This window comes from Pseudonocardia sp. MH-G8 (genome assembly GCF_002262885.1).
In the GTDB taxonomy this organism is placed as follows: Bacteria; Actinomycetota; Actinomycetes; order Mycobacteriales; family Pseudonocardiaceae; genus Pseudonocardia.
In genome coordinates, this window is record NZ_NKYF01000015.1 from 1 (window position 1) to 206576 (window position 206576).

The following is a 206576-nucleotide window of genomic DNA, read 5'->3' on the forward strand; positions in this document are numbered from 1 at the left end:
TGATCGGACCGATCACCCGGCCGTGATCGCTCCGACGAGTACGCCACTGTCGCCGCCTCCGCACCCAGGTACTGATCGGATCGATCACCGCGCACCGCGTCCCGACCAGCAGCGTCGATCACGGGCGGACGGTCGTGGTCGGCGATCGACCGACCGCCGTGTGCCGTGATCGACGCAGTGCCCGCGGTGCAGACCTGAGCGTTTCGGATCAGGCTCTATCTGGACGTCTGGTCCCGATCCTGGCGATCTGATGGTTCCCGCCGGTCACCGTCGTCACGGGGACAGGTCCAGGTCCTCGACCGTGAGCAGCGTCAGGTCGGCCGCCGACCCGGACGGCGCGGTGCTGAGCCGGGAGGCCTGGCGGTCGGCCATCCGTTCGAAGACGCGACGCGCCGTGCGCCCGTTGCCGAATGTGCCGTCCTTGGGGATCTCGTCGAAGTAGGTCAGCAGGGCCGCTGCCGCCTCCTCCTCGATGCGGTAGTCGTGCGCACGGCACTGCAGGCGCACGATCGTCACCAGTTCCTCGGGCGAGTAGTTGGCGAACTCCAGGGTCCGCGAGAAGCGCGACTCCATGCCGGGGTTGGCGGCGAGGAACTGCTTCATCTCCTTCGAGTAGCCGGCGGCGATCACCACGACGTCGTCGCGGTGGTCCTCCATCAGCTTGACGAGGGTGTCGATGGCCTCCCGGCCGAAGTCCGGGCCGGTGCCGCCGCGGCCACTGGACAGCGTGTAGGCCTCGTCGACGAACAGCACACCGCCGAGCGCCCGCTCGAACGCCTCGCTCGTCTTGATCGCGGTGCCACCGATGATCTGCGCGACGAGGTCGGCGCGGGCGACCTCGACGAGGTGCCCGGAACGCAGGACCCCGAGCTGGGCGAGCACCTCCCCGTAGAGCCGGGCGACGGTCGTCTTCCCGGTTCCCGGGGCGCCGGCGAACACGAGGTGGCGCGCCATCGGCGGGGCCGAGAGCCCGGCGTCCATGCGGCGCTTCGCCATCTTGTTGAGGTTGATCATCGAGGTGACGTCCGCCTTGACGCCGTCCAGCCCGACCAGACCCTGCAGCTTGCTCAGCGGGTCGCCCGCCGTGCGCGCGGGCGCGGGCGGCTCGGGCGTGGCGGGGCCGGCCAGGGTCGCGACCGCGCCCGGCGGGCGCCCGCCGTTGCCGGTGTCGGTCAGGTCCCGGACCTCCAGGTCCGCCCCCGCCTCCTCGACCACCCCGGGGCCGCCGTTGTCGCGGACCGCGCAGTCCGACACCCGCACGGGTTCGGTCGTGGCGACGACGATGCCGCCCTCGGTGCTGCCGGTGAACTCCGAGGTGCTCACCGCTCCGGTGGAGCGGCCCTCGAGCCGCAGACCCGCGCCGGCGGCGGAGCGGACCCGGCAGTGCTCCACGGTCAGCTCGGCGTCGGCGTCGGCGCGGATGCCGTCCCCGCCGCAGGAGGCGAGGTCGGCGTCGGTGACGGCGAGCGTGCCGCCGTCGACGTGCACGCCGTGGCCCGCCGTCGACCGGAAGCTCGCGCCCACGAGCTCGGCACGGGCCCCGCCCCGCAGGACGGCACCGGCCTCCCCGGCCTGCTCGACCTCGACGGTCTCGAACCGCCCCCTGCCCCCGTCCAGGACGATCCCGGGCCCGGCCGGGGCGAGCACGCGCAGCCGGCGCACGAACGGCTCCGCGCCGGCGTCGACGAGCACACCGGCGGCACCGGCGTCGACGACGGTGAGCCGGTCGATCTCGGGCGTGCTGCGGCGGCTGATCCCGACCCCGGCGCCGGTGGTACCGGTCACCTCGCAGTCGGACACCGTGCCGGCCGAGCGCTCGGTGATGTGCAGGCCCTGCCCGCCGCTGGCGGTGATCCGGCAGCCGCGCAGCGCGGGGGCGCAGCCTGCATCGACGTAGACGCCCTCGGCGGCGCTGCCCTCGACGGTGCAGTCGTCGACGGTGACCGGGCCGGAGGTCGCGAGGTAGATCCCGACGCCCGCGGAGTCGCGCACCACGGTGCCGGTGGCGGTCAGCGCGGCGCCCCCCTCGACGGCCACGGGCGGTTTGCTGGTGGCCTCCACGGTGGACGTGGCGATCGTGGCGGTGGCCGCGCCGGTGACGAACAGGCCGTTCCCGCCGCAGGGGCCGATCGCGCAGTCACGGACCGCGAGCGTGCCGTCGCCGGTGGCGACCAGCGCCGAGGTGCCGATGTCGCGCAGCCGCGTGGAGTCGACGGACGCACCGTCCGGGGAGGCGGAGACGATGCCGGCCCCGGAACCGTTGCTCACCTCGCAGTCCCGCAGGGCGAGCGCGCCGGCACCGACGTGCAGCGCGGTCCACGCCGTGGCCTCGACGGCGCACTCGACCAGTTCGAGCCGCCCGCCCGACACGACGACCGCGGGATCGTCACCGGTGGCGCGCACCGTCAACCCGGCCACCGCCACCGCACCGTCGGTGACCACCAGGGCGGGGCCGGACGCGACCTGCAGCCGGACCGACCCCGGTCCGTCCTCGGCCGCCAGCGTGACGGCCCGGTCCAGGACGACGGGCCCGCTGTACGTGCCGGCCGCGAGCAGCAGCGTCGCACCCGCCGGGGCGGCCGCGACGGTCTCGGCCAGGCCGGTCCGCCGACCGGCCGACACCGACAGCATGGAACCGCTCACGAGTCCTCCTCGCTGGCGCTCGTCGGCCGCGTTCGCGGCGCTGCTGCGTTGGATGGTGAGCTCGCGAGCTCGCTCACGGTTGTGCCTCCTCGCATCCGGCGCCTGCGCTCATGCCCCCGCCTCCAGGCCGTCGCGCCGCGCCGCGAGCCGCGCCGCGGCGAGACCGTGCCGGGTGCGGCAGCCGAACCGCACGAACAGCCGCGTCAGGTGGTTCTCGACGGTCTTCTCGCTCATCCGGACCTCACGGGCGATCTGGCGGTTGGTCATCCCCCGCTCGACCAGCTCGACGATGTGCAGCTGGACATCGGTGAGGTCCGAGACCGGGTTCCGCCGCGACGGCGGGCGCACCCCCTGCTCGTCCATCAGGCGCCGCAGCCGCCCCCGGAGCACGGGCGCGCCGATGTCCTTGGCGATCGCGTGCGCCTCCGACCAGCCCGTGCCCGACGCTGCCGCCCCCGCCGCAAGCAGCACCCACACCAGTTCCGCGCGGTGGCCCCTGCTCCGCACCGGTTCCACGCCCCGCGCCAGGAACGCCCGGGCCGCGGCGTCGTCCTTCCCGAGCACGCCACGCACCAGGTCCCAGGTCTCCGCGGCGTCCGCGGCCTGGTTCCCCGGTTCCGTCCGGCACCACTCGACGGCCGCGCCCAGCAGCCGCGGGTACCACTCCCGTCGACGCTCGGCCCCGGCGATCCCGCAGAGCCTGGTCAGCAGGGACCGGCGACCGACGGCGAGCCTCCCGGGCCCGACGAGGTTCCACGCCCGCCAGCCCTCCTCGAGCGCCGCCTCGCCGTCGCCGGAGACCCACAGCCGGGCGACGCGCGTCCCGGCGTGGAGGGCCGGGTGCCGGCACGCCGCCGAGTCGTCCGGGACGTACTGCTGCCAGGCCGCCACCATGCGCTCGTCGTCCTGCAGGGCCGCGATGTCCAGGGCGATCAGCGCCGCCGCCTCGCGCAGGTCCGCGGCTCGCTCGTCCGAGCCGTGGTCGGCGAACAGCGCCCGCGCGCCCGCCGACGCCGCGCCCCACCGACCGCTCCGGTACGCCTCGCTCGCGCGGTGCAGCAGGACGGGCGGCCCCCCGGCCGGGCATGCGTACCCGGGGCCGAGCAGCGCGGCCAGCGCGCCGACGACGTCCCGGACCGAGATCGCCGAGTACGCCGCGAGCAGTGCCGTGGAGTGCCGGTAGCCGGGGGCCTGCACGGGGGTGGTGAGCGCGGTCAGGGCCCGCAGCAGCTCGTCGGCATCGACGCTCCCGCCGTCCGACCACCGCTGCGCGACGCCCAGCGGGCACGTGAGGCGCGAGTCGTCGGCAAGCGCTGCCCGCACCGCAGCCGGGACGGGCCGGGCGAGGGTGAGCGCGGCGACCGCGGCCGCGGCGGCCAGCAGCCCGCGGTCGGCGTCGCCCGGGATGGCGGGCTCGTGGCCGTCGGCACCGACGACACGCTCGACGAGACGCGCGACGCCGTCGTGGTCGCCGGCGCGCAGCAGCAGCCGCAGCGTCCACCCGGTCGTGCGGGCGCCGTCGCCGTCCGCGGTGTCGTGCCGGCGCACCGCGAGCAGGAACCGGGCGGCGCGCTCGGGCGCGCGGTGCTCCTCGGCCACGGCCTGCTCACGCAGCAGCGCCCCCCATCGCGGGTCGGGGGCCAGCGCCGCACCCGCGGCCACCACGTGATCGGCGAGCACGTCGGGGTCCATCGGGGCGAGGGTGGCGCGCGCGGGGTCGGTGGCCGCGAGCGCGACCGCGGCGTGCAGCGCGGGGACGCGGTGCGCGTCCGCCCGCGCGCGTAGGGTGGCACCGACCGCGGGACAGCGCACGGCCAGTTCACCGTCGTGCTCGGCGAGGATCGACTCCCCCACGAGGTGGTCGACGGCCACCCCGGTCTGCCCCACCGTCCTGCCCAGCGCCGCCGCAAGCAGCGGGACGTCGTCGACCCGGACCCGGCCCGGGCCGTCGACCAGCAGCACGAGGTCCTCGGCGAGCCCACCCCGCTCGCCGATGGCCGCCACCACCGGCGCGTTGTCGGGCAAGGTCGGCGTCCGGCCCGGTTCGCGCAGGCAGACGCGGCGGGCCACCGTGACCAGCCGATCGGCGCGGTGCAGCTCCTCGATCATCGAGAGCACGTACGCCGGGTTGCCCGCCAACGGGCCGAGCGCCCGCTTCAGCGCCGTGAGCAACCCCCTGTCGGGCCGACCGCGCAGCGAACGCTTCAGCAGCCGCCGGACCTCCTTGCCGTCGATCGGCTCGGCGCGGACCACCGCGTCGGCCACCGCGGTCAGGGTCGCGCTGCCCGTGGCGGTGGCGACGACACGGTGCCCGACCTGCCGCGCCGCGACGGCGAGGTGCTCGGAACCCGGCACGAGGTCGGCGTCGTCGAACAGCACCAGGGCGACGTCCGGCCCGAGGCAGGCCAGCAACCGCCTGATCTCCGCGTGGACGGCGGCGCGCCCGGTGGCGGTGCGGTAGGAGTCCGACGTGCACCGACGGCGCAGGGCCGCGGTGCTCCCCACCAGGTCGGTGCCGGCGCCCAGTTCCTCGAACTGCGCGTTGACCGCGTCGAGGAGCAGCCCCACGCCGTACTCGTCCCAGTCGGGGCGTCCCCCGCCGAGGTCGACGTGCAGCACCACGCGCCCGGCCGACCGGGCGATCGCGGCCGCGCGCCCGAGCAACGTGGTGCGTCCGCTGCCGCGGTCCCCGGTGAGGACGACGAGAACACCGCCTGGGCCGTCGGCCCCGAGCGCCGCGAGCTCGTCGTCGCGACCCACGGGAGCGGGCGCTGCCTTCGCCGCCGCCGATCCCGACCAGATGCCGTCCACACTTGCCTTCCACGGTGATCGATCGGTCCCGGGCCGCAGCCCACCCGCGGGCCCAGCATGGAGCACCGGGCGCGGGAGGGGGTGCGGGCGGCGACGATCCGGCCGTTCCGGGCAGCGACGGTGCCCCCGAGGGCCGATTCGGGCCACTACGTCATCATGATCCATGTGAGTGTCGCCCGATCGAGCATCGACCAGGTGATCGATCTCGTGAACGCGGACGGCGGTCCACCACTCGTGGTGGTCACCGGACGGACGGGCACCGGCCGGAGCACCGTGTTGGCCGAGATCGGACGGTTCCTGCAGGCCAGAGGGCGGGTGGTGATCGACACCCGCATCGCGCGCGACGGGGTACCGGTGGACCGGCGCGACGGCGGGACGACGCCGGGGCCCGCGGGGTGGTCCGCGCCACTGACCCCGGTCGACGGTGCCTTCGACGACCGGTCCACCGCCCGTCGCGCGGCCACCGCCATGGCCGCGTCCGTGGTGCCCCGCGAGGCCGTCGTGCTCGTCGACGACGCGCAGTGGATGGACCGCGACACCGCCGCCGTCCTCGAAGCGCTCGCCCACCGGGTGGCCGGGACGGCCGTGCGCTACGTGTGCGCCGTCGCCCTGCCCTGCCCCGAGCCCCTGCGCTCGGCGGGCGTCGCGGCGCTGCGGCGCCTGCGCGCCGAGCGGCTGGTGGCGACGGTCCGGGTTCCCGCGCTCGACCTGGACGCGACGGCCCTTGCGGTGCGGGCCCACGTGGGCGCGCTCCCGTCCCCGGAGCTGGTGGCGCACGTCCGGGCCCGCAGCCGCGGGATCGCCGCCGCCGTGGTGGACGTGGTGTCGTCGGTGCGCGACTCCGGCGGCGTGCGGTTGGTGTCGGGGCACGCCTACCTGGTCCCCGACGCGCCCGACGACCTCGCCGACGGCTCCGCCCCGCCGCTGCGGGGCGTGTCCCTGATCAGCCCCGCGGCGTGGCGGACGGCCTGCACCGCCGCCGCGCTGGAGCCGGCCGGTCCGGTGCTGCCCGCACTCCTGGCCACGACCCTGGAGACCACGGTCGACGAGGCACTCGCACGCCTGCGCGACCTCGAGGCCGCAGGGCTGCTGCATCGCGCCCGCGACGGCAGCCGACGGTTCCTCGTACCGTTCCTCGCCTCCCGCCTCCGTGCCGAGCTGCGTCCCTACGAGCGGCGCAGGCTCGCCGCGCTCGTGGTGCGGGCCGCCTGGCAGGGCGAGGTGGCGCTGTCGCGCCCCGCGCTCGCCGACCTCATCGCCGTCGCCGGGCGGTTGCTGCCGGCCGCCAGGGCCCATGCCGACCTGGTCGCCGCCGCGCAGGAGACCCGCCGAGAGGCGACGCCGTGCCGGGACGCGCGGTGGTGGCGCGCCGCAGCGGAGCTGGCAGGCAGCGAGGACGACCGGGTCCGGGCATGGTTGGAGCACTGCAAGGCCGGCAAACGCGCGGGCGACGCCCCGGCCACGATCGCGAGCGCGCGCAAGCTCCTCGACTCCGGGAGCGCGCTGCCGGAGGTCGTCCGCCACGAGCTGTACATGGTGCTCGTCCTGGCCCTGCACGCGAACGGCGACACCGAGGAGCTCGACGCGGTCGCGAACGGGACGGCGTTCTGGGAGGCCGACGAGGCCGTGCGGGCGATCTGCCGGGTGCTCGCGCTCATCCTGCGCGGCAGCTGGGGTGCCGCCTACTCCCTGCTGCTGCGGGCCCGCCCGATCTGGGCGGCGCGGCCCGCCACCCGCGAGCGGGGCGAGCTGATCCAGTGGGTCGGCGAGCTGGTCGCCGGGCGGATGGACGAGTTCGAGGCCGGCCTGGTCGTCAGCCCGGTGACCGACGGCGAGGGGATGCGCCGGCGCTACCCCACCGACTGGGCGATCGCCTGCATGGTCGCCCTCGGCGACGTCCAGCGGGGGCGGGAGATCGCGCGCACGGCCGGGCTGGCGGAATCCGATCTGCTCCCGACGCACCGTGCGGTGTTCGCACTGGCCGAAGGTCGGCCGGAGGCCCAGGAGATGGCCCGACGCTCCCTCGCCGACCGCGGTAGACACCACTTCGAACTCGGGGATCCGAACTTCTACCAGCAGTTCGGAAGCCTCGCGCTCGCGAAGGGCGAGCTCGGCGCCACACGCCAGCTGATCGCGACGGCGCGCGCCGAGATGCACGCCCTCGACCACGTGCTCGACGTCCTGGACGCCACCATCGAGGCGACCCTGGGAGAGGTCGACACCGGCAGGGCCCGGCTCGAGGGGGCGCTGGATCGCGCGCGCGACAACGGCGTGGTGGTCGGGACCGAGCTGCTGCTGAGCATGCTCGTCCGGCTGCACCTGCTCGCCGGTGACGTCCCGGGCGCGAAGGCCCGGGTGCAGGACCTCGACGCGGTCGCCGACGTCCTGCGCAGTCCCCGAGCGTGGATCCACGCCACGTCCGGGCGGGCCCTCGCCCACGGCGACACCGCCGCGGCCGCGGAGTGCCTGCGGCTGGCGCGGGAGACCGGCCAGGCGTTCGACGAGGCCAGCCTGGGGCTCCAGCTCGCGTGGGCAGGCCTGGCCGAGCCCGAGGTGCTCGTCGACGTCTACGCCTTCTACGGCCGGCTGGACGCTCCGCTCGCGCGCGCGTGGACCCGGTCGGCGATGGCGGCGCGCGGTGTACCGGTACCGGGACGCGCCGTGACGAAGGCCGAGAACGAGCGGCTGCTCGGCCAGCTGCTCACCGAGGGCCTGACGAACCGGCAGATCGCGAGCCTGCTGGGCAGCAGCGAGAAGAGCGTGGAGGGCCGGCTGGGACGGTTGTTCTCCCGCACCGGGTACCGGTCCCGCATCGAGTTGGCAGCTGCCCTGCTCGACGGGTCCTACCGCCACTGACCGTCCGCCGGCCGCCGACCGGCCGCATCCCGCACCGCCGCGGCCGCGACCCGCATCGGCGCCGGCCCGTGGGGGTTGAGCAGCACGTCCACCCCCTGCTCGGGCAGCGCCGCGGCGACCTCGGTGAGGCTCACCGCGCGCCAGCCCGCCACGGGCGCGTACTCGGCGTCGACCACCGCGGCGCGGTGCCGGGGCGCGGTCGTCGCGAGGACGCACAGCTGCCCGTCCGGCGCCGGGACGACCAGGACGACCGCGTCGGGGTCGAGCGCGACGTCGAGATCGATCTCGCCGAGCACGGCCAGCAGGTCCTCGGTGCCCGCCTCGCCGCCGGCCAGCAACCGCAGCACCGCGTCGACCGGGTCGGACGGCACGTCCGGGCTGGACGGCACGTGGACGGGGTTGGGCCGGAACCGGCCGGTGGAACCGTCGGGCCCGACCGCCCAGCCACCGATGACGCTCTCCGGTGGCGGGTCCGGGGTCTCGGCGCTCTCCTCGAACGCCGGATCCACGAGGAGCAGCAGGTCCGGCTCGCTGACATCGGGCCCCTCGGCCACGGCGGTCACCTTCCTCCCTCGTCCGCTGCGTCGCCGGGCAGCAGCACCACCAGCTCCACGACCCGGGTCCCGACGTCGAACCGCACCCCGTCGACCAGCAGCCTGGTTCCCGCCGGCAACAGCAGGCGCAGCCCGTCGGCGCCGGAACGCCGGACCACCGGCACACCCGACGGCACGAAGACGGTCACCGCCGTGCCGCCCGGCAGCGGGCGGTCCCGCTCGAACTCCTCGTCCAGCAGGACCGTCGCGCCGCTCGGCGGCAACTCCCCCGGCAGGAAGCCCGGCCACTCGTCCGAGTACGACGACACTTCCCGTACCTCGTCGCCGGATCCGGGCGTGTGCTGTTCCCCAGGCTCACGAACACCGGCAAGGACGGCATCGATCCCCGCGAACCGCGAACCCGCGGCCTCGGGCCCGGGCTCCAGCAGCCCCCGCAACGCTGCGATCGCCGCCTCCGTGGAAGGCGAATTCGCCGCGGGCGGGGGATCGAGAACCACCCGGAACGCGTCCCGGCCCTCGGTTCCGAGTGCGGGACGCAGGCGGGTGCCGGCCGGCAGCACCATGCGGACCGCCGGACCGTCCGACCTGCGCACCATCGACGCGCCCGCAGGCACGCGGATCTCGACCACCTGGTCCGGGTCGAAAGGTCGAGACCCCGCATCCTCCACGCCGACCGGATCGAGCGCGTGGGCCAGCACCAGATCCTCACCGAACTGCGGGACCCCCTCCCGAAGCTCCCCCAGCACCGTGTACTCCGAAGACGCCCGCCCCTCCACGTCGGACCTGGCCCGCGACCAGTCCGAGATCGTCCGGAGCGCGGCCTCCAGCGCGGCGAACAGCCCCGCCACGACACCCCACCCGGCCCGGTCCTGCTCCGGCACCTCGTCGACCGCGGCGAGGATGCCCCCCGCGCCCGCAACCACTCGCCCACCAGCCACATCCCCCGCAGGCAGGAGACCCTCCAACGCGGCGTCGATCGACGCGGCCAGCTCCACCGCGGCACCGTGGCCCGCCCGGCGATTCAGCACCATCCCGATCGCGTGATCGGTCGAGGCGAGCGCGGCGCGAGCAACACCCATCGGGTCATCGGCCCCGAGAACGGCCGCGACCATCTCGTCGAGCCGGTCGACCAACGACGCTGCGGCCCTCGACCGGCCGCCGGCCTCGAAGAGGTCCCCGATCGCCGCGTCGACGGCCCCGGCCACCACCGTCCGCGCAGGCGCGACCTCCGGAGCCGAGAACTCCGACCCCACGGAACTGAGATCGTCATCCATGTCCGAAGAACCCGAGAAATCCGAAGAAACCGAGGAATCGTCACCATCGAACGACCCCACGCCCGGCCCGTTCTCCGGAGCCGCACCCACCGCAGCCCGCCCCACCCCCGCATCCATCTCTGGACCCGGCGAATCGGAATCTGCCCCGGAGCCGGTCTCAGGTCCCGGTGACTCGGAAGCCGAATCGGATACGGATTCGGATTCGGCTCCCGACTCCCAGTGCCGATCCGCGTCCTCGGACAACGGGACCGACACGCCGTCGAACTCCCAGACCGATTCCGTCTCGATCCCGCCCGACAGGTCGGCCTCGCCCAGGATGTCGGCCATCCGGTAATGCGGTGGCACGTACTCGGCGATCTCCAACCCGTCATCCGGCAGGCGAGTGGCCGGAGCCACGCGTACGCCGAGAAGGTCGGCCAACCGCTGCGCCACCGCCTCCGTCCACCCCCGAACCCGCGGCGACGGAACGGAGAGAGCGCGAACTGCGTCCTCCTCTCGCACGACGTTGTTCACAATCAGATCATCCGGGTCCGAATCCCCCTCGGCGCTCCGGACCACCCCCACCCAACGACGCCCGTCGGCGGCAGCCACCGGAGCGCCATCGACGTCGAACGACACCCCGGAGGCCGGATACCCCACGTCCACCAGAGCATCTCGGAACTCCACCACAGCGGCCGCAGCCAATGCGCCCTGCGGGAACGACGACCGGTATGCGGCATGCATGCCACGCCAGATCAGGCTCGGCAGTTCATCGGCCGACCGGGCGATGTGCAGATCCCCGTCGGAGGCCACGACGACCGACCGGCCCGTCACGTGCGGGAACGGGGCCGACCCAGGACCACGTACCCGCCCGAGCGGGACCGTCTGCGCCGCGAACGACATGCCCGAACGCACATCAGCCGAAACAGGGCCGAACATCTCATCCAGCAAGGCCTCGCCCTGCACACCGCTGTCCGGCCCCGGCCGGCGGAACTCACCGACGTCGCCCGCCGAGGACCCGCCCACCCGCGGTACGACCGGGTTGGCCACCTGCTCGGCTGCCTGTCCAGCAGCCCGGTTCAGCCTCTCGATCACCGCCCCCCACGGCAGCTCATCCACCGAACCCGACAATCGCGGGTCCACGGCAAGCCGCAGCTCCCACTCCCGCCGCTCCTGGCCGGCGAACACCAGCACTCCGGACAGGAGGGGCCCGGACCCCTCCGCGACGACCGGGCGCTCCGCCTCGACGGCACCCCCCACGTCGCGGGCACGTGACCTGGCCAGCAATGCCGTCGGGCCCGACCACCCCACACCGGCATGACCGACCAGGAACTCCCCCGAGGCGTCGACCATCCACCACAACCCGCGCGGCAACGACCCCGCGACGTCCAGAGGCAACTGCCCGATCCGCTGCCACTGCTGCGCCTGGAAACCCTCGCCGTCCGCCCAGCGCCGCAACCGGTCCGAGACCGTCTCGAGCGCTACGTCGAGCGCGGCGAACAAGCCCAGCGCCACGCCCCACAGATCACGGTCCTCCCCCAGCACCTCGTCGAGCGCGGCCGGTATCCGCCCCGTGCCACCGCCCGCACCGCCGTCCGCGAAGAAGAACTCCGTCAACACGGTGGTGATCGACGTGGTCAACTCCTCCGCGGCGCGCGTACCCGCCGCCCCGTTCACAACGTTCCTGATCGAGGGATGGACCGACGCCAACACCTCCGTCGCGGCGTCCAACGGGTCATTCGAAACGCGCCACTCGTCCACAGATCCGCGGATGTCCTCGACAGCACGGCGGATTCCACCCAGCAGGTCCGCGGCAGCGTCGATCCGACCCGCAACCTCGAGAACACCCCCGATCGCCGCATCGACGAGCGCGGCCGCGGCGCTCCCAGGAGCATCCGCCGGCGCGACCGGCGACCCGGCCGCCGACTCGCGATCCGACGTCTCGCCGTCGGCCGACCCCCACTCCGAGAACGCATCGTCGGACTCCCGGATCGACGCCGGATCGACCGGAGAGACAGGAACACCGAGCCGGGCCGAAAGCCGCCGAGCTACCGCACCCGTCCACTCCTGACGGCCCCGAGCATCGTCGAGCAGCTCCAGGCCACCCTGCCCCGACCGCTGGAGACGTCCCGCCCAGCGATGCCCATCGGTGGCAGCCAGCGGACTACCCCCGACGTCGAACCCCACCCCCACAACCGGATATCCCACACCCGACAGGGCCTCCTGGAAGTCCTCCACCTCCACGTCGACCAACGCACCATCCGGGAACGACGACCGATAAGCAGCGTGCATGCCCTCCCAGAACAGCTCCGGAAGTCCGTCCCGGACCACGCGCGCATCGCCGTCCCGGTCCACCACCACCGACCAGGACTCCCTCGCCCGGGGAGTCATGGCCTGACGTGCTCGACGGCTCCAGCCCACAGGAAGACCGTCAACGATCAATTCACGTACCTGATCGAGCGGTGCCGTCCGCGGCACATGCCACATGACGTCGCGCATGTCGGCCGACGCGGGTCCGAACTCCTCATCCAGCCGCGCACTCTCCTGGAGTCCGGTCACCGGGTGTTCCGGTGAGTCGGGCTCGGGCCGGAACTCCGGCCCCGCCGCCGCGCCACCGCGCAGGCGGGGCTCGTCCAGCGGCAGCAGCCCGAGCCCCTTCACGAACTCGCGCGCCAGCGCCCGCCCGAGCTTCTCCGCCGGCAACCCCCCGGTCCCCGCACGCAGATCCCACTCCCCGCCCGACCGGACCCGCTCGGCCTCCACCAGCCGGTCCAGCTCCCGGTCCTCCGGCCCGTCCCCCACCCGCGGATCGGCCCGGCGCATCGCCATCCGCAGCTCGGTGCGGATGTTGTGCGACAACTCCGGCGCGGGCTCCGACCGCCCCTCCGACGGCTCGGGCGCCGCCGTGATCGCGTCCGCATCCGGTGCCGGCGCGAGCTGCGCGCCGGACCGCGACGACTCGCCCCGGGCCACGCCGGACCGGCCCGGATCGCCGACCGCAGAACCGGCTGACGCACCACCACGCGGCCCCGCCGCCCGCCCGTGCAGGCCGAGCTCCACGATCGCCCGCGCGTGGTCGCGCTGGTTCGGGTGCGCCCGGTGGTGCCCCGGCAGCCAGCGCCGCCGGTACGCCGCGTACACGGCGTCCACGAGGGGCGGGGGCGGAGCCATCCCGTTCCCCGACAGCTCCCGCGTCACCGCCGCGCGCAGCAGCACGCCCATCTGCTCGCCCGGGCGCCAGTCGCTGCGGGTCCTGATCGCCGGCGGGGGCACCGCCCGGTCGGTGGCGAGGATGACCTCGGCCACCCGCCGCGCGAGGTCCATCGCGGTTCCCGTCGCCCGCCCCTGGCGGCCCAGGCCGTGCAGCACCCGCATCACCTCGCCCCGGTGCGCCGGGGGTCCCTCCCGGAGACCGGCCGCGACCCGTCCCTGCGCCACGCGTCGTGCCACGAACGGCAGCATGGCGTCCACCCGCGTCTCCTCGAGTGCCCGCTGCGCGGCCGCCGGGTCGGGCCGGAAGTGGTGCCAGCGCGCGTTCTCGGGCAGGGCGAGCACCGCGAACCCGTCGGAATCGGCGACGGAGACCGGGCCGTCCGCGGCGAACGTGTCTCGCTGGTAGGGGTACATGGCGTGCGTCCACCGCGTGGCATCGCGATGCGACACCCCCGACGCCCCGGTGACGAGCACGAACGGCCGCCCGTGCTGCACGGCCTCCGCGTCCAGGAACGCCGGCGACCGCTGCACCAGCCGGGCGAACGACTCGCCGTCGAGCAGGACGACGGTGCCGGGCGGGAGCGGATGGCCGTCCCACGTCGTGGCCGCGGAGCCGGGGTCGACCCGGAACCCCTGGTCCCAGTCGGCCTCGATGGGCAGCGGCCCCGGATTGCGGACCTGGGCGCCGGCCCACGGTGTGACGTCGGGCCCCGTGGCCGGGCGGACGAGCACGCCCGGCTGTCCCGGGACGGTGTGCCGCAATGCGCTCAGCGGGTCGTCGCCCAGCTGCCGGCCGGCGAGCGCGGACCCCCCGGGCCGGAACGACACGGCCACCGTGGCCTCCTGGCCGTGCCGGGGCGCGGTCACCCGCTGCGCGGGCACCGCGGTCGCATCCAGCAACACCGGGGTCCCGTCCTCGGTGAAGGCGTCGACGACCGCGGGGTCGCCGGCGGCCCGGCGCCCGCGCAGGTCCGCGCCGTCGAGCCCGGGAACCCCGGCCGTCCCCGGGGGCAGCGGGTGGTCCTGGACGACCACCTCCGACCGGAGGACGTCAACGATGCGCTCGAGGTCGGCCTCACGCAGGAGGACCTGGCCCCGGACGGGCCCGTCCCCCATGACCCCGTTCTGGTCGTGGACCCCACCGAGCGCGAACCGGCCTCGGTACCTGTCCACGAGCCCCAGGGCGTGCAGGATCTCGTGCACGAGGACCGAGCCGGCCATGTCCGCCGACCAGAAGTGCTGCGTGCCGTGCCCTCCGCCGTCGGGAGGCAGGACGCCCACGACGAGCCGTTCGTCGTGGGCCCGCGGCAGCTCGACCTCCCCGTCCGGATTCGGATGGACTCCGTCCAGTCTGGGAACGGTGACGATGTCGAGTCGCAGGTGGAGCTGGTCGCCGCCGGGCAGGCGGTAGCGGCCGCCCAGCGCGGAGTCGAGGGCGGCCTCCGCCCGCCGGGCGAGCATCTCCGTCGGTCCCGTGGGGCCGACGAGCACCAGCGGCACCGTCACCTCGCGGACCCAGCGGCCGGGCACGGCCTCGATCCGACGCACCACGACGTGGACATCCCCGATGAAGGGCTTCTTGTCCAGCGACGCGGTCACCCGATGCCACAGCGCCCTCGGGTCCGCCCCGGGTGCAGCCGGCGCCACCGGCACCTCCGCCTTCACCCGGAAGTACTCCGTCGTCGCCCGACCGAACGGCGCGCCCGACCGCCGCTCCTCCCACTGGTGCGGACGCAGCGGGTCGGTGATCGTCGGCGCCATCGGACCCGGCGTACGCCACAGCGGTCCGAACCGGTCCCGCAGCGCCACTGGTCGCCTCGACGAGAGCCGCACCATCCGCGGCCCCTCCCCGGGATTGCCGGCAACCGACGTCATGACCAGCCCCCGGACGTCGGGGCGCTCCGGTTCCTGCCCCCTGCGCGGGTCGGACCCGGGGAGTCGACTCCACCTCTCCCGTTCCTCGTCCTGCCACCGCCGAAGCCGTTCCTCCGCGCGGTCGAGCACGACGTCGCGGACCGCCTGGAGGTGCGGGGTCGTCTCCCCGGGCCGCTCGGGACCGACCGACATCCCCGAGCCCGGGGCGGGGGCGTCCTGCAGCGCCATCCGCGGCAGCGCGCGCTGCCGCGGATGGTGGACCAGGACCGAGTCCACCCAGCGGTCGGCGTACCGGTGCAGCCGCTCGACCTCACCGGGGCGCAGGAGCGGCCCGGTGGTCCCGGCACCCTGAGCCGCGGCCGGCGCACCGGGTCCGTCGTCGAACCGGACGTCCAGACGCTGCCGGACGACTCGCGGGGGTCCGAGCACCTGCGGCAACGCCGGCGCAGCGGTGGGTTCCCCCGGCATCTCCATGTCCTGCGCGCCGGGCCCGCCGGACCAGGAACCCGGATCCGGCGCGTCATCCGGCTCGCCACCGTCGCCACCCGGCGCGACGACCGTGAGCTCGGCAGGACGCAGCAACGAGCCACCCGAGGTAGCGGTCTGCAGGACGGTGCCCGCCGGCAACACCACACGCGGCCCCATCTCGTCGATGCGCAAGGCGACCGGGGTGCCCGCCGGAACGGTGATCTCCACCTGCACGTCGCCCCACTGGTCGGCCGGGTCGAACTCCTCGTCGAGCACCAGCCGACCACCCTCGGGCGGCACGTCGTCCGGGAGGGACCCCGGCAGCTCCAGCGGGTGCCGCGCAGGCGTCGGCGAGCCGTCCAGCACCGCCTCGAGCGCGCCGAACAGGGCCGCCGCGGTGCGCCATGCGTTCCCGAAGTCGAGCTCGTCGTCGAGCAGGGCGAACTGGGCAGCGCTCCGCGTGTCCGCCGCATCGTCCCCGTCCGGGACGGCCACGACACCCGGCACCGCATCGCGGCCCAGCCAGCGCGCCAACCCGGCGCCGACGACAGCCGCGAACTGCCGCATGAGGCGGCCCCTCGCGTCATCCCCCGGGCCGTCCGCGAGATCGCTCCGATCGTCGTCCCAGGGATCGTCCGCCACGTCGTTGCGGGAGAGGTCCGTACCGGCGTCACCGCCGCCGAGGCGATCGCCCCAGCCGGCGTCCGAGAGATCGTCCACCATGTCGTCCAGTGCGAGGTTCACCTGGCCGCTGACGAAGTCGTCGATCCCGTCGTCGACCGACGCGAGGATGTCGACCGCGGCCCCCGTCGGGTCCTCGGCGCCGTGCATGTCCTCGATCGACTCGTCGAGGACGGCGAGCAGCCGCGCAGCGGGGCCCGACCGGTCCACGGCCTCGAGGAGGTGCCCGATCCGCTCGTCGAGGCGCTCCAGAACGGGGTTTCCGAACACCTCGCTGTCGGATTCGCTGCCGCCGGACTCGCTGCCGCCGGACTCGCTGCCGTCGGATTCGCTGCCGCCGAAGTCGCTACTGCCGGCGTCACTGCCCGAGCGCACGGATCTCGACGGGCTCGGCACGTCATCGCCCGAGGGGCGACCCTCCACCGACGGGTCGTCCGCGCCGGCGTCGGGTTCGAGGGCGGCCCAGCCGGCCGCGTCCGACACCGATCCTGCGTCCGAGCCTCCGTCCGGGTCGCCGTCCGGGTCGCCCTCCGAGTCGCGATCCGGGTCCCACAGCTGGGACGGTCCGTCTTCCTCGAGAGGAAGCGCCAACGCCTCACGGGTCCAGTCGGTCGCGACACCGCCCGGGCCGGTGCGGGCCGTCCGGACCAACCCGTCGTCCGGAACCCGGGCGATCGGGGTCACCGGCACGCCGAGCTCGTCGGCCAACTCCTGCGCGACCGCCCCCGTCCACTGCACCACCTGCGACCGCGGCGCGTCCGTCGCACGCGCCGCGCCCCCACCCCGCAGGTCGTTGACCAGCTCCAGGCGGTCACCGCGCCTGGTCAGCTCGCCGACCCATCGATGGTCGTCCCGGGTTGCCCGGGGGCGGCCGTCGGCGTCGAACACCAACGGGAGCGCCGGGTAGCCCAGCGCTTCGAGCTGCCGCAGGAACGCCTCGGGCTCCAGCATGTCCAGCGGGCCGTCGGGGAACGTCTGGCGGTAGGCCTCCTGCAGCGCGTCCACGAACAGGCCCGGCCAGTCCGGCAGGCGCCAGGCGATCCGGAGGGCACCGCTGCGGTCCACGACCACCGACCACGACAGCGGCGGCTCCTCGGGGGACGCGCGCTCCCACGACTCCAGGATCGACGGCCCGAGCCCGGGCAACGACCGGGTCCGCGAGGCGAACACCGGACGGTCCGGCGCAGCCGGGGACGGTCCGAGCACATCCTCCAGCGTCGGCTCGTCCCGGTGGCCTTCCGGCCGCGGCTGGCGGGTCTGGCCGATGTCGGTCGTCACGCCGTCGAGCGGGGCGACCTCCCGGGTCACATGCGTCGTGAGTTGCCGGGCGGCGGCGCCCACCGATTCGATCGCCGCACCCCACGGCAGCTCCTCCTCCACGTCCGCGTGGCCCGGGACGACCTGCAGGCGCCACGCGCCGTCGGAGTACTCCACCGTGCCGCTCACCCGGGCGCCGATGACGTCCACGACGACCGGAGCCGCGTGACGGGCCTCGAGCTCGCCACGACGCGACTCGTCCAGCAGCGTCCACGGGCTCCGCTGCCCCAGCTCCCGGTGACCGACCAGCAGCTCCCCCGATGCATCCAGGACCCACGCCCACGGCGCGGAGGTCGCCAGCAACACCTCCTCCGGCACCTGCCGGAGCGGGTACCAACGTGGCGCCGGCGACCGCTCCGGCTCCGGTTGGGTCCGCTCGTCGTCATCGTGGTGCGGGCGGCTTCCCCGAGTGGTCTCCGAAGAGCTGCTCGCGCGCGGCGGCTCCTGCTGCGGACCGGGCACGGGGGCGGGCGGCGGGGAGGCCCCGAGCAGGGCATCGATCGACCCGAAACGGTCGGCAGGCGCGGGCTCCATGACATCCGCGCGCGCGATGGCCTCCGCGGAAGACGCCGACGAGCCGTGATCCGAGTCCTGATCGGAGTCGGAGTCGGGCTCGAAGTCGGCGCCAGGGCCAGGGCCGCGGCCGAACTCGCGGCCGCCGCCGTCACGCTCGCGATCGGAGTCGCCGTCGTGCTCACGACCCGACGGCTCCCGCGGCACAACGGGAGCCGGCGGCGGGAACGCCCCGAGCAGGGCATCGATCGACCCGAAACGGTCGGCAGGCGCGGGCTCCATGACATCCGCGCGCGCGATGGCCTCCGCGGAAGACGCCGACGAGCCGTGATCCGAGTCCTGATCGGAGTCGGAGTCGGAGTCGGAGTCGGGCTCGGAGCCGGGGTCAGGGTCAGCACCGGTGCCACCGCGGCCGAACCCGTCACCGCCGTCGAACTCGCCGCCGTCGTCAGGCTCGCGCTCGGAGTCGCCGTCGTGCTCACGACCCGATGGATCCCGCTGCACAACGGCGGCCGGCGGCGAGAACGCCCCGAACAGCGCATCCATCGACCCGAAACGGTCCGCGGGCCTGGTCTCCGTGAGGTCCGCGCGCGCGATGGCCTCCGGCGAAGGCTCCGGAGGCGGGTCCCGATCGGGCCAGGTCAGGACTGTTCCATCGGCAGAATCTACGGCGCTCCAGGCGTCGTCGTCTGCCTCCGACGAGTCCGACTCCGATCCGGCGCCCTCCTCGTCCCCACGGCCCGAACCGTCCGACCCGGCTGAGGAGTCGCGGTCGGCCTCGGCGTAGGGGTCGCCGTCGAACTCACGGGCACCGTCGAACTCGCGACCTGAGTCCCCGCCCTCGCGACCCGAGTCCCCGCCCTCGCCGTCGGAGTCCTCCCCCTCGCGACCGGAGTCCTCCCCCTCGCCATCGGAGTCCTCGCCCTCGCCATCGGAGTCCTCGCCCTCACCGGCGGAGTCGTCGTCGGACCGTTCCCGCTGCTGCTCGAACGCCAGCAACGACTCCTCGAAGCGGCTCCTTGCCGCGTGTGCCTCCACCGCGAGCGGGCCCCGGGCTTCGAGCACTTCCGCGAGCACCTGCATCCGCTCCGCGGCCTCGACGTGACGCTCGGCCGCAATGTGGTGTGCTGCCGCCAGGTCCGAGACCTCGTCGGCCCGGGCCAAGGCGGTGTCGACCTCGGTGGGCAGCTCGAACTCCCGCCGCCAAGCCTCGTCGAGGCCCTCGACGAGGCCGTCGCGCCGCTCGTGCGCCTCGGTGAGACGCTCCTCGGCCGACGCCGCCACGTCCCGGCTGTCCTCGACGCGAGCGGCCTCCCGCTCCAGTAGCGCATCGGACGCCTCGTGCAGGACCTCGGAGAGGGCGTTCAGCCGCCCAGCGATCTCGAGATGACCCAGGCCCACATCGCGGTGCGTCGCCACCCGGGCCCAGGCCTCGTCGACGTCGTCGATCCGGTCGAGCTCCCGACGCTCGTCGGCGGCGAAACCGTCGGCGTCGGCGTCGAAGCCGTCGGTGAGCTCCGCGCGACGCCGCTCCCTCTCGGCAAGACGCGCCTCGGCCGTGAGCATCCGCTCCTGGTCGCGCAGGAGGTCGTCGAGCCGCTCCAGCGCACCCCGCGCGTCGCCGTCATCGTCGCGCACGACGGCCGGGGCCAGCCGCTCGAGCAGAGCGAGGCGCCGGTCCAGGAACTCGGCCGCATCACGGAGTGCGAGCTCGCGATCCCGGGCGTCCGTGGAATCGCCGATCCCGTCGAGCTCCCGTCGGGCTGCGCCGTCGAGGTTCACGAGGAAGCGATCGCGCCGCCCCAGCAGCTCATCGAGCTCCGCGTGGGCCGCGACCTCCCCGTCCCGGTCGTCCCGGAGGGACGCGAGACGTTCCCTGCCGTCCGCGATCTCGATCTCATCGAGGATCCCGGCGAGCCCTGCCGCCCGCTCAGCCGCCTCACGCAGCTCTGATGCCCCGCTCCGCGCGGCATCCACCCGGGCGGCCGTGGCCTCCGCCGCTCCCGGTCGCTCGGTCTCCGAACCGCGTCCGGGAGCGGGGTCCGTCGTCGCCTCCGACCGGCCCCGCGCGTCGTCTCCGCCGGACGTCGCCCGGTTCTGGACCGACCGGTGGAGCGGGCCGGGATCGCGGGCCGTCATCCCGTTCTCGCCGGGGCGACCGCGGGGCTTCGCGGATCCGCCCCCGGCCGTGTCCGGCTCGAAGGGTTCGAGATCGGGATCGCTGCCCAAGGAGCTGACGGAGCCGGCGTCGCTGCGCGAGCCGTCCGACGAGTCCGACGAGTCCGACGAGTCCGTGGTGTCCGCAGAGTCCTTGGTCCCCGCAGAGTCCTTGGTCCCCGTGGTGCCCGCCCCTGCGGCCTCCTCCACGTCCTCCGACACGGCGGGCAGCCTCGGCGCCCACTCGCGCCTGCGCGGATCCCGACCACCGCGGGGCGCGCCGGAACCGGTGGAACCGTCCGAGCCGGGGCGTTCGGACGTCGGGTCGCGCTCGGGGCCCGGATCCGTCGACTCCGATCGCTCGTTCTCGTCGGCGCCGCCTGAACGACCGCCGCCCCGACGATCACCACCCGTACGATCCCCGGCCTGCTCGCCCTCGTCGTCGGGCAGCTCCTCGATCCGAGGGAGGTGCTGCTCGCGGAGCGCCCGCTCCATCCCGCGCTGCGCGTCCTCCCACGCGACCCGCGCCCTGCCCGCGTCTGCGGCGACCCGCGTCCGCTCGTCGAGGATGTCGGCGAGCTCCTGCATGCGACGGGCCTCCACGGACCGCCCCGCGACGTTGTGCCGGTTGGCGCGGTTGCGGGCATCGTCGACCGTGGTGACGGCGTCGAGCTCGTCCCGCGCGGCGCGGTCGAGGTCCTGCGCGAGACGGTCACGCTGCCTCTCCACCGCCGTGAGGCGCTTCTCGGCCTCCTTCCAAGCGTCAGCAGCGGCCCGGCGCACGCCTTCGGCCCGCGACACGGCCTCGCTGACAGGCCCCAGCGTGGTCGTTGTGGCGGTGGCATCGGCGAGGTAGAAGGTGACCCCCTGCCCCACGTGTGTGCGCCGGAGCTCGAACTGCTGCACCTGCCGGGCCGGCGGGACGACGTCGGGGGAACGGACGTTGCCCGCGACCGTCGCGGGCATGCCCCGGTGGACGGTCAGCGTCACGACGTACTCGGCGTCGCCGCCCACGTGTCGGGTCGGGCCCTTGCGGGCGTCGGAGTCGGGTCGCAGGTCGCTCAGCGCGGGGCTCGGCGCCATGCCGCCGTCGCGATCGCGCTCGAGATCGGTGTGGCCGACGCCGCGGCCGGTGTCGTCGCGGCGCCCCTCCGGCGTGAACGCCGGTCCCCACTCGACGGAGTGGTACTCGGTGAGGAGCGACGCGTCCGCGTCCACGTGTCGCGTGCCGGACTCGGTCCTGGTCGCTGCATCCAGGTCGAGCGTCCTGGGGTTCCGGATCACCGGATGCAGGTCGACCGACACCCACTCGGCCGCGTTGTCCGGGTTGCGGACGGTCGCGAGACGCGAGGCTCCGCCGAGCACGTTCTGCATGTGGGGGTTGAGCAGCTCCGGGCTGAACAGCAGGTCCAGCGCCTGCGTCACCCGTCCGCCGCCGCGCAGCGCCGCGGGAACCCGGTCGTCCTGCGCCAGCATGTCGCGGACCATCCGACGCAGGTCCGCCGCGTCGGCGCCGAGGAAGACCGTGACCTCGCGCCACGGCAGGTTCACCGGTGCGGCGCCCCGGGACCGGGGGAGGATCGGTCTGGAGGGCCCGCGCAGACCGGTCGCCGGGATCCGGTAGGTCAGCGGCAGGGGTTCGCTGCGTGGCCCCGTCAGCTGCCGGGCGCCCCGCTCGACGACCACCTCGAGCCGCACGTCGCCGCGGATGACGGCCGTCGGACCGCTGTAGTGCACGATCCGCATGGACCGTTCACCGGAACGGGTGCCACGGCCGTCGGACACGGCGCTGGACGCCTGCGCGTCGACCCCGCCCATCGCCATCGTCGTGCCCTCGTGCGGACCGGCCGTCCTGCCACCGACCATGGCCTGCACCTCGGTCTGCCGACCCGCCGAGACGACTTCGACGGTCTGTTCGTTCACGAAGCCCAGCAGCTGGTTGCGGATGGCCCAGGAGTCGTGGACGACCCGGTCGACCCGGAAGACGCCCTCGGGCACCATGCGCACGCGGACGGTGAGATCGGTGAACCCGAGGAACCCCCGCTCGGCGGCGCCCAGTGGCACCCCCTCCCCGAGCAGCCCGGCGAGCGCCCCGTGCACCGTGCCGACGGGCAGCCCCTCGCCGAGGCGGTCGGCGACCTCCTCGACCTGCTGGGTGGTCAACCCGTCCATGCCGTGGGTCCGCAGCTGCGTCACGAGGTCGGTGATCGCGGGTCGGAAGCTGTCGGCGTCCTCGGGGTAGTGGAAGCTGGGCACGGGCCGGTCCGGCGCCACGTTCACCGGCAGCCACCACCGCTGGGCGTTCGTGTGGTGGGTGGCCTCCATGATCGGGGGCAGCAGGCCCCACTGGCGTGCCTGGTCCTCGGTGGCCCGCACCGGCATCGCCGGGAGCCGGACCCGCTCCGTGGCGGTCCCGGTGCCCCGTTGCCGGTCGGGCGGGGCCACGGTGGTGCCTGCCGGGACCTCGTCGGCGGCCCGCGCCAGGCCCAGGGCGGCGAGCATGGCGCCGGCGCGTTCGGGGAAGTGCCGCCCGAAGGTGACGACCGCGTCGACCAGGAAGTTCGCCTCGCGGCTCGTCGCCGTGATCGTCACCATGCCGGTGACGAACGTCTGGTAGGTCGGCACGACGGCGTGGGTGCTCGCCTCGAGCGCCCCGGCGGCGTTCGAGACCGTGCCCCGTCGCCACGAGACCCCGTACCGACCGCTGACGCCACCCCGGCCGGCGGGGCGGTCCCGGTCGCTCGGCTGCATGGTCGGGAGGTGGGACGTATCGGCGACGCGCAGTCCCAGCGAGGCCAGCAGCCCGTGCTGGGTCCCCCGGGAATTGGTGACCGTCATGTCGGTGCGGCCGAAGATCGCCAGGTCTCGGGTGGAGGTCACCGGGTTGCCTGCGGCGTCCCGGTCGAACCGCGGCTCGTACATGGCGAACTGGATCGTCGCGTGCCCGGTGCGGTCGAAGAACCAGCGGGCGAACGTGATCTCGGGGCCCCGGACGCCGTCGCCGAGCAGCGCACGCATGTTGCCGAGGAGCCACTGGCTGCTCGCCAACGTGTGGGTGGCCTGCAGGGCGGGGATCCCGGGCAGCGTCATGACCATGTCGCCACCGCCGGCCCTCTGCAGGGCGAGGTTGATGCCCCGGTGGATGTGTGTGATCCCGGGGACGTAGCTGACCATCGATCCGGGGATCAGCGTCACCGCATTGCCGTTCGGGAGAGCGGCCTGATGCCCCATCCGCTGACCGTCCGGGAGGTCGGTCGGGGCGTGGTCGAGCAGCTCGTCGCCCTGCAGCGTGATCATCCAGTCCGACTCGAGGGAGCGGTCGGTGGGCTCTTCGACGGTGACCCGTGGGCTGGCCCGCCCGGGCAGCCCCGGGAAGAGCCGGCGCCAGGGCGCCTCCACGTCCCAGCGCCGCACCGTCAGGCTCCACCGCGAGCGTCCGGTCACCAGACGCGCGTCCGAGGTCGCGGTGCTCTGCTCCCGGCGCGCACCGATGAGATCGGCCGTGACATCGAGTGACCGGCTGTAGCTGTAGCCGGACCGGGCGATGGGGCCGAGCGCAGCCTCGCCCGCCGCCGGCAGCACGGCTCCCCGCCAGCCGACGTAGCCCTGCCAGCGGTGACCGGCCGAGCCGGAGAGGCCCTGCCGTCCCCCGATGCTCTCGTTGATCGACGCGCCGGTCGCCGGGCCGCGGTCGTGGGCCTCGAGGATCTGTTGGTGCACCTCGACGGTGAGGTAGGTCCACGTCCACCCGCCGCGCCGGACGAATGTCCTCGAGAGGTGGTGCTGCACGCTCTCGTCGAGCTGAGTGGCCAGATGGGTCTCGCTGAGGAACTCCTCGATCTGCCGGCCGTGCTCGTGGGCGCGCAGCACGTCGGACCCGTGCGCGACCTGGGACGGCCCCGACGCCGGACGCGGGACGAGGTCCTCGAACCCTTCGGTGCTCCCGACGATCTCGGTGACCCGGTCACGCAGGTGGCGCGGGGCGGCACCGAGGCTGACCGGGACCGACTTCCCGAATCCGCGGCGGTACGTGAGGTGAGCCGGCAGGTGCTTGGTCCCCTGCCCCGGCCTCGTCAGCGCCGTCGCCAGCACGGTGCGCTGGGTCACCGGGGCGGTGATCACGAGCGGGTGGCTCCTGCGCGGTCCCAGTCGCTTTTTGCGCAGCCGCGCGCCGCCGTCCCCGGTCCGCCCGCCGTGGACGACGCGGACCTCCAGGCGCAGGTCGACGTCATGAGCGCGCAACTGCTCGGACAGGACGAGGATCTGCCGGATCAGGGTGCCGCGGTCGAGCCGGTCGACGCGGTGGCGTTCCTTGCTCAGCGCGACCTCGACGGAGTTGGAGTGGCCGCCGATCGCCGACGTCGAGCCGCGGTAGCCGCCGTAGACGATGAGCTGGTCGTAGAGCGATCGGAGGCGCGCGTCCGAGATGAGGGGTTCGTAGCGCTGGGAGAACCATGTCGTGGCGTCCACCGGGCCGTGGTCGGTGTATCGCACGGGAACGAGGCGCATCTGCACCGAGGACGTCCGGAAGGGCAACAGGACGGCAGACGCCGACGGCGACCCGTCCCCGGCCGGCAGGGGATCCGAGGTGTGCCATCCCCCGAGCAACTCGGGGAGCAGGTTCTGGATCGAGGCGTCGGAGAGGAAGTCGGCCAGTATCTGACGGCCGCGCGCTCCGGGGGCCACGGTCGCGGGGTGCAGCTGCGCGGCGACACGGTCGAACAACGTGCTGTCGTGCGTGTACGTCTCGAGGGGCAGCCCGGCGCGCAGCGCCCGGTCGAGCCCGTCGTCGGGTGCACGGCTCAAGGAGGGCGCGTCGTGCCGCGGCAGGCCGAGCTGCCAGCCCTCGACCTCGCCGCGCACGGCCCGCGACGCCGGTCGGGTCACGACCGTCGCCTCGAACTCCAGCTCGACGCGGGCGGGGGCCGGGCCCGTCGTGCGGTGCCTGGCGATGATGCTGCGCTCGTTGTAGGTGTTCTCGTTGGTGATGACGTCGGTTCCGTCGGTGACCGCTCGCGATACGCCGGCGCCGCCGTAGCCGCCGAACATGCCGCCGTCGACGCGGGCCGGGAGGCGGGCCCCCCTGCGGTCCTGGCTACCGCCGGGGTCGGCGGTGGTGTGGCGCTGGTAGTACTGCGACGAGATCTCCTGCCCCGCCGGTGGGCTGTCCCCTCCCTGCCCGTCCCGTTCCGGCACGAGCCGGACGGTCACCGGACGCACCTGCGAGCGCCCGCGGGAGCCGCCGACCTCCAGCTCGGCACGGCGCCCGCTGCCACGGAAGCTCTCGGGGTCCTCGCGCAGGCTGTTCAGCAGCGTGTCCAGCCCGCCGAGGCGACCGTCCCCGAGCTCGGCCCGCACCGCGGCCTCCACGTCGCGCACCAGGGCGTCGGTCGCCCGATCGACGAACCGGAACGCATCCGGACCGGCGGTGGGAGCGGGCCCTCCGCGCCACGGCGCGAGAGCGGCGGCGTCGGGCCGCCACCGCTGCGTGCGCAGCTCCCGCCGCACCCACGAGGTCGACGGATCGACGAACCGACCCCACCGCTCCAGGAGGCTCCCGGGACGGGCGAGGGAGTCGGGATCCGACCCGCTCTCCCCCAGCAGTTCACCGAGGAACGCCGTGTCCGCGGGACTGACCATCAGATCGGTCGCCGCGGGCGGGTGCTCGGACGGGCGACGCTCGGTGTGCAGCAGCGGCAGGAACGGAACCCCGTGCCGGGCACCGGCAGGCAGGGAGGGCAGCGCGGTGAGGTCGAGTCCCTCCGGCGGATCCACCGACGGGTTCGCCCACACCCCGCCGTACCGCTGCAGCACCGAGACCGCCACCACCGCCTGCCGCCCCGCCGGGGTGGCCGCCTGGTAGTCGCCGAGCTCGGTGTGCCGGAAGAAGGGACGATCGGACTCCGGGTTGCGGACCCGCACCCCGAGCGCTCGCAGCCCGTTGCGCACCGTCGCCGGCAGCGCCTCCGGGTCCGCCCACACCGTCACCCGACGGCGGGGCCCCGCGCGGCCGAGGGTCCGGCCGGGGGTCCGGCCGGGGCGGGTCCGTTCGGCCCCGTGCACGGCACGGACCCACCGCTCGACGACGGCGAGGTCGAGGTCACCGTCGATGCCGCCCAGATGCACGTGGCTCGGCACCGGCTGCTGGTGCGGAGCGCTGCGCGAGCCGAGGACGAACTGCGCCGGCTCGTGCACCGACACCCGCACCTCACGACGCGGAGCCGGCTCGACCGGGTTCGACGGGTCGGCGAGCACCGAGCGGGCGTGCTCGATCACGACCCCTGGATCGAGCAGGCGACGCAACACGTCCTGGGCCTCGACCGCGCGGATGCGGCCGCGCCGCTCCCGGTTCGGCTCTCCCGGCAGCGTGTGGGCTCCACCATCGCCCTCGATCCGCAGCCGCGGTAGCGGCATCCCGGCGAGGCGGGCGGTGCGGGCCTGCTCGTTGACGTGCGCAGCCAGGGCGACCAGAACGGCCCGGTTGCGGCCCACGACACCACGTTCGCCCCGGCCGTAGGTCAACGTCTCGCGCCACGGCTCGTACCGGGTGCGCACCGGATCTCCCGCCGTCAGGCCGTGCTCCACGTCCACCCGGAACCGCGCACCGTCCGCCCCGGGGGTCCGGTCCGGCACCAGGCGCGTCCCCGGCGGCAGCACGAACTGCGCTAACCCCGACCCCGGCACCCGCGCCAGCAGCGGCGTCCCGGGCTGGACCAGCACTCGAACCGTCGCCCGCGACGGCGCCGCCGCCCCCTGCCCCACCGGCGCGACCGGCAGACCATCACGCACGACACCACTTGCCGGATCACGCGCACCAGCCGGGAGCGGCGCGGTGAACACCACCGCCTGCCGCAGCCGGCTGCGCCCCGCCGCCGCGATCAGCTGCGCGCGCTGCCGCCGCGACGGCGCCGGGCGGGACGGATCCTGCGCGTGCGCCACCACCGCGTCGAACGCAGCCTGCTCCTCCTCGCTCAGCTCGGGCTGCTTCTGGGCCCACACCGCGAGCGGCCCCCGGGCGTGCGGCGCGACCGACCCGGTCTCGTCGTCGCCCCGGGCGGAGTCGTCCCCCTCCGGCCCGGTGTCGGCGCCGCGGTCGCGGCCGTCCCCGCGATCACGGTCCTCCCCCCGGTCCCCCTCGCGGCCCCGCTCCTCCTGGCCCCGCCCCTCCTGGCCCCGCTCCTCCCCGCCCCACACCGCCTCGAACGAGGCGAACGACGGGCCTCCGAGATCGGAGTCCAGCGACGCCCACTCCGACTCAGGACGCACCCGCGCGGCAGACGATGGAGCGGGCCCGTCGAACGGCGCGGCTCGGAACCTGCCGCGCGGTCCCTCCGGGGCCCGCTCGCCGAACGGCGGCTCGGACACCTCCACCGGGCGCGCGGACGGATCGGTGGACGGCGCCGCCTGCCGGGTGTCCTCGCGCCCATCCGGAGCGGCGGAGACGTCGTGCTCGGCGAGCAGGACTTCGACCTCGAGGTCCGCTCCGCTGCCCGAGGTCCGGATCGTCGTGCCCGGCAGGAGGAGGTAGCGCTGGTGCAGAGGGTCGGGAACCGTGGACACGTATGCGGGGTGTGCCGGGAGCAGCCGCGTCCCCGCCGGCGCCGTGAGCCGCACGGTGCCCTCACCATCGCTCATCGACGGTGCGCCGGCCTCGATCGGGGCGAGCAGGAGGCCGTCGTCGAGCGTCGTGACGCCGGCGCCCGCGAGGTGCCGATCCGACATCACCTGGAACACCACGGGTCGGTCGAGTGCCCGGGCGCCGGCCGCGGCGGTGAGCAGCGCGCGGTCCGACTCACGCTGCGCGTTGCTGTGGTCCCTGAAGCGGGACCGCAGTTCGGGGCCCAGGTACAGCTGCCGGATCCGGCGCTCGGTCCTGCCGAGGGCGCGGCGCTCGGCTTCGGAGTAGTCCGCCCGCGACCCGATGCGCTGCATCAGCGCCGTCGCGTCGTGCGGCAGGGGGGCGCGCTGCGTCCCCGCCCGCACGGCCGGGACATCCGCCCCCGCATCCGCCGGGAGATCCGGAACGTCGGTCGCAGCAGGAACGTCGGCCGGAGTCGCAGCGGCCGCCTGCTCGGCGTTCTCCTCATCGAGACCCCCGTCGACGGGGGGCAGCTCCACCAGCTCGATGTCATCCGTCGACGCCGCCCACTCGTCCGCCCCGCCACCGCCGTCCTGCGGTGCCTGACCCTCGTCCTGGCCACCGCCGCGCAGCCCTGCTGGGGCTATCGGTTCCCCGATCGCAGGCGCCCCGAACCTCACCACCTGGACGGCGAACGCGCGCTCCCCGTACGGGACCTGCGCGCCGTTGCGCTCCAGCCGGGTCAGGTACCGGTCATAGACCTCCCGCACCCGGTCCCAGCTCGGCAGGTCACCGTCCCCGTGCAGTTCGCGCCGGATCTCCGCCCACTCGCCCGGCGACGGCTCCGCCGGCGGCGCCTCCCGGTATCGGGGCGGCGGAGCCTCCGGGGCGCCGGCCGTACGTGCCGGCCCGCCCGCGTCCCGGGGGGCAACGCCACCCCCACTCGATCCGGCCGGATCCGTGACGGCCACATCGATCGGATCGTCGGCGGGGACTTCGGACGCCCGCGGATCCTCGTGCGCAACGGTGGCCGCCTCGTCGTCCTGGCCCACCCCACCCCACACCGCTTCGAACGACGGGAGCGACGGGCGCCCGGCAGCGGGGTCCAGGAACTCCCACTGCGACCCGGCACCCACCGGCGCCGCAGGTGGAACCGTCCGCGACTCCACCGGAACATCGACATCGCCGCTACCGGCCGGACCGCGGTCCGGACCGCGGCCACCACCACGAGCACCCTCCCGGAGTTCGGCTTCGAGGGCCCGCTCCCCGGAGGGCTCCGGATTCGACCCCTCGAGCTCCGCGAGGAACGGCTGGACCCCGTGCCCCCGCACGTCCGGCTCGACGACGGGCGGATCGGAACGCTCGGAGACGTCGTCCTGCGCACCTGGATCCGGCGTCGGCGGCTGTACGTCGAGACGGCCCGGGTCCTCAGGGACGAGCTGCGGGTGGAGCCGACGCGCGAGCTCCTCCGCCAACGCCACCCGATCGGTCGGACGGCCACCGGAACGGTCGAGCTCCTGCAGCTCCCGCAGCACATCACCGACATCCGGCAACGCCTCGACCGGCCCGTCGACGAGCCCGAGGTCCGTCGACGCCGCCGCCACGAACGGAGCCAGCGTCGCCGCATCCAGCTGCTCGTCGCTCAGGACGTGACCGGATACGACCACCGGCTCGTCGACCCAGACACGCACGTGACGACGCTCGTCCGGCCCCGACGGCGACCACCCCGGCGACTCGCTCTCCCCTGCTCCCCGAGACGACCGCACCACCTCCACCGGCACCGGCGGCGGGAAGCCGTCGCCTCGCTCGTCCCGCAGCGTCGTCAGTTCCGCGACGAGCAGATCACCGACCGCGTCCGCATCCGCCTGCCCGCCCTCCGGCGCCCCCTCACCGGCCGTGCCGCCGTCGTCGCCCCCCTCCACGTGCACGACCCACCGCTCGGCCCCGAACCACCCGAGTTCCACCGCCCCGTCGTGCAGCCGCCGGGCAAGCTCCCGGATCGCCCCCCGGCGCTGCTCCTCGGCCCCCTCCACATCGGCCGACCCGGCGGCCACCGTGAGCGGATCGACCCGCGCGGCGTCCCCCGGACCGGGCAGCGCAGGCGGCACCTCGTCCATCACCCCGGCGAGACCCGACCTCGCAGCCCGCGACGACGACGCCGCCCGCCAGGCGTCGTCATCGATCCGGCGGCTGTTCGCCATCCAGTGCAGGAAGAGGGTGAACGCCTGGGCGAACGCATCCGGACCGGTTCTTCTCGGGAATGCCCGTACTTCGATCACGACGAGCGGCAAGCCGACCCGCCGACCGAACGTATCGAGATCCTGCAGTTCCGTCTTCAACTGGCCGACGACGTGCGACTGCGGAATGGGCTGCTCACCCGGGCGCAGCGGCCGCCACGCCTGACGCAGATAATCCTGCACGGTGTGCATGTTCATCTCGCCGTTCAGCGGAACGCCGAGAGGGTAACGAGATTCCTCGTTGATGCTCCGATACGTATTATCGAACTGCGCGGTGAGGTCCTCGGCGTTGGCGTCCAGGAACTCCTGGACCCGTTCCGGCAAGGCGGCCCGCACCGAAGCGAGCGGCACTCGGGACAGGGCGAGCAGGTTGTTCTTGACCAGGCCCTCACCCCAGCCCCGCGCAGCGACGCCTGCGTGGGTGTAGACGAGCGTCGCGTAGCCCTGCAGTGCGGCGATGTCGGCTTGCAGCGCTTCGTCCCACGCCCGGCGCGACCCGGCGCCCGTGTCTCTCGCGTAATCGCGGAACCGGTCGGCGGTCTCCGCACCGAACGTCAACCCGTCGTCGAGCAATCGGACCGACGGCTCGTCCTTGAAACTGTCGTCGGTCAGCGGATACTCACTGGCGATCTTCCGCTGCAGATCGCGCAGCCCGAACACCGAGACCCCCAGGGTGATCTGGGGGGCGATCGCCGGTGGCCCCTCGGACCGGAGCCCGAACTGGGTGTGGGTCGCCGAAGCCCGGAACCCGTCCCGCCACCGGAACACGTTGCCGAGCCGTTCGCCCGCACGAACCTCGTACAGCCGACTCCAGAAGCGGCTGAGCTCGCCCCACACGTCGGCGACGCTCGGGCGCCCCTGCTCTCCTCGTAGCCATGCCGACGGTTCGCCGACGAGCTCGGGAATCGGCGTGAGATCGCTGAGGCTGTCGGTGACCAGACGTGCATATCTGGTCTTGACCTTCGCGCGGGCATCGTCCATGACGTGGCCGCGGGACTCCAGCTCGGGACCTCCCGCGCCTCCGCGCGTCCGGAGGATCCGGTGGTCCGGGCTCACCCCCGCCCCTGCCACCTCGACGACGAGATCCCTCGAGTTCCGCGGCCACCACGGCCCCCGTGACCCGGGCGAGAGCGAGAGCCCGTTCTCCGCCGAACTCTTCTCCCAGTACCCGAAAGCCGCGATCACCTCCTCGCGGTCCGCCGGCGCCTTCCCCAGCCGCGTCATCTCCGACCGGACCGATCCCACGAGGTCGGGCGGGTCGCCGTACCGCCGCAGCGCCTCGTCGAGCACCTCGTGACCCCGCCACGGCCCGAGGTCCGACGACGCGCCCGCCCCGTCCGAGGCCCGTGTCGCCGCCCCCTCGCCGGTGCGCTCCTCGGCGCCACGAGCAGACGGGTCGGCGCCGACCGCCGGCGTCGCACCGGAAGCCGTGTCGGCAACCGGCCGCGGGGCGACGGGACCCCGCTCCGCCGACACCGGGTCCCGCCGGACCGGCCCGTCCGAGACGACGGCAGGGGCCGGCCGCCGGTCGGCCGAGGAGGGCGAGGGCGTGGCGGTCGCCGGGCCCTGCTCACCACGCGCCGATGCGCTCGAGGCGGTGGGACGCGACGCGCCGTCGGAACGCTCGGCGGCCGGGGACCCCTGCGCCGACTCCGTGCGAAGGGGCGGCCCGGTGGTGGCGGCCGCGTCGGGGACACCATCCGGGGCACCGTCGGGGGCAGGAGCACCGTCGGGGGCAGGAGCGTCCGGCTGGTCCGCCGGACCGTTCTCCTCGGGTGCGGCGCCGCTCGGCGGCGCATCCCCGGCCGTGCCACCCGCCACCCGGTCGTCGCCCCGGACGTCGGGTGACGCAGCTCCACCGCCTTCCGCGTCCTCCGCCGAACGCGGCCCCGGAGTGCCCAGCGCATCACGCTCCCCGCCGACGTCCCCATCGCTGTCGAGGTCAGCCGATCCTGCGTCACCGGGCTGACCGGACGGCGCGTCCGGGGTCGGGCTGCCGCTCGGGGCGCCCGATGCCAACTCGGCATCCGGCCCGCCCGCGGCCGGCCCCTCGGAGGACATGGTGGTGGCAGGGCCCGCTCCGGCCGACGAGGAGCGCCCCGCGCCCGACGTGGAGGGCGACGAGGAAGGCTGAGCCGACTGACCCGGCTGGTTCGCCCCCGCCTGATTCGCCCCCGACTGGTTCGGAGCCGACTGATTCGACGCCGACTGATTCGGAGCCGACTGGCCAGGAGACGACTGGCCAGGAGACGACTGAGAGGGTGCGGCAGGCGAGGCGGCGGGTGCGTCGGGCGTGTTCGTACCGTCCGGCGTGCTCCCCAACGCCTCCGGGGTCGCCTCCGGGGTCGCCTCCGGCCCACCCACCTCGGACGCATCCGGCCCCGCCGACCGCGAGGTGTCGTCGCCCTCCGACCGGGAGACCGGCCCGTCCGACCCCGAACCGCCGGACGACGAGCTGCCGCCCTCCGACCGGGCGGCCGGCTCGTCCGGCGTGTCGGCTCCTCGCCCGTCGGCCGTGGGCTCGTTCGGGGTGTCGCGCCCGGACCCGGACGCCGAATCCTCGGTGCGCGAGGTGTTCTCCGACGTGTCCCGGGCTCCGCCATCGGACGTCTCCAGGGACGAGCCCTCGGCGGCCGGCGGGGCGGACCGGGACTCGTCGGAAGGGTCGGCGACGGAGTCGGTGGGGCTGCCGGAGTCGGTCGGGCTGCCGGAGTCGGTCGGGCTGCCGCCGCCCGCCCTCGACCCGCTCTGCCCCCCTCCCGCGGACTCCGACGCCTGCGGCGCGCGCTGTTCCGCCGGGCCCTCGTCGCGGCCGCCGGACTCCCGGGCCTCACCATCGGGAGCGCCCCCGCCGGACGATGTCCCGGAGCTCCCCGAGTCCCCCTGCCCCTCGTCACGACCACCGGAAGTCCCGGCATCGGTGCCGCTCCCACCGGACGACCTCTCGGAGCTCCCCGAGTCCCCCTGCCCCTCGCCGCGAGAGGTGACGTCCTCCGAATCCCCGTGCACGTCCGGCGAGTCCTCGACCGATGTCGACACGTCGGGCGACCCGCTGTCCGACGACGAGTCCGGGTGCGATGTCCGGCCATCGCCGCCGTCGCCCTCGCCACCGCGCGCGGTGGAGGAGTCGGAATCCAGACCGCCGTCGGACGACGGCTGCGTCCGGGCGTCCGCATCGACGCTGTTCGACGGGCCGTCCGCCGAGGTCCTGCCGGTGTCCGGGGAGGAGTCCCCTCCGCCCGAGAGCAGGGACTCGAGGCCGTCGACCGCGCTGGAGACCATGTTGATCGCGCCGAGCAGGGCCGCGTTCGGCGCCGCCACCGAGGCGAGCGCATGGACGTTGTCGATCGCGGCCGAGACGTTGCCGATCGACTTCACCACGGCGGCCGTCGGGCCCGTGGAGCCCTCGGAGTAGGGGTTCCTGCGGCCGCTGTACTTGTCGACGTTGAGCAGACCGTCCGAGATGTTGAACTCGCCACCGGTGGCCGTCGACGCGGCCAGGTTCGCCGGCATGACGAGGGCCATCTGCCATCCGAGGAAGGCGGCGTGCCCGCCCAACCGCAGCCACGGGCTCGTGTACCGGACGTGGTTCAGCTTGAGGCCGTGCCGGACCGCGGCCGCCGCGACGTTCCGAGGCAGGCCCGCGTTGTCGTCCCACCGCAGCTTGCGGGTGAACGGGTGCTCCCGCGCGAGGGGGAGCCCGTTCCGGTCGGTCGCCACCGCGGATGGCCCGTCCCCCGACGAGTCGCCGGAGGAACCACGGTCCGTCCCGCCCGAGGACTTCCCACCCGGCGAACCGTCCGAGTCCAACCCGTCCGAGGACGACGTGTCCGTCCGGCTCGGACCCTGCCCACCCGGCGTACCGCCGGGCGAGCCGCTGTCCGACTTGGCCGGAGGGCCTTCGCTCGACGTCCCGTTCGGTCCCCCGCCGCCCGACGAGTCCCCGGCCTTCCCGGACGGGCCGGGGCTGTCGCCGATGTCCGGGCCGTCCTTGCCGCCCGGGCCGAGGTTCACGCCCGGGCCGTCGAGTTTCAGGGCGCTGACGTTGTCGAGCCCGATGTTGCTGTTCCTCGTGAGGTTGCGGGCCAGCAGGCCGCCGCCGCCCACGATGGCGGCGCTGATGGCCGCGGACTTGGCTGCGTTGCTCAGGGAATCGAGGTCCCAGCCGTCGCGCCCGCGGACGCCGTCCTCCCCGCTCTCCTCGTGCGCGTTGTGCTCGTCGATCTGCGCCTTCTGGATCGCGGCGTCCAGTCCGACCTCGAAGGCGACCTCTCCGGCGATCGTCGCGCCCAGTTGCAGGAGAAACTTGGTGACGGACCAGGCGATCTGCTGCAGGGACCTGCTGGCGATCTGGTTGACCAGGTTCCTCAGCACCTGGGTGAGACCGACCTTGAGCACCTCGACGACGGTCCTGGCGAAGAACACGCCGAACGGGATGGCGAGCAGCGTGAGGAACGCGACCAGGGCGACCGCCGCCATGACGATGAACATGATCTTGGCTTTTTGGATGTCGGCGGCAGCGTTCTGCGCGGTCTTCGCCAGCTCCCGGGCGTCGTCCGCCGAGTCCGCGAGCGGCTTCTCCAGCCACCCGCGCAGGAACGAGTCGAGGGCCCCGGCGGTCTCGCCGTCCATGGCCGCGTCGACGTCGGCGGCCACGCCCCCCGCTTCGGCTGCGGCCTCGTCCAGGGCGTCGCCGAACTCCTGCCACGCCCATGCGATCGCCCTCAGTCCGCCCTCGGAGCCTTCCGGCCACGAGATGCCGACGACGACCTTGAGGAAGTTCTGGAGCTCGGCAGGCAGCTCGGTGACCTCGTCCTCACCGCCGGTGCCTGCCATGCCTCACCCCCCACTGATGCCCGCCGGGCGACGATCAGAACTGACGATCAGGACCGACGACGATCAGGACTCCGCCGTCCAGCTCTCGACGTTGTCGGCGTACAGCCCGTCGATCCTGCGGGCGTTGCCCTCGTCGACGTCCGCGAGCTCGCCCGCGACGTCGACGATGTACGTGCCGGCGTCGGAGAAGTTGGTCGCGAGGACGTTCGTGTTCTCCCGGGTGCCGTCGGCTACCTGCACGTACTTGTTGGCGAACGCCTTGCCGATGTCGTCGTCGCCCCAGCAGCCCTCGCGGTCGTTCAGGACGGTGACGAGGTCGCGGTGCGCGTCGAGGAGCCGCCGACCCGCCGTCTGGGCCCGCTCGCCCGCGGCGACGGCATCGTTCTCGTCGAGCTCGAACCGGTCAGCCACGGCGGACGTCCCGCGGGTCGCGCACCGGCGCACCGAGCCCCTCCAGCAGCGGGGCCATGAGCGCGTTGATGGCCTTGCGCGGATCGACCTTCCCGGTGGCGATGCCGACCAGGTCCAGCCCCCCGACACTGTCCGGGTTCATCGTCGCGGCCATCTTCTCGAGGCTCTCCAGCCGGCCCTGCTTGAGGGTCTCCACGATGCGGTGGCCCAGCTCGGTGGGGGCGACCGTCTTGTACTTCGACCCGTGGAAGGCCACCTCGGTCAGGTCGCCACGGCCGTCGAAGGTCATGGAGAACGTGTTGTCCTTCGCGCGGACGGTGGTCGTCTCGTCCTGCCAGACCCGGCCGAGGGCGTCGAGCCTGCGCCGTTCGTCGTCGAGGCGGGCCATGGGGTCGTCGGTGCCGTGGAAGAACTCGTCGGTGTCACGCTCGGCCATGCCAGATCTCCTTCTCGGTAATGCCTCACAACGGGCCCGGTCCGCCCGGTCAGCGACGGCCCAGGACGGCAGGGGCGCCGCCGATGTCGTCGTCCCACGCACCCGGGTCCTCCTGCAGGGACACCTCCCGGGTGCGCTCGGGCTCGACGCGGCCGGCGAGACCACCCATGCCCCCCATGCCACCCATGGGGCCCATGCCGCCCATGGGAGGGACCATCGGGGGCGGCCCCTGCCCGGGCGCGCCGGCGGATCCGGTCACCGGTTCGGGCGCGTGGAGCCCGGTCGAGTGCAGCGACGTGGCCACAGGTGTGAAGGACGGGAGGACGGGAGCGTCGGAGCGGCTCCGCTCGAACGCGCCGCCGTCCTCGGGTACCCGGCGCGAGGCCGGGGCGGGCATGTCCGCCAACGCAGACGCCTCGACCGTCGGAGGTGGGGGCATGATGCGCTCCGGGACGCGGGCCGTCGACTCGCTCGCGGTCGCCGAGGACTCGACGGGCTTCGCGGTCGCGCTCGCCCCGGCCGCATCATCGTCGGGAACCTCGCGCCGCCCCCCGGCCGTACGCCTGCTGCTGGTGTCTTTCGGGCGCGGCTGCTCGCCGGGTTGCCGACCGCGACCGTTCACCGCTGCCAGTGCGACGGGCGCGGGGGGCATGCCGGACACCGGTTCTTCCGGGTTCCGGCCGAGCCCGTTCTGCTGCGGCTCCGTGCGCGTCACGTCGACGTTGCGCCCGAACGGCCCCGGCGTGGTGGACGTCCCCGTCCCGAACGCTCCGGCCGAGCGGAGCACCGCCGGGGGCAGCACGTCACCGGTCCCACCCGGCCCCGCCCCGGTCTGCCTCGTGCCGGCCGACGTCGTGACACGCCCGAGCACCGCGGCGGGCGGCGCCGCGTTCGCGATGCCGGCCGTCCAGCCGCCGGGGCGCGAGGTGACGCCGTGCCCGACACCCGCGCCGGTCGGAGGACGCAGCCCGGCGGTGGCGGCGAAGGCGCTGACCGGCACCGGCGCGACGTGCAGGGCCGATCCCTCGGGTGTGAGCCCGACCGGTGTGGGCTCGGCAGGTGAGAACAGCTCGGGAGGCGGCTGCGGCCCGTCCACCGTCGCCCCCGTGAACTCGCCGTCCGGGAACGGGGAGTCGGGACCCGGGCCGCCGGCTCCGCCACCGGCTGCTGCCGGGGTGCCGGGGATCGGGGCCAGGCTCGTGCCCACCTGGCGGTAGGTCTGCGCGAGCCCGGTCGCGATCCGGCGCGCGAGCTCGTCGAACTGCGCGGCGACCTGAGGGCTGGGCGTCGTCGCGAGGGCCCGCGCCCGTTCCGCGGCGAGGTCCTGCATGGCGCGTTGCGCTCCCGCGACGGCGTCTCCCGCGCGGTACAGGGCCGCGCCGTCTCCGCTGATCGCGGCCGCGACCGCGGCAACCTCGCTCCGCAGCAGCTCACCGGATTCGCCTGCCGCCTCCCCAGCCACTCCCCGCAGGTCCTCCTGCAGCTTCCCCATCTGGGCACGGAGGCGTCCGGCGATGTCGTGCAGGGCGGCCACCACCGCGTCGAACGCTGCGGCGCGGACGTCGAAGGCCTCGGCGGGGATGTCCAGGACCATCCGCGCCAGCGCCTCGAAGCCCTGTGACCCGAACTCCTGCGACTCCAACCCGTCGGACGCCGGGAGCGACGTCGCCATCACGTCCTGCCCAGGACGTTCGAGGCCGGCGTGTCGTCATCGTCGTCCCACGCCCCGCCGTCGGCCTGCAGCCAGATCGTGGGCTCCCGCTCCTGGTTCTGCTGCCCCATCCCCTGCCCCATCCCCATCGGGGACATCGGCATGCCTCCCGGACTACCGCCGGCCGTGCCCGACTGGGCACCGGGCGTCAGCGCCTGGCCCGCCAGCTGCTGGGGTTCGGCATGCGAGGCCGTGAGGCTCGACGGGGCCGTGAGCGGGTCGGCGTCCGCACCCGGCAGTTGCGGGGTCGTCTCGGCGTTGCGCTGATCCGGGTCGAGGCCGGCCAGATGGTTCCCGAGCGATTCCTCGCCCTCGCCACCCGGCCCGCCGTCGGGGCCCCCGGGGCCGGAACCGCTGCCCGGTCCACCCGCCTCACCGAGACCGTCGACGGCGTCGTTGACCGCGTTCCTCGCATCGACCAGCGCCTGCTCCCGCGCGGGGTCGTCGCCGGGCTGGTCGAGGTCGCTGATGGCGCGGTTGGCGGCGTCCCGCACGTCCTCGGCCGACGCGTCCGGTCCGAGAGCGCCGATGGCGTCCTGCGCGGCGTCGCGCGCCTGGTCCAGAGCGTGCTGCCGGGACGGGTCGTCGTCCGGCTCGCCGAGGGCGTCGAGCGAGTCGCCGACGACCCGGCTCGCCGCCTCGGGTCCCGTCGGGTCCCCGATCGACCGGAGGGCGGCATGGGCCGCCTCCCGGGCCTCGTCGAGCGCCATCTGGCGCGCCGGGTCGTCGCCCTCGCCGGCCAGCCCGTCGAGGGCCTGGTCGATCGCCCGTTGCGCCTCCTCCGGGGTCGCGCCCTCGGGCAGGTCGGCGAGCGCCTCACCGACGGCGTCCTGGGCTTCCATCAGTGCCTGCGTGCGTTCCGGGTCGTCCTCGGGCGAGCCCAGGTCGGCGATCGCGTCGTCGATCGCGCGCTGGGTCGCTGCCGGTCCGTCCGGATCCTCGAGAGCGGAGACCGCCTTGTTCGCAGCGTCGCCCGCGTCCTCGATGGCGTCGGTCCGCTCGGGGTGATCGCCCGGGGAGCCGAGCTCGGCGAGGGCCTCGTCGATCGCCTGCCGGGCCTGCTCGGGCGTCGCGTCCTCGGGGAGCTCCGCGAGCGCCTCGTCGATCGCTTGCTGGGCCTGGTCGAGTGCCTCGGAGCGGACCGGGCCGTCGTCGGGACGCCCGAGGTCCTCGATCGCGTCGTCGACGGCGTCGGCGGCCTCGCCCGGATCCAGCGCCGGTTCCTCGCCGGGGCCACCGCCCCCGGTGTCCCCGCCGGTGTCCCCGCCGGTTTCCCCGCCGGTTTCCCCGCCGGGACCGCCGCCCCCTGTCCCTCCGGAGCTGCCGGGGTCCGCCCCCGGGACGTCCTCGCCGAGGCTCTCGATGGCCTCGTTCGCGGCGTCCTTGGCCTCCTGGAGAGCGGCCTCCCGCTCGGGCGTGATGCCCTCCTCGTTCTGGAGGTCCTCGATCGCGTCGTTCGCGGCGTCCTGCGCCTCCTGCAGCGCCTGGTCGCGCGGGGTGTTGCCACCGCCGCTGCCGCTGCCACCGCCCGAGCCGGTGCCGCGGCCCGGGCCGTTCCCGCCGCCTCCGCTCGTGCCCGGGAGGTTCCCGATGGCCTCGTTGGCGGCGTCCTTGGCGTCCTGGAGAGCCTTGTCGCGTGCGGAGTCCTCCTCGGCCCCGGAGCCCTGGCCGCCGGAATCGCCGCCCGGCGTGTCCTGCTCCGGACCGCCCATCAGGTCGTCGATCGCGTCGTTTGCCGCCTGCTGGGCGTCGTCGAGGGCCTTCTGCCGCTCGGCGTCCTCGGCGCTCTCGCCGCTCCCGGAACCGCCGCCGCTCTCGCTGCCGCCGGAGCCCTGGCCGGGCCCGGAGCCCTGGCCGCCCACGGGGCCACCGCCCGACGTGTCCTCCTCCGGACCGCCCATCAGGTCGTCGATCGCGTCGTTTGCCGCCTGCTGGGCGTCGTCGAGGGCCTTCTGCCGCTCGCCCGCCGCGGCGTCGTCCTCGGAGCCCCCGGTCTGTTCGGAGTTGTTCTGTGCGCCGTCCAGGCCGCTCTTCCCGCTGCCCTGGCCGCCGGATCCCTTGCCCGAGCCGCCCGTGTCGAGGCCACCGGGCGTCGAGCCGGAGCCACCGCTGCCGCTCCCGGAACCGTCACCGGTCCCGCCCCCGCCGGTGTCCCCGCCGGTGTCGCCGCCGGTGTCGCCGCCGGTGTCGTTGAGCTTCTCGATGGCGTCGTCGGCCGCGTCCTCGGCGTCCTCCCTGGCCTCGTCGACCGCGTCGTCGCCTGAGCCGCTGTCCGAGCCGCTGTCGGAGCCGCTGTCGGAATCGTCGTCCGAGCCGCTGTCCGAGCCGCTGTCGGAATCACCGTCCGAGTCGCCGTCCGAATCGTCGTCCGAGCCGCTGTCGGAATCGCTGTCGGAGTCGCCGTCCGAGTCGCCGTCCGAATCGCCGTCCGAATCGCCGTCCGAATCGCCGTCCGAATCGTTGCCCGGACCATCGGAGCTGGTATCAGGCACATCGGAGTTCGTCGAGGAGGAGGTGAGGGCGGGGTACAGGGGCCGGAGCTCGCCCCCGCGGGTGGTGTACTGGTTGCTGACCTCGTTCAGCAACTCCTGCAGCGCGACCAGGAGCAGCTCATCGTGCTTGTCATGGAGCAAGCCATGTGACTTGTGCGCATCGTCGATGAGGCCATGGATCTCGGAGATGTCGACCCCAGCCGCGAACGCGACGTCCAGGGCGATCGAGTAGAACTCGGCGTTCGCCTTCTGCGCGTTGTAGAGCCAATTCCAGAAATCCGTCGTAATCTTGTGGTACTCGCCGACGAACCAGCGGATGGCGTGGCCGTTGTCGCCGATCAGCTTGGGGTAGTTGAAGTCGTGGAGCGTGCGCCACAGCTCCACGCTCTCGTCCAGCACGTTGTTCGCGTACTCCTGGAAGGCGTCGCCCGCCGCACCCTTGAGCTTCTGGCCAACCGCCTCGATCTTCTTCTTGAAGTCGTTGTTGGTGGCCTCGATGGCTTTCATGGCCGCAAGCCAGTCGTCCGCGAAGCCGTACCAGGCATTGGCGTTGCCGTTGTCGTTGAACCCGACGTCGGTACCGTCCGAGTTGAAGATGAGATCGGAGACCGCTTCATTGAACGCCTCGAGCGAGCCGTACTGCCCGGCGTCGAACGGCGGCGGGTTGCCGACATGCGTGCCGGGAACGGGCGCAAGCGGGTTCTCGTCGGCCATATCAGGGCTTCCTCAGAGATCGTCGGGGAGCTGCGATCGATCGGTCGGTGTCACGCGCGGGACCCGGCTGCCGGACAACAGATCAACGGCGCACCGGAAATGCAGAGAGGGCGACTCCGAACCGATCCGAGCCGCGGGGGAGCGGGGATCCCCCACGAAGCGCGCCCGAGCCATGTGTCAGTCCTGGTCGCTGTCGGCGCCCTCGTCCTCGTCGTCTTCGTCTTCGTCCTCGTCGTCGCCGGAGTCGTCGTCCTCGGAGTCGTCGTCATCGGAGTCGGCGCCGTCGGTCTGCGACAGGGAGTTGTTGTAGCCGTCCCCGTCGTCCCCGTCCTCCTGATCGCCGAAGTTGGTCTGGGTGTCCTCCGTGGTCTGGGACCAGTCGTTCACCTCGTCCTGGTTCTTCCCCCGACCCTCCTTGAGGATGTCGACGATCTTCTCGGCGTTCTCGCCGTCGGCGTTCTCGAAGTCCTTGCCGACGCGCACCAGGTCCGACCCCAACTGGTCGAGCGTCATGTTCAGCCGGTTCCCGTGCTGCACGACAGCGTTGCGCCGGTCGTCGACCAACACCTCGAGCCACTCCGCCGTCGAGAACTTGCCCGCGTTCGGCCAGTTCCTGTCGAGTTCGGCGAACGCCGCCATGTGGCCGTTCATCAGGCTCTGCAGCTCGGCGCCGATGGTCTTGATGCCAGCCGCGTCGAACTCGGTGTTACCGGCCACGGGGGCCTCCCTTACGTCGCACGCCGCGATGGCGGGGAACGAAACCTGAGGTCTGGTCTGGAATTTAGGGAACGAGGCAAGGGGCCGAGTCCCCGGTTGCGGCCCCGGTGACGGGTTGCGGGAGATCCCCCACCAACCGCCAGGGTGCAGCTCGGGCGGGAACCGGTCCGGGTTGGCTCCCTCCCGCGAGCACTCGTCGTCGTCCCCGGTCGGCACGGACAGACCCCGGGGTACCGACCGCGAGCGGGCCGGCACCCCGGGGCGTCAGGTCGACGGAGCGGAGGTCAGACGGACGCCCCGATGTTCTTGCCGCCCTGCCGGTCGGTGTCCTGCATGTTGTCGGCACTGAGCCCCAGACGCCGCTCGAGCTCCATGAGCGTGTTCTTCCGGCTCTCGAGGTCCTTGTTGAGACCGTCGGCCGCCGCGTTGTACTGGGTCGCGGCTGTACCGCCCCAGGTGTCGGCGACGAGCTTCTGGACCTCGCCCTGGAACCTGTCGATGTCCTCGTGCATCAGCCCGATCTCGCGCTTGAACTCCGCGTTGCACGCCGCGATGGCCTCGTAGTCGTAAACCGTGTTCCCGGACATGGCTTCCCTTTCGTCGAGTGCGGGTGGTGGTGGGCGTCAGCCGGTGATGAACTGGGCGACCTGCGAGACGTCGCTGCTGCTCTGCTCGTCCATGTCCGCCTGGCTCTGCGCCGTCTTCGTCATCGACTCGCTCAGCGACTCGACCCGTGTGATGATCATCTGCTGCACGTCCCGGATCCAGGAGTCGTACGTCGCCTCCAGAGCCTTGGTCGCGGCGCTGGGGCTCGACCCCAGGGTGCTCTCGACCACGCCGAAGAGCCGGTTGAGCCGGGTCTGCAGCTCGCTCACCATTTCGCTGTGGCTCTGCGCGGCCTTGGTGATGGTGTTCTGTTCGAACTGGGTGATCGCCATGGATCGTCTCCCTTATCGGGATCGAAGGGGACGCGGCGCCGGGCGGCCGGCCGCGGAACGAACCTGAGGTCCGTGGAGGAATCTAGGGACGGGCGGCCGTGCCTCGGTCCGCGTTCGCCCTCAGGACCCGGGCCTGGAGGGAGATCCCCCACCAAGACCGGCGCACGACGGTCAGGCGCCGGCGTCCGCGCGCGCGGCGGTGGTGCTGAGGAGCGGGCCGGTGGGCAACAGGTCGAGCAGGGCGCTCGGCAGCACCGTGACCGGGACACCCGAGTAGCCGAGGGCCTTGAGCGAGTCCTCGTCGGCGATCGGGTACCGGATCCCGGTGTCGGTGACCAGGAACGTCCCGGCCGCGGCGGCGCCCTGGTCGCGGGCGAGCACTCCGCCGCCGGTCGGGAACGACACCCGGTCGGCCGTGGTGCCGGCCTCGCGGGGCGCGGCGGGCACCGCGCCCGCATCGACCTCCGCCCCGCTGCGCAGTTCGATCGTGGTGGCCACCTCGTCGGAGCCGGGAGTGTGCCGGGCGCACGGCACAGCGCCGGCAGGCGGCACCGCGGCGGTCGGCGGACGGGCCGGCAGCCCCGTCCCCAGGTCCTCGCCCCGCGAGACCGGCACACCGGTGAGCGCGGCCGGACCGATCGGGATCGGGGCGGCTGCGCCCTGCGGGTAGGCCGGCGCAGTGCTGGGAGCGGCGAGCACGAGCGCGGCGGCGCTCTCGGACAAGGGGGTCACGCCGTCGAGGCGCAGCAGGTAGAGCTGCTCGTTCTCGAGCGCGGGGTTGCGCACCGCGAAGACCTGCCCCACCAGCGTCGACCGCCCCTCGATGACGGGTCCCGGCTGCCCCGCGCCCGTGGTCGCAGGCACCCCGAGGTCGCGCCCGGCGGGAACCGTGTCGAGCCAGCCCGCGGTGACGGGCACGGGCGCGATCGCGTCGTAGCCGAGGACGCGGACGGTCTGCGCGTCGGGGACGCGGTGGCGCCGCCCCTGCCAGAGCAGGTGCCGCACGCCGTCCGGGCTGGAGACCAGAAGGCCCCGGTCGTCACCGAGCGGACGGCCCGCCGGACGTCCGACGAGCAGGGCGATCGACAGCGCCTGCACACCGGTCTCCTCCGGCGGTCGGGCGCACACCGTCCAGGCCCCGGTGTCGAGCTTCCCGGCGGCGGGCACGCTGTCGGGGGCGCCGGGGATGCCGATCGGCCTACCGGTCGGGGCATCGGCGAGGGAGGCGGTCGAGACCCTGACGACCGGGGCGGGTGAGCCGCCGGCGAGCCGGGCGGAGGCATAGTTCAGCACCGGACGCAGCTGCCCCTCGAGGAAGAGGTAGCGCGCGCCGGTCTCCTTGGCGGCGATCACGGCCCCCGGCGTCCGCCAGGCGTTGTTGCCGCCGGGGACGAACAGGCCGTAGATCCCGAAGACGCCGGCGATGATCGCGGCGAGCAGCACGCCGAGGAAGATCCCCGTGCTCGCCCGGCGGTTGGGTTGCACCAGCGCGTCCGGTCGCCCGTGCGTCACGGCCGCCACCATGCGGCCGACGACGAAGAAGTAGGCCTGGACCTGGTCCCTGCGTGATTGCATTACTTCATCCGCCCAGCCCGCGCATCCAGGCGTAGGTGCCCAGAACGGCCAGTAGCAGCGGCACGAGTGCCACCGCGGTCAGCGACTCGAAGATGTCCACGGCGCGACCCCAGTAGGGCTGCAGCCGCCGTCCGGGCATGACGTCGACGAGCCAGAGCACGCCCGCGCCCACCGCGAGCACCGGCAGCAGCACGGCGAGCATCCGCACGGTGAGCGTCGTCGCGCCGCCCAGCGCGACGACGGCGCTCATCACCGCGACGGCCGCGGGCACGAGCATCGCCCACCGCGGCGCGGTGCCGTTGGGATGGCGTGACCGCAGCATCAGCAGCAGCGCCGTCACCAGCGCGAACACCGTCCCCCAACCGCCGGCGGTCGCCGCCGCGACGAGCAGCGGGACCTGGGCGGCGCCGAACCCGATGTGCAGGGCCGCGGTGTAGGCCACGATCACGACGCCGCGCTCGACGACGACCTCCTGCGGCACCGGTTCGATGTCCTCGCCGAGCTGCTCGGGCGAGGTCGGGAGCAGCGGCAGCACGAGCCCGGAGAGGCGGAAGGCCGCCGAGGGCACGAACAGCTGCGCGATGATCGTGAGGCACAGGACGACGGCTGCGGTCTCGGACGCCGACAGCGCAGCGAGCGAACCGATCAGGCCGGCGACGGCCAGCGTCGCCGTGGCCGTGAGCGCGCCGGTGAACAGCAGCGCCGAGTCCGCGACGACGACGACCCCGATCGCGAGGACCGCGACCGCCGCCGAACAGGCGACGGTGAGCACGGCGGTCGCCGCCAGGCCGGGGAGCAGGGCCCGGCACAGCAGCACCGCAGCGGTCACGACGTACGTCGTCGCCAGCCCGGCGAGCACCGTGCCGATCAGGGCGTCCGCGGCACCGCGGGCGACGAGCGCCGCCCCGGCGAGCAGCAGCACCGTGACGAGCAGGGCGACCCACCCGGTCAGCGCGCCGACGCCCGCGCCGCCCGCGGCGAGGACCGGCACCCCGAGCGCGATCAGCACGGTCGCTCCGGTGAGCAGCATCCAGCGCGTCCGCGCCGGTGTCCAGGCACCGGCCTGGCTCTGCACCTGCTCGCCGGCCCCGGCGACGATGTCGTCGTAGTCCAGCGGCGCGAGCTGCGCGTCGCGCGGGCGCAGGTGGATCGTCTCCCCGTCGTGCAGGTCGAGCTGTGCGGGTGTGAGCTCCTCGTCGAGAGGGGCTTCGCCCAGCCGCTGGACCACCCAGCCCTCGTGCTCCGCGGCTGCCTCCACCGCCTCCGCCCCGAACTGGGGCAGCACGGCGGGGAGGAGGTCGACCAGGGGGACCTCGGCGGGGACGGCGATGTCCACCGAGCGGTCGCCCAGGACGACGTGTAGCCGAGCCGACGTCCATGTGCGAGTCTGGGTCTGCTCCTCCGACACGCGTTCAGGTCCTTCCTGCCAGGGTCGAAGACCGTGAACCGATCCGGACCGTAGGTCCGCCGCCCTGCCGGGCCCCTTGCCGGCAGCCGGTCGACCTCGATCGTGGGAAGTTCACTCACCAAGGAGGAAGCGGCGTGAGTACGGTCCTGTTCGCCCGGCGGGCGCGGCGTCAGAAGCCCCCCGCGACGGAGGAGGACATCCAGCTCCAGGAGCCGCCCGCCATCCCGGAGGCCACCGGGGGCGGGCTCAGCTCGGTGCTGCTCTACGCGCCCATGGGACTCGGGGCGCTGGCGATGGTGCTGATGTTCGTGCGGCCCGGGTCCGGCCTCCTGAGCTACATCGGTGGCGGCCTCATGGTGCTCTCGGTCATCGGGATGATGATCGCGCAGCTGGTCCGGCAGTCGGTGGAGCACAAGCAGAAGCTGCACGGGCACCGCCGGGACTACATCCGCTACCTCGGCCAGCTGCGCCGGCGGGTGCGCAAGGGCCTGGCCGATCACCAGCGGTCCGTCCGGTGGACCCACCCGGACCCGCGGTCGCTGTGGTCGATCGCCCTGGGCTACCGGCTCTGGGAGCGCAGGCCCTCGCACGACGACTTCGGCGAGGTCCGGCTCGGCGTGGGTGCGCAACGCTCGGCGCTGCGGCTGCTCGCCCCGGACACCAAGCCCATCGAGGATCTCGAGCCGCTGGCCGCGCACGCCCTGCGACGCTTCCTGCGGGCGTACTCGACGCTGCCGGCCGCTCCGATCGCGGTCTACCTGCGCGGTTTCGCACGCGTCCAGCTGCGCCGCGCTCCGGACGAGACCCCGGTGCCCGACGAGCCCGACCCGGGTCCCGACGTGGACGACGAGCTCCCCTCCCCCGGACCCGAGCCCGAGCCGGTGGCCGACCCGCTCGACCCGACCGCGGAGGACGAGCCGGTGCTCGCGATCGTGCGGGCGATGCTCGCGCAGCTCGTCGCCGCGCACGGCCCGGGGGACGTCCGGATCGCCGTCGCCGCCACCGCCGAGCGCCGGGCGCGCTGGGACTGGTGCAAGTGGCTGCCCCACCACCTGGATCCCGACGTCCGCGACGGTGCCGGGGAGCTGCGGTTGGCGGCCGACTCCGTCGCACTGGCGGAGGAGCTCCTGGGCGGAGCGGCCTTCACGGGCCGCCCCCGATTCGAGGCGGGCAGCCCCGTGACGGCCTCCGAGCCGCTCGTCGTCATCGTGCTCGACGGGGTGGGCCTCGGTGAGGACCACCGGGTGGCCGACGAGGGCTACCGCAACACGGTCGTGCTCGACGTCGGCGGGTCGCTGCCCTGGACGGCGCGCGCGGACACGCTCTACCTGGAGGTCGGCCCCGAGCAGGCGAGCACCGTCACCTTCGACAGGCTCGGCAAGCCCCAGTCGCGCGCGCTGTGCCGCCCGGACCAGCTCGGGGAGCGGTCGGCCGCCGCGCTGGCCAGGACGATGTCGCGCTTCCGCATCGGCACGGCCACGGCGAACACGGACGAGCCGCTCGCAGCCGACTACGACCTGGCCGCGCTGCTCGGCATCGGCGACGTGCAGAGCTTCGACCCGGTGCGCTACCGCACGGATCGCCGCTCGGCGCGCCGCAGGCTGCGGGTCCCCATCGGCATCGCCGGGGCCGGGGGCCCGCTCGAGATCGACCTGAAGGAGTCCGCCGAGGACGGCATGGGCCCGCACGGCATGTGCGTCGGCGCCACGGGCTCGGGCAAGAGCGAGTTGCTGCGCACGCTGGTGCTCGCCCTCGCCACGACCCACTCGTCCGAGGAGCTCAACTTCGTGCTGGTCGACTTCAAGGGCGGCGCCGCCTTCCTCGGGTTCGACCGGTTGCCCCACACCTCGGCGGTGATCACCAACCTCGCCGACGAGCTCGAGCTCGTGGACCGCATGAAGGACGCCCTGACCGGCGAGCTCAACCGCCGCCAGGAGCACCTGCGCGCGGCGGGCAACTACGCCTCGCGCCGCGACTACGAGGCCGCGCGCGCCCAGGGCGCGGCGCTGGAGCCGATGCCGGCGCTGTTCGTCGTGGTCGACGAGTTCTCCGAGATGCTCTCCTCCAAGCCGGAGTTCATCGACGTCTTCGCCATGATCGGGCGGCTCGGGCGAAGCCTCGGCGTGCACATGCTGCTCGCCTCCCAGCGGCTCGACGAAGGCCGCATCTCCAAGGTCGAGACCCACCTGTCCTACCGCATCGGCCTGCGGACCTTCTCCCCCGGCGAGTCGCGCAGCGTCATCGGCGTCCCGGACGCCTACGAGCTGCCCACCAGCCCCGGCAACGGCTACCTGCGCCCGGACACCCAGACCCTCGTCCGGTTCAAGGGCGCCTACTCCTCGGCCCCCTACCGCCCGGCGCGCCGCCGGACCGGGCGCACCGAGGTCAGCCAGCAGGTCATCGGCTACGGCACCGACTACGTCGAGCCCCCGGCGACCCCCGAGCCGGACCCCGTGGAGGAGGAGCTGCTCCCCGCGGACAGCCGCCCGATGATCGACGTGCTGATCGAGCGGCTGGAGGGGATCGGGCCGCGCGCCCACCAGGTGTGGCTGCCGCCGCTGCGGCTCGCGCCGACGCTCGACCAGCTGCTCCCCCCGCTCGTCGACCACCCGGAGCTCGGGCTGCGGCCGGTCGGCGAGCTCGGCACGAACACGCTCTCGGTTCCGGTCGGCGTGCTCGACCTGCCCGGCCAGCAGCGGCGCGACCTGCTCACCGCGGACCTCGCGGGCGCGCGCGGCAACGTGGCGATCGTCGGCGGCCCGCAGAGCGGGAAGAGCACGCTGCTGCGGACGCTCATCGCGGGCCTGGCCCTCACCCACTCCGCCCGGGAGGTCCAGTTCTACTGCCTCGACTTCGGCGGGACGCTGAGCTCGCTCGCCGGGCTCCCCCACGTCGGCAGCGTCGCCGGCCGGCTCGACCGCGACCGCGTCACCCGCACCGTGCTCGAGGCGACCAACCTCCTCGCCCGGCGCGAGGCGCTCTTCGCCGAGCACGGCATCGACTCGATGTCCACCTACCGGCGGGCCCGCGCCGCCGGGCGCTTCCACGACGAGGACCCCTACGGCGACGTCTTCCTCGTCGTCGACGGCTGGTACACGGTGCGCCAGGACTTCGACGAGCTCGAGGACCGGTTCACCGAGCTGGCCGCGCGCGGTCTGAGCTTCGGCATCCACCTCGTCGTCGCGTCCAGCCGCTGGGCCGAGATGCGTCCGTGGCTGCGCGACGTGCTCGGCACCCGGTTCGAGCTGCGCCTGGGCGACCCGAGCGACTCGGAGGTCAACGGCCGCTTCGCCGCGACCGTCCCCCAGGTCCCCGGCCGCGGGATCACCCCGAACCGGCTGCACTTCCTCTCGGCGCTGCCACGCATCGACGGCGTGCAGGCCGCCTCCGACCTGGCCGACGCCACGGCCGAGCTGTCCGAGGCGCTCGCGGTGCCCGACGCGCCGGCGGCACCCCCGGTGCGGCTGCTGCCCGTCCAGCTCGCGGCCGCGGACCTGCCGGGCCCGCACGCGCCGAGCGCGACCGCAGAGGTGCGGATGGCGCTGGGCATCGAGGACGTCGGGCTCGACGTCCAGTGGCTCGACTTCGACGCCAGCCCGCACCTCATGGTGTTCGGTGACGCGGAGACCGGGAAGACCGGGCTGCTGCGCCACATCGCCCGCTCGGTGGCCGCGCACCACGGCCCCGGGGAGGCGAAGGTGATGTTCGGCGACGTCCGTCGCGAGCTCTACGACGCGATCCCGGAGGAGAACCAGATCGAGTACGCGGTGGGATCCGACGCACTGGCGCAGTCGATCTCCAACGCGGCCGCGGCCCTGAGCGCGCGCGTGCCGGGGCCCGACATCCCGCCGGGCCGGCTGCCCCTGCGCGACTGGTGGACCGGCGGCCGGCTCTACATCGTCATCGACGACTTCCAGCTCGTCGAGGGCGGGATGGGGGCGGGTCCGCTCGAACCGCTGCTGCCGTTGATCGCGCAGGGCGCCGACATCGGGCTGCACCTGATCGTCGCGCGCAGCACGGCCGGGGCGAGCCGCACGATGATGAACCCCGTGATGCGCCGGATGTGGGAGCTCGGCACCCCCGCCGTGCTCTTCTCCTGCCCGCGCGGCGAGGGCAGCTTCCTCGGCACGGTCAAACCACGCACCCTCCCGCCCGGGCGGGCGCAGTTCATCAACCGGCGCCGCGGCGTGCGGTTGGTGCAGACCCCGCTCGTCGGGACCGACTGAGAACATTCGCCCGAAGATCGCAGGTATCGGTTGTCCATTGCTGTGGCCGCAGCAATGGACAACCGATACTGCGGATCATGCGGCGGACGGAGGTGTGCGGCGAACGCGACGACCGGCCGGTCGGTCGGAGCCGACGCCCATCGTCGAGTTCGGACTTGCTCGTCTAGAAGTCGATGACCACCTTCCCGTGCACGTGGCGCCCTGCCTGGAGCTCGACCGCAGCGCGGATCTGCTCGACCGGAAAGCGTGCCGCGATCGGCAACCGGAGCCGACCCGCCGCAACCAGGCCGGCGATCTCCTCGACGGCGCCCGGGGCTGCGTCGGCGCCGTTCGCCGGCGTGATCCCGTCGACCTGAGCCGCGATGGTGGTGATGCGCTCGTCAGGCACGCCGAGTTCGCGTGCGGCCTGCACCGTGTCCGTCCCGTGCAGGTCCATGACCGCAGTGACGCCGGCGGGAGCCATCGCACGGACCCGACCGACCAGACCATCGCGTGCTCGACACGCTGCTCGCGATGGTCGAATCGGGCGAGATCGCGCATGCCCACACCCGGACCGAGCTGCTCGCGGCCATCGACGACATCCTCGAAGCCGGCCGCACGAGCGGGGAACTCCGCGCCGACGTCCCCGCCGAAGACATCGCTGCCGCTCTCATCGGCATCTTCACCGTCGCCGGCTCGCCCGAGCACGAAGCGATGGCGGCTCGCCTGCTGAACCTCCTGATGGACGGACTCCGGTCCTCCGATTGCGGCCACCCGGTTGACCGGGGGACGAGGTGATCGGCACGTCGGTCCGGGGAGGGACATCGCGCGGAGCACGGCGGCCGGGGGTCGTGGCCTCATGATCCGGAGTATCGGTTGTCCATTGCTGTCACCACGACCATGGGCAACCGATACTTCGGATCTTGCCCGTGGTGATCGGTGTGGGGCCGGGTTCAGTCCGTCGCCGGCTGCGGCGCCGCGGTCTCCTCGCGGCGCAGGGTCCGCGCCGGACGCCAGCCACGCCGGTGCGCCCTCCCTCCGAGGCGGGCCGACATCGAGACGACCCCGGCTGCCACGAACGCGCCACCGACGGCGAGCACCGCCGCCACGAGCGTCGGCAACCCGTCGGGCGCGGCCGGTGCGGGAGGTGCCAGCGCGGGCGCCGGCACGGGCGTCCCGCGCTCCTCGGGCAGCAGCGCCGACACCGCGGCCGCCGGGTCGACCACCCCCCAGCCGAGCTCGGGGTCGGGCAGCACGGCCGCCGGCGCGGTGGCCGTGGCCTTGAGCCGGTGCACGACCTGCTCGGCGGACAGCTCCGGGCGGTAGGCGCGCACGAGGGCCGCCGTGCCACTGACGAAGGGCGCTGCGTAGCTCGTGCCGCTGCCCTGCCAGTGACCCGGCCCGCCCGGGCCTACGCTCGCGACGTCCACGCCGGGCGCGACCAGGGACAGGTGCGGCCCGGTCCGGGAGAAGGTGGCGCGCTCCCCCGCGGCGTCGACGGCGCCGACGGCGAGGACCGACGGGTACGCGGACGGGTAGCTCTCCCTCTCGTCCTCGCGGGTCCCGTTCGCCATCGAGGCGACGACGACCACGTCCCGGTCGGCGGCGTAGGCGACGGCGGCCGTCAGCTCCGGGGTGGGTTTCGAGGTGCTCGCCGACACGTTGACCACCTCCGCACCCCGGTCGACGGCGGCGCGGATGCCCGCGGCGAGACCGCTGGGGCCGACCTCGTCGGAGTCCTCGCTGCGGGTGACCCGGATCGGCAGCACCGTCACCCCGGGGGCGACGCCGGCGAAGCCGGTGTCGGGACGGGGGGTGGCGGCGATGATCCCGGCGACGAACGTCCCGTGCCCCACGCAGTCCGAGTCCGCCGGGCCGCCGGTGACCACGTCGACCCCGCGCAGGACCCGGCCCCGCAGCTGCGGCACGGTCGCGTCCACCCCGGAGTCGACGACGGCGACGAGGACACCGTCGCCCTCGGTGAGCGGCCAGGACCGCTGAGGCTGCAGTTGCCGCTGGGCCCACGGGACGTCGGCGCTGACCGCCGGAGGGGCCGGCAGGCACTGCGGAGCGGGCTGTTGCGCGGGCAGTGGCGCGGGCAGTGGCCGGGCGGCTGCCGCCGGGGCCGACGCCAGCGTCGCGACGAGCGCCACGGCGACCGCCGCACCTGCGGCTCGCCAGGTCCCGGTCACCGCGCCGCGTCCGCGACGGCGGCGGCCGTGGAGCCGTTCCGGCCCGTGGCGCGGGGCCCGGCCGCGGCGTCGTCGAGGCCGACCAGGGGGATCCGGCGCGTCAGCCGGGCCACGACGGCGGGCTCGGAGACGACGCGGACCGCCGTACGGCGCCGCCCGGCGAGCGCGCGTTCGAGCCGTCCCAATGCGACGCGGTCGCGCACGTCGAGCTCCTCGGCCGTGCTCGGGTCCTCGTCGGGGGACAGCTCCCGCAGCAGCAGCGCGATCCGCGGCGCCGCGAGCTCCCCGTCGGCGAGGGCGTCCTCCCGGGTGCGCATGCCGAGGGTGCGGTACCGCGAACCGGCGGGGAACACGGCCTCGGCGACCGGCCCGCCGCCGACCAGCTCCGCGGTGCGCCGCGCCGTCGCCGGCATGATCAGCACGTCGTAACGGGCGTCGGCCACGGTGACGTCGAGGTCGGCGCTCGCGGTGAGGAAGCCCGGCTCACCCAGGAGCCGGCCGGGGGCGCCCTGCTCGGGACCGACCTCCTCGACCCCCTGGCGCAGCACCGGACGCCGGTGCACGGGCAGCCTGCGCAGACCGGAGACGAGGCACGGGAGGTGCCCGTCGACGACCCCCTCGCGGCCACGACGTACGGCGTCGTCGACGACCGACGCGCGCGTCCCCTCCCGACCGTCGAGGTAGAGGCACACCGCAGCGAGGTCCGCCTTGGCCCTCCCCTCGTCGCCGCCGCGCAACGCCGGCCAGGTCGCCATCGCCGCGTTCACGGTGGCGAGCGCTTCGGTGAACTGCTCCCCGGACGCGGCGGCGAACCGGGTGCGCTCCGCCGCGGTGCTGTCGCGGTCCACCACCTGCAGGGCGGTATCGGGGACGCGTTCCTCCGACACCGGCGCCGCGGGCTCAGGGTCGGGCTCCGGTACGTCGGGAGCCGCGGTCGCCGCCGCGACGGGTTCGGTGACCGGTCCCGGGCCGCTCGTGCTCGTCGGTACCGGGCTGGGCGACGGGGGCAGGGCCGGTCCCGGCACCGCTGCCGTCTCCGGCACCGGCACCGGCTCCGACACCGGCTCCGACACCGGCAGCGGCTCGGGCGCCGGGCTGCGGCGCGCCTCCGCGTTCTCCTCGGGGTCGGCCAGCGGCCGGCCGGAGGTGCGGACGTGGGCCGCGGCGCGGCGGGCGGGCGTCAGCCCGTCGAGCAGGCCGGTCGCCGCCCTGGTGAGCACCGGGTCGACGAGCTCGCCGGGCCGTCCGATCTCGAGGGTCCAGCCGGTGGGGTCGAACCGGCGCTCGCGGCTCGGCGGCGGAGCCGGCCAGCGGGTCAGGACCAGGCCGCTCGCCACCACGTGCGCCCGGACCCCGTTCGCGCCCGGCGCCTCGGGTGCGTACGCCGCCGGGCCGGCCGACGCCCAGCCCGGCGGGGGCGCGGCGGCGGTGACCACCTCCTGGCCGCCGCCTGCGCGTACCCGCACCGTCGTGGGGAACGGGTCGAACAACTCGCGCTGCGCCGCGCCGAGCACGACCGTCCTCACCTCGCCGTCCGCGGCGACGAGCGACGGGGCCGGGGCGACCAGCGGCGAGCCGCCGGCGGCGGCCTGCAGCGCATCGAGCCACCGCGGTTCTGCAGCGCCGCGGGCCAGCGCGACGACGACCGGGGCACGGTCACCGGGCAGGTCGGCGAGCAGGGCCGCGACCGACTCGGGCGCGGGGCACGGCTCGTCCACGATGATCCGGACCGCGTGCTCGTCGCCGACGACGTGGAAGGCGAGGTCGCCCGACCCCACGGGCGGGGTACCGCCCCCGCGCACCACGACGCCCGCCATGACGGGCGACACGGTCGCCTCGGGCGCGGTGAGGACGCCGTCCGGCATCCCGTGCTCCCACGCCCGCGGCGGGAACCGCCACCTGTCAGGCTCCGGTCCGGCCCCTGCGGCGCTGCGCCACCACCCGCGGTCGCCGACGTCACCGCAGGCGAACACCGCGGACCCGGACGCGAAAGCGAGGCGGCCGATCGGCGCCAGCACGTCGAGGCCGCTCTCCCGGGCGAGCGCGGCGACCAGGTCGGGACGGACGGCGAGGCCCTCGACCCCCAACCAGATCTCCGTGACGGCACCGGCCGTGCGGCCCTCGTCGCGCGCCACCGCGCGGAGTGCGTCGTAGACCGTGCGCGGGCCGAACCGGCGGGCGGCGTCGCGGGCCAGCAGCACGAACCGCCGACCCGGCAGCTCCGGCAGGCGCGCCAGGAATGCGCGTTCTCGCACGGGTTCCTGCTCACCGCGGAGAACCAGGTGCCGTCCCACGGCCTCGGGCACAGGCCCGCCCGATCCCGCTTCCGGCATCACCAACCAGCCCTTCCGTGCGACCGAGCCGGTCAGATCGCCCCGACGCGGAAGGCGTGGGCCACCGCGTGGGCCCGGTTGCGCAGACCGAGGCGTTCCTTGACCGCGAAGACGATCGACTTGATGGTGCGCTCGGAGTAGTTCAGCTCGCGTGCGACGTCGGCGGTCTCCAGGCCCGCGGCGAACAGCCGGAGGATCTCCGTCTCGCGCGCCGTCAGGCCGGCCGCGTTCACGCCGACCGCCGCGAGCCGCGCGTCCAGCGTGCGGACCTGGTCGAGCAGCCACCCCACGGTGCTCGACGGCAGCTCGGCGTCGCCCGCCCGAGCCTTGACGAGGGCCGCGACCACGTCGTCCCAGCTCGTCGTGCCGCGCGGGAGCACGGCACACAGGCCGCGACCCACCGCCCACCACAGGTGCCGCTCGGCCATCTCGTCGACCACGAGCACCAGCCGCGGGGTCGCCCCCGGGCGCGGAGCGACGAGATCGGCGAGCGTGGCCTCGATACTCTCGCGCAACGCCTGGTCGACCGTGCTGCTGAAGACCAGCAGCGCGTCTGCCACCCCGGCATCCACGTCGACCTCCGCGCGTCCGCGGAGGTAGGCGTTGGCGCCGTCGGCGAGTACCGGATCGGCGCACAGGACCCTGGTGGCGACCGGTGCCGACCTCACGGGCACGGGGAGGTCCGGGAACCGGCCCGCAGCCGCGTTCCTCGTCGTCCGACCGCCCACGCTCGCCGTCATCCGACCTCTCCTCTTCCGATGTCGGGATGGACCGAGATGGTGCCTGTGCGGGCGTCGGTCGTTCCCCGGCGATCGGATGTGTGCGGCAGGTGGAGGGAGATCCCCCACCAGCCCCGGCCGCTTCGACCTCTTCGCGAGGGTTCCCCCCACCATCCGGCTCACCGCAGGCACGCCGACCAGAAGCACTGGGGAACCTCGGTCACGATCGGATTCGCGATACCACCGATCCGTCGGGGTCCGGCGCAGGGATGCGTGGAGACCCGTGGACGAGGCGAGGCGGGTCATACCCCCGACCACCGACTCCCACGACCCGTCGACGGAGATCCGACCTCGGGTCCGGGCTCATCACGCTCATACTTGCCGGGAGATCTCGCTCATGCCCATGTCCCTGACCGTGATCGCCACCGCGGCACTCGCGGCCGCCCCCGTCCTCGTCTCCCCCGCGCTACCGCTGCCCGCCGTGCACCCGATCGAGGTGCGCCAGCCCAGCAGCTCGATCAACACGAGTCACGCGGTTCAGCAGGACCCCCCGACGGGTGACGACGACGAGTCGAGCGACGAGTCGAGCAGCGACAGCTCGGACGACAGCTCGGAGAACTCCGGCGACGACGAGTCCGGCGCGGGCAGCAACGACGACACCGGCAACAACGACACCGGAAACGACGACACCGGCGCCGGCGACTCGACCCGCCCCGCACCGGGGGCCGGCGACTGGCGGGCAGAAGCCGCGAAGCTCGCCGCCGTGCTGGAGCGGAGCGAGGACCCGGAGGCGCTCGAGCTCGCCGACCAACTCGCCGCCCTCGGCATCACCGCCGGTGGTCGGTCCGGTCCGACGGCGAGCGGGGGGCGGAACGGACGCCAGAACGCCGAGCGGGATGACCACGGTGGACGCAGAGCGGCCGAGGCCCCGGCACAGTTGCTGGACGTGACGGACTGGAAGCTCACGCTCCCCGGCGGAGCGGAAGGGGATCCGACCGAGATCCTGCCCTCGGAGCTGCGGTCCTTCGTCGAGGACGGGATCTTCCACCTCACCCCCGAGGGCGACGGCGTGGTCTTCCGCGCCGAAGTCGGCGGCGCGACCACCAAGAACAGCAACTACCCGCGCAGTGAGCTGCGGGAGATGGCCGGCGGGGAAGAAGAAGCGTCCTGGTCCAACACCTCCGGCAGCCACACGCTCGAGGTGCGGCAGGCCATCACCGAGACGCCCCCGACCAAGCCTCACGTGGTCGCTGCGCAGATCCACGACGGCAGTGACGACGTCCTGCAGATCCGGCTCGAGGGCACGACCCTCGCCGTGCAGTACAACGACGGCAACGACCAGGTCGTCATCGACCCCGACTACCAGCTCGGCACGCCGTACGACCTGCGGATCGTCGCCGCTGACAACCGCGTCCTCGTCTATTACAACGGCGGGCAGGCCGCCGAGCTGCCGCTGCACGGGTCCAGCTGGTACTTCAAGGTCGGCGCCTACACCCAGTCGAACCCGGAGAAGGGTGACGAGCCCGGCGCCGCCGGTGAGGTCGTCGTCTACGACCTCGCGCTCGACCACGGCGAAGCGCCGCGATGACCCGCCACCTGCCGCACCTCCCCACACCACACCGGATTCCATTGCAGCACAATCCGCTGTTCAGGAACTATTCGCGCGCCCAACTCTGCTCGTTAATGGACGTGCAGTAATACGAGGCGCCACTCTCACCGAGTCCGACGACGCTGTGACACAAATGACGCGGTGACATCGATGCAGCTCACGGCGAGTGTCTTCGACCGAACGGAGCGTGTCGTCGCGTCCGGGCGGCCCACGCAGTTGCACCAATAGCTCGCCGCAGTTAAAGTCTCAATCGGTTCGAGCGATAAAGCTGGCGCGTATGCCGGTCCCATCGCCGAGGCGAACCGACTGGCCGACAATTGCGCGCGAGCCGTGCGTGCACACATCAGCCGTATCCGAGAAAGTGGGCGATCTCATGTCTGCGAAAAACTCGACGTGGAGCGCTTCTTCGCGGTGACCCTGCGGGCGGCCAACGGCCGCCGCACTTCGCTGACCAGCGGGTTGCCGTCCACGATGTCGTGATCGGTGATGCGGCGCCGACCGCACGGCTCCCGCGGCGCGACACGGTTTCCCCGGCTGCCCTTCTTCGTGATCGTGGCCGGTCGAATCCCCGATCTCGGTGCGGCGTTTCGGCGCGACTTCCGCTGGTCGCGGGCCACGCCCACGACAGAGGATTCGAAGCGAGAGGGACTACATTGGCACTGCCCGACGTGATCGCTGTCGATGATCTTCTCGGACCACCGGAGCGGTACGGTGCGTCGATCTCGCCCGACGGCACTCGGATCGCCTACCTGGCACCCTGGAAGAACCAGTTCAACGTCTGGATCCAGAACCTCGACTCCGATGACGAACCCTGGTGCGTGACCGCCGACGAGACCCGTTGCGTGCACGACTACCGGTGGACCGACGATCCGCGCTGGCTGCTCTACGTGCAGGACGACGGAGGCGTCGAGAACCGGCACCTCCACCGGGCCGACCTGTACGACCCGGCGGCGCCGCCTCTGGACCTGACCCCGTTCCCCGGCGCGCAGGTCCTCGGCCTCGAACTGTCCCCCGCGCGGCCCGGCAAGGCGTTCCTGCAGCTCGATGCCCGCAATGCCGCCGAGTTCGACCTGCACGAACTCGACATCGCCACGGGCGAGCTCACGCTGCTGGCCGCGAACCCCGGCCACGTCACCCGCTGGCTCTGCGGCGGTGCCGGTGCACCGTTGGTCCGTGCCGCGACGGACCGGGGCGACATCGAGCTGTCGCGGTTCGACCCGGAGTCCGGCACGTTGCACCGGGTCGCGCTCTTCGACGCCGACGACCACGTGGTGGACGTCTTCCCGTTCGAGATCACCCCGGACGGGACGGGGGTCTGGATCGGCTCCAGCCGAGGGAGCGACCGGACGCGGCTGGTCCGGGTCGACCTGGCCACCGGCGAGGAGAAGGAGGTCGACAGCCATCCGAAGTTCGACCTCGACACGCGCGCCCGGGCCGTCCCGACGCTGCCGTCGCCGCTGATCCGGCATCGGCGGACCGGAGAGCTGATCGGGGCACGCTACCTCGGTGAGCGGCAGGTGATCCATGCTCTCGACCCGCACTTCGCCGAAGTGCTGGAGAACCTCGAATCCCTGTCCGACGGCGACATCGCCGAGGTGTCCTCCGACGACGACGGACGGCGATGGGTGGTGGCCTTCGCCCACGATCGCGATCCCGGCGTGACCTGGTTCTACGACCATGCCACCGGGGAGAGCCGTTTGCTGTTCCGGCCGCGCCCCCACCTCGACCCGGACGCGATGGCCCCGATGCGCCCGATCCCGATCACCGCTCGCGACGGGCTGGCGCTCCCGTCGTACCTGACGTTGCCCGTCGGGGTCGAGCCGTCCGGCCTGCCGCTGGTCCTGATGGTCCACGATGGGCCCTGGACCCGTCACAGCTGGGGCTTCGACGACGCGGTGCAGCTGTGGGCCAACCGCGGCTACGCGGTGCTGCAGGTCAACTTCCGCGGCTCGGCAGGGTTCGGCAAGGCCCACCGGGAGGCCGCGATCGGCGGGTTCGCCCACGCGATGCACGACGACCTGATCGACGCCGTCGACTGGGCCGTCGAGCGGGGCCACGCCGACCCGGACCGGATCGCGATCCTCGGCGGCGCCTACGGCGGCCACGTCTTCGCGAACCCCGAGGACCGCATCGCCATGTTCCGTGCCGCCGCGCGCTTCCTCGCGCAGCACCTCGGGGGACGGGAAGGCTGACCGCCAGATCCCCACTCCAACGGTGACGTGCGGTAGCGCTATCGATCGAACGAGCTTCACGACCCGATGACCAGCGGGTACCGTCGGCTCGCGTGCCTCGTCCGGCAGTCCCGCGCCTGTGCGCCGGGACCGCTGTCCGGTCGATTCCCGAACGGGAGCCTCCGATATGGATGTATCTGCCGGTGTGTGGTGGTTGACGATTCTCGGGATCGTCGCACTGCTGGTGTTCGACTTCGTCTTCCACGTGCGCAAGGCGCACATCCCCACGCTGCGTGAGGCCATGTTCTGGTCGGCGGTCTACGTCGGGATCGCGATCCTGTTCGGCGTCGGCGTCTGGGTCTTCGGTGGCGCCACGATGGGGTCCGAGTACTTCGCCGGCTACGTCACCGAGAAGGCGTTGTCCGTGGACAACCTCTTCGTCTTCCTCATCATCATGTCCAGCTTCAAGGTCCCCCGCGCCGACCAGCAGAAGGTCCTGCTGTTCGGGATCGTGTTCTCCCTGATCGCCCGGACCGGGTTCATCTTCCTGGGCGCCGCGCTGATCAACACCTTCGCCTGGGTGTTCTACCTGTTCGGCCTCATCCTGCTGCTGACCGCGGGCAACCTCCTCAAGCCCGAGGGCGAGGACAGCCACTCCGCGGACAACATCATGATCCGGCTGGCCCGCACGCTGTTCCACACCTCCGACCGCTACGACGGCGACAAGCTCTTCACCATGGAGGCCGGACGTCGGGTCATGACCCCGATGCTGCTGGTCATGGTGGCCATCGGCAGCACCGACATCCTGTTCGCCCTCGACTCCATCCCGGCCATCTTCGGGCTCACCCAGAACGTCTACCTGGTGTTCACCGCCACCGCGTTCTCCCTGCTCGGCCTGCGCCAGCTGTACTTCCTCATCGACGGCCTGCTCGACCGGCTCATCTACCTGGCCTACGGCCTGGCCGCCATCCTCGCGTTCATCGGGGTGAAGCTCATCCTCCACGCCCTGCACGAGAACAACGTGCCGTTCATCAACGACGGCCAACCGGTGAACGTCGTCGAGATCAGCACCGCGCTGTCGCTCTCGGTGATCCTCGGGGTTCTGGTCGTCACCGTGGTGGCCTCGCTGGCCAGCCCCAAGGGGCGGGCGCAGAACGCGGTGTCCGCAGCTCGCCGGCACGCCACCGAGTACCTGGAGGTCGAGACCGAGAGCGCCCACCGCGAGGAGATCTTCGCCAAGCTGCTCACCGAGGAAGCGCACATCCGCGCGTTGCCGGAGAAGTACCGGGCGCGGATCCGCGAGGAGGACAAGCTGATGGCCCTGCTCCGACGCGCTCACGCCGAGCACGACGCCGCCAGGACCCGCTGAGCCGGCCCCCCGCCGGTTACGGAGGATCTCCCACGATGACGTTGGCGCCGCGTTTCCACGTGAGGTAGCGGACGGACAGGTTCGCCATGGTGGCCAGGCGGTTGCGGTGGCTCATCAGCGTGACGATGTGCAGGCCGAGCCAGCCCAGCCAGGCGAGGAAGCCGCGTACCTTCAGCCCGTTGGGCAGCTGGATCACGGCGTCGCTGCGGCCGATCGTGGCCATGATGCCCTTGTCCTTGTAGGTGAACGCCTCCGTCTGCTCCCCGGCCACCAGCCGGCGGACCTGAGCGGCCGCGTGCCTGCCCCCCTGAATCGCCGGCTGTGCGAGCTGGGGCAACGGTCCACCGGTCCCTGCGGCCATGTCGCCGACGGCGAACACGTCGGGGTGGCCGACGACCCGCAGATCGGCGTCGACCTGAACGCGTCCACCGCGCCCTTGTGGCAGCCCCCAGCCGGACACCCGGTCATGGACCTTGACCCCGGTTGCCCAGATCGTCACGGCGGACGGCAGGTGCTCCCCGTCGCTGAGGATGACGCAGTCCTCGCGGACCTCGTCGACGGCCACCCCGAGGCGGAGGTCGACCCCGCGGGCGCGCAGTTCGTCGGCCGTGTACGTCCGGAGCCCGGGCGCGAACGGCGCCAGGACCTCTCCGGTCATCTCGACCAGCACGACCCGGACCCGATTCGGGTCCAGCTCGGGGTAGGCCAGTGGGAGCCCGGCGTTGCGCAGCTCGGCCAGGGCGCCGGCCATCTCTACCCCTGTCGCTCCGCCCCCCACGATGACGAAAACAGGTTCGACGGCGCCTTCGCGGCCCTGGGCGACGGTCTCCAGGCTCGACAGCACGAGATCGCGGACCTGGATCGCGGACTGGCGGGTGTAGATGGTGCGGGCGTGCTCCTGCGCCCCACCGATGCCGAAGTAGTGCGCGGTGACCCCGCAGCACAGGATCAGGTAGTCGTAGGTGATGTCGGCGCCGCTGTCGACGCGCACACGCCGGTTCGACGTGTCCACCTCGGTGACGGACACCCGCTGGAACCGGACGTTGCGGAAGCGGCCGGCGAAGGCCCGCAGCGCGTAGGTGACGTCCCCGGGGTTCAGCCCGCCGGTGGCGACCTGGTAGAGCAGCGGTTGGAACGTGTTGTAGGGATCGCGGTCCAGGAGCAGCACATCGACGTCGGCGCCGCTGAGCTCACGGACCGCGGACAGGCCGGCGAACCCTCCCCCGACCACGACGACCCGCGGACGCCCGGACGCTGTAGGACCCACAGCACCCACCGTGCCCCTCGCCCACCCGTTCGTCCACTGCTGGTGCCCGATCCCGCCCCGATCTCGCCCCGACGAGGGTCGACCGCTCCGGGTGCCGTTGCCGGACCCGCGCTGTCAAGCGCTCGGCGTGGCCCCTTCCCGCGGATCGACGACGTGGGTGAGAGCGGCGACGAACCGCCCGTGGTCGACCGGCACGCCCGCCGCGACCAGGGCGGCCAGCCCGATGACCGCGGAGAGCGCGACCTGAGCGATCGCCTCGTCGTCCTGCCCGTGCTGGTCCGGCCGCGCCCCGGCGCGCAGGAGCTGTGTCAGGTGCTCCTCGAGCCGCTGGTGAATGGGCACGACCTCGGCCGCGAGATCGGGCTCGACGGCGGCCTCGCCCCACACCTGGACGGACAGGCGGGCGTGGCTGCTCCCGGGGCCGACCTCCGCAGCCAGGCGGGCCAGCAGGTCACGCGCACCCTCGGCGGGGAACTCCCCGTCCACCTCGCCGCCGTGCCCCTCACCCACCGCGATCACCAGGTCGGCCTTGCTCGGGAAGTACCGGTACACAGCACCCATCGACATGCCCGACTCGCGCACGACGTCGCTCATGCTGGTGCGGGCGAAGCCCCGCTCGGAGAACAGGGCGACAGCCGCATCCAGGATCTGCTGACGACGCGCCGCCAGGTGTTGCTCGCTGACTCGCGGCACCCGTTCCCTCCCGCCCTGCGCCGGCCTTGACGGCCGTCTCCGGAGGTTATCCCGGTCGGCAGGTGGATCAGGCGGGGGTCAGGACGGTCTTGCCGCGCAACCGCCCCGCCTCGGGCTCGGCGTGCACCGCAGCAAGCTCGGCCAGCGGACGGCGAGCAGCGACGTGGACCCGCAGCTCCCCACGATCAACCCCGGCGACCAGCTCGCCCAACTCCGTCTCCCCCTGGCTCAGTACGTCGCTGCTGCCGTAACCGTGGTAGCGCACTGCCTTCACGACATCCTTTATGCTTCGATTTCGTAGCATTGTCGAGAATAGCGTGATTCGATTTCGAAGCAATGCGTCGCGCCGGTGAGGCTCGCCACAGTGCTTCGAGGTCCAAGCACCTAGAATGCAGTGGTGGCTGATGGGCTGGAACCGGAGCAGCTCCGGACGTACTTCGCGCTGATGGAGTCCGTCAGCGTGCTCCACCACGCCGTGGAACAGCAGCTGCAGCAGGAAGGCCCGCTCAGCTACGTGCAGTTCCAGCTGCTGGCCCGGCTGGCCGACGCCCAGGGCCCGCTGACGATGACCGAGCTGGCCGACGGAGTGGTCTACAGCCGCAGCGGCCTGACCCACCAGGCCGGGCTGCTGGACAAGGCCGGGCTCGTCACCCGCGGCCCGAGCCCGGACGACCAGCGCGCCACCCTGGTCACGATCACCGACACCGGTCTCGCCCTGGTCGCCAAGGTCCTGCCCGGCCACGTCCAGGTCGTGCGCGAGTTGCTGTTCACCCCGCTGTCCGCGAAGGACCTGCGCGCACTCGACGACACCGTCGGCCGCATCCGCGACCACATGCGCGCCCGGCCACCCCGTTCTGCGGCACCTCGCAAACGCCGCAGCGCAGAGCCGGCCGCTACGGAGGAGTAGACGCCTCGGGGTGGGGCAGGTCGAGGACGACCCCGCAACCGGCAGCCAGCTGGTGGAGTTCGGCGAGCGTCTTCGCCGGCAGGTCCACCCCGTCGACCCGACCCCGGGCCTCGGCGCGTGTCTCGATCTCCCCCGGGTGGAAGATCTCGTCGGCTCCCTCCACGAGGGGCACCGCCTTGGTGGTGGCGACGAGGTCGTCGAGGCGCTCGCCGAACAGTCCGGGGTCGAGGACGGCGTCGACGCGCAGGGCCAGGACGAGGTGCCCGCAGCCGCTGCGGCGATCGGGCACGTAGGGGCCGACGACGTCCGTGGCGTAGGAGCTTCCCGTGAGCACCCCGGACAGGACGTCCATCATGAAGGAGATGCCGTAGCCCTTGTGGCCGGCCATCGGCGCGAGTGTTCCGTCGATGGCCGCGCGCGGGTCGGTGGTGGGCGCACCGTCGACGTCGACCGCCCATCCCCGGGGGATGCCCTCCCCGCGCTGCAGCGCGGCGTAGATCTTGCCGCGGGCCACCTCGGTGTTGGCGATGTCGAGCACGACCGGCCCGTGCGTACCCCCGGGGGTCGCGATGGACCAGGGGTTCGCCCCCACGGTCTTGCGCCGGCCACCCCAGGGGGCCATCGCCGGGCTGCCGTTCGTGGTGAGGATGCCGACGCACCCGGCGGCGGCGATGCGGCGGGTCCAGTAGGCCGCGGTGCCGAAGTGGTTGCTGTTGCGGACCGCCACGACGCCGACGCCGTGCTCGGCGGCGCGCACCACGGCGAGGCTCGCGGCACGATCGGTGACGATCTGGCCGATGCCGTCGTCGCCGTCGAGGACGGTGACGGCACCGAGGTCGGACACGATCCGGGGATCGGTGACCGCGTGCATGACACCGGAACGCAGCCGGGCGACGTACCAGCTCAGGCGCAGCATGCCGTGGGACGGGTGGCCCCAGAGGTCGGCGGTCACCAGGCTGTCGCCGACCAGGCGGGCATCGGCCTCGGGAACGCCGCGGGAGGTCAGGATGCGGGCCGCGGCGTCGGTGAGGGCTGCGGGGTCGACGGTGGTCACGGGCTCCTCCGGGTACTCATGGCCGGAGCAGGCCGCGCAGGACGTAGGGCAGGATCCCGCCGTGGCGGTGGTAGTCCTGCTCCCGCGGCGTGTCCAGGCGGACGAGGGCATCGAAGCGCGTCTCGGCGCCACCCTCCTCGTCGCGGGCGTGCACGGTGGTGGTGTGCGGGTAGCGGCCCGGCCCGGCGCCCGCCAGCCCGCTGATGGTGTACCGCTCGTGACCGGTCAACCCGAGTGCGTCCGCCGACTCCCCCGGCAGGAACTGCAGCGGCAGCACCCCCATACCGATGAGGTTGGACCGGTGGATCCGCTCGAAGGACTCGGCGAGGACGGCGCGCACCCCGAGCAGCGCGGGACCCTTGGCCGCCCAGTCGCGCGACGAGCCGGACCCGTACTCGCGCCCGGCGAGCACGAGCAGCGGGGTTCCGACGTCGCGGTGGGCGAGGGCGGCGTCGTAGACGCTGGTCACCGTGCCGTCCGAGGCGAGTGCGTGGCCACCCTCGGTGCCGGGGACGAGCTGGTTGCGCAACCGGACGTTGGCGAAGCAACCGCGCACGAGCACCTCGTGGTTGCCGCGGCGCGAGGCGTAGGTGTTGAGGTCGAAGCGGGCGACGCCGCGCGCCGCCAGGTACCGACCCGCCGGGGTGCGCGGGGGGATGGCGCCTGCGGGGGAGATGTGGTCGGTGGTGACCGAGTCGCCGAGCTTGACCAGGACGCGGGCGTCGACGATGTCCTGCATCGGCTCCGGTTCGCGGCGCATGCCGTCGAGGTAGGGGGGCCGGCGCAGGTAGGTCGACTCCTCGTCCCACCCGAACGTCTCCGCGGTCGGCGCGTCGAGCCGGCGCCACCGCTCGTCGCCGCCGAAGACGTCGCGGTAGACCTCGGTGAACATCTCCGCGCTCAGGTGCTCGTCGACGACCTCGCGGACCTGTGCGGAGCTCGGCCAGATGTCGCGCAGGAACACCGGCCGCCCGGTCTCGTCGGCGCCGAGGGGCTCGGTGAGCAGGTCGACGTCCATGGTGCCGGCGAGTGCGTAGGCGACGACGAGCGGTGGGGAGGCGAGGTAGTTCATCCGGACGTCGGGGTTGATCCGACCCTCGAAGTTCCGATTTCCCGAGAGCACCGCGGCAACGGCCACGTCGTGCTCCTCGACGACGGTGGACACCTCGGGGATCAAGGGCCCGGACGCGCCGATGCAGGTCATGCAGCCGAAGCCGGCGAGGTGGAAGCCGAGCTCCTCCAGGTAGGGGGTGAGTCCGGCCCGGTCGAAGTACGCGGTCACGACGCGCGAACCCGGCGACAGGCTGGTCTTGACCCAGGGCTTGCTGCGCAGTCCGGCGCGGACGGCGTTGCGGGCGAGCAGCCCGGCGGCGACCATCACGGCGGGGTTGGAGGTGTTGGTGCACGAGGTGATCGCCGCGATGGCGACGGAACCGTGGCCCAGCCGGTGCTCCGCGCCGTCGAGGGTGAGCGTGGCCGGCTCGCGCGGCGGGACCTGCAGGTCGTGGATCGCCCTGCGGAACGCGGACTTGGCGGCGTCGAGCCCGACCCGGTCCTGCGGCCTGCGGGGACCGGCCAGCGACGGCACCACGGATCCCAGGTCGAGCTCCAGGGTCTCGCTGTAGTGCGGCGCGTGGTCCGGCTCGTGCCACAGTCCCTGTTCCTTGGCGTACGCCTCGACCAGGGCGACGCGCTCCCGGCTGCGGCCGGTGAACCGCAAGTAGCGGATGGTCTCGTCGTCGATCGGGAAGTAGGCGCAGGTGGAGCCGAACTCCGGGCTCATGTTCGCGATCGTGGCGCGGTCGGCCAGGCCGATCGCGGAGACGCCGGACCCGGAGAACTCCACGAACTTGCCGACGACGCCGTGCGCGCGCATCAGCTCGGTGATCGTCAGGACGAGGTCGGTGGCGGTGGCACCGTCGGCGAGCTCGCCGTGCAGCCGCATCCCGACGACGGGCGGCACCAACAGCGACAGTGACTGCCCGAGCATCGCGGCCTCGGCCTCGATGCCGCCGATCCCCCAGCCGAGCACCCCCAGGCCGTCGACCATCGTGGTGTGGGAGTCGGTGCCCAGGCAGACGTCCGGGAAGGCCCAGCCGCCGTCGACCATGACCACCCGGGCCAGGTGCTCGAGGTTGACCTGGTGCATGATCCCGGTCCCCGGCGGGACGACCGCGAAGTCCTGCAGCATCTGCCGGCCCCACTTGAGGAACCGGTAGCGCTCGGCGTTGCGCCCGTACTCGATCTCGACGTTGCGTGCCACGGCATCGGGCCGGCCGAACACATCGGCGGTCACCGAGTGGTCGACGACGAGCTCGGAGGGGATCCGGGGGTTGACCCGTCGCGGGTCACCGCCGAGCTCGGCCATGGCGTGTCGCATGGCGGCCAGGTCGACCAGGGCGGGCACGCCGTTGGTGTCGTGCAGGAAGATCCGCGAGGGGTGCAGGTCGACGGCGATGTCGTGCACCCCCGGGTCCCCCCACGCGAGCAGTGCTGCGACCTGCTCCTGGGTGACCGTGCGGCCGTCCTCGTGGCGGAGCAGGTTCTCCAGCACGATCTTCAGTGTGTAGGGCAACCCCGCTGGGGCGAGCTCGGCGATCCGGTGGATGCGGTGCCGCTCGCCGCCGACGGCGAGGGTGGCCGCGGTAGCGAAGCTGTTGCGGCCGGGGAAACGGCGCAGCGTCATCCGATCGCGGACCGGAGGGCCTGCGCGGCGAGGTGCGCCGGACTCAGCAGCGCCACGTCGAGGTCGGCCTGCGCCGCGTCGTGGGTCGGGGCGAGGGAGAACTGCCCGAGCACCACGAGGTCCGCGGCCTCGGCTCCGCGCGCCGCGGCGCTGACCAGCCGCGCCGCCTCCGCGACCGACCCGGCGGCCAACGCCTCGCGCGCGCCGGCCACCACGGCACCGTGCACCACCGTCCGGGCCCCGACGTGGCCCTGCAGCCGGGAGACCGTGTCCCGGGTGCCGGCCTCGATCGGGCCGAGGACGAGGGCCCGGCGCGGGGCGCGGCGAGCGACCTCGTCGAACAGGGCGCCGTCCGATGCCAGGACGGGGACCGGGTGCCGGTCGGCGACCTCGTGGGCCACCGGCCCGTACATCGAGCAGGTCAGCTGCACCGCGTCCGCGCCGCCGTCGACGGCGTACCCGATCAGCGCCCGCATGCGGACGCGCAGGTCCTCGGTCACCCTGCCGGCTCGCTCGGCGTCACTGATCAGGGTGTCGTCGAGCAGGTTCCACAGCCGTGCCTGCGGGAACGCCTCGGCGAACGATGCGGCCGCGGGAGCCATGGAGGCGGGAGTGGCGTGGACGAGGGCCACGAGCGGTTGGTGCCCGGTCACGATCGACCTTCCTCTGGGTCAGGCGGCCTTCGCCGCAGCCGTGACGGCGGCGACGACGGCAGTGGTGAACTCGGTCGTGGACGCGGAGCCGCCCAGGTCGGGGGTGCTGGTGCCACCGCTGACGGTGGTGGTGACGCCCCGCTCGATGCGGCCGCCCGCATCGCGCAGCCGCGGGTCGTCGTTCCTGACGGCAAGCCACTCGAGCAGCATCGCGCTGGAGAGGATCATCGCGATCGGGTTGGCGAGGTCCTGCCCGGCGATGTCGGGGGCGGAACCGTGCGCTGCCTGCGCCATGGCGTGGGAGTCGGAGGAGTTGACCGAGGGCGCGATGCCCAGCGAGCCCGCGACCTCGCCGGCGAGGTCGGAGAGGATGTCGCCGAACATGTTCTCGGTGACGATCACGTCGAACTCGTCGGCCTTCCGGACCAGCTTCATGGTCATCGCGTCGATGTGGAAGTCGTCGACGGTGACGTCCGGGTGGTCGGCGGCGACCTCGCGGCACACGGTGCGGAACAGGCCGGTGGTCAGCTTCAGCACGTTGGCCTTGTGCACGATGGTCAGCTTCTTGCTGCGGGCCTCGGCGAGCTCGAAGGCGGTGCGGGCGATCCGCTCCGTGGCGGCCCGGGTGATGATGCCCATCGCGATCGCCACGTCCGGGGTGGGCATGAACTCGCCGGTGCCGGCGTGGGTGTTGCGGTCGGCGTAGAAGCCTTCGGTGTTCTCCCGGACGATCACCAGATCGGTGTTCTCGACGATGGCGTTGCCACCAGGGAACGCCTTGGCCGGGCGGATGTTGGCGTAGAGGCCGAAGTGCTTGCGGATGGTGCCGCTGGGGTTGAGCTGCGACCGGTGGGGCTCGGGGTAGGAGGCGCTGTCGTGCGGGCCGAGCAGCCAGGCGTCGAGCCCCGCGAGCGCCTCGAGGGTGGAGTCCGGGGTGGGTGCGCCGTGCGTCGCGATCGCGGAGGCGCCCAGCGGGAGCTCCACCCACTCGGCGGGCGCGGCACCTGACGCCGCGAGCGCCGCGTCGACGATCGCGACCGCCGAGGGCACGATCTCCGGGCCGATGCCGTCGCCGTGCAGGACGCCGAGGCGGTAGCGGCGGGGCGGGGTACTGGTCATGTCTGCCTCTCGGGTGCGGGCGGGGGTCGGTCAGACCTGGAGGGTGAGCAGGTCCTCGGCGTCGGCCGGCAGGGCGGCGTCGAGGTAGAGCAACGCCGCCTCGGGAGCGAACGCGAGGCACACCCGCCCGGAGAGGCCGTCGCGCGTGCTCTCCACCTGGACCACGTGGTCGCCGAGCCGCACGTCGTACTCGTAGTGCGAGCCGACGTAGGAGCGGGTGAGGATCTGGGTGCCGAGCAGGTTCACGGCCCCCGCTGCGCCGTCGGCCGGGACGACCTCCAGTTTCTCGGGGCGGATCGCCACGGTGACGTCCTGCCCGACCGGCGCAGGCGTGGCCGCGGCGACCCTCACGACGTCGCCGCCGTCGGCGAGGCGGATGGTGGTCGTCCCGGAGCCGCAGGCCTCGACCCGGCCGCGCAGGAAGTTGCACCGCCCGACGAAGGCCGCGACGGCAGCGGCGGCCGGCTGCTCGTAGATCTCGTGCGGGCTGCCGATCTGGAGCATGTCGCCCCCGCTCATCACCGCGATGCGGTCCGAGAGCGCGAGTGCCTCGTCCTGGTCGTGGGTGACGTAGACCGTGGTGATGCCCAGGTCCTCCTGGAGCCGCTTGAGCCACGCGCGGGCCTGCTCGCGCAGCTTGGCGTCGAGGTTGGACAGCGGCTCGTCCAGCAGCAGCACGCCGGGCGAGTAGACCAGCGCTCGGGCGAGCGCGACGCGCTGTTGCTGACCGCCGGAGAGCTGGTGGGGGATCCGGTCCTGCAGCTGGGCGAGCCCGACCTTGTCCAGTGCCTCGGTGATGCGGCGGGCCTGCTCGTCCCTGCCGACCTTGCGGATCTTCAGCGGCATGGCCAAGTTCGCCGCGACGGTCATGTGCGGCCACAAGGCGTAGGACTGGAAGACCATCCCGAGGTTGCGCTCTTCCGGGCTCAGGAACACCTTGCGGTCGACGTCGACGAAGGTCGTATCACCGACGGTGATGCGCCCACTCGTCGGCCTCTCCAGCCCGGCGATGCAGTTCAGGGTGGTCGACTTCCCGCAGCCGCTCGGCCCGAGCAGGGTGAAGAACTCACCGTCGCCGATGGTGAAGTCGACCTGCTCGAGGACGCTGGTCGTGCCGAACGTCTTGGACAGTTGCTGGACGCTGACGTCAGGCATCGGTGTGCCCCTTCATGAGTAGCCCGGCGACGCCGACGAACGCGGCGGTGATGACGATCTGGATCGTGGCGAGCGCGGCGACCGATCCGGTGTTTCCCTGGACCCAGAGCTCGAGCATGGTCGTGCCGATGATGTTGGAGTCGGCCGAGGCCAGGAAGATCGCCGGTGAGTACTCCTTGAGCATGGTGACGAAGGTGAGGATCACCGCGCCGGCGAACGCGGGCGTGATCAGCCGCCCCATCACGGAGGTGAAGGTCTGCACCCAGTCCGCGCCGGAGACGCGGGCTGCGTCGTCGAGCTCCTGACCGATCTGCAGCACCGACGGCGCGATCGACCCGAACCCCGTGGGCAGGGCCCGCAGCCCGAACCCGATGATCAACGCCACGAGGGTGCCCTGTATGAGACCGCCGAGCCCGAAGGGCAGGTAGGCGAACGCCCAGAACAGCCCGATTCCGACGATGATCCCGGGCATGGCCTGCGGCGCGAGTGCGAGGTACTCGACGAGCTTGCGGAACCGGAACGTGGAGCGCTTCGACACGAGCACGGCCAGGACCGCGACCGCGCTCACGACCACGGCCCCGACACCCGCGACGATCAGGCTGTTCCCGATCGACTGGACGTAGGCATCGAAGCCGAAGATCCGCTCGTAGTTGGCGGTGGTCACCGTCTGGAACGGGTTCTGCAGGGGGGTGAAGACGAGGGTGAACGAGCGGAACACCAGCCCGAGGACGGGCAGCAGCGCACCGAAGACCACGTACACGGCGATCGCGACGACGCCGACCCATGTGATCCGGCCCAGATCGAGACGTCGGGGCCGGGTGGCCTTGCCCCTGACCGAGACGAACCGCTGGGCCTGTCCGAGCAGTTTCGCCTGGGCCGTCACCAGCCCGACGGTGACCAGCAGGATCAGCGTCGATGCGGCCCCGAGCACCCCGTAGTCGGGATCGATCGACTGCAGCCCATTGGTGTAGAGGAAGGTGGAGAAGACACTGATCCCGACCGGTTGCCCGTAGAGCAGGGGCACGCTCAGCGTCTCCACCGACATGCTGAACACCAGGATCGAGCTGTAGACCATCGGCGGACGCAGCATCGGGATCACGACCGAGAACAGGATGCGCAACGGCCGGGCCCCGCAGACCTGAGCCGCGCTCTCCAGCGAGGCGTCGGACGTGCGCAGGGCGTTCGCGCAGAAGACGTAGGCGATCGGCGCCAGCGCCACGGCCTCGGTGATCGCCATTCCGGGGATCGAGTACAGGTTCCACGGAACGGTGCCGATCCACGCCCGCACCTGCGTGCTGACGAAGCCTGCCGGGCCGTAGAGCGTGATCCAGCCGAAACCCAGGATGAGCGAGGAGATGAAGAACGGCCACTGCATCGCGCCGGCGAAGACGCGCCCCAGCGGGAGCTTCGTACGGATCACCAGCACCGCCATCGGCACGGCGATGACCAGGCTCAACACGGTGGTTCCCACGGCGAACAGCGCGGTGTTGAGCACCACCGTGCCGAACCCGGACTCGGTGAACAGCCGGACGTAGTTGTCCGGGGTGAAGATGCCACCGACCTCGTACAGCGGCCGGTCGAGGACGGACTGGATCAAGGTCGGCACCACCGGGGCGAGCACCAGCACGGCCAGGAAGGCCAGCACCGCGTACTGCACCCACAGCTCACGGCCTGCGCCCAGCAACCGGCGGTAGCGCGGCGCGGGCAGCGTCGAGGACGACCCGGGCGGTGTGGCCCGAGGTGGTGGTTCGGTCAGGACTGCCATGTCACGTGCTCTCCCCGTCGTCGTCGTCGCTGCGCTCGTCAGCGCGCCAGAAGCCCGTCCCAGCGCCCGACGAACGCGGTGACCTCCTCCTCCGGGGTGAGCGCGTAATCCGCGATCACCACGTTCTGCTCCCCGACCTGGTCCACGATCTCCTGGTAGGTGCGCAGGCCGGGGGCGGCGACGACATCGGGCCGGTAGGAGGTCAGGCCGCCCTCGGCGACCGCGCGCTGGCCCTCCTGGGACAGCACGAAGTCCAGGAACAGCCTCGCCGTGTTCGGGTGTGGCGCATCCGGCGTGATTCCGAGCCCGCGAGGCAGGACCACCGTGCCGTCCTGCGGGAAGACGACCTCGAACAACCCGCCGCTGTTCTCCACCACCGGGTAGGCCGGCCCGCCGGAGATGAAGAACCCCACCAGGTACTCCCCCGCGAGGATCTTCTCGGTCTGCGTACCCGACGACGTCTCCGGGCGCGCCAGCGGGAGCAGCGCCTCCAGCGCCTGCCAGGCGTTCGGATCGGCCTGGGTGAACGCCTGGGACACGGTGAACCCGAAGGAGCCGTTGACGTCGCGAGTGGTGATCCGGTCCTGGAACTTCTGCGGGTCCTGCCGCACCATCTCCGCCAGACCGGCGAGGCTGGTGGGCGCCTGTTCCAGCAGGGAGGTGTTGTAGGCGATCGTCATCGGGTCGGCCGACATCATGTACACGTTCGGCATGACCTGGGCGAAGCCGGGCAGCTTCGCCAGCTCGGGCGACTGGTAGGCCGCGAGCCGATCCGGCTGCCCGGCGTACTCCGCCCACGCCTGAACCGCGTTGGACACCAGGACGTCGGCCGGCGAGCCGCCCGTCGCCTGCTCGCTGAGCACGCGCTGGAAGACCTCGTCGCTGTCGAGGTTGTTGGCCTGGACGTCTGTCACCCACGGGTACTTCTTCTGGAAGTCGCGCAGGATCGGCGCCCAGTTCTCCTGGTCGGTGTTGGAGTAGATGCTCAAGGTCCCGCCCTCGGACCTGGACCCCTCGATCAGCTGGGCGTACTCGGGCGGGTAGTGCTCCGGAACCTGCTCGACGGCGATCGGGTTCTCCGCCGCCTGCTCCGGCGCCGCACCTCCACCTCCGCACGCAGCCACGACACCGAGCACCAGCGCCGTGACCACGGTCACCGGCACCCGGGCCCTACCTACGACCCGTCGACCGATCCCTGCCGACCTCTCGGACATCCGCACTCCTTCATCGGCGATAGCGACACTGCTGTCGCCGCAGACTCTGGAGGTTATAACCTGTAACCGTCAACCCCTTCTCGGTATAGCGTGCAGACCAGGTGCGGACGATGGAACGCCACGCGACCGCGCTGTCACCGACCCCGCTGGGTGCGGTAGGTTATAGCTGTCGACGGCGAGAGGGGTTCCATGGGCGAGCCGGCGGAGCTGTACGCGACCAAGAGCGACTACGCGTACCGCACACTGCGCGAGAAGATCCTCTCCGGGGAGTTCGCGCCCGGAGCCGTGCTGAACCAGGCGACCCTGGCGCGCACCATCGGCATCAGCACCACTCCCCTGCGGGAGGCGTTGCGCCGGCTCACGTCCGAAGGTCTCGTCGACCTCGGCGCCCACCGGGACGCGAAGGTCACCGAGCTGTCCGGCGAGGAGGCCCGGGACCTGTTCGAGCTGCGACGCTCGCTCGATCCCCTGGCCGTCTCGCTCGCAGCCGAACGTCGTACCCGCGCCGACATCCAGAACATCCGGGAGGCGGTGCGCGGCGTAGAGCCGCTGCCGGCCAATCCCGCCTACGTCGACCTGATCGCGCACCGGCGGTTCCACGTGGCGCTCTACACAGCCTCGCACAACGACTTGCTCATCCAGACCCTGGACAGCCTCTGGGACAAGGCCGACCGCTACCGCCGCGTCGGCCTGCAGATCGATCGCGACCAGGCCGAACGCGACGAGAAGCACGCCGAGCACCTCGGACTGGTCGACGCCATCGTCGCCGGCGACGCCGAGACCGCCTCCGCGATCATGCTCCGGCACATCGACACCAGCCTCGGCGCCAAGGCCGCATCCCGGCTCGGCGCCGGCCCCACCGCCACACCGCGCGGGATCTGAGCCGCGCTCCAGCACCCGTCCCGTCCGACCCGAGGAGAACCATGTCCGTCCCCGGCACCGCGACGACCCCGGTCCCGACCTCCGACCTCTACGACGAGCACGGCGAGGCCGCCGACTCCTGCGACACCCGGTTCCAGCAGTTCGGCGGCCGCACCGCGTTCTGCGGACCGATCACCACGGTGCGCTGCTACGAGGACAACGCGCTGCTCAAGGCCGTGCTCTCCGAGCCCGGCGAGGGACGCGTCCTGGTGGTGGACGGTGGCGCCTCGGTCCACCGGGCACTGCTGGGCGACATGATCGGCGGCCTCGCGGTCGACAACGGCTGGGCCGGCATCGTGATCAACGGTGCCGTCCGCGACGTCGCCGCGCTGCGAGCACTCGACATCGAGATCAAGGCGCTCGGCTCCAACCCGCGCAAGAGCACCAAGACGGGCGACGGACGGCGAGACACCCCCGTCAGCTTCGGCAACGCCACCTTCGCCCCCGGTGCGCAGCTGCACAGCGACGAGGACGGGATCATCGTCCTCCCCGGCGCCGGCTGAGCAGCTCGCTGCCCAGCTCGACCTGAACGCCGTACTCCGCGAGCTTGCCCCGCAGGATCGCCTCGGTGCGGGGTGAGGCCGCTCGGCCACCGCCTGCGATCAGTACAGTCATGCCTCCTCCGGGTCGGCAGGGGTCATCGGACGTGCACGGCGCGCGACGGGCAGGATTCGACCGCCTCCTCGACGGCCTCGCGCCGGTCCTCGCGGGGCTCGTCCTGCAGCACCACGACCAGGCCGTTGTCGTCCTGGTCGAAGACCTCAGGAGCGGCCAGCACGCATTGCCCCGCTCCGACACAGACTCCGCGGTCTCCGGTCACGTGCATCGGATTCTCCGTCCTCACCAGGTGACCGTCAGTTCACCGAGGCCCTGGATGGTGTCGGCGCGACCTGGTTCCAGTTCCGTCGCCGGCCTGGCGAGCGCCAGGGTGGGGAAGCGTTCGAACAGCAGGGGAAGCGCGATCTGCAGCTCCAGCCGCGCGAGGTTCTGCCCGAGGCACTGGTGGATGCCGTAGCCGAACGCGTTGTGCTTGCGCGCGCCCCGGCGGATGTCGAACTCGTCCGGCTCGGGGAACACCTCGGGATCGAAGTTGGCCGGCCCGTTCGGGATCATCACCCCTTCACCGGCCCGGATGCGCTCACCCGCGATGTCGATATCAGCCGTGGCCACGCGGATCCCGGCGCTGTCGGCCACGGAGGTGAAGCGCAGCAGCTCCTCGACGACGCCGGGCACCACATCCGGATCGGTGCGGAACCGAGCAAGCTGATCGGGGTGCTCCAGCAACGTCACACTACCCAGGGCGATCACGTTCGCCGTGGTCTCGTGGCCCGCGGTCAGCAGCAGCATCGCGGTACCGACGAGGTGGTCGCGGGACAGCTCACCGCGGGCGAGCTCGCCACGTGCCAGCCTGCCGATCAGACCGGTCTGCGAGCTGTCGCGCGAGAAGGAGTCGACCAGCGAGTCCAGGTACTGCACCAGCTCCTTGCGCGCGGCGGCGACCTCCTCCTCGGTGGCGCTGCGCATCAGCCGCCTGCTCGCGTCCTCGAAGAACGCGTGATCCGAGTACGGCACGCCGAGCAGTTCACAGATCACCAGGGACGGGATCGGCAGCGCGTAGTTGGCAACCAGATCGGCCGGTGCGCCGGCCGCCCGCAGCTGCTCGGCAGCCCCGTCCGCGATCTCCTCGATCCTCGGGCGTAGTTCGTTGATCCGCTTGACGGTGAAATCCGGGATGGTCATCCGCCGGTAGTAGCCGTGCTCGGGATCATCCATACCGATGAACGCCGGGGGCTGGCGGCGCACGGCCGCCCCGCGTGCCGAGATCAGTGGGAAGTCCGGGTCGGTCCGGTCGGACGACAGCCGTGGATCGGCCAGCAGCGCGCGGGCCTCGGCGTGCCGCGTCACCACCCACCCGAGCTTGCCGTCGATGAGCTCGACGCGGTGCAGCGGACCCTTCGCGGTCAGCTCGGAGTAGCCATGTGGTGGGCGGTACGGGCAGGTGCGGGTCTGCGGGTAGCTGACCGTCGGTTCCATGAGATCCCCCTGACGTGACGATAGGGAACGTACGGTTCCCTATTTCGACAGTAGCTGCCCGAGTGAGTGAGTGCAACGACCGGTAGCGTTAGCAGGCATGACGGGCAGCGCGACCGAAGGTGCCCAACCGCTGCGCAGACGTGGCGCCGAGCTGGAGGACGCGATCCTGCGCGCGGCGCGTGAGGGTCTCGTCGAGTGCGGCTACGCCGCCCTGACCATGGACTGGATCGCCGGCAGGGCGCGCACCAGCAAGGCCGCGCTGTACCGCCGGTGGAGCAACCGCGCCGAGCTCGTCGTGCACGCGCACGGGCAGCTGGTCCGCTCGCTGCTGTCCGCGCCGGACACCGGCTCCTTCGCTTCGGACGTACGCACCATGTTGCGTTCGTTCGCCGACCTGATGGACTCCGAGTACGGCGAACTGCTCCGCGGAGTGCTCGCGGAGGTGACGAGGAGCCCGGAACTCGCCGCCGAGGCCCGCAAGCAACTGCTCGAGTCGGGGCCGCACCTGCTCGACGAGATCTACCGGCGAGGGATCGAGCGCGGCGAGGTCCGCCCTGAACTCCGCGGCACGCGCGTCATGACAGTGGCGCACGACCTGCTGCGCAACGAGTTCATGACCCGCGGAACGCCGATCGAGGACACCGCGATCGAGGAGATCCTCGACACCGTCTACCTGCCGCTGGTGCGTGCCCGATGACGACGGGCGTGCTCAGCTGTCCGCAAGCTGGTCGAGCCGTTCGGCCACCCGCCCGCGGCGGCGCCGCAGGAATGCGGGTGCGGCGAGGGCAGCGACGGCGAGGACGAGCAGGGTGACCGCAAGCGGGCGACCGAGGATGTAGCCCGGATCGTCCTGGGACAGCGTGATCGTCTGTAGGAGCGAGCGCTCCATCAGCGGGGCGACGACGAAGGCGAGCATGAGCGCCGCCCGGGACAACCCCAGCTTGACCATGCCGTAGCCGAGGACTCCCATCGCGACCATCCAGCCGACGTCGACGATGCTGTTGCGCGCCGCGTACGTGCCGACCGCTGCGACGAGCAGGATGAGCGCCACGAGGATGTCGCGCGGGATCCGCAGCAGGGAGGTGAACAGCCCGACCAGCGGCAGGTTGAGCACCAGCAGCGCGACGTTGGCCAGGAACATCCCCGCGACCAGTCCCCAGAACAGTTCCGGCTCCTGCTCGATGAACAACGGTCCGGGGATGGCGCCGTGGATGGTGAACCCGGCCAGCAGCAGCGCAGTGGGCGCGGCGAAGGGCACACCGAGGACCAGCAGCGGTACCAGGGAGCCACCCGCGGACCCGTTGTTCGCCGATTCCGGGCCCGCGACCCCCTCCACGGCACCGTGCCCGAACTCGTGGCGGTGCCGGGAGACGCGCCGCTCCAGCATGTAGGACGCGTACGTGGCGACGGCCGCCCCGGGCCCGGGCACCAGCCCGAACAGGAAGCCCAGCACGCTGCCGCGGCCCATCGCGGGCAGGGCCCGCCGCATCTCCGCGCGGGTGGGGTACAGCTCGCGCAGCCGCACGGTGGGCAGCCGCGGGACCGTGCCGCGCTGCTCGACGAGCAGCATCAGCTCGGCGACGCCGAACAGACCCACGGCGACCGGGGTGATCTCGACACCCGAGATCAGACTCTCCACACCGACGGTGTAGCGCACCCCACCGGAGGTCTCGTCGACGCCGACGGTCGCCAACATCAGCCCCAGCGCCGCGGCCACCATGGTGGCCGAGAAGGACCCGCCGGACAGGCGGGAGAGCACGAACAGCGCGAACACGGTGAGCGCGAGGAACTCCGGGGCCGCGAACGACAGGGCAAGATCACTGACCGGTCCCGCCGCGAGCGTCAGCAGGACGATCGCCAGCGTGCCCGCCACGAACGAGCCGATCGCGGCGACCGCGAGTGCGGCACCCGCCCGGCCGCGCTTGGTCATCTCGTGGCCGTCGATCGCGGTGACGACCGACGAGGACTCGCCGGGCACGTTCATGAGGATCGACGCCGTGGAACCGCCGTACTGCGACCCGAGGAAGATCCCGGTGATCATCAGAAGGCCGCCGACCGGATCGAGGCTGAAGCTCAGCGGCAGCAGGACGGCCATCGCCCCGACCGGTCCGATCCCCGGCAGTGCGCCCACGAGGCTGCCGACGAACACCCCGAGCAGCATGGCGAGCAGGGGTCCGGGCGTCGCGACCGTGGCGAAACCGGCCCCGAGGTCAGACAGTACGTCCATCGTGATGCCGATCTAGGAGAGGTCGGGGCCGTAGAGGCCGGTGGGCAGCGGGACGCCGAGGAGGCGGCCGAACACGAGCTGGGAACCGATCCCGGCCACCAGGCCGACTGCGGCACAGACCCACCAGGCGCGCCCGCCGAGCAGCCGCGTGCCCACCGCGGTGACCAGGCTCGCCGTGATCAGGTGCCCGACCCAGCCGACACCGACGACGTAGCAGACGAGGGCGCCGAGCACGGTCAGCAGGCGGACCCGCGGGCCGGCTCCGGCGAGCGCATCCGGCCCGGCTGCGGCGCCCGGCCCGCCCGCCTCTGCAGCCCGGTCGTCCTCGGAGTCGGAAGCCGCCACCAGGCGCCCGCGCGCGGCCTGCACGGCCAGGACGGTGGCGGCGACGGTGAGCAGCGCCCCGACCGCCATCGGGAACAGGCCCGGGCCCGGCCGCGCACCGCCGCCGACACCCAGCCGGACTGCCTCGACGAGGTAGACCACCCCCAGCACCGCGCCGGCGGCGGACGCGGCGATCCGGGAAAACCGCGCCGCCCGCAGGTGCCCGGCGTCGGCCGGGGCGTCACCGTCGGATCCGCGGCCCGCGTCGCCCTCCGCCGCGGGCCCGGTCACGTGCCCAACCCGAGGCGCGCGATCGTCTCCTTCGCGATCTGGACGTCGTTCACCATCCGCTCCTGGAACGCGGTCCTCTCGACGTAGGCGGGCACCCCGTGGGTCGTGGTGGTGTACTCGGTGAAGGCCGCGCTGTGCACCGCCTCCTCGATGGCGGTGTCGAGCCGGTCGAGGATGGGGTCGGGCACCCCCTTGGGGGCGATGAAGCCCTCGAACCCGGCCCAGGTGATGTCGTAGCCGGCCTCGGCGAAGGGCGTCACGTCGAGGCCCTCCGGCGGCCGGTCCCCGAAGTAGCCGACCATCGCCAGATCGCCCTTCTGCACGTACTGCAGGATCGGCGCCGGCTGGGCGATGGCGGCGTCCAGCGTGCCGTTGACCGTGGGCAGGACCTGCTGGCCCGCGTCGGTGATGACCTGCTCGACGGTGATGCCGGCCGCGGCGAGGAACTCCTCGAGCTGGAACCGCTGCACCGACGCGGCCCCGGGAACGCCCACCTTCAGGGGCCGCTGCTTCGCGGCCGCGACGAACTGCTCGATGGTGGTGATCCCCGACTGCGGGTTGACGAACAGGACCGAGGGCACCTCGTTGGTCTGGGCGAGCGCCTGGATGCTGTCCGGTCCGCGGAAGCTGGTCTCGATCAACTGCCAGGATGTGGTCAGCGGCGGGCTCGCGGCGAACCCGATGTGGTACCCGTCGGCGGGCTCACCCATGATCTGGGCCAGGCCGACCATGCCGTTGCCGCCCTCGGCGTTCACGACGACGACCTCGGTGCCGAGGGTCTTCTCCAGTTCGCCCGCCAAGGTGCGGGCGGTGCTGTCGGGCGCCGAGCCCGCCGGGTAGACGACGGTGAGCGTGATGTCCTGCTGGGGGTAGTCGGCGGCAGCGGCCGGGTCGGCCACGGGGTCGGTCGAGCCGGGTGCGCATGCCGCGAGGACCGCCGTGGCCAGTGCAGCTGCGGCGATGCGGATGCGGGCGGGCGTGTCCATCACGAGCTCCTTCAGTGGTCGGACGGTTCCCGGAGCGGGTTGCGACCCCATCGGCGGTACGGGACGTCGTGCTGCCACGGCGCCGGCAGGTCGGTGGCGGTCGCCAGGTGGGTGTGCACGTGGGCGTGCAGCTTCTCGATCTCGGGCCGGGCGGCGGCGCCCGCGGCGACGAGGTCGCGCTCCTCGTCCGGGTCGCCGGTCAGGTCGAAGGCCTTGTCCAGGCCGCCGACCTCGTCGGTCACGATCTTGTGCCGGCCGTCGGTGACCATGACACGGCGGCCGAACTCGGACACTGCGACGTCCCGGTGGCCCTCGGTCCCGCCGGCCTCGAGCAGCGGGCGGAGGCTGCGGCCCATCCCGCCCGGCAGCTCGGTGCCGGCCAGGTCGAGCAGGGTCGCCGGCACGTCGATGAGCTCGACGAGGGCGTCCTCGGTGCGGCCGCGCGGACCGTCCCACCGGTCGGGAGGACGGACGACGAGCGGAACGCGCACGGCCGGGTCCAGCAGCTGGCCCTTGAAGACCAGACGGTGGTCGCCGAGCATCTCGCCGTGGTCGCTGCAGAACACCACCCAGGTGTCGTCCAGCAGGTCGCGTCGTTCGAGCACGTCCAGCACCCGGCCGAGCCGCTCGTCGATGAAGCTGACGTTGCCCAGGTACTGGGTGCGCATCTGCTGGATCTGCTCAGGGGTGGCGTCGGGGATGCCCCGCGTGTACACGCCGGACTCGGCGGCCGGGTACCGGTACTCGAGCGGGCCGAGCGGCATGTCCTGCGGCCGGTACCACTGCGACCACGGCGCCGGCGGGTCGAATGGGTCGTGCGGACCGGGCGGGCCGGCCCACAGGAAGAACGGCTCACGCGGGTCGACCCGGGTGAGCCACTCCTCCGCACGCTGCAGGACCCACCCGTCGATGTGGTCGTCCGGGCCGAGCAGCGCGGGGCGCCGGTCGTAGGAGCCCAGCGGGCCGGCCCGCGCTCGCTCCTGCAGGTCCTCGTGGAACCGGTGCAGCAGGCCCTTCTCCCGCAGGTGCTCGGAGTAGGCGCTCGCCCGCAGGTTGCCCTGGCTCATCTTCCCGGTCGTCTCGGTCGCCTCGGTGAAGCCGATCTTGTGCAGCAGGTGTTCGCTGACCGGGATCTCCAAATCGTGGAACCAGGTGAAGTGCAGCTTGCCGATCGCGGTGGTGCGGTACCCCGCGTCGCGCAGGCACCGGACGAAGCTGGGCGCGTCCGGCCAGACCGAGGTGTCGTTGTCCAGGCAGCCGTGCTGGTGCGGGTAGCGCCCGGTCAGGAAGCTCATCCGGCTCGGGACGCAGATCGGGCTCGGGCAGTAGGTCCGGCGCAACCACGTCCCCTCGGCGGCGAGCCGATCCAGCGTCGGGGTACGGATCGGGAACGTCCCCGCCCCGGCGAGCGCGTCCCACCGTTGCTGGTCGGTCATGACCAGCACGATGTTGGGCGGCCGGGCCTCGCCGGGCCGGCTCACGCGCTCGCTCGCGGCACCCGGTTGAGACGCAGCTCGTGCGCGCCGTCGGCCCGGGCGTACTCGTAGTAGACGAACCACTCGTCGCCCACCGTCGCCACGTCGAGGTAGCGCAGCGACCCGGTGCCGTGCGGGGACACCAGCGCGGGCGCGTCCGGGGTGAGCCGCGTCCAGCAGGTGAGGTCGGCCGAGAATGCCAGGCCGGTGCGCTCCTCGTAGTTCTCGTGCGCGCCCGCGCTGCCGTCGTACACGCCGAGGAACCCGCCCGGCACCGTGGTGACCGTGGTGAGACGGGCCTGGTAGCCGTCCCAGCCCTCCCCGACCGGCAGGCAGCCGGGTCGCCAGTCGAACGTGCGCCCGTCGGAGCTGACGGCCAAGCCGGTCGGGAACGTGGTGGCGCCGGTGGCGTAGATGTCCGCGGTGGCATGCGCGGAGCGGCGCTCCTGTTCGGTCAGGTCGCCGGCGGCGGCGTAGCTGGCGAAGAGCCACATCGCGGGCCCGACCCAGACCGGCACGGGGTCCTTGACCCCCTCGGTCCCGGTGCTCCCGGCGGTGAGCACCCCGGTCGCCGTGGCGATGTCGAACTTGTCCGGCTCGTCGGCCTCGACCACGTCGATCCGCCACCGGTTGTCGGCGGGGTCGACGTAACTGAGGTAGAGCAGGTAGCCACCACCGGGACGGGCCATCAGGGCGAAGCGTTCCATCGACGCCGTGCCCAGCTCGTCCTTGTGCACCGACCAGATGTCCCGGAAGGTGACGCCGTCGCGGCTCTCGGCGACGGCGCAGCGCCAGCCACGCTCGTCGCCCGCCCCGCGCGGCCGTCGCTCCCGGTAGGTGAGCAGGAACCGCCCGGTCGCAGGTTCGTGCAGGACGGTCGGGCAGCCGATCCAGTTCCCGGCGCCCACCTCGGACGGGGAGAGCACGGTCGTTCCGCGCTCCGGGTCGAAGCCCAGCGCCGGCACGAGCGAACGGGGCAGCACATCGGTCATCGAGAAGGTCCCTTTCGGATGTCGTCAGGTCAGGAGGACGCGACGAGGCGGTCGGCCTCGCGGAGCACGAGCGCAACGCCGCCCAGCGCGCCGGCGTCGTCGCCGAGCTGCCCGGGAACCACACGGGCGGTACCGGAGATGATCGGCAGGGCGTGGCGCGCGAGCGAGGTGCGTACGGCACCGAGCAGCAGCTCCCCCGCCATGGCGAGCTCACCACCGATGATGACGAGTTCGGGGTTGAGCAGGTTGCTCACGCCGGCGAGGGTGCGGCCCAGTAGCAGTCCGGTGTCGGCGAGCACCCGGCGGCACGCACGATCCCCGTCCTCCGCGTGCCGCAGCGCCTCGGAAAGTGTCAAGTCTCCGTACATCGGCCGCAGTGCCTGGAGCACCGCGGGAACCGCGGTGTACACCTCGAGGCAACCACGGTTGCCGCACCGGCACGCCGGCCCGGAGTCGTCGACCGCGATGTGTCCGATCTCGCCGGCGGCGCCCACCGCGCCCCGGAAGATGCGGCCGTCGATCAGGAAGCCTGCGCCGATCCCGTTGGCGATCTTGAGGTAGAGGACGTTGCGACACCCCTGGCCCGCCCCCCACACGACCTCGGCCAGCGAGCCGAGGTGCGAGGTGTTGTCCAGCGCGACCGCAACGCCGAGCCGCCTGCCGAGCTCTTCGGCGGCACGTACGCCCTCCCACTCCAGCGAGTTGCTCGACGCGGCGACCTCACCGGTGTCCTGGTTGACCGGTCCGGGCACGCCGAGACCGGCCCCCACGACGTTGACCATGGAGCGGCCCGCCGCCTCGACGAGACTGCGGGCCAGGTCGGCGGCCTGGTCCAGCCGGTCGGCCCAGCCGAGCCCGCCGGCCAGGCCGGTCACTCCCCGCTGCAGCACCCGGTGCGAGGTGTCGGCCACGACGACCCGCACCGTGGAGAGGCTGACGTCGACGCCGAGCACGACCCCGAGATCGGGGTTGAGGCTCAGCAGGCCCTTGCGCCGCCCGGTGCCCGGGGCGACGCCGTCTCCGTCTCCGTCGGCCTCGGAGATCGTTCCGTCGGCCAGCAGGCCGGACACGATCGTGGAGATCGTCGTGCGGGACAGCCCGGTGCGCCGGGCGAGCTCGGCCCGGTGCAGCCGGCCGTGCTCGCGCAGCAGCTCGGCCACCCGGTCGCGGTTGCCCTGCCGCAGCGACTGCAGCGAGCCGTGGGATGTGTCGGTCATGGTGGCGACCAGTGTCGAGCGTCACGCGGAGCGTGTCAACACTCTAGACATACTGCGCGCATCCGCGGGTGCCCATGTACGGACACTGGCCGCTTCTCGTCACGCCAGGAGGGTACCCGGGGCCGGCTCGTACGGCTGGAAGAAGTCGTTGGCCTTCGCCCCCGCCAGGGTGAGCACCAGCGCCGGCACCGACACGCCGTCGATCTGCTCGCGGATGATGTCGGCGTGCCCCGCGTGCCGGGCACCTTCCTCGACCAGGTGCACCAGGTAGTAGCGGGCGTGGATCGGGCGGGCGTCGAAGATCCCGTGCCACGGTGCAGGAGGCGCCGTGGTGTCGCCTGCGGGATCGGTCGCGGCGACCGCGGCACGCAACTGGGCCCACACCCGGTCGAACTCCTCGATGGTCGCGGCCACCGTCTCGTCATCGCGCACGGCGAAGCTGTCGGTGAACGCGGCGTACGCCTCCGCATCGACGGGCTGCTCGGTGACCTCGGTTCGCAAGCGCTCCAGCGCTCCTCGCATGACGAAGGCCGCGTGCTTGATGATGCCGCCGACCGACAGCGCGCTCCGGCACGGCGTCTCGCGCGCCTGCTCCTCGGTCAGGCCGAACGCGGCCGAACGGATGGCGGTGAGCTGCTCGTCGATGTAGTTGACGAGGCCGGTGACCTCGTCGTGCTGGGCGGGTGCGTACATCTGCGACCTCCGGGCTCCAGGGGATGGGAACACGATCTTGCCGACGATAGAGGTCAGTTGCTGACCGTTATCCGACCCGCGGCGCCGCGTCACCGCCGCCGGCTGGTGGCGCACGCGATGCACGTCTCGGCCGCGGGCAACGCCTCCAGCCGGGCCTCGCCGATGTCGTTGCCGCAGCCCGCGCAGCGTCCGTAGCGACCGGCGGCGAGCCGGTCCACCGCACGGTCCACGGCGGCGAGGTCTCGACGAGCACCGGCTCGCAACCCCTGCAGCTGCGCGCGCTGCGAGGCGATCGTGATGCCCTCGGGGTCGTGCTCGTCGTCGTGCGCGGTGAGGGCCTGCTCCTCGGCGAGTCCCGCGAGCTGGTGCTCGAGCGCGGCGATCCGCTCCACGGCCTCCTCCCGCTGCGCGGCGAGCAGGGCAGCGACGTCGGGTCCGTCCATGGGGGTGCAACGGGCAGACGGGAGCGGCGGTTCCACCCGCACGCCAAGGCTCGGGCGCTGTGGCACCACCTGGTCGCTGATCATGACCGCCCGCGTTCGGCGGAACGCGCCGTTCCATTATCAGATGGACGTGAGCGGGATCCGTGAACCTCGCGTTCTTCAGGTAGACTAACTAGTATGCCTGCACACGGTCGCAGCGTCTGGTCCTGCAACCGGGGAAGCTAGCCTGGGAAGGCCGGGAAGCAGTGCCGAGACGAGGTGGAGCACCGATGACACGGACAGCGGGCCGCACTCGAGACGCCGGCGCGCCGCAGTCGTCACCGGTGCGGGAACGGATCCTCGCAGCGGCGGACGAGCACTTCTACGCCGAAGGGATCCGGGCGGTCAGCGCGGACCGGCTCATCGCCGCGGCAGGCGTCAGCAAGGTGACCTTCTACCGGCACTTCCCCTCGAAGGACGACCTGGTCCTGGCCTACCTCGAGGGCCGCGCGGCAGTCGAACGCCAGGCGCTGGAGCAGTTCCGGGCCGGGGCCGGCGATGCCTGTGAGACCCTCCTGGCCATCGCGCAGGGCATCGCGGGCATCAGCTGCTCCCCCGGGTTCCGCGGATGTCCGTTCATCAACGCCGCGGCCGAGTTCGCCGACCCGGCCCACCCCGCGAGGCGAGCCATCGCCACCCACCGGGCCTGGTTCGCATCGTTCCTGAAGGACCTTCTCGGGGAGATGGGCATCCAGGACCGCGCGACGGTGGCCGACCAGCTGATCATCCTGCGCGACGGCGGGATGGTCACCGGGTACCTCGGGCCCGATCCTGCCGCCCTCACGGACACGCTCGTCAAGGCTGGGCGTGCCGTGATCAACGATGCGCGAGCAGCCACCGCCTGACCTGGTGCGGCACCGGAGGCCCAGCCGGCACCGGGGGCGTCACACCCGGTCCCGGAGTGCGGCCCACACCGCCTCGGACGTGGGCCGCCGCTCGGACAGCGCAGCGAGTGCGGTGCCCGAGCCGCCCGCGGAGACCACTGCCCGAACCCGGTCCAGCAGTTGACTGAGGCGTACGGCCGATCGGACGTGGTAGCGTCAGACGTACTAGTTCGTCTACCTCTCGAAGGGGCAGGACATGAGCGACGCGCTCTACACGGCAGTGGCCACCTCCACCGGCGACGGCAGGGCGGGGGGCCGTGCCGTCACCGACGACGGCCTCCTGGACGTGACGCTGGCGATCCCGAAGTCGATGGGCGGGCCCGGCGGTGCCACCAACCCCGAGCAGCTCTTCGCCGCCGGCTGGGCGTCGTGCTTCCACTCGGCACTCAAGGCGGTCGCCGCGCAGCAGAAGACCACGTTCAGCGACTCGGCGGTCGTGGCCGAGGTGCAGGTGCACCCCACGCCCGAGGGCGGGTTCACGCTGGCCGCAGCTCTGCACGTGGAGTTCGGTGGCCTGGACCAGGCCACCGCGGACCAGCTCGTGCAGGCCGCTCACTCGGTCTGCCCCTACTCGAACGCCACCCGCGGCAACATCGCCGTCACCGTGGACGCGACTGTCGGATGACGGTCGCCCGGCGGCGCGGACCCTGCGGCGGAGCCCGGTTCCGAGGTCGGTGACCCGGCCCCGCATCGCAGGTCGACGGCACGAGCTGGCCGAACCCGAGGGTCAGCCCGTGCCGTCCGGCGGATTCAGGTCCACCTCGATCCGCACCCGCCCGCCGTTCCGGACGGCAACACCCCGACCGGGCCGGTCGACCCCGTCGAGCCTGACGCTGAGGGGCGCCCCGTCGCCGGTGAAGTTGCGCCACCACGACTTCTCGTCCGGAAGCATGACGTCGATGACGATCCGCTCGCGTTCCGACCGGTAGGCCACCGGGAGCGAGACTTCGCGCCCGGACCGCCTTCCGGTGTAGCGGACGACGGTCATCCGTCCCCCGGTCATGCGGTTCAGGCGAGGCGACGACGCGACGGGCAGGACCACGCGGTTGATGATCCTGGCCGCCTTCTGCAGGAGCGTCATCCCCGCACCGCGCACTGGACGCCTTCCACCGTCTCCGGCCCGTCCGCGGACGATCTCCCGCCGTCCAGCGCGTGCACCGCGCGCCGGATGGCCCCGAGGTAGTCGCGCACTGAGCGATGCGCTCATGCAACGCTACCCCGATGCGGATGCGCTCCGTGACGTGTGCGACCAGAACAGCGCGATCATCCGCGAGCTCGTGCGCGATGCGCATGACAGCGGATCGCTGTCGGGCTCCTTCGCGGCCGAGGACGCGATCTCACTGATCTGGCTCGCCGGAGCCGCGAGTCGCGTGACCCCGACTCGGCCCGGGTGGCGCCGGGTGATCGACCGGGCGATGACGTCGGCCTGGGCGGTGCCTGAGGAGCCCGTACCGGTCGGCCGGGGTCGGCACGACGCGGGTTGTTGATCGGCAGCACTCGCCGCGGGTCCGCGCCGAATCACCGAGCATCCAGCCCTGACCCCAGGGACCGGCTCCGGCACGCGAACGAGAGCATCTACCGGCGCACGCCCCGGGCGAGCGGGACGCGGCGTCGGTCGCCTTCCCCACCGACGCGGTTCGGCCGAGAGCGGGAGCCCTCAGCGCAGCACCGGGTTGCCCATCGGCAGCCCGCCGGTGCCACCGAGGTCCTGGTTCATCCCGTCGACCAGGATGTACGCGAAGACCACGCAGAAGGCGAACGTCGTGATGCCCGCGATCGGGAAGAGTCCTGCATTGCCGCTGCTCACGCCGAAGTACGCCAGCGCGAAGGTGAGGACCACCAACACGAAGCCCACGGTGAACACCAGCGGCAGACGCAGGGTCGCCAGCGTCAGGAGGATGAAGGCCAACAGGAACGACAGCAGGTAGGTCGACTGGACCGAAGCCAGGTTGTCGGCCGTGATGCCCCACCAACCGCTGGTCGCGCCGGCCAGCAACAGCCCGAAGCTCAGCCAGAAGGCGGCGAACAGCGCGAAGATCGCCGCGACGGTGTTGGCGGCCAGGCGGGCCGCCCACGTCGCCGCGAAGAGCTGGAAGATGCCGGCGGACACCGCAACGGCCGGGATCATGCCGCCGGCCAGCGTCGCGGTGTCGAGGTAGCCGACGAACCACAGGCCCAGCGTGACCCCGGACGGGATCAAAGTCATCAGACCGAGCAGGGCCGGGTTGCCCACGGGCTCGGTAGCGGCGGCTGGGGCAGGGGTGGTGGTGAGGTCGGTTTCGATCTCCGCGCTCATACGATCACTCCTCCTTGAGACGATCGGACCAGCAGCTCCGCCGGTTGCCACAAGAGTGAGGTGCACGAACCGGTCGGGGAACTGCGCGAACCGGCTGGTCTCGTTCAAGAGCTGAGATGGGCCCGCTGTGACCTGCGACGCAGCAGCCCGGAAGGCGTCCCTCAGACGGAATCCTCACCCTGACCTAATCGTCAGTGACGGAGGCATCACGGTGCGTCAGGGGTCGCCGTCGCGGGCCGTCCGCAGGTCGACCCGACGCGATACCGATCCAGGCGGCTCGAGCGGCAGGGCGGCTCCGGCGACGGCGCCGGGCAGGGTTCAGAGCCGCATCGCGGACAGGGCGTCCAGGCGGACCCACCGGTCCTGCCACCGGTCACCGGCCGCGGCCGGGACCGGGAACCGGTCGGCGCCGACGAGCGGACCGAGATCCAGTCCCGTGAGGGCGCCGACGTCGGCGATCGGCACCTGGTAGGTGCGGTAGGGCCCCAGCGGCGGCGGGCCTCCGGCCTGCAGCGCGCGGCGGGTCGCCACGTCGATGTCGTCGAGCTGCGGGGTCTGGTCCAACACGTACCCGGTCGCCGCCAACGACCGCCCCTCTCCCGCCGCGGACGTCGTGGACCACGCCGCCACCTTCCAGAACGACCGCGGGATCCCCACGCCCCGGTACACCGGGTCGTCCTCGGCCAGCACCGGCGCGGTGAAGACGCTCAACCTGGTGTCGTAGGTGTCGGCGTGGTTCAACACGTAGTCCTCAAGCCCGAGCCACAGCTGCTTGGACTGGTTGAACTCCGCCGCCTGCGGGGCGGCGTTCGGGTACACGAACGTGTCGGCGTTGGCCTGCTCGGCCACCGCCTGCGCACCCCACACCGGATCGCTACGCCGCACCATGTGCCCGCGGTCGAGCTCGTTGCCCGTGTACAGGTCCGCACCGGCCTGCTCCCCCTCGTCGACCCGCGGATCGAGTCGCCAGCCATCCGTCCGCTCGACGTCGCGCAGCTCGCTACCCGCGATGTTCACCCCGGTCGCCGCAGCCAGCTGCCGTGCCGGCTCGAGCAGCACCGTGAAGTGCGAGTACGCCAGCTCCCGCACCACGCGACCGGCCCCCGGACCCGGTAGCGGAACCGGGACGCCGAGGAAGTCCTGGTCATATCCCGACACCGACTCAGACATCGCCATGCCGAAGGACTAGCCGGACGAGCGTGCCGTCACGCATCCGAACCCGACTTCCTCCCGAGCGACCTTCTGCTCGGCGTCCACGGCGCCGGCGGGGTCTGCGAAGTCCGCGAACGCCTGCAGGCACGACGGTGGCGTGCACCACATCCCCTTGTCACAGACCAGCCCGCGGCGGGAATGTACTGTCATCAGGTAGACGTACTAGTTCGTCTGCCACAGATGAACCCGCACTCGCGGACATCACCCAGTGGGAAGGATCCACCCATGACCACCGCTGCTGCGGCGAGCTCGACGGGGAACGCGTCCGTTCTCCGGAATCTGTATTTCGTCCGTTTCGGGTTCGCGATCGTGTGGGCCGCGCTGATGTTCGTGGTGGGATCCAGCGTCGGGCCGCTGAGCGTGACGTTGATCGTGCTGTACCCGCTGTTCGACGTGGCGGCCGCGATCGTCGACGCCCGCTCGTCCGGGGCGAGCGGATCCGCCCGGGTCCTGTACGTGAACATCGCCATCAGCTCGCTCACCACGATCGGCCTGATCTTCGCTGTCACCTCCGGCATCCCCGCGGTCCTGCGGGTGTGGGGTGTGTGGGCCGTCGTCGCGGGCATCGTCCAGCTCGTCGTGGCCCTCACCCGCCGCAAGCTGGGCGGCCAGTGGGCGATGATCGCCAGCGGCGCGATCTCCGTGTTCGCGGGGACGTCGTTCTTCCTGCAGGCCGCCGCCGACGGCCAGACGCTGGGCAGGGTCGCCGGCTACGCCGTGCTCGGCGGGATCTTCTTCCTCGTCTCGGCACTGCGCCTCGGCCGCGCCGCGAAGGCGAACTGACATGACGACCAGTTCGACGTCATCGTCATCGGAGCGAGCCCCGTCGGGGAGAACGTCGCCGACCGGCGGCTCCGGCGCCTCGACCACCGACAGCGCCGGCGCCCGGACCGGGGCCGGCGGGCATCAACGAAGCGGCTGCGCGCCGATCACCGACAGCAGTTGCAGATTGTCGTAGCTCTCGCTGCCCAGCACCGCGGTGTAGACGTCCGCGGGCTCCGCAACCGGCGCGACGCAGGAAAGCCAGAATGTTCGGTCATTTCCCCGCCCGATCGACAGTCATGAGAACGCCCCCTTTCGCATGCAGCATGAATCACATTTTCCCCGGCTCGCATTGACGACCAGGTGCGGAATGCACTTACAGTGACGACCACATCGAGGTCGGAGAGTGACTCATGTTCCACGGGGTGCGGCGGCGCTACGTCGATCTCCTGCGCACGTCCAGCTCCGGCTGTCCCGCGTCACACCGCTGACCTGACCGCCGTTTCCGGCTGCGCTCCCGCGGCGTGATTCCCGCCCGACCATCGGCGCGGGTCCGCCTCCACCGCACCATCGGGGCCGTCCGCCCCTGCGGCTGGAGGCGCCGCAGTCCCGGATCGACTCGTGCCCCGAGCACCTCAGTGCTCGCCCGCGCCGTGAGGACGCCATCGTCGTGAGATCGCTCTGTGCCCGCATGCTGCTCGCCGGCCTCGCCGCCGTGTCCCTGGTCCCCATCGCCGGGTGCGCTCCCGCCGAGCGCGTCGACCCCGTCGCCCTCGCTGCACCCGCGGCGGCGCCCGACACGATCGTCTACGGCCACCAGCAGGAACCGCCGTGCGTGTACGGCGGTTGGATCGAACAGGCCTACCTGTCCGGTCAGATCCTCGACAACCTCGTCGCGCTGGACGACGGCGGCCAGGTCGTCCCGTGGCTCGCCGAGTCCTGGGACGTCTCCCCCGACGGCCTGACGTGGACATTCGTCCTGGACCGCGAGCCGACCTTCAGCGATGGCACCCCGGTCGACGCGTCCGCTGTGGTCCACAACCTCGCCTACTGGGTGGGCGGCGGCAACTCCACGGTGACGGCCTGGATCGGCGACTACTACGACTCCGCCCAGGCGCTGGACGACACCACCGTGGCGATCCGGCTGACGCAGCCGTACCCGCGCTTCGCGGAGAACATGACCCAGCCCTACTTCGGGATCCAGTCACCACAGGCATTGGAAACGCGCACCGCCGAGCAGAACTGCACAGCACCCGTCGGTTCGGGCCCGTTCGTCGTCGATCGCTGGAACCGCGGCCACAGCATCCTGCTCGACCGGCGCGACGACTACGACTGGCCGCCCGCGAACTCCGCGCATTCCGGCCCCGCCCGGGCCGCGCACCTCGAGTGGCGTTTCATCGCCGACCCCACAGCCCGTATCGCAGCGCTGCGGTCCGGCGAAGTGGACGCGATCTACGACGTGCAGGCGTTCGAGTGGGCGAACCTGGAGGCCGAGGGGTTCGCGCTGCACAGCTACACCACCGCCGGCCGTCCGCAGCAGATCAGCTTCAACACCCGCCGCGGCCCCTTCACCGACGAGCGCGTGCGCCAGGCCTTCGCCTACAGCCTCGACCGGCGCGCCACGGTCGAGGCGGTCGGCAAGGGCGTCATCCCCTACGAGGGGAACGGCCCGGTCAGCCGGTCGACACCGGCTTACAGCGAGGAGGCCGCCGCCCGCTACCCGCACGACCCCGAGGCGGCCGCCGCTCTGCTGGACGAAGCAGGCTGGCTCCTCGGCCCGGACGGCGTCCGGGTCAACGACGGCCACCCGCTCGAGGTCGTCTTCCCGTACGCGGTCAACCGGACGATCAACCAGGACGGCGCGGCGATCATCCAAGCCCTGCAGGTGCAGGCCGAAGCCGTCGGGTTCCGCGTCCGACTCGTGCCCTACCCACCCAGCGCCGCCGCTGCCGGTGCTTACTCCGGCCCGGACGACTACGACCTGCAGATCGGCTACTGGACCGGGATCAACGCCGGGATCCTGCACGTCAACTGGCGCCAGGACCTCCCGGACCGGCCGAACAAGGCCAACTCCGCGTTCTACAACGACCCGGGCCTCGAGGAGCTGATCGTGGCGGCCAACTCCGAGGCTGACCCGGCCCGCCAGGACGAGCTCTACCGGGCCGCGCAACAACACATCGCCGATCGCGCACTCTCGATCGGTGTCTACGACCGGCTGAGCACGCTCGCGGTGAAGCCGCGGCTGCACGGCGTGCGCCAGGAGCAGTCACAGGGAGGACCGGTCTTCTATGACGCGCACTTCGCCTGATCCGACCAGGACGCTCCGGCCGGGATGGCGCCGTTGGACCGGGCGCCTCGGATCCGCCGTCCTCGTGGTCTGGGGGGCGGCAACCGCTGCGTTCCTCGCCCAGCTCGCGCAGCCCGGCGACCGCGCCACGGCGATCCTCAACCTGCGCACCGGCCAGGTGCAGGAGCGCTCCGCCGAGGAGCTCGCGCCGATCAACGCCGAGTACGGCTTCGAGAGCCCGGTCCTGTCCCAGTACCTGGACCACATCCTCGGGCTGCTGCGCGGCGACCTCGGCACGTCCTACCAGCAGCACCGGCCGGTCTGGGACGTGGTCGCCGAGCAGATCCCCCCGACGCTCGCCCTCAGTGCCACCGCGCTGGTGCTGGCGTGGGTACTGATGCCGGCCTGGGTGCTGCTCACCGCGGGACGCGGTCCGGCGACGAGCGCGTGGGGCGCCGCCGTCGAGACCGTCCTGGCGAGCCTGCCCCAGTATTGGCTCGGCGCGGTCCTGGTCCTGGTCTTCGCACTGGGCCTGGGTTGGTTCCCCGTCGTCGGCGGCTCGGGCGTGGCCGGGATCGTGCTCCCGGCGCTGGCACTGGCCCTGCCGCTCGCGGGGTTCCTCGGCCAGGCCACCCGCACCGAGTTCGAGCGGGTGCTCGGGCAGCCGTTCGTGCTCTCGGCGCGGCTGCGCGGCGCGGGTGACCTGTCCGTTCGCGTGCGCCACGTCCTGCGCCATGCCGCGCTCGCCCCGCTCACGCTCACCGGCTGGGCGCTGGGCGCGACCGTCTCCGGCGCGGTGGTCGTCGAGACCGTCTTCACGCGCCAGGGGATCGGCCGCACGCTGGTCAGCGCGGTCGAGTCCCAGGACCTGCCCATCGTCACCGGGATCGTCGTACTCACCGCGCTGGTCTACGTGGCGATCAACCTCGCTCTCGACGCCCTCTACCCGTTCCTCGACCCGAGGTTGACCACATGAGCTCCCCCAGCCCTGCGGCCGCGCCGGCCGTCGGTCTCCGCGAACCCGCACCGCCCGGCCGGCCGCGTCGGGCCCGTCGCCGCACCGGAGCCGGCACCGTCCTCGCCGGGCTGGCGGCGGCGGTGCTCGCCGTCGCCGCGCTCGCACCCTCGGTGCTGGCCCCCGGCGACCCGCACGCCATCGACCTCACCGCCACCCTCGGCCCGCCCTCGCCCGCGCACTGGTTCGGGACCGACGAGATCGGCCGCGACCTCTACACCCGGCTCGTCCACGGCACCGGACAGTCACTCGTGATCGGCGTCGGCGCCGCAGCGGTGGCGCTCGTGCTGGCCCTGTTGCTCGCGGGGGCGGCAGCCCTGGGCCCCCGGCCGGTCGCCGCCGCGGCCGACCGGGTCGTCGACGTGCTGTTCGCGTTCCCGACACTGCTGCTGGCGCTGCTGCTGGTCAGCGTGCTGAGCCCGTCGCCGCAGACGCTCGTCGTGGCGGTCGGGGTCGGCGTCGCACCGGGCTACGCCCGCATGGTCCGGGCGCAGCTGCTCGGGGTGCGCCTGTCGCCCTACGTCGAGGCCGCGACCGCCCTCGGACACCGGCGCTCGCGGATCATCGGCCGGCACGTCCTGCCCAACGCGCTGCGTCCCCTCGTCGCCGTCTTCGCCCTCTCGATCGGCCAGTGCGTCGTGTGGGCGTCGAGCCTGTCGTTCCTCGGGCTCGGCGTGGCGCCCCCCGCCGCGGAGTGGGGCGCGCTGCTCGAAGCCGGCCGCGCCTACCTCACGGTGGCCGGCTGGCTGGTCGTGCTGCCGGGCCTCGCCATCGTCGCGCTCGCGGTCACCGCCACCACGGTCGGGCGCGCGTTGCAGACCCACCTCGAGCCGGGAGAGTGAGCATGTCGTCCGCCACCGTCACCACGTCCACGAACCCTGCGGAGGTGGCCGCAACGGGCCCGACGCTCGTCGTCGAGAACCTGCGCGTCGCGTTCGGCGGACGCGAGGTCGTGCACGGAATCTCGTTCTCGGCCACCCCGGGGACGTGCCTCGCGATCGTCGGCGAGTCCGGGTCGGGCAAGAGCGTGAGCGCCCGAAGCCTCGTCGGGCTCGCCGGCCCGACCGCCGACGTGCAGGCCGACACCCTCACCGTCAGCGGCCTCGATGTCCGAGGGCTGGGCGAGCGCGCGTGGCGCCGGATCCGGGGTGCGCGGATCGGCTTCGTCCTGCAGGACGCGCTGGTCTCGCTCGACCCGGTGCGTCCCGTCGGCCGGGAGATCGACGAGGCGCTCCGGGTGCACGGGCTCGGTTCCCGGGCCGCCCGGCGGCAGCGGGTCGTCGAGCTCCTGCGCAACGCGGCAGTGCCCGATCCCGAACTGCGCGCGGCGCAGCGACCCGGCGAGCTCTCCGGCGGGTTGCGGCAGCGTGCCCTGATCGCCTCCGCACTCGCCGCCGATCCCGACGTCGTCGTCGCCGACGAACCGACCACTGCGCTCGACGTCACCGTGCAGGCCCAGGTGCTGGAGCTCCTCGCCGAGCTCAAGCGGGCGGGCCGGACGATCGTGCTGATCAGCCACGACCTCTCGGTCGTGGCGCACCTCGCCGACCACGTGCTCGTGATGGCCGCGGGCCGCGTGGTGGAGCAGGGACCCGCGGACGAAATCCTTGCCGCACCCCGGGAGCCCTACACCCGGGCGCTCATCCAGGCGGTGCCCGGCGCGGAGACCCGCGGACGCCGGCTGTCCCCCGCACCGCCGGTACCGATGTCCGCGCGCCGCGCGACGGCCTCCGACCCGGACGGTCCGCCGGTGCTGGCGGCCCGCGACCTGGTCAAGGACTTCCCGCTGCCCGGAGGAAGCACGCTGCGCGCCGTCGACGGCGTCTCGTTCGCGCTGCGGGCGGGGACCACGCTCGGGGTGGTCGGCGAGTCCGGGTCGGGCAAGTCGACCACGGCGCGGCTGGCGCTGGCCCTCGAGACGGCCGACCGCGGGACGGTCGAGCTGCGCGGAGAGCCGTGGTCGGTGCTGCCGGAGAAGCACCGGCGGGCCCGCCGCGGCGCGATCAGCGTGGTCTCCCAGGACCCGCTCAGCTCGTTCGACCCTCGCTGGAGCGTGGAACGCATCCTGCTCGACGCCGTGCCCGTCGCGATGCGCGCCGAGCGCCACGAGCGCGTCACCGACCTGATCGCCCGTGTCGGGCTCGACGACGCGGTGCTGCCGCGCCGTCCATTGACGCTGTCCGGTGGCCAACGCCAGCGTGTCGCGATCGCGCGAGCGCTCGCTCCCGACCCTGACGTCGTGGTGCTGGACGAAGCAGTCTCGGCACTCGACGTCTCCGTACAGGCCCAGATCCTCGACCTGCTCGTCGACCTGCAGCAGGCCTTCGGCCTGGCCTACCTGTTCATCTCGCACGACCTCGGCGTGATCAGCCATCTCAGCGACCACGTGCTGGTCATGAAGGACGGTCGCGTGGTCGAGCAGGGCAGCCCCGAGCAGCTGTTCACCGCTCCTGCAGACCCCTACACCGCCCGCCTGGTCGAGTCGCTGCGCAGCCTCACCGATCCCGCCACCGTCGAGAGGACCCCCTCGTGAGCTCCCCGCTGCTGTTCAACGCGTTCCTGATGAACACGCCCTCGCACATCCAGCACGGGCAGTGGCGCCACCCCGACGCCCGCCAGGTGGAGTTCGAGCGGCTCGAGTTCTGGGTCGAACTCGGCCGGACGCTCGAGGCCGGGCTTTTCGACGCCATGTTCTTCGCCGACGTCTCCGGGCTCTACGGCCCTGCCGACGGCGTCTACACCGACAACGTGCACGAGGGCCTGCAGATCCCGAGCAACGACCCCACCGTGCTGCTGGGCGCCCTGGCCGCCACGACCGAGCGGATCGGCCTGGCGACCACGTCGAACGTGATGCAGAATCCGCCGTTCAACTTCGCGCGCCAGATGTCCACGCTCGACCACCTCACCCGGGGCCGGGTCGCCTGGAACATCGTCACCTCGACCCAGGAGAACGCCGCCCGCAACTTCGGCCTGCCGGGCCTGGCCGAGCACGACCAGCGCTACGAGTGGGCCGAGGAGTACGTGACGGTCGCCTACAAGCTCTGGGAGGGCTCGTGGGAGGACGACGCCCTGCTCGTGGACCGCGACGGCAGCCGCTACGCCGACCCTGCGAAGATCCACAAGATCCGGCACGAGGGCCCGCGCTACCGCGTCGAAGGGCCACACCTGCCGTCCCCGAGCCCGCAGCGCACGCCGCTCCTGTTCCAGGCGGGCGGGTCGCCGCGCGGAATCGCGTTCGCTGCCCGGCACGCCGAGGCCGTGTTCATCGGCACCCCCTCCCCCGAGGTCGCCCGCCAGCACATCGAGCGGACCCGCGCGCTCGCGGAGGCCGACGGTCGCCGTGGCGACGACATCCGCTTCTTCCAGGGCCTGAGCGTGGTCGCGGGTCGCACGGAAGCCGAGGCACAGCGCAGGTACGAGGACCTGCGGGTGTACGCGTCGACCACCGGGTACCGGACGCACGCCTCGCTGGGCATCCGCCCCGACGGCACCCGGCTGCCCGACGACACCCCGCTGCGCGACATCCCCAACAACGGCGGTCGGGGCCACGTCGACTGGCTGCGGGCGGAGAACCCCGACCGGGAGCCGGTGCTGGCCGACCTGGCCCGGCGGCGGCTGATCGGCCAGACCGTCGTGGGCACCCCGGACACGATCGCCGACGAGCTGCAGCGTTGGCGCGACGCCGGCGTCGACGGGATCAACATGGTCAACTGGCGGCTGCCGTCGAGCTACGAGGAGTTCATCGACCTCGTCCTGCCGGTCCTGCAGGACCGAGGGCTGGCCAAGACCTCCTACGGCGACGCGCACACCCTGCGGGGGCGGATCTTCGGCCACGACCGACTGCCCGACCGGCATCCGGCCGCACGGTTCCGCGGGGCGTTCGGCGACCGGGGGCACGCCGCGGTGGCCGCGCCCCGGCCGGGGTCAGCCGCCGTCGGCTCGTCGTGACCACGGCCCCGCACGTGCTCCGTCCGACATGCCCATCCGTTCGCCACGGGAGCCCCGCGGTCATCTCCGGTCCCCGCGGCGGCGGGCGCGGTAGGCCGCGGCTTTCACCCGGTTCCCGCACTCGTCCATGCCGCACCAGGTGCGGCGGGAGCCCCGGGACCGATCGACGTAGAGCCGCGTGCAGCTCTCGCGCCCGCACTCCTTGAGCACGAGGTCGCGGTCCGCGAGCACCGCGATCGCCGCCGCGGCGACGTCGGCCAGCACGGCGTCGGTATCGCCGCTGACCCGGGCTCCCGCGGCGGTGAGCTCGACCCGCCTGCCCGGGGCCGCGGCGATCTCGTTCACGACTCCCAGGGCGCCGCGGTCGAACCCGCGACCCTCGAGCCGGTCGCGGGCCAGCCGGTGGACCGCCTCCCGCAGCTCGAGCGCCCTGCGGAACGCGGTGGGATCCACGTCGTCGGGCCCGCCGGGCAGCAGCCCGGCCTCGTCGATCCATCGGCGCAGGTCAACGGCGCCGGTGAGCTGGTCGCGCGGCGTCGTCCGGCGCCACTGCAGCGTCCCGACGAGATCGAGCGCGACGTTGCCACTGACGAACGCGAAGGCCACGTCACCATCTTGACCGGTGACGCCCGGGCGCACACAATCACCCCCTGAACCGGTGACGAACTCGGGAGAGCCATGCCACCCCTGCACGACGTCGACACCATCGTCTTCGACATCCTGGGCACCCTCGTGGACCACACCGCGGGCCTGCGCGCCGCACTGGCCGAGCTCGCCCCCGAGGCGGGGCGGGCCGACGACCTGGTGGCGCTCTGGGGTCGCCACATCTCCACCGAGCACCGCCGGATCGTCGACCGCGAGCGGGCCTACGCACCCGGCGCCGTGCTGGACCGCGAGGCCGCGCAGGTGGTGGTCGACACCGCAGGCCTGTCCGACCCGTCCGCCGTCGACACGCTGGTCCGCGCCGCCCGCCGGCTGCCCGCATGGCCCGACTCCGCGGACGCGCTGGCCCGGCTCGGCGCCGACCACGAGCTGATCGGCCTGTCCAACGCGGACGCGACGGCACTGCTAAGGCTGAACGCGTCCGCCGGTCTGCGGTGGCACACCGCGCTCTCCACGCAGGCCGCCGGCACCTACAAGCCCGACCCGGCCGTCTACCGGCTGGCGATCGGCTGCGCCGACAGGCCCCCGGAGCGGATGCTGATGGTCTCCGCGCACGCCTGGGACCTGCGCGGGGCGCAGGCGTCCGGCCTGCGCACCGCCTACCTCGAGCGTCCCGGCGGCGACCCACCCACCGCCGAGGACCGGTTCGACGCGCACCTGAACACGCTCGCCGAACTGACCGGCGCCCGGGTGTGAGGCCCTCGTCGGGCGGGAGCAGGAGTCATCGCGCCGCTCAACCGCCGTCCCGCTCCTCCTGCACCCGTTCCCGCTCGGCCTCCGCGTCGTCCTCGGCGTTCTCCCGCGCCGCCTCGCGGTCATCGGCCAGGACCTCCCCGGGGCGCATCACGTCGACCATCCCGAACGCACCGACGGCGTCCACCACGATCTCGCGCCCCGGCTCGCTGCAGGCTCGCTCGCATTCGGTGCCTCCGAACACCACCCGGCCGACGACCCGGGCGCGCACGCCGTCGGGCACCACGACGTCGACGCTGCCGAAGAGCGCACCGACCTCCACCCGTTGCTGATCGGGCCCGACGCTGACCTGCCGCCCGCCCAGCAGCGCCGTGCCGTTGTCGGCGGTGATGATCTGGACCCCGAGGAACAGCACCACACCGGCGAGCAGCATCCCGCCGGCCCCACCGGCGAACCGCTGCACCAGTTCCTTCACGCCACGGCGTCCGGCCGGCCGGACGGTACCGGTGAGGACCTGTGTGGGGGCCGAGCCGGACGCGCGGTGAGGGCTCGACGGCGCCGCCCTGTTGGCGCCGCTCACCCGCGCCGACCCCGGGTCCTCGGCACTCGTCGGCGGCTGCTGCCGGCCGAGTCGCTTGCGCGTCAGCGCGATCGCGGCCATCGCGGCGATCACGAACAGGATCCCGGCCATCAGGATGTAGAGGTACACGCCGGCCGCCGAGTTCTGCGGGGCACCGTCCGCCTCGGTGGTGGTGGCGTTGAGCACCCCCGTTCCGGCGATGTTGACGACGGCGCCTCCTACGGCGATCATCACCGACACCAGACCGGAGACCACTCCGTGCCGCTCCGGTGGCGACTGGGCGGTCGCCAGGTTGAACCCGGACGTGTTGAGCGCCCCCGCGGCCAGTCCGAGCAGCCCGACGGAGACGACCATCAGCGGGAACGACGACACCCCCGCCAGCATCGTGAAGGTTCCCACCGCGCCGATCACGATGCCGCCCAGGAGGGTCCGTGCGGGGCCGATCCGCGAGGCGAGCCACCCGGCGAGGATCCCGCCGAGCATGATGCCGGGCGCGGGCGCGGCGAACAGAAGGGCGTTCGGACCGGTGCCGGCCAGCCCGTAGCCGAGCCCGAGTTCCGGCGACACCGGGGCGACGAGGGCGTTCAGCTGGAGCACGCTCTGGAAGGAGCCCGCGGCCAGCACCACGGCCAGCAGCGTCAGCAGCAGCGGCCTGCTCAGGGCCCGGATGTCGACGATGGGATCGTCGACCCGCAGGGCCAGGACCGCCCAACCGACCAGGGCGGCGACACCGGCCGCGAGCAGGGCGAGCATGCCCCCGGACAGCCACCCGAGGTCCTGGGCGAGGCTGGCGTAGCCGAGCACGCCGGCGAGCCCGCCGCCGAGCAGCAGCGCCCCGCCCACGTCGATCCTGCCGCCGCCGCCGAGGATGGGCGTCTCCGGGATGAACACGCCCACGCTCAGTGCTGCCGTCGCGGCCAGCGCGACCGACACGGCGAACACGCTGTGGAAGCCGAACTGGGCGATGAGCGGCTCCATCACGAACGGCTCGACGATTCCGATGATCGCGGACGCCGAGGTCACGATCCCGATCGCGGTCATCGCCACCCGCGGGGGGCAGAGCTGGCGCGTGATCGCCACCGTGAGGAACACCACGGCCATGGCCGAGCCCTGCAGGAGCCGCCCCAGCAGGAAGATCCCGAGGTTGGGTGCGATGAGGCAGACCACCGAACCCGCGCCCGAGACGAAGATCGTGATGAGCAGCACCCGGCGTTTGCCGTAGATGTCGGCGCTCTTCGCGAGCAAGGGTGAGCAGATGGCACCCGCCAGCAGCGCGCTCGAGTTCAACCAGGCGGCCTGGTGGGTGCCGAAGTACTCGAGCATCTGCGTCGTGACCATCTGCGGGGTGGTGATGACCGTGTCGGCCATGCGGTTCGCGAGGACGAGAACGGCCACCCAGCCGATGAGCCGCCAGCTCCACCGGCGCTCCTCGACGATTCGATCGAGCTCTACTGTTGCGTCATTCACGACGGGTTCTCCAGCGCCTGGGGCGAGTGCGGGTTGTGGGCGGTTCAGCGCGCTGGGGTGCTCGCCGCCCGGAGGTGCTCGTTGCGGGCGTCGATGGCCTCCCAGGTGGGCGGGATCAGTCGATCGCGGCCCTGCCCGACCCGGTCCTGGGCGAAGGTGACGTAGGGACGTTGCCGGGCCTCGTACCGTGCGAACGCGGCGGCGTGGTCGGTTTCGCACCGCTCGAGTTCCTCGGCGAGGAAATGGGCGCCGGTGAGCGCGAGCGAGGTGCCCCGGCCCGAGAGGAAGGCCGCGCAGTACCCGGCGTCCCCGACGAGCGCGACGCGGCCGTGGTGCCAGGAGGGCATGTGGATCTGGCTCGCGGAGTCGAAGAAGAACTCGGGGTCCGCGCGGGCGGCGTCGAGCAACTGGGGGATCTTCCACGACGGGTGGTCCGCGAAGGCGTCGACGAGGATCTTCTTCTGGGCGTCGAGGTCGTGGTGGTCGTAGTCGAGCGGCTCCGAGCGGAAGGTGAAGGTCGCCAGCGCCTTGTCCTTGAACCGGGCGATGCCCGCCATCCGGGCGGGGACGTTGTACATCGAGCTGACGCGGTCGGGGCGTGCCTCGTCGGGGAGGTCGGCGAGGGCGATGTAGACACCGAGGTGGCGCAGGTAGTCCCGCTCGGGCCCGAACACCAGCCTGCGCACCGCGGAGTGCTGGCCGTCGGCACCGATCACGAGGTCGTACCGCCCGGAGCGGCCGGACCTGAACCCCACGTCGACGCCGTCGCCGTCGTCGGTCAGCGACTCGACCGAGTCGCTGAAGCGGATCGTCGCGGTGTCCGGGAGCGCATCGGCGAGGATGCGCACCAGGTCCTCGCGGACGATCTCGATGTCGTCGTCGGAGTCGCTCACCTCCGCCATCGGGATGCGGGCCACCGGTTCGCCGTCGCTGTCGACGAACTGCATGAGCTCGCTCATCCGGATCCGTTGCTCACGGATCTTCGCGAGCAGCCCCATCCTGTCGGCGGCCTCGATGGCGTCACCCCGGATGTCGATCGGCGTGCCTTTGAGCCGCAGGTGACGGGCGTACTCGACGACGGTGACGTCGTGACCGCGGGTACCGAACTCGAGCGCGCAGGCGAGTCCGGCGACGCCGGCTCCGGACACGAGGATCTTCATGATGGGCCTCCGCTGGATGCTAAAACAACGATCTGTTGCTTTAATTGAACGTACGCCCCGCCCGCGTGCGCCCGCAACGCGGGGTCGCCGACAATCAGCGCGACAATCGGGGATCGAGCAGACGGCAGGAGGTGAGCCCTGATGGCCGGCACCGCGGATCAGTTGCCGACGGCGCGCCGACCCGGCGGCCGCACCGCGCGGGTGCGAGCGCAGACCCTCGCCGCCACCGTGGAACTCGTCGCGCGCGACGGCATCACCGGCTTCCGCTACGAGGAGGTCGCCGAGCGGGCCGGCGTGCACAAGACCAGCGTCTACCGCAACTGGCCCGACCGCGAGGAGCTCGTGGTCGAGGCCCTGCTGCAGTACGCCGACGACGTCGGCTCGGTGGCCGACACCGGGGACCTGCGCCGGGACCTGGTCGATTTCCTGATGGTCATCGCCGCGGGCCTGAGCAGGCCGACCGTCCGCGCGCTCGCGCTGGCCACCCAGGCCGCCGACGAGAGCCCGACCGTCCGTCGGGCGGCGATCCGGATCCTCGAGGAGCGCACCGCCGGCACGCGGCGGCGGGTGGATCTGGCCATCGACCGGGGCGAGCTGCCGCCGGTCGACTGCTCCCTGCTCGGCGAGATGATCTCCGGCCCGGTGCACCTCATCGTGAACCGCGCCGTGCGCCCGTTCACGCGCGCGGACGCGGAGCGCATCGTCGACGTGGTGCTCGCAGGCATCCGGGCCGCACCGCACACCTGAGCACCGCGCCCGGCGCGTCGACCCGGGGCGACGCCCGACAGGGCGTCCACCACGAGGACCGGCGGGCGCCCCGGCCACGAGCCGGACGCTGATTGCCATGTACCCGACCCTGCGCGGATGCGGCGCCGCCGGTGAGCCGGGATACCCCCGGGCCACGGTGGGGATATCCCCCATGATTGCATCCAGTTCTAAGGCAGACTGATGCAATCCTGAGCGCTGCCGCAGCCCACCGGAGCGACTGTCAGGGGTTGCTACGCTCTGCCGGCCCGCTCGTCGGAGCGGGGATCCAGGAGGTCGAGGTGGTCGAGCAGCACGCGGCCGACGGCGCCGCCACCTCGGTCGGCGAGCACATCCTCGACGCACTCCACAGAAAGATCATCAACGGCGACGTCCCCGTCGGCGCGTGGCTGCGCCACGACGCGCTCGCCGAGGAGTTCGGCGTCAGCCGCACACCGGTGCGCGAGGCGCTGCGCGTCCTGCACGCCCAGGGCGTGGTCGAGATCGTGCCCCACCGCGGCGCCCGGGTGAACGGCCACTCGGCGACCGACATCCGCCAGCTGTCCGCCGTACGAGCGGAGCTCCTGGGGCTCGCCGCCGACTCCGCCGCCGCGCACATCGACGACGCCCAGCTCGACCGGCTGGGCCGTGCCGTACAGGGGATGCAGAGCGCCTGGCAGGCGTACGACAGCGCCCGCTCCGGTGGGACGGACGAGTCCGAGCGCCAGGCCATGGCCGCCCGCTGGATCTCGTCGAACGCCGAGTTCCACGCCACCGTCGTCGAGGCCGCGGGGAACCCGCAGCTCACGTTGACCATCGCCGAGCTGCAGCGCCGCCTGCCTCACAACATCTACAACCGGGCCTACGCGGGAAACTCACGCATGCTTCGCAAGATCGTCGCGGAACACACGGAGATCCGGCAGGCGATCGCCGGCAACGACCCGAAGCGGGCCCGGCGGCTCATGGCCGCGCACGTGCGCTCCACCGGCGAGACCCTCGCGCGCTGGGTGGAGAACCACGGCGCCGGCTACTGACCGACACGAGACCACTGCTGCCCGAGCGGGTCAGCGATAGGCACGCAGGAACACGTCCACCCCATCGGCGATGATCGCCTGGAGTTCCGACCTGCTCACCGCGGCCGTCGGGTCCTGGTCGATCGCCTCGATGACGAGGCGCATCGTCAGGGCGACGAAATGCTGAGCGGCACGGCGCGGATCGTGCACCTCGAGCTCACCCTGCGCCGCGAGCTGCGCGAACCGCTCCTCCAGTACCCCTCGAGCCTCGCTCGTCGGCGCCGCCACTCGCGGCGCCGGGGAGGTCCGGGCGTTCAGGCGCCGGAACGCCACGTAGGTCGACGACGGGAGCGTCTCCGTCGTCAACCGCTGCGCGAAGGCGAACAGGGCCTCCCGCAGGTCCCGCCCGTCGGTGAGCTCCTGCTCCGTCGCGGCGCGAATGACCGCGACCAAGGCGTCGTTGACGCGCGTGAGCACGCTGTAGAAGAGGGACTCCTTGTCTCCGAAGTGGTCGTAGACGGTGCGCTTGGACACCGTGGCCCGCGCCGCGATCGCGTCGACGCTGGTGAGCTCGAACCCGGAGGCGACGAACAGCTCCTCGGCCGCGTCGAGGATGGCCGCCCGCTTGGTCTCGGCACGCCGTTGCCGGCCGGGCGTCTGCCAGGTCGGTCTCGGGGTCACCACGCCCTCATCGTATTCTCAGTCTCTCCACACTGCACGGTGTAGTTTTGCATTCGTCACCCACCGTGCACAGTGAGGAGCCCTCCATGCAGGACAGCAGCACCGGCAACACCGGTGCGGGACTGCACACGGGATGGAACGGGCGCCTCGTCGGCGTGGTCGCCGTCCTGGCCATGGTGAACTTCATGGTCGACTCGGCGATCACCGCACCGCTGCTCGTGCTCCCGGCGATGCTCGACCACTTCGAGACCGATCAGGCGGCGTGGCTCAACGCCAGCGCGATGATGGCGGGGGTGCTGTGGGCACCGCTGCTGGCCAAGAGCGCCGACGTCCACGGCAAGCGGAAGGTGCTCGTGCTGGCGCTGCTCGTCAGCGGCGCGGGCGCGGTCGTGTGTGCCGTTGCCCCCACGATGTGGCTGTTCGTGGCCGGGCGGCTGCTCCAGGGTGCGGCCGTGGCCGCCATGTTCCTCGCCGTCGCCATCGTGCGGGAGGTCTTCGCGACCCGCACGGCGATGGTCGTCGTGGGCATCGTGACCACCGGTTCCGCGGTGCTCAACATCGGTTCCCGGTTCCTCGTCGAGCACTTGGCCGCGGAGTTCGGCTTCCAGGTCCTGTTCGTGGTCGCGGCCGTCGTCGCGGCCACGATGACGGTCTGCGTGGTCCTCGTCATCCCCGAGTCCCGGGTCCGGACGCCGGGCCGGATCGACTTCGCCGGTGCGCTGCTCCTCGGCGGCGGCCTCGCGGGGGTGCTCAGCTACATCAGCCTCGGATCGGAGTTCGGCTGGCTCGCGGTCGGTCCACTGGCCCTCCTCCTCGCCGGCGCCGCGGCACTGGCCCGCTGGTTCCTGGTGTCGAGCCGCAAACCCGAACCCCTGATCGACATCCGGAACCTCGGACTGCCGCTGGTGCTGACGCTGCTCGTCCTGTTCCTCGCCGCCGGGTCGTACCAGAGCGTGCTGCAGCTCATCCCGCTCGTCGCCGACGTCTCGGCGAGCCAGCAGCTCGGCTACGGGCTCGCCGACCAGACATCGTTGGCGCTGTTGTTCGCCATGCCCGCGATCGGCGTCACGCTCGGGGGTCCGCTGTCCGGCCTGCTCGCGGCGCGCATCGGGCCGGCCGCGACGCTCGCCGGTGCCGTGCTGCTCGGTCTGGTCGGCATCCTCGGGATGTTCCTCGGCGTCTCCCAGCCGGCCGCGGCACTCGGGTCCGCGCTCCTGCTGGGGCTCACCGTCGGCGGGCTCGGGACCGCCGGTTTCAACATGGCGGGCAGCCTGGCGCCCCCCGAACGGCAGAGCGTCGTGGCCGGCCTGGTGATGGTCGTGATCGCGATCGGCGGGGTGGTCCTGAACTTCGTGGGTGCGGCGGTGCTCACGTCGTCCGCCGTGATCGTCGACGGCGAGACGGTGAACTCGGTCTCGGGGATCTTCGGCTGCATCGCGATCGCCGCTGCCGGGTTCGTGGCCGCCGCGGTGCTGGCAGGCAAGTTGGTGCGCGGATCGCGACCGGTCCGCGCGGAGTCGAGGAGTTGACGAGGACCGTGGCAACGACATACGCGGCAGCAGCGAAGAAGGGCACCGTTCTGGTCTCCGGCGCGAGCATCGCCGGGCCGGCCGTGGCGTACTGGCTGCACCGGTACGGGTTCGCGGTGACGGTGGTGGAGAAGGCTCCCGGGATGCGCGGCGGCGGTTATCCGATCGACGTGCGGGGCACCGCGTTGGAGGTGATCCGGCGGATGGGGCTCCTGCCGCAGCTGCAGGAGGCCCACGTCGAGACGCGCCTGTTGACCTTCCTCGACACCGACGGCAGCACGGTGGCGTCGGCCCATCCGCAGTCGGTCATGGGCGGGGTCGAGGGAACCGACCTCGAAGTGCGGCGGGGGGATCTGACGAACGTCCTGTACGGGGCGGTCGCCGACGACGTGGAGTTCGTGTTCGACGACTCCGTCGACACCCTCACCCAGCACGCGCACGGTGTGGACGTCACCTTCCGCAGCGGCACCCACCGCAGCTTCGACCTCGTGGTCGGCGCCGACGGCCTGCACTCGCGGACCCGGGAGATCGTGTTCGGCCCCGAGCAGCAGTTCCACCACCACCTGGGCTACTGCTTCGCCGGGTTCACCATGCGCAACGTCCTCGGCCTCTCCCACGAGGGCGTGCTCTGGAACACCATCGGCCGGACCGCGGCGCTCTACGCCGTCCGCGACAGCGACGAGGTCCACGGCCTCCTCGTCTTCGCGCGCCCGGAACCGCTCTACGACGCGTTCCGCGACCCCGCGGCCCAACGCGACCTCGTCGCCGCCACGTTCGCCGGCGACGGCTGGGAGGTCCCGACCATGGTCGCCGCCATGCGCGACGCGGACGACCTGTTCTTCGACGTCGTCAGCCAGATCCGCCAGCCGCGCTGGACCAACGGCCGGGTGGCGCTCGTCGGCGACGCCGCCGCCGCGCCGTCGTTCCTGACCGGGCAGGGCTCCAGCCTCGCGCTCGTGGGCGCCTACATGCTCGCCGGAACGCTGGCCACCCATCGGGACCACACCGCGGCGTTCGCCGCCTACGAACGCGAGACCCGCGGATTCGTCGAGCTGAACCAGGCGCGGGTCGGCGTGGGCGATGCGACGCTGTGCCCGACGACCGCCGAGGCCCTCGCGCGGCGCAACGAACGGCTCCGCGGCCTCACCACCCTGCCGCCGCAGCCCGGCCGACCGGAGCACTCCGCCCTCACGCTGCCGGCCGTCGCGGCGTAGGCGCCTTCGCCGGGTGCTTCACGCCGAGGCCGCCGCCAGCTCCGCCCGCAGGAGGTGCTTCTGGATCTTCCCGGACGGGTTGCGCGGGATCGGGTGGATCGCGAGTGCGTGCGGGTGCTTGTAGTCGGCGATGCGGTCGCGGCACCAGGTGCGCAGGGACTCCAGCGTGGGCTCGGCGCCCTCGCGCGGGGCGACGACGGCGAGGATGCTCTCGCCGTAGTCGGCATGTGGCACGCCGATGACGGCGACGTCGGCGATGTCCGGGTGCCCGGCGAGGGCGTTCTCGACCTCCACCGAGTAGACGTTGCGTGCCCCGGTGATGATCATGTCCTTGAGCCGGTCGACCAGCGTGATGTAGCCGTCGGCGTCCAGCCGGGCCAGGTCCCCGGTGTGCAGCCAGCCGTCGCGGATGGTCTCTGCGGTGGCCTCGGGCTGGTTCCAGTAGCCCTTCATGACCGTCTCGCCGCGGAGCAGGAGCTCGCCGACCTCACCCGGGGCCACGTCGGTCTCCTCCGCGCTGACGACCCGGCACTCGGTGTTGGGCAGGGCGTAGCGGCCGCTCGCGTCGGGACGGGCGGCCACGTCGGCGGGCGGGGAGTAGATGCCACCCGGACCTGCCTCGGTCTGCCCGCACAGCTGGTAGAGCTCGACGTCGGGCAGCGTCTCGACCAGCGCGCTCACGGTGTCCGCCGGCATCGGGGCCGCGCCGAAGAGCCCGACGCGCCACGCGGACAGGTTGCGCTCGGTCAGGTCGGGCAGCCGGAGCAGGAACTGGTACATCGTCGGCACGCCGAAGAACAGCGAGATCCGCTCGGTGGCCAGCGTGTCGGCCACGGCGGCGGGCTCGAACCCGGGCAGCACCACGTGGGTCATCCCCAGGACCGTGCCGGGGAACAGCATCATCGTCAGCTCGGCGGCGTGGTAGAGCGGTGCGACGTGCAGCACGCGGTCGCCGTCGCGGTAGCCGCAGGTGCCGCCGATGTTGAACCCGACCCACAGCGCGCGGTGGTGGTCGAACAGCGCTCCCTTGGGCCGGCCGGTGGTGCCGGAGGTGTAGAGCAGAAGCGCGTCGTCGGCCTCCGCGGCCTGGTGGGCGACGGGCGGGTTCGTCTCGGCCGCGGCGAGCGCGATGAGGTCGGGGGCGGGCGAGCCCGCACCGAGGGCGAGGACCGTGGGGGCGGCGTCCGCCTGTGCCACACCCCGGGCGACGACGTCTGCCAGCTCGGGGGCGTGCAGCAGCACGGTGGCGCCCGAGTCGGTGATCAGGTGGGCGAGCTCGGGTGGGGCGCTGCGCGGGTTGACCGGCACCAGGATCGCCCCCGTGCGCAGCACCGCGTAGGCGGCGACGACGAAGTGGCCGGAGTTGGGCGAGATCAGCAACGCCCGGTCGCCGGGGGCGAGCCCCCGTGCCGCGAGCGCGGCGGCGACGCGCTCCACCTCGGCGTGCAGGTCGCGGTACGTCTCGCGACGGGCGCCGAACACGAGCGCCTCGCGTTCGGGGCATCGCGCGGCGGTGAATCGGAGCGTATCGGGGATCGAGGGCATCGTCGCTCTCCTCCGCAGTCTGGCCTTGCCACCTGAAGTGAACGGTGGTTAGCTCGCTGACGGAGAGAGTCAAGCACCTGGGGCGCTGCTTGGGAAGCGCTCCGGCGTAGCCGGGAGGAATCACGATGAGTCGAGCAGCGGTGGTCGGCGGCGTCGGCATGATCCCGTTCACCAAGCCGAGGGAGACCGCCGGCTACGAGGTGATGGGTGAGCGGGCCGCGCGGGCCGCCCTGGCCGACGCCGGCGTCGACTACGCCGCGGTGCAGCAGGCCTACGTCGGCTGGGTGTACGGCGATTCGACAGCCGGTCAGGCCGCGCTGTACGGGCTGGGGCAGACCGGGATCCCGATCGTCAACGTGAACAACAACTGCTCCACCGGCTCGTCGGCGTTGTTCCTGGCCCGGCAGGCCGTCGAGAGCGGGGCGGTGGAGTGCGCGCTGGCGCTGGGGTTCGAGCAGATGGCGAACGGCGCGCTCGCGATGGGCTTCTCCGACCGGACCTCGCCGATGGCCCGGTTCGACGACGCCACGGACGCGCTGCAGGACCGCGACCCGGCCGCGCCGTTCGCCGCGCAGTACTTCGGCGGGGCGGGCCGCGAGCACATGGAGCGCTTCGGCACGAGCCGCGCGACGTTCGCGAAGATCGCGGTCAAGGCGCGGGCACACGCGGCGCACAACCCGTACGCGGTGTTCCGCGACGCGGTCACCGAGGAGCAGGTGCTGGCGTCGCCGCAGATCTACGGCCCGTTGACCCGGTTGATGTGCTGCCCGCCCACCTGCGGTGCGGCGGCCGCGCTCGTGTGCAGCGAGGAGTTCGCGCGCCGGCACGGGATCGACGCCTCGGTGCGGCTGCGCGCGCAGGTCATGACCACCGACTTCCCGAGCACCTTCGAGTCCGGGGACATGCGCCGCGTGGTCGGCTACGACCTCACCGCCGCCGCGGCGCAACAGGTGTACGAGGCCGCGGGCGTCGGGCCGCTGGACATCCCGGTCGTGGAGCTGCACGACTGCTTCGCCACGAACGAGCTGCTCAGCTACGAGGCGCTCGGGCTGACGCCGGAGGGAACCGGGGAGAAGTTCGTGCTCGACGGCGACAACACCTACGGCGGCCGCGTGGTCACCAACCCGTCCGGGGGGCTGCTGTCCAAGGGCCACCCGCTGGGCGCCACCGGCCTCGCGCAGTGCGCCGAGCTGGTGTGGCAGCTGCGCGGCACCGCCGGGGCGCGGCAGGTCGAGGGCGCCACGCTCGCGCTGCAGCACAACCTCGGCCTGGGCGGGGCCTGCGTGGTCAGCCTGTACGAGAAGGTGGCCGCCTGATGGCGATCGACCCGGCACTGGTCGGCACGACGCAACCCGCCCTCGTCGTCGAGGTCGAGCGCGGGCAGCTCCGCGCGTTCGCGCACGCGATCGGCGAGACCGACCCGGTGTACGTCGACCTCGACGCCGCCCGCGCCGCCGGACACCCCGACCTGCCGGTGCCGCCGACGTTCCTGTTCGGGCTCGGGCTCGGCCGGGGCGGCGACTTCGCCTGGCTCACCGACCTCGGTGTCGACCTGCGCCACGTCCTGCACGGCGAGCAGGAGTTCGCCTACCACCAGGTGGCGCACGCCGGGGACACCCTGACGCTGGAGCCGCGGATCAGCGACGTGTTCAGCAAGCGTGCAGGTGCGTTGCAGTTCCTGGTGCGCGACACCGCGGTGCACCGCGACGGCGCGCCGGTGGCCGAGCTGCGGGAGACCCTCGTCGTCCGCGATCCCGCGGCGGTGACGTCGTGACGGCCACCGGGCTCGCCGACGTCCGGGTCGGCACCGAGCTGCCGCCCCTGACTCCCCCACCGATCACCCGCACGACGCTGGCGCTGTTCGGTCCGGCATCGGGCGACCTCAACCCGATCCACCTCGACATCGACGTGGCCCGCTCGGCGGGCCTCGACGACGTCTTCGCGCACGGCATGCTGTCGATGGCCTACCTCGGGCGGCTGCTCACCGGCTGGGTCGACCAGCGGCGGATCCGGTCGTTCCGCGTGCGCTTCGCCGCGATCACACCGGTCCACACCCGGCCCACCTGCACCGGGCGCGTCACGGCCGTCGACGAGGTCGACGGCGAGCGCCGGGCCACGCTCGAGCTGGCCGTCACGCTCGCCGACGGCACCACCACCCTCACCGGCAGCGCCGTGATCGCCCTGCCCGACCCCGCCCCGGAGAGCTGATGCCCGTTCCGCCCCTCACCGACCGCGTCGCGCTCGTCTCCGGTTCCGGCCGGGGAATCGGCCGCGAGATCGCCCTCAAGCTGGCCGCCGCGGGCGCCTCGGTGGTGGTCAACGACCTGGACGCCGACGTCGCCGAGCAGACCGCGGCCGACATCACCGCGGCCGGCGGTGCCGCCACCAGCTGCGCCGGCAGCGTCACCGACGCCGAGTTCGCCGACCGGTTCGTGCGCACTGCCGTAGACACCTACGGCGGCCTGCACATCATCGTCAACAACGCCGGCTACACCTGGGACAACGTGATCCAGAAGATGTCCGACCAGCAGTGGGACGACATCCTCGACGTCCACCTCAAGGCGCCGTTCCGGATCCTGCGGGCAGCCCAGCCGGTGATCAGCGCCGCGGTGAAGGCGGAGCGTGCGCAGGGCTCGCCCCGCACCACCCGCAAGGTCGTGAACATCTCCTCGATCGCCGGCACGGCGGGCAACGTCGGCCAGGCCAACTACAGCTCGGCGAAGGCGGGGATCACGGGTCTGACCAAGGGCCTGGCCAAGGAGTGGGGCCGCTACGACGTCACGGTCAACTGCGTGGCGTTCGGGCTGATCCGCACCCGGCTCACCGAAGCCGCCGCCGGCGGGGACGCGAGCATCGACGTCGCGGGCCGCCAGATCAAGGTCGGCGTGAACCCGGACCTGCTCGCCCAGATGGAGAAGTCCATCCCGCTGGGGCGGGCCGGCACGCCGGCCGAGGCCGCAGGCGCGGTGTACCTGTTCTGCCTGCCCGAGAGCGACTACGTCTCCGGCCAGGTCCTGGTGTGCGGTGGTGGGTTCCACGGCTGACCCCGCCCGCGGCGGGGTGCACCGCAGCGACGAGGCGGGTGTGGTCACCCTGCGGCTGCAGCGCGGCGAACGCAACGCCCTCGACAGCGCCCTCGCCGATGAGCTGGCCGAGGCGCTCGACGCCTGCGCGTCCGATCCTGGGGTGCGCGCCGTGGTCCTGACCGGGTCGGGGCCCGTGTTCAGTGTCGGGGCCGACCTCTCCGCCGGACCGAGCGCCATCCACGACCTGCTGATCGGCGAAGGCGCCTACGAGCGCGCGGGCTACCGGGAGCCGGCCGGGCGGGTCACCCTGCGCATGGCCGCGCTCGGGGTGCCGGTCATCGCCGCGATCAACGGCGATGCGATCGGCGGCGGCGCCACCATCCCGCTCGCCGCCGACGTCCGCTTCTTCGCCGCGCACGCGCGGGTCGGGTTCCCGTTCACCCGGCTCGGGGTGTGCCCGGAAGGGGCCTCCACGTTCTTCCTGCCGCGCCTGGTCGGCCCGTCCCGGGCCGCCGACTGGCTGCTCAGCGGGCGTCTGGTCGACGCCGACGAGGCGCTGGCCGCCGGCCTGGTCTCCCGGGTCGTCCCGCCCGACGAGGTGCTGACGGTGGCACAGGACTACGCCCGCGAGCTGGCGGCGCGGACCTCGCCCACCGCGGTCGCGGCCACCCGCAGGCTCCTCGCCGCCGCTCCCGCCGACCCGGTCACGGCGTCGGACGCGGAGAGCAGGGCCATCGCGCAGCTCGCGGCCGGACCCGACTGCCGCGAGGGCGTGGCGGCGTTCCTGGAGCGCCGCCCACCCCGCTTCGCCGACCCGGTCACAGACCGAGGGATCGGCCGACGACCTCCTTCATGATCTCGGTGGTGCCGCCGTAGATCCGGGTGACCCGCGCATCGGCCCAGGCTCGGGCGATCGGGTACTCGACCATGTAGCCGTAGCCGCCGTGCAGCTGCAGGCACCGGTCCACCGCCCGGCCCTGCAACTCGGTGCACCACCACTTCGCCTTCGCGGCCTCGACGGCGGTGAGCTCGCCCGCGTTCAGCGCGCGCACGCAGTCGTCGAGGTAGTGCTCGGCGATGTCGACCTCGGTGGCGATCTCGGCCAGCACGAACCGCGAGTTCTGGAACGACCCGATCGGCTGCCCGAACGCGGTGCGCGACTTGACGTGCTCGAGCGTCTGCTCCAGCGCGACCCTTGCCGCGGCGGTCGCGGAGATCGCGATCGACAGCCGTTCCCGGGGCAGGTTCGCCATCAGCTGGGCGAAGCCCTGCCCCTCCTCGGACCCGAGCAGGTTCGCCACCGGCACCCGCACGTCGGTGAACGACAGTTCCGCGGTGTCCTGCGCGTGCTGGCCCAACTTGTCCAGGTTGCGGCCGCGCTCGAAGCCGGCCATCCCCCGCTCGAGCACCAGCAGGCTCACGCCCTTGTGCCGCAGGCCGGGGTCGGTCTTCACGGCCGTGATCACCACGTCCGCGTTGATGCCGTTGGTGATGAACGTCTTCGCCCCGTTGACGACGTAGTGGTCGCCCTCGCGGCGCGCGGTGGTCGTCATCGACGCGAGGTCCGACCCCATACCGGGCTCGGTCATCGCGATCGCGGTGATCAGCTCTCCTGACGCGATGCCGGGCAGCCAGCGCCGCCCCTGCTCCTCGTCGCAGTAGGAGAGGAAGTACGGCAGGCAGATGTCGTTGTGCAGGGTCAGGCCGAGGCCCGCCCCGGATGCACCGGCGCGCATGACCTCCTCGGCGATCACCGCGTGGAACCGGAAGTCGCGCACCCCTCCCCCGCCGAGCTCCTCCGGGATCTCCATCCCGAGGAAGCCCGACCGACCCGCGGTGCCGAACAGCTCCCGCGGCGTGATCCCGGCGGCCTCCCATGCAGCGAGGTGGGGCACCACCTCGAGGTCGAGGAACTTCCGGAACGACTCGCGGAAGTCCTCGTGGTCGTCCTCGTACAGCGTTCGGCGCACGGCGGGTTCGTTCCTCTCGGGCCGGTCGGGTCAGGAGACGCTGCGGTCGGCGTCGGCCCAGTGACGGGCGCGCAGCTCACGCTTGAGGACCTTCCCCGCGCCGGACAGCGGCAGCGCGTCGACGAACTCCACCGACCGCGGCGCCTTGTAGCGGGCGATGTGCTCCGCGCAGTGCGCGCGCAGCTCCTCGGCCGTCGCGGCCGCGCCGGGCGCGAGCACCACGACTGCGTGCACGCGCTCACCCCACTCCGGGTCGGGCACACCGATCACCGCGCAGGAGGCGACCGCGGGATGGCGGGCCAGCGCGTTCTCCACCTCCGCGGAGTACACGTTCTCCCCGCCGGACACGATCATGTCCTTGATCCGGTCGACGATGAACACGTACCCGCGCTCGTCCATGTAGCCGCCGTCGCCGGTGTGCATCCAGCCGTCCCGCACCGCGGCCGCGGTCTCCTCGGGCCGGTTCCAGTAGCCGAGCATCACGTGGCCGCCGCGGGACACGACCTCGCCGACGGTGCCGCGCGGGACCTCGTGGTCCTCGGCGTCCACGATGCGCACCTCGGCGTGCGGGGCCGCCCGCCCCGCCGCACGGCGCAGCGACTCGTCCCCGTGGTCGGCCGGCGACAGCAGCGTGGCCACCGGGGACAGCTCGGTCATCCCGTAGGCCTGCGTGAACGCCGCCAGCGGCAGCCGCTTGGCCGTCCGTTCCAGCAGCGCCGCGGAGATCGGGGAGGCTCCGTAGATCAGGTTGCGCAGGCTGGACAGGTCGCGGTCGGCGGCGTCCGGGGAGTCGACCAGCATCTGGATCATCGTGGGCACCAGCAGGACGTCGGTGACCCCGAGCTCCTCGATCGCCCGCGCCACGCCGCCCGGCGTGAACCCGGGGACGATCACGTGGGTGCCGCCGAGGGAGTTGCGGGCGCCCCAGGCGGCCCCGTCGGCCAGGTGGAACATCGGGGCGGCGTGCAGCAGGCGCCCGCCCGCGGTCATGAAGGTGCCGGTGGCGGCGCATCCCAGCGCGGAGGTGACCAGGTTGGCGTGGCTGAGCACCACGCCCTTGGCCCGGCCCGTGGTGCCGCCGGTGTAGTAGATGCCGGCCGGCGCGTCGCCACCGCGGCCGGCGTCCGGTACCGGATCGTGCGCCGCGAGGAGGTGCTCCAGGTCGAGCGCACCCTCCGGCGCGGCGTCACCGTCGTGCACGACCGTCGCGAGACCGGGGACGGTGCGCTGCAGTTCGGGCACCAGCGCGGCGAAGGCGTCGTCGACGACGAGCACCCGGGCGCCGGCGTCCTCGAGCGAGAACGCGATCTCCGCGACGCTCCAGCGGGTGTTCACCGGAACGAACACCGCATCGGCCCACGCCACCGCGAGCAGGAACTCGTGGTAGGTGTCCGAGTTGTGCGCCAGGATCGCGACGCGGTCCCCGGGCCCCACCCCGAGCGCCCGCAGTGCGCCGGCTAGCCGCGCCACGCGGTGCGCGCACTCCGCCCACGTGCGCACCCGTCCGTTGAAGATCGTTGCCGGCAGGTCGGGTGTCTGCTGCACGGCGCGGTGCAGGGCTTGCGTGAGGTACATCGCTGTCCTCCGTACCGGGGCCGGAACCACGTCATCGTGGCCGTGCGTGACCATACCGCGGTTCACTTCACGCGGGAATCCCCATGTTGGGGCCTTATAATCCTTCAGCACAGCACGATCAACGATTCACGAGCGGTTCGCTCGCGGACCCACCCACGACGCGAGGAAGGATGGCGCGCATGGTGCTGCCGATCCCGGATCCCGCGACCGTCGGCCGACGACGCCCGCGGAACCGCAAGCAGCAGATCCTCGCGGCGGCCGCGCGGCAGTTCTGGGAGGTGGGCTACCACCAGGTGGGGATGGCCGACCTCGCAGCCGCCGTCGGGATCGGCGCCAGCGCGATGTACCGCCACTTCCGGGGCAAGCAGGACCTGCTCGTCGCCGTGATGCACGAGGCGCTCGACCGGCTGGACGAGGCCACCACCGGCCCGGTCGACCTCGACCGCACGATCGCCGGCACGGCCGCCCTCGCACTGGAGCGCCGCGAGTTCGGCGCGCTGTGGGACCGCGAGGCCGGACACCTGCCGGACCAGGACCGCGACGCGCTGCGCGATCGGCTCCGGATGATCCTTTCCCACGCCACGGAGGTGATCGCCGCCGCGACCGGCGCACCGCACGACGAGGCCCGGACGCGGGCACACGCCCTGTACGCCGTGCTCGAGAGCCCTTCGCACCACCGGGTGGATCTTGACGGGCTCCGCTTCGAGGACCTGCTGGAACGAGCCGCGCGCGCCGTCGTCGACGTCGCGCTCCCCGTGACCGGGCCCGCCCGGCACGCCGCCCCCGGCCGCGCGCCGCAGCTGCCGGCCTCCCGCCGCGAGGCGCTGCTCGCCGCGGCGATCCGGTTGTTCGGTGAACGCGGCTTCCCGTCGGTGAGCATGAACGACCTCGGCACCGCCACCGGGATCGCCGGGCCCAGCGTCTACAACCACTTCGAGAACAAGAACGACCTGCTCGTCGCCGCCCTGACCCGGGGCAACGAAGCGCTGTGGCTGAGCCTGCACCACGCGCTCGCCGCGGCCGACGGGCCGGCGGACGCGCTGGACCGGGCACTGGACAGCTACGTCACCTTCGCCACCGCGAACCCCGCCATAATCTCGGTGCTGCTCGCCGAAGTGATCAACCTGCCGACCCGCCAGCGCGACGCCTACCGCCGCGTCCAGCAGGACTACGTGGCCGAGTGGGTGGCCCTCCTGAGCCGATCGCGGCCCGAGATCGGCGAGACCGAGGCGCGCGTCCTCGTCCACGCCGCGCTGACGGTGGCCAACTCGCTCGCCCGCGCCCGCCACCTGCAGCAACGACCTGCGCTCACCGCCGAGATCGCCGCCCTGGGCCGGGCCGTGCTGCGGGCGCCCCTCGCCACCCGATCCGGTGGGTGAGCGGAACACCACGGTCGTCCACCGGTGATCGAGCAGCTCTTCAGCGCCGCGGATCGACGGGGAACCGGCGGTTGCGCTCCGCCAGGGCCTCCGCTGTCGCGGGAAGCATGAAGCCCAGCGCCTCGGGAACTCCATCCTGTGCGCGATCGGCGTAAGGGCGCAAACGCTTCTCGTATCCGGCGAAGCCGCTCACGGGATCGCCCGCAGCGGCTTGCAGCTCCTTTGCGAGGAAGTGGCCGCCGAGCATCGCCAGCGCGGTGCCCCTGCCGGAGAGGGGTGACGTGGCATGAGCGGCGTCGCCGACCAGCACCGTCCGCCCGCGCGACCACCCCGGCATGCGGATCTGGCTCAACGAGTCGAAGAACACCTCGTCCGACTCCCGGATGTGCTCCATGAGCATCGGGACATACCAGTTGGGGTCGTCGCCGAGCGCGTCGATGGCGATCTTCTTCTGCTCCTCGACGTCGTGGAAGTCGTACTCGATCTCGGGAGAGCGGAACGAGAGGTAGCCGATCACGAGGTCGGTGAAGTCCGAGATGCCGTACGAGCGGCCCGGCGTGTTGTACATGACGCTCTGGGTGGCCACCCCGGTGCCGGCCGGCAGCGGCACGATGACCATGTAGGCACCGAGGTGGTGGCGGTAGTCGGCCTCCGGTCCGAACACGAGCCTGCGCACGCCGGAGTGCATGCCGTCGGCGCCGACGAGGTAGTCGAATCGCCGCGGCGCGCCGTGGACGAACGTGACCTCGACGGCGGAGCCCACGTCGTCGACGTCCGCGATCCAGTCGCCGTGGACGAACTCCACATCCGGCGACAACGCCGCGTGCATGATGTCGACCAGATGCTCGCGGAGGATCTCGATGTCGTCGGCGGAGTCGGTCGCGGCCTCCGTGGGGAGCGCACCGATCGGCTTCCCACCGGCGTCGACCCATGTCGTGAACGCCGTACGGTGCGCGGTCTTCGCGCGGTTGGCCGTGATGGCATCCAGGATGCCCATGTCCGCCGCCACGCCCAGGGCATCGCCGCGGACGTCGATGGGCGCACCCGTGCGCCGCACGGCGGGATTGCGTTCCACGACGGTGACCTGCTCACCGATCTCGGCCAGCCAGTACGCCGCCGACAATCCGGCGAAGCTCGCCCCCGACACCAACACTGACATCGCGTTTCTCCCTTTCAACCGGCCGTCGTGGAGGTTGTCGTCGTGGTGGGGCCCTCGACCCCTGGGCTGTCGGGCAGCCGTGCCTGCCGGATGCCGCCGTAGAGCAGCGCTGCGATCGGGATGAGCGGCAGCAGCACGATGTAGGGCGAGTCCGACCCGGTGACCGCGGCGTAGTTGAACGCCACCAGCACGGCCGTCGCCGCCAGCAGGAGCGCCGCGACGCCCGGCGCGATGCGCGTCGCCCACACGCCACCGTCGATCTTGTCGCGGGCCCGCGCGACGATCACGCTCACCGACGCCGAGATCATCACCAGCAGGATGCAGACCGAGGTGATCCCCCCGATCGAGGGGAGCAAGGTGCGGAACACGTCGACGCCACCGATGACGAACGGGGTCACCAGCACCAGCGAGAAGCCCACCTGGCAGAGCGCCGATACGTGCGGAGACCGCCGGGCACCGCTCGTCCGCATCAGGGCAGCCGGCAGCAGCTGCGCCCTGGCGAGCGCGAACTGGTAGCGGACCGCCATGTTGTGGAAGGCGACCGCGGCGCCGGCGAAACTGACGACGACCAGGAGGAGCACCATTCCTGCCGCCCACTCCCCCAGGTAGCGCGCGACGATCGCCGGGACGAGCGCGGTCGGGTCCGTCGTCGCCACCGAAACGACGTCGGGCGTTCCGGCCACGAGCGTCCAGGTCGAGACGACGAAGATCACCGTCAGCAGGACGAGCGAGAGGTAGGTGGCCGTGACGACGCTGCGGTGCCCGCCGCGGGACTCCTCGGAATAGATCGTCGACGACTCGAACCCGGCGAAGCAGAAGATGACGAACACGATCCCGACGGCGACGTTGCCGGAGAACGTGACGCCGGGGTCGAAAGGGCTGAGCGTCCATCCGTCGGGGTGCTGGACGAGCACCGCGACGGCGAGCACCCCGACGAAGAGGAACTGGAGCACAGAGCAGACGACGGTGACCTTCTCCGCGGTTTGCACGCCTCGCCGCGCCATGGCCGCGAGCATGAGGAAGACGAGCAACGTGCCGACGTACCAGGGGATCGCCGTGCCACCGAACTGCTCGATCGTCACCGACAAGAAGAGCCCCGCGGCCACCGCCATTGCGGCCGAGCCGGCATTCAACCCGACCGCGTTGGCCATCGCCACGGCCGATCCGGCAGGCTTCCCCATCCCGAAGCTCACGAACGCCGACTGACCGCCTGCGCTGCGGACGTACCGGGCCAGCCGCAGGTATCCGACGCTGAAGACCGCCAACACCGCGGCGACCACGACGAACAACCCGACGGTGCCGGTGCCGGAGCCGGCCGCGATGGCGATCGCGATGTTGCTGGCGAGCGCGGTGAGCGGGGCGGCGGCGGCCACCACCATGAAGATCATGCCGACCGTGCCGATGCTGCCCGATCTGAGGGACGGGGTCGTCGTGCGCTGGTCGTAGGCGACGTGCTCGGCACTTGCCATGGCGCAGCTCTCCTCGTATCGGGTTCGCCGTATTCGGGCACCGCGGTAGAGCGTGATCGAGGTCGTTACGGCGTCGGGCCGGATTCCCGGAACCTGGTCAGCAGAATGTCCCTGGCCATATCCATGTGTTCGATACTGAGCGTCCGGGCCCGATTCCCGTCGCGGAGATCGATCGCGATGGCGATCGCCTCGTGGACGTGGGAGTTCTGGGCCAGAATCCGCGGATCAGCGCCCATCGCCACCCAGGAGATGTTGCGGGGCACGCGACGGTGCAGGTACTCCGCCGACTCGACGAGTTGCCGGTTTCCGGCCGCGTCGAACACGGTCTTGTGGAACAGCGCGTTGGCGCCGTGCCAGCGCCCGCGGAGCTCGTCGGGCGCCACATCGCCGCTGCGCGCGTCGTTCACCACGCCTCGGAACGCCTCGACGGCCTCGAACAGGTGCGCGAGTTGCTCGCCGGAGATCCGGGCGGCGGCGAGCTCGGCGGCGTGCCCTTCGAGCAACGCGCGGACCTCCAGGACCTCGAGGATGTCGTGGGTCGACGGGGTGCGCACGCGGAATCCGCGGTTGGCCACCTGCTCGACCACCCCGACGGCCTCGAGCTTGCTGAGCGCGAGCGTCACCGGGGTGCGGCTGACTCCGTACTCCTGGGCGATCCGGGCCTGCCGGATCCACGAGCCGACGTCGAAGTCGCCGTTGCTGATCCGAGTGCTCAGAGCCTCGGTGAGCGCCTCGACGGTGTAAGTGCGTTCTGCCGCGACCACGGCTACCCGGCCTCGGCGCCGGCGAGCACGAACTCCGACACCAGGGCAGCCAGCCGGTCTCGGAACTCCAGGCTGACCGCGTGGCGTCCCCCCTCGAGGGGGACGAGCCTGGCCTTCGGGATGAGCGCGGCGATCGTCTCCGCGCTGGAGAAGGGGACGATCGGGTCGTCGGTGCCGTGGACGACGAGCGTCGGAGCCGTGATCTCGGCGAGCCGCTGCTCGACGTCGTGGGCGAGCACGGCTCGGCGGCGCCGGGCCCGTTGGGCGGGTGCGCGGACGACGAGTGCGGCCTCGAGGCGCCCGGGAAGCCCGGGATCCGCCGCAGCGGCGTGCGGGCTCACCCCGCTCTCCCCCATCACCACGGCCATCTCCTGCGGCGTCTTGCCCGCCGTGCGCGCGGCGAACGCGGCCAGCGGGGCCGCGGAAGCCATCGTGGCGGCCAAGGTCAGGCTCCGCACCCGGTTCGAATGACGCAAGGCGAAGTGCTGGGCCACCGCTCCACCGAACGAGGTGCCGAGGACGTGCACCTCGGGCAGCCCCAGTGCGGTCAGGAACTCGGCGAGGTCGTCGGCGAGGAGGCCGAGGTCGTACTGCTCGTCGCCGACGTCGTCAACTGCGGTGTCCCGCTGGTCGTAGCTGATCGCGCGGATGCCCGGGGAGAGCGCCGGCCTGAAGTCGTCGAACTGGCCGCGAGCGCTCTCGGCACCGTGGATCAGCACGAGAGGTGTGCCGGTGCCGGACGTCTCGTACAGCGTCGTGCGCCCGCTGGGCAAGGTCACGGATTCGCTCACACCAGCTCCTTTGCTGCATGCACGAGACACGAACTGCATGCAAGTTAGCACCAGCATCCCGTCGATGGAAGAGCTCAGCCACCCGCTCACCTGGGAGAAGACGGTCTGCACGGCCAGCGCGCCCGCCGATTGCGTTCAATCACGTTTGATTGCATCATCTGCAACGGGGCTACCACAGGCGGGACGACAACCGAACCAGGCGGAGGTCAGGATGTCCGGATCCAGCGAGCAGGCCTACACGACGAACCCCGGCGACACGCTCGTCTTCGAGAACGAGCGGGTGCGGGTGTGGTCGATGACCCTGCCGCCCCACGGCATGTACGACTTCCACCAGCACCGCCACGACCACATCATCATCTGGCCCGACACCGGAACGGTCGAAGCGCAGGAGCTCGGCGACTCGGACTGGCCTCTGCAGCAGACCGCCGAACGTGGGTACGTCGCGTTCAAGACCGTCGGCACCGGCGGCCCGATGACGCCGCACCGCATCCGCAACCTCGAAGACCGCGAGGTCACCCACTACGTCGTGGAGTTGATCAGCGAGACGTCGCCGAGCTCCGAGCAGCTCCCGGTGGTCACGAACGGCAGGGGCTCGGCACTCGACACCCGCACCGGCAAGCCGTACTGACCCGCTGGCGGGCAGGACCGGCGACACTCTCGCGTACGCGATGGAGCCTGCCCGTGGTTGCTCGATCCACGTTCCGGGTGACGGCGGAACGTGTCCGGTCCGCCCCCCGTGGTGGCCGCCGACGCCCTCCACCCGAGGGCCTGTCAGGCGGTGGAGTGGTCCTGTTCGCAGGAACGTCCACTCGAGGAGCACACCGTGGGAACCACGACATCCCTGAAGGGCCGCGTCGCCCTCGTCACCGGCGCCGGTCGGGAACGCGGCATCGGCTCCGCGACCGCGCTGCACCTGGCCCGCGCAGGGGCCGCGGTGGTGGTGAGCGCGTTCGGCGGGCTCGACGTACTGGTCAACAACGCGGGCACGGGCATCGGCGTGGGTGAGTTCGCCGACGTGACCGACGACAGGTGGGAGCTGTCCTGGCTCATCAACGTGATGGGCCCGATGCGGCTGAGCCGGGCTGCGCTCGCGCACCTGGAGAAGCGGGACGGCAGCATCGTCAACGTCGCCTCGACGGCGGGGTTGGCCGCCGAGGCCGGCTACGGGGCGTACACGGTGACCAAGCACGCGGCCGTCGGGCTGACCCGGCTGCTGGCCGCCGAACTCGGGCCACGCGGGATCCGGGTGAACGCCGTTGCACCAGGAATGATCCACACCGACCTGGGTGCAGCCGAGCCGGAGCTCGTTGCCGCCGCGACCGGGGCGACCGTCGAGGACGCCACCCGGTCGGCCGTGGAGCGCATCCCGGTCCGACGGCTCGGCACGCCGGACGACGTCGCCGCCGCGATCGCCTGGCTCGCGCAGCCGGGTTCCTACGTGTCCGGCGCAGTCCTCCCGGTCACCGGAGCCATGGTCGCCGGGCTCAACTGAACCGGCCCCTACAGCACAACGACCCCATTTACCGAGGAGCACAGGTGAAGATCGTCCCGGGCAGGGTGACGCACGAGTACGACGCAGAGCTGGTGGTGTTCCACATCGGCATGACGTTCAACCGGTGGTGGCGGCCGGACCTCTGGCTGCCGGTCTTCCTCGCCATGCCTGCGATGATGCGCGAGCTCGCCGACGACCCGGACTCGGGGCTGCTCGGCTACGAGTTCCTGTTCAACCGCAGAGGGCCGTTCGCCGTGCAGTACTGGTCGTCGGTCGACAAGCTCTACGACTACGCGTCCGCCGGGTCGCAGGCTCACCGACCGGCCTGGACGAGGTTCAACGCGATGGCGCGGAAGCACCCGGAGGCGGTCGGGGTCTGGCACGAGACCTTCGTCGTCGAGCGCGCCGAGAGCATGTTCGTCGGGACACCGGCCATGGGACTGCCCAAGGCAACGAAGATCGTGCCCGTGGAGAAGCGGCACCACCGCGCCCGCGCGCGCCTGGCGGACGGCACCACCGGGCTGCGCGAGAGAGCGGCCTGATCACGGCAGTCCTGCTCGTCCGTCGCCGGACGTGCGCGCCGCGAGGGGCGTCCGGCCGGTCCAGCGTCGATAGGCGCGGCGGAACTCGCGTCCGTCGCGGAAACCGACCTCGACGGCCACACCGGAGATCGCGAGGGTGGAGTGCCGGAGCAACGCGGTCGCACGTCGCTCCCGGACGCGGTCACGGATGGCGCTGAAGTGGTCCCCCGCCCCGGCGAGCTGCCGGCGCAACGTGCGCTCCGTGACATGCATCTGCGCAGCCACTTCGGCCATGGTGAGCGGACGCCGCAGGTGTGCGTTCAGCAGCACCTCCACCGCGGCCACGACTCCTGGCCTGATCCGCGCCGGAGCGATCAGGCTCCGCGACACCTCGAGCGCCGTCCGCAACGTCGGTTCGTGATGGGTGGGGATCGGCTCCTGCAGGACGTCGGCGCTGATCACGAGGCGGTCGGCGTCGGCGTCGAAGTGGACCGGACAACGGAAGAACCGCCGGTACCGGGCGGCGTGAGCAGGAGCCGGGTACGTCAGGAAGAGGCGGTCGGGTGCCCAGGTGCCACCGAGCACGGAGCGCAGGAACGCGGTGACGCTGGCGAACGCCTCCTCGGCGAGGAACGGTCGCAGGACGGGGTCCGGCCAGCGCTCCCAGAGACTCAGTTCGAACTCGTCCCGGTCCCCGTCCACGCCCTCCGCGCTGAAGTCCGCGAGGCTGCCGGAAGCACGGTGCAGTTCGTCGACGACCCGGAACGCGTCGCCGACCGTCGCCGACGACCTCATCGCCACACCCACGAAGCCGAACGACAGCAAGGCGTCACGGGCCCCGACCTCGAGCCCCAGGGGTCGGTCGGGCAACGCCGCGACGGCTCTGCGGAGCACCGTCCTGGCTTGGACCAACGACACCCGGACGTCGACGTCATCCAGGAGTGCGGGCTCGAGCCCGGTGCCCGAGAACCAGCTCGAGACCGGCGCCCCGGCGTGGCGGCCGATCGCCACCACCGCGCTCAGCAGCGTCGGGGGGATGATCGCGTCGGAGGGCGTCATCGACGGGCAGAACCCATCACTGCACTCCTCCTCCCACGGTCCCCGCGTGAAAGCCTACTTCGATCTTCATCAACCACGCGCGGCAGACGGGGTGACCGCCCTTCGACATCCGTTGCGCGACCCCCCGGTTTGTCGCGACCGCTGGCACTGGTCGTCCGGTGCCGGCACCCAGCATCGTGACGGGTATGACCGGCAGCAGCGGGGGCCGCGTGGGGCCCAAGTCCACGATCTTCGGGGAGCGGGGGGTGGCGTCGAGCCAGCACCGGGTCGTCACCGAGGTCATGATCGATACGATGCGGTCCGGCGGGAACGCCGTCGACGCGGCGATCGCGGGCTGCATGGTCCAGGCCGTCGTCCAGCAGGACATGACCAACCACGCCGGGACCGTCACGGCGCTGGTCCACGACGCCGCCACGGGGCGCACCCACGAGCTGAACAGCGGCGGCACGATCGTGCCGGGACTGCCGCGCTTCGCGCCGGTCCCGATGGGCAAGGGCCTCTACGCCGCGGCGCCCGGCACGCCGATCGCGGTGATCCCCGGGTTCATGCCGGGTATGAAGGCGCTGCACGAGCGGTTCGCCACGACGCCGTGGGCGACGCTGTGCGCGCCGGCCGTCGGGTGGGCCGAGGAGGGGCACGAGGTCAGCTCGTTCGAACACCTGGTGATGGCCCAGACCGTCGACTTCTTCCTCTACACCGAGTCGGGCCGGCGCCACTTCACCCCGGACGGGCACCTGCCCCAGGTCGGGGACCGCTGGGCGTCGGCCGAGCTCGCCGAGACGATGCGCAAGGTCGCCGCCGAGGGCCCCGACCACTTCACCACCGGTGAGTGGGCGCAGCAGTTCGTGGCCAGGGCCAACGCGCTCGGGTGGCCGGTCAAGCCAGAGCACATGACCGACATCCCGCCGCGCTGGACCGAGCCGTACACGTGGGAGCACAGGGGCCACACCGTCGTCCAGCAGTCCCCGCCGGAGCGCCAGGGCGTCTTCTGCCGGATCGTGCTGGGCATGCTCGAGGAGCTCGACGTCGTGGCGCTCGGCCACTGGTCGGAGTCGGCGGAGTCGCTGTACTACCTGGCGCACGCGCTGCGCCGCGCGGCGGCGGAGACCGGCTTCGTCAACGACCCGCTCGTGTTCGGCGACGCGAGCACGGCGATGGCGTCCCGGGAGCTGGTCGCCGGCTTCGCGCGGGTGCTGCGTGAGGCGAAGCCCCACACCGACCTCACCGAGCACGTGCAGCTCACCCGCGGTCTGCCGGCGATGGCGGCGTCCGGCGCGTCGACGCAGCCGGCCGGCAGCTGCGAGCTGTCCATCGTCGACGAGCACGGCAACTGGGTGCAGATGATGAACACCCTGCAGGGCAGCGGCATCCCCGGCGAGGTGGTCGGTGGCGTGCCGATGGTCGGCAGCCACGCGATGAACAGCCTCGCCTCGCCCATCGAGGGCTGGCACACCGGCGGCGGTCGCGTCCGCTCGATCCTGTCCAACACGATGGTGCTGCGCGACGGCACGCCGTGGCTCGCGCTCGGCTCGCCGGGCAACGTGCACTGCACGGTGCCGCAGGTGCTGTCCAACATCCTCGACTTCGGGATGGACCCCTACGCCGCCGACGACGCCCCGCGCTGCCTGCCCTACGCGGACGACCACACGATCTCGGTGGAGAGCCGGATCGGGCCCGAGGTGGCCACGGGCCTCGCGCGGATGGGCGTGCTGGTCAACCCGCTGCCCACCTACGACTACCACATGGGCACCTACCAGGTGAGCTGGCGAACCGCCGACGGTGTCCTGCACGGCTCCACCGGACCGCGGCGCGAGGGCATGGCGGCCGGCTACTAGGAAAAGGGGACAACAATGTGGTTGACCGGTACCACCGTCGTCGACGGCACGGGGAGCGACCCGCTGCCCGAGCAGACCGTGCTGGTCGAGGGCGGCCGGATCGCGGCGCTGGGCGGCACCCCGCCGGCCGGCGCGGACGTGCTCGACTGCTCCGGCCTGACGCTCACGCCGGGCCTCATCGACGCCCACGTCCACTTCGGGCTCTCCAGCCCGATCGAGGCCAGCCTGACGCGCGGGCTGTCGGTCGCGGAACTGGCGGCGGACATGTTCGAGAACTGCCGACAGACCCTCGACGCCGGCTTCACCACCGTGCGCGACACCGGCGGCATCGACGGCGGCCTGGCCGGCGTCGTCGCCAAGGGCAAGGTGCCCGGGCCGCGCATCCTGCAGTGCGGGCCGGTGCTCTGCCAGACCGGCGGGCACGGCCACATGGCCTCGGAGTGGGAGCCGACCGCCGACTGGACCGACCACCACATCCCCGGACTGCGCTCGATGTCCATGCTCTGCGACGGCCCCGACGAGATGCGGCGCAACGCCCGGGAGGCGCTCCGCCGCGGCGCCGACTTCCTCAAGCTCTGCGTCACGGGCGGTGTCGTGTCGCGGCACGACAAGCTCACCGACACCCAGTTCGACGTCGCCGAGATCGCGGCAGCGGTGGCGGAGGCGACCGCGCGGGGCACGTACGTGACGGTGCACGCGCACAACAACGCCGGCATCCGCAACGCCGTCACCGCCGGCGTCCGCTGCGTGGAGCACGGCTCCCAGATCGACGAGGAGACCGCCGCGCTCATGGCCGAGCACGACGTCGCGCACGTGCCCACCCTCGCGGTGGTGCACGCCCTGCTCGACGACGCGAGCGAGGCCGGGTTGCCCGCGAGCATCGCCGACCGCGTGGGCGTCGCGCTGCAAGGCCAGATCGACGCCATCCACGCCTCCCGGGCGGCGGGCGTGCGGGTCGGCTCCGGCTCCGACCTGATCGGTCCGAAGCAGGACGGCCGCGGCCGCGAGCTGCTGCTGCGCTCGGAGATCGAGGACCCGATGGCCGCGCTGGTCTCCGCCACGAGGGTCAACGCCGACATCCTCGGAATCGGCGCCGACGTCGGCACCGTCGAGGTCGGCAAGCGCGCCGACCTGGTCGCGTTCCGGGGCAACCCGCTCGACGACCCGAAGATCTTCGCCGACCGCGCCGCCGTCGCGCTCGTCGTGCAGAACGGTGCGGTCGTGAAGGACTCGCGGTGACGCGCACCGCTGCGACCACCCGCGTCGGCGCCGACGTCGACGTGCTGGCCGGTGTCGCGTTCCCCGACCCGTACCGCTGGCTCGAGGGCGACGGGGAGGAGGTGCAGCGCTGGCAGGACGAGCAGGGCGAGGCCGCCGCGGCGTGGGTGCGGGACTGGCCGCACTTCGATCGGCTGCGCGATTCGGTGTCCCGCTTCCAGACGGCCCGGTTCGAGCCGCTCCCCCGCGCCGCCGGCGGACGCTGGTTCCGCACCACGGTGCCGGAGGGGCGCACGCAGCCGTCCGTGGTGGTGGCCGACGAGCCGGCCGGCGAGGGCCGCGTGCTGTTCGACCCGGTGCAGGAGGACCCGGCGCGTCCGCCGTTCGTCTCGTGGATCTCGCCGTCCCCGGACGGGCGCGTCCTCGCGGTCGGGGTCTGCACCGACGGCAGCGAGCAGAACACGGTCCGGCTCGTCGACGTCGCCACCGGAACGGCGTTGCCCGGGGCCCCGGCGCAGACGCTGATGGACAACTGGACCGGCGGCGCGCACTGGCTGCCCGACTCCACCGGGTTCTTCTTCGCCGGTATCGACGGCCGGGCGGTCGACCTGTCGCAGCGGGTGTGGCTGCACCGGAACGGGACGACGACCCAGGTCGACGTGCCGTGGCTGCCGGGGTCGGACTACCGGATGGTCGTGGTGTCGCGCGACGGACGGCACGCGGTGGCCGTGCAGCGGATGATGGACCCGGTCCCCGTCGCGGTCGCGCGGCTGGACGACCCGGCCGCGCTGGTGTGGCACCCGTTCCTCACCGACGTCGAGGGCTCGGTCGCCGGGCACCTGCTGGGCGACGCGTGGGTCGCCGTCACCGACGTCGGCGCGCCCCGCGGCCGGCTGGTGCGGATCCCGCTCGCCGACCCGGGCACCTGGGAGGAACTGGTCGCCGAGTCCGACGCCGTGCTGCGTTCGGTGACCCCGGTCGGCGACGTGCTCTACCTCGCCGAGTTCGTCGACACCTACGCGCGCGTCCGCATCGTCGACGCCGGGGGGAACGCACTCGGCGAGGTGCCGCTGCCCGGCCGGGGCGCGCTCGTCGAGCTGCCGTTCCCGATGATGAACCTCGGGGCGGCGCGGCCGTCCGACGAGTTCCTGTTCGCCTTCTCCACCCTCACCTCGTCGGCCGGTACCTACCGGCACCGGCCGGGCGCCCCCGAGCTGGAGGTGCTGACCGAGCCCGCCGTGGTGATCGACGACGCCGTGGTCGAGGACCGCTGGGCCACCTCCGCCGACGGCACCCGGGTCCCGTACCACCTCGTGCACCGCACCGACGTGCCGCTCGACCGACCGCAGCCGGCGATGATCTACGCCTACGGCGGCTTCAACGCGCCGTGGGTGCCGTCGTTCCCCGGCGTGATGGCCGCGTTCGTGGCCGCGGGCGGGGTGTTCGTGCACGGCCACCTGCGTGGGGGCGCGGAGTTCGGCCGCGCGTGGTGGGAGGGCGGGCGGCTGGCGAACAAGCAGAACGGCTACGCCGACCTGTACGCGATCGCGGAGACCCTGATCGCCGACGGCGTCACCGCGCCGGACCGGTTGGCCGTCACCGGCGGGTCCAACGGTGGGCTGATGGCCGGGGTCGCGGCCACCCAGCGTCCGGACCTGTGGGCGGCGGCGATCCCGCGGGTGCCGCTGCTCGACGTGATCGGCGCCTGCCGCGACGGGTACGGCAACTGGGTGGTGCGGCTGGAGTTCGGCGACCCCGACGATCCCGCCGAGGTGCGGCGGATGGCGGGCTTCTCGCCGTACCACCTGGCCGAGGACGGGGTGGCCTACCCCGCGGTGTTCCTCGACTCCGGCGACACCGACCCGCGCTGCCCGCCCTGGCACGCCCGCAAGTTCGCGGCCCGGCTGCAGGCCGCCCAGGCCGGGCCCGCGCCGGTCCTGCTGCGGATCTGGCGCAACGTCGGCCACGGCTGGGCGACCGACAAGGAGGTCGCGCTCACGGAGAACACCGAGTGGTTGGCGTTCGCCTTGAAGGTGCTCGGGATGCGGCCCTGACCGCGGGGAGGCACCGGCCCGCGTCCGCCGGTGCCTCCCACCTCACGACGTCACGACCCCGGTGCGCAGATCGATCCCGCGGGTCTCCGGGATGCCGCGCAGGATCACCGGCAGCCCCAGCAGCGCCAGCGCGGTGGCGTAGAAGGCGGGGGCGAGCAGGCTCCCACTCGTGTCCACGAGCAGCTGACTCACCAGCGGCGCGGTGCCCGCGAACAGGGCGTAGGCCACGTTGTAGGGCAGTGCCACCCCGCTGAACCGCACGTCGGCCGGCAGCATCTCCAGCACCGCCATGGCTCCCGCGCCGAGCAGGCTCACGACCAGCAGCAGCGCGAACATCGCAACGACGATGGCAGGCATGCTGCGGCTGCCGATCAGCAGGTAGGCCGGCACGGTCAGCACCACGGCCCCGAGGGCACCCGCCCGCACCAGCGGCCGCCGGCCGATCCGGTCCCCCAGTACCCCGAACACCGGCCCGGCGACCGCGGCGAACAGCGTCAGCACGGTGATGATCGTCAGCGCCGTGGACGAGGAGACACCGGCCGCCTGACCCAGGTAGGTGGGCATGTAGCCGAGGAACATGTGGGTGACCACGCCGGTGACCCCGAAGTAGCACAGCAGCACCAGCAGCGACCGCCAGTAGGTACGCAGCAGGTACCCGAACGAACGGCCCGGCTTCGTCCCTTCCTCGGCCATCTCGGTGAACACCGGCGTCTCGCCCACGCCGAGCCGCAGCAGCAGCGCGACCAGCGACAGCAAGCCGGCGACGATGAACGTCCAGCGCCACCCACCCGCGGCGAACGCGTCACCGGCCAGGGCCTGGAAGAGCACGACCGTCAGGGTCGCGCCCGTGACGCCGAGCATCGTCGAGCTGCCGATGAACCCCATCCACAGCATCCGGCGGCCGGACGGCGCGTGCTCGGCACTGAACGTGATCGCGCCGGTGTACTCACCGCCCGCGGACAAGCCCTGCAGCAGCCGGCACACCAGCAGCAGGACCGGCGCGGCGACGCCGATGGTGGCCCAACCGGGCAGCAGGCCGATCGCTGCCGTCGCCCCGCCCATGAGCAGCACCGACGCGCTGAGCGCGGCGCGCCGGCCCAGCCGGTCGCCGATCCGGCCGAACACCACCGCGCCGAGCGGGCGGGCGACGAACGCGACACCGTAGATCGCGAACGTCCCCAGCAACGCGGCGGAGGCCTGGTCCGCCGGGAAGAACGTCGCCGCGATCACGACCGCCGAGAACCCGTACAGCGTGAAGTCGAACCACTCCACGAAGTTGCCCGCCGCACCGGCGAGCACGATCCGCGCCGGCGACCGCCTGCGCGCCTCCCGGTCCTTGGACACCGTCTCCGTCATCGCAGACCTCCTGTTCGGGGATGGAGGAAGCATCGCGGCGCACGCGCCTCGGGAGGAGCGGCGGATGTCACCGATCCGGCCCGGACGCCGCGACAGGTGTCAAACGGCTGCCCGGCTGCGACGATCACCACGACGGACGGAGGCACCGGAATGCCGGAGGACGATCTGCAGGGCATCGTCGACGAGCTGGCCGAGCGGTTGCAGCGGTCGGTCGCGATCGACGACCCGGGGATCCGCTTGCTGGCCGCGAGCCGGCACTTCGGCGACGAGGACCCGGTTCGGGTGACGTCGGTGCTGAACCGGTCCGTCGACTCCGGGCTCGTCGACGACATCCTCGCGCAGGGGATCGCGCAGTGGACCCGTCCGGGCAACGTGGTGGTCGCGGTGGACGACGCCCTACCCCGGCTGTGCGCGCCGGTCCGGTGCAACGCCCTCCTGCTGGGCTACCTGTGGCTCATCGACACCGAACGGTCGCTCGGGCCCGCCGAGATCGACCTCGCGGAGGACGCGGCCGCGCGAGCAGGCGTCGTGCTCTACCGGCGGTTGGTCCTGCACGAGCGGTCCAAGGCGCGGCACGAGGCGATCCTGCGGGAGCTGGTCTCGTCCGACCACTCCGCCCGGGTACAGGCCATCGACGACCTGCGGGCCGAGCAGCTGTTCCCCGACCGGCACCTGCGCTTCCGGGTGCTGGCGGTGCAGCCGCACGGCGACGACCCGGCCGCGTCCGCCGCGCTCGAGTCCGCGGTGGAGGAGGGACTGCGCGCCACCGACGACGTGCACCTCATGGCGGCGAACCGCACCCGGGCGTGGGTGCTGCTCGCCGAGCGCAGCGCACGGCCGATCGACGCCGTGACCAGCCGGATCGTCGCCCGCTTCCGCTCCCTCACCCGCAGCGACGCCCGGATCGTCATCGGTGTCGGCACCGCCGTCGGCGGTCTCGACCTCGTCGTGGAGTCCTACCGCCAGGCGGTGCTCGCCGCCCGCGCCGCGCTGCTGGTGCCGACGCTCGGTGACGTCGCCCGCTGGGGCTCGCTGGGGCCCTACGAGGTCCTGCTCATGCTGCCCGTCGAGCACCTCGTCCCGGCGGCCGAGGTGCCCGCACTGGCCGCGCTGGAACGCCACGACCCCCACGGCGTGCTCATGGCGAGCCTCGAGGCGTTCTTCGACAACGCAGGCGACGTCCGCCGCACCGCCGACCAGCTCTGCGTGCACCGCGCCACGCTCTACCACCGGCTCAAGCGCATCGAGGAGCACACGGGCTGCCGCCTCGACCGCGGCGACGACCGGCTCACCCTGCACCTGGGCCTCAAGCTGCGGGCGCTCGTCGCGGCCTACCGGACCCGGTCCTGAGCCGGCCCCACGCCGCCGAGCCGGGCCCACGTCGTCCGGGACCGACGGCCAGGAGCCAGATCGTCAGGAGGATGAGGGCGCAACCGCCGAGCTGGGTGGCCGTGGGCACCTGGCCGAGGACGGCGGCGGCGAGGACGACCGCCCCGACCGGCTGCAGCAGCAGGAGCGTCGACGCCCACGCGGGTTCGATGCGCGGCAGTCCGCGCGCCACCAGGAGCCAGCTGACCACCTGCCCGAACACGGCGAGCAACGCCAGCCACAGCCAGGTGATCGCCGGGAGGTCGACGGCGATCCCGGTCGTCGCCACCCCCGCGACGCCGGCGGTCGCTGCGGCCGCGGTGGTGCTGAGGAACACCGGCGTCGCGAGGTGTGCCGGTGAGTGCCGGCCGGAGCGGCGGTTGAGGAACAGGTATCCCGTGTAGGCGACCGCCGCGAGCGCGCAGAGCACGGTTCCCCGGACCGGGTCACCACCCGGGCCGCCGGCACCGCCGCCCAGCGCGCCACCGGCGAGAGCGACCCCGACCGTCAGCACCGGCAGTGCGAGCAGGAAGTACCTGCTGATGCGGGTGCGGCTCACCAGCCCAACGAGGACGGGGAACAGGACGATCTGAAGGTTGACGACGACGGTGGCGATGCCGGCCCCGATGTCACCGATGCTGACGTTCCACATGAGGAAGTCGACGCCCAGGAACACCCCCGCGACCAGGGCCGTGCCCGTCAGCCCGGCGGGGAGCCGGCCGTGACGGCGGATCTCCGCCAGGACGAGGGGGATCAGCACGACGGCCGCGAGGAAGCACCGGTAGAACGCCGCGGTGGCCGAGTCGACCCCGGCAAGCGAGATCAACACCGACGAGGCGGACATCGACGCCGCTCCGAGCCCGACCGCGACGAACGCCGAGGTCGCGGTGGCGTCGGACCGGCGCTGCGCAAGGCTCACGACCTCACGGTGACACGGTCAATACTTCAGCACCAGTTGCTATTTCTGCTGCTCAATCCGTAGTTTTGCTTGGGTGTTCGGGTGGGATCGCCTCCGCGTGTTCGCGGCCGTGGCCGACCACGGCTCCATCGCCGCCGCGGCGGCGGCTCTCCACGTCACCAGCCCGGCTGTGAGCCAGCAGATCAAGAAGCTCGAACGGGAGGCCGGCTGCGCGCTGGTCGTGCGGGAGGGGCGGGGGATCCGCCTCACACCGGCCGGGCACATCGCCGCGCAGGCGGCCCGAGCCGTGGATCGCACGATCGCGACGGCCGAGGCCGAGGTCGCCACCCTGCGAGGCCAGGCCGTCGGTCCGCTCAGGATCGGAGCGCTCAACAGCAGCGTCGGTCCGCTGGTGGGGCCGGCTCTGCGGCTGCTCGCCCGGCGGCACCCCCGCCTGGTGCCCAGCGCGTGGACCGGGGAGGCGGTCGATCTCATCCCGAAACTGGAGACGCGGGACCTCGACGTGGTCCTGGTCGAGAGCTGGTCGACCATGCCCGCACGACTGCCCCCGAAGATCACGGTACGGCCGTTGGTCACGCACGAGGTGGCCCTCGCGGTACAGCCCGGGCACCACCTCGCCGGCCCGGACCCGGTGCCGCTGACCCGCATCGACGGTGAGGTCTGGACGGCCTGTCGCCCCGGGACCGACAACCACGACGCCCAGATCCAGACGATGCGCCGGCACGGGATCGAGCCCGACGTCCGCTACGTGGTCGACGACTTCCTGACCCAGATGACGCTGGTGGCAGCCGGCCTCGCCGTCACGCTCGTGCCACGGGACGCCGTCGAGTCCTTCCCCGGCGTCGAGCTCGTGCCCGTCGCCCCGGCCCTGACCCGGACGATCGGGGTGGCGACCCGGCAGGGCGACCTGCCCCCGGCCCCCTCGGCGATGGTCGACGCGTTGTTCGAGGTCGTCCTCGGCGAAGGGAACAGCCGTGCCGCTACCCCAGAACCGTCCCGGAGCTCCCGGCGTTGACCGGGCGGCGGCGGGAGAAGGCGCCGAGGTCGATCGTCTGCCCCGTGTGCTCGGCCACGTACTGCACGGGATCGGCGTCGTGGTCGCGCCCGTCCTCGACCTGCGCGACGATCGCGGCCAGGAACTTCCCCACCAGCGGCGCGTTCTTGAACTGGTTGCCGCTCGTGCCGACCGCGACGTAGAAGCCGTCGAGCCCGGTGCGGTCGTAGATCGGCGTCCAGTCGTCGGCGACGTCGTAGACGCCCACGACGCCGCGCGGCCGGTGCGGCACGGTCAGGCCGGTGAGCCGCCGGGCGGCGCGCGTGACCTGCGCTTCGAAGACGGCCGCGGTCGGGGTCGGGCGCGCGTCGTCGGGATCGTCGAGCCACTCCAGCGGGTCGCACTCGGGTTCGGTGCCCCCGACCAGCAGACCGCCGCCCGCCTCGCCGCGCAGGTAGGTGCCCAGGTCCATGTCGGCGATGCTGATGCCGGGCGCGCCGGCCGGGGCGTAGCCGGGCGGGGCGCCGACGTGCGCCACCTCCTGGCGCAGCGGTCGGAGGCCGACGGTGAAGTCCGACCCGACGCCGGCGAGCGCGTTCAGCGCCGCCGACCACGGGCCGGCCGCGTTGACGACCGCACCGCACGCGACCACGCTGCCGTCGTCGAGCCGGACGCCGGTCACCCGGTCGCCGCGGGTGTCGACCCCGACCACGGCGCGCCGGAGGCGGAACTCCGCACCGCCGCGCGCCGCCGCCGTGGCCAGGTTCTGGGCCGCGAGCTGCGGGTCGGTGACGTACCCGGCGTCGGGGGTGAAGACCGCACCCAGCTCGTCGACGGCGGGTGCCCAGAACTTCTCGTCGTCGATGCGCTTGGGCGGCCAGTACCGGCCGGTGTCGATGCCCGGGACCCGCGCGCGCAGGGTCGGCCCGTCCCACTCCTCGTAGAGCACACCCACCTCGTCGAACAGCCGCACGTAACCGGCGCGCGGCGCGAGGTCGACGTCGAGCATGGCCAGGCCGCTGCGCTCGAACCGGGCGAGCGCACCGACGTCGCACTCCAGGTGCTCGGCCCAGTTCCGCCAGCAGAACTGCGACTCCCACGCCGTCGCCACGCCGGCGTGGGTGGAGAAGTTGAACCGGACGACCGCGCTCGACGCGCTCGTGGAGCCGTGCCCCACGCCGCCCGCCTTGTCGACGACGACCACGTGGCGACCGGACCTGACGAGCTCGCGCGCGATCGAGGACCCGATCACACCCGCACCGACGACGACGACATCCGCGCTCATGCCGTCGAGTCTGTGCGGTCGACGCGCCGGTGACATGCGTCCGGCGACAAAGACCGGGAGCCGGCGACACGACAGATGTCGCCGGGACCGAGCCGACGTCCATGCCCCCGTCCTCCCTCGACGGAGGGTGGTCGCCGGCGCCGATCACCGGCACAGTGTCTCCACCGGGGGATTGCGCGCTCGGTCCGCTGCGGGGAGAAGGAGGGGCCGATGCCCGGAACCGACGAGACGGTGGCTCAGTGGCTGGCGCGGTACGGAGCAGAGGACGCCGACGTGGCGGGCCTGCTCTGCGACGGCCACGCTCCCGACGCCGTCGCCTTCACCTTCGTCGCGCCGGACCTCACCGCGACCTCGATGACCTACGGAGAACTGGCCGACCGGAGCCGCCGGCTCGCCGGTGGGCTGGCGGCGCTCGGGGTCGAGCGGGGCGACCGGGTGCCGGTGCTGATGGGCAAACGGCCCGAGCTCGTGCTCACCCTGCTGGCGATCTGGCGGCTCGGCGCCGTGCACGTGCCGCTCTTCACCGCGTTCGCGACCGGCGCGGTGCGGATGCGGGTCGAGAGCTCCGGCGCGAAGCTCGTGGTCACCGAGCCCGGGCAGCGGTCCAAGGTGGATCCGATCGCCGGGATCACCGTGCTGGAGACCGGCCCCGGGTTCGACGCACTGCTGGCCGGTGAGCCGGCCGCCGGGTCCGTCCCGGTGGGCGGCGACGGCACGTTCGTGCAGCTCTACACCAGCGGCACCACCGGGACACCCAAGGGCGTCCCCGTGCCGGTCCGGGCCCTCGCCGCGTTCCACTGCTACCTGCACTACGGCCTCGACGTCGGATCCGAGGACGTGTACTGGAACGCCGCCGACCCCGGCTGGGCCTACGGGCTGTACTACGCCGTGATCGCCCCGCTGGCCGCCGGGCGCGCCGGCCTGCTCGTCGACGCCGGTTTCGCACCGGAGACCACCGCCGAGGTCGTGCGCCGGTTCGGCGTCACGAACTTCGCGGGGGCACCGACGATGTACCGGGCGATGGGCCACGCCGGGGTCTCCGGCCTGGCGCTGCGCCGGGCGTCGGCCGCCGGGGAGCCGCTCCCGCCCGACGTGGTCGCGTGGGGTCGCACCGCGCTGGGCACGCCGGTCCGCGACCACTACGGGCAGACCGAGCTGGGCATGGTGATCGGCAACCACTGGCACCCCGACGTCGTCGAGGAGATCGCGGACGGCTCGATGGGGCGCCCGCTGCCCGGGTTCACCACCGCGGTCGTCGACGGCCAGATCGCCGTGGCCACCGACAGCCCGCTGCTCTGGTTCACCGGCTACGACCAGGCGCCGGAGAGGACCGCCGAGCGGTTCTCCCCGGACGGCGGCTGGTACTTCACCGCCGACACCGGCCGGGTGGACGCCGAGGGTCGTTTCTACTTCACCGCCCGCGACGACGACGTCATCCTCGCCGCGGGCTACCGCATCGGCCCGTTCGACGTCGAGAGCGTGCTCATCACCCACCCGGCCGTGGTCGACGTCGCCGTGGTCGGACGGCCGGATCCGGAGGGGATCCGGGGCGAGGTGGTGGAGGCGTTCGTGGTGGCGGACGGCGGTGGGAACGCCGCGCTGGCCCGCGAGCTGCAGGACCTCGTGCGCGACACCTACTCCAAGCACGCCTACCCGCGCACCGTCCACTTCGTCGACGCCCTGCCGAAGACCCCTAGCGGCAAGATCCAACGCTATCTGCTGCGGCAGCGGTAGACGGCCGGCGCGGGGCGTCCTGCCGCCGTCAAGCGACGTGCGCGCGCAGTCCGGCGAGGCCCGGCGCGATGTCCGGTCGCAGCACGAGGTCCTGGCCGTAGTCACCGCCGTTCTGCGTCCGGAACGCGATGGGCTCGGTCGTAGGGATGGCGAGCAGGCGCCCGCGCAGCTGCTCGGCCGCTGCCTCGCCTTCCTCGGGCGTGAACCTGTCGGCACCGGAGACCAGGACCGGGGGCAACACCTCTGCGCCCGCGTAGAACAGGGTGCCGTGCTGCAACGGGAACAGCAGATCGTCGACGGCCCCGTGGATGCCCCGCTCGCCGAAGAGCCACCCAGGCCCGCCCATGGTCACGACCGCCATCGCACGCTTGCCCGCGAGGAACCCGTCCCCGTAGCCGATCCACTCGCCGTTCGGGCCGCGCAGCCCGTACGCGAATCCCTGGTGCCAGACCCGGTCGAACCAACCCTTGAGGATCGCGGGCATCCCGAACCACCACATCGGGAACTGGATGACGATCGTGTCCGCCCGCTCGATCTTCTCCTGCTCGGCCCGGATGTCGGCGCTCACCGCACCGCTCTCGTGGGCCCGCTTCGCCGCGGCGGCGACCTGGAACCGCTCCGCCGAGGGGTGGGCGTAGCCGGCCGTGTCGACGACGGGGTTCCAGTTCATCGCGTACAGGTTCGACTCCTCGACCCGGTGACCTCCGGCGCGCAGCGCGCGCTGCCCCTCCGTGGCGAGGTGGCCGTTGAGCGAGCGGGGTTCGGGGTGGGCGAGGATCCAGAGAACGTCCATGGGATCGATCATGAGCGGGCAGCACCGGCACGACGACCGGCTTGATGGCCAACATCCACTAAGATCGGGCCATGGCCGCTTCCGACGGCGACGAGCGTCACCGGGTGGCGGTCCTCGTCCGCCACGGGGTGCTCTCGTTCGAGCTCAGCATCGTCCACCGGATCTTCGGCCAGGCGCGCTCCTCCGCGGGGGCCGCCCTCTACGAGGTCGTGACCTGCACCCCGGAGCCCGGAGAGGTGCGCACCGACGCCGACTTCCCCGTCACCGTCGCCCACGGCCCCGAGACGCTGGCCGAGGCCGACACCGTGATCGTCCCGGCATCCGAGATCGACTTCGAGGCGCGGGACGAACCGCTCGAACCCGCGCTCGCCGCCGCGCTCGCGCGGATCCGGCCCGGCACGCGGATCGCCTCCATCTGCACCGGGTCCTTCTTGCTGGCCGCTGCGGGCCTGCTCGACGGGCGACGGGCCACCACGCACTGGCGTTCGTCCGCCCGTTTCCAGGAGCGGTTCCCCGACGTCCTGTTCGACCTCGACGTCCTCTACACCGACGACGACGGCGTCCTCACCTCCGCCGGCGCGGCGTCGGGCATCGACCTGTGCCTGCACATGATCCGCACCGACCACGGCGCGGCGGTGGCCAACGAGGTGGCCCGCGGGTCCGTCGTACCGCCGCACCGCGCGGGCGGGCAGGCGCAGTACGTGAAGCGGCCGGTGCCGGCCCCGAAGATCTCCTCGACGAGCCGGGCGCGCGGGTGGGCGCTCGAGAACCTGCACCGTCCCGTCACGCTGCGGGAGCTGGCGTCCCAGGAATCGGCGAGCACGCGGACGTTCACCCGCCGCTTCCGCGAGGAGATCGGCACCTCGCCGGGACGGTGGCTCACCCAGCAGCGCATCGAGCGGGCCTGCACCCTCCTGGAGCGCACGGACCTACCCATCGACCAGGTCGCCGTCGCCGCGGGCTTCGGCACCGCGGGCTCGATGCGCTTGCACCTCCAGGCCGAGCTCGGTGTCTCCCCCAGCGCCTACCGCGCCACGTTCCGTGGCCGCGACCGGACGAGCGACCTCCCGCAGGTCTGATCGTCACTCCAGGCTTCCCACCGCCTCTTCCGCCGCGTTCACCACACCTGAGGTCCGGACGAGGTCCAGGACCTCACTCATGTCCGTCTGGAACCACCGGTCGCCGCCATCGCGGACCCCCTGCCGTCCCGGATCAGCTCCGTCGTCGAGCTGCGTGGCGGTGTCGCGCCTCGCGATGGCCAACCGCTACCGACCTCCCCGCCGCACCGTAAACCGCGGAGCCTCCACCCTTCCGCAGCCGCCTGATACGGTATTATCGTGTTACCGGCAACGCCAGCGAAGGTGCAGACAAGACGGCCCCGTCGCAGGACCGGACTGAAAGTGGAGGGATCACGATGAGGCTGGAAGGCAAGGTCGCCGTCATCACCGGGGCCGGCCAGGGCATCGGACGCGCCTACGCGAGCGCCTTCGCAGCCGAGGGCGCTCGCGTGGTGGCGGCGGACTTGAACGGGGACAGCGCTGAGTCGACAGCACAGGCCGTCCGGAGCGACGGCGGTCGGGCGATCGCCATCCCGACGGACGTCTCCGACGAGAGATCCGTGGAGCTCATGGTGTCCACCACGGTGCAGGAGTTCGGCACGGTCGACATTTTGGTCAACAACGCGGCCATCTTCTCGACCTTGAAGATGAAGCCGTTCACCGAGATCAGCGCCGACGAGTGGAACAAGGTCCTCGCGGTGAACGCCACGGGAACCTTCCTCGCCTGCAAGGCCGTCGCTCCGATCATGCGGGCGAACAGCTACGGGCGGATCATCAACATCTCGTCGAGCGTGGTCGTCACGGGGCGGGCGAACTACTCGCACTACGTGGCCTCCAAGGGCGCCGTCTGGGCACTGACCCACGCACTTGCCACTGAGCTCGGCGACGCGAACATCACGGTGAACGCCGTGAGTCCGCACGGGATCGTCACTGAGATCCCGCGGGAGACCATCTCGGAGGAGCAGTGGGCCGAGATGCTGCGAGATCAGGCGCTGAAGCGACGCGGCGAGGTTTCCGACGTCGTCGGAGCCGTCCTCTTCCTGGCGAGTGACGAGAGCAAGTACATGACCGGGCAGACCTTGAGTCTCGACGCCGGCCTGCGCTTCACCTGATCACGTCGCGGCACCGCAACCCGTTGATCGCCGGGGACGTCGGTGTCCACTTCCTGGGTAGGAGTTGTCAACGTGGATAACACATCCGTGACGGAGTCGGCCGCCGACCGGACGGCTCTGCGCAAGCGAGCGCTCGCGAAGGTCAGCGCACGGCTCATGCCGTTCATCTTCGTCATGTACCTCGTAAACTACCTGGATCGCACCGCGCTGGGAATTGCGAACGTCAACGGGATGAGCGAAGAACTATCCCTCACAGCGACGGCGTTCGGCCTTGCGTCCGGAATCTTCTTCATCGGCTACATCATCCTGGAGGTGCCGAGCAGCGTCATCACCCAGCGGATCGGCGCCCGGCGGTGGCTTGCCCGGATCGCCATCTCCTGGGGCATCGTGGCCAGCCTGACGGCGTTCGTGCCGAGCTTCGAATGGCTGCTCTTCGCACGATTCATGCTCGGCGTCGCCGAGGCGGGTTTCGCCCCCGCGATCCTGCTCTACCTCACGATGTGGTTCTCCAACAGCGAGCGTCCGAAGGCGTTCTCGCTGTACCTGCTGGGCATCCCGATCTCGTCGGTCCTCGCCGGACCGTTGGCAAGCTGGTTGATCGTCGCAGGCGAAGGAGTCTTCGGACTGACCGGGTGGCGCTTCATGACGCTGGCCACCGGCCTGCCCGCGATCGTCCTCGGGGTGATCGCGTTCTTCTACCTCACCGACCGCCCGCAGGACGCCACGTGGCTCACCGAGCCCGAGAAGGCAGCCGTGCTCGCGGATATCGACGCCGCCACACCACCAGAGGCCCGCGAGCATCACGGTGGAATCCTTTCCTCCCTGAAGTCGGGACGCGTCTGGATCATGGGGTTTGCCTACCTCGGCGTCGTCTACGGGCTGTATGCGATCGGGTTCTTCGCGCCGTCGATCATCAGTGGGTTCGCCGAGCAGTTCGGAACGACGTTCTCCACACTGCAGAACGGCTTCCTCCTTGCTATTCCCTACGCGTTCGCCGCGGCCGCACTCATCCTGTGGCCCCGCCACGCCGCGAAGAAGGGGGAGATCGGGTGGCACGTGCTCGTCAGCACGATCGTGGGTGCGGCGGGCATCCTCGTGGCCGCACTGATCGACAACCCGTGGTACATCATGATCGGGGTGACGCTGTGCGCGGTTGGTGTCATTTCGAGCATGCCGCTGGTGTACAGCCTGCCGGCGCGGATCCTCCCGGCGGCGACCGTCGGCACGGGCCTTGCCCTGGTCAACACGATCGGCAACGTCGGTGGCTTCGCCGGGCCCTACGTCACAGGCTGGCTCACCGATCTCTCCGGGAGCACCGTGGTGCCGTTCGTCGTGCTCGCCTGCCTGCTGATCTCCGCCGGGATCATCTCGGTGTCCGTGCAGACCGTGACGCGCAGGCGCAACGGCGAGATCACCACCTCGTCCGCACCCTGAGCGGCGGGACGAACGGGGGACAATACTGTCTCACCCGACCAAGGGGGACTCGTGATCATCAGGCAAGCGGCGCCTCTGCGCGAACAGGCCGTCAAGGCGATCAGGAGCCACATCCTGGACGGGACCTATCGCGCAGGCACTCGACTGAAGGAGAAGGACCTGTGCGAGAGGTACGAGGTCAGCCGAACGGTGATCCGTGAGGCGCTGCGCCAGTTGGAGAGCGAACGGCTGATCCGCATCGAGCCCAACGTCGGGCCCGTCGTTTCGACGGTCTCCCGGTCGGAGGCCCGGGACCTGTACGAGGCCCGCGCCGCGCTGGAGGCGACCGCCGCGAAGTTCGCCGCGGAGCGGGCGACGGAGGAGCAGCTCGAGAGGCTCGTCGCCACCCACGACGAGATCGCCACGGGAGGAGACCTCGCCCTGCCCGCCGTGATCGAGCTCAAGAACAGGTTCTACGAGCGGCTTGCGGAGGCCTCCGGGAACGGCGTGATCGCCGACCTGTTCGACAATGTCCAGGCCCGGATCAGCCAGCTGCGTCATCTCACCCTGGGATCGCCGGGGCGACATGCCCGCTCGGTCGCCGAACTTGGGGCTGTGGTGGACGCGATCAGGCGCCGGGATCCGGAGGCCGCATACGCCGCATCCGTGCTCCACGTGAAAGCCGCCGAGGCGGTTGCCCTCGCGGCGTTCGACGATCCTTCACATTCTGCGGGCCGCGATCACGTCGAGAACGACGAGCTGGACGTCGAGGTGCTCGTCGACACCCACGCCGCTCCTCCCCCGCTCGCCCCAGTCCCGGCGCAGGCCGATCACCCCTATGACGGCGGCGAGTCCGTCGATACAGCACGCAAGTAGGTGCGCCCGGCCCGAGCGCTGATCCGCCGGGCCCGCCTGGACGAATCCGATCGTCCCGGCGGGCCCGGCGGGGTCAGTCGCCCGACACGATCTCGGCTCCGAGGAACGTGGGGTCGTCGAGTGCCATGGCGAGCCCGAGGATCGCCCCGGCGTAGCTGTACTGACGAAGACCCATCACGACTCCGGTGACGGTCGGCCGGAACACCGAGTCCCACGGGCCGACCGGGAGGCCGCGCGGGGCTGTCGGCGGAGCATCGACGTTGGCGAAATGCACCTCGACGACGGGACGTCCCGTCTCGGAGAGAGCGTGCTTCGTCGGGATGCCGACCTCGGTGAGCCCGGCCGGGTTGACGACGAAGGCGTCAACGGTACCCGCGTGGGCGTGGATGAACTCGAGGATTGCCCCCTCGTAGTTCGACACGAAGACCTCGATCTCCACCCCGATGCGCTCACCGAAGTCACGGCAGAACGTCTGCAGCTCGTCGATGGAATTGATAGCACCGTAGACGCGCTTGTTGCGGGCGCCGAGGTTGGTCATGTTCGGGCCGTCGATCACGGCGATCCGGTGCCGCCGGGCACCGCTGCGGAACGACTCAGGCACGTGGTGTCTCCTCTCCAGGGGCGACCGAGTGCCGCCGGGCGTCGATGTCGGCGAGCGCCCACAGGAGATGCTCCCCGAACGCAGCGGCGTTCTCCGCGTGCGGGAAGTGCCCCAGCTCGGGCATCTCGTGGTAGCGCGCCGTGGGAATGAGCTCGGCCAGCTCCTGCGTCGCCTCAGGGGGAACGGAGTAATCATAGCGCCCGTTCATCAACACGACGGGAGGCGATGCGGAGGTCAGGAGGTGCCGGACGTTGTCGATGTCCCAGCAATGGGAGTAGTAGCGGATGTCCTGCTCGTAGATCCCGAATCCGCCTTGCGAATACCCCCACCAGACTCGGTCGCGCTCTTCCTTGGTCGAGAGTGGCGACATGAGCCCGAAGGTCCACTCGGGAACGTGCAACGCCTGATTGACCGAGGTGTTGCGCAGCCATGGCGTGAGCCGGTTCGCCACGCGTGGCCCTACCTGCGCACCCACTGCGCCTGCGATGTCGCCCGGGTGCCTGGCCGCCATTTCCACGACCGCCGCACCGGCCATCGACGCACCCACGACGATTGGCCTCTGGTCGAGTTCGAGCGCCTGGATGAAGGCGTGGATGCACCCGGTGTAGCTGTCCGAGTCGAGGGAGTACTCGGTGTTGCGGCGGCCGTGGGGCGGGTCGGACTTCCCGTGCCAAGGCAGGTCGAACGCGATCAGGCGGTGCTGCGACGTCAGCCGCGCGTCGGTGAGCAGGCCGTGGTACTGCCGGCTGTCGGAACCGGCGGTGGCCAGCAGGATCACCGGCGTTCCCTCGCCCGCCGACTCCCAGTGGATGTCACACGTTCCCCACGACGTCGTCTCCACGCGCAGGTACCGTCCGATCACGTCAACCAGTGGCGCCGGCTCAGGCGCAGGAACCGCCGAGCTGCGCCGAGCCACCTCGACCACCCGACGAACCAGGTGCAGGTGCTGGGCGAACGACGCGACGTCTCCCTCGACCCGTCCGGAGCCACGCGGCTCGAGCAGGGCGAGCACGTGCTGCGATCGGGGCGGGGGCTCGGCAGCGAGCACACGCGCCCACTCGTCGGGGTCGAGCGCGAGGACGAAGCCCACGTCGTCGTCGCTCGCCCCTCCGCCGCGCACCGCTACGGCGCCATCGCTGAATCGGACGGCAACCGCGGGACCTCCTCGGTCGCGCAGCCCGAACGTGATGGTGGTGCCGCGTGCGAGTTCCTCCAGTTCGGCGTCGGCCGCGAGGGCTTCGCCGAGGTCGACGGGGAATGTCATGCGCGTCAGGAGGTCACGCCGGCATCGTGGACGACGACCGTGGGCTCCAGGCCCGTCGCCCCGACGACGTTCTTCCACGCATCGAAGCCGATCTGGAAGGCGACGACCCCCGCCTCGGGGAGAGCGATCTCGATCGCCTCCAGGATCTCCTGCGCACTTACGCCCAAATCGAGTGCAACGCGGATGTGGCTCTCGATCTGCCCCTTCGGCGCCTTGAGCACCGTCAGGCTGCAAATGAAGATGAGCTCCTTCGTCCTCCGGTCGAGAAGCCGCTCGGACAGGTAGGCGGCGTTGACCAGGCCGTTCGCCGCCTTGAGCACCTCGAAGTCATGCTTGGCCATGACCTTGTGGTAGTCGAGGACATACCCGCGCTTGCGCGCCATGTCGTCGATGTAGCTCTGCGCGTCGTCCGCGTCCGCCATCGGTTCCCCTCCTCGCCAGGTCAGGCCGCGCTCGCAGCCCGGTAATACCGTAGTATCGTAACTGATCGTCGAGTCGAGTCAACGCAACGGGGAGTGGGGGGCGAATGAACGCCACGGACAGCACGAGAACCGCGCTGGTCACCGGTGCCGGAAGCGGGATCGGGAAGGCCGTCGCCAGGAAGCTGGCGTCAATCGGTTCGCGCCTCGTGCTCGTCGACGTGGATCCGAGAGGCCTCGAATCGACCGTGGAGGAGCTCGCCCACACCGACGTCCTGCCGGTGTCCGGAGACATCGCGGAGGAGGCGACGATGGACGAGGCGGTGGCCGCCGGGGCGGAACGCTTCGGCCAGATCGACCAGTACCACCTCAACGCCGGGATCATGGGGAGCTTCGACCCGTTCCCGCTCCTGCAGGTCGAGGACTTCGACCGGGTGATGTCGGTCAACGTCCGCGGGACCTTCCTCGGCCTCCGGGCGGCGTTTCGCCAGTACGCGCGGCAGGACACAGCCGGCTCCATCGTCGTCACCGCCTCGATCGCCAGCCTCAGGGGGAGCGCTGACGTCATCGCGTACCAGACGTCCAAGCACGCAGGCCTCGGCCTGATCCGGGCAGCGGCCATGTACGGCGGACCGCTCGGAATCCGGACCAACGGAGTAGCTCCGGGCCTCGTCCCCACCGAGCTCCACACCGCGGCGGCGCAGCGCGCAGGCGGTGGGGGCGACATCTTCGAGCGCGGCCGAACCGTCCCCATGCGCCGCACCGGATCCGCATCCGAGGTGGCCGAGGTCGTGTCGTTCCTGCTCAGCGACGCCGCGTCCTACGTCAATGGAGAGGTGGTCTCGGTGGACGGGGGCTCCGCCACGATGAGCAGCGTGCGGCCTTCTGGAGGCGCAGGCCGATGGGACTCCGCCGAGGTGGACATGCCGGCCAGGGACGCGTCGGAGCAGCTACGTCGCCGGTGAGCTTCGGGCACCACCGCCATCGAGGGCCTGGTCGCGCACGGCGAGGTCCGTCGAGGCCGCCCCCATCGTCACTCCAAGGCTCCTACCGCCTCTTCCGCCGCGTTCACCACGCCCGAGGTCCGGACGAGGTCCAGGACCTCACCCATGTCCGTCTGGAACCACCGGTCGCCGTCCAGTGCGGCGGGGACCCGGGCGCGGATGGCGTCGAGGGCCGCTTGCGTCCCCCGTCCCAGCGGGTGGTCCACCATCAGCGGCTCCACGAGCGAGAGCGCCTGCGCGGCGCAGAGCAGTTCTCCGGCGACGACGTGCTCCGAGTTGCCGACGACGACCCGGGCCTTCCTGGCACACCACGCCGAGTTGGAGACGTGGTCCTCGGCGTTGCCCTTGCCGGGGATGCTGTCCACGCTGCCCGCGGTCGAGAGTCCCCTGTTCTCCATGACCAGCGCCGACGCGGTGCACTGGACGTTCACGAAGCCCGTGTTGAGCCCGGGGCGTCCGGTGGCCAGGTTCCGTGGCAGGCCGTAACTCATGGCTGGGTCGAGCAGGCGAGCGAGCCGGCGTTCGCTGATCGAGGCCAGGTCGGCCACCGCCAGCGCCAGCAGGTCCATGGTCTGGGCGATGTACTGACCGTGGAAGTTGCCACCGGAGATCGCGCGGTAGCCGTCACCGTCCTCGAAGATCAGCGGGTTGTCGGTAGCAGAGTTGATCTCGATGCCCAGCACCCGCTCGACGTAGTCCAACGCGTCGGAGACGGGCCCGTGGACCTGCGGTGCGCATCGCAGCGAGTACACGTCCTGGACCCGCGGCGCAGGCAGCTCCCCCGGAGCGCGCAGCTCCGCCGGGAACCGCACCTCGCGGGCCGGTGCCGAGCAGCGCGCCGACTCCGCGGCCACCCGCAGCACGTTGCGGGCCGTGCGGGCCTGCCCCGGGTGCGGCCTGGCGATGTGGATCGGGGGTTCGAAGGCGGCCAGCTCGCCGCGCATCGCCTCCAGGCTCATCGTCAGGGCGACGTCCGCGGCCTTGAGCAGGCGACGCGCGTCGGCGGTGGCCAGTACGGCGACGGCGAGCGAGGCCGTCGTCCCGTTGATCAGGGCGGAGGCGTCCTTCGCCCGCAGCTCGATGCGGGGCTCGAGCCCGACCTCGCTCGCGGCTTCGGCTGCCCCCATCTGCTGTCCGTGCAGCTCGACCTGGGCCTGCGGGAGGCCGGCGACGGCGGCGGCCAGGTGCGCCAGCGGCGCCAGGTCACCGGATGCGCCGACACTGCCCTGCGACGGCACGATCGGGTGCACCTGCAGGTTGAGGAACTGCAGCAGCCGGCCCACCACCTCAGGGGACGGTCCGGAGAAGTTCGAGGCGAAGGCGTTGGCCCGCAGCAGCATCATGGCGCGGACCACTTCCGTCGGGAACGGCTCACCCACTCCGGTGGCGTGCGCGGAGATGACGCGGGTCTGGTGCTCCGCCATGTCCGCCACCAGCAGCCGCTGGTCCTTGAACATGCCCACACCGGTGTTGAAGGAGTAGATGAGCGGCGCCTCGTCGTTGACCCACTGCTGCTCCACATATGCCCTCGTCGCACCGAGTGCGGCGCGGGCGGTGTCCGCCAGAGCGACTTCGGCGAAAGTGCCGTCCGACTGCGGTCGGGCAACTCGCAGCACGTCGTCCAGGGTGAGAGCACGCCCATCGAGTTCAATCTTCACGGAAGGGACCCTAACTTCGGCATGCCACACCGGAGGGCCGGTCGTCGGTCAGGGGCGCCGGCCGGTGCGGCGGGCCAGCACCACCGCAGCTCGTCCCGGACCTCCGGGGATTCGACCCGACCAGCGACAATCCGCAGCCGGGTGTGCGCGGCGCGGATCCTCGCCCGGAGCTCGGCGGCGTCGTCCCGCTCACCCGGCTCCACCCGGGCCTGCCATCACCGGATACGAGTGCCAGAGCACCCGTATCCACTCACGGCCGCAGGGTCGCCTCGATGAAGGAGAACGGGCTCGGGGTCGCCACGATGCGGTCCAGCGTGAAACCCGCCGACGAGAGGAGCTGCGCGAACTCGTCCACACTGCGCTCTTTACCGCCCAGCATCGCCAGCATGACCAGATCGATCGCCTTGGTGAAGTGCGGCTCGTCCCCTCCCGGCACGATGCCCTCGACCACCACCAACCGCGCTCCCGGCATCGCGGCGGCCTCGATACTGCCCAGAATGCGCCGACACTTGTCGTCGTCCCAGTCGTGCAGGATGTAGGACAGGACATAGACATCAGCCCGCGGCACCGACTCGAAGAAGTCACCGGCCACCACCTCGACGCGGTCGGTGAACCCCTTCATCTCCAGGTGGCGCCGGGCGTCGGGCACGACCTCGGGCACATCGAACACGATGCCCCGCCGGTCCGGCTCGTTCTCCAGAAGCTGCACGAGCACCGAACCGCTCGCTCCACCGATATCGGCCACCACCTCGCCGGCAGGAAGCCGGTAGCCCTCGAACATCCCGGCCCCCAGACCGCCCATCACGCTGGCCATCGCGCCCGACTGCACCTCGACCAGCTCGGAGTCCTTGACGACCCAGTCGAAGAACGGCTCCCCGAAATAGTGGGTGGCCGCGGTCTCACCCGTACGGACGTTGTGCAGCAGCTCGCTGAACGGGAGGTAGTGGGTCTCCATCCAGTACAGGGTCGCGGCGCGCACGGAATCGGCGCGGTGCGCGGACAAGGTGGCGCCCAACGGCGTCGTCTCGACGGTGCCGTCTGGCAGGCTCCGGAAGACGCCCATCGGGGCGAGGGTCCGGATCAGCCTGCCCAGCGGCTCCGGCTGCGCCCAGCAGGCTTCCGCCAGGTCGGCCACGGTCTTCGGGCCCTCGTCGAGCTGCGTGGCGATGTCGAGCTTCGCGATGACGTACAGCGCCTGGGAGAGCTGGAACCCACCGACGAACTGGATCATCTGCATCGCCGGGGGAAGTTCGCCCGTGGGCTGCTCTGCGGCATCACCGGGCGCTTGATCGATCATGGCCGTATCCCAGCCCGATCGCGGACGCGGCGCCATCGGCAAACGGCACCCGTTCATACGAGGTTGTGCGCCGGGGACCGGAACCGTGCGCACGCCCTCGTATGAATGCGCGCAGCCCACGTATGGCCCCGCACCCGTCATCGCTGCTTGGCTCGAAGGCGTGATCGATCACGACCCCACGACGGACCGACCGGTGAAGCCTTGATGAGGTTCTTGTTCTGCAGCGTGTCGGCGCACGGTCACGTGCTGCCGCTCGTGCCGTTGATGGAGGCGGCGCGCTCGGAGGGCCATGATGTGGCGCTCATCGGCAGCGGTGGCATGGCCGACGTCGTCCGTGCCGAACTGCCGGTCGGAGTCGAGTACCTCCCTGCTGGTCCGATGCCGTTCGAGCTGGCGGTGGAGGCGGCGCGCCGGACGGGTGGGGACGTCATGGCGCCCTCGGCCGAGGGGGTCGGCGAGATCTTCGGTGGGATCGTGCTCGAGCGGGCCGCTGACGACGCCGTGGCGGCTGCCCGCTCCTGGCGGGCCGACGTGGTCATCTCGGAGGTCTACTGCACCGTCGGTCCGTTCGTCGCCGCCGTGCTCGGCCTGACGTGGCACGAGGTCCGCATGACGACGGCCATGCCCGCGGAGTGGGTGCAGGCCATCGATCGGGCCACCGCCCGTCACTACGACGAACGTGGTCTGTCTCCCGTGGCCGCGAGCAGCGTCCTCGACCTGTGGCCCGCGAAGCTGCGCGATCCCGTCGGTGACCTTCCCGCGAACGTCCCGGTCCTCCCGGTGCGGACACGAGCGCACCGGCGCCCACGGGGCGCGGGCCCCTCGAGCGTGCCGGCTTTCGGTGACCGGCTGCGGCCGCGGGTACTGGTCACCCTGGGGACGGTCTTCTCGGACACCGGGCTGCTCGATTCGGTGGTCGACGCGGTCGCCGGGAACGACGTGGACGTCCTGGCCACCCTCGGGCTGTCGTTGCAGGGCGGAGCGGGCGTAGGGCGCGACAGGGAGGGCGCGGGCGGCGGGTCGGTCAAGTTCGTGTCCTTCGTGCCGATCGACGAGCTGCTCGACGAGGTCGATCTCGTCGTCGGGGTCGGAGGTGCGGGCACCACGCTGGCCGCTCTCAGCCGCGGCATCCCCCTGGTGTTGTGGCCGCAAGGAGCGGATCAGCCCGCGATCGCGGAGCGCGTGTCGGCCGCGGGAGCGGCGTTGACGGTGGGGGCGCTCTCCGAGATCGGACCCGCCGTGGCAGAAGCGCTGACGGCGACGACGTACTGGAAGAGCGCGGGAGATGTCGCGCAGTCGATCGCGGACACCCCGGCGCCACCGGAGGTGATCCGGCTGCTCGCCTCCGGCGCGCAACGCTGATCGCCACGGCCCCTTTCCTCCCCACCATGAAGGACTGTTCGATGACCGAAGCACCCCGGACCAACCCGTTCGACACGATGCTGAAGGCGTACCTGCAATGGGGCGAACCGGTCTCGCGCGCCTTCGCACGTGCGGCGCTGGACCGAGCCGGCCTCGCCCCCGGCAGTGCGGTGCTCGATTCCTGTGCCGGCGCCGGAGCACTCGCCGTCGCCGCGGCGCAGGAGGGCCACCGGGTACGGGGTATCGACATCTCGGCGGGCATGCTCGGGGTTCTCACCGAGCGGCTGACGCCGTTCCCCGGAAGTGCGGCCGAGCACATGGACGCACTGGAGATGATCTACGTCGACGACTCGTTCGATGCCGCCTTCTCCGTGCTGGGCGTGCTGAACTTCGGTGACGCGGTCCCGGCAGCGCTGCGGGGACTGGTCCGCGTGACCCGGCCCGGCGGCGTGATCGGCCTCGTGCACTGGGCGAGCACCTGGGGAGCCCCGCTGTTCCCCATGATGGCCGAAGCGATGACGCGCCTGGACGACCCCGCCGTCGCCCCGCTCGTCCCGCTGGTCAGCGACGAGTACATGGGCCCCGCTGCGCTGGACGCCGCGCTCTCCCAGGCCGGCTGCGTCGACGTGTCCACCACGGTCCACGAGGTCGCGAACCTGCTCCCGGAGCCGGAAGTGGCGTTCGACGAGCTGGACTCGATGTACCTCAACCACGAGCGGTACCGCGCGCTGACCGATGAGCAGCGCAGCCGGCTGCGCGGGCTGTTCGCCGAGGAGGTCCGGGCCGCCAGGGGTGCCGATGGCAAGGGGGCGCCCGCCGTCGGCCACGTCACCATCGGGCACCTGCCGCAGTAGGCGCGCACCCCGGGAACCGGGGCCGGCTCCTGGACGACCTAGGAACCAGCATCCGCCTCGAGGAGGTCGTCCCGTGAAGGTCCGTCGTGCCGGTCGGCTCGCAGCCGCCGCGTTCGCCTGCGCTGCGCTGCTCGCCGCTTGCGGAGGGCCCAGCGGAACCGGAGGAAGCACCGCCGCGCCGGACACCGGCTACGGCACCCGGACGGTGACCGACTGCACCGGCACGACCTCGACGTTCACCGCCCCGCCCACCCGGGTCGCGACGGTGACCACGAGCGTGCTCGAGTTCCTGCTGACCCTGGGACTGCGGGACCGGGTCGTGGGGGTGCAGGCGGTGGCCCCCGGCGCGTTCCCGCCCGACCTGCAGCAGCAGGCGGACGCGTTGCCCACGCTCGGCGGCGAGTACGTTCCCGGCAACTTCGTCCCGGTGCAGCGGGAGCAGGTGTTGACGGCGACCCCGGACTTCGTGGTCGGGGGGTGGCCGTCGAACTTCGACTCGACCAAGGGCGCGCTGTCGCAGCAGGAGCTCGCCGAGCGCGGTATCGCCTCGTACTTCGCGCTCGCCGCCTCCTGCACCCGGACCGGGCCGATCACCGACCTGGCCGTGGTCTACCAGGACATCGAGAACTACGGCACGATCTTCGACGTGCAGGAGCAGGCGGACGAGCTGATCTCCCGGATGCGGCGGACGGTCGAGGACGTGCAGGCCCGCATCGACGGCGCTCCCCGGCCGAAGGTCTTCACCTACAGCCTCGAGGACGGTGGGGGCAACGCCTACTCCGCCGGCAACCAGTTCCTCGGCAACGCGATCATCGACTTGGCGGGCGGGCGCAACATCTTCGACGACGTGAACGCCGTCTACGGCGAGGCCGGATGGGAAGAGGTGGTGGCCCGCAACCCGGACGTGATCGTCCTGGAGGTGTTCGGAAAGCCCACCCAGGCGGAGTTCGACGAGGCCGTGGCGAAAGCCGAGGCGGTCTTCACCGGCAACCCGGCGCTGCAGAACGTCACGGCGGTGCGGGAGCGACGGTTCGTGCCCGTGCAGGACGAGGCCTACTACGTCGGCGGGGTGCGCAACGCCGAGGCGGTCGAGACCCTCGCACGCTCGCTGCACCCGGACGCGTTCGTCGGGTGACCGCGCCCGCGCCCGGTCGGCGCACCCCGGTCGCGCTCACCGTCCTCGTGGTGGCGGGCCTTGTGTTCGCCGTGGTCGCCGTGGGGATCGGCAGCGCGTTCATCCCGCCGGTGACAGTCGCCGAGATCCTCGGCTACCGGATCTTCACCCTCGGGGACCCCACGCACTGGACCCGCACCCAGGACGACATCGTGTGGAACCTGCGCCTGCCGCGGGTGCTGCTCGCGGTCCTGGTCGGCGCCTCGCTGTCGGTCGTCGGGGTGGTGGCACAGGCCGTCATGCGCAACCCGCTGGCCGACCCCTACGTGCTGGGCATCTCCTCCGGTGGAGCCCTCGGCGCCGTGGCCTGGCTGGTGCTCGGTTCGGCGGCTCTCGGGGGCACGTCGGTCGGGATCGCGGCGTTCGTGGGAGCCACGGTGGCCCTGTTCGTGGTGGCCGGGTTCGTGCGGCTGACCGGTGAGTTCGACTCGAACCGGCTGGTGCTGGCCGGGATCGTGATCGGCACCGGGCTGTCCGGGCTGACCAACTTCCTCATCTACACCGCGCGCGACAACGCGACCACGAACTCGGCGCTGTTCTGGCTGCTCGGCAGTCTGGCCGGGGCCAGGTGGAACCAGTTGCTCCTGCCCGCCACGGTGCTCGTGCTCGGGATCGTGCTCGTGTCGTTGCTGTCGCGGCAGCTCAACGCGCTGCTGTTCGGCGACGCCACCGCCGCCTCGCTCGGCGTCGACCCACAACGAGTGCGGCTGCTGCTCTACGTCGTCGCAGCCGCGTTGACCGGGGTGGCGGTGGCGCTCTCCGGCGTGATCGCGTTCGTCGGGCTGGTCGTGCCGCACGCCGCCCGCATGCTCGTCGGCAGCGACCACCGCGGGCTCATCCCGGTCGCCGTGGTCCTCGGGGCCGTGTTCATGGTCGGTGTGGACCTCGTCGGTCGGACCGTCATGGCCCCGGACGAGCTTCCCGTCGGGGTGGTCACCGCCGTGCTCGGCGCGCCGGCGTTCCTGCTGTTGATGGCCCGGCGCAGCGTCCGGTTCGGCGCGGCGTGAGCCCGATCGGCGTTCGCGGGCTGTCCGTGGAGCTCGGTGGCAGGCGCATCCTGGAGGGGGTGGCGTTCGACGTGCCGTCGGGCTCGGTCGCCGGGGTCATCGGCCCGAACGGGGCCGGGAAGTCGACGCTGCTCGGCTGCCTCTACCGGCACGTCCCCTACCGTCAGGGCGAGATCCACGTCGATGGCCGGGAGCTGCGCTCGCTCGCCCGTCGAGACATCGCCCGGCAGATCGCCGCCGTGCCGCAGGAGACCCCGCTGGCCTTCGACCTGACCGTGGAGGAGATCGTGAGCGCCGGACGCATCCCGCACACCCGGGCGACCGGACTGCGCACGGCCCACGACCGTGACGTCGTCGAGGACTGCCTGCGTCGGGTCGGCCTGGACCACCTGCGCCACCGCAGCGCCGCGACGCTCTCGGGCGGCGAACGCCAGCGCGCCCTCCTCGGGCGGGCCCTGGCCCAGGACACCCCCGTCCTCGTGCTCGACGAGCCCACCAACCACCTCGACCTGGCCAACCAGGAGCAGTTGCTGGGTCTGCTGCGGGGCACCGGTGCCACCACCGTGGTCGCGATCCACGACCTCAACCTCGCCGCCGAGTACTGCGACCGGATCGTCGTGCTCGCGGACGGATCCGTGCAGGCCGACGGCACCCCGGACGAGGTGCTGACCCCCGAACTGCTCGAGGCGGTCTTCCGCGTGCGCTGCCACGTCGTCCCGCACCCCGACAGCGGGCGGCCGCACATCATCACCGGCGCACGTGGACGGTCTTGAGGCGTCTCGGTCCGCGACCTCGTCACTCCACCACGAGGACGATCTTCCCGGTGGTGCGCCCGGTCTCGCCGTGGGCGTGCGCCCCGGCGGCGTCCGCGAGCGGGAAGCTCGCATCGACATGGACGCGGAGCCTGCCCTGCCCGGCGAGCTCGGCGATGGCACGCATGCCCGCGTGGTCGGCTTCGACGAGCAGCCCCTGCAACCGCACGCCCCGCTCCGCGGCCTTCCGCGCGTCGGCGGCGTCGGCGACCGGGTCCCCCGACACGAGCGAGATCATGCGGCCGCCCTCGCGCAGGACGTCCAGGGAACGGGTGCGCACCTCGCCGGCGAGGGTGTCCAGGACCACGTCGACGTCGTCGAGGGCCTCGGCGAAATCCGTGGTCCGGTAGTCGATCAGCTCGTCGGCGCCGAGCTCGCGCAGGAACTCGTGCTTCGCCGCGCTGGCCGTGCCGATGACGTACGCACCACGCGCCTTCGCGATCTGCACGGCCAGGTGGCCGACCCCGCCCGCCGCGGCGTGGATCAGCACCCGCTGGCCCGGCCCGACGTCCGCCGTGTCGACCAACGACTGGTATGCCGTCAACGCGGCCAGGGGCAACGCGGCCGCCTGCACGTGGTCCAGGTTCGCCGGCTTGCGGGCGAAGGACCGCGTGGGCGCCTTGGCGTACTCGGCATACGCCCCGGCGCCCCGCGGGTAGGGCAACATGCCGAACACCTCGTCGCCGGGCTCGTACAGCGTGACCCCGCCGCCGACCTGCTCGACGACCCCGGCGACGTCCCACCCGAGGACCGGCACCGGTTCCGACATCCCCGGCAGGCCCGCGCGGTGCTTCCAGTCGGTCGGGTTCACACCCGCCGCCTGGACCCGCACGACGATCTCCCCGACACCCGCAACAGGCTGCGGCAGTGTGACCGCGTGGAGCACGTCCGGGCTGCCGAACACGTCTTGGCTGATGGCGCGCATGGTGGCGCCCTCGGTTCCGCTCATGATCTCAGTCTGTTGGGGGCCCGAGCGTGCGGCAATGGCATGATCGCCACTATTCGATGGGATCCTGCCAGCATCCCCGGTCCAAGGAGTCGGCATGCCGCGAGCGCACCGGGTCGCCGTCCTCGCCATCGACGGGGTGTATCCGTTCGAACTCGGCATGCCGAGCCGGATCCTCGGCGCCGCCGAGGGCCTCTACGAGGTGCTGACCTGCAGCGTCGACGGCCGCCCGGTCCGCACGAGCAGCGACTTCACCATCGCCGTCGAACACGGCCCCGAACTGCTGTCCACGGCCGACACGGTGGTGATCGCGCCGTTCGCCCCGCCGTCCGACGATGCCGAACCGATCGTGCCGGAGCTGCCGGAACCGATCGCGGACGCCTTCCGGCGGATCCGGCCCGGCACCCGGCTCGTGTCCATCTGCACCGGCGCCTTCGTGCTCGCCGCCGCCGGCCTGCTCGACGGCCGCCCGGCCACCACCCACTGGCAGGCGGCCGAGCCGTTCCGCCGCCTCTTCCCGAAGGTCGACCTGAACCCCGACGTCCTGTTCGTCGACGACGGCGACGTCCTGACCTCCGCGGGCGCCGCCTCCGGCGTCGACCTGTTCGTGCACCTGCTGCGCACCGACCACGGCAGCGAGATCGCCAACCGGGTCGCCCGCCGTTGCGTGGTACCTCCCTGGCGAGACGGCGGGCAGGCCCAGTACATCGAGTCGCCGGTCCCGCGGACCACGCAGGACGGCACCGCAGCGGCTCGGCAATGGGCGCTCGCGCACCTGCACGAACCCCTCGCCCTCGCCGATCTCGCCGAGCACGCCCGGATGAGCCTGCGCACCTTCGCCCGCCGCTTCACCGACGAGGTCGGCACGAGCCCCGGGCGGTGGATCACCCAGCAACGCCTCGCCCGCGCCCGCCACCTCCTCGAATCCAGCGATCTCCCGATCGACGAGATCGCCGGCGAGGTCGGCTTCGCCACCGGCACGTCGCTGCGCCAACACCTCCACACGGCGATCGGGGTCTCCCCCATGGCCTACCGACGCACGTTCCGGGCGATGCGCGCCTGACGCCCCCCACCGGCATCGCGAAGCACCTGGCGCTGATCATCGCCTGACCTACGCTGGGACGGTGGCTTCCCGCACGGATCGCACCGAGCTCATGGTGCGTCAACGCAACTCGACGGCGTCGGCGATCATGCGCGCGATCGTTCGTGAGGGGCCTTGCGGTCGAAAGGAGTTGGCGTCGGCCATCGGTGTCAGCTTCACCACCATCACGAAGACCGTCACAGAGCTCATCGAACTCGGTGCGCTGACGGAGTCGGCGGCCGCGACACCGCGCGGTGTCGGCCGACCGGTCGTGCCACTCGACGTCCCCGCGGCGCAGCGGCTGGTGGTGGGCGCACACCTGCACCCGGGAAGCACCTCCTGCGGTGCGTTCACCCTGCGCGGCGAGCAGGTCGCGTTCCGGACGACGGCAGCCGGCGGACGCACCCAGCGCGAGCGGATCGAGGAGGCGGCCCGGCTGGTCGATGACGTCGTCACCGAGGCCGGCGTCGCTGCGGTGCTCGGTATCGGGATGACGACGCCCTGGGCCGAGGTCCACCACGGCCAGCCGCCACCGCTGCTGTCGGACGTCGACCACGACGAGCTCCGCAACGGGCTCCGGGAACGCCTCCCCCATCCGCTGCGGCTGGAGCCCAACGTCCGCGCGCTGGCGGTCGAGCACCACTGGTGGGGTGCCGGCGGCGACGACGTGCTGACGGTGCTCGTCGGGCGATCCGTCGGGGTGGCCCAGATGCGTGGCGGCGAGCTGGTCTGGGACGGTCCGGGCGCCGGGGGCCTCGTATCCCACGTCATCGTCCCCGGATCCGGCTTTCCCTGTGCATGCGGGCAGGTCGGCTGCGTCAAGGCGACCTGCACCGACGACGCTCTGCTGCAGCGCGCCGTCGCGGCCGGGCTGCTCCCACCCGGCGCGTTGCAGCGCGACCTGTACCCGGCGAGTGACACAGAACAGTTGCAGGGCCTTCGGCGGGATCGGGCAGAGGAACTGGGTCGCGTCATCCCGCTGATCATGAGCCTGGTCGCTCCCGGCGAGACGACCATACGTGGCAGGTTGGGAACCCCGGACGAGATCTCGACGTGCGTCGAGGCGATCCGGCTGCGCTTTCGCGCGCTGGTCGGGCGCGAAGCGAACGTCCGCCACCACGGCGGCGAACGACCCGACTTCTGGGCACGCGCCTCGGCCGCCCTCGCCTTGGACCGCTACCTCGCATCCCCGTTGGAGCACGAGGGGGGCAGGGCATCGCGAGGGTCGCCCGTCCCGGTGCCCTGAGTTCGTCCGCCGCATCCTGCGCGGTGCCTGTCAGCGGACGACCTCGACGTCGGCGAGCTGCCGGGCGTGGTTCTCCACGGCGAGGTACGGGTTGAACTGCATGTGCCGGCTACCGACGTGCAGGTCACGCCAGAACCGCTGCACGGGGTTGTCGAGGGCGAAGCCGGCGGCTCCGTTCAGGTCCAGCAGCAGGTCCACCCCGTCCTGGCACCGGCGCACGACCGAGTTCAGCCGCATGCGCAGGGCCGTGCCGTCCCGGTCGGCGAGGGTCGGCTCGGCGATGAGCTGGTCGATCTCCGCCGCGAGCACCAGCAGGTCGCGCTCGGCGCTCTCGATCAGGTGCGTGGCGTCGGCGAACCAGTGCCGGGCCCCGGGCGAGGCCGCGAGGCTCTCGTACTGCGTCATCGGGGGCTTGCGCACGTGGAGCTGGGAACCGACCACGTCCAGCGCCCCACGCGCGGCACCCACCAGCGAGGCGAGCAGCGTGACGGCACCACCGAGGGGCTGCGCCGGGCGCCCGGGGAACAAGTCGGGTGCGCCGTCCGGGCCCGTGGGCAGGGTCAGCACGCGGGACCGGGGCACGAACACGTCCTCGGCCACCAGCGTGTGGCTGCCGGTGGCGCGCATCCCGACGGTGTCCCAGGTGCGCTCGATGTCCAGGTCCGCGGTCGGCACGAGGATCCCCACCACCTCGGGAGGTCCGTCACCGTCGCCCACCACGACCGGGGTGAGGGCCCACGGCGCGTCCTCGCAGCCCGAGACGGTGGGCCAACGCCCGGAGACGCGGATGCCGTCGGCCACGCGCCGTCCCCGGCCGGGCGGCTTCCCGGTACCGCACAGCCGCGTGTCGGGGTCGGCGTAGAACTGCGCGAGCAACTCCTGGGACATGAGCGGGGTGAATGCCGACTGGGTCTCTGTGCTCACCGCGACCAGCCAGGCCGACGAGGGGCAACCGCGGCCCAGTTCGGAGATCATGCGGACGGTGGTCGGGAGGTCGGCGTCCAGACCGCCGAACCGAGCCGGCGTGGCCAGCGCGAACGCGCCCGCAGCCCGCAGCGCCGCGATGCTCTCGGCGGGGAGGCGCCGGTCGCGGTCGGCGCGGCCCGCGTTCGCGGCGAGTACCGGCGCCGCCGACCGCGCGGCCGCGATCACATCCTCGACGTCTGCGGGACGGACGTCTGTCGTGGTCATCTCAGGGTCTCCTCGGAGAGATCGCGCCCGCTCCCGGGTCGCGTCGGTGGCGACGTGCGCAGCGGCAGCCGTCGCCTGCTCGTGAACGTCCCGAGCACGGGTCCTGCACTCACCTGCGACCGCCACGACGTCCCGCTGCAGCGCGGTCGACGTCGGGCAGCAACGGCCCCCCGAGCGACGCATGCGGCCGCGGGAGACCGGTTCCGATCACGCCGACGATGCTAGGAGCCGGGGGCGGCTCCGGTCGTCATCCTCAAACGGGACTCTCCGCTACCCCCGTGGTGGTAGCCCTGCAACTTTCGAAGGCCGGGTCAGCGCGGCTGCGCACCGCTTCTGTCGTCCGACGCGGATGGCACGACCAATCCGGTTTCGTAGGCCGTGACGACGGCCTGGGCGCGACTGGTCAGATGCAGTTTGGCCATGACCCGTTTGACGTGCGTCTTGACGGTCGCCTCGCTGAGCACGAGCCGTTGCGCGATCTGGGCGTTGGTGAGGCCGTTGCCCACCAGGCGAAGCACCTCCGTCTCCCGTGCGGTGAGCGCCGCCAGGTGCGATCTCGCGGCCGCTGCGGTCCGGTGGTGCTGGGCGTAGGTCTCGACCAGCCGGTGGGTGACGCGGGGTGCGAGGAGGATGTCGCCGGCCGCGACGGCGTGCACGGCCGAGACGATGCGGTCGGGCGGCGTGTCCTTCAGCAGGAACCCGGATGCGCCTGCGGCGAGTGCGGTGTAGACGTACTCGTCGAGGTCGAACGTGGTCAGCACGATGATCCGCGGCCGGTTCTCTCCCGGGTCGGCGAGTATCCGGCGGGTGGCCGCGATCCCGTCCAGCACCGGCATCCGGACGTCCATCAGGATCACGTCGGGGTGGGTCTCGGACGCGACGGCGACGGCGTCAGCACCGTCGGCGGCCTCACCGACGACCTCGAGGCCCGGCGCGGCGGTGAACAGGGCGACGAGTCCCCCGCGGATCAGAGCCTGGTCGTCGACGACGAGTACGCGGATCATCATCAGCTCCCGGTGAGTGGCAGGCGCAGGACCACGGCGAACCCTCGCTCGGCACGCGGGCCTGCGATGAGGACACCGCCGTAGAGTTCGGCGCGCTCTCGCATGCCGCGCAGGCCGTGCGATTCGGGCGACGGTGGACCGGCAGGCGAGCTGCTGCCGTCATCGCTCACCGTGAGGGTGAACGTCAGCTCACCGTAGTCGAGCTCGATCCGCGCGGCTGCCGGTCCGGCGTGCTTCAAGACGTTGGTGAGCGCCTCCTGGACCACCCGGTACGCGCAGAGGTCCGGTCCCGGCGCCAACGGGCGGAACTGGCCGGTGACGACGACGTCGACCGGGACACCCGCGGAGCGGGTGCGCCCGACCAGCTCGCCGAGCACGGCCAGCCCTGGTTGCGGCCGGTAGTCCGGCTCATGATCAACCCGCAGCACGTCGAGCAGGCGTCGCATCTCGGCCAACGCCTCACGGCCGGCGTCACCCGCAGCGGTGATCGCGCCCGCGGCCGCGGCCGGATCCGCATCCAGCACGTACCGGGCCACACCCGTCTGCAAGGAGACGACCGCCATGTGGTGGGAGACGATGTCGTGCAGCTCCCGCGCGATGCGCACCCGCTCGTCGGTGGCGGCCCGTGCCGCCTGCGCGGCGAGCCGCTCCGTGCGCCGGGCCCAGCCGCGGGTGCCGTCCCCGAGCATCCAGGCCCCCAACAGCACGAGCGTGGCCTGCACGACGGCCGCCCAGGTGGCCCCTTCCGTCTCCCGAACGACGATCACCATCACGACCATCGTCGGCAGGAACACGACGGCGGCGACGCCGCGGGGGCGCAGGGTGGCCACGGTGAACAACGCGACGACCAACCCGATCCCGCCGTTGGGGACCTCCTCGTAGCCGTGGCCGATCAGCCCGTACGCGACCAGCGCGACCACGATGATCACCGTCGTCAGCACCGGCGCACGCTGGCGCATCGCAACAGGCGCCGCCGTGAGGAGTGCGAACAGGTAGATGGGCCAGCCGAAGGCACCGGCGGTACCGCTGCGGGCGACGGTGTACACCGTCACGGCAACCAGCACCGTGGCCAGCAAGGCGTCCACGAGGACGGGCCGCACGCTCACTCGCACGGCCCGACCGTAGGCCCGTCCCGGACCCGTGGCGTCATGCCACCTCGGCGTCGTACACCTCCTCGGGGGCCGCGGCGAGCAGTCGCTCGGCCATCTCCTGTTTGAGCGCCGCGAGGTGGGCCTCCTGGGCCTCGGAGCGGCCGGAGGCGCGGGAGAGTGCGATGAACTCGTCGGTGACGAAACCCTCCCGGATCTGCAGCGTCACGGCGCGGTCGCGGTAGCCGAAGCGGAACACGTACCGCGCCCGGGTGTTCCCGATCGCCGGTCGTTCCAGGTCGGCGCGGACCACGTACCGGTCCTCGGTGGCCGCGCGGGTGACCAGCTCGACCGCGTCTCGCGCGCCGGGGCCGCGGAACGCGGTGTCCAGCCGGATCTCCCGGCGGGCGGGTGGACCGGCCGGTTCGAGCAACGGCCACGCCCGGCGCATCACGGTGAAGCCGTGCGCCACGCCGCCGGGGAAGCCGGGCCCGTGGTAGCGCATGAGGTCGTCGAGGCCGAAGCGCAGCAGCGTCCCGCCGTCGAGCACCTCGAGGGTGGCGGCGCTCATCGCACGGGCGCTGTGTCGATGATTCGCTCGCCGGCGCTCGCTCATCGCGCACCGGCCGGCGTCCGGGTGGCCTCCTCGGCGGCCCACGGCAGGAAGCCGTCGAGGAACCGCTCGGTGGCCGGCATGAAGTGGCTGCCGTAGTGGCTCATCGGGTCCAGCGTCGCCACCACGAGCGTACCCGGCGTGCTGACGCGGTCGACGTAGAGCAGCGCCTCCCCGGTCGGCAGCGTGATCAACACCTCGGCTCCCTCGGGTGGGTCGAGCACGCCGTGGTAGTGCCAGGTGCAGTCGCGCACGGCGAGGTGGTCGAACAGGGAGTGCTCCGGGTCGGGGGTGCGTAGCCCGAGGTCGGCGCCCGGTTCGAGCCACCACCAGAAGTTCGTGGGGCGGTGCTCCCACCGGACGTTCGGCAGGAACTCCGGCACCGGCTCGCCGCCGGCGAAGGCGATCACGGTGCCGCCGGAGTCGAGCAGGTCGCGCACCCGCCCGCCGGCGGTGTGCAGGAGATCGCGGTGCAGCCGCTCGGGGATGATCAGGCCGTCGAGGCCGGTGAGGTCGGTGCCCGCCAGCTCCGGGAGGTAGCGCAGCCCACCGGTGACGTGGCGGGCGTACTTGGGGGTGGTGAGCGCCCGGTGGTGCGGGGCGGAGCCGCCGTACACCGCGGCGAGGCCACCGCCGCTCCCCGACGGTGAGCCGGCAGGGCCGGGAGCGACGGTCGGGTCCGGGGCACCGGCGGACGGCGCCGCGGCGATCGCGGCGCGGCGGGCGCGAGCCTCGGCTCGCGCCCAGTCGACGAGCTGGCCGGCGAGGCGGTTCGCGGTGTTGTCCGCGGCGTCGTAGCCGAGCAGGTCGCCGCTGGCGTGCACCACGATCGTGCCGCGGGTGGAGGTGCGGTCGACGTAGGTCGCCGGCTCCCCGCCGCCCAGCCGGACGAGCACCTCCGCCCCCGGCGGGAGCGGGTGGTGGCCGCGGGCGAAGAACCCGGCGACGCCGCGGCGGAAGGTCAGGTCGTCGGGCTCGATGCCGGCGAAGATCGGGTGGTCGGCCAGCCCGGCGACCGTGTAGGCCGCGAGCGACGGGCGCGCCAGCGGCACGAACATCGAGGCGCCGGGCAGCCAGTCGCGGTGCAGCTGCCCGCCGAACAGCAGCACGCCGCCGCCGTCGAGGTACTCGCGGATCACCCCGCGGTGCCGGGCCAGGTGCTCCTGGTCGACGGTCGACGGCACGACGAGCAGTGCGTAGCGGCTCAGGTCGGTGCGGTCGAGGGCGTAGCAGTCCACCCGCTCCCCGCGGCCGGTGCGCTCGGGTGAGCGGATGTCCATGTCGATCAGTGCCACGTCGTGCACGGGGGGCCTCCAGGAGGGGGTCGGTGACCGGTGGCCGCGGCGACGAGCGCCGCGGTGTGGTCGTGGCGAGGGGTGGCGAGCACGTCGGCGGTCGGGCCGCTCTCGACCACCCGTCCACGGCTCATCACGACCAGCCGCGTGCAGCCCTGCTGGGCCAGCGCGAGGTCGTGGGTGATGTGCAGGACCGCGATCCCGCGGTCGGCGGCCAGCCGGCCGATGAGGTCGACCAGGTCGCGGCGCAGGGACGCGTCGAGCATCTGGGTCGGTTCGTCGGCCAGGATCAGCCGGGGCCCGGATACCAGCGCGCGGGCGAACGCCACCCGCTGCCGCTCGCCGCCGGAGAGCTCGTGGGGGTAGCGGTGCAGGTGGCGGCGGTCCAGCCCGACGGCCGTCGTGGCCTCTGCAGCCCGTTCGGTGTGGGAGTCCCGATCCCCGATCCGGTGGATCCGCAGCGGCTCCGCCACCGCGTCGACGACGCGCAGCGTGGGGGGCAGCGCGGTGTAGGGATCCTGGAACACCAGGTGCATCTGCTGCCGCAGGCGGCGCACCTGCGCGCGCCGGGCGGCGACGATGTCGGAGCCGGCGATCCGGATCGCGCCGCGGTCGGGGCGGACGAGCCCGACGACCGCACGGGCCACCGTCGACTTCCCCGCGCCCGACCCGCCGACGAGCCCGACCACCTCACCGGCGGCCACCGCGAGGTCGACGTCGGTCACGGCGGCGACCCGGCCGCTGCGCCCGCGGAAACCGACGGTGAGTCCGGCGATCTCCAGCGCAGGGGGGCTCACCGCAGCACCTCCGGCACCGGCAGCTCGAGGCGCGCCGCCGACTCGACCAGCAGCCGGGTGTAGGGGTGCTGCGGCGCAGCGGCCACCCGCGCGGCCGGGCCGACCTCCACCAGCCGGCCGGCCTGCATCACCGCGATGCGGTCGGCCACCCGCTCGATCATCGGGAGGTCGTGGGTGACCACCAGCAGTGCGAGCCCCATCCGGCGGCGCAGCCCGTCGAGCAGCTCGAGCACCTCGCGCTGGACCAGGACGTCCAGCCCGGTGGTGGGCTCGTCGGCGATCACGACGGCCGGCTCGTTCGCCAGCGCCATCGCGATCACGACGCGCTGCCGCATCCCGCCCGAGAACTGGTGGGGGTGGTCGCGTCCCCGCCGCGGATCGATCCCCACGAGCTCCAGCAGCTCGGCGGCCCGTGCGCGGGCGGCCGACCGGCTGGTCCGCCGGTGCACGCGCACCGCCTCCACGAGCTGGTCGCCGACGGTGTGCACGGGGTTCAGCGCGCTCATCGCCTCCTGCGGGATCAGCGCGACCCGGTCGCCGCGCAGGCGGCGCAGCTCCTCGGCGGACAGCGTGGCGAGGTCACGTCCCTCGATCCGGACGGCGCCGGTGACCTCGGCGGGCGGGCCGAGCAGCCCGACGGCGGCCGCCGCCAGCGTGGACTTCCCGCTGCCCGACTCGCCGACGAGGCCGACGAGCTCGCCCGCCGCGACCTCGAGATCGGCCCCGTCCACCGCGCGCACCGGGCCCGGCCCCGGGTAGGTGACCCCGAGGTGCTCGATCACGAGTGGCGGGTCGTCCGCGCGGACCACCGACATGTGCCCCCGCCGGACGCGGGGCCGCACCGCCGCGACACGACCGCGCAGCGACGGACGGGCACGTTCCTCGAACGCCTGTCCCAGTAGCGCGAACGCCAGCACCGTCAGGGCGATCGCCAGCCCCGGCGGGATCACCCACCACAACCAGGCGTCGGTGAGGAAGGCGCTGCGGGCGTGCGCCAGCGACAGCATCGTGCCCCAGCTCTTCTGCGCGATGTCGCCGAGGCCCAGGAACGCCAAGGACGCCTCGAGCAGGATCGCGGTCTTCGTGGCGAGCACGAACTGCGGCACGACGAGCGGCGCGACGGCGGGCAGCAGGTGGCGCGGCACCACGTGCCACGGCCCGGCGCCCATCGCGCGCAGCGCCTGGATGTGGTCGCGCTCGCGAAGCGACAGCACCTGGGCGCGCAGCTCCCGGGCCACCCCGGCCCACATCACGGTCGCGATGACGAGGATCTGGGTGGACAGGCCCGGCCCGGCGAACACACCGAGCACGATCGTCAGCGGCAGCGCGGGAAGCGCCAGCACGACGTCGACGAGTCGCATCAGCACGGGGTCGACCCGGCCGCGGGCGTAGCCCGCCGTGACGCCGACGGCCGCGCCGACGAGCGTGGCCGCGAGGGCGGCGACGAGCCCGACGAGCAGGGAGACGCGGGCGCCGTACAGCAGCTCCGTGAGCAGGTCGTGCCCGATGTCGTCGGTGCCCAGCAGGTGCGCGCCCGACGGCGCGGCAAACGGGCGGCCGGCCCGCTCGGCCGGGTCGTAGGGCGCCAGCAGCGGCGCCGCGACGGCCACCAGCAGGAGCACGGCGAGGATGCCCGCCCCGGTCGCGGCCGTGCGCCTCGACAGCCGGTTCACGACACCGCTCCCGCAACCGCCCGCGCCCGGCGCACGCGGGGGTCGAGCAGCGGGTAGGTCAGGTCGGCCAGCGCGTTCGCGGCCACGATCCCCAACGTGACCAGTAGGAACGCCCCCTGCAGTAGTGGGTGGTCGCGCGCGGTGACGGCGTCGAAGATCAGCCGTCCGAGGCCGGGGTAGGCGAAGACGGTCTCCACCACCACGGCGCCCGACAGCAGCGTTCCCAGCACCAGCGTGAGGTTCGTGTAGACCGGCAGCAGGGCCGTGCGCAGCGCGTGGTGCAGTGCGATCCGCCGGTCGGGCACCCCCTTCGCGCGGGCGAGCCGGACGAACGGCTCGTCCAGCACCGACACCATCGCCGCGCGCGTGAGCAGGAAGAACCCGCCGAACGTCGACAGCGCCAGCGTCGCCGTCGGCAGGACCATCCGGTGCGCGGCCTCGATGAGCCACACCGCACCCTCGGCGTCGATCGTCGCCGCGCCGTAGGACGGGAACCAGCCCAGCCCGACGGCGAAGACCGCGATGAGGATCATCCCGAGCCAGAACCCGGGCATGGAGTCCAGCGCGAGCACCGCGGCGACCGCGCCGGCGTCTCGGCGACGGCCGCGGTGCCATGCCGCCCACGCCCCGGACACCAGCCCCATCACGAACGCGAACGCGGTGGCGAGCCCGACCAGCACGACCGTCCACGGGAGGTACTCCCCCAGCACCTCCAGCACCGGACGGTTGAACTGCACCGAGTGGCCGAGGTCGCCGCGCAGCAGGCCGGCCCAGAACGCGAGGTACTGCTCGGGCAGCGACCGGTCCAGGCCGTAACCGGCCCGGACCTGCGCCATCGCCTCCGGGGCGAGCCCGAGGGCGTCGCCGCCGTAGAGGTACTGCACCGGGTCGCCGGGAGCCAGGTGCGGCAGGAGGAAGTTCAGCGTCGCCGCCGCCCACACCACCAGCAGGTACTGGCCGGCGCGCGCGGCGACGGCCCGCCCGGCCGTCATCGCCCGGGGGCGACGACCGCGTGGGCCCGCTCCGCGACCTCGCGCGGCAGCAACGACCACTTGTGCACGATGCCGAAGCCCGGCGACTCCGCCCAGCCGGCGAACGCGTCGGCCCGGAAGGCCCAGTGCTCGTCCGGGTAGTAGAGCGGGATCGACGTCGGCTGCGCGTTGAACATCCGCTGCATCTCGAAGGCCACGGTGCGGCGCTCCTCCACCGTGGTGGTCGCCTTCCACCGCTCGAACAGCGCGTCCCACTCGGGGTAGGGCAGGTCCGGCGCGTCCCAGAGGTAGCCGGAGCGGTGGGACATGATGAACTGCGTCGGGTCCGCGACGCCGTGCGCGGTGATGCTGCTGATCTGCAGGTCGAAGTCCCGCGAGGTGGACAGGTCGGCGAACGAGCCCGCGTCCAGTGCCTGCGCGGTGGCGGCGACGCCGACCTCGGCTAGCTGCTCGGCCACGATCTCGGCCGCCCGCACCTGCGTCGGCTCCGATCCCTGCGCGACGATCGCGTAGCGCAGCGGGCCCGCCGGCCCCTCGCGCACGCCGTCGCCGTCGCCGTCGGTGAAGCCCAGCTCGTCGAACAGCGCACGGGCACGCGCCGGGTCGGACGGGGTCGACAGCGTCGGGTCCGTCCACGGCGAGTCCGGGTGCGGGTAGCCCTTGTCCGCGACCCGTCCCTGCCCCAGGTAGACCGTGTCGAGCAGCTCCTGACGGTCGAGCGCCAGGCTCATCGCCTGCCGCACGCGCGGCTGGTCGAACGGCGCCCGCTCGAAGTTGAGGCGCAGCTCCGGGAACCGCAGCGGCTCGGTCTGGATCACGCCGATGTCCGAGGAGCGCGCGAACTCCTCGATGAGCTCGGGTGACACGGGCCGGAACGCGGCGTCGATCTGCCCGGAGCGCAGCGCGGTGAAGGTCGCCGACGGATCCGCGATGATCGGCATCACCAGCTCGCGAACGACCGGGGCCCCGGCGAAGTAGTCGGCGTTGGCCTCGAAGCGGTAGCCCGTGGTCGGGTCGAACTCGACGAGCCGGTACGGCCCGGTGCCCACCGGCAGCGCGTTGTGGTTCTTCGCCTCCGCGGGCGGCACCTGCGACCACACGTGCTCGGGCAGGATCGGCAGGTCGGCCAGCGTCACGGGCCCGAGGTCGGGGCACGCGAAGGCGCAGGTGAACCGCACCTCGTGGGGGCCGAGCACGTCTACCGAGGAGACGTCGGGGATCTCGTTGATGTGATGGGTGAAGCGCCCGGTCGGCGCCTCGTGGGCGTAGTGGAAGGTGAAGGCGACGTCATCGGCGGTGAACGGCTCGCCGTCGTGCCACCGCACGTCGTCGCGCAGCGCCACGTCCCAGGTGTTCGGGTCGACCATCCGGACCTCGGTCGCGAGCCACGGCTGCGGCTGGTCCACGTACGGGGACGGTGCGAGGAGCTTGTCGTAGACCAGCTCGCTGACCTGCTCCTGGAAGCTGACGAAGACGTTGAGCGGGCCTCCCACCGCGGCCGGTAGGGCGATCGACAGGCGGTCGGCCGTCGTCGGACCATCACCCGCAGGCGACTCCGCGCCTCCCGCGCACCCGCCGGCCAGCAGGAGCACCGCGACGGCGGCGGGAGCGAGCCGACGCCTCACGGGAACACCGCTGCCCGGTGCACGCCCCGCGGGCAGGAAAGATCACTCGGTGACATTCGGCCACACTCCACAACGTTCGTTAGGCTCAGCTACACACTGGCTAGGCGACCCTAAGTTGAACGGTGTCGGGCGGCAAGCGGGTCTCGGCGCGTCGCAGATGTGATCTCGTCCGCACTCGTCCGCCGGCGGCGTCGCACCAGGCCCGACGGGACCCGACGCCGAGTTGACCGCTAGATCCAGAGGCCCAGCAGGTAGAGCACAACCGCGCTGAGGGCGATGACGAGCCACAACAGGACGAGGAACAGCCACGGCGACATCACCCGCAAACGGCCACGTCCGCACGCAGCCACCGCTGCCGCAGGTGTGCCGTCGACGCAGGAGGCGCACGCGTCCATGGTGGAATCCGGGCTCGGCGCAGGCGCCGCGCAGCAGCAAATCCTAACGGGATCTTGACGGCTGGCCCCCTGCGCCGAACCTAGGCTCCACCAGGTGATCGGGCTCGGCGCGACCGTCAAACGGCTCCTCGTGGGACGGCCGCAGCGCAGCGACCGGCTGACCCACACGCTGCTGCCCAAGCGGCTCGCGCTTCCGGTGTTCGCCTCGGACGCGATGTCGTCGGTGGCGTACGCGCCGCAGGAGATCTTCCTGACGTTGTCGGTGGCGGGTGTCGCGGCCTACGCGCTGTCGCCGTGGATCGGGCTGGCGGTCGCGGTCGTGCTGCTCACGGTGGTGACCAGTTATCGGCAGAACGTGCAGGCCTACCCGTCGGGCGGCGGGGACTACGAGGTCGCCACCGTCAACCTCGGCCGGCGTGCCGGCCTGACCGTCGGCAGCGCGCTGCTGGTGGACTACACCCTCACCGTCGCGGTGTCGATCTCCTCCGCCGCGGACAACCTCGGCGCCCTGATCCCCTACGTCGGCGAGCACAAAGTCGCCTTCGCCGTCACCGCGATCGTCGTGCTCACAGCGATGAACCTGCGGGGGATCCGGGAGTCCGGGGTCGCCTTCGCGATCCCGACCTACGCCTTCATGCTCGGCATCGGCGTCATGATCTTCTGGGGTCTGACCCGGATCCTGCTGCTCGGCCACGACGTCCGAGCGCCCAGTGCCGATCTGGACCTGCACGCCGAGGGCGACCCGTTCACCGGGCTCGCGCTGGCGCTGCTGGTCCTGCGCTCGTTCACCCAGGGCTGCGCCGCACTGACCGGTGTGGAGGCGATCAGCAACGGCGTGCCCGCCTTCCGCAGGCCCAAGCCGCGCAACGCCGCGGCCACCCTCGCCCTGCTCGGTGGGATCGCGGTCACCATGTTCATGGGGCTGATCGCGCTGGCCCTGCTGACCGGGGCGGAACTGGCCGAGGATCCCGACACCCAGCTCGCAGCCGCGCCCGCGGGCTACGTCCAGCAGACGCTGGTCGCGCAGCTCGCGGATGCGGTGTTCGGCGAGTTCCGGGCAGGGTTCCTCTTCGTCGTCGTGTTCACCGCCTTGATCCTGGTACTCGCCGCGAACACCGCGTTCAACGGCTTTCCCGTCCTCGGGTCCATCCTGGCCCAGGACCGCTACCTGCCCCGCCAGCTGCACACCCGCGGCGACCGGCTCGCCTTCTCCAACGGCATCCTGTTCCTCGCCGGGTTCGCGATCCTGCTGGTCGTCGGCTTCCGCGCCGACGTCACCCGGCTGCTCGCGCTCTACACCGTCGGTGTGTTCGTCTCGTTCACCGTCAGCCAGGTCGGCATGGTCCGGCACTGGAACCGCCTGTTGCGGGCGGGTACCGGCCCGGCCGGCGCGCGCGGCATCCGCCGCTACCGGGCCGTGAGCGCGTTCGGCGCCGCCATGACCGGCCTCGTGCTGGTCACCGTCCTGATCACGAAGTTCACCGTCGGCGCGTGGATCGCCATCGCCGCGATGGCCGGCTTCTACGCCCTGATGATCGCCATCCGGCAGCACTACGACCGGGTCTCGACCGAGCTGGTCCCCGGCGAGGCCGACGCCGTGCTGCCGTCGCGCAACCACGCGATCGTGCTGGTGTCCAGGCTGCACAAGCCGACCCTGCGAGCGGTGGCCTACGCACGGGCCACCCGCCCCGACGTCCTCGAGGCGGTCACCGTCAACGTCGACGACACCGACACCCGGCGACTGCTCGACGGGTGGAGCAGCCGGAACCTCCCCGCGCCGCTCAAGGTCATCGAATCGCCCTACCGCGAGATCACCAAGCCGGTGCTCGACTACGTCAAGCGCGTGCGTTCGGCGAACCCACGCGACGTGGTCACGGTGTTCATCCCCGAGTACGTGGTCGGGCACTGGTGGGAGCACGTCCTGCACAACCAGAGCGCGCTACGGCTCAAGGGCCGGCTGCTGTTCCAGCCCGGTGTGATGGTCACCAGCGTCCCCTGGCAGCTCGCCTCCTCCGAACGCGCCGCCCGGCCACGCGCGGAAAGCGCTCCCGGAGCGACCCGGCGCGGCTACGCCGGCCCGCACGGGGAGTCGGATGGGATCACCTCGGGCTTCATCGGCACGGGTGACCGCGTCAATTGAGGTCGAGTCGATGGCAGCGGGTCAGGTGCGGTTGGCAAAGGCCTCGACGTCGTCGATGCGCCCGGAGACGATGAGCACGTCCCCGGCCCGCACCACCGTGTCCTGGGTCGCGTAGGTGAACTCCTCGCCGCGGCGCTTCACCCCGACGACGGTGATGCCGAACGCCTGCCGCAACCCGCTCTCGGCCAACGACCTGCCCACGATGCCGTGCGGCGCGACGGTCTTGACCATGGCGAAGTCGTCCTCGAACTTGATGTAGTCGATCATCCGTCCGGTCACCAGGTGCGCGACGCGTTCGCCCATCTCGTGCTCGGGCAGGACCACGTGGTGCGCGCCGACCCGCTCCAGGATGCGGCCGTGCTGGCGGCTGATCGCCTTGGCCCAGATGTGCGGGATCTCGAAGTCGACCAGGGTGGCGGTGGTGAGGATGCTCGCCTCGAGGTCGGTGCCGATCGCGACCACAGCGCGGTGGAACTGCGGGACGTCGAGCTGGCGCAGGGCCTCGGGGTCGGTGGTGTCGGCGACGGCGATGTGGGTGAGCTCGTCGGCGTAGCGCTGCGCGATCACCGGGTCGCTGTCGATGCCCAGGACCTCGGATCCGCGACGGACCAGCTCCCTGGCGACCGAGGCGCCGAAACGCCCCAACCCGAGTACGGCGACCCGGCCGCCGCCCGGCTCACGATCGGTCTTCCTAGCCAACGATGGGTCGCTCCTCGGGCAGTTCGTAGCGGCGGACGCGGTCGCGCAGCGCGAGCGCGGACGCCAGCGTGATCGGGCCCAGTCTGCCCAGGAACATCATTGCCGTCAGCACCAGCTGCCCCGCCGGGGGCAGATCCGCGGTGATCCCCGTGGACAGGCCGACGGTGCCGAAGGCGGACACGACCTCGAACAGCACGTCGTCGAGCCGGAACGGCGCCAGCGACAGCAGGACGACCGTCGACACGGTGACGAGGCCGACGCCCAGCAGCGCGACGGTGAGCGCCTGGCGCTGCACGGCAGCAGGTAGGCGCCGCCCCAGGACGTGCACCGTGGGTTCACCGCGAACCTCCGCGGCGATGACGAACGCGAGCAGCGCGAACGTCGTGACCTTGATGCCGCCGGCGGTACCGGCGCTGCCGCCGCCGATGAACATCAGAATGTCGGTGATCAGCAGGGTCGCCGGATACAGCTCCCCCATGTCCACGCTGTTGAATCCGGCCGTGCGCGGCATGACGCCGTGGAACAACCCCACGACCGCTTTGCCGCCGATGCCCAGCGGACCCAGCGTGGCCGGGTTGCGCCACTCGGTGATCAGGAACGCTGCCACGCCCACCACCAGCAGCACCGCGTAGGTGATCACGGTGATCCGGACGTGCAGCGACCAGCGGCGGGTGCCGGTACGAATCCTGCGGCCGAGCTCGAGCAGCACCGGGAACCCGATCCCTCCGAGCACCACGGCCACCACGATCGGCAGGCAGATCCACGGGTCGGTGGCGAACGGCATCATGTTGTCGGTGAACAGGGCGAAGCCCGCGTTGTTGAACGCCGACACCGCGTGGAACACGCCGAGGTAGACCGCCCGGCCCGGTGCCTCGCCGTAGAACAACGCGAACCGCGCCACCAGCGGCACCGCGACCACGAGTTCGATGGCCACGCTCAGCGCCAGGATCGCGCCGACGACCTGACGCACATCGCCCAGACCCAGGGCCTTCGTCTCGGTCTGCGCGGTGAGCTGCAGCCTCAACCCGATGCGGCGCGCGATCAGCAGCCCGAGCAGCGTCGCCAGCGTCATGATCCCGATCCCGCCGACCTGGATCAGGCCGAGGATGACCAGCTCGCCGACCGTGGACCAGTAGGTCGGCGTATCGACCACGATCAACCCGGTGACGCACACCGCCGACACCGCCGTGAACAACGCCGCCACGATCGGGGCCGACGTCCCGTCCTGTGTGGCGACCGGAAGCAGCAGCAGAGCCGTTCCGACCGCGACCGCCGCGCCGAACCCGCCGACGACCGCGGCCGCGGGCCTCCGGAACAGCCACGGGACCGACGCCGGGCGTCCCTTCGCGAAGCTCGGCACAGCGCGAGGCTAGACCCGACACGACGAGGAGATCCGCAGACCGTGTTCGCCCCGATCGAGCTTTTCGTCCGGGCGGAGAAGGTGTGACCGGTACGGTCCCGGCATGCGGATCCTCGTGTCGGGGGCGAGCATCGCGGGCCCTGTACTCGCCTACTGGCTCAGCCGCTACGGCTACGCCGTGACGGTCGTCGAACGCGCCCCGGCGCTGCGCAAGACCGGTGGGCACGCGGTCGACCTGTTCCGCCCGGCGATGGAGATCTCCGAACGGATGGGGGTACTACCGCGCATCGAGGAACTGGCCACCGGCACGAACCGGCTGGTGGTGACGCGGGAGGGCGCTCCGGGACCGGTTGCGATCGACCTCGCCAAGGTGTTCAGCGCGGCGTCCGACCGCCACGTCGAGGTCATGCGCGACGACCTCAGCGAGGTCTATCACGACGCGGCCCGCGACGCCGTGGAGTACGTCTTCGGCGACCGGATCACCGCGATCGCCGCCGACGGCACCGTCACGTTCGAGAAGGCAGCACCCCGCCGGTTCGACCTCGTGGTCGGCGCCGACGGGCTGCACTCCGGTGTGCGCCGGCTGGTCTTCGGTGACGAGGCGCGCCACACCCACCTCGCCGGCGCCCATCTCGCGGTGCTGTCGGTACCCGCGGAGCTCGGCCGGGACGGCGAGATGCGGATGCACCTGGGCGCCGGGCGGGAGGCCGCGGTCTACGGCGCCCGCCACCTGACCGACGCCCGCGCCGTCTTCCTGTTCCGCAGCGACCGCGAGTCGCACACCCACCGCGACGTACCACGGCAGAAGGACCTGCTGCGCCGCACCTTCGCCGGGATGCACCCGGAGGTGGACGTCTGGCTCGGCGAGCTGGAGCGCACCGCGGCCTTCTACTTCGACGCCATCATCCAGCTCCAACTCGACTCCTGGTCACGAGGACGGGTGACACTGGTCGGCGATGCCGGGTACTGCCCAGGACCCGCGGTCGGTGGCAGCACGAGCCTCGCCGTACTGGGTGCCTACGTCCTGGCCGGCGAGCTGGCCGTCGCGGGCGGCGACCACGAACGCGCCTACCCCGCGTACGAGCGCGAGATGGCAGAGGTCGTCCGGCGCAGTCGCGCGTTCGCCCGCGGCGTCGCGAAGACGCTCATCCCCTCGTCGGCACTGGGTGTCCGAGCGCTGTTGGGAGGCGCGCGCCTGCTGTCCGCCCTGCCCACGCCGATCAGCCGCGCCATCGCCAAGGCCAACGACAAGGGGCTGCGCCTGCACGACTCGATCCGCCTCAAGGCCTACCCCTGAACGTCAGGCGTGCCGCTGCTCGCGCCAGCGCTCGATGAGCGCGGGGAGCTCGGCGAACAGGTACGCGTAGAAGTCCCGCATCGCCTCCAGCCGCCGCGCGGCCGGGCTCCCGGTCGGGGTGCTCGCAACTCCCGCCTCCGCGATCTCCTGCATCACCTGGACCATCGCGTTCCGACCACTCATCAACGTGGCCCAGGCGTCGTCACGCATGCGGAAGTGCGACCGGCGACTCCCCGGCACCGGCGCCGGCTCGATCAGCCCGACGGTGCGCAGCATCGTGATCGCCCCCGAGATCGACCCCGCGCTCGCGCCCAGCTGCTCACCCAGCTCGGCCGCGGTCACCGATTCGCGGTCGGAGAACAGGAACGCCGCCAGGACGCGGGCGACCATGCGCTGCATCCCGTTCTGGTTCAGCGCGAGCGCGAGACGCTCGGCCACCTCACTGCTGTCGCCCACACTCTCTCCACCTATGTTCAGAAATTTCTGAAATCATGCTACAGTCTGCCCGTCGTTCCGCCGGGACGGGGAGTCGTGGAGAGCCAGCTGCTCGACGAACGGGACCAGAACACCCTGGCCGCGTTGCGCGTGACGCCGGTGCCACCGCGCACCTACCCGACCTACCGGGCCGGGGTGGCGATCGCGTTGACCACCTTCTCGGTGCTGGCCTCACTCGCGATATCCGGGCAGGTCGGTGCGCACACGCTCGTCCTGAGCGTGCCGATCGCGCTCATGGCGGGCCTGCTCGCACCCGTCCTCGGCTTCACGATGAGCTCGCTGGGCCGCAACAAGATCGAGGCCCTCGCCGTGATGCGCGTGTTCGGCCTCGCCGTCTTCACCGTGCCGATGATCCCGTTCTTCATCCTCGACTCCCCCTGGCAGCTCGCCTTCGGCTTCCTGCCCCCGTACTGGCCCGTGCGAGCGTTCTGGTCGGCCTACGACGGCGGCGCCTACTGGCCCTACGTCGCGGTCGGCCTGCTCTACAACGCCGCGATTGCCCTCCTGCTGCTTCGGGTGGCGACCAGGAGGCTCCGGTGAAAGCGCTCGTGCTGGCCCACGGCACACGAGGCGACGTCCAGCCCTACGCCGCGCTCGCCCTCGCCCTGAAGCAGGCCGGGCACGAAGCGCTGCTCGCCGCACCGGCGGCCTCCGCGTCACTCGCCGCGCCCTACGGTCTCGACTTCACCGCGGTGCACGACGGCCCGAACACCCTCACCGACGACCAGGAGATCCGCGAGGCCATCGAGACCAACTACCGCGGCCTGCGCGGCAAGCGCATCGCAATAGAGGTCATGCGTCGCAGCAAACCGCTGATGGCCAAGGTCTTCGCCGACATGGTCGCGGCGGCGCCCGGCGGAGCCGACGTCGTCGTGCACCATCCCGGTATCCCGGGCCACCGGATCGCCGAGGCGATGGGCGTGCCTGCCGTTCCGGCGGCCCTGCAGCCGGGATGGGTCCCCACCAGCACCTTCCGCAACCCGATGCTGCCCGTCCCGGTCCCGCGAGCGCTCAACCGCGCCTCGTACCTCCCGATCAAGCTGATCCTCCGCGCGTTCGGATCCGTCGCGGACCCGGTCCTCGAGCTACCGCGCAGGCGCGGACGACACGACATCCTGCGCAGGCCGGACGGCGGGCCGACCACTGTCCTCCAGGGGTTCAGCAGCGCCCTTCTGCCCGGCGAACCCGACTACCCGCCCTGGGTGCACACCACCGGCTTCTGGTTCCTACCCGCACCACCCGGCTGGGCACCCCCCGCGCACCTCACCGACTTCGTGCAGGCAGGTCCGCCCCCGGTGTACATCGGCTTCGGCAGTATGGCGGGCACGGACCCACAGCGGGTGGGGGCGATCATCACCGACGCAGTTGCCCTCGCCGACGTCCGCGCGGTGATCGTCGCCGGGTGGGGTGGCATCCGGCTCGACGACGTATCGGACCGGGTGCTCCTGCTCGACCAGGTGCCGCACGACTGGCTCTTCCCCCGGATGGCGGCCGTCGTGCACCACGGCGGGAGCGGCACCACCGGAGCCGCGCTCGCCGCCGGCCGGCCGCAGGTGATCTGCCCGTTCGTCGCGGACCAGCCGTTCTGGGCCGCGCGGGCACACGCCGTCGGGGTCGCGCCCCCACCCCAACCGCAACGGCGTCTGACCGCGGCCGGCCTCGCCGACGCGATCCGCCGCGCTGTGACAGATCACCACATCGCCGAGCGCGCCGAGGAGATCGGTGCCCGGGTGCGGGCCGAGAACGGAGTCCGGACGGCGGTCCGGGTCCTGGAGGCACTCGGCAACGGTTCATGAGCGGTGGCATCCCGACGCAGCGAGCGCGCACCGACGGCCCTTCGGGCGCTTCACCCGTTCGTGGCCCGCTCCGCCGGGTGGCCCTACCGACGGCCGGGAACGCGGCATGCATGACCCGCTCGACACGACCGCGCGCCGCGTGGCTCCCGATCCTGCTCACCGGCACCGTCCTGGCCGCAGTGGCCTGCGGCGGGCCCGAACCGGCCCCGCCGGCCCCGCCGGACGCACCTCTCGCCCCACCCACGCCGAGTGCACCCCTCGCCCCGCAGCCGGCGCTCGCGGAGGTCGAAGCCGAGGGCACCCTCGCCGCGCCCGAGCAGGCGCAGGACGCGTTCACCTACGACCCGGCGCAGGCGCCGGCGGGCGCGGAGCTCTCGGTCGAGGCCGGGGGGTCGAACGGGGCCACGCAGGTGCAGCTCGACGTGGACGGACTGTTGCCCGACCGCGGCTACGCCGCCCACGCGCACGCCCGCCCGTGCGGCCCCACCGGCGACGCCGCCGGGCCGCACTTCCAGAACGAGGTCGACCCCGCCGCCACCCCGGAACAGCCCTCCACCGACCCGGCCTACGCCAACCCCCAGAACGAGATCTGGCTCGACCTGCGCACCGACAGCGAGGGCGACGGCGAGGCGAGCACCGAGGTGCCGTTCGTGTTCCGCGACCGCGCACCCGCGTCCGTCATCATCCACGCAGCCGAGTCCACCGCGACCGCTCCCGGCGAGGCGGGCTCCGCGGGTGGCCGGTTGGCCTGCCTGAACGTGCCGTTCGACCAGGCCGCGAGCGGCTGACCGCCTCCGGGGATCGACCGCTCCGGCTGCCGATCGGGACCCGGCTGACGCGCCTGGTGGTCATCGCTCACATGTCCAGGCGCGGGAGCGTGGGCCACCGGTCGGAGGCCCAGGCGGGCCAGCTATCGAACGGTGGCGGGGGCGGAGGCGGCGAGCAGCCGTGGAGCTCGTCGTTCGTGGGCGGCGTGAACGAGGTGCGGAACCGCTCGTGGTCGTCGAGGGTCATCTCGAAGGTCTCCTCCGGAGCCTCGCGCCACCGCGCCGCTGCTCGCTCCCTGCGCTCATCCTCGGGAAGCGTCACGTAGTGCATCTCGAAGTCGGCGCCGGCGAGGTCGGCGATCGCACGGAGGGCCCATCGCTCCTCGCTGGACCAGCAGCCGAAGTCGAGGATCACGGACCCGCCCACCCGCAACACGCGGTGGGCAACCCAGATGAGCCGGCCTTCCAGAACGTCGCGCTTCCCACCGAAGTCGGCCCAGTGGACCCCGAACAGCGGCAACATCCACTCGTCGGGGGTCAGCCGCAAGGCACCGCCTGCTCGCTCCAGCTCGCGAGCAAGGGTCGTCTTCCCCACGCCGGGCAGGCCGACCGTGAGATGCAACCTCTGCCGTGGACCCACGGGCATCACCTTGCCCGCGGTGCTGGGCAAACCGCTATCGGGTTGGTGCGGACCGGCGCGGAACGCGATGCCACCGAGGAATGCGGCGAGCCCCGGCACGATGACGACGAGCGGGATCGAGTCGTTGTACTGGAGGTGGTACGCGGCGAACTCCTCGGGCGCCACCGCACGGAACAACGGGTACGACACGAACTGGGCCTGCCAGCCGATCGCCGCCGAGTATGTGTGCCGGCAGCGGCCGGGGCCGGCGGCGGTCGGATGCAGTCGTGACCGCCGCCGGTGGCGTTACGGCCGGATCTCGTAGACGAGGTTGAAGGCGCTCTGTGCGGCCCGACGGAATCGGGTGAAGCCGGCCTCCACCGTCACCTGCCTGATCGCTGCCTCACCGGCCTGGGCCCCGAGCGCGTACCCGCCGGCCTGGGACATCCCGTTCGGCACGCACAGGAACGTCGAGCCGGCGTAGTAGAGCCGGCCGACCGGGTTGAAGTTCTCCTCGACGACGTCCGAGGCGTTCGGCTCGACCAGCAGCCAGGTGCCGTCCGGGGCCAGCGCCTCCCGCACTCGACGCGCGGCGCCGACCGGGTCGCCCATGTCGTGCAGGCAGTCGAACATCGTCACCAGGTCGTAGCCGGTGCCGGTGAACGTCTGCGCGGTGGCTGTCTCGAACGTGACCCGCTCACCCACGCCGGCCTCGGCGGCCTTCTTGCGCGCCAGCTCGATCGACTCGCCGTGGTAGTCCGAGCCGACGATCGTGGTGCGCGGATAAGCTCGTGCGAGCAGCACGGACGAGGAGCCGAGGCCGCAGCCCACGTCGGCGACCCGCCCGCCCGCGGTCAGCTTCGCCTCGACGTCGTCGAGCGCCGGGATCCAGTTCGGGATCAGCTCGGCGACGTAGCCGGGGCGGTAGAACGCGTCGCAGCCGGCGAAGACGTCGTCGTGGTGCTCGTGCCAGGCGACACCGTTGCCGGTGCGGAACGCCTCGGTGATCTGCGGTTCGGCCCGCAGGTAGCCCAGCCCCAGGACGAATATGGCCGGCGCGTTCGGTCCGTTCGGGTCGGCCAGGCAGAACGCCTGCTCCTCGGTCAAGGAGAACTCGCCGGTCCCCGGGTGGTAGGTGACGTATCCGCCGGCGGCCTGCCCGCGCAGCCACTCGGTGAGGTAGCGGGGATGGCAGCCGGTGCGCTCGGCGAACTGCTCGGGCGTGGCGGGGCCCTGGGCGAGTGACCGGTACAGCCCGAGGCGGTACCCGATCACGACCGAACCGGCGGCGCCGGTCGCCCCCATGTCCGTGACGACCTGGCCGAGGAACGCTGTCACCTTGTCGTGGTCCATCTCGGTTCTCCCTCTGATCTGCGCACCGGCCGGATCCGGGCTGCACGACGAGCGTCGGCGGGCGGGCTGTCCCGCTGCTGCCACGTCCTTGCAGCCCGCTGACAGCGCCGCGGCCGGCAGCCGGTGAGGGCTCCCGGCCGGACCCCGGCGGTGCGACGATGGGTCGGTGGACGAGCCGCCGGTTCGGGTGCAGGTGCTCGGGCCGCTGCGGCTGGTCGTCGAGGGCGTGGTGGTCGAGGTGCGGGGCCCGATGCGTCGCGCGGTGCTCGCGTTGCTGGCCCTCGCCGAGGGCCGGACCGTGACCGTCGAGCACCTGATCGGCGCGCTCTGGCCGGCCGAGACGGCGGAGTCGGGGCGGGCGGCTCTCCACACCCACATATCCCGGCTGCGTGGGCACCTCGGGTCCGGCGCGGCCCGGTTGCAGACCCGGCAGGAGGGCTATCGCCTGCAGCTGGGCACCGACGAGCTGGACCTGACCCGGGCGCGGGGTCTGCTGTCCTCCGCGCGCGGCACCGCCAGGCAGGAGCCGGCCGCCGCGTTCGCCCTGCTGCAGCGGGCGCGCGCGCTGTGGCGCGGCCCCATCCTGGCCGACCTCACCGACGTCGAACCCGTCGCCCTCGCCGTGCGGGAATGCACGAGGCTGCACCGCGAGGTGAGCGACGCGTTGGTCGGCTGCGCGGTTGACGCCGGGAAGGCCGAGGAGGTTGTGGGGCTTGCCGTCGCCGGGCTCGCCGACGACCCGTTGCGCGAGCCCGCGGTACTGCTGCTGATGCGCGCGCTGGCCGCGACCGGGTCGGCGGCGGAGGCGCTGCGCACCGGGCGCGAGTACCGGGCCCGGCTGGCCGACGAGACCGGGCTGGACCCGTCGCCGGCGCTCGGTGACCTCGAGCGCGACATCGCCGGCGGTGCGGCCGGCCCGCCGCCGGCCCTCCGGCGAGAGGTGCGCGCCGCACCGGCGACCCGTCTTCTCGGCCGCGACGTGGAGGTCGCGGCCATGCACCGGCTGCTCGCCGCCGAACGGCTGGTCACGATCGTCGGCCCGGGTGGGGTGGGCAAGACGCGGGTCGCACTGGAGGTCGCCCGCCGGTCGGCGCCGCCCGCCCCGGTGCTGCTGCTCGCCTCCGTCACCACCCCGGACGCCGTCCCCCACGCGCTTGCCGACGCGGTCCGGCTGAGCGTCGTGCAGGGCGACGTGCTGGCGGCGTGCCTGGCGGTGCTCGGCGACAAGCCGGCCCTATTGGTGATCGACAACTGCGAACACCTGCTGGACGCGGTCCGTGACGTCGTCGATGCCTTGCTGGTCGCGTGTCCCGACCTCACGGTGCTGGCGACCAGCCGGGAACCGCTCGGTCTGGCCGCCGAGTACACCTCGCGGCTGGCACCACTTGCGCTGCCGGACCGGCACCGCGACCAGTTGGAGCCTGCCACGATCACGCAGGTGCCGTCCGTGGCGGTGTTCCTCGACCGCGCGGCGCGGGTGCGTCCCGGCATTCCGGTCACGCCGGCCGAGCTGGGGCTGGTGGCCGACATCGTGCGACGCCTGGACGGAATGCCGCTGGCCCTCGAGCTCGCCGCCGGGCGACTGTCCACGTTCTCCCTCGTCGACCTGCACGACCGGCTCGACCGCTCCCTCGACCTGCTCGGCGGCCGCCCCGGCACCGACGTCCGGCACCGCACGCTGCGCGCGACCCTGAACTGGTCCTACCTGCTGCTCACCGCCGACGAGCAGCGCCTGTTCCGGCACATGGCGGTTTTCGTCGACGGGGTCGATCTCGTCACGGCCGAGCGACTGGCCGTCGAGCTGGATCCGGGCTCCGATCCGGGGAGTCTCCTGGCCCGCCTGGTCGACACATCCATGATCGACGCGACGTTCAACGGTGACACCCGGTACCGCATGCTGGAGACACTGCGCGCGTTCGGTCTCGACCGGCTCGTCGCGGAGGGTGAGCAGGATGCGGCGCAGCGCCGGCTCGTGCGGTGGGCCGTCGAGCTGACGGCCTGGATCGACGCCGCGGTGGTCACCGACCGCGAGCCGGACGCCGACGTCGTGCTCCGGCGCGAGCTCGCGAACCTACGGGCCGCCTGGCGCCTGGTCCGGGAGCGGGAGCTTCTCGACGAGGCGGCGGCGATCGTGGCGGCGCTGTTCGACGCCGTGTTCAACCGGGATCTGGTCGAGCTCTGGGGTTGGGCCGGGGAGATCGCCGGCGATCCGGCGTTGGGCGGTCACCCGCGCGCCGCCGCCGTTCTCGGCACGGCCGCGTACGCCGCCTACGCCGGCGGCGACCCCGCGGAAGCCGAACGCCTCGCCCGCGCCGGGCTGCACCGCGACGACGGCAGCGGCGGATCGTCGTACTGCCGGCACGCACTGGCGGTGGCCCTCCTCGCCCGCGGCGCCTTCGGCGAGGTCGTCGAGCACTGCCTCGCAGGCGCCGCGGGCGGTGACTCGCGGCACGGCTTCCTCGGCCTGGCGGCGCTGGCCACCGCCTATGCCGGCGACGTCGGCGAGGCGCGGGAGCTCAGTGCCGCCTGGCTCGCCGCCGCGCGGTCACCCTCGGCGCGGGCCTGGGGCGCCTACTACGCCGCGGAGATCGAGCACGCGGCGGACCGCAGCGAACCGGCCGAGCAATGCTACGAGCGGGCCATCACGCTCGGCCGCTCCACGGGTGCCACGTTCGTCGTCGGCGTCGCCACCGTGGGCCTGAACTCGGTGCGCGCGGTCGCCGGCCGGACCGGCGAGGCACTGGCCGGCTACCGCGAAGCGATCGACTACTTCGCGGGCACCGGAAACTGGACCCACCAGTGGACCACCCTGCGTAACCTCGCCGCGCTGCTGCACGGGCTCGGCGACGACGGTCCGGCCGCCCTGCTGGAGGCCGCGGCCGACGCGGCCCCGGACGCTCCCGCCGTCGGCCCGGCCCGCGACACCGAGCTGACGCGCTCGTGCCCGGACGCACCGGCCCTCGGCCGGGCCCGCGCGCTGGAGGTGGCCCGGGACGCGATCGAGCGGAACCTGGCCCGATCCTGACCTGCGCCGGACAGCGAGGACAACGCCGAGACAGCGGCGTGCACGAGCCGTGGCAGTCGAGCCGTCGATGCTCCGCCGCATCGCAACCCGTGCGAGCAGAGGAGACGGACACCATGACCACGTCGATCGCCACCATCACCGACATCGAGGCCCGCACCGGCACACGCGCCGCAGACACCGCCGACGGCTACATCGCGCCCAGCCTCGCCGAGGTCCCCCGCTTGGGGACGGTGCTCGGTATCTGGGCTCACCCGGACGACGAGGTCTACCTCTCCGGTGCGCTGCTCGCCGCCGCGGCCGCCGCCGGACAGCGGGTCGTCGTGGTCACCGCGACCCGCGGTGAGCGGGGCACCGACGACCCCGAGACCTGGCCGCCGGCGCGCCTGGCCCGCGTCCGGTCCCAGGAGATCGTGCAGAGCCTTGCCGTTCTCGACCGAGGTCGGGGCCGTATCGAGCACCGATTCCTCGGAGACACGCAGGGTGTCTGCCACCTGGACGGGGGCCTGGCGGCCGACCCGGCAGCGGGCACGATCGACGAGCTGGCCGCGATCGTCGACGAGATCGCCCCGGACACCGTGCTGACCTTCGGCCCGGACGGGATGACCGGGCACCCCGACCATCGCGCCGTGTCGGCCTGGACCGACCGAGCGTTGGCCGGCGCCGGGCGGCAACCGCGGCTGCTGCACGCCACCGTGTCCGAGGGCTGGGTCCGCGACTTCGGTTCGCTCGTCACCGCGATGGACGAGGGCGAGGACGTGTTCTCGCCCTCGCCCGCAGGCTCGCTCGCGGTCGACCTCGTGCTGTCCGGCGACGCCTTGCGGGTCAAGCTGGCCGCGCTGCGCGCCCAGGCCAGCCAGACCACGGCGACCGAGCTGGCGGTGGGCACCGAGCTCTACCGCGCGGCGGTGGCCGGGGAGTGGTTCCGTCCGGCAGCTGTTCGCTCACCACGTGCACGGCGGCTCGCCCGGTGTCGAGTCGGGTGAGGTCAGAGGCTCATGTCGATGACGATCTTGCCCGAGGCGTGGCGCGATTCGACGAGCTCGAGCGCCTCGTCCGCCCGCGCGAGCGGGTAGGTCGCCGAGATGTTCGGATCGAGCCGCCCGGTGACCATCAGCTCGGCAACGCGCTCGAGGCCGCTCCGGTTCAGGCGGCGCTGGACGAGCGCGCCGCCCAGCTCGGTGACCGACGGGTCCCCGATGGAGACGAGCGCGTCCGGCGTGGCCGCGAGCGGGGCGACGCTGCGCAGGGAGTCACCCCCGACAGTGTCGACCACGGCGTCGAAGCCGTCCGGGGCCTGCGCCCGGAGCTGGTCCACGACGTCGCCTGCGGTGTAGTCGACGAAGGTCGCTCCGACCTTGGTCGCAAGCGTCCGCTTGGCCGCACTGCCGGTGCCGACGACGACCAGGCCGCGGTCGCGCGCGATCTGGGCCACGGCGATTCCGACGCCACCGCCGATCCCGTTCACCAGCAGCGACGCGCCGGCAGGGAGCGCGAGCTGGTCGAGGGCATCGAGCGCGGTGGTGCCGGCGACGGGGATGGTCGCCGCCCAGGTCTCCGGCAGCGCGTCCGGGATCCGGGCCGTGGATTCGGCGAGCAGCAGGGTGGTCCCCGCGTAGGTGCCGGCACCGGTCAGCGCGAACCCGGTCACCCGGTCGCCGACGGCCAGCCCGCTCACCTCGGCGCCCACCGCGAGGACGGTCCCGGCCGCATCCATCCCCAGGACCTGGGGAAAGGGCACCTGACCGTTCATACCGCGGACGTATCCGGAACGGAGCTGGTGGTCGAGCGGGTTGACTCCCGCGGCCGCGACGCGGATCAGGACTTCTGCCGGGCCCGGTGACGGAGCGGGCCGATCGAAGAACTCCTGGACGTCGGCTCCGCCGAAGGTCCGGTAGCCCAGAACTGTGCTCATTGCAGGTTCCTCTCTCACCGTCCTCGTCCGGCTCTCAGCCCGAGGACGACACGAACCTATTCCCTGACACCGACGGTAGGTTCCAGTCGTTGTGAGGCGAGCGACACCGCCGAACACGGCAACGGTCCGGACGCCGCAGGGGGATCCGCCATCCACGGATCGGGAGGTCGTGGATGTCCTCCCGGCGGGGAGGAAGTCTCGATGGCACACCCCACGCCTCCTCCCCGAAGGAACAACGTATGGAAAGCGAGATGGCCGCGGCGCCCCAGCGAGGGCTCCCCGTCGACGACGAGCGGCTCACCATCGCCACGGCCACGCGCCGAGCCGTGCAGAGATCGGGGGGCTGGGGCGGGATCGCGGTCGGCGCCGCTCCCACGCTGGCGTTCGTCGCCGCCAACGCCATCGGCGGGTTGACGTGGGCGTTCATCGCACTCGCGGTGTCCGTCCCGGTGACGTTCGGAGTGCGCCTCGCCCGCCGGGAATCCCTCCGAGCAGCACTGGTCGGCCTCGTCATCGCCGCCGGTTGCGCGCTGGTCGCCGCCCTCACCGGGGAGGCCCGCGGCTTCTTCCTCGTCCCCACTGTGCTCCCCGCAGGATGGACACTGGCCTTCCTCGGCTCGGTGCTCATCGGCCGGCCCTTGACCGGGGTCGCGCTCAACCGCGTGGCCCGCGGACCCCGCAACTGGCGTCAGCACGCCCCGCTGCGGCGCGTCTACACCGTCGGCTCGCTGGTCGCCGCCGGCATCTGCTTCTTCAACTTCGTCCTGGGCGGGGTGCTCTACCTCACCGACCAGTTGGCCGCCATGGCAGTCCAGGACATCGCCTTCATACCGGTGCCCTTCGTGCTGGCCGCTTTCACCGTCGCCGCCGCCCGTCGCGCCATCCGCCGGTCGACCACCCCGGCCGGCGCTGATCGGCCACGGCACCAGATCCTCTGACGAGCGCGCAGTCGCATGCCGGGCAGGTCCGGCTGCTGCACGCCCGCGTCCGGGCGTCGGCCACAGCGCACGGGTGGCATGCCGACCGGTGGGGGGGTACCGATCAACCAGGCCGACGTCGCGCGCACCTGGCTCGACTTCACCGTGGTGCCGTTCACGCTGCTGGAGGGCATCGGCTACCGGCTCACCGAGCAGGAACAGTCCCGCCTCTACCGTTACTGGTGGTACGTGGGCCACTTGCTGGGCCTCGACGAGCAGTTCTTCCTCGGCACCGAGAACCACGAGCAGGCCGGCGAGCTGCTGGATCTGCTCGACTCGACCTCCGCCGCCCCGGACGACAACAGCAGAGCTCTGGTCGGGGCCCTGTACGAGGCGGCAGCCACCAACCTCGCCTCCGTACCGCAGTCACCGATGGACGCACGAGGCTGGCGTGATCTGCTCCACGCACTCGCCCGTCAGTACCACGGCGAGAGCACCGCCGCCGCGCTCGGCATCCCGGAGTCGCCCGTCACGCCGATCCTGCCGCTGCTCGCCGCCGGCGAGGCGAAAGCACGCCTCTACCAGCTACACGTCCCCGCCGCCCTGCAGCAGGCCGAGGAATCCGGCATCCGCGCCCGCCGCGGCCTCGTCGCCACCCTCACCGACAGCACCGCCTACCAGGACCACGCCGCAGCTTCGTGAATCCGCGGGGCGGCCTCCCCCGCGGTACGAACGGCACTCTCGTCCGATAGAGCGGTACGAACGTGCCGTTCGTCCGAGGGGGCGAGGGCGTGCGGCAGGGACGCTACCTCTCAGTAAGGATCAAGATACGCTACGTGACCAACGGGCGAGCTGGTCGTTGTGGCGGTGAACGAGAACGCCGGGATCCGCAGATCACCGCCGCGTGGTCGATCACCCGACGAGTTCGGATCCGATGAGGAGCGACACGATGATGTGGTCAATGCCCAACACCTGGGGCTACACACTCACGACGGTCGGCATGATGCTGTTCTGGATCCTCGTGGTCTTCGGTGCGATCGTCCTCGCTCAGCAACTCGGCCGGGTGAACCCGCCCGCAGTCGGACGCACCCCGCTGATCCGTCGCCGGCCGGGCCGCTCATCCCTGGCGAAGCCGACGAGGCGGGCCGTCAGCAGCATCTCCGTGCTCCGCCACTTTCGCGCGGGATCAGAGCCTTCCGCAGATCCTGAGGTCAGGCCGGCATCCGGTTGAACTTGCGGATGCACGCGACGTCGCGTCGGTGGCCCGCATCCAGACCTTGATCTCGGCGGGTCTCACCACCACCGCCGCCTGAACGGGTGCTCAACCCGAGAACGCCGCGCGTCCCTGCATCGCGGACGTGCCGAGGTCGCTCTTCGGAAGTGCCTGACCCGCCTCGACCGCAGCCACCCACGCGTCGGTGTCCGCCACAGCGGCGAAGTTGGAATGGAGCAGCACGAGCAGCACCTCGTGCAACTGCTGGGCCGACACCTTGCCGGCCTCGTTGACGAGGTGGATCGCGCCGGTGGCATCGGCCAGGACCTCGGCGGCGAGGCCGAGCCCCTCGGCGGCGACGGCGGTGGCGATATCGCAGTTGTTCGTCATGTAGCCGACGATCGTGATGGTGTCCACGTTCCGCCCGGCGAGCCACTGCGCGACGTCGGTGTCGGCGAACACGCTGGCCTTGTCCTTGGTCACCCGCTTCCAGGAGGCCGCCGCACGCTTCTCGATCTCCGGGTGCAGCGCCCAGCTGTCCGAGCCGACCGCGAAGACGGGGGCGCCCTCGGGGAGCTGGTGCTGGACCAGCACGACCGGCAGGCCGTGCTCCTGCGCGACGTCGAGCGCGCGGAGCACGTTGGCCAGCGACTCGTCCCGGGATGGGTGCTGGATCTGCAGGACTCCATCGAAGTACTCCTGCTGCACGTCGACGACGATCAGCGCTCGGCGGGGGGCGGTCATCTCTTGCTCTCCTCATGGTGTGTCCGAACTTCGTGCCACCAGCCTGGCCTTCCAGCGCGGGGTACCGTGAGTGGCACGGCAGACGACCTTCGATGAGATCGGGCCAAATGCGCATCGCTGTCCACGCCTTCGACGGCATCACCCTGTTCCACCTGGCCGCGCCGTTGCTGGTCTTCGGCGAGGTCGACCGTCAACAGCTGGCCGGCGGGTGGGAGACCGCCGTGTGGACCGAGAACGGTCGCGGCATCCGGACCGCGGAGGGCCCTCGGGTCGACGACGTCCGCGGTCCCGAGGTCGTCGACGACGCCGACCTGCTCATATTTCCGTCCTGGCCCAGCGACCTCCCTCCGACGGATCAGGTGCTGATCGATCGGGTCCGTGCGGCCCACGCCCGGGGAACCCGCGTCGCCGGTCTGTGCCTGGGAGCGTTCCCGGTCGTCGACAGCGCGCTCCTCGACGGCCGCGCGGTCGTCACGCACTGGGGCGCCGCGCCCGTGCTCGCGCGACGACGGCCGGGCATCATGGTCAACGCGTCGGCGCTCTACCTCGACCACGGCGACGTGCTCACCTCCGCCGGAACGGCTTCCGCGATCGACGCGTGCCTGCACATCGTCCGGTCGCACCTGGGCTCCGCCGCCGCGGCCACGGTGGCGCGGCACCTCGTCGTCGCCCCCCATCGCGATGGTCACCAGGCGCAGTACGTGGACCGGCCGATCCCCGAACCTGCAGGCGTCGGGCACCTCGGGCCCACCCTGGACTGGGCTCTCACCCACCTCGACCGCGAGCTCACGGTCGACGAGCTCGCCGGCAACGCCGGAATGAGCCGCCGCAACTTCACCCGCCGGTTCAGCGAGGCCACCGGCACCACCCCCGCGCGGTGGATCCTCGCCCGCCGACTCGACGAGGCACGCCGCCTGCTCGAGACCACCACCTGGCCGATCGCGCGCATCGCCACCACGTGCGGATTCGGCAGCGCGGTGACCTTCCGGCAGAACTTCGTCGCGGCCTACGCGACGACACCCACGTCATACCGCCAGCGCTTCAACCTGCCGAGCGCATGAAGTTCGGTCAGCTCAAGCGGGGATGATTCATGCCGAGGCGCTCTGGAAGCGCTTCACGCCGCCGGTGACGATTTGGGCCACCGAGCATGCCGCCGTCCTGCAGCACGACCACGACGAGATCCTCGCCGCGGTCCGGGCAGGCGACGCCGAGGCCGCCGGCCGCCTGACCGCCGACCACGTCCGGCACGCCGCCCGGACCCGCGACGAGCACCCCGAGCTGCGCGCCTCGGGCGCTCAGGACCGGTGCCCGCGGCGATCCGCCGCCCGGACGGCGTCCTCGTCGATCTCCACGCCCAGCCCGGGCGCGTCCCACCGTGAGATCGCGCCGTCGCGGAAGGCGAAGGGTGCGCGGTCGAGCACGTAGTCGAGCAGTTCGGCGGTCCCGGCGTTGTAGTGGATGCCGATGCTCTGCTCCTGGATCAGGAAGTTCGGGGTCACGAAGGCCACCTGCAGGCTCGCGGCGAGCGCCAGCGGCCCGAGGGGGCAGTGCGGGGCCAGCAGCGCGTCGAAGGTCTCCGCGAGCGCCGCGATCCGCCGGACCTCGGAGATCCCCCCGGCGTGCGAGAGGGCGAGGCCTGCACGACGTCGCCGATCCGGTGGGTGAACTCGGGCAGCACCGGCTCCTCGACGAACATCGGGTGCAGTGAGCCATTGCCAACCTGGTGAGGGGGCTGGCCAGCGGTTGTGCGGCGTGGCGTGCGGCGCGGGACTGGATGTGCCAGCGCTGCGGCCGTCGTGGACAGCTTGGTGGGGGCGGTGGTAAAGGTGGCGCCCACCGTCCTGGGCGGACGGATCGATCGCGTCGCCTTCGCGGTTGGAGTGTCCGACACTCCTACGTCCGACCTGTTCCCTAGAGTCCGGCGGGTGAGTGAGAACGAAGCGTTGGATCGGACCCGCCGAGACTACGACGAGGTCTCCGAGTTGTACGACGACATGGTGCGACAGGGCGACCAAGTCATCGATGCGCTGTCAGCAGGGATGATCAACACCTTCGCCGACCTCGTCCGCGCCGGTGGGTCGGTGGGTGCTGTGGTCGATGCGGGTTGCGGTCCCGGACAGTGGACCGATCACCTGGATCGAGCCGGTATCCGGGCTTACGGGATCGATCTGTCACCGGCCATGGTCGCGATCGCCCGCCGGTATCGTCCCGACCTGCGCTACGAGGTCGGTTCTATGCTCCATCTCGACGCAGGGGACGAGTCGATCGCGGGCATCCTGGCGCACTTCTCGTTGATCCACACGCCGCCGGACCTGCTTCCGCGCGTCCTGACCGAGTTCGCCCGAGTGGTAGAGCCGGGCGGACCCCTGCTGATCGGTGTGCAGATCACCGACACCGCAGACGCCAACGGTTGGGTCCCGTACGACCACAGAGCCTCACCGGCGTATCTGTGGACCCTCGACGCGCTCGCCGACCGACTGCGCGAGCACGACTTCGCCGAGCTCGGACGCCTGCGAATCGTTGCTCCGACGCCAGGCAAGCCCCCCGCCGGATACCTGCTGGCGCGCCATGACGCCAGAAGTAACGAATGAATTTTGCCGACCTGGGCGGGCAGTCAGCGGTGTGCAGCGTGGCGTGACCTCGAATGGGTGAATCTCCTGGTAGACGGGCGATTGCCTAGATCAACACGTCCCACCAGGAGCTTCAACGTGCTGTCCTACCCGTCCGGGATGACCGTGTCCAGCCGCGCCCTCGGCGTGCTCTCCGCTGCGCTGCGAGCGCAGCGCAACCAGCGCCGAACCCGGTGGCGGAAGCTCTCGCCCGGCCGGCAGGCGCTGCTCGTGGTCGCGCACCTGCGTAAGGGCGAGACCTACGCCGACCTGGCCTGCGGCTTCCGCATCGGGACCTCGACGGTGTACCGGTACATCCGTGAGGCGCTCGAACTGCTCGCCGCGATGGCTCCCACCCTGGCCCAGGCGATCGAGGTCGCCCGCCGCAAGGCGTTCGTGATCCTCGACGGCACCCTGCTGCGCATCGACCGGGTAGGCATGACATCGGGCTATGACCGGGCCTTCTACTCCGGCAAGCACAAGGCCCACGGGCTGAACGTGCAGGTCGTCGCCGACCCGATCGGCCGGCTGGTGTGGATCTCGCCGCCGCTGCCCGGCGCGAGACATGACATGGGCGCTGCCCGTGAGCACGGGATCATCGACGCGCTGGCCACCCACGAGATCCCGCGGCGGCCGACACCGCCTATCAGGGCGCCGGGCCGACGGTCGCGGTTCCGCAGCGGCGCCGTCGGAAGGATCTGGGCACCGGCCGCTACCGGCGCCTGTCCCGGAACCAGAAGGACGTCAACACCGCCCACGCCCGCCGCCGTGGACCCGGCGAGCGGGCCAACGCCGAGCTGAAGAACTGGCGGGTCCTGCGGAAGATCCGCTCCAGCCCGAACAACGCCCACCGGCTCATCGCCGCAGTTCAGACCCTCATGATCGCCAGCGCATGATCAGGTTGGCAAAGGCTCAGTGGCGCCAGGTCCGCCAACTCGGGTGCCGTGCCGCGCTGGACAGCCATCATGCGAGGAATGAGGCGGGTCTCGTCCGGTCCGGATGACCGGGGAACGCGCCGGCGATGTTGAAGGCGCAGGCTGACTGCGCCGATGGCGCCGATGGCGCCGGTGCCGACGATGTCCATGGCTACGTTGTCGGCGCGAGCTTGCTGGTGCCGTACGGGCTGGTCGGCGCAGCGGCGGCGCTCTCGTTGATGGGCTGGGTGACCTGGTCGCCGTACACGCCGCACGTCGAAGCGAGAACCAGTCGCCGCGTGCCGGTCTCACTCATCGTGTGAAGCAGGACGAGCGTGCCGCCTACGTTCGTCTGCCAGCAAAGCCACTTGTCGCAGGCACACGGGCAACACCGCATAACGCTGGTAGACGCGCCGCGGACCGATCACGGTCCGCGGCGTGCACGGGCCGGCGATGCCCGCCCCCATCCGTCCACGTCGAGGAGCGTGTGCTACGGATTCCGGCGGGGTTTCTGTTCCGGGTCGATCCATTTCGGCGGGATGAACTCCGGTAACCCGTCACGGATCCGCACCACCTATCCGGAATCGTGGATCAGGCGGTGGTGGACTTTGCACAGACTGACCAGGTTGTTCAGTTCGGTGGGTCCGCCGTGCTCCCATTCCCAGATGTGGTGGATTTCGCACCAGGATGGTGTCCGGTCGCAGCCCGGGTGCGCGCATCCACGGTCGCGGGCGGTGACCGCCCTGCGCAACCCGTCGGGGATCACCCGGGTGGAGCGCCCCACGTCCAGGGGTTGCCCGGCGCCGTTCATGACGATGGGTACGACCGCGGCGTCGCAGGCCAGCATCCGTAGCGAGGCGGGGCTCATGCGGCCGCCGAAGTCGAGCATCGCCGAGCGGGCGCGGGTTTCGAGGTCTTCGAGCCGGATCAACACGTTCAGGTGTGGGCGCCGCCCGCCGGCGTCGGGGAGGGTGGCGTGGTCGGCGTGGGCGAGGACGAACCCGCACGCGTCGGCGAGGGCTTCGGCCTGACGCTGCCCCGTCGATCGTTGATCATCGCGGCCGAGGGGCTTGGCTTTGGCGTCGATCACGGTGGCGATCGCGTCGAACATCGCCGGATCGTCGAACTGCCCGCTGATCGTGCCGCCCGACCCGTCGCGACGCTTGCGGACCTGCAGCCGGTTGACCGGCTCCGGCGGATTGTCATCAGGCTCGGGACCGTCGCCGTCCAGCGGCTTCCAGGAGCTGGGTGCCCAGCTTGCGTAGCTGCCCGGGCGAGTACTCGCCGGCCATACCGGCCAGCTGCTCTTCCAACCCCGCCCGCTGCCAGTCGGTGATCCGCCCGGCCTCGGGAGTGTTGAGAAGGGCGGCGATGACCTCGACGTGACGCAGCCCGGCCTGCCCGGCCGCGAACGCCTTCCCCGTCGCCGGGAGCCGGGCGGGCAGCACGGTGCCGTCGAGCCCGATCTGCTCACACGCCTGCTCCGCGGCCACCACCCGGCGGCGGGCTTCGTAGGAGTCGCAGCCCAGAAGGTCGGTCAACGCGCCTTCGGGTTTGCGATAGCCGCGTTCGGCGAACGTGCCGCGCCGTTGCAGGGCGGCGGTGGTGGAGACGGTGAGGTAATCCAGTTGCCGTGACACGCCTTCGGTCACCGACAACACCGACATCAGTTCACCGTCGGAGGCCAGGGCGGATTCCGCAGCCGTCCGCAATTCCTCGATCGCCTCGTGGAGGCGTTCGTATGCGGCGACTGCGGACATGCCCCCGAGTTTAGTCGAACAGGTGTTCGATGGCATGGGTCTGTTCGGGTGGTTGACCGGTTTGCAATCGTGAGCCTTCGCGGTAGCGCGGCTGGGTGGCATATCCGGTCTGCTCCACGCCGAACGACGCCGGCGCCGAACCCGCCGCGGCTGCCGCGCCCTCGGGTCATGGCGACACGCGGTGCCCGTACTGGGCTGGTTCCTCGACGCCACCCGGCTCGCCCAGCTCGCGGCCGACAACCAGATCAGCAGCTCAACGGCCTACCGCTACCTGCACGAGGGCATCGACGCACTCACCGCCTGGGCCGACGAGGATCACGCGGTCCTCGCCGACCTGGGCTACGAGGGCGAGAACACCCGATACCGCATTCCGCGACCCGGGCGCTGGCTGAACGTGGGAACTCGCTGCTCAAGACCACCTTCAAGGCCCTGCGCCGGGTCACCTGCTGCCCCTGGCGGATCGGCATGATCACCGCTGCCGCAATGGTCCTCCTGCACCACGAGCACGACCGGACGACCGGACGACCCGATCGCAGCGTTACCGGGAAAGGCTCAGTGACCTTTTCGGTGTGAAGGCGGATGCGACGGCGAGCGGTCGACTGCCACCCTCCACCTCCGCCATGCGGGCGGCCCGCGCCGGTCTTGTCAATCTTGCTCGACGTCGGTGCAGAAGACGTCCTCGTCCGGCAGTTGGCCGGTGTTCAGGAAGTGGACGGTAGCCCCGTCGGCGCAGGCCGAGCCCTCGTTGTAGACGTAGTGCCCGCCGTTGTCGACACCGACGAAGGCGGCGCGGTCGCCGAGGACCTCGCGCAGCCCTTGTCCGGAGTCCCACGGTGTGGCGTGGTCCCGACGGTTCTGCAGGATCAAGATGTCACCGGGGCCCGTGTCGGTCACGGTGACCGGCTTCTCGATCGGGGCCGTCCAGAAGGCGCATGGCCAGATGTTGGCCGGCATGCCCGCCGTGAGAGGCCAGGCCTTGCGGTCGGTGGCGCTACGGGTGGCGTAGCCGGCAACGTCGCGGGGCCACTCGGCGTCACCGCAGGTGAGTGCCAGGAACATGGTCGCCTGGTTGTCCGCGGGGACGCCCGGAGTGGGCGGCGACTCGGCGAACACCTGCTCGAGCACCTCGCCGTCGGCCGCGGTGAGGTGACCATCCGCGAGGTTCGCGGCGGCCTTCCAGACCTGCGCGAGGATCGGCAGGGTCTTGTTGTCGAGGAGCAGTGCATAGGTGACGGTGCGCAGGATCGCTCCGTTCATGGACTGCTGCGTGCCCGGAACCGGCGCCGGCTTGCGGTCGAGCCGATCGGCGAGCGCGAGATAGGTCCGGGTGACCTCGTCGACGGTGTCGCCGAGCCCGAGGGCGCCGTTCTGCGCCGCGGCGACGGCGGCCGCGTCGGGGAACCGTTCGGCCATGCTCTTGCCCCAGCCCTGCGCCTCACCGGACCAGACCTCGGTGGGGTCGACGTTGCCTTCGAGGATCATGCGGTCGGTCTGCTCCGGGTACAGCGAGCTGTAGACGGCACCCAGGTAGGTGCCGTAGGACCGACCCCAGTAGGAGATCTTCTTCTCGCCGAGCGCCTCGCGGATGCGGTCCAGGTCACGAGCGGTGTTGGCGGTGGTGAAGTACCGCAGGTCCTCGCCGGCCGTGGCGGCGCACTTCTGGGCTTCGGTGCGGGCCAGTCGGACGTTCGCGTCGATCGAGCCGTCAGCGGCTGGATAGGGGAAATGCCCTGGCACGCCGGCGACCTCGAGGCCGCAGCTCTGCGGGGTGCTGTGCCCGACGCCGCGCGGATCGAAGCCGATCAGGTCGTAGCCGTCCAGGACGGACTTCGGCAGCGTCGGTGCCATCGCGGCGGGCATGTCGAGACCCGACAGGGCGGGGCCGCCCGGGTTCAGCAGCAGGGCACCGTGCCGCTTCGCGGGGTCGGCGGCGGCGAGCCGGGAGATCGCCACCTCGATCGACGTGCCGTCCGGCTCGTCGTAGTTCAGCGGGACCTCTACCGTTGCGCAGGTGAGCTCGGAATCCCGGGCCACTCCCCTCGCCGCCTCCGGGCAGGGTCCCCACTCGATCGCGGCGGACTCGGCCCGGTCCGCGGGCGCGGGGCGGTCTTCCTCGTGCGCGGCGTCGCTACAGGCCACGGTCAGTGCCGCGGCCGTCAGGACCGTGGCGAACCTGCGGCCCCGTGACCGGCCGGATACCCCGACACCACGTGTCTTGTTCATCGCCCTCGTCCTTCGATTCGGCTCGGCCGGCCGCATTCGCCCGACAGCCCGTGTTGCCGGCGACGAAGCTATCGAGAACGGGATTCGGCTCACGTCACCCCGGAGCGGACAGATTCTGTAGCTCGCACGGGGGATGGAGATCCGTCCAACACGGAAGTGCCTACCGGACAAGCGGCTGAGACGGTTGTTCTCACGGGTTGGCCGTAGCTGCGCCGGCCGGCGGCCGCGAGTACGCCGAAGCATGGATCGAGCATCGCGACCTGGAAGGGCGTCGGGGCCAAACCCGACGCCGACGGCCGCTCGATTCGCGGTGTGGTCGGGTAGCCCGAAGATCGCGACCCCTGCGTCACTGCCCGTCCGGAGGCGCACCATCGCGTGTTCGTGGTGGCCACCGCGGTGATCTCCCCGTCCGCTCGAGCTTTCAGCTAACTGTTTCTCATGTTGAAGGTAGCTGATACTCTGAAGGCCGTGCCGAACTCCGGAGCCGCCAGCGAAGCCCCACGGTCCGAAGCCTTCAGCGTCGACGAGCTCGATCATTTGGTGACGTGGACGCTGGTGCGCGCCGCCCGCCGGGTCGAGCGGATGCTGGTTGACCTGTTCGCCGCCCACTCCCTGACGCCGGTCCAGTTCGGCGTGCTCGCGCACCTGAGCACCGGCGCCCGGTTCACCCAGTCTCAGCTGGCCCGCGCGGTACTGATCCGCCCCCAGAGCATGAACACCGTCGTTGCGGAGATGACCGACCGCGGGTTGCTCGAGCGGGTCGGGGCGGGGGGCAGAGGCCGACCTACGCCGCTCAGGTTGACCCGTGCCGGTTCCGACGTGTTCAGGGCGATCCTGCCTTCGGTTCGCTGGGCGAACGAGCCCGCGCGTCTCGGACTCGACGCACGCCGGGCCGCACGGCTCAACCAGCTCCTGCACGGCGTTCTGGAGTCGGATCTCCCGACCGAGTTCGAAGTCGATTTCCGTACCCCCCGAATGCCTCACTAGCCGCTTCCCGCACTTGTTCACGCAACAAAGGAGCCGCCACATGCCGCTACTGTTGACCCGATCCGATCTCCGTCCGCTGGCGAACAGCGACGACGCGCTCGACGGGGCTATCGATGCGGTCGAGGCATCGCTGCTGTCCAGTCACGCCGGTGACCGCGGTGAGACCACGTTCACCGGCCTCACCCTGCCCAACGGCGACGAGCTGGCCAGCCAATTCGCCGCCAGCGCAGAAGGCGCAAACCTCCGGATCTTTCCGCGGACCTTCGAAGGGACCCGACGGAACGCCTGGGTCGGCATGGAGATCAGCGGAACGACCGGCGGGATCGAGAGCCTGATCGCGCTCGACGACCTCAACAACTTGCGGACATCCGTTCCCGCCGCGGTCGGGGTCCGGCACCTTGCACGGGAAGGCGCCACCACGTTGGCGATCCTCGGCAGCGGCGCAATGGCACACAGCCACGCGAGGACGATCGCGCGGGTGATGCCAAGCCTCGAGACCGTCCGGGTCTGGAGCCCGACCCCACAGCATCGAGAGGTGTTCGCCAAGGAGATCGCCCAGCGCCTGGACCTGGATGCAACCGCTGCCGACACCATCGAAGCCGCGGTCGAGGCGGCTGACGTGATCACTGCCGCAGGCCGCTATCGGCCTGGGCAGCCGGCACTTCCCGACCCCACGGCGGTCCGTGCCGGCACGCTACTCGTCAGCATGACCGGATCCGGCATGAACCTTCTCGAGGGAGGCGCACGACTGGTTGTGCCGACATTCCAGCGTCCGGAGCTCATCTCCTCCGGCTTCTCCAGCGGATTCCTGGAGCAAGGCTCACCCGCAGCCCCGGCGAATGCGCTGCAGCTGGCCGAGGTGATCCTCGGCAATGTACCCGAACTCGGGTCCGGGTCGACCACACTGGTGTACGAACTGGGCGCACCATATCTATGGGACATGCCGATCTTCGGCTGGATCAGAGAGTGGGCGAGAACTCGTGGCGCCGGTTCTCGGATAGATTTCTCGTCGTGAGGGAAGCCGTCAGTTCGCACGACTCCTTGGCAGCATCAGACCGGGCGGCTGGAGGCAGTGACGGCGCCGGTCGGATCAGACCGTCCAGGAGCGCTCCGCGCCTGACCGCACACGGAGCCGAAGCACCGACCGCCCATGACGTCGAGCCTGGATGCAGGTCAGAGAGGCACGCCTGACCGGAGGTGGGCGAGCCCGCGGTCGATCCGCTCGGCGTAGTTGCGCACGGTGGTCTGCGGCGCGCCCGCGACGACGGCGGCGAACACCCCGAGCAATGCGCCGGTGAAGGTGTGCACCTCGAGGTCGTCCCGGTCCCGCTCGGCCCGCCTCGCCACTTCGTCCCGGAGGACGGACGCCAGCAGCATCAGCTGCTCGAACGACGCTGCGCGCAGGTCCGGGACGGACAGGACGAGCCGCTGACGGCGCCGCTCCTGCGTCCAGGTCTGCTCGTCGAACCCCTCGGCCGCGTCGTGCACCGCCCGGTGGATCGTCTCGAGCAGGTCCGAGCCCGGGGGTCGGGCGCGCAGCGCGTCCAGGAACGCGGGGGTGAACCTGTTGTGCGCAACGGTGTCCTCCTTGTTCGGGAAGTACCGGAAGAAGGTGCTGGGCGAGACCTCGGCCGCTTCGGCGATCTGCTCGACCGTGGTGTGGGTGTAGCCCTGTTCCTCGAACAGCCGCAGCGCATGCTCCTGGATCAGCGCACGGGTTCGCGCCTTCTTCCGCTCCCGCAGCCCAGGGATGACCGGAGCCGTGCCCGTCGCGGTTCCCTCCGTCACTGGTCCTCCGCTCGTTCCGCTGGGCGGCCGGGTACGTCCATCGAGTCGCGGTCAGGCACCTCCTTCGGCGCCCGTGGACCGGTCGGCGACGGCAGGCCGGACCGCGGCGGCCACCAGCACGCAGACCACCGTAACCGCCGCGCACGTCCACAGCGCCGCGGACATTCCCGCCGTGAACGACGCGCGCACGGCATCGGCGAACTGCGGCAGCCCGAGCTGCTCGGCGACAGCGATGCCCGAGGCACCGCTGTAGCTCGCCGACCCGGCGGCCTCCGGCGGCAGCTGGAATGTATCCAGCGAACCCCGGTAGTTCGTGGCCAGGACACTGCCCATCACCGCGACGCCCAGCACGGCCCCGACCTGGCGCTGCGCCTGCAACAGCGCCGACCCGCCGCCGCTCTTCTCGGTGGGGATCGCTTCCAGCGTGATGTCGATGGCGGGCGGCATCGACATCCCGAACCCGAACCCGATCAGCACCGTCCACCCGACGGCGTAGCCGAACCCGGAGTCCGCGCCGTTCATCGCACCGAGGACCAGACCCACCGCGAGCGCAACGAAGCCGGCCATGATCACACCCCGCGAACCGATCCGCGGCCGCAGCGGCGCCCCGACCTGCACACCGACGATCATCGCGACGACCAACGGCAGCAGCCACAGACCGGTCTCCAGCTCGCTCGCACCGAGAACGGCCTGGAAGAACTGCGGCAGGACGAACATGATCCCGAACACCGAGAACTGGACGAACGCGGACAGGACCGAGCCCAGCGTGTAGTTCCGGTCGCCGAACAGGGTGAGGTCGGCCAGCGGTTCGGCCACGCGGCGCTGCCGCAGCACGAAACCGGCGAGCGCGACGAGCCCGACCCCCATGGCCAGCAGCGCAACCGGGGCGAACCAGCTGGTCTCGCCTGCGTCGATGAGCCCGTAGGACAGGGCGCACAGACCCGTCACGGCCAACACGAACCCGAGCACGTCGATGCGCGGAGGGCGCGAGGCCGTCGACTCGGGCACCAGGATCGCCAGGCCGACGAACGCGATCACCACCAGCGGCACGTTGATCAGGAAGACCGAGCCCCACCAGAAGTGCTCCACCAGCAGGCCACCGACGATCGGCCCGAGGGGGATCCCCGCCGAGATCGCCACCGACTGGATCCCGATCGCCTTCGCCCGCTCCTCGGGCGGGAAGATCGCCACCAACACGGCCAACCCGAGCGTGTTGAGGAACGCCGCACCCACACCCAGCAGCGCCCGTCCGGCGATCAGCAGCTCGGGCGAGGTGGCAGACGCACACACCAGCGACGCGAACCCGAAGAACGCGAGCCCGCCCAGCAGCAGCTTCTTGCGCCCGAACCGGTCACCCAACTGCCCTGCGGGCAGCAGCAACGTCGCCAGTACCACCGTGTAGGCGTTCACGATCCACTGCAGCTCGCCGGTCGAGGCGTCCAGGTCGGTCGCCACCAGGGGCACAGCGACGTTGAGCACGGTCAGGTCGAGCCCGACCACGAGCAGCACCAGCGACAGGACACCCAGCGCCCACCACCGTCGTGGGTGCACCTCAGCTGTGACATCGCCTCCTGAATGACAGGCCATACTATTTGACAGTAAATGTCACTTTATGCGAGGGCAACCCGCCTCACCCACCCGAGGCGCCGATCCGCGCCGCCGAGTTCCGCATCCGCATCGTCACCACCGAACCAGTACCCACCACCGGCGAGCCGTTCGCCTACGACGTCGCCGCCCTCCCGCTGGCCGCCGCGGGGCTGCTCAACCCGATGATCGCCGGGGCCGCGACGGCGTTCAGCTCGGCGTTCGTCCTGGCCAACAGCCTGCTCTGCGCCGGTTCTGCTGCACGTGCCCCGGGTCGGTCCGTCAGACCGAGCCGGCGCGCTTGCGGCCCGGCAGGAGCAGTCCGAGCAGGGCGCCGATCGCGGCGCAGCCGCCGAGGACCAGGAAGATGTCGGCGAAGGCGGTTGCGGCCACGTCCAGTTGGAGCGCCGCATAGAGCGCCCGCAGCGTCACCCCGCCCTCCTCGGATGCGCGGGCGAGGGTCGGCGGCATCGCCGGTCCGGTGTGCATGAGGACGCTTTCGCCGACCATCAGCTGGGCCTGCAGGATGGTGAGCACGGCGCCGAGGCCGGCCACCGCGAGGGCGGAGACAGACCGGATGGCCACCTGGTTCAGCGCGCTGCCACTGGCGATCCGGTCCGGCGGGAGCGCGTTCATGCCGACGCTCATCGCCGGCATCATCGACAGCCCGACCCCGACGTTGAACAGCACGCTCCACCAGATGACGTCGGACTCCGAGACATTGGTGGTGACCTGCGCCATCAGCACACAGGCGAATGTCGTGAGCGCAAGGCCGCAGAACACGGGAAGGCGGGCGCCGAACCGGTCGTAGACGCGTCCCGCGACCGGCGCCATGGCCGCCATCGCCAGCGCGGAGGGCATCATCACCAGGCCGGCTTCGAGCGCGTTCAGCCCCATCACACCCAGCAGGAGCTGCGGGATGTAGAACAGCGAGCCGAACATGGCGGTCGTGACCAGCACCACGATCAGCAAACCGATGCTGTACGTCCGCGACAGGAACACCTTCAGGTCCAGCAGCGGCGTGTCCACCTCGTTCTCGACGACCACGAACAGCGCGAAGGCCAGCAGGCTGACGATCAGCAGGATCACCGTCGGATAGCTGGTCCACCCCCAGTCGTTGCCCTCCGCGGTGGCCATCAGGAGGGTCGTCAACGCGACCGCGATGGTGACGAAACCCCACAGGTCGAACGGCGGCCGGCTGGTCGACCCGGTCCTGGGCAGGATCTTCCACGCCGCCAGCACCACCGCGATCCCGATCGGGATCTTGGCGAAGAAGATCATTTGCCAGGTGGAGTTCTCCACGAACCAGCCACCCATCGCAGGGCCGACACCCGGCGCGACGACGATGCCGAGGCCGTAGAGGCCCATCGCCATGCCGATCTTCTCCCGCGGTGCCGTCGCGAACAGCAACGTCATCCCGAGCACGCCCAGCAGCCCGCCGGGCACCCCCTGCAGGAGCCGAAAGGCGATCATGCTGCCGATGTCCCACGACAGGCCGCACAACGCGGACCCGCCGGTGAACACGACCAGGCAGAGGATGTAGAGGCGGGTGATGCCGATCCGGTCGCTGAGCCACTTGCTCAGCGGTATCGCCACACCCATGGCGAGCGAGTAGCCGGTGGAAACCCATCGCCCGTCGTCCGCGCCTGCGCTCAGCGCACGCTCGATGGAGGGCAGGGCGACGTTCACGCTGCTCGTGTCCAACGCCGCGAGGAACGACCCCAGGGTCACCACCAGCAGTGTCGAGAACCAACCACCACCGGGCCGCTTCGCCCGATGTGCGGCACGCACCCGTTCGGCACCGGCCGCCCGCCTGGTGCTGGGGCCCGCCTCCCACACAGTGACCACGTCGGTCATCGCCCACCCCCGCAGAACCCAGTTGATGTACGTTCGTTCACCAACTAAGTGAACGAACGTACATCATCAGTTGCGGTGCGCGACGGGGAGCCACGCATGGGCGATTCGGACCCGAATCCGTCACCCCCGGGCGTGACCGGGGACACTGTCGGGCATGACGCCACCCGCCGCCGAGCACGTCAGGCGCACCCGCAACCCCTGGGGCGAGGGTGAACGGCTGCGCACCGAGATCCTGGAGGCGGCCAGCGGTCTGCTCTCCGAACTCGGCGGGGAGGCCGGCCTGAGCATCCGCGGGGTGGCCCGGGCCACCGGCGTCGCCCCCGGCAGCATCTACCAACACTTCCGCGACCTGAACGCGCTCGCCGAAGGCCTGCACGAGTTCGAATGTGAACGGCTGCTCGCGCTCCTCGAACGCGCCGCCGCCGGCCCGGCCGACCCCGTCGAGCAGCTGCGCGCCCAGCTCGTGGCCTACTGCGACTTCGCGCTCGCCAACCCCGGTCACTACCGGATCCTGTTCCGCCGTCCGGACGCCCCACCCCCGGACCCGTTGACCACCCCGCTCGGCCAGGTCGTCGGCGTGTTCGTCGCGGGATTCGAACGCTGCCGCGACGCCGGTCTCGGAGTCCGCCTGCCCGGCCGCGATGCCGGCCTGATGGTCTTCAGCACCATCCACGGCCGGGTCGCCATCCTCCTCAGCTACGGCACCGGCGACATCCACGAACACCTCGCGCGGACGATCGACCAACTGCTGTCGCTCCTCGTCGACACCTGACGCGGCGCCCACACCGCCGCCACGCGCTCGCGGCCGTCCCGAACACCTGCCGCTCGCCGGACGACGGTCCGTTCCATGCCCGCACTCGTCCGCGCGCTCCACCCGAAAGCGCGCGAGTGGGAGCTCAGCCGTGTACGGCGAGTCCGAAGAACTCGCTGATCGCCTGCGCGGTGTCGAAGGTGTGGTCGGTCCTGCCCACGAGGAGGCGGGGCCTGGCCGTCTTGGGCCCGGGAATGGTGTGACCGCCTCCGTGCACCGCGTAGAGGGTCACCGGCAGGTGGTCCGGCTGGCGGTGGTCGGTGCGCTCCACTCGGGTCGACCCGGCCGCGGCGCCCACGGGTGACGTGACGGGATCGGCGGTGATGCCGTTGCGGCGCGCGTAGTACGCGGCAGTATCCGGAGCCGACAGGCCCAGCCCGCGAGGAAGGAACCGGTACATCCTGGCCATTCCTCCCCCGTACGGGGTGATCGGATCCTTCGTCCCGTGCACGAACATGACGGGCACGGGCTGCCGCCGCGGGGAATCGGGAGCGAAGTTCTCCGGGACGGGCTGGGTCGCCGACAGGACGACCGCGCCCGCCAGCGCCGAAGGCATCTCGTGGATCAGCCGCATGACCAACTGTCCGCCGTTGGAGAACCCGACCACGTGCGCTCCCGCACCGTCGCCGCCGTAGCGGCTCCGCAGGAGATCGATGACCGCCTCGGCGAAGGCGACGTCGTCGACGCCGTCGGCCCGCGCAGCGGTGGAGTTGCTGATCTTGGCATCGTTCCAGTGCCGCTTGTAGCCATCGAGGTAGGCGACGACGGCCCCGCGCTGCGCCCCGATGTGATCGAAGGTGTTCGCGGTGAACGACCGGATCACGGCGGCGGACTGCATGGAGCCGTGGAACACCAACACGACCGGCACAGGGCCCGCAACCGGCTGCTGGTGGCGCACCACGGTCAGCGTGCGAGTCCGGCCGGCGACCACCACCGACTCGGGCGACACCCTGACCTCAGACGTCGTGTTCATGACCGGTCCCGTCCCCTACGAAGGCGGCAGCGGCGACTGCCCTGCCGTGCGGATGGCTCCACCGTACCGGAAACCGGATGAGCTATCCGATCGGACTTGCTATCCGACTTGCGTGCTAGCGTGACCCCATGACGGACACGGCCGCCGGCCGGCAGCCGGCGCTGCGCAAGGACGCCGCTCGAAACCGTCGCCGCATCGTGGAGGCTGCGCGGGCACTGGTGCACGACGGGAAGCCGGTCCCGCTCAATGCCGTCGCGCACGCGGCCGATGTCGGTGTCGGCACCGTCTACCGCCACTTCCCTACCCCGGAAGCGCTGGTCGAAGCCCTGGCCACAGACCGGTTCACCGCCCTGATCGACCAGGCCGAACACGCCGCCGCGGCATCCGATCCCCCGCGGGCCCTGCGCGCCTTCCTGAAGGCCGCCGTGACCGCCTACTTCCGGGATGACACCTTCGCAGCGGCGGCCGTCGACCCGAACCCCGCGACACCCGAAGTACAGGCCCTGCGCAACCGGCTCCACGACGCGCTCCGCGAGCTCCTCGCCCGGACGGCCGCCGACGACGCGTTGCACCCGGCGCTCACGGTCGCGGACATGATGCTGTTGCTGTGCGGAGTCGGCTTCGCCCTCCGTCACGCCGCTGACCGCGACGACCCCGCCCTGCCCGACCGCTACCTCAACGCCCTGCTCGACGGCGCCCTCACCCGCCACGAGCACGGCGGGTGAGGCGTGGCGCGGGACAAGGATCGCCGGTTCCTCGGCTGGGCCGCTCCCCGGCAACGACCTGATCTCCGACCCGAGGGCCACGAACGAGGCATCCAGTGGGAACGCTGGGCAGACCGGCAACACCCGACGGTACGCAGGCCGACTCCGGCGGTGCGCAGATCAGCTCAGCTCAGCTGAGCGCCAGGCACGACCCGCGGTACTCCATGATCGTGCGCGCGGCCGCCGAGCCGGCCCGCTACGCCACATCGCCCGAGAACGGGACTCGGCTTCGTCATCACAGGTTGGTCAGCAGAAGCCCGCGCGCACCTTCTCGCGCTCCCGCACCGGGCCGAACTCGGCAGGCTGGCAGGTGGTCTCGAGCACCGACATCCAGAGGTCACCATCGGGGTCGACCTGGTTGCGACGACTCGTCATCAGGGACAGCGGGACGTGCACGAAGCGTTGCCGCCACCGCGCGACGGCGGCCGCCGTGCGACCGGCCATGGCCGCGTGCACCGCGGCGTGGGCCAGCCGCAGGCAGTAGACGCCGTCGTAGGCGTTCGCGGCGACGCTGCGGATCGCGTAGCTCGGGTCGATGTAGCGGATCGTGGGCGCGAGGCCGACCGTCGTCAGGTGCGCGGTGATCCGCTGCTTGAGCAACTCCCCGATGTCACCGAGCTTGAGGTTGCCCGACGCGTCGGTTGCGCGACCGTTGTGCTCCGGTAGGCCGTGGTCCAGGAGCTCCTGGCCCGCCCCCTCGCCGAGGACGATCACCACGCGGCCCTTCGTCCGCACGTGCCTCTCGATGTGGGCCAGCAAGCCGTCCTCACCCTCGAGCACGAACGGCACCTCGGGGATCAGGACGATGTCCGCGGCACTGGATGCCAACGCGGCGTAGGTGGCGATGAAGCCCGAGTGGCGGCCCATCAGCTTCACGATCCCGACGCCGTTCGGGCTGGCCGCGGCTTCGACCGCGACCGCGGAGATGAATTCGGTGGCTCGCGCGAACGCGCTCTGGAACCCGAACGAATGGTCGGTGAAGGGCAGGTCGTTGTCGATCGTCTTCGGAACCCCGATGACCGCCATGTCGAGGCCGCGCTCCCGGATCGCATCGCTGAGGTACGTCGCGGCGCGCATCCCGCCGTCGCCACCGATGACGAACAGGATGTCGACGTCGCGCAGCACGAGGCTGTCGACCATCTCGTCGGCGTCCTGGCCGCCGCGTGAGCTGCCCAGGATGGTGCCGCCGGAGTGGTGGATGTCGCGGACGCCCTCCAGCGTCAGGTCGACGGTGTCGTAGCGGTTCTCGGCCGTCAGCCCCTGGAGGCCGTTGCGGAAGCCCAGGATCCGCTTGACCCGGTAGTGCACGGCGAGTTCCTTGACCAGACCGCGGATGACGTTGTTGAGGCCGGGGCACAGCCCTCCGCAGGTCACGATCCCCGCGGTCACCTCCGCGGGATCGAAGTAGATCTTGCGGCGTGGGCCCGCGGCTTCGAAACTGGGGGCCTGGACGGACGGCAGGCTGTGCTCGGCCAGCATCGAGACGGTGTCTTCGAGCAGGACCCGGTCGCCCTCTGCGACGTAGTGCGGCGAGGTCTGCTTCGTGGAGATCATCTCGTTCAACGGCGAGTCGAAACGACACTCGCCGAGGTCACGGACTCGGAGGTCTTCCAGGTGCAAAGTCACCGAATCTCCTTGGTGATGGCGGCGGCGTCAGTCGAAGGTGGTGTGCGTGATGTGGCGGATCTGGCCTCGGGAGATCAGCAGCGACTCGACGACGGTCGTGCCGCCTCCGGTGCGCGGCCTCCCGAGCAGGGGCCCGCCGTTGACCCCCGAGGCGACGAAGAACGCGTCTCCCGCCACGAGCTCGGCACAGTCGTAGACGCGGTCGAGTGACATGCCGGCCGCCCGGATGGCGTCCGCCTCCTCGTCGCGTTGCGGAGCCAGGCGGCCCAGCATGCCGCCACCCAGTGCTCGGACCGCCGCGGCCGTCATCACGCCCTCCGGTGTGCCGCCGACCCCGAGCAGGAGGTCGATGTCGAAGGTCGGCATCAGCACCGCCAGGCTCCCGCCGACGTCGCCGCCCGCAGGTGTCTGCACCGCCGCGCCCGCCCGCAGCACGCGGGCGATCAGCTCCTTGTGCCGCGGCTTGTCCATGATGACCACGCGCAGGTCGGCGACCTCCTTGCCGAGCGCCTCGGCGACCTTGGCCAAGGTCTTCTCGGGAGGGTCGTCGAGATCGATGACGTCCTTCGCCCGCGGTGGCACGACGATCTTGTCCATGTAGAACCCGGGCCCCGGCGACCACAACGTGCCGGCTTCGCCGAACGCGATGGTGGCCAGGGAACCAGGCAGATCCCGCGCGCAGAACGAGGTGCCCTCGAGGGGATCGACGGCGATGTCGAAGTCGGGTCCGTGGCCGTTGCCGACCACCTCCCCGTTGAACAGCATCGGGGCGTCGTCCTTCTCCCCCTCCCCGATGACCACGGTCCCCCGCCCCGGCGCGTCGGCCAGGGCAGCGCGCATGGCCGAGGTGGCCGCGGCGTCGGCGCCCTTCTGGTCGTTCCGGCCGACCCAGGCGTAGCCGGCCACCGCGGCGCTGCGGGTGGCGGCCAGCGCCACCGCTTCCAACGTGCTGATGTCTGCATCCGGCATCTCTCTGGCTCCTCAGGGTGGTGTCATCGGGTCGCGGAGGGCCCGGCAGTCACTCGAGGTTCGCGTGCAGGCGCCACAGCTCGCGGGCCTGGCTGCCGCCGGTCTTCCACAGCGAGTGGAACAGCGCGTCCGTGATCAGCAGTACGGACTGTTCGAACAGGCTGCCCGCGTACTGGACGGAGGCGGTGCCGTCGAAGTCCTGCTTGGCGGCGGCCGGGACGATGAGCACCTCGGTCGCGATCCCGGCCAGCGGCGAGTCGGCCGCCGTGGTCAGTGCGATCACGTCCGCGCCCTGGTCACGAGCCGTCTGCGCGGCCCGCACCACGCGGCCCGTGGTGCCCGATCCCGACGCCGCCACCAGGACGTCGCCAGAGCCGATCGCCGGAGCGGTGACCTCGCCGACGACGTGGGTCGGGAGCCCGAGGTGCATGAACCGCATCGCGGCCATCTGCAGGGCGAGCCCACTGCGCCCGGTCCCGACGGTGAACACCTTCGGCGCGTTGAGCAGCAACGCCCCGGCCCGCACCCAGGCCGCGGACTGGACCCCGGCACTCACCTTGTCCACCTCGCCGACGACGGCGCGGGTGGCGTCCGAGAAGTGAACGGGATCGAGCTTCTTGACAATCGACCGAGTCAACGAAATCTCCCTCTTGTGATCTGACTGCGGGTCATCCCCGCGCGGATGCCACGCTGCGCCGGGCCGCGTCGACCACGGCCTCGGTGGTGATGCCGAACTCCGTGAACAGGGTCGTGAAGTCGGCCGAGGCGCCGAAGTGCTCCAGCGACACGATCTCGCCCGCGTCCCCGGCGAACCGGTGCCACGGCGCAGCGATGCCCGCCTCCACGACGACCCGCGCCCGCACCGCGGGCGGCAGAACCTCGTCCCGGTAGGACCGGTCCTGCCGGTCGAACCACTCGACGCACGGCATCGACACCACCCGGGTCGGGATCCCGTCGGCTTCGAGGACCCTCCTGGCATCCACTGCCAGCTGGACCTCCGAACCGGTGCCGACCAGCACCACCTCGGGAGAGCCCGAGGTCGCCTCGGCGATCACGTACCCGCCGCGCGCGACCCCCTCGGCGGAGGTGCCTTCCAGGGTCGGCACGTTCTGGCGGGTGAGCGCCAGCCCTGCCGGGCCGCCGGTGTCCTCCAGCACGGCCTTCCAGGCGTGCGCGGTCTCGTTCGCGTCCGCCGGACGCACCACGGACAGACCGGGGATCGCGCGCAGCGACGCCAGCTGCTCGACGGGCTGGTGGGTCGGACCGTCCTCGCCGAGACCGATCGAGTCGTGCGTCCACACGTAGACGACCGGCAGCCGCATCAGCGCGGCCAGCCGCACCGCCGGGCGCATGTAGTCGCTGAAGATGAGGAAGGTGCCGCCGTAGGGCCGGGTGCCGCCGTGCAGCGCGATCCCGTTGAGGATCGACCCCATCGCGTGCTCGCGGATGCCGAAGTGCAGCGTGCGGCCGTACGGCTGGGCCGTCCAGGCCGCGGTGGAGATCTCGGTCGGGCCGAAGGAGTCCGCGCCCTTGATCGTGGTGTTGTTGCTCTCGGCGAGGTCCGCCGACCCGCCCCACAGCTCGGGCAGCACCTCCCCGAGCGTGGCCAGCACCGCGGCCGACGCCTTGCGCGTGGCGACCGTCCCGCCGTCCGCCTCCCAGGTCGGCAGGCCGTCGGCCCACCCGGCAGGCAGGTCGCGGGCGACGAGGCGGTCCAGCAGCGCCTTGCGTGCGGGGTTGGCCTGCGCCCAGGCGTCGAACTCGAGCTGCCACTTCTCGTGGTCGGCCCGGCCGCGCTCGGCCACCTCACGGGTGTGGCGCAGGACGTCGTCGTCGACCTGGAAGCTCTGCTCGGGGTCGAAGCCGACGGCGCGCTTGACCCCGGCGAGCTCCTCGGCCCCCAGCGCGGCGCCGTGCGCCTTGCCGGTGTTCATCAGGGTCGGCGCCGGGTAGCCGATCACGGTGCGCAGCACGATCAGCGTCGGGCGCGCGGTCTCGGCCTTGGCCTGCTCGACCGCCGCCAGGAATCCGGCGACGTCCTCGCCGCCGTCGACCGTGAGGACGTGCCAGCCATAGGCCTCGTAGCGCTTGGCGGTGTCCTCGGACAGGGCGATGCGCGTGTCGTCCTCGATCGAGATCTCGTTGCTGTCGTAGATCACGGTGAGGTTGCCCAGCTGCTGGGTGCCCGCCAGCGACGACGCCTCGGACGTGACGCCCTCCTCGATGTCGCCGTCGGACGCGATCACGTAGACCTGGTGGTCGAACACGCTCCTTCCCGGCTCGGTGTCCGGGTCGAACAGCCCGCGCTCACGGCGGGCGGCCATCGCCATCCCGACCGCGTTGGCCAGGCCCTGGCCGAGGGGGCCGGTGGTGGTCTCCACGCCCACGGTGTGCCCGTACTCGGGGTGGCCCGGTGTCAGGGAACCCCACCGGCGCAGGGCTTTCAGGTCGTCGAGCTCCAGGCCGTAGCCGGAGAGGAACAGCTGGATGTACAGGGTGAGGCTCGAGTGTCCGGCGGACAGCACGAACCGGTCCCTGCCGAGCCACTGCGCATCGCCGGGGTCGTGCCGCATGACTCGCTGGAACAGCGCGTAGGCGACGGGCGCGAGGCTCATCGCCGTGCCGGGATGTCCGCTCCCGCACTGCTCGACCGCGTCCGCGGCCAGTACGCGGGCGGTGTCGACCGCGCGCTGGTCCACATCGGACCAGTCCTCGGGCACTCGCCGGGTGGTCAGCCGAACGACCTCGCCGGCGGATTCATGTGGTGACATGGACGGGCACTCCCTGAGTTCGCCGCGTGGGGGTGGGTCAGCGGGTGGCGCGCTTCTTGAGCTCGGCCGCAGCGGCGCCCGGGTCAGAAGCGTTGTAGATGGCTCCACCGGCCACCGCCACCACCGCACCGGCCTCACGCACCG

The 206576-nt window shown here is 72.2% G+C and carries 157 protein-coding genes and 5 pseudogenes; 69 read left to right on the forward strand and 93 right to left on the reverse strand.

From position 1 onward, the window contains the following. Positions 1–273: 273 nt before the first annotated feature. Positions 274–2643, reverse strand: a complete 2370-nt coding sequence (locus tag CFP66_RS28065; RefSeq protein WP_233159777.1) for a right-handed parallel beta-helix repeat-containing protein — start codon at positions 2641–2643, stop codon at positions 274–276. Between the two features lie 108 nt (positions 2644–2751). Next, a complete protein-coding gene (locus tag CFP66_RS28070) occupies positions 2752–5454 on the reverse strand; it encodes a LuxR C-terminal-related transcriptional regulator (RefSeq protein ID WP_094928206.1) in 2703 nt (900 codons plus the stop codon). A gap of 165 nt (positions 5455–5619) precedes the next feature. On the opposite strand from CFP66_RS28070, the gene CFP66_RS28075 reads away from it, so the two are divergent. Continuing rightward, positions 5620–8310: an AAA family ATPase gene (locus CFP66_RS28075; RefSeq protein WP_143517405.1), complete on the forward strand. Its 2691-nt coding sequence runs from the start codon at positions 5620–5622 to the stop codon at positions 8308–8310. Here the strand turns inward: CFP66_RS28075 and CFP66_RS48050 are convergent. The 11 genes from CFP66_RS48050 to eccD all read right to left on the reverse strand — a co-directional run bounded on the left by CFP66_RS48050 (position 8298) and on the right by eccD (position 45395). Further along, the gene (locus CFP66_RS48050) at positions 8298–8873 is read right to left on the reverse strand and encodes a type VII secretion system-associated protein (RefSeq protein ID WP_094928208.1); all 576 of its coding nucleotides are present in this window, start codon (positions 8871–8873) and stop codon (positions 8298–8300) included. The two genes, CFP66_RS28075 and CFP66_RS48050, sit on opposite strands and share 13 nt — an antisense overlap. Next, the gene (locus CFP66_RS28085) at positions 8870–34993 is read right to left on the reverse strand and encodes a hypothetical protein (RefSeq protein ID WP_094928209.1); all 26124 of its coding nucleotides are present in this window, start codon (positions 34991–34993) and stop codon (positions 8870–8872) included. The genes CFP66_RS48050 and CFP66_RS28085 overlap by 4 nt, the downstream gene beginning before the upstream one ends. Before the next feature lie 63 nt (positions 34994–35056). Further along, positions 35057–35404, reverse strand: a complete 348-nt coding sequence (locus CFP66_RS28090) for a hypothetical protein (protein ID WP_143517406.1) — start codon at positions 35402–35404, stop codon at positions 35057–35059. After that, positions 35397–35840 (reverse strand): hypothetical protein, encoded by a 444-nt coding sequence (locus tag CFP66_RS28095; RefSeq protein WP_094928211.1) that lies wholly within the window; start codon positions 35838–35840, stop codon positions 35397–35399. Before CFP66_RS28095 ends, CFP66_RS28090 begins: the two co-directional genes overlap by 8 nt. A gap of 49 nt (positions 35841–35889) precedes the next feature. Continuing rightward, positions 35890–37512, reverse strand: a complete 1623-nt coding sequence (locus CFP66_RS28100; RefSeq protein ID WP_094928212.1) for a hypothetical protein — start codon at positions 37510–37512, stop codon at positions 35890–35892. Beyond that, a complete protein-coding gene (locus tag CFP66_RS28105) occupies positions 37512–40757 on the reverse strand; it encodes a hypothetical protein (protein ID WP_094928213.1) in 3246 nt (1081 codons plus the stop codon). Before CFP66_RS28105 ends, CFP66_RS28100 begins: the two co-directional genes overlap by 1 nt. A gap of 177 nt (positions 40758–40934) precedes the next feature. Continuing rightward, positions 40935–41474, reverse strand: coding sequence for a hypothetical protein (locus CFP66_RS48055; RefSeq protein ID WP_158228241.1), 540 nt, complete (start codon positions 41472–41474; stop codon positions 40935–40937). Positions 41475–41758: 284 nt separating this feature from the next. Next, positions 41759–42061: a WXG100 family type VII secretion target gene (locus CFP66_RS28120; protein WP_094928215.1), complete on the reverse strand. Its 303-nt coding sequence runs from the start codon at positions 42059–42061 to the stop codon at positions 41759–41761. 36 nt (positions 42062–42097) lie between these two features. Continuing rightward, positions 42098–42412 (reverse strand): hypothetical protein, encoded by a 315-nt coding sequence (locus tag CFP66_RS28125; RefSeq protein WP_094928216.1) that lies wholly within the window; start codon positions 42410–42412, stop codon positions 42098–42100. A 171-nt stretch (positions 42413–42583) separates the two neighbouring features. After that, positions 42584–43987: a type VII secretion protein EccB gene (gene eccB, locus CFP66_RS28130; RefSeq protein WP_094928217.1), complete on the reverse strand. Its 1404-nt coding sequence runs from the start codon at positions 43985–43987 to the stop codon at positions 42584–42586. 4 nt (positions 43988–43991) lie between these two features. Beyond that, positions 43992–45395, reverse strand: coding sequence for a type VII secretion integral membrane protein EccD (gene eccD, locus CFP66_RS28135; RefSeq protein WP_094928343.1), 1404 nt, complete (start codon positions 45393–45395; stop codon positions 43992–43994). 134 nt (positions 45396–45529) lie between these two features. On the opposite strand from eccD, the gene eccCa reads away from it, so the two are divergent. After that, complete coding sequence (eccCa, locus tag CFP66_RS28140; RefSeq protein WP_233159778.1) at positions 45530–49621, forward strand: type VII secretion protein EccCa; 4092 nt, start codon at positions 45530–45532, stop codon at positions 49619–49621. A gap of 163 nt (positions 49622–49784) precedes the next feature. Here the strand turns inward: eccCa and CFP66_RS28145 are convergent. Then, positions 49785–50111, reverse strand: a pseudogene (locus CFP66_RS28145) (zinc-binding dehydrogenase); the annotation flags it as partial. Between the two features lie 2 nt (positions 50112–50113). Between CFP66_RS28145 and CFP66_RS28150 the strand changes: the two are divergent. Then, on the forward strand, positions 50114–50398 hold the full coding sequence (locus CFP66_RS28150) for a hypothetical protein (RefSeq protein WP_233159779.1): 285 nt from the start codon (positions 50114–50116) through the stop codon (positions 50396–50398). A gap of 155 nt (positions 50399–50553) precedes the next feature. Here the strand turns inward: CFP66_RS28150 and mycP are convergent, their stop codons facing one another. The 3 genes from mycP to CFP66_RS28165 all read right to left on the reverse strand — a co-directional run bounded on the left by mycP (position 50554) and on the right by CFP66_RS28165 (position 54865). Beyond that, on the reverse strand, positions 50554–51792 hold the full coding sequence (gene mycP / locus CFP66_RS28155; protein WP_094928219.1) for a type VII secretion-associated serine protease mycosin: 1239 nt from the start codon (positions 51790–51792) through the stop codon (positions 50554–50556). Next, positions 51789–54047, reverse strand: coding sequence for a hypothetical protein (locus tag CFP66_RS48060; RefSeq protein WP_158228242.1), 2259 nt, complete (start codon positions 54045–54047; stop codon positions 51789–51791). The genes mycP and CFP66_RS48060 overlap by 4 nt, the downstream gene beginning before the upstream one ends. A 110-nt stretch (positions 54048–54157) precedes the next feature. Then, complete coding sequence (locus CFP66_RS28165) at positions 54158–54865, reverse strand: LuxR C-terminal-related transcriptional regulator (RefSeq protein WP_143517407.1); 708 nt, start codon at positions 54863–54865, stop codon at positions 54158–54160. A 382-nt stretch (positions 54866–55247) separates the two neighbouring features. On the opposite strand from CFP66_RS28165, the gene CFP66_RS28170 reads away from it, so the two are divergent. The 3 genes from CFP66_RS28170 (at position 55248) to CFP66_RS28180 (ending at position 59993) form a co-directional block, all read left to right on the forward strand. Continuing rightward, entirely contained in the window at positions 55248–56432 is a 1185-nt protein-coding gene (locus CFP66_RS28170; protein ID WP_094928344.1) for a polysaccharide lyase family 7 protein, read from the forward strand. Between the two features lie 689 nt (positions 56433–57121). After that, positions 57122–58645, forward strand: coding sequence for a prolyl oligopeptidase family serine peptidase (locus CFP66_RS28175; RefSeq protein WP_233159780.1), 1524 nt, complete (start codon positions 57122–57124; stop codon positions 58643–58645). Positions 58646–58829: 184 nt separating this feature from the next. Further along, positions 58830–59993, forward strand: coding sequence for a TerC family protein (locus CFP66_RS28180; protein WP_233159794.1), 1164 nt, complete (start codon positions 58830–58832; stop codon positions 59991–59993). 16 nt (positions 59994–60009) lie between these two features. Here the strand turns inward: CFP66_RS28180 and CFP66_RS28185 are convergent, their stop codons facing one another. The 3 genes from CFP66_RS28185 to CFP66_RS50005 form a co-directional block, all read right to left on the reverse strand. Then, positions 60010–61260, reverse strand: a complete 1251-nt coding sequence (locus CFP66_RS28185; protein WP_233159781.1) for an NAD(P)/FAD-dependent oxidoreductase — start codon at positions 61258–61260, stop codon at positions 60010–60012. A gap of 114 nt (positions 61261–61374) precedes the next feature. Further along, entirely contained in the window at positions 61375–61953 is a 579-nt protein-coding gene (locus CFP66_RS28190; protein ID WP_094928225.1) for a TetR/AcrR family transcriptional regulator, read from the reverse strand. A gap of 67 nt (positions 61954–62020) precedes the next feature. Then, positions 62021–62227 (reverse strand): zinc-binding dehydrogenase, encoded by a 207-nt coding sequence (locus CFP66_RS50005; RefSeq protein ID WP_369805184.1) that lies wholly within the window; start codon positions 62225–62227, stop codon positions 62021–62023. A 123-nt stretch (positions 62228–62350) separates the two neighbouring features. Here CFP66_RS50005 and CFP66_RS28200 point away from each other — a divergent pair, with 123 nt between their 5' ends. Continuing rightward, a complete protein-coding gene (locus CFP66_RS28200; RefSeq protein WP_094928345.1) occupies positions 62351–62860 on the forward strand; it encodes a MarR family winged helix-turn-helix transcriptional regulator in 510 nt (169 codons plus the stop codon). Here CFP66_RS28200 and CFP66_RS28205 read toward each other — a convergent pair. The 7 genes from CFP66_RS28205 to CFP66_RS28235 are packed head-to-tail and all read right to left on the reverse strand — an operon-like array spanning position 62847 to position 72506. Then, entirely contained in the window at positions 62847–63914 is a 1068-nt protein-coding gene (locus tag CFP66_RS28205; RefSeq protein ID WP_198961714.1) for an Ldh family oxidoreductase, read from the reverse strand. The two genes, CFP66_RS28200 and CFP66_RS28205, sit on opposite strands and share 14 nt — an antisense overlap. A gap of 16 nt (positions 63915–63930) precedes the next feature. Continuing rightward, positions 63931–66600 (reverse strand): aconitate hydratase AcnA, encoded by a 2670-nt coding sequence (acnA, locus tag CFP66_RS28210; RefSeq protein WP_094928228.1) that lies wholly within the window; start codon positions 66598–66600, stop codon positions 63931–63933. Further along, on the reverse strand, positions 66597–67253 hold the full coding sequence (locus CFP66_RS28215; protein ID WP_094928229.1) for an aspartate/glutamate racemase family protein: 657 nt from the start codon (positions 67251–67253) through the stop codon (positions 66597–66599). Before CFP66_RS28215 ends, acnA begins: the two co-directional genes overlap by 4 nt. An 18-nt stretch (positions 67254–67271) precedes the next feature. Beyond that, a complete protein-coding gene (locus CFP66_RS28220; RefSeq protein ID WP_094928230.1) occupies positions 67272–68372 on the reverse strand; it encodes an isocitrate/isopropylmalate dehydrogenase family protein in 1101 nt (366 codons plus the stop codon). Between the two features lie 30 nt (positions 68373–68402). Further along, entirely contained in the window at positions 68403–69527 is a 1125-nt protein-coding gene (locus CFP66_RS28225) for an ABC transporter ATP-binding protein (RefSeq protein ID WP_094928231.1), read from the reverse strand. Continuing rightward, complete coding sequence (locus CFP66_RS28230) at positions 69520–71292, reverse strand: iron ABC transporter permease (protein ID WP_094928232.1); 1773 nt, start codon at positions 71290–71292, stop codon at positions 69520–69522. The genes CFP66_RS28225 and CFP66_RS28230 overlap by 8 nt, the downstream gene beginning before the upstream one ends. 38 nt (positions 71293–71330) lie before the next feature. After that, complete coding sequence (locus CFP66_RS28235; protein ID WP_094928233.1) at positions 71331–72506, reverse strand: ABC transporter substrate-binding protein; 1176 nt, start codon at positions 72504–72506, stop codon at positions 71331–71333. Positions 72507–72695: 189 nt separating this feature from the next. Here CFP66_RS28235 and CFP66_RS28240 point away from each other — a divergent pair, with 189 nt between their 5' ends. Further along, the gene (locus tag CFP66_RS28240; protein WP_094928234.1) at positions 72696–73388 is read left to right on the forward strand and encodes a GntR family transcriptional regulator; all 693 of its coding nucleotides are present in this window, start codon (positions 72696–72698) and stop codon (positions 73386–73388) included. Between the two features lie 41 nt (positions 73389–73429). After that, positions 73430–73930, forward strand: coding sequence for a ribonuclease E activity regulator RraA (gene rraA / locus CFP66_RS28245; RefSeq protein WP_094928235.1), 501 nt, complete (start codon positions 73430–73432; stop codon positions 73928–73930). On the opposite strand, the gene CFP66_RS48065 is transcribed toward rraA, so the two are convergent. Genes CFP66_RS48065 through CFP66_RS28255 form a run of 3 tightly spaced genes read right to left on the reverse strand, consistent with a single transcriptional unit; the run spans position 73905 to position 75461 of the window. Next, positions 73905–74042, reverse strand: coding sequence for a hypothetical protein (locus CFP66_RS48065; protein ID WP_158228243.1), 138 nt, complete (start codon positions 74040–74042; stop codon positions 73905–73907). The genes rraA and CFP66_RS48065 overlap by 26 nt on opposite strands. 22 nt (positions 74043–74064) lie before the next feature. Beyond that, positions 74065–74253: a ferredoxin gene (locus CFP66_RS28250; RefSeq protein ID WP_094928236.1), complete on the reverse strand. Its 189-nt coding sequence runs from the start codon at positions 74251–74253 to the stop codon at positions 74065–74067. Positions 74254–74267: 14 nt separating this feature from the next. Continuing rightward, positions 74268–75461, reverse strand: a complete 1194-nt coding sequence (locus CFP66_RS28255) for a cytochrome P450 (protein WP_094928237.1) — start codon at positions 75459–75461, stop codon at positions 74268–74270. Between the two features lie 97 nt (positions 75462–75558). On the opposite strand from CFP66_RS28255, the gene CFP66_RS28260 reads away from it, so the two are divergent. Then, complete coding sequence (locus CFP66_RS28260) at positions 75559–76158, forward strand: TetR/AcrR family transcriptional regulator (protein WP_094928238.1); 600 nt, start codon at positions 75559–75561, stop codon at positions 76156–76158. Positions 76159–76170: 12 nt separating this feature from the next. Here the strand turns inward: CFP66_RS28260 and CFP66_RS28265 are convergent, their stop codons facing one another. The 8 genes from CFP66_RS28265 to CFP66_RS28300 all read right to left on the reverse strand — a co-directional run bounded on the left by CFP66_RS28265 (position 76171) and on the right by CFP66_RS28300 (position 84109). After that, the gene (locus CFP66_RS28265; protein WP_094928239.1) at positions 76171–77688 is read right to left on the reverse strand and encodes a tripartite tricarboxylate transporter permease; all 1518 of its coding nucleotides are present in this window, start codon (positions 77686–77688) and stop codon (positions 76171–76173) included. 12 nt (positions 77689–77700) lie between these two features. After that, positions 77701–78303 (reverse strand): tripartite tricarboxylate transporter TctB family protein, encoded by a 603-nt coding sequence (locus CFP66_RS28270; protein ID WP_094928240.1) that lies wholly within the window; start codon positions 78301–78303, stop codon positions 77701–77703. Further along, a complete protein-coding gene (locus tag CFP66_RS28275) occupies positions 78300–79289 on the reverse strand; it encodes a tripartite tricarboxylate transporter substrate binding protein (RefSeq protein ID WP_158228244.1) in 990 nt (329 codons plus the stop codon). The genes CFP66_RS28270 and CFP66_RS28275 overlap by 4 nt, the downstream gene beginning before the upstream one ends. Before the next feature lie 11 nt (positions 79290–79300). Continuing rightward, positions 79301–80770, reverse strand: a complete 1470-nt coding sequence (locus CFP66_RS28280) for a sulfatase (protein ID WP_094928242.1) — start codon at positions 80768–80770, stop codon at positions 79301–79303. Next, the gene (locus tag CFP66_RS28285; RefSeq protein WP_094928243.1) at positions 80767–81756 is read right to left on the reverse strand and encodes a hypothetical protein; all 990 of its coding nucleotides are present in this window, start codon (positions 81754–81756) and stop codon (positions 80767–80769) included. Before CFP66_RS28285 ends, CFP66_RS28280 begins: the two co-directional genes overlap by 4 nt. A 29-nt stretch (positions 81757–81785) precedes the next feature. Continuing rightward, complete coding sequence (locus tag CFP66_RS28290) at positions 81786–82973, reverse strand: ROK family transcriptional regulator (RefSeq protein WP_094928244.1); 1188 nt, start codon at positions 82971–82973, stop codon at positions 81786–81788. Between the two features lie 99 nt (positions 82974–83072). Next, the gene (locus tag CFP66_RS28295) at positions 83073–83780 is read right to left on the reverse strand and encodes a DinB family protein (RefSeq protein WP_233159782.1); all 708 of its coding nucleotides are present in this window, start codon (positions 83778–83780) and stop codon (positions 83073–83075) included. Continuing rightward, the gene (locus CFP66_RS28300) at positions 83756–84109 is read right to left on the reverse strand and encodes a TraR/DksA C4-type zinc finger protein (protein WP_094928246.1); all 354 of its coding nucleotides are present in this window, start codon (positions 84107–84109) and stop codon (positions 83756–83758) included. Before CFP66_RS28300 ends, CFP66_RS28295 begins: the two co-directional genes overlap by 25 nt. Positions 84110–84378: 269 nt before the next feature. On the opposite strand from CFP66_RS28300, the gene CFP66_RS28305 reads away from it, so the two are divergent. Both CFP66_RS28305 and CFP66_RS28310 read left to right on the forward strand, forming a co-directional pair. Next, on the forward strand, positions 84379–84993 hold the full coding sequence (locus CFP66_RS28305; protein ID WP_094928247.1) for a TetR/AcrR family transcriptional regulator: 615 nt from the start codon (positions 84379–84381) through the stop codon (positions 84991–84993). 235 nt (positions 84994–85228) lie between these two features. After that, positions 85229–85657, forward strand: coding sequence for an organic hydroperoxide resistance protein (locus tag CFP66_RS28310; protein WP_094928248.1), 429 nt, complete (start codon positions 85229–85231; stop codon positions 85655–85657). 102 nt (positions 85658–85759) lie between these two features. Here CFP66_RS28310 and CFP66_RS28315 read toward each other — a convergent pair whose 3' ends face one another. The 3 genes from CFP66_RS28315 to CFP66_RS28330 all read right to left on the reverse strand — a co-directional run bounded on the left by CFP66_RS28315 (position 85760) and on the right by CFP66_RS28330 (position 88504). Next, on the reverse strand, positions 85760–86113 hold the full coding sequence (locus CFP66_RS28315; RefSeq protein WP_094928346.1) for a hypothetical protein: 354 nt from the start codon (positions 86111–86113) through the stop codon (positions 85760–85762). 576 nt (positions 86114–86689) lie between these two features. Continuing rightward, positions 86690–87328 carry a GPR1/FUN34/YaaH family transporter gene (locus tag CFP66_RS28325; protein WP_094928250.1) on the reverse strand — a complete coding sequence of 213 codons (639 nt, stop codon included), beginning with the start codon at positions 87326–87328 and terminating at the stop codon, positions 86690–86692. A gap of 318 nt (positions 87329–87646) precedes the next feature. Continuing rightward, the gene (locus CFP66_RS28330; RefSeq protein ID WP_198961715.1) at positions 87647–88504 is read right to left on the reverse strand and encodes a DNA/RNA non-specific endonuclease; all 858 of its coding nucleotides are present in this window, start codon (positions 88502–88504) and stop codon (positions 87647–87649) included. 261 nt (positions 88505–88765) lie between these two features. Between CFP66_RS28330 and CFP66_RS28335 the strand changes: the two genes are divergently transcribed. From CFP66_RS28335 to CFP66_RS28360, 6 genes are all read left to right on the forward strand, one after another. After that, positions 88766–89323 carry a hypothetical protein gene (locus CFP66_RS28335; protein WP_094928252.1) on the forward strand — a complete coding sequence of 186 codons (558 nt, stop codon included), beginning with the start codon at positions 88766–88768 and terminating at the stop codon, positions 89321–89323. Between the two features lie 649 nt (positions 89324–89972). Then, positions 89973–91610: an ABC transporter substrate-binding protein gene (locus CFP66_RS28340; protein ID WP_198961716.1), complete on the forward strand. Its 1638-nt coding sequence runs from the start codon at positions 89973–89975 to the stop codon at positions 91608–91610. Next, positions 91591–92565 carry an ABC transporter permease gene (locus tag CFP66_RS28345; protein ID WP_094928254.1) on the forward strand — a complete coding sequence of 325 codons (975 nt, stop codon included), beginning with the start codon at positions 91591–91593 and terminating at the stop codon, positions 92563–92565. The genes CFP66_RS28340 and CFP66_RS28345 overlap by 20 nt, the downstream gene beginning before the upstream one ends. Further along, positions 92562–93446 (forward strand): ABC transporter permease, encoded by an 885-nt coding sequence (locus tag CFP66_RS28350; protein WP_094928255.1) that lies wholly within the window; start codon positions 92562–92564, stop codon positions 93444–93446. The genes CFP66_RS28345 and CFP66_RS28350 overlap by 4 nt, the downstream gene beginning before the upstream one ends. A 2-nt stretch (positions 93447–93448) precedes the next feature. Beyond that, a complete protein-coding gene (locus tag CFP66_RS28355) occupies positions 93449–95137 on the forward strand; it encodes an ABC transporter ATP-binding protein (RefSeq protein WP_094928256.1) in 1689 nt (562 codons plus the stop codon). Continuing rightward, complete coding sequence (locus CFP66_RS28360; protein ID WP_233159783.1) at positions 95134–96552, forward strand: LLM class flavin-dependent oxidoreductase; 1419 nt, start codon at positions 95134–95136, stop codon at positions 96550–96552. Before CFP66_RS28355 ends, CFP66_RS28360 begins: the two co-directional genes overlap by 4 nt. A gap of 60 nt (positions 96553–96612) precedes the next feature. Here the strand turns inward: CFP66_RS28360 and CFP66_RS28365 are convergent, their stop codons facing one another. Further along, positions 96613–97158 carry an ABATE domain-containing protein gene (locus CFP66_RS28365; RefSeq protein WP_094928257.1) on the reverse strand — a complete coding sequence of 182 codons (546 nt, stop codon included), beginning with the start codon at positions 97156–97158 and terminating at the stop codon, positions 96613–96615. Between the two features lie 72 nt (positions 97159–97230). Here CFP66_RS28365 and CFP66_RS28370 point away from each other — a divergent pair, with 72 nt between their 5' ends. After that, entirely contained in the window at positions 97231–97911 is a 681-nt protein-coding gene (locus tag CFP66_RS28370; protein ID WP_094928258.1) for a haloacid dehalogenase type II, read from the forward strand. 37 nt (positions 97912–97948) lie between these two features. Here CFP66_RS28370 and CFP66_RS28375 read toward each other — a convergent pair whose 3' ends face one another. Together CFP66_RS28375 and CFP66_RS28380 are read right to left on the reverse strand one after the other, a co-directional pair. Further along, complete coding sequence (locus CFP66_RS28375) at positions 97949–99955, reverse strand: MFS transporter (protein ID WP_233159784.1); 2007 nt, start codon at positions 99953–99955, stop codon at positions 97949–97951. A 44-nt stretch (positions 99956–99999) separates the two neighbouring features. Continuing rightward, positions 100000–101115 (reverse strand): FAD-dependent monooxygenase, encoded by a 1116-nt coding sequence (locus CFP66_RS28380; protein WP_094928259.1) that lies wholly within the window; start codon positions 101113–101115, stop codon positions 100000–100002. A 141-nt stretch (positions 101116–101256) separates the two neighbouring features. Between CFP66_RS28380 and CFP66_RS28385 the strand changes: the two genes are divergently transcribed. Together CFP66_RS28385 and CFP66_RS28390 are read left to right on the forward strand one after the other, a co-directional pair. Then, entirely contained in the window at positions 101257–101862 is a 606-nt protein-coding gene (locus tag CFP66_RS28385) for a TetR/AcrR family transcriptional regulator (RefSeq protein ID WP_094928260.1), read from the forward strand. A gap of 248 nt (positions 101863–102110) precedes the next feature. Then, positions 102111–102893: a GntR family transcriptional regulator gene (locus CFP66_RS28390; RefSeq protein WP_233159785.1), complete on the forward strand. Its 783-nt coding sequence runs from the start codon at positions 102111–102113 to the stop codon at positions 102891–102893. A 30-nt stretch (positions 102894–102923) separates the two neighbouring features. Here CFP66_RS28390 and CFP66_RS28395 read toward each other — a convergent pair whose 3' ends face one another. After that, positions 102924–103556: a TetR/AcrR family transcriptional regulator gene (locus CFP66_RS28395; RefSeq protein WP_094928262.1), complete on the reverse strand. Its 633-nt coding sequence runs from the start codon at positions 103554–103556 to the stop codon at positions 102924–102926. 83 nt (positions 103557–103639) lie between these two features. Here CFP66_RS28395 and CFP66_RS28400 point away from each other — a divergent pair, with 83 nt between their 5' ends. Together CFP66_RS28400 and CFP66_RS28405 are read left to right on the forward strand one after the other, a co-directional pair. Next, positions 103640–105082, forward strand: coding sequence for an MFS transporter (locus CFP66_RS28400; protein ID WP_094928263.1), 1443 nt, complete (start codon positions 103640–103642; stop codon positions 105080–105082). A gap of 8 nt (positions 105083–105090) precedes the next feature. Then, the gene (locus CFP66_RS28405; protein ID WP_198961717.1) at positions 105091–106296 is read left to right on the forward strand and encodes an FAD-dependent monooxygenase; all 1206 of its coding nucleotides are present in this window, start codon (positions 105091–105093) and stop codon (positions 106294–106296) included. Positions 106297–106314: 18 nt separating this feature from the next. Here CFP66_RS28405 and CFP66_RS28410 read toward each other — a convergent pair whose 3' ends face one another. Beyond that, complete coding sequence (locus CFP66_RS28410; RefSeq protein WP_094928265.1) at positions 106315–107841, reverse strand: class I adenylate-forming enzyme family protein; 1527 nt, start codon at positions 107839–107841, stop codon at positions 106315–106317. 125 nt (positions 107842–107966) lie between these two features. On the opposite strand from CFP66_RS28410, the gene CFP66_RS28415 reads away from it, so the two are divergent. Genes CFP66_RS28415 through CFP66_RS28435 form a run of 5 tightly spaced genes read left to right on the forward strand, consistent with a single transcriptional unit; the run spans position 107967 to position 111723 of the window. After that, positions 107967–109157, forward strand: coding sequence for a lipid-transfer protein (locus tag CFP66_RS28415; RefSeq protein ID WP_094928266.1), 1191 nt, complete (start codon positions 107967–107969; stop codon positions 109155–109157). Beyond that, positions 109157–109615, forward strand: coding sequence for a MaoC family dehydratase N-terminal domain-containing protein (locus CFP66_RS28420; protein WP_094928267.1), 459 nt, complete (start codon positions 109157–109159; stop codon positions 109613–109615). The genes CFP66_RS28415 and CFP66_RS28420 overlap by 1 nt, the downstream gene beginning before the upstream one ends. Beyond that, positions 109612–110049, forward strand: a complete 438-nt coding sequence (locus CFP66_RS28425) for a MaoC/PaaZ C-terminal domain-containing protein (protein WP_094928268.1) — start codon at positions 109612–109614, stop codon at positions 110047–110049. The genes CFP66_RS28420 and CFP66_RS28425 overlap by 4 nt, the downstream gene beginning before the upstream one ends. After that, entirely contained in the window at positions 110049–110885 is an 837-nt protein-coding gene (locus CFP66_RS28430) for an SDR family NAD(P)-dependent oxidoreductase (protein ID WP_094928269.1), read from the forward strand. Before CFP66_RS28425 ends, CFP66_RS28430 begins: the two co-directional genes overlap by 1 nt. Continuing rightward, positions 110869–111723, forward strand: coding sequence for an enoyl-CoA hydratase-related protein (locus tag CFP66_RS28435; RefSeq protein WP_233159786.1), 855 nt, complete (start codon positions 110869–110871; stop codon positions 111721–111723). The genes CFP66_RS28430 and CFP66_RS28435 overlap by 17 nt, the downstream gene beginning before the upstream one ends. Here the strand turns inward: CFP66_RS28435 and CFP66_RS28440 are convergent. Both CFP66_RS28440 and CFP66_RS28445 read right to left on the reverse strand, forming a co-directional pair. After that, a complete protein-coding gene (locus tag CFP66_RS28440) occupies positions 111686–112837 on the reverse strand; it encodes an acyl-CoA dehydrogenase family protein (RefSeq protein WP_094928271.1) in 1152 nt (383 codons plus the stop codon). The two genes, CFP66_RS28435 and CFP66_RS28440, sit on opposite strands and share 38 nt — an antisense overlap. Before the next feature lie 30 nt (positions 112838–112867). Next, entirely contained in the window at positions 112868–114412 is a 1545-nt protein-coding gene (locus CFP66_RS28445) for a long-chain fatty acid--CoA ligase (protein WP_094928272.1), read from the reverse strand. A 179-nt stretch (positions 114413–114591) separates the two neighbouring features. Between CFP66_RS28445 and CFP66_RS28450 the strand changes: the two genes are divergently transcribed. Next, entirely contained in the window at positions 114592–115791 is a 1200-nt protein-coding gene (locus tag CFP66_RS28450; protein ID WP_158228245.1) for a TetR/AcrR family transcriptional regulator, read from the forward strand. A 40-nt stretch (positions 115792–115831) separates the two neighbouring features. Here the strand turns inward: CFP66_RS28450 and CFP66_RS28455 are convergent, their stop codons facing one another. From CFP66_RS28455 to CFP66_RS28470, 4 genes are all read right to left on the reverse strand, one after another. Further along, the gene (locus CFP66_RS28455) at positions 115832–116950 is read right to left on the reverse strand and encodes an FAD-dependent monooxygenase (protein ID WP_094928274.1); all 1119 of its coding nucleotides are present in this window, start codon (positions 116948–116950) and stop codon (positions 115832–115834) included. A 14-nt stretch (positions 116951–116964) separates the two neighbouring features. Then, positions 116965–118419, reverse strand: a complete 1455-nt coding sequence (locus CFP66_RS28460; protein ID WP_094928275.1) for an APC family permease — start codon at positions 118417–118419, stop codon at positions 116965–116967. Between the two features lie 65 nt (positions 118420–118484). Further along, the gene (locus tag CFP66_RS28465) at positions 118485–119183 is read right to left on the reverse strand and encodes a GntR family transcriptional regulator (RefSeq protein ID WP_094928276.1); all 699 of its coding nucleotides are present in this window, start codon (positions 119181–119183) and stop codon (positions 118485–118487) included. A gap of 2 nt (positions 119184–119185) precedes the next feature. Beyond that, on the reverse strand, positions 119186–119974 hold the full coding sequence (locus tag CFP66_RS28470; RefSeq protein WP_158228246.1) for an alpha/beta fold hydrolase: 789 nt from the start codon (positions 119972–119974) through the stop codon (positions 119186–119188). Positions 119975–120185: 211 nt separating this feature from the next. Between CFP66_RS28470 and CFP66_RS28475 the strand changes: the two genes are divergently transcribed. The 3 genes from CFP66_RS28475 (at position 120186) to CFP66_RS28485 (ending at position 122008) form a co-directional block, all read left to right on the forward strand. Next, complete coding sequence (locus CFP66_RS28475) at positions 120186–120602, forward strand: hypothetical protein (protein ID WP_094928278.1); 417 nt, start codon at positions 120186–120188, stop codon at positions 120600–120602. A gap of 195 nt (positions 120603–120797) precedes the next feature. Further along, positions 120798–121466 carry an SDR family NAD(P)-dependent oxidoreductase gene (locus tag CFP66_RS28480; RefSeq protein ID WP_158228247.1) on the forward strand — a complete coding sequence of 223 codons (669 nt, stop codon included), beginning with the start codon at positions 120798–120800 and terminating at the stop codon, positions 121464–121466. Positions 121467–121510: 44 nt separating this feature from the next. Continuing rightward, positions 121511–122008 (forward strand): DUF4188 domain-containing protein, encoded by a 498-nt coding sequence (locus CFP66_RS28485; protein ID WP_198961718.1) that lies wholly within the window; start codon positions 121511–121513, stop codon positions 122006–122008. Here the strand turns inward: CFP66_RS28485 and CFP66_RS28490 are convergent, their stop codons facing one another. Further along, positions 122009–123046, reverse strand: a complete 1038-nt coding sequence (locus tag CFP66_RS28490; RefSeq protein ID WP_094928280.1) for an AraC family transcriptional regulator — start codon at positions 123044–123046, stop codon at positions 122009–122011. A gap of 185 nt (positions 123047–123231) precedes the next feature. Between CFP66_RS28490 and CFP66_RS28495 the strand changes: the two genes are divergently transcribed. The 3 genes from CFP66_RS28495 to CFP66_RS28505 are packed head-to-tail and all read left to right on the forward strand — an operon-like array spanning position 123232 to position 128153. Then, entirely contained in the window at positions 123232–124881 is a 1650-nt protein-coding gene (locus CFP66_RS28495; RefSeq protein ID WP_233159787.1) for a gamma-glutamyltransferase, read from the forward strand. A 15-nt stretch (positions 124882–124896) separates the two neighbouring features. Beyond that, positions 124897–126120, forward strand: a complete 1224-nt coding sequence (locus CFP66_RS28500; RefSeq protein WP_094928281.1) for an amidohydrolase family protein — start codon at positions 124897–124899, stop codon at positions 126118–126120. Then, entirely contained in the window at positions 126117–128153 is a 2037-nt protein-coding gene (locus CFP66_RS28505; RefSeq protein WP_094928282.1) for a prolyl oligopeptidase family serine peptidase, read from the forward strand. Before CFP66_RS28500 ends, CFP66_RS28505 begins: the two co-directional genes overlap by 4 nt. 42 nt (positions 128154–128195) lie before the next feature. Here CFP66_RS28505 and CFP66_RS28510 read toward each other — a convergent pair whose 3' ends face one another. Beyond that, entirely contained in the window at positions 128196–129509 is a 1314-nt protein-coding gene (locus CFP66_RS28510; RefSeq protein ID WP_094928283.1) for an MFS transporter, read from the reverse strand. 150 nt (positions 129510–129659) lie between these two features. Between CFP66_RS28510 and CFP66_RS28515 the strand changes: the two genes are divergently transcribed. Continuing rightward, positions 129660–130859, forward strand: a complete 1200-nt coding sequence (locus CFP66_RS28515; RefSeq protein WP_094928284.1) for a CdaR family transcriptional regulator — start codon at positions 129660–129662, stop codon at positions 130857–130859. Here the strand turns inward: CFP66_RS28515 and CFP66_RS28520 are convergent. After that, positions 130816–131796, reverse strand: coding sequence for a DMT family transporter (locus CFP66_RS28520; RefSeq protein ID WP_094928285.1), 981 nt, complete (start codon positions 131794–131796; stop codon positions 130816–130818). The two genes, CFP66_RS28515 and CFP66_RS28520, sit on opposite strands and share 44 nt — an antisense overlap. 73 nt (positions 131797–131869) lie before the next feature. Here CFP66_RS28520 and CFP66_RS28525 point away from each other — a divergent pair, with 73 nt between their 5' ends. After that, positions 131870–132811, forward strand: coding sequence for a LysR family transcriptional regulator (locus CFP66_RS28525; RefSeq protein WP_094928286.1), 942 nt, complete (start codon positions 131870–131872; stop codon positions 132809–132811). Here the strand turns inward: CFP66_RS28525 and CFP66_RS28530 are convergent. After that, positions 132777–134075 (reverse strand): FAD-binding oxidoreductase, encoded by a 1299-nt coding sequence (locus tag CFP66_RS28530; protein WP_094928287.1) that lies wholly within the window; start codon positions 134073–134075, stop codon positions 132777–132779. The two genes, CFP66_RS28525 and CFP66_RS28530, sit on opposite strands and share 35 nt — an antisense overlap. Before the next feature lie 210 nt (positions 134076–134285). Here CFP66_RS28530 and CFP66_RS28535 point away from each other — a divergent pair, with 210 nt between their 5' ends. Further along, positions 134286–135809 carry an AMP-binding protein gene (locus CFP66_RS28535; RefSeq protein ID WP_094928288.1) on the forward strand — a complete coding sequence of 508 codons (1524 nt, stop codon included), beginning with the start codon at positions 134286–134288 and terminating at the stop codon, positions 135807–135809. 28 nt (positions 135810–135837) lie between these two features. Here CFP66_RS28535 and CFP66_RS28540 read toward each other — a convergent pair whose 3' ends face one another. Continuing rightward, a complete protein-coding gene (locus CFP66_RS28540; protein ID WP_094928289.1) occupies positions 135838–136602 on the reverse strand; it encodes an NAD(P)H-dependent oxidoreductase in 765 nt (254 codons plus the stop codon). A gap of 71 nt (positions 136603–136673) precedes the next feature. Here CFP66_RS28540 and CFP66_RS28545 point away from each other — a divergent pair, with 71 nt between their 5' ends. From CFP66_RS28545 to CFP66_RS28565, 4 genes are all read left to right on the forward strand, one after another. Continuing rightward, a complete protein-coding gene (locus CFP66_RS28545) occupies positions 136674–137681 on the forward strand; it encodes a GlxA family transcriptional regulator (protein ID WP_094928290.1) in 1008 nt (335 codons plus the stop codon). Between the two features lie 335 nt (positions 137682–138016). Further along, the gene (locus tag CFP66_RS28555; RefSeq protein WP_094928292.1) at positions 138017–138772 is read left to right on the forward strand and encodes an SDR family NAD(P)-dependent oxidoreductase; all 756 of its coding nucleotides are present in this window, start codon (positions 138017–138019) and stop codon (positions 138770–138772) included. Between the two features lie 87 nt (positions 138773–138859). Beyond that, positions 138860–140206: an MFS transporter gene (locus CFP66_RS28560; RefSeq protein WP_233159788.1), complete on the forward strand. Its 1347-nt coding sequence runs from the start codon at positions 138860–138862 to the stop codon at positions 140204–140206. A gap of 51 nt (positions 140207–140257) precedes the next feature. Further along, positions 140258–141061, forward strand: coding sequence for a GntR family transcriptional regulator (locus CFP66_RS28565; RefSeq protein WP_094928293.1), 804 nt, complete (start codon positions 140258–140260; stop codon positions 141059–141061). Between the two features lie 73 nt (positions 141062–141134). On the opposite strand, the gene CFP66_RS28570 is transcribed toward CFP66_RS28565, so the two are convergent. From CFP66_RS28570 to CFP66_RS28580, 3 genes are all read right to left on the reverse strand, one after another. Next, positions 141135–141662 (reverse strand): type II 3-dehydroquinate dehydratase, encoded by a 528-nt coding sequence (locus tag CFP66_RS28570; protein WP_198961719.1) that lies wholly within the window; start codon positions 141660–141662, stop codon positions 141135–141137. Further along, positions 141655–142674, reverse strand: coding sequence for an alpha/beta fold hydrolase (locus CFP66_RS28575; RefSeq protein WP_158228248.1), 1020 nt, complete (start codon positions 142672–142674; stop codon positions 141655–141657). The genes CFP66_RS28570 and CFP66_RS28575 overlap by 8 nt, the downstream gene beginning before the upstream one ends. A gap of 257 nt (positions 142675–142931) precedes the next feature. Continuing rightward, the gene (locus CFP66_RS28580; RefSeq protein ID WP_094928295.1) at positions 142932–143348 is read right to left on the reverse strand and encodes a carboxymuconolactone decarboxylase family protein; all 417 of its coding nucleotides are present in this window, start codon (positions 143346–143348) and stop codon (positions 142932–142934) included. A 104-nt stretch (positions 143349–143452) separates the two neighbouring features. Between CFP66_RS28580 and CFP66_RS28585 the strand changes: the two genes are divergently transcribed. Further along, positions 143453–144310 carry an SDR family NAD(P)-dependent oxidoreductase gene (locus CFP66_RS28585; RefSeq protein WP_094928296.1) on the forward strand — a complete coding sequence of 286 codons (858 nt, stop codon included), beginning with the start codon at positions 143453–143455 and terminating at the stop codon, positions 144308–144310. A 68-nt stretch (positions 144311–144378) separates the two neighbouring features. Here the strand turns inward: CFP66_RS28585 and hutH are convergent, their stop codons facing one another. After that, positions 144379–146007, reverse strand: a complete 1629-nt coding sequence (gene hutH / locus CFP66_RS28590; RefSeq protein ID WP_094928297.1) for a histidine ammonia-lyase — start codon at positions 146005–146007, stop codon at positions 144379–144381. 250 nt (positions 146008–146257) lie between these two features. Next, positions 146258–147397 (reverse strand): methyltransferase, encoded by a 1140-nt coding sequence (locus CFP66_RS28595; RefSeq protein ID WP_233159789.1) that lies wholly within the window; start codon positions 147395–147397, stop codon positions 146258–146260. 111 nt (positions 147398–147508) lie between these two features. Between CFP66_RS28595 and CFP66_RS28600 the strand changes: the two genes are divergently transcribed. The 5 genes from CFP66_RS28600 to CFP66_RS28620 all read left to right on the forward strand — a co-directional run bounded on the left by CFP66_RS28600 (position 147509) and on the right by CFP66_RS28620 (position 152474). Next, positions 147509–148666, forward strand: coding sequence for a glycosyltransferase (locus CFP66_RS28600; protein WP_094928299.1), 1158 nt, complete (start codon positions 147509–147511; stop codon positions 148664–148666). Positions 148667–148707: 41 nt separating this feature from the next. Beyond that, complete coding sequence (locus CFP66_RS28605; RefSeq protein ID WP_158228250.1) at positions 148708–149520, forward strand: class I SAM-dependent methyltransferase; 813 nt, start codon at positions 148708–148710, stop codon at positions 149518–149520. Between the two features lie 73 nt (positions 149521–149593). After that, the gene (locus CFP66_RS28610) at positions 149594–150655 is read left to right on the forward strand and encodes an ABC transporter substrate-binding protein (RefSeq protein WP_158228251.1); all 1062 of its coding nucleotides are present in this window, start codon (positions 149594–149596) and stop codon (positions 150653–150655) included. Further along, positions 150652–151701: an iron ABC transporter permease gene (locus CFP66_RS28615; protein WP_198961720.1), complete on the forward strand. Its 1050-nt coding sequence runs from the start codon at positions 150652–150654 to the stop codon at positions 151699–151701. The genes CFP66_RS28610 and CFP66_RS28615 overlap by 4 nt, the downstream gene beginning before the upstream one ends. Continuing rightward, positions 151698–152474: an ABC transporter ATP-binding protein gene (locus CFP66_RS28620; RefSeq protein WP_094928302.1), complete on the forward strand. Its 777-nt coding sequence runs from the start codon at positions 151698–151700 to the stop codon at positions 152472–152474. Before CFP66_RS28615 ends, CFP66_RS28620 begins: the two co-directional genes overlap by 4 nt. Before the next feature lie 22 nt (positions 152475–152496). Here the strand turns inward: CFP66_RS28620 and CFP66_RS28625 are convergent, their stop codons facing one another. Further along, entirely contained in the window at positions 152497–153438 is a 942-nt protein-coding gene (locus tag CFP66_RS28625) for an NADP-dependent oxidoreductase (protein WP_094928353.1), read from the reverse strand. Positions 153439–153556: 118 nt separating this feature from the next. Here CFP66_RS28625 and CFP66_RS28630 point away from each other — a divergent pair, with 118 nt between their 5' ends. Beyond that, positions 153557–154522 carry a GlxA family transcriptional regulator gene (locus CFP66_RS28630; RefSeq protein ID WP_094928303.1) on the forward strand — a complete coding sequence of 322 codons (966 nt, stop codon included), beginning with the start codon at positions 153557–153559 and terminating at the stop codon, positions 154520–154522. Between the two features lie 289 nt (positions 154523–154811). Then, positions 154812–155786: an ROK family protein gene (locus tag CFP66_RS28635; protein WP_158228252.1), complete on the forward strand. Its 975-nt coding sequence runs from the start codon at positions 154812–154814 to the stop codon at positions 155784–155786. Between the two features lie 30 nt (positions 155787–155816). Here the strand turns inward: CFP66_RS28635 and CFP66_RS28640 are convergent, their stop codons facing one another. The 9 genes from CFP66_RS28640 to CFP66_RS28680 all read right to left on the reverse strand — a co-directional run bounded on the left by CFP66_RS28640 (position 155817) and on the right by CFP66_RS28680 (position 166064). After that, positions 155817–156977: an acyl-CoA dehydrogenase family protein gene (locus CFP66_RS28640; RefSeq protein ID WP_158228253.1), complete on the reverse strand. Its 1161-nt coding sequence runs from the start codon at positions 156975–156977 to the stop codon at positions 155817–155819. A gap of 311 nt (positions 156978–157288) precedes the next feature. Then, positions 157289–157981, reverse strand: a complete 693-nt coding sequence (locus tag CFP66_RS28645; protein WP_198961729.1) for a response regulator transcription factor — start codon at positions 157979–157981, stop codon at positions 157289–157291. 2 nt (positions 157982–157983) lie between these two features. Continuing rightward, entirely contained in the window at positions 157984–159093 is a 1110-nt protein-coding gene (locus tag CFP66_RS28650; protein ID WP_094928307.1) for a sensor histidine kinase, read from the reverse strand. A gap of 34 nt (positions 159094–159127) precedes the next feature. After that, positions 159128–159640: a hypothetical protein gene (locus CFP66_RS28655; protein WP_094928308.1), complete on the reverse strand. Its 513-nt coding sequence runs from the start codon at positions 159638–159640 to the stop codon at positions 159128–159130. 41 nt (positions 159641–159681) lie between these two features. Then, positions 159682–160986, reverse strand: coding sequence for a hypothetical protein (locus CFP66_RS48640; RefSeq protein ID WP_198961721.1), 1305 nt, complete (start codon positions 160984–160986; stop codon positions 159682–159684). Continuing rightward, positions 160968–161774 (reverse strand): ABC transporter ATP-binding protein, encoded by an 807-nt coding sequence (locus tag CFP66_RS28665; protein ID WP_094928309.1) that lies wholly within the window; start codon positions 161772–161774, stop codon positions 160968–160970. Before CFP66_RS28665 ends, CFP66_RS48640 begins: the two co-directional genes overlap by 19 nt. Then, on the reverse strand, positions 161771–163447 hold the full coding sequence (locus CFP66_RS28670; RefSeq protein ID WP_094928310.1) for a dipeptide/oligopeptide/nickel ABC transporter permease/ATP-binding protein: 1677 nt from the start codon (positions 163445–163447) through the stop codon (positions 161771–161773). Before CFP66_RS28670 ends, CFP66_RS28665 begins: the two co-directional genes overlap by 4 nt. Further along, entirely contained in the window at positions 163444–164439 is a 996-nt protein-coding gene (locus CFP66_RS28675) for an ABC transporter permease (protein ID WP_094928311.1), read from the reverse strand. Before CFP66_RS28675 ends, CFP66_RS28670 begins: the two co-directional genes overlap by 4 nt. Beyond that, positions 164436–166064 carry an ABC transporter substrate-binding protein gene (locus CFP66_RS28680; protein WP_094928312.1) on the reverse strand — a complete coding sequence of 543 codons (1629 nt, stop codon included), beginning with the start codon at positions 166062–166064 and terminating at the stop codon, positions 164436–164438. The genes CFP66_RS28675 and CFP66_RS28680 overlap by 4 nt, the downstream gene beginning before the upstream one ends. 489 nt (positions 166065–166553) lie before the next feature. Here CFP66_RS28680 and CFP66_RS28685 point away from each other — a divergent pair, with 489 nt between their 5' ends. Continuing rightward, positions 166554–168599, forward strand: a complete 2046-nt coding sequence (locus tag CFP66_RS28685; protein ID WP_094928313.1) for an APC family permease — start codon at positions 166554–166556, stop codon at positions 168597–168599. 21 nt (positions 168600–168620) lie between these two features. On the opposite strand, the gene CFP66_RS28690 is transcribed toward CFP66_RS28685, so the two are convergent. Then, positions 168621–169298, reverse strand: coding sequence for a TrkA family potassium uptake protein (locus CFP66_RS28690; RefSeq protein ID WP_094928314.1), 678 nt, complete (start codon positions 169296–169298; stop codon positions 168621–168623). Further along, on the reverse strand, positions 169291–170658 hold the full coding sequence (locus CFP66_RS28695; RefSeq protein WP_369805188.1) for a TrkH family potassium uptake protein: 1368 nt from the start codon (positions 170656–170658) through the stop codon (positions 169291–169293). Before CFP66_RS28695 ends, CFP66_RS28690 begins: the two co-directional genes overlap by 8 nt. 103 nt (positions 170659–170761) lie before the next feature. Between CFP66_RS28695 and CFP66_RS28700 the strand changes: the two genes are divergently transcribed. Further along, the gene (locus CFP66_RS28700) at positions 170762–171955 is read left to right on the forward strand and encodes an FAD-dependent monooxygenase (protein WP_094928315.1); all 1194 of its coding nucleotides are present in this window, start codon (positions 170762–170764) and stop codon (positions 171953–171955) included. A gap of 3 nt (positions 171956–171958) precedes the next feature. On the opposite strand, the gene CFP66_RS28705 is transcribed toward CFP66_RS28700, so the two are convergent. Further along, positions 171959–172411 carry a GbsR/MarR family transcriptional regulator gene (locus CFP66_RS28705; RefSeq protein ID WP_094928316.1) on the reverse strand — a complete coding sequence of 151 codons (453 nt, stop codon included), beginning with the start codon at positions 172409–172411 and terminating at the stop codon, positions 171959–171961. 75 nt (positions 172412–172486) lie between these two features. On the opposite strand from CFP66_RS28705, the gene CFP66_RS48070 reads away from it, so the two are divergent. The 3 genes from CFP66_RS48070 to CFP66_RS28715 all read left to right on the forward strand — a co-directional run bounded on the left by CFP66_RS48070 (position 172487) and on the right by CFP66_RS28715 (position 175034). Then, on the forward strand, positions 172487–172990 hold the full coding sequence (locus tag CFP66_RS48070) for an ABC transporter permease (RefSeq protein WP_158228254.1): 504 nt from the start codon (positions 172487–172489) through the stop codon (positions 172988–172990). Continuing rightward, positions 172987–174246 carry a glycosyltransferase gene (locus CFP66_RS28710; RefSeq protein ID WP_143517412.1) on the forward strand — a complete coding sequence of 420 codons (1260 nt, stop codon included), beginning with the start codon at positions 172987–172989 and terminating at the stop codon, positions 174244–174246. Before CFP66_RS48070 ends, CFP66_RS28710 begins: the two co-directional genes overlap by 4 nt. 110 nt (positions 174247–174356) lie before the next feature. Continuing rightward, a complete protein-coding gene (locus tag CFP66_RS28715; protein ID WP_094928318.1) occupies positions 174357–175034 on the forward strand; it encodes a superoxide dismutase family protein in 678 nt (225 codons plus the stop codon). Positions 175035–175101: 67 nt separating this feature from the next. Here CFP66_RS28715 and CFP66_RS28720 read toward each other — a convergent pair whose 3' ends face one another. Beyond that, on the reverse strand, positions 175102–175842 hold the full coding sequence (locus CFP66_RS28720) for an AAA family ATPase (protein WP_198961722.1): 741 nt from the start codon (positions 175840–175842) through the stop codon (positions 175102–175104). A gap of 96 nt (positions 175843–175938) precedes the next feature. Next, positions 175939–176985 carry a bifunctional 2-polyprenyl-6-hydroxyphenol methylase/3-demethylubiquinol 3-O-methyltransferase UbiG gene (locus CFP66_RS28725; RefSeq protein WP_094928319.1) on the reverse strand — a complete coding sequence of 349 codons (1047 nt, stop codon included), beginning with the start codon at positions 176983–176985 and terminating at the stop codon, positions 175939–175941. Between the two features lie 166 nt (positions 176986–177151). Here CFP66_RS28725 and CFP66_RS28730 point away from each other — a divergent pair, with 166 nt between their 5' ends. Continuing rightward, positions 177152–180010, forward strand: coding sequence for a BTAD domain-containing putative transcriptional regulator (locus CFP66_RS28730; RefSeq protein ID WP_198961723.1), 2859 nt, complete (start codon positions 177152–177154; stop codon positions 180008–180010). Between the two features lie 113 nt (positions 180011–180123). Further along, positions 180124–180993: a PIG-L deacetylase family protein gene (locus CFP66_RS28735; protein ID WP_094928320.1), complete on the forward strand. Its 870-nt coding sequence runs from the start codon at positions 180124–180126 to the stop codon at positions 180991–180993. A 2-nt stretch (positions 180994–180995) separates the two neighbouring features. On the opposite strand, the gene CFP66_RS28740 is transcribed toward CFP66_RS28735, so the two are convergent. Beyond that, positions 180996–181922, reverse strand: coding sequence for an NADP-dependent oxidoreductase (locus CFP66_RS28740; protein ID WP_094928321.1), 927 nt, complete (start codon positions 181920–181922; stop codon positions 180996–180998). Positions 181923–182161: 239 nt separating this feature from the next. Here CFP66_RS28740 and CFP66_RS28745 point away from each other — a divergent pair, with 239 nt between their 5' ends. The 3 genes from CFP66_RS28745 to CFP66_RS28755 all read left to right on the forward strand — a co-directional run bounded on the left by CFP66_RS28745 (position 182162) and on the right by CFP66_RS28755 (position 184070). After that, positions 182162–182860 carry a DUF3159 domain-containing protein gene (locus CFP66_RS28745; RefSeq protein WP_158228255.1) on the forward strand — a complete coding sequence of 233 codons (699 nt, stop codon included), beginning with the start codon at positions 182162–182164 and terminating at the stop codon, positions 182858–182860. Between the two features lie 78 nt (positions 182861–182938). Further along, the gene (locus CFP66_RS28750) at positions 182939–183541 is read left to right on the forward strand and encodes an oxygenase MpaB family protein (RefSeq protein ID WP_158228256.1); all 603 of its coding nucleotides are present in this window, start codon (positions 182939–182941) and stop codon (positions 183539–183541) included. 259 nt (positions 183542–183800) lie between these two features. Beyond that, complete coding sequence (locus CFP66_RS28755; protein ID WP_143517413.1) at positions 183801–184070, forward strand: hypothetical protein; 270 nt, start codon at positions 183801–183803, stop codon at positions 184068–184070. Positions 184071–184160: 90 nt separating this feature from the next. Here the strand turns inward: CFP66_RS28755 and CFP66_RS28760 are convergent, their stop codons facing one another. Further along, a complete protein-coding gene (locus CFP66_RS28760) occupies positions 184161–184796 on the reverse strand; it encodes an isochorismatase family protein (protein ID WP_094928325.1) in 636 nt (211 codons plus the stop codon). A 107-nt stretch (positions 184797–184903) separates the two neighbouring features. On the opposite strand from CFP66_RS28760, the gene CFP66_RS28765 reads away from it, so the two are divergent. Both CFP66_RS28765 and CFP66_RS50420 read left to right on the forward strand, forming a co-directional pair. After that, positions 184904–185857: a GlxA family transcriptional regulator gene (locus CFP66_RS28765; RefSeq protein WP_094928326.1), complete on the forward strand. Its 954-nt coding sequence runs from the start codon at positions 184904–184906 to the stop codon at positions 185855–185857. Between the two features lie 22 nt (positions 185858–185879). After that, positions 185880–185981, forward strand: a pseudogene (locus CFP66_RS50420) (GntR family transcriptional regulator); the annotation flags it as partial. 110 nt (positions 185982–186091) lie between these two features. Here CFP66_RS50420 and CFP66_RS50425 read toward each other — a convergent pair. Continuing rightward, a pseudogene (locus CFP66_RS50425) lies at positions 186092–186501 on the reverse strand (enolase C-terminal domain-like protein); the annotation flags it as partial. 220 nt (positions 186502–186721) lie between these two features. On the opposite strand from CFP66_RS50425, the gene CFP66_RS28780 reads away from it, so the two are divergent. Both CFP66_RS28780 and CFP66_RS28785 read left to right on the forward strand, forming a co-directional pair. After that, positions 186722–187387 carry a class I SAM-dependent methyltransferase gene (locus CFP66_RS28780; RefSeq protein ID WP_143517414.1) on the forward strand — a complete coding sequence of 222 codons (666 nt, stop codon included), beginning with the start codon at positions 186722–186724 and terminating at the stop codon, positions 187385–187387. Between the two features lie 117 nt (positions 187388–187504). Next, a pseudogene (locus CFP66_RS28785) lies at positions 187505–188301 on the forward strand (transposase family protein). Here CFP66_RS28785 and CFP66_RS50430 read toward each other — a convergent pair. The 4 genes from CFP66_RS50430 to CFP66_RS50015 all read right to left on the reverse strand — a co-directional run bounded on the left by CFP66_RS50430 (position 188274) and on the right by CFP66_RS50015 (position 190079). Next, positions 188274–188489, reverse strand: a complete 216-nt coding sequence (locus CFP66_RS50430; protein WP_143517415.1) for a hypothetical protein — start codon at positions 188487–188489, stop codon at positions 188274–188276. The pseudogene CFP66_RS28785 and the gene CFP66_RS50430 sit on opposite strands and share 28 nt — an antisense overlap. Before the next feature lie 2 nt (positions 188490–188491). Further along, positions 188492–188716, reverse strand: coding sequence for an NAD-dependent epimerase/dehydratase family protein (locus tag CFP66_RS50435; RefSeq protein ID WP_094928329.1), 225 nt, complete (start codon positions 188714–188716; stop codon positions 188492–188494). A gap of 177 nt (positions 188717–188893) precedes the next feature. Further along, a complete protein-coding gene (locus tag CFP66_RS50010) occupies positions 188894–189430 on the reverse strand; it encodes a DUF222 domain-containing protein (RefSeq protein ID WP_369805190.1) in 537 nt (178 codons plus the stop codon). 94 nt (positions 189431–189524) lie between these two features. Continuing rightward, complete coding sequence (locus CFP66_RS50015; protein WP_158228257.1) at positions 189525–190079, reverse strand: DUF222 domain-containing protein; 555 nt, start codon at positions 190077–190079, stop codon at positions 189525–189527. Between the two features lie 91 nt (positions 190080–190170). Here CFP66_RS50015 and CFP66_RS28805 point away from each other — a divergent pair. Beyond that, positions 190171–190652 (forward strand): annotated as a pseudogene (locus CFP66_RS28805) (hypothetical protein). 72 nt (positions 190653–190724) lie between these two features. Here CFP66_RS28805 and CFP66_RS28810 read toward each other — a convergent pair. Further along, positions 190725–192302, reverse strand: a complete 1578-nt coding sequence (locus tag CFP66_RS28810; protein ID WP_094928332.1) for an alpha/beta fold hydrolase — start codon at positions 192300–192302, stop codon at positions 190725–190727. A 468-nt stretch (positions 192303–192770) separates the two neighbouring features. On the opposite strand from CFP66_RS28810, the gene CFP66_RS28815 reads away from it, so the two are divergent. Continuing rightward, positions 192771–193289 carry a MarR family winged helix-turn-helix transcriptional regulator gene (locus tag CFP66_RS28815; RefSeq protein WP_158228258.1) on the forward strand — a complete coding sequence of 173 codons (519 nt, stop codon included), beginning with the start codon at positions 192771–192773 and terminating at the stop codon, positions 193287–193289. A 40-nt stretch (positions 193290–193329) separates the two neighbouring features. Next, complete coding sequence (locus tag CFP66_RS28820; RefSeq protein ID WP_094928334.1) at positions 193330–194304, forward strand: hypothetical protein; 975 nt, start codon at positions 193330–193332, stop codon at positions 194302–194304. Positions 194305–194462: 158 nt separating this feature from the next. On the opposite strand, the gene CFP66_RS28825 is transcribed toward CFP66_RS28820, so the two are convergent. The 3 genes from CFP66_RS28825 to CFP66_RS28835 all read right to left on the reverse strand — a co-directional run bounded on the left by CFP66_RS28825 (position 194463) and on the right by CFP66_RS28835 (position 198518). Continuing rightward, positions 194463–195077: a TetR family transcriptional regulator gene (locus tag CFP66_RS28825; RefSeq protein WP_094928335.1), complete on the reverse strand. Its 615-nt coding sequence runs from the start codon at positions 195075–195077 to the stop codon at positions 194463–194465. A gap of 51 nt (positions 195078–195128) precedes the next feature. Then, on the reverse strand, positions 195129–196628 hold the full coding sequence (locus tag CFP66_RS28830; RefSeq protein ID WP_158228259.1) for an MFS transporter: 1500 nt from the start codon (positions 196626–196628) through the stop codon (positions 195129–195131). 315 nt (positions 196629–196943) lie between these two features. Continuing rightward, positions 196944–198518, reverse strand: a complete 1575-nt coding sequence (locus CFP66_RS28835; protein ID WP_094928337.1) for a DHA2 family efflux MFS transporter permease subunit — start codon at positions 198516–198518, stop codon at positions 196944–196946. 154 nt (positions 198519–198672) lie between these two features. Between CFP66_RS28835 and CFP66_RS28840 the strand changes: the two genes are divergently transcribed. After that, the gene (locus tag CFP66_RS28840) at positions 198673–199290 is read left to right on the forward strand and encodes a TetR/AcrR family transcriptional regulator (protein WP_233159793.1); all 618 of its coding nucleotides are present in this window, start codon (positions 198673–198675) and stop codon (positions 199288–199290) included. A gap of 124 nt (positions 199291–199414) precedes the next feature. Here the strand turns inward: CFP66_RS28840 and CFP66_RS28845 are convergent, their stop codons facing one another. Further along, a complete protein-coding gene (locus CFP66_RS28845; protein ID WP_094928338.1) occupies positions 199415–200302 on the reverse strand; it encodes a PHB depolymerase family esterase in 888 nt (295 codons plus the stop codon). Between the two features lie 128 nt (positions 200303–200430). Here CFP66_RS28845 and CFP66_RS28850 point away from each other — a divergent pair, with 128 nt between their 5' ends. Continuing rightward, entirely contained in the window at positions 200431–201027 is a 597-nt protein-coding gene (locus CFP66_RS28850; protein ID WP_094928339.1) for a TetR/AcrR family transcriptional regulator, read from the forward strand. A gap of 285 nt (positions 201028–201312) precedes the next feature. Here CFP66_RS28850 and CFP66_RS28855 read toward each other — a convergent pair whose 3' ends face one another. The 4 genes from CFP66_RS28855 to tkt are packed head-to-tail and all read right to left on the reverse strand — an operon-like array spanning position 201313 to position 206432. Next, a complete protein-coding gene (locus CFP66_RS28855; RefSeq protein WP_094928340.1) occupies positions 201313–202692 on the reverse strand; it encodes an ATP-dependent 6-phosphofructokinase in 1380 nt (459 codons plus the stop codon). A gap of 27 nt (positions 202693–202719) precedes the next feature. Then, the gene (locus tag CFP66_RS28860; protein WP_094928341.1) at positions 202720–203661 is read right to left on the reverse strand and encodes a fructose-bisphosphatase class II family protein; all 942 of its coding nucleotides are present in this window, start codon (positions 203659–203661) and stop codon (positions 202720–202722) included. A 49-nt stretch (positions 203662–203710) separates the two neighbouring features. After that, positions 203711–204298 (reverse strand): 6-phospho-3-hexuloisomerase, encoded by a 588-nt coding sequence (gene hxlB, locus CFP66_RS28865; RefSeq protein WP_094928342.1) that lies wholly within the window; start codon positions 204296–204298, stop codon positions 203711–203713. A gap of 31 nt (positions 204299–204329) precedes the next feature. Further along, complete coding sequence (gene tkt, locus CFP66_RS28870; protein ID WP_198961724.1) at positions 204330–206432, reverse strand: transketolase; 2103 nt, start codon at positions 206430–206432, stop codon at positions 204330–204332. Between the last annotated feature and the right edge of the window lie 144 nt (positions 206433–206576).

Bases quoted from the DNA above. Each gene is read 5' to 3' on its own strand.
- CFP66_RS28085 (WP_094928209.1), bottom strand. From the start codon at position 34,993: ATGGCAGGCACCGGCGGTGAGGACGAGGTCACCGAGCTGCCTGCCGAG.
- CFP66_RS28095 (WP_094928211.1), bottom strand. From the start codon at position 35,840: ATGGCCGAGCGTGACACCGACGAGTTCTTCCACGGCACCGACGACCCC.
- CFP66_RS28100 (WP_094928212.1), bottom strand. From the start codon at position 37,512: ATGGCGACGTCGCTCCCGGCGTCCGACGGGTTGGAGTCGCAGGAGTTC.
- CFP66_RS28105 (WP_094928213.1), bottom strand. From the start codon at position 40,757: ATGGCCGACGAGAACCCGCTTGCGCCCGTTCCCGGCACGCATGTCGGC.
- CFP66_RS28120 (WP_094928215.1), bottom strand. From the start codon at position 42,061: ATGTCCGGGAACACGGTTTACGACTACGAGGCCATCGCGGCGTGCAAC.
- CFP66_RS28125 (WP_094928216.1), bottom strand. From the start codon at position 42,412: ATGGCGATCACCCAGTTCGAACAGAACACCATCACCAAGGCCGCGCAG.
- eccB (WP_094928217.1), bottom strand. From the start codon at position 43,987: ATGCAATCACGCAGGGACCAGGTCCAGGCCTACTTCTTCGTCGTCGGC.
- CFP66_RS28165 (WP_143517407.1), bottom strand. From the start codon at position 54,865: ATGACGGCGAGCGTGGGCGGTCGGACGACGAGGAACGCGGCTGCGGGC.
- CFP66_RS28170 (WP_094928344.1), top strand. From the start codon at position 55,248: ATGTCCCTGACCGTGATCGCCACCGCGGCACTCGCGGCCGCCCCCGTC.
- acnA (WP_094928228.1), bottom strand. From the start codon at position 66,600: ATGACGCTGCGCCGTTTCCCCGGCCGCAACAGCTTCGCTACCGCGGCC.
- CFP66_RS28220 (WP_094928230.1), bottom strand. From the start codon at position 68,372: ATGACCAGTACCCCGCCCCGCCGCTACCGCCTCGGCGTCCTGCACGGC.
- CFP66_RS28225 (WP_094928231.1), bottom strand. From the start codon at position 69,527: ATGCCTGACGTCAGCGTCCAGCAACTGTCCAAGACGTTCGGCACGACC.
- CFP66_RS28230 (WP_094928232.1), bottom strand. From the start codon at position 71,292: ATGGCAGTCCTGACCGAACCACCACCTCGGGCCACACCGCCCGGGTCG.
- CFP66_RS28235 (WP_094928233.1), bottom strand. From the start codon at position 72,506: ATGTCCGAGAGGTCGGCAGGGATCGGTCGACGGGTCGTAGGTAGGGCC.
- CFP66_RS28240 (WP_094928234.1), top strand. From the start codon at position 72,696: ATGGGCGAGCCGGCGGAGCTGTACGCGACCAAGAGCGACTACGCGTAC.
- rraA (WP_094928235.1), top strand. From the start codon at position 73,430: ATGTCCGTCCCCGGCACCGCGACGACCCCGGTCCCGACCTCCGACCTC.
- CFP66_RS48065 (WP_158228243.1), bottom strand. From the start codon at position 74,042: ATGACTGTACTGATCGCAGGCGGTGGCCGAGCGGCCTCACCCCGCACC.
- CFP66_RS28250 (WP_094928236.1), bottom strand. From the start codon at position 74,253: ATGCACGTGACCGGAGACCGCGGAGTCTGTGTCGGAGCGGGGCAATGC.
- CFP66_RS28255 (WP_094928237.1), bottom strand. From the start codon at position 75,461: ATGGAACCGACGGTCAGCTACCCGCAGACCCGCACCTGCCCGTACCGC.
- CFP66_RS28260 (WP_094928238.1), top strand. From the start codon at position 75,559: ATGACGGGCAGCGCGACCGAAGGTGCCCAACCGCTGCGCAGACGTGGC.
- CFP66_RS28265 (WP_094928239.1), bottom strand. From the start codon at position 77,688: ATGGACGTACTGTCTGACCTCGGGGCCGGTTTCGCCACGGTCGCGACG.
- CFP66_RS28275 (WP_158228244.1), bottom strand. From the start codon at position 79,289: ATGGACACGCCCGCCCGCATCCGCATCGCCGCAGCTGCACTGGCCACG.
- CFP66_RS28285 (WP_094928243.1), bottom strand. From the start codon at position 81,756: ATGACCGATGTGCTGCCCCGTTCGCTCGTGCCGGCGCTGGGCTTCGAC.
- CFP66_RS28290 (WP_094928244.1), bottom strand. From the start codon at position 82,973: ATGACCGACACATCCCACGGCTCGCTGCAGTCGCTGCGGCAGGGCAAC.
- CFP66_RS28300 (WP_094928246.1), bottom strand. From the start codon at position 84,109: ATGGACGGACCCGACGTCGCTGCCCTGCTCGCCGCGCAGCGGGAGGAG.
- CFP66_RS28305 (WP_094928247.1), top strand. From the start codon at position 84,379: ATGACACGGACAGCGGGCCGCACTCGAGACGCCGGCGCGCCGCAGTCG.
- CFP66_RS28310 (WP_094928248.1), top strand. From the start codon at position 85,229: ATGAGCGACGCGCTCTACACGGCAGTGGCCACCTCCACCGGCGACGGC.
- CFP66_RS28315 (WP_094928346.1), bottom strand. From the start codon at position 86,113: ATGACGCTCCTGCAGAAGGCGGCCAGGATCATCAACCGCGTGGTCCTG.
- CFP66_RS28325 (WP_094928250.1), bottom strand. From the start codon at position 87,328: ATGAGCGCGGAGATCGAAACCGACCTCACCACCACCCCTGCCCCAGCC.
- CFP66_RS28330 (WP_198961715.1), bottom strand. From the start codon at position 88,504: ATGGCGATGTCTGAGTCGGTGTCGGGATATGACCAGGACTTCCTCGGC.
- CFP66_RS28335 (WP_094928252.1), top strand. From the start codon at position 88,766: ATGACCACCGCTGCTGCGGCGAGCTCGACGGGGAACGCGTCCGTTCTC.
- CFP66_RS28345 (WP_094928254.1), top strand. From the start codon at position 91,591: ATGACGCGCACTTCGCCTGATCCGACCAGGACGCTCCGGCCGGGATGG.
- CFP66_RS28350 (WP_094928255.1), top strand. From the start codon at position 92,562: ATGAGCTCCCCCAGCCCTGCGGCCGCGCCGGCCGTCGGTCTCCGCGAA.
- CFP66_RS28355 (WP_094928256.1), top strand. From the start codon at position 93,449: ATGTCGTCCGCCACCGTCACCACGTCCACGAACCCTGCGGAGGTGGCC.
- CFP66_RS28370 (WP_094928258.1), top strand. From the start codon at position 97,231: ATGCCACCCCTGCACGACGTCGACACCATCGTCTTCGACATCCTGGGC.
- CFP66_RS28380 (WP_094928259.1), bottom strand. From the start codon at position 101,115: ATGAAGATCCTCGTGTCCGGAGCCGGCGTCGCCGGACTCGCCTGCGCG.
- CFP66_RS28385 (WP_094928260.1), top strand. From the start codon at position 101,257: ATGGCCGGCACCGCGGATCAGTTGCCGACGGCGCGCCGACCCGGCGGC.
- CFP66_RS28400 (WP_094928263.1), top strand. From the start codon at position 103,640: ATGCAGGACAGCAGCACCGGCAACACCGGTGCGGGACTGCACACGGGA.
- CFP66_RS28410 (WP_094928265.1), bottom strand. From the start codon at position 107,841: ATGCCCTCGATCCCCGATACGCTCCGATTCACCGCCGCGCGATGCCCC.
- CFP66_RS28415 (WP_094928266.1), top strand. From the start codon at position 107,967: ATGAGTCGAGCAGCGGTGGTCGGCGGCGTCGGCATGATCCCGTTCACC.
- CFP66_RS28420 (WP_094928267.1), top strand. From the start codon at position 109,157: ATGGCGATCGACCCGGCACTGGTCGGCACGACGCAACCCGCCCTCGTC.
- CFP66_RS28430 (WP_094928269.1), top strand. From the start codon at position 110,049: ATGCCCGTTCCGCCCCTCACCGACCGCGTCGCGCTCGTCTCCGGTTCC.
- CFP66_RS28445 (WP_094928272.1), bottom strand. From the start codon at position 114,412: ATGTACCTCACGCAAGCCCTGCACCGCGCCGTGCAGCAGACACCCGAC.
- CFP66_RS28450 (WP_158228245.1), top strand. From the start codon at position 114,592: ATGGTGCTGCCGATCCCGGATCCCGCGACCGTCGGCCGACGACGCCCG.
- CFP66_RS28455 (WP_094928274.1), bottom strand. From the start codon at position 116,950: ATGTCAGTGTTGGTGTCGGGGGCGAGCTTCGCCGGATTGTCGGCGGCG.
- CFP66_RS28460 (WP_094928275.1), bottom strand. From the start codon at position 118,419: ATGGCAAGTGCCGAGCACGTCGCCTACGACCAGCGCACGACGACCCCG.
- CFP66_RS28475 (WP_094928278.1), top strand. From the start codon at position 120,186: ATGTCCGGATCCAGCGAGCAGGCCTACACGACGAACCCCGGCGACACG.
- CFP66_RS28490 (WP_094928280.1), bottom strand. From the start codon at position 123,046: ATGACGCCCTCCGACGCGATCATCCCCCCGACGCTGCTGAGCGCGGTG.
- CFP66_RS28495 (WP_233159787.1), top strand. From the start codon at position 123,232: ATGACCGGCAGCAGCGGGGGCCGCGTGGGGCCCAAGTCCACGATCTTC.
- CFP66_RS28500 (WP_094928281.1), top strand. From the start codon at position 124,897: ATGTGGTTGACCGGTACCACCGTCGTCGACGGCACGGGGAGCGACCCG.
- CFP66_RS28510 (WP_094928283.1), bottom strand. From the start codon at position 129,509: ATGACGGAGACGGTGTCCAAGGACCGGGAGGCGCGCAGGCGGTCGCCG.
- CFP66_RS28515 (WP_094928284.1), top strand. From the start codon at position 129,660: ATGCCGGAGGACGATCTGCAGGGCATCGTCGACGAGCTGGCCGAGCGG.
- CFP66_RS28530 (WP_094928287.1), bottom strand. From the start codon at position 134,075: ATGAGCGCGGATGTCGTCGTCGTCGGTGCGGGTGTGATCGGGTCCTCG.
- CFP66_RS28535 (WP_094928288.1), top strand. From the start codon at position 134,286: ATGCCCGGAACCGACGAGACGGTGGCTCAGTGGCTGGCGCGGTACGGA.
- CFP66_RS28540 (WP_094928289.1), bottom strand. From the start codon at position 136,602: ATGGACGTTCTCTGGATCCTCGCCCACCCCGAACCCCGCTCGCTCAAC.
- CFP66_RS28545 (WP_094928290.1), top strand. From the start codon at position 136,674: ATGGCCGCTTCCGACGGCGACGAGCGTCACCGGGTGGCGGTCCTCGTC.
- CFP66_RS28555 (WP_094928292.1), top strand. From the start codon at position 138,017: ATGAGGCTGGAAGGCAAGGTCGCCGTCATCACCGGGGCCGGCCAGGGC.
- CFP66_RS28580 (WP_094928295.1), bottom strand. From the start codon at position 143,348: ATGGCGGACGCGGACGACGCGCAGAGCTACATCGACGACATGGCGCGC.
- CFP66_RS28585 (WP_094928296.1), top strand. From the start codon at position 143,453: ATGAACGCCACGGACAGCACGAGAACCGCGCTGGTCACCGGTGCCGGA.
- CFP66_RS28600 (WP_094928299.1), top strand. From the start codon at position 147,509: ATGAGGTTCTTGTTCTGCAGCGTGTCGGCGCACGGTCACGTGCTGCCG.
- CFP66_RS28605 (WP_158228250.1), top strand. From the start codon at position 148,708: ATGACCGAAGCACCCCGGACCAACCCGTTCGACACGATGCTGAAGGCG.
- CFP66_RS28625 (WP_094928353.1), bottom strand. From the start codon at position 153,438: ATGCGCGCCATCAGCCAAGACGTGTTCGGCAGCCCGGACGTGCTCCAC.
- CFP66_RS28630 (WP_094928303.1), top strand. From the start codon at position 153,557: ATGCCGCGAGCGCACCGGGTCGCCGTCCTCGCCATCGACGGGGTGTAT.
- CFP66_RS28640 (WP_158228253.1), bottom strand. From the start codon at position 156,977: ATGACCACGACAGACGTCCGTCCCGCAGACGTCGAGGATGTGATCGCG.
- CFP66_RS28645 (WP_198961729.1), bottom strand. From the start codon at position 157,981: ATGATCCGCGTACTCGTCGTCGACGACCAGGCTCTGATCCGCGGGGGA.
- CFP66_RS28655 (WP_094928308.1), bottom strand. From the start codon at position 159,640: ATGAGCGCCGCCACCCTCGAGGTGCTCGACGGCGGGACGCTGCTGCGC.
- CFP66_RS28675 (WP_094928311.1), bottom strand. From the start codon at position 164,439: ATGACGGCCGGGCGGGCCGTCGCCGCGCGCGCCGGCCAGTACCTGCTG.
- CFP66_RS28700 (WP_094928315.1), top strand. From the start codon at position 170,762: ATGCGGATCCTCGTGTCGGGGGCGAGCATCGCGGGCCCTGTACTCGCC.
- CFP66_RS28715 (WP_094928318.1), top strand. From the start codon at position 174,357: ATGACCCGCTCGACACGACCGCGCGCCGCGTGGCTCCCGATCCTGCTC.
- CFP66_RS28725 (WP_094928319.1), bottom strand. From the start codon at position 176,985: ATGGACCACGACAAGGTGACAGCGTTCCTCGGCCAGGTCGTCACGGAC.
- CFP66_RS28735 (WP_094928320.1), top strand. From the start codon at position 180,124: ATGACCACGTCGATCGCCACCATCACCGACATCGAGGCCCGCACCGGC.
- CFP66_RS28740 (WP_094928321.1), bottom strand. From the start codon at position 181,922: ATGAGCACAGTTCTGGGCTACCGGACCTTCGGCGGAGCCGACGTCCAG.
- CFP66_RS28745 (WP_158228255.1), top strand. From the start codon at position 182,162: ATGGAAAGCGAGATGGCCGCGGCGCCCCAGCGAGGGCTCCCCGTCGAC.
- CFP66_RS28750 (WP_158228256.1), top strand. From the start codon at position 182,939: ATGCCGACCGGTGGGGGGGTACCGATCAACCAGGCCGACGTCGCGCGC.
- CFP66_RS28755 (WP_143517413.1), top strand. From the start codon at position 183,801: ATGCCCAACACCTGGGGCTACACACTCACGACGGTCGGCATGATGCTG.
- CFP66_RS28760 (WP_094928325.1), bottom strand. From the start codon at position 184,796: ATGACCGCCCCCCGCCGAGCGCTGATCGTCGTCGACGTGCAGCAGGAG.
- CFP66_RS28765 (WP_094928326.1), top strand. From the start codon at position 184,904: ATGCGCATCGCTGTCCACGCCTTCGACGGCATCACCCTGTTCCACCTG.
- CFP66_RS50430 (WP_143517415.1), bottom strand. From the start codon at position 188,489: ATGGACATCGTCGGCACCGGCGCCATCGGCGCCATCGGCGCAGTCAGC.
- CFP66_RS50435 (WP_094928329.1), bottom strand. From the start codon at position 188,716: ATGCGGTGTTGCCCGTGTGCCTGCGACAAGTGGCTTTGCTGGCAGACG.
- CFP66_RS50010 (WP_369805190.1), bottom strand. From the start codon at position 189,430: ATGTTCGACGCGATCGCCACCGTGATCGACGCCAAAGCCAAGCCCCTC.
- CFP66_RS50015 (WP_158228257.1), bottom strand. From the start codon at position 190,079: ATGTCCGCAGTCGCCGCATACGAACGCCTCCACGAGGCGATCGAGGAA.
- CFP66_RS28810 (WP_094928332.1), bottom strand. From the start codon at position 192,302: ATGAACAAGACACGTGGTGTCGGGGTATCCGGCCGGTCACGGGGCCGC.
- CFP66_RS28820 (WP_094928334.1), top strand. From the start codon at position 193,330: ATGCCGCTACTGTTGACCCGATCCGATCTCCGTCCGCTGGCGAACAGC.
- CFP66_RS28835 (WP_094928337.1), bottom strand. From the start codon at position 198,518: ATGACCGACGTGGTCACTGTGTGGGAGGCGGGCCCCAGCACCAGGCGG.
- CFP66_RS28840 (WP_233159793.1), top strand. From the start codon at position 198,673: ATGACGCCACCCGCCGCCGAGCACGTCAGGCGCACCCGCAACCCCTGG.
- CFP66_RS28845 (WP_094928338.1), bottom strand. From the start codon at position 200,302: ATGAACACGACGTCTGAGGTCAGGGTGTCGCCCGAGTCGGTGGTGGTC.
- CFP66_RS28850 (WP_094928339.1), top strand. From the start codon at position 200,431: ATGACGGACACGGCCGCCGGCCGGCAGCCGGCGCTGCGCAAGGACGCC.
- CFP66_RS28860 (WP_094928341.1), bottom strand. From the start codon at position 203,661: ATGCCGGATGCAGACATCAGCACGTTGGAAGCGGTGGCGCTGGCCGCC.
- tkt (WP_198961724.1), bottom strand. From the start codon at position 206,432: ATGTCACCACATGAATCCGCCGGCGAGGTCGTTCGGCTGACCACCCGG.